Source organism: Algoriphagus aquimarinus (assembly GCF_007997215.1).
Lineage (GTDB): Bacteria > Bacteroidota > Bacteroidia > Cytophagales > Cyclobacteriaceae > Algoriphagus > Algoriphagus aquimarinus_A.
Window position 1 is genome coordinate 692,060 of sequence record NZ_VORW01000001.1, and the last position, 230,686, is coordinate 922,745.

Here is a 230,686-nt window from a genome sequence, read left to right on the forward strand (position 1 = left end):
AGATGAGCCGCTTTTGTTTACCATAGATGAGAAAACGAACGTTGTCGATTTGACTGATTTAGGTATCGAGACGATGACTACTAAGAATGAAAATACTGAGTTTTTCATTCTTCCGGATATTGGGATTTTAATCGCCGATTTGGAAAAAGCAGAAGGCGTAGACGACACTGAGAAGCTTGTTCGTAAAGAAGAGGCGATCAAAGATTATAGCGTAAAAGCTCAACGTATTCATACAGTGAATCAATTGCTCAAGGCATACTGTATGTTTGAAAAAGACACGGAGTATATCTTGGTGGATGGCAAAGTGAAGATCGTCGATGAGCAAACAGGTCGTGTGATGGAAGGTCGTCGTTATTCTGACGGATTGCATCAGGCGATTGAGGCGAAAGAGAATGTGAAAGTGGAGGATGCTACCCAAACTTACGCGACGATTACCCTTCAGAATTACTTCAGAATGTATCACAAACTGGCTGGTATGACTGGTACCGCTGAGACTGAAGCAGGTGAATTCTGGGAAATCTACAAATTGGATGTAGTCGTTATTCCTACCAACAGACCTATTATCAGAGCTGACCGTGATGATAAAGTTTACAAAACTGTACGGGAGAAATTCAATGCTGTTGGTGACGAGATCAATGAGTTAGTTGCTGCAGGAAGACCTGTACTCGTGGGTACTACTTCGGTAGAAATCTCTGAAGTACTCAGTAGAATGTTGACGCTTAAGAAAATTCCTCATCAGGTATTGAATGCGAAGCAACACGCTAGAGAAGCAGACGTGGTGGCGATTGCTGGTCAATCTGGCACTGTAACTATTGCAACCAACATGGCTGGTCGTGGTACGGATATTAAATTGTCACCTGAAGCTAAAAAAGCTGGAGGTTTGGCAATCATCGGTACCGAGCGTCATGAATCCCGTCGTGTCGATAGACAGCTTCGAGGTAGATCTGGTCGTCAAGGTGACGTAGGATCTTCTCAGTTCTTCGTGTCATTGGAAGATAGCTTAATGCGTTTGTTCGGTTCTGAGCGTATCGCAAAATTGATGGATAGAATGGGCCTTGAAGAAGGTGAAGTGATCCAGCATAGCATGATTTCTAAGTCTATCGAACGTGCACAGCGCAAGGTGGAGGAAAATAACTTTGGTACTAGAAAGAGACTTCTCGAATACGATGATGTGATGAACTCACAGCGTGAAGTGGTCTACAAGAGGAGAAGAAATGCGCTGAAAGGCGAAAGATTAGAACTTGATATTTTGAACATACTCTACGATGTCTGTGAAGGCTTGGTAGATATGGGCAAAGCAAATACAGATTCTGAGGATTTCAGAATGAATGTCTTCACCACTTTGGGAATAAATTATAACGTATCTGAGAGTGACCTTAAGGCTAAGGACGCAGGTCAATTGACTCAGGAGTTATATACTATTGCTTTTGAAACTTATCAGAAGAAAAGTGAAGTGATGATGAGCACTGCTCTTCCTATATTCAAGCGAGTTCAGGAAGAAAGAGGTGCTACGGTGAAGGATATCATGGTGCCGATTTCTGATGGCATCAAGCAAATCGGTGTGGTAGCAAATCTTGAAGAAACGGTGAACTCCGAAGGACGAGAATTAGTGAGAGCAATCGAGAAAAATGTATCGCTTGCCATCATTGATCAAAACTGGAAAGAGCATCTTAGAGATATGGATGACCTGAAGCAGTCGGTTCAAAATGCCGTTTATGAGCAAAAAGATCCTCTTTTGATCTATAAGTTTGAGGCATTTGAGATGTTCAAGCGATTTATCGGTAAGCTGAATGAAGACATGACTACTTTCTTGAGTAGAGCTGATTTGCCTAAGCAAGATCCTAATCAGGTTCATGCCGCTGCTCCTCAGCATTCGTCAGAGCCGCAAATACAAGCTTCTAAAGCTGAGGCAGGTAGCTCACTGAATCCTAGTGCAAACCGTGCGGCGGTAGCAGCATCCAATGCAGGAAGACCTGCTCCACAGGTAGTTGCTCCTAGAAAATCTGACAAGGCATACGGAAGAAATGATAAAGTATCTGTTCAATACACGAATGGAACCACTAAAAATGATGTCAAATTCAAAAGTGTGGAACAGGATGTGCAGGAAGGCAAATGTGTAATCATTGATAACTAATAAAGGCATGAGGATATTCTGGATTTTAGGGTTGGTATTGATATTGGCGAGTTGCAAAATCACTCGTAAAACCTCTAGTTCTGCATCAAACTATGCGAACTATCAGGAAAACCTGAACTCCTCTCTTCCAAAATATCCGGATTATCGTGCAGTAATGAATTCAAAATCATCAATCGAGTCGGCAGAATCTACCGAGGCGATTGATGGTCAATTGAATCAAGTGCAGGCAAGTTTGATAAGTAAGAATAAATCGGAGCCTTACTTTAGTGGATACTCAGTCTTGGTTTATTCGGGAATTGATCGCAATAAAGCTTTCAAAACCCGTGATGATTTAGCCATGAATTTTCCTGATCTCACACCTGAAATGCAATACCAACAACCTAGATATCTTGTCAAGGTTGGGAAATTTGCACATAAAATAGAGGCGCAGAAAAGCTTCGCAGAAGTAAAAACACAATTTCCCACGGCGAGGATAATTCAAGATCGCTTTCAGCGTGAAGAATTCAAAACGCTAAACGAACTCAATCAAGAAAATGCTGAAGGACAAAATTAAATCTCTGGCTAAGGCCTACAAAGAAGAAGTAATTGCTAATCGTCGCCATCTTCATGCAAATCCTGAACTTTCCTTTGAGGAATATAATACCGCCACTTTTGTAGAAACTAAGCTAAGAGAGATGGGAATCACTTCCATCGACAAGAAAGCGAATACTGGTTGGTCTGCATTAATTGAAGGTAAAAATCCCACCAAAAGAGTTGTAGCCTTACGGGCTGATATGGACGCTTTGCCGATTATTGAGGCAAATGATGTTTCTTATAAATCTCAAAACCCAGGCGTCATGCATGCCTGTGGACACGATGCACATACTGCCTCTTTGCTTGGCGCTGCCAAAATACTAAACGAGTTAAAGGATCAATTCGAAGGAACAATCAAGCTGATATTCCAGCCGGGTGAGGAAGTAGCTCCTGGTGGAGCTTCATTGATGATCGCTGATAAAGTGCTCGAAAATCCACGCCCAAACGGAATTATAGGCCAGCATGTGATGCCTTTTATAGAAGTAGGTAAAGTCGGATTCCGTCCTGGAATTTACATGGCTAGTGCTGATGAAATCTACGTAACGGTAAAAGGCAAAGGTGGCCATGCAGCCATGCCTGAGACCTTGATTGATCCTGTGTTGATCGCTTCTCATATGATTGTTGCTTTGCAGCAGGTAGTGAGTAGAGCCGCTAGCCCAAAGATTCCTTCGGTCCTTTCCTTTGGAAGAGTGGAGGCTTTGGGAGCTACCAATGTGATTCCTAATGAAGTGAAGATTCAAGGTACTTTCCGTACGCTTGATGAGGATTGGAGAGCAAAAGCTCACGAGAAAATGCTTTCCATCGCCAAAGGAATCGTAGAGGGAATGGGCGGAGAAGTTGATTTCGATATCAGAAAAGGCTATCCCTTTTTGAAAAATGATCCGGAATTGACCGAAAGATCGCATCAAGCAGCAATCGCCTATCTAGGTGAGGAAAATGTACTTGACTTGGATATTTGGATGGCCGCAGAGGATTTTGCTTTCTATTCTCAGGAAGTTGAAGGTTGCTTCTACAGATTGGGTACAAGGAATGAAGCTAAGGGAATTACTTCTGGAGTTCATACACCTACATTCGATATTGATGAAGATGCGTTGGAAGTTGGTGCTGGATTGATGGCATTCTTGGCTGTTTCTGAACTCGAAAAAGTGTAATCTTTCGATAACTTTCCTTCTGTATTTTTGCAGTAATTTTCCGCTGTCTCAGCAATTTCCAACATGAAAAAACTCCTTACTACTTCAGTTTTTGTTTTTCTATTAGCGACCCAAACTTTCGCTTGGGGTCAATTAGGTCACTATTTGATCGGCTATATGACAGAGATGCAATTGAAGCGATCTGTTCGTAAAAAAGTTGAAAAGGTACTTTATCCTATGTCTGTAGGCAGAAGTGGAACTTGGATGGATGAGATCAAGTCGGATCATGCGTTTGATTATGCCTATTCATGGCATTACATGACAAGCATAAGCGGTGAATACGATGAGTCTATTCAGGAAAAAGGTGGAAATGTCTATGCTGAAATCAATCGTATCAAAAAAGAGCTGAAAGCTGGAAATCTAGATTCTCAAAAGGAAGCAGAGATGCTGAAAATGCTCATTCACTTGGTGGAAGATATACATCAGCCACTTCACGTAGGAACGGGTGAAGATAAGGGTGGAAATGATGTAAAACTCGAATACTTCGGTAAACCTACTAATCTCCATGCAGTATGGGATAGCGGGATCCTAGACGGTAAAGCGATGAGCTATACTGAAATAGGTGATGAGCTCTCTAGAAGGGTGAAAAAGGACTTGATCAAGAAATACCGTGCGGGTACCATGCAGGATTGGCTTGCAGAAGCTGTAGCGGCGAGATCGTCCGTTTATGATCTACCAGAAAGCATGAAAATTTCATATGCTTATGGCTATGCTTACACACCTCTTTTAGAAGAAAGACTGATTGCTGCAAGTGTGAGATTAGCACAGATCCTAGAGGAAATCTACGGGTAAATAAATAAAAATTATTTAGATAAATGCCGTTGGAATATTAATGTCCAACGGCATTTTTTTGTTTTTTTGCCAGTCATAATTGCACTGTAAATGCTTAGGGTTTTCACTCTAAGTCTATTTTTCACTTTTTTTGGTATCACTTTTTATCATTAAAGATCTTTGATAGCATCGATAAACTGGATAGTTCTCGAATCTCTTTTACCTTCAATAACATCGGTAATATGCTCCTGAACCAAGAAAAATATAAAGAAGAGCAATCTTGGATTCAGACGGCTGTGAAATTGAATATGAAAGATGGGGATGATTATAGTCTTACAGCAAACTATACTAACCTGGGGACTATTGCATATAAGCTTCGCGACTTTTCGAAAGCTGATATGCTGATGGATTCTGCTTTTAAATATGTAAAGCGAAGTCAATCCACGGAGAAAATGCGAGATTATCTAGAGGAGGAGCAATAAACCAATTTATTGCTCAATTCTATGGAGGGTTTGAATTACTGCCGTATGACTCAGGAGGCTTTGAATATTTCTATCAAGCATTCAGAAACTGAACAGATGGGCAACGGACTAGGGAATATGAGAAATCGAGCAGAGCGAATAGGAAGGGAATTGAAAATCGATTCTGCTCTTGGTCAAGGCACACAAGTTTGTATCTTTTAAGTGAATTTAAATCTTCACATCGAATGTCAATAAAAATAGCAATTGCCGAAGACAACAGTTTTTTGCTCAAAGCAATCTTGGAAAAGCTTTATTTTTTTGAAGAGATTGAGGTGAAATTCTCTGCGTACAATGGACTGGAGCTCTTGGAGAAATTGGCGAAGGACGCTAATGTTCATCTCATCTTGATGGACATAGAGATGCCAAAAATGAATGGAATTGACACAGTTGCTCAGGTGTCACAAAAGTACCCACAGATCAAAACGATCATGCTTACCGTCTTTGATGATGATGAGCATATTTTCAAGGCGATTCAAGCTGGAGCAAATGGTTATTTTTTGAAAGAGGTAGATCCTAAAACACTTCATCAGGGAATCATTGACACGCTGGAAGGTGGTGCAGCGATGACTCCATCGGTGGCGCTGAAAGCGCTGAAGCTGCTTCGCAATCCTCCTGATTTCTCCCAGCCAGTAGAAGAAATCAAATTGACTGCCCGGGAAATAGAGATTCTGGAGCAGACTTCAAAAGGGCTTAATTACAATCAGATCGGGGAAAACTTATTTATTTCACCAAAAACAGTCCGTAAGCATACCGAGAATATTTATCAGAAACTTCAGGTTCACAGTAAGCTAGAAGCTGTGCAGAAAGCTGTGAAAAATCGGATTATTGGGGGGTGAGGGGTTGTGGTATTTAAAATGACTTCATATTTCCATTTTCAATTACCTATTTCCTCTCTTCAAATTCTTTCTTCGCTCCATCTAAGAATTCTACAAATGCCTGAATATCTGTGTCGTAACCTTTGGGCTGAGCGAGAGGGTTTTCATTATGATCTAGGATCACATAATAAGGCTGAGCATTATTTTTGAAACGAGTGATCTGGAAATCGGCGTTCTGTTTTCCCAATGTTTTCTTGACTTTATCGTCGTATTCTGAAGTGTACCACTCGCTTTCGGGAAGCTCCAATCGCTCATCGATATATAGCGCCACCATCACAAAATCCTCTTTCAAACGCTTTAAAACCTGGGGATCTACCCAGACATTTTCCTCCATCTTACGGCAATTCACACAGCCATGTCCAGTGAAGTCAATGAGTAAAGGTTTGTTAGCTTTCTTGGCAGCTCTCATCCCTTGCTCATAGTCGAAATACCCTTGGATCTCATGGGGGATTTCCAACGGGATATCCGCATATTTTACTGGCTCGCCCAAGATATTCTCCCCTGCCTCAATCATACTAAGTCCTCCAGTCATTTTGAATTGCTGGGTGGACATTGGCGGAAGGTAGCCACTTAGGTATTTCAGTGGAGCGCCAAATAACCCTGGAATCATGTAAAGAACGAACATGAAAACAAACAGCGCAGAAAGCAATCTTGGTACGCCTATGCTGTCCATAGGAGAATCGTGCGGAAGACGAATTTTCCCCAGAAGATATAATCCCAATGCACTAAATATGACGATCCAGATGATCAGGAAAATATCCCGATCGAGGATTCCCCAGTGGTAAACTAGGTCGGCTATGGAAAGGAATTTGAATGCTAAAGCAAGTTCTAAGAAACCCAAAACCACTTTTACAGAGTTCAGCCAACCGCCAGATTTTGGAAGACGATTCATCCACTCTGGGAAAATGGCAAATAGGGTAAAAGGAATAGCGAATGCTAAAGAAAAGGCAAACATGCCCAAGATTGGCTTAATCAATTCTCCTCCAGCTGAGGAAATTAGAATGGAACCTACTATCGGGCCAGTGCAGGAAAATGACACTAAAACTAAAGTGAAAGCCATGAAGAAAATTCCTGTCAAGCCTCCCTTTTCAGCCTTTTCGTCTACTCTATTTACTAAGCCCGAAGGCAAAGTAATCTCGAACATGCCGAGAAATGCCAAGGCGAAGAAGATGAATATCCCAAAGAAAAAGAGATTTGGCAGCCAGTGGGTAGCTAGCCAATTTGCGAATTCTGGGCCTTGAATAGCAGCAACAGCGGTTCCAGCGATCGTGTAAATTGCGATGATAGAGAAGCCATAAATGATAGCATTTCTTATTCCAGTTGCTTTGCTTCCAGCTCTTCCGGTGAAAAAACTTACCGTCATAGGAATCATCGGAAATACGCATGGAGTCAGTAAAGCAGCCAAGCCAGCCAAGAATGCTAAAATCATAAAGCCCCAAAGTGATTCATTCTCCTGAAGATTAATGATTTCTATGGGGGAAGATATGTTGGAATCAGATTCCTCTACTTGATTTTCCTGAATCCCGAAAGGAGAATCCTCTGTATCTGCTTCTGCGGAGACAGTAATGTCAGAACTGTCAGAGGATACAATAGGCTCACTAGCCTCAAAAGTTAATTCTATATCCTCTTCGTAATTGACACACTGACCTGTTAAGTCAGAGCACATCTGATATTCTATAGTTCCAGTTAGTTGCCCGCCTGTAACTTTCGGAATAAATGTCTGCTCAAACCTTCCTTTTTTGATAAAGTATTTGACTTCACCTTCCCAGATATCCTCGTATTTTTTCTTGGAGTCAATGGCTGTGAATTCACCTTTCAGCTCATAATCCTCAGATTTATCCAAGAGCAAGGTGGCCACGATTGGCCCAAGGTCTGGATCAAAATCATTTGCATAAATGTACCAACCTGCCGGAATTTCGGCTTCGAAGATCAGTTTAGCGTCTTCACCTATAGAAAGATTTTCCTTGTCTATTGAAATCGTCCATTTGGGTGGAGCAATAATCTGTGCCTGAGCGTAGAAGTTGAAGAAAAGCAGTGCCAGTAGTACTAATTTGCCTGATTTTCCGAGTGATATATTCATGAAGGGATGATTGATTGGCGACTGAATCAGTTTGCCAATAGTTTTATTTGTCGGTAAGCTTTCTAAACTGACGGAAGAATGCAGCAATGGTTTCGATACCTATGAAATAGTTCTTTACACCATAGTGTTCATTGGGTGAATGCAGCGCATCAGTATCAAGTCCAAAGCCGAATAAAATCGGATCTGATCCTAATTCCTTTTGGAACAACGCAACGATAGGAATAGATCCACCTTCTCGTGTAGGAATTGGTCTTTTGCCAAAAGTCTCTTCCATTGCCGCCTCAGCAGCTTTATATCCAATAGATGAATCCGACACGACCGCCGGCGCACCACCATGATGCGCTCGAACTTTTACTTTCACGGATTTTGGAGCGATAGACTTAAAGTAATTTTCAAACAATTCAGAGATTTCATGCCAATCCTGATCCGGAACAAGTCTCATGGAAATTTTTGCATGTGCTTTAGAAGGCAAAACTGTTTTGGCACCTTCGCCTATATACCCACCCCAAATGCCATTCACGTCTAGTGTAGGACGAATACCTACTCGCTCAATCGTGCTGTAGCCTTTTTCCCCATGAACGGCCTCGATATCTAATTTATCTTGGTATTCATTGAGGTCAAAAGGAGCCTCGTTTAGTCTTTCTCTTTGCGCAGCAGTAAGCTCCTGCACTTTATCGTAAAATCCTGGTATGGTGATGTGATCGTTCTCATCTTTCATGGATGCTATCATATCACACAGCACATTGATAGGATTAGCAACAGCGCCACCGTAAGTTCCTGAGTGAAGATCACGGTTTGAACCCGTCACTTCCACTTCCATGTATGCCATGCCACGAAGGCCAATCGTGATGGAAGGATCTTGCATGGAAATCATGTGTGTATCAGAAATCAGGATGACATCTGCTTTGAGTTTCTCTTTATTTTCAATGACAAATTTTTCCAAGTTGTCAGAACCAACTTCCTCCTCACCTTCAATCATGAATTTGACATTGCAAGGAAGATCTCCTGAAGCCATCATGGCTTCGAAAGCTTTCACATACATGTAAAACTGGCCTTTGTCATCAGCAGATCCACGTGCGAAAATTGCTCCTTCTGGGTGGATCTTTGTCTTTTTGATTACCGGCTCAAAAGGTGGAGAATCCCACAACTCATAAGGATCAGCAGGCTGCACATCGTAATGTCCATACACCAAAACAGTCTGTAAAGCCGGATCAATGATTTTCTCACCGTAGACAATTGGGTAGCCTGGAGTTTCACAGATTTCTACTGTGTCAGCACCAGCTTTCTCCAGACTTTTCTTTACAAAATTGGCTGCCGCAAAGACATCTTTTTTAAATTTGGGATCAGCACTTACAGATGGAATGCGGAGTAAATCCAGCAATTCGTTGAGAAAGCGATCTTTATTGTCACGGATAAAATCATTAACAGCCATATATCTGGGGATTATTTGGTAAAGACCTCAAAATTATCCTTTTCAGCCTGAAATGCCTATTTTGAATGAAGTTATTAGCCATGAAGACGACTAAGAAAGTGCGAAGTGGATTTATGGAGAAAAGTGATTTCACCACAAAAGTCATAAAGTTAAGTTGGTTGCTATTCTTAAGATCAAACAAGATTCCTAAACTATGAGAACTATGTGTCTATGTGGTTTAACTATTTTGACCACATAGACACATACAAAACTTAGCTTTATGCTCTTTGTTACTTTGTGTTGAAAAATAGGTTTACCATAAAAGTCATAAAGGAGACAAAGTTGATCTGATAGGTTATGGGAAGATTGCCTGCCATTTTCAAACTAGGTGAGCTATGGTTCTATGTGGTTTAACTATTGCCAAATAGCTACATAGAAAACATAAATTAGTAATCAGAAGTCCAAGCTTAAAAATTTTGCATTTAAACCTTTATGCACTTTGTTCCTTTTGTGGTGAAAAATTATCAAGTATGAAAGCAGTCATTTGTGAGGAATTTGGAGCACCAGAAATGCTCAAATTTGGTGAGCTACCTGACCCAATTCCCGGCAAAAATCAAGTTTTGATCCAAGTGGAAGTTTGTGGCGTGAGCTATCCAGACTTACTTATTATCCAAAACAACTATCAATTCAAGCCAGAGTTTCCATTTTCTCCTGGAGGAGAAGTGGTGGGAAAGATCATTGAGTTGGGCGAGAAAGTAGAGAGCCTCAAAGTTGGTGATCGAGTGTTGGCACTTTGTCGCTGGGGTGGATTTGCTGAGAAAGTAGCTGTGGAGAGTGACCGAGTTTTCGTACTTCCCGAGGGCATTTCTTCTGAGACAGCCGCGAGTTCGCTATATACTTACAGCACCTCTTTTTATGCTCTAAAAGATCGGGCTCAATTGACGGCAGGTGAAACTGTGCTTGTTTTGGGAGCTGCCGGAGGAATTGGATTAGCCGCTGTCGAGCTGGCAAAAGCCATGGGAGCAAAAGTCATTGCTGCGGCTTCTTCGGATGAAAAGCTGGCACTTTGCAAAGCTAAGGGAGCAGATCAAACGATCAATTATGAGACAGAAGATCTAAAAGGTCGGATCAAAGAATTGACAAATGGTTTGGGAGTAGATGTAGTGCTGGATCCTGTGGGAGGAAAATATACAGAACCTGCTCTAAGAGGAATTGCATGGAAAGGACGCTATTTGATTGTAGGTTTTGCAAATGGAGAAATCCCTAAAATCCCGATGAATCTGCCTCTGTTAAAAGGATGTTCCATTGTTGGTGTTTTTTGGGGGAATTTTTCAAAACTAGAATCTGAACAAAATAGAAGTAACATGAATCAGCTTTATGACTGGATACAGGAAGGTAAGATAACTGGGCATACGGCTGTGGAATATGAGCTGGAAGATGCAAAAAAAGCTCTTTCCACCCTTCAAAGCAGAAGTAATTTTAATAAGGGGCTTGTTAGGGTTTTGTGATTTTTTAACTAAACATTGTTTCAACCTGTCCCGTAATACCTTATGTTGCTCTACATTTTCAACTACTGCTCAATTATGCATAGAAGTCTTCTTTTGTCCTGTTTTGTTTTTATTTCATACATCTCCTTTGCCCAAACAACATTTAATCCAGAGACAGAGTCGGATTTCGTAAAAGCATCCTATACAAAAGGTAATTTGATCAGCATATTAGGACAGGATCTGATCTATCCTAAAGATGCAGCTATGAACGGTACACAAGGGGATGTCACATTTCTACTCAAAATAGATAAAGAAGGCAAGTTAGTTTCGTCGGTGCCAAAGGAGCGTGTTTCCGATGAGCTTGCAAAGCAGGCCGAAGAAGCGATTGGAAAATTGACAGTTGACTGGAAACCTAGTAAGGTGCATGGTGAAGCAGTTGATCGGGAATATTTATTGGTCTTCAGTTACAAAATTTTTTATAATTCCTTGCCTGTAGACTATCACGCCATGGCCAAAAAATTTGAAGATAAAGGGAAGCTTGAAAAAGTAGTGCGAACCTATGATGATGCAATCAAAATGTATCCTTTTGAGCCGGTTTACTACAGTATGCGGGCAAAATACAAAAATGAAGTAGGTGATTCTGAAGGAGCTGAAGCCGATAAATCAATGGCTGAAAAATTAAATATGGAAGTTCTGGCAGTTGTGGAAATTGCCCAGTCACAAAGTGTTCGATAGCACTCAATGACTACAGACGAAGCTAGAAACTCAGTCTGTAGTCCTATTATTGTTAAACAACCGCTGTCACATTTACCTCTATGTTTCCACGGGTAGCCTTAGATATAAGGCATTCTTTGTGAGCTGCATCTGCAATTTTTTGAGCTTCTTCTAATGACTCAGCGTGAGGTATTTTTACATAAATATCCACTGCCAAACCGAAATCGCCAGGCCCAAAGTTACCTAGATGAACTTTGGCTGTGATCTCTGAATCTCTCAAGCTAGTCTTGCCAGCTACAGATCCTAGTGCCCCGCCAAAGCAGGATGAATAGGCCGCTGCAAAAAATTGCTCTGGATTTGTTTTCCCTCCTTCTCCTCCTATTTCCTTTGGCATGGCGACATCAAAATCCAGAAGTCCATCATCTGTTTTTACATGACCTTTTCTACCACCGGTATTAATGGCTACCGCTGTATAATCGATATTCAATTTCTTCATGTTAGTTAGCTTTTTTTAGTGTTTCAATACTATCTAACAAGTTCATAAGTGAATGGTTTAAGTCAGACAAGTTTAATTCTGATGCTTGAATGAATTTATCATTTAAAGGAGTTATGGCTTCTTGAACCTTTGATTGAAGTGATTTTCCTGGATAGGTTAATTCTACATGGACAGTTCTTTCGTCCGATTCACCTCGTTGTCTTTTTACATAATTCATTGTCTCCAATTTTTTCAATAAAGGAGTCAAAGTGCCTGAATCTAAATAAAGCCGCTTACCGATTTCATTCACTTTTAAACCATCTTCTTCCCATAATACTGAGAGCACAAGGAATTGTGGGTAGGTCAAATTCAGCTCATTCAAAGAGTTTTGAATGAGCTGAATAAGTAATCTGGAACTTGAATATAGGGAAAGTGAAAGCTGATGTATTTGCATCATAAGTTCAGAATTAAGATTTTACACAATTTAACTGTATAATCTAAAAACTCAATCATCACTTCTCAAAAATATCTGCCTATCAACCGGTTATCTACGATTTTTCTTTTCAGTTTATTTGCATCTATTGTACCAGGAACTCGGTAGGCTATTTTTCCTCCCGGTTCTATCAGCAAGGTAATAGGGAGACTACCGTCCCATTCTTTTCCTACTACATCGATCACTTTGTATTTATCATCGGTATCCATTATATAATTTGGCAGTGCAGAGGCTTTTCCTTTCAGGTATTTTAGCGCCTTATCTGACTGTTCCGGACTATCCATACTGACAGAGACAAACTGAAAATCTCGCTCTCCGAACATGCGTTGCATTGTTACAAATTCTGGATACTCAATAATGCATGGCCCGCACCAAGTAGCCCAGAAATTAACCAAGAGTAATTCATCTGTGTCATTTCTTAGAAGATCGGCCAATCCATCAGGGGATAGTTTTTCGATAGTCACTTCCTTTTCCTTCCAAGCCTTATTGGTTTTGATCGTGTATTCATTCTTCCAAGCCCATTTCATTGAACATCCGAAAGCTGGAGTTTGAGCCTCTGCTTCTGGAAGACTTTTTCCGGCCAAAGTCACCTCAATCGCTTTTCTCAGATCTTCAGCATTGGCAGTTCCTGGCTTTTCGGAAGCATCGATTCTTCCCGAGTAGCTTAGTTTTCTTTCCTTATCAAAAACGAAAACATGAGGAGTGGCCGTAGGGCCATAAGCCAATGAGAATTCGTGCGTGTCTCCGTCATATAGGTAAGGGAAATTGTAGGACTTATCCTTTGCCCGAACTTTCATTTCTTCGAACGTATCACTGAGGTCTGTATAGCCTAGTTCTTCTGGTAATATACCTATTGGGCTATTGCTGGATATGGCGACGAAAGCTACTTTTTTGCCTTTGTAATCATTCACTACATCGATGAATCTATCCTCGTACGCTTGGGCTGTGGGGCAGTGATTGCAAGTAAAGTTGATGACTAATACATCTGCATCGGAGTAATCCTCCAGCTTGTGAAAGCTATCATCAATCCCAGGAAGATTGAATGGAGGAGCTGTATCTCCAATAGCTAGTTTTCCAATAGGTTGCTCCTCTACCACAATTGGATTGGCTACAAATGTGGAGGAAGGGGTGGCTTCTATACTTGTTTCATTATTTTCCTTAGGCGTACTGGTGCATTGAGAAAATAGAAGGAAGATCCCCAGGAGAGCCTCCGGGAAAATGATAAATTTTAATTTCATAGGTTTTTGGGTTACAGATTATATATAGGTGCATTAGGTTTTCAATGAATATCCATGTTGATAGGTATAATGCAGTTTTGAATTGGCTTCCCAATCATTTTCAAATTCTTGCGAGATTGGATCCCATTTGAGGGGTCTTCCCACTTCATGAGCGATGTTTCCAATCGTACAAACGGTACAAGAACTATGACCAATTTCAACTGGGACTACTGGGTCTTTACGTTTTATTACTGAATCGATGAAATCCACATGGTGATCACCAAATGCTAATTCGTCTTTGGAGAATGTTCGCTCACAGGCTTTCACATCTGTGTCGTATTGGCTTCTCGACACTTTGATAAAGCCTTTTTCACCCAAGAATTTTACTCCTTGTCTGCCTTCATCAAAACTGGTGATTAGCATTTCTATGCCATTTGCATAGTTGTAAGTTAGTGGCTTTGAGTCAGTACCAGGAATGACTTCCACTGGACCATTTCTATCCATCCCAAGTCCCCACTGTGCGATGTCAATCATGTGAGCTCCCCAGTCAGTCATCAGACCTCCACCTGTTTCTTTGTACCATCTCCATGCACCCCATACTTTCTCATTCTGCTCTGGATTGAGGCTAATAGGTGGATCTAGCTCTTCATTGTAATGAATATCAGGCAATGGTCCTGTCCAGGTTTTCCAATCTAATCCCGCGGGAACTGGCTGAGAAGGTAAATCATAAGGCTTGGGATGTGGAGGAGTTCCTACATTTACCAGAACTTGCTTGACTTTGCCCAGCATTCCTTTTTGAACCATTCGTGCGGCATGTTGGAAATTGGCTGCTGAGCGCTGCATGCTTCCAACTGCTAGGACTGTCCCGTTTGAGCGAACTGCCTTCACTAATTCTTGTCCTTCATGTATGGTAAATGTGAGAGGCTTTTCTAGATAAATATCTTTGCTAGCATGGCAGGCATCGATTGCCATCATCGCATGCCAGTGATCTGGAGAAGCGATTACTACTGCATCCACTTCTGGGTTTGCTAGTAACTCCTTATAATCGGCATATACTTTAAGCGCTGGAGCCTGTCTTTTTTCATCGGCATAGTGCTTCGCCACGCGTTCTTTGAATCTATCCAACTTGATCTTATAAACATCTGCACCTGCGACCACATCTACCATTGGATTTTTCATCATGTTGCTGAGTAGGCCCATTGCTTGACGTCCAACACCTATGAATCCAAGTCGGATTTTGGCCGTGTCAGCTGCTATATTAGTGTTACCAAAGCTTAAGGTAGGAATTGCGCCAAGGCCTACTGTACTGAGAATGGAAGCACTTATAAACTTCCTTCGGGAAAAATTAGATTTGCTCATTGCTGGAGATGTTGAGGTTATTAATGGGGTATTTGATTTTGGTAAAATAAAGTACTGCTTTTTTGAGCTATAGAAAAATATACAAGAAGCTATTTGATTAAAGGTATTTAGCTTCGAAGATTAGGGAAGAAACTCTTTTGCAAAATTTCTACTTTAGACTCAAAGAAGCCTGTTATTATGACCATACAACAACTCGAATACCTGATTGCAGTTGATAGACATCGTCACTTTGGTCATGCTGCAGAAAGCTGTTTTGTGACACAGCCTACCTTGAGTGCTCAGCTCAGCAAGTTGGAGCGAGATTTAGGTGTTATCCTGTTTGATCGAAGTAAAATGCCTGTCATTCCTACGGAGATGGGTGTGCAAATAATCGAGCAGGCTAAAAAGGTGGTTTCCGAAAGCAAAGGGATATTTGAATTGGTAGCTCACATGAAAGGAGATATCTCTGGGGTGATAAAGCTGGGTATCATTCCTACTCTTGCTCCGTATTTACTGCATCTTTTCATTCGGAATTTTCTAGAGAAATATCCTCACGTAAAGCTGGAAGTACAGGAAATGGTGACTGAGGAAGTGGTGAAAAAACTGAAAAATGACGAGTTGGATTTGGGCATAGTAGTGACACCATTGCACGAAGCGGGCATTGTGGAAAAGCCCATGTTTTATGAGAAGTTTTTCGCCTATTTGTCCAAAGATCACCCTTTGCTAAAAGAGGACGTTTTCCATCCGGAGAAAGTACTCAAGGAAGATTTTTGGGTGCTTCAGCAAGGTCATTGTTTCAGAGATCAGGTGATCAACCTATGCGATCAAAGCCTGAGTGGACCGAAAAATTTCCACTACGAAAGTGGTTCGCTGGAAGGTCTGAAGAATATGGTCAATCGGTACAAAGGCGTAACTCTTTTACCTGAGTTAGCAACGTTGGAACTATCTGAGGAGGAAAAAACCAGGCTAAGACCATTCGATGGTGTATCCCCTACGCGAGAAGTGAGTATTATTTTAAATCGAAGTTTCCTCAAGCAGAAACTCGTGGAATTGTTATTTAAGGAAATCACGGATTCTATTCCACAAGCGATGACCTCCAAAGCTCATGGGAAAGTAGTACGGTTCAAGTAAGCATTATTGAATTTTGGTGAGAATGTAATGATCTGCCAGATTTCCAGTGATGATGTGGCCATTCATATCTAGCTGCCAGATACGATTTTCTCCTACTTTATAATGCCTAGGGCCATTGCTTACTTTTTCCAACGTGATGATTGAGCCAGTTTTATCCCAAGTAAAAGTCCCCATATCGTCTTCTTCGAGTGCATCATTAAGCCCGAAGTAATGGGTAGACAATTTATAGGTGAGATCAATATTGAGTGTGAGCGTGGTTTCTATTCCTTCACATCTAGGGCAAGGCACAGTGCCTTTGTACGTTCCATTCCAGTCCAATGACGTGGCGGAGTTGTCGCCTGTATAAAGTATGGGTTCTTCTTGGATGATATTTTCCTCGATTTCCGTTTTTTGTTCTGGCTTGGAGCAGGAAGTAGTGCATGCAAGTGAAGCAATAAGACCTATTACGATCAGGTTTCTGTTCATGAAAATTGATTGTCTGATTACCCCAAAAATATCAAGAATTAAACAAAAGAGCCATTTTGTGGAAGTTTTAGAGCTTTTTGTGAAAAAGTAAAAACCAGGACTCTTGTTTTTGAAACAAAAAAAGAGAGAACCGAAGTCCTCTCTTAGAGTATTTAGTTTTCTCATTCACTCAAAGTGATTTTGGTCCAGACGGCAGGTAACCTACAATTACTATTTCAGTCAACATTTTTTCTTCTAGGAATTTAGCTTGATTCAAATCCATTTCAGCTTGTAGCCGCTGGCCCTTTGACTGCAACATCTCTGCTCTGTAAGTGTATAGTTTTGGAGAGAAAGGGTTTTTTTCCAAGGCATTCTCTACTGTTTCCAGTGGGTTCATTTCTTTTTCTTTTTTTGAGGCGGTAGTGAAAGGTTTTGGAGGAAATACAGAACCTGTGGTGGATAGTTTGAAATTGAAGCTCATTAAATATTCCTGGTCAAAGCTTTTCCCTTCCAAAAATGCAGGGTTCCAATTCTCTTTCAGCATGCTTACTGTTCTTTCTATTTCTCCCTCAAATGCCGAATTTCCAGACAGCATCTGATATTCTCCAGTCATCTCGCCTTTTCGATCTATTTGTATGGAAATGACTACAGCGCCCTGAACTTCTGCTTGTCGCAATTCTGCTGGATATTTTATATTGTTCGAAAGTAGCCTGTTCATCTCCCCAAGAGAACTTGTGGTCTGAGCAAATGCGCCAATAGTGCCGAAAAGGAAGAGAAGTAAAAATATTGAGGGTAACTTTTTCATAGTACGTTCTGGTTAAAGATTAGGAAAAGTTAATCTACTGATTGTTAAAGAACTAAACAACAAGTCTGTTACAAAAAACTGGTTTTCAATCTATCTCTGACATATTTTAATTAATTAAAAATTCCAAAATGCCATAAGTTCCCTGCTGGATCGTGAAGAAAAAATTCATTCCCCCAGTCATTGTGTTGGATCGTGCTGAGTTTGGTGCCTGGGAATTTATCAGGTAATCCTAAGACTTTGATTGCTTCCCAGTACGATTCCAGATCATTCTCTATTTCCAGAAAGATCATGGAATTTTCGCACCAAGATTTCAAATAGGCATCTTGTAAGTAAAAGGCGATACTCTGTTTTATAAATACAACTGACATGTTTGGACTTACCGAGCGTACATTGAAACCTAGTACTTCATAAAATCGGATGCTCTCCTCATAATCTTTGGCACCGATAAATGTCCGTATGGATTTTGCAGGATGTATCATACTCCGAACTGAGTTAAGTGATGATCGAGATGTTTATAGAATAGATTGTTCCATTCTTGTGAGGTCATTGTCCCGAAGGAAAGTGACTCTTTTTCATCGAAGTAGGATGCGCCGTATTCTTGGGTTTTCTTAAGATATGCAATCAGTCGCTTTTGCTCTTTATCAAAATCCCGATGATCTGTTATGATAAAGGCAGGCGCAGTCCTTGAATTTTTCGGATAAGGCTTTTCGTTTACTACTCCATTTTTCACAAAAGTTTTTAGAAGAAACCGCATTAATCCGTTTGGCTTTGCGTGTTTGTCTGTGTACACCATTTCGTAGGCTACAGAACAATGTGCAAGCATCTGATCCACTGACATTTTTCCCCAATTGGGAGTTGTTTCTGGAGTGAGTGAATTAACCCGATCGATCAATTCTTGAGTAACATTTGGGTCAAAAATATTTTTCATGGAGAGCAAGTTTTACTTCAGAACTAAAGTAAGTAAACTCCTTTGAATCGCCTGATAATTAAGAGGAAATTGATAAAGGCGGTATTCTGCTGATTTACAAAAAATTATCTGTGTTTGAAAGGCGGGATCAGAAAGCCTAAATCAACCAAACAAGATTTTTCCATTTTAATTTTTCCTCAATTTGTTCTACTCATAAGTCACTTTCACACACGTATAAGAATCCATATTCTGTAGTCATCTGATTTATACACTAGGGATGGGCCAATGTTTAGCGCTGCTCTGCCAGAATTACAAATGCTGCACTTCGTATTTTCTGAGCAAATCATAGACTTGATTTTTGAAAATAGTCACCTTCTGCTCATATACTTCAGGATCATCAAACATGGATAAGTAGTAATATGCTCCTTCGACAACCACAAAAATTTGCTCTGATAAGAGTTCCGTATCCTTCCCGATTAGATTTTCATCCCTGTCGAGAATGTCTTTCAGATATTCTCGCAATTTCTCATGCAGGACTCTATATTCATCTTTGATGCGCTTGTTTCTGAATATCAAACTATAACAGCTATAGAATACTCCATCATCCAACAGTAAATTCCAATCTCTAGAAAATAGTCTATTCACAAAGGTGTGTGGATCAGCATAATTTTGGATTTCTAATTCCTTAAGCATAGGCTGATAGATCAGCAACATTTGCTGAAGTATGTAAGAAATCAGATTTGAGATTAGAATCTCACGAGTAGGAAAGTAATGCATCACCAAACTTGGAGGCATGCCTAGGTGCTTTCCAATTTTAGCTATAGAGGTGTTTTCCAGACCATTCACTTTTGACAACTGATAAAATCCCTGAATGATTTCCCTCTTTCTACTCTCTGAAATCTTGATACCCATATTAATATAGTGTTAAAAGAAAGTTAAGTAGGTTGATATAGTTGTAAAATTCGTTGGAAACAAGAAATGCAATATATAATATTGAATGAACGTTCAATTTATGATTTTAAAATCAATTGCAAAAATAATTTTTGAATTGTGATAAGACAATCAAGAAACTCTTAAGATTCAAAGTTCATTGGAATATTCCTAAACCGACCAACTAAATGAAGAGAAGAAAATTTTTAGTAAGTGGAGCGACTTTAGCCATCGGAGCTACTGCGCCAATACTAGCAGTGAAGGCTGCAGAAACGGAAAATTCTAAAAAGGCTGTCCTTACAGTGGCGCATATTACGGACGTTCATATTCGGCCAGAGGATAATATTCCGGCACGGGCAATTGAATGGCTCAAAGTAGTGAAAAGGCACAAACCAGATTTTTACCTAAATGGTGGGGATAGCATCCATGATGCTTCATACGATAAGGTTTCCAGAGATCGGACTATAGAACAGTGGGAGGTTTGGGATCAATTTAGAGCTGAGATCCAGGATACCAAAGTCTATAGCTGTATCGGAAATCACGATCCGTGGTGGGATGTGCCAACCAAGGAGGACGAAATGTATGGTAAACCTTATGTGGTAAATCGCTTACAGATGCCTGCGCCTTATTATAGTTTTAATGAAAAAGGATGGCACTTCATCATTCTTGATGGCAATCATGAAGGCATTAGCCTTGGAGAGGAACAAATGAAGTGGCTGGAAAATGACCTAGGTAGTTTACCGTCAAATACTCCGACACTCATTATGTCTCATTTTCCAATTACATCAATTACCGATGCGCTAGTAGGTGGACAACACAGCGATCATAAGGAATTGAAAACTCTTTTCTATAAGCATAAAGACAAAGTCCGTGTTTGCCTCAGTGGACATCAGCATCTATTGGACCGAACATGGTACAATGACGTTCATTATTTCTGCAATGGTGCTTTGAGTGGTTTTTGGTGGGGAGATGGGGATGAGCAGTCTGCTGGCAAGCAATATTATTTGGAGACTCCTCCAGGCTTTGCAATCCTTAAACTCTATGCTGACGGAACTGTGGAGAATGAGTATTTCCCGATGGTTTAACTAAGACTCCAATACTATTCCTGTGAAAAGCTACCTGATTAGGTGGCTTTTTTGTTTATCGCTGGCTATTCTTCTTTAAACTGAGGGTATGCTCCAAATATGCTCAAGAACTCTCCATACAATCATTCCATTTATATAGTATAAAGAGCAGATAGACTATAATTATAAGAAGAAAAATTCTTAGATAGAGACCCTAAAAACACAGAACATATATAGTGTTATTGAAGCTTTGTGTAAATGTGAATTTTTTAGTTTCAGTGTTAAACAATTATTATAATACCGTTATTAAAAATATAATTGCTTTGATTCATAGAAATCAATATTTAATATTGAATGAATGTTCAATAAAATTTTGTACTTTCAATTGATTTTGAGAGTAAATTATTTTAGGATAAACCTTATTCAATACAATATTTTATGGAAGAAATTTTACTAAAGTCTACATTTTGGAACAGTCAAAGCAAAGGAGTCGGACTATTAATTCTGATGATCTTTGCTATCTGTTTTAATTCATTTGCCCAAGGGGAAGTGACTGGAAAAGTGACCGATAGGTCTGGTCTAGGCATGCCTGGAGTTTCTGTTTTGATCAAGGGAACACAAAATGGAACCATTACTGATCTCGATGGATCATTTGCCATAGTTACTTCATCTCAGGATGCGGTGTTGGTGTTCTCATTTATAGGATACCTATCAGTAGAAAAACCTGTGGCAGGAATGTCTGTGATAGACGTGGAGTTGAAAGAATCAGATACGCTTCTTGAGCAAGTCGTTGTTGTCGGATACGGTACACAGAAGAAAGTGAACGTGACAGGTGCAGTGGATCAATTGTCTGGAGAAGATATCGCCAAACGTCCTATAGCTAATGTGGTACAAGGCCTTCAAGGTATGAGCCCAGGACTTAATATCACCTATCAAGGTGGTAAGCCAGGTACGGTACCTACCATCAATATTCGAGGATTTACTTCTATTAACGGTGGTGGTCCATTGATTGTGATCGATGGTATACCAGGTAATGAAAGTGATCTATTGAGATTGAGCCCTTCAGACATTGAGTCTTACTCAGTATTAAGAGATGCTGCCTCAGCGGCCATCTATGGTGCTAGAGCTGCTTTTGGTGTGATTTTAATCACTACCAAGAATGGTACAGAAGGAAACCAGAAGATTTCTTACAACAGCTATTTTGCTTGGGGTAAGCCTTCTGTACTTCCAACGCCAGTGACTGATCCATACATCTACTCTAGAGTCTTGGAGACGTCTACCAACAATACGCCTTGGGATTATGTGAATTATTCGGATGCACATTACCAATGGGCTAAAGAACGGTCCGAAGACCCATCCGTGGAAGACACCAGATTGGATCCTACCAATCCAAATCTTTATGCATACATGGGGAACAATAACTGGAACGATTACTTTTTCAATTCTTCCAGTTTCTCTACAAACCAAAGTCTTTCCATAAGTGGAAAAAGCAGCGGGAAAATGCCGATTGGCTATTATGTCTCTGGTGATTACACCAAAGAAAATGGTCTGAACAAACTGGCGCCGGATTATTGGAATCGCTACTCAATGAGAGCAAAGGTAAATATGAAGCCTTTGCCATGGTTAACGGTGGATAACAACCTAAACATCTACCAGACTCAAAGAGCGGATCCTTCAACTGATATTACTGATATCTACTACCTACAACCAACGGATGTAGCGACAAACCCAGATGGAACCTGGGCAAATACAGCTACAGGAAGAATGGCTGCTCGATTAGTAGACGGTGGCAGAAATCAAGAAGACATGTTCGGTTTTCAGGATATCATCCAAGCTACAGCTGCCTTTTTGGACGGAGACCTGACATTTACAGGTCGTGGTAGCTTCAAAAGAGAGCAGTGGAAGTATCACTGGGATCAAAGAAAATACAATATTGGATTTGGCCCTGAAGATATCAGGACTGAAGGTGGCGCAGGTTCTGTAACAGAAAGAAACGGAACGTTGATCAACACAATTTTCGACGTTTTCGGCAAGTATTCTAAAACATTGGGTGATCATAAATTCAACCTCCTAGCTGGTTTCAACCAAGAGAACTTCGAATATTCTACTATTCAAGCAGAAAGAAGAGTGTTGATTTCTTCTTCACTACCTTATATCGGGTTGACTACTGGAGACGCATTTGTGACGCCAACTTACAGCACATATGCCTTGCGTAGTGGATTCGGAAGAATCAATTACTCATTCAAGGATCGTTACATCCTGGAAGTAAATGGTCGTTATGATGGTTCTTCCAGATTCCCGGGTGACAACCGTTGGGGATTTTTCCCATCTGTTTCTGGATCATGGTTGGTGATGGATGAAGAATTCTTCTCAGGCTTGACCAGTGTAGTATCTACCTTTAAAATAAGAGCATCCTACGGTAGCCTTGGAAATCAAAATGTATCCAACTTTGGGTATATCCAGTCCTTGCCTACAGGTCTTTCAAGCTACTTAATTAATGGTAGCAGACAGACAGTGATCACCTCTTCACCATCATTGGCAGTAGATCCTACCAATTATACTTGGGAGAAAGTAATCACTAACAACATAGGGTTGGATTTTGGAATGCTAGGAGATCGAGTGACTGGTACCTTTGATTATTTCATCAGAGACACTAAGGGGATGCTTACTGATCCTGTGGAGCTTCCTGGTGTTCTTGGTACAAGCCCTCCAAAACAAAATGCAGCTGATCTTAGAACTAAAGGGTTTGAACTTTCTTTGGGTTATAGAGACCAGTTTGGTAGTGCTTCTAATCCTGTAAAGTTTGGTATAAAGGCAATCCTATCGGATTCAAGATCTTTTATCACCAGCTTCCAAAATGAAAATCAACTTTTCTCCAATTACCGTGTAGGTCAACAGATCGGAGAAATCTGGGGATTGGTAAATGATGGAATAATGGAAAATGAAGGTGATATAGCAGGTCTAGATCAATCGGCAATTGTCCCTTGGGGAGCAATAGCAGTAGTTCCAGGCTGGCCAAAATATAAGGATCTGAATGGAGATGGTAAGATCGAAGAAGGTCAAACAGCAGATGATCCAAAAGACCTTTCGATAATAGGAAACACTAGTGCTAGGTATCGGTACGGTTTTAATATAGACATGAGTCATCGTGGTTTTGATCTTTCCGTATTCCTTCAAGGTGTAGGTAAGAGAGACTACTACCCAAGACATTATCTGTATTGGGGACCTTATCAGCAGCCATATGCAAATATCTATCCTTGGAACCTAGATTTCTACAGAGGCCAAGCTGATAGTGACGCTTTGATGGCACAGCATTCTCAGTCCTATATAGATGCAGGATTGGCAGAGCAAAATCTAGATGCAGAATACCCAGTGCTTCAAGCATGGCTGGCGGATAACAATTACGGTGCTGGTCTGGATATCTCGCAAACAAGATACCTTCAAAATGCAGCGTATCTAAGAGTAAAGAACATCACGTTGGGTTATACCTTCCCTGCGCCAGTCTTGGAAAAACTGAAAGTTTCTAGAATCAGACTTTACGTCTCCGGTGAGAATATTTTCGAATTCTCTCCAATCAAGAACTTTGTAGATCCTGAAGCTATCAATGACGGCTACGGATGGGCTTACCCATTCCAGAGGAAATTCTCTTTCGGCGTTAATATCGATTTGTAATTAAGAAATGAATAAGATCATGAAAAAATATATCGTCCTACTAAGTGCAGTGTTGGCTTTATCTTCCTGCAACGATGATTTTCTAGATAGGTATCCACAGACATCTGTGGCGCCTGAAGAGTTTTTCAAGTCTGAAGAAGATCTTGAACTCTATGTGAATGGTCTGCTCACCATGGCTGGACCAGGTAGCTACCAAGCTGATCAAAGCAGCGATAATATGGCGACAACAGGCGCTATCGAAATCAAAAATGTAATGACTGGCTCTCCAAGTTCGCAAACGCTTACTGGTGGTTGGAACTGGGGAACCTTGAGAAACATCAATTACTTCCTCGATAACTATGAGAAAGCTGTGGCTTCAGATGAAGCTATTGCCCATTATGTAGGTTTGGCAAGATATTACAGAGCCATGTTCTATTTCGGGATGGTAAAGAGATATTCTGATGTGCCTTGGTATGAAAAAACCCTTGATCCAAGTGACCAAGAGCAGTTGTACAAAGCTCGTGATTCCAGAGAAATGGTCATGACCAAGGTCATGGAAGACTTGGAATTTGCTGTAAGCAATGTAAGAGAATCCGTGCCTTCTGGAACACCTAGTCTATCAGCAGTCAAAGCCTTTTATTCTCGCTTGGCTCTATATGAAGGAACTTATAGAAAATACCATTCTGAACTAGGCCTAGAGAGTTCTGCTACTGAGTACTTGCAAAAGGCAAGAGATATGGCAGGAGATATTATGAGCTCTGGTATGTTTTCTATTTATTCTACAGGCAATCCAGCAAGTGATTATTCTAAGCTTTTCACAAGCCAGGATTTAATGGGGAACTCTGAAGTGATTTTGGTCAATCCATATGATGCTAATAAGGACAGAAGCGGTGATATGAATTATACTGTTTTTGGAGATTATGAACAATCTCCATCTAGAGACTTGGTGATGACATATCTAATGAAAGATGGATCAAGCTTTACCAGTATCGATGAGTATCAAAAGCTAGGTTTTGTTGAAGAGTTTCAAGACAGAGATCCGAGATTGATGCAGACCATAGCATATCCAGGATGGGTAAGACAACCAAATGATATACCTTATATCCAATCGTTGAATAAGAACTTTACTGGATATCACCAATTGAAAGGCTATCAAAACACGACTGATAACATTGAAAGTGCAAGTGCAGACTTTGCAGTTTATCGTTATGCGGAAGTTCTGTTGAACTATGCAGAAGCAAAAGTTGAATTGAATGAGCTAACGCAGGGAGACCTTGACATGACTGTGAACGTACTTAGAGAAAGAGCTGGAATGCCTGGATTGAGTATGGCAGATGCTAATATGTCTCCAGATCCATTTCTTATAGCGAAATATCCTAACCTAGGAGGTTCAAATCTTGGCGTTCTTTTGGAAATTAGAAGAGAGAGAAGAGTTGAGCTTGCAGTAGAAGGCTACCGATACGATGATATGATGAGATGGGAAGCTGGTAAATTGTTCGAAAGTATTCCTCAGGGAATGTACTTTGCTGGCCTTGGCAAATATGACTTGACTGGTGATGGCATTGCGGACGTGATCCTGATCAGTAAAGATTCCAGTATACCTGTGGGAGATGAAAAGGAGAAAAACAGCCTTGGCGTCACTTTGGTGTACTACAAAGCAGGTACTATCGATGAGAATGTAGATGTATTCTTGGAGAATGGAGAAAACGGTGGAATGATGGTAACTGAAACAAAAGCTAGAACTTTTGAGTCCCCAAAATATTACTACCGCCCAATTCCTATTCAACAGGTAACATTGAATCCTAATTTGGAGCAGATTTTCGGCTGGAATTAATATAGAATTTTGAAATGGTAAGGTGGCTTGACTCTAAAGGTCAGGCCACTTTCTTATACAATAAACTACAGATTACTAATTAGAATAAGTATGAAAAGAATACTAATGGCCGCTGCCATGGCCTTGCTTGTCTCGCATGGATACGCTCAGGAAAATGCTAAGAAGGTATTATTTGTAATACTGGATGGAATTCCAGCAGATGTAATGGATACGGTAGCCACTCCCAATATTGATAAGATCAGCGCTATCGGCGGATATACAGAAGCAAGTATGGGTGGAGAAATCGGCGGATATTCTGAGACTCCGACTATCTCAGCAGTTGGCTATAATTCTCTATTGACTGGCGTATGGGCAAACAAGCATAACGTCTGGGGCAACAGCATTAAGAATCCGAATTACAATTACTGGACGATTTTTAGGATGTTGAAAGAAGCTGATCCGACTAAGAAAACGGCGATTTTCTCAACGTGGCTGGACAATAGAACCAAGCTGGTTGGAGCAAATTTACCGGAAACTGGAAACTTTGTTTTTGACTATTATTTTGATGGGATGGAGCTGGATAGCTTGAATTTCCCTCATGGCGATGACAGAATTTACATCCATAAAATCGATGAGGCAGTATCCAAAGAAGCTGCCCGCTATATTTCTAAGGAAGCCCCAGACCTATCGTGGATGTACTTGGAATATTCCGATGATATGGGACATGGCTTTGGTAATAGTCCTGAAATGATCGACGGAGTCAAAAAAGCGGATGTACAAATCGGACGCGTGTGGGAAGCAATTCAATACAGAGAGGAAACCTTCGGAGAAGATTGGTTGATCGTCATCACCACAGATCACGGAAGAACTGATGATGGCTTTGGTCATTATGGACAAAGTCCAAGAGAACGGGCTACCTGGATAGTCACGAATTCTAAGTATACCAATTCACATTTTGAGGGAACACCGCAAATGGTGGATATTCTGCCTTCTATAGCCAATCATATGGGCCTTTCTATTCCTAAGAAGATTGCTATGGAGCTGGACGGTACTCCTTTCATCGGTTCGGTGGAGGCTACTGCACTGAAAGCTGAACTGAAGAATGGAGAAATCTCGATGAACTGGGAATCACTTTCCAAAGGTGAAAAAGGAAGAGTTTGGGTATCGACCACCAATGAGTTCAAAACTGGCGGGTTGGATAATTATTGGTTAGTTGGCGAAGTTAACCTAGATGATAAGCAGAAGAAATTTTCACTTAATGGGACTCAATCTGAAATCTTCAAAGTAGTACTTGAAACGCCATCAGGATATTTGAATTACTGGATAGTTAAGTAAGCGGAGGATTATATTACTGATCATAAAAAAGGGGTTAGCCTAGCATTTTTGCTAGGCTAACCCCTTTTTCAATTAGCTAGACTAAGTTCTAATCCAAGATCACTTTTTCTTTCTTAGGGTATTTGACTTCGTACTGTAGAGGAATGACTTGCTGCTGACCGGCTGGAATGGTCAATTGCCAGGTGACTTTGCCTGTCTGAGGATCAAGTTTTCCTCCGGAAAGAGCCAATGCTTCTACTGTAATCTCGGATTTGAAGGGGGTTTCCTTTATTTCCTGAGAAAAGGCCGCAAAGGCGAACAGAGAAAGTATCAGACTAAAAGAGAATTTTTTCATAGTGGAGAAGTTAAACTATTAATGACGTGATATTTCTACGCTTTACGAAATCCAGTGTTCACAATTCATGTGTTAAGAATTCAAAAGAGTGTCGTTTCATAAATTATTTCCTCCTAGTCTAACTGGGTTTATTAACTTTGCGCACTTAAAATATCTTTTGACATTCCGCTTTTCTGCATGACTATTACTCAAACCATAATCATTGCCATCATCGAGGGCTTAACTGAATTTTTGCCTGTTTCATCTACAGGACACATGATTTTGGCATCCGCAGCCATGAATATTCACGAAGAGGAATTTGTCAAAACCTTCGAGATTTTCATTCAGTTGGGAGCGATTCTGGCGATTGCACTGATGTATATCAAGCGATTTTTTCAGGGAATAAACATTTATCTAAAATTGCTGGCGGCATTTATTCCCACGGCGATTATTGGTTTGCTGGCCTATGATTATATAAAAGCCTATTTATTCAACCCGATTGTCGTTTCGGTTTCCCTGATCGTAGGTGGTATTATCTTGATTTTCGTTGACAAAAAAGTGGTGAATACTGAGACTAAAGTCGCTGAAGTGGAAGACATGTCTTACAAGAATGCTTTTTTCATCGGTTTGTTTCAATGCCTTTCTATGGTGCCAGGTACTTCTCGTGCAGCTGCCACTATTATTGGAGGCGTTTTTAATGGCTTGAATAAAAAGCAGGCGACGGAGTTTTCTTTCCTTTTGGCAGTTCCTACTATGATGGCTGCTTCAGGTTATGATCTGCTCAAGACAGATTTGGTCTTTACAAACGATCAACTTTTAATGTTAGCCATAGGAACAGTAGTAGCATTTATTACAGCTTGGTTTGCCGTAAAAGTGTTCCTGAAGTTTGTTTCAAAAAATGGCTTTACCGCCTTTGGATACTATAGAATTGCTTTGGGAATTTTGTTCTTGATCTTTATGTGGGGGACGGATTTAGGGTAGTCTTTTCTAATTCCCTGAGATAAATACCGTTCTTTAAACAAGCGAAAAATAGCCCGATTATTAATTAATCGGGCTATTTACTTTTATGCAGTTTGTTTGGCGTGTTTGCCTTCCCTGAATTCTTCCACCATTTTCTTGTTAAATGCCGGTAAATCTTTTGGACTTCTAGAAGTAACGAGGCCTCTGTCTACGACGACCTCCTCATCTACCCAATGTGCTCCTGAATTCTCAAGGTCTTTTCTTATTGATTCAAATGAAGTCAACGTACGACCATTAGTCACTCCTGCTTGAATCAGCATCTGAGGTCCATGGCATATCGCTGCTACTGGTTTATGATCATCGAAAAAGCTTTTTACAAAATTGACTGAAGTCATATCCCTTCTTAATAAATCGGGATTGATCACTCCTCCAGGTATCATTAGTGAGTCAAAATCTTTAGCGCTTACCTGATCGACCCGAGCATCTACTTTCATCTCATCACTCCAATTACCATTCTTCCAGCCTTTTATATGATCATTTTCTGGAGAAATAATAAATACTTCTGCTCCTTCATGTTCAAGAGCACGTTTTGGTTCTACAAGTTCTGATTCTTCAAATCCATTTGTAGCAAGAATAGCTACTCTTACATCTTTTAATAAACTCATGGTAATCGTGGTTAAGTTGGTAATTACCTCTCTCAAAGAGAAAGTAGCTTCGGTTTGGAAGCAGTAATAGGATCACCAACACTGTTCCAAAAAACGAATCCTGCCTTAATGGATTTAAGGCAGGATTCAAGTTTTCTAGTATTGGATTAATTCCACAATCTGAGAATTCAAGTCACATAAGTGGGAGCTTCCTGAAGTTCTCTATCCAATTATTTGAAGTCTAAGAAGTTTTTACTAAGCCATTTTTCCTCCAAACTGATTTTGCACCAGTCTCCTTTTATTGTCGAAATAAAAATCTCCTCAGATTTCATCAGGTTGTCTACTATTGCGTACTCAGCACCTGGTCCACTTCTTACCCTAAGTACATTGGCATTTACTGTGGCTCTTTGTACATCTGTTGTATATTTTCCATATACCCAGTGAGATTGGCTATTTGATATTTTCAGCCATCCGTTTGATTCTTCATATATTCTTAGAATTGCTCCCAATTGTGCGGCTTCCCTATCGGAGGCCTTGGATGCAGAGCCACGGGGCTCAGTTCGAATATTAAGTGAATCAGCGGTGACTGCGACATATTTATCTATACCAGGAGGCTGATGAGGAATTGGAGTGCTTTGAAGAGCTTGTTCTACCAGAGGTAGGAAATTGGTCATGCAATCTTGGACCTTATTTCCTCCAAAGAAATTAGTACCTGGACAGGATTTATTTCCGCCAGTACCATTGTTACGTTTCCCGGTGCTCAGCTCAAACCAGTGATGATAAATAATGCTGAAGGTATTCACGGGAAGTCTAAATTTATCACAAAGGGCGGCAGTCATTTGGATAATGGCGAGTCGATGCTCATTCGTCATTGTATCTCCATCTTTATCAAAATTGCCCAAGTGTTCAATGCAAATGGAATCTCGATTAGCACCGAAAATGCAAGCTGGAGTTGATTCCAATGATCTTCCGGTGAGTATCGTACCATCTGGAAAGCTGGTAAAATGCTGCCCAATATCACTCCATCCATTATTTCGAACGTGGTGATTTTTCATGGCTAGTTGCCTTTCGAAATGATTACTTCCATTGAAATGTGTATAACTCGGACTCCAGGTATGATGCTGCTGAATAGTGAGTATTGTACGTGCAATCCGTTGAGACTGAATCCAAGGAATAAATTCAGCTATGCTCATTTTCAAAAAACCATTTTTACTTTCCATGCTTATTTCAAATTAAAAGTGAAAAATTCTGATTATCAATTTAATGAGATTTGATTAATCATTGAAAATGAACAGATTATAATTTGATCACACATACTAATTTGTTACTTCGGATGTTTTGATAAAACTGCTGTTGCTCTCTGGCATTTTACCAGAACTAATTAATAGTTTGCAGAAAAATATTACTGACCCTTCCTTTCCATTCTTTACTCATCATGAAAGCATTTTTGATTATTGCCATTTCACTGTTAGGATTGTCACAAAGCCTTGTTGCTCAAAATGAGTATAAGGCATCTATAATAGAATATCAGCATGAGCTTAATGAGGAATACAAAAACCCCAAAGAATCACCCTTATCCCCTGCAGAGCGAAAGGCTTTTACAGGACATCATTTCTTCCCAATTGACGAGAAATATCATGTGATTGCCAAGTTTGAAATACTGCCTGTTGCAAGTATTTATCAAATGAAAACTACCGCAAATTCTATCAAGGATTACGATGTATATGGAATTGCAACATTCATATTGGATGGAAAAGAATACCAACTAAATATCTACCAAAGTCATCAACTCAGAACACAGGAAAAATACAAGGACCATCTTTTTCTACCATTTACTGACCAAACCAATGGAGCAGATACGTATGGAGGCGGGAGATATATAGATTTGAAAATTCCTGCTGGAGATACGATAGAGCTGGATTTTAATAAGGCATACAATCCTTACTGCGCCTATGCAACTGGCTATGCCTGCCCAATTCCACCAAAGGAAAATGATCTTTCATTGGCTGTCAAAGCTGGTGTGATGTTAAGTAAGTAGATCCACTCATTTACTAGAAATCAGACCTTTATTCGCTTTATATTGAAAGGCAGCCTGAAGACTGTATTATATTAGCTCCAAGTTAGGAGACTTGAGCCATGACCATAGATTTGATCAAAAATTACTTCTGACTAATCAAGACGTAGGACAAGATTGTATTATTTGTGAAATCCTCTACGGCCTTTGCGGAAAAAGCTATCAAAAAAAATCCCCATCAAAATCAATTGATGGGGATTTGAATACCTTAAGTATATCTTAATTTCCTTTTTCGCCGATAGAGATCATTGCACATCTGAAACCAATATGATTGGTAGCAGAATCCTGATGCATAAATCTTCTAGTACCTGGAGCTAACCAATACGTTACATCTCTCCAAGATCCGCCTTTATAAACTCTAAGTTCATCTGTAAGCATGGAGGTCTGATAAGTGTCTTCTTCATCGTTTACACCAGTATTTCTCACTGGGTTAAGATCATCAAAGTCTTGGTACGAAAGTGGACGGTAAATATCCTGAACCCATTCGTTCATATTTCCAGCCATATGGTACAATCCGAAATCATTTGGAGCCATATCATACACATTAGTAGGGATGATATCTCCATCATTTCTTTGACCTCCAGAAATTCCGCCGTAATCACCTCTACCTCTTTTGAAGTTGGCAAGGAAGTCACCTTGCTTACCTTTTCTCTTTACGTTGTATGGGTTACGAACACCTCTTCCATCCCAAGGATAGATTCGGCCATATTCCTGATTTTCGTCTAGGTATTGAGTACCGATCATTGCCTTAGCAGCATATTCCCATTCTGCTTCTGTAGGTAGTCTATAGTCAGCTAGTGCAACACCTCTTTCAATAAGTTGAGTTTTGGTGAACGTGGAATCAATTCCTCTTTCTTTTCTAATAATTTCCTGAACGAAATCAGTTCTCCATTTGGAATAAGCATTAGCCTGCGTCCAGGACACACCTGCTACAGGGTAAAAGTTGAAACCTGGAAATCTGAAATAGTATGACTGATACATGTCATTGAAACTCATCTCACCACCTGCCCACACATTATCTTTAGGCTCCAGTTTAAGAAGTGAATCAGCACTTACTTTTTTGCCCATATCGAACAAATACTCTCGATAGTCATTATTAGTGACTTCAGTTTCATCCAGATAGAAGTTCGAAAGTGTTACAGTTCTTTCCTGATTATCACGGAAAGCCATTACATCTTCCTCTTGTGAACCTAGAACGGCTCTACCTCCTTGGATAAATTTCAAGTTTGGCCCTGGAATTTGCTCGGCATTTTTGGCTACAAAAAATTGAGTAGAATCGTTTTCATCAAAACTGAATTCTGCTCCAGTGGTAGCACTTTTTTTGCCAGGCTTATCAGCAGTTCTTCTGCCGTAGCCAGGAGTTTTGTTACAAGAGGTCAAAATAGAGCTTCCGGCTATCGCCAAAGCTGCTACCCACATTCCCCAAGATTTGTTACTCAGACGCATATATGTAATTGTTTAAGGTCTTTTTCAGTGTGCTAATATAATTGCAATGTAATGCACTTGCAATGATTTGGGATGAAGTCCTAGTATTCCATTTGCCTAAAAACAGCCAGAATCCCAGAATATCAACAAAATCGATAGGCAAATCTGCAATTTTTATGCCATTAAAATTATTTCAAAATCATGCATCATTCATCTCTTTAAGCTTAATCTGGGCCTTAGAAATGGTAGAAACATTCGATAGTGTAAGAATCAAACGATTTTTGTACTCCTTTATTTTGCAAAGTTTACTATTCATCTGTGCAAATCGCATAACTTTTTGAAAAATATCTGATGAATAGTAATCGTCCCGGGTAGATGGCAGTAAATGACACTTCATAAGATTGCCCTTCAATACAAGTTTCTCAATTCCAAGCTTTTCTGCTTTCCATCGCAAGCGTACAGTTTCCATTAGATCTACTACAGAATCAGGCAATGGGCCGAATCTATCCAAAAGCATGGTAGAAAATTTTGCCAATTCCTCTTCATTCTTGATCGCATCAAGCTTGGAATACAACCCTAATCTCTCGCTGATATTTCCAACATACTCTTCTGGAATAAGTAGCTCCAGATCAGTTTCTATTGTGCAATCCTGGACCAGCACCTTGACTTGCTCTGCCAATTCCGTTTCAAATAAAGCTGCAAACTCATTCTCTTTAAGTTCTTGGACAGCTTCATCGAGGATTTTGTGATACATTTCAAAGCCCAAATCAGTGATAAAACCACTTTGCTCAGCTCCCAATAAATTACCAGCGCCTCGAATGTCCAGATCTTTCATCGCGACTTTGAATCCATCGCCTAAGTCTGAGAACTCCTCGAGAGTTTGCATGCGCTTTCTAGCTTCTGCCGTCAAGCCAGACATAGGCTGGGTAAGTAGATAGCAGAAAGCCTTCTTATTACTTCGACCTACTCTTCCACGCATCTGGTGCAAATCACTCATACCAAACATGTGAGCGCGGTTGATTATAATCGTGTTGGCGTTTGGGATATCGAGCCCAGACTCAATAATGTTGGTAGACACGAGTACATCATATTCGTGATGGATAAAATCTACCATCACCTTTTCCAGCTTTTTACCATCCATCTGACCGTGAGCGCCAGCTACGCGAGCATCGGGCACAAGTTTCATAATCAGATTGGCAATCGAGTCAATTTCACCGACTCGGTTATGTACGAAGAAAACCTGTCCTCCTCTTCTTAATTCGTAAGACACGGCATCTCTAATTACTTCTTCTTGGAAGGTTTGAACTTCCGTAGTTACCGGCTGACGGTTTGGCGGAGGAGTAGCGATTACGGACAAATCTCTTGCTCCCATTAGGGAAAAGTGTAAGGTCCTTGGAATCGGCGTAGCAGTTAAAGTAAGCACATCTACGTTTAAACGCAGATTTTTCAGCTGATCCTTGACTTTCACACCAAACTTCTGCTCCTCATCAATTACCAAAAGCCCCAAATCTCTGAAGACAATATCTTTATTGACGATCCTATGTGTACCTATTAGGATATCGATCTCTCCGGTTTTCACCTGAGCGATGATTTCCTTGATATCTTTTGCTGTTCGAAAGCGATTGATGTATTCGATTTTTACAGGGAAATTTTCCAATCGCTCACTGAACGTCTGGTAATGCTGCATAGCCAGAATTGTCGTAGGCACCAAAATGGCAACTTGCTTACGATCATTTACAGCTTTGAACGCTGCACGGATCGCAACTTCAGTTTTCCCAAATCCCACATCACCACAGACCAGTCTATCCATTGGATAGGACTTTTCCATATCAGTTTTGACATCCTGAGTAGCGATAGCTTGATCTGGCGTGTCCTCATAGATGAAAGAAGATTCCAACTCGATCTGAAGTACAGAATCTGGATGGAAAGCAAAACCTGCGGCGGATCTTCGCTTGGCATAAAGCGCAATCAAGTCCTTGGCTATGTCCTTAACTTGTTTTTTAGCTCTGGTTTTCTTGTTCTCCCACTCGGGAGATCCAAGTTTGGACATGGATGGAACAGCACCTTCTTGTCCCGAAAACTTAGAGATTTTATGTAAAGAGTGGATGTTCACATAGAGCAAATCATCGTCTCTAAAGACTAATCGTACTGCTTCCTGCATTTTGCCAGCTACGTCCACTTTTTCCAACCCTGCAAAACGCCCCACTCCATAATCCACATGGACGATATAATCGCCAGGATGAAGAGCTTTCAGTTCCTTAATAGTAAGAGCTTTAGATTTACTGGCTTTGTCGCGGGTTTTGTAGCGATGGAATCGCTCAAAAAGCTGATGATCTGTAAAGCAGGCGATTTTCGATTGCCTATCTTCAAATCCTTCCCGCAAGCCGAGAAGCATACTTTGCACTTGCAAAGTCGGATCCAATTCTTTGAAAATACCTAGCAGTCTATCGATTTGCTTAGCATTCTCGGCAGTCAGTATATTGACAAATCCTTTCTTTTCATTCTCAGAAAGTTGCGCAACCAATAAGTCAAAGTTCTTATTGAAAGATGCCTGGGGCTGCGATTCCCATGTGAATGGTTTGGCATTTTTCAGATAAAACTGCTTCCCAAATTCTACCCTGGAAAAGTTCGCCGATGTAGTGGCAAAGTCAGATCCTTTATCAAATAAATCCCCAGGACCGAGGACAACTTTAGTATTATTTGTTTTGTGGACGATTTGGTCAAAAGCCAAGGAAGCTTTGTGAAAGCACTCGTCCATTACATCCAAGGTCAGCTGGTAATCTTTGATCCACACGATCGTCTGCTCCGGCAAAAAACCCAGAAATGACTGCCTGACCTCTTGAAGAAGTTTGGTTTGAACATTCGGGATCAGCGCTATTTGCTCTACGCTGGCGATAGATAACTGCGTCTCAGGATCAAAAGTCCGGATGCTTTCTATCTCTTTACCAAAAAGCTCTAGTCTATAAGGGCTCTCATTTGAAAATGAAAACACATCCAAAATCCCCCCACGAATCGCGAATTGCCCTGGTTCATAGACAAATTCAGTACGTTCAAAATCGTAGCTAGCCAGAATTTCAGTGACGAACTCCATGTCTACCTGCTCCCCGACTTTGGCTGAAAAGGTATTCTCAAGAAGTGAGCGTTTGTTGATTACCCGCTCATAGATTGCTTCTGGATAGGTGATGATAATTCGTGATTTTCCTTTCTCTTCAAGCACCAGATTGAGAATTTCGGAGCGCATCAGCACATTTGCATTGTCAATCTCCTCGTATTGATATGCCCTTTTAAAACTCGAAGGGAAGATCATATGCTCTTCACTATCCAGCAGATTCTGAAGATCCGAATTGAGGTAAGCAGCTTCCTCTTTGTCTTGAGCTACTATAAGGTGGAATCCACCCTTGGTTGCATATAGAGCTGAGAATAGCACCATATCCAAACTGCCAGATAATCCCTTTATCTGGTATGTAAGCCTATCGCTACTTGAAATCTCATGCGCGATAGTTTGAAAAATGGGGTCTGATTGATAGATTGAAAGAAAGTCCTGACGATCCAATAGCTTGTGATTTTAATACTAGGTTGGTGGGGCAAAGTTACTGCTTTATGAATCTTAAAGGTTGATTTAAAGCGCCTTTTCCCAGCTAATAAACATTTGAAGTAGATAAGAGTTCAGATTAAATAAATGACCCCTATGCGATTAGAACTCTCTTGTCAGGTAAATCAAGACTTTTTGAAAGTCAAAGCAGGTTTCAATGAATCTCTTTTTTCGAAACTTAGCCCTCCATTTCCGCCCGTCAACCTAGTGCGGTATGATGGATCAGAAACGGGAGATATGGTATCGATGGAGCTGAATTTCCTTTTTTTCAAACAGAAATGGACGAGTAAAATCACAGATAATCATACCGATTCAAAGGAATACTACTTTGTGGATGAAGGGGTAGAACTGCCTTTTTTCCTAAAAAGGTGGAAACATAAGCATAGGATTATCAAAGAGGGAGCTAGTACAATTATTAGAGATGAAATAGAATTTAAAGCACCTTTTGGGCTTTTGTCTTTGCTGCTTTATCCTGCACTTTACATTCAGTTTGCCTATAGGAAACCTATTTACAAAAAGGTATTTGCTTAAATCTCCTGTAAGTTTCCGCAATTTATGATCTCGCAATCTCCATAAAGGACAAGCGAATGGGTTTTGATGGCAGATCTAAAAGTTTTACCTATTTCTTCTTTGATTTCGTTGATTTTGGGATCGGAAAACTCCCTGATCTTTCGGCATTGATTACAGACATGGTGATCATGGTGCTTGTAAGTCAGTGCTTGTTCGTAGAGCGCTACTTTGTCTTTGAATTGGTGCTTTACGGCTAATCCACTTTCTACCAGTAGGTCCAGCGTGTTGTAAATGGTCGCTCGGCTAATGGTATAACCCTTATTTCTCATACTTAGAAATAGACCTTCTACGTCCATATGCTCATCTTCTGGAAGTGAGTAAAGTTCGTCGATCACTGAAAATCTTTCAGGGGTTTTCCTGCTTCCTTGTTTCGTAAGAAAGTTTTCAAAGATTTTTTTAGCCTTTTCTATTAGGGCCTTGTCTGCCATAGGGTCAAAATAATTTGAAATAAAGATGAGTCATTATCCATTTTTTGGCAAACCTGAGGGCATAATCGGAGTAATTTGGTTTCAATCTAATTAAAACTAACTCGATTGATTCCATTAACAAAAGGAGTGAAATCAATAGATTTTAAATGACATTTCATCTAAAACCCAAAAAACCGAGTAACTTATTTGTGACATCAGGGTTTCATCATTATATGAATAAACGCCTACCTCTTTTCCTCTTTCTTCTACTTGCTACACAGTTTCTCTGTATAGCTCAAGTGCCTGGGTTTTTTATGAAAGAGGATAAGCGTAAGGTCGTTATTCCGTTTTATGCTTCAAATAGTCTGATCATTATTCCTGTTTCTATCAATGGAAATACACCTCTAAATTTCTTAGTGGATACAGGAGTTCGTTCTAATATTTTATTCAGTAAAATACTAGGGGACGCTTTGGAGTTGGATTACACTAGGCGACTGAAACTCGTGGGAGCAGATGGGAATGATGACCTCATGGCATCCGTTTCTCCGATTAATCACTTTGACGTGGGTCCGGTGGAAGGGATTTTTCAAAGCCTACTTGTCTTGGAGGATGAATTTCTGGAGCTGGAGTCAGTCATCGGAGTTCCTATCTATGGGATTTTGGGATCTGAATTTTTCAAGTTCAATCCTGTGAAAATAAACTATGACAAAGGAGAAATAACCTTTTTCAGGACAAGCGCTATGAAATGGAAGCCTCCTTTTTATAGAAAACTAGACATGAGTATTGATGATAACAAACCTTATATCAATGCTGAAGTGAGGCAAAAGGATGGTTCATTTATTTACCCCAAGTTGCTAATCGACACTGGCGCAAATCATGGCTTATTACTTAATAGAGAAACCACAGATGATATTACCATGCCTACGCTATTTATAGAATCAGCCTTGGGCCAAAGTTTAGGAGGCGTTTTGTATGGGTTTATTGGTCGAGTGGATTATCTGAGATTGGCCAATTTCAAATTGGATGAAGTGCTCACTTCCTATCCAAATGAGACTCCTTTCAGTTATGTGATTCAAAACTCGGGGCGCTATGGCAGTTTGGGAGCAGAGGTATTGGGGAGGACGCGTCTTATTTTTGATTACCCAAGAAATCGCCTCTTAGTGCGAAAAGCAGAGAATTTTTACATGCCTTTTGAATACGATATGAGTGGAATGTCATTGAAAAAGATTCCTAATGATGATAATCGGATTTACGTTTCAGAAATTCGAGCGGGATCTCCAGCCCAACGAGTAGGAGTATTAGCTTTCGATGAAATATTAACGATTAACAAAGTCCCAACCTTCATTTGGGAGCTTGGAGAAATCAACAAGTTGTTAAGATCGAAAGCTGGCAAGGAGATTATTATAGAGATTCGCAGATACGAAGGGGATGATATCACCAAATGGGAAGATCACAAATTCACCTTTACCCTGAGGAAGCAGATTTAGCTGGCTTTTTGGTTGTGTTCAGATAAAAGCGGTAATTTTGAGTGACGGAAGGAGGAATAATCAAACCTCTGTTTCTTAAATACGTGTGTAATCAAGTTGTAAAATCAATAAAAACCATATGAAAAAATTCTTAATCCCTATTGGTATCCTTCTGGTGCTCGGTATTTTTATTTATACCAAAGCAGTTGGTACTTATAATACTTTTGTCCAAACAGAAGAAGTAATCAATGGCCAGTGGGCTGAAGTGGAGACACAATATCAAAGAAGATCTGACCTTATTCCTAATTTGGTAAGTACAGTGAAGGGATATGCAGAGTTTGAGCAAGAGACTTTGACTGGCGTGATCGAAGCTAGAGCAAAAGCTACTTCAGTAAATGTAGATGCGTCGAATCTTACTCCAGAAAAATTGGCTGAATTCCAAGGCGCACAAGACCAGCTTGGCGGTGCTTTAAGTAGATTATTGGTGAGCGTAGAGCGTTATCCTGAGCTTAAAGCCAATCAAAATTTCCTAGAATTGCAAGCTCAGCTCGAGGGCACAGAAAATAGAATCGCTGTAGCTAGACGTAACTTCAATCAGTCCGTTCAGGATTACAATTCAAATCTTAGAACTTTCCCGAACAACATTTTTGCGGGTTGGTACGGATTTGAGCAGAAAGGCTATTTTGAGGCCACTGCAGGATCCGAAAATGCACCTACAGTTCAGTTTTAATACCAAATAATCATGTCTGAGAAATTATTCTCAACGGCAGACCGGGAAGCTATCGTTAATGCGATCCGGTCTGCTGAAGTTTCCACCTCTGGAGAAATCCAAGTTCATATAGAAAGTCGTTGCAAAGGCGAGGTACTTGATCGTGCCGTGAAGGTATTTGACACTTTAAAAATGCATCAGACGAAAGATCGCAATGGGGTTTTATTCTATCTTGCCGTAGTTGATAAGCGCTTTGCAATTTTAGGCGATAAAGGCATCAACGAAGTAGTTCCGGAAGATTTCTGGGAAAAAATAAAAGAACACATGGCTGGCTTATTTAAGCAGGGTCAATTTACACAAGGTCTGATCGACGGTATTCACATGGCCGGCGAGCAACTTGGAACGCATTTCCCTTATCAGGGTGATTCAGACATAAACGAACTTCCTGATGAGATTTCTTTTGGATCATAAGATTCACCCCCTTTTATTAATTTTATTTCTTTTTTCACTTGGTCTTCAGGCTCAGGACTTCCCTCCTGCGCCTAATCCACCAAGACTAGTGAATGATTATACCAATACCCTTTCAGCAGCTGAAGTGGCACAATTGGAAAGTAAATTGGTTGCTTACAATGACAGTACATCCACGCAGATTGCGATTGTGATGATGCGCTCTGTAGGTCAATACGATATTTCTGATTATGCTTTTCGCCTTGGCCAAGCCTGGGGGATCGGTGGTGGAGAAAATGATAATGGGATATTGATCCTATCAGCAATGGACGACCATAAAGTTTTCATTGCGACTGGTTATGGGATGGAGGGAGCTGTTCCTGATGCCTTGGCGAAACGTATCGTAGAAGGTTTGATTCTGCCCAATTTCCGTAAAGAAGCATATTATGAAGGTCTTAATGAGGCTACTGATATGATCTTCAAGCTAGCGTCTGGCGAATACACAGCTGAGGATATAGAGTCGCAAGGCAATAGTGGCGGAGCCATTTTCATGATCCTGTTCTTCATTTTCATCTTTGTGATTCTACCTCTTTTGAGAAATAGAAATGATAACAATAATCACATGGGAGGCAGAGGTGGAGGAGTAGGTATCTGGAGTACTATCCTGCTGGCAAATATGCTAGGCGGTGGTGGTCGTGGATATTCTGGCGGCGGTGGCTTCGGTGGCGGCGGAGGATTTGGCGGCGGCGGAGGCGGTGGCTTCGGAGGTTTCGGAGGCGGTGGCTTCGGAGGCGGTGGAGCTGGCGGTGGCTGGTAAGAATTATATAAAAGATAATAATATAGAGCACCTTCGTAAATGGAGGTGCTTTTTTTTGCACCAAAATTATCGGAGCTTAATGCTTTAATCACCCAATTACATTACTTATTGCAAATAAATACGTAGAAAAGTAAGTATTAATACGTAATTTTTCTCTAAGTTTAGCCAAGATTTCAAACCAACATGATTTCAGTTTCCGAAGCTTTAGATTTAATTAAAACGCACACTGACCAGTTGCCTGGCGTAAAAATACCGCTGAGGAGTTCATTTGGATGCTTTTTGGCAGAAGAGCTAGTGGCTCCTATCAGCCTGCCATCTTTTCGTCAATCAGCCATGGATGGATATGCTTTTCGATTTGGAGAAATCAGTGAACTGGAAGTCATCGGTGAATGCAAGGCAGGTGATGCTGTGGATTTTGAGATTCAGGCAAATCAGGCTGTGAGAATCTTTACAGGTGCTCGAGTGCCGGATCAAGCAGACACAGTCGTCATGCAGGAACATGTGGAGGTGAATGGAAAGAAAATTTCCATTCTTCAACTACCCGAAAAATCCACTAATGTGCGGGAAGTCGGAGAACAAATACAGGCTGGTGATCAAGTGTTGCCAGCAGGGACAAAGATCAATGAATCTATAATTGGCTTTTTGGCCAGTTTTGGGATCATGGAGGTTTTAGTCTTTAACAAACCCAAAATTACGCTGATCGTAACCGGAAATGAACTTCAGGAGGCTGGAAGTCCCCTGAAGCCCGGATGCATTTATGAAAGCAATGCGATCATGCTGGAGTCCGCTCTGAAGTCACGAGGTTTTGACTCAGTGCGGATTTTGAAAGTTCAGGATGAACTGGAGGCAACAAAGAAGGTCATTGCCGAAGGACTTGAGGATGACATGTTGCTAATCTCCGGCGGTATTTCAGTCGGCGATTACGACTTTGTCAATGCCGCTTTGCAAGCAAATGGCGTTCAGGAGATTTTCTATAAAGTCAATCAAAAACCAGGGAAGCCACTTTGGTTTGGCAAAACGGAGAAGACACTCGTTTTTGCCTTGCCAGGAAATCCTGCTTCTTCGTTGACCTGTTTTCTAATCTATGCATTTTCAGCATTGAAAATCATGTCGGGCAATCCTGATATAGCCTTAAACTTTCAGACTGGAATATTGAAGCATCGCACCTTCAATAAGTTTGGCAAGACACTTTTCATACTTGGAACTGAGAAAAACGGGGAATTGGAAATCTATCCTAAGCAAGCATCCAGTATGTTGATTTCCTATGCTTTGGGAAATGCTTTGGTGATGATTCCTGAGCAAAGGGAAGAACTTGAAGCAGGTGAATCAGTGCAGTTCTTGCCAATAAATAGAAACTAAGATGATCGATTTTCACGACCCTGTTTACATACTTATTTTCTCTGCTATCCTTGCGGTGGTTGCATTTATGTATGCGAGTGTGGGGCACGGAGGAGCCAGCGGCTATCTTGCGATGATGGCTTTGGCAGGAGTTCCGCTCATGGTGATGAAGCCAACAGCGCTGATTCTAAACATTTTCGTGGCTGGTATTTCCTTTGTGTTTTTCCGTCAAGCCAAGCATTTTCGCTGGAAACTCTTTTATCCATTTGCCATCACGTCGATTCCGGCCGCTTTTGCCGGAGGCATGATCACAATCAACGCCACGCTCTATAAGCAGATTTTGGGTGTATTTCTGCTGATCGCTATTTTGAGAATTCTGGGTGTTTTTGGGAAAACTAACTCAGATCAAAATGAACCTGTCAAAACTTATCTCGCATTACTGATTGGTTTGGCAATAGGTTTCTTCTCAGGAATGATCGGCATAGGTGGAGGCATTATCCTGAGTCCAGTGATTCTATTGCTGCGCTGGGGAAATATGAAAGAGGCTGCTGCGGTATCGGCACTTTTCATTTGGGTCAATTCCGTTTCCGGTGCCTTAGGTTTTGTACTCGGTGGGGGAGAAATTCCTATGGAAGCCAGTTTCCTAATACCTGCGGCTGTACTCGGTGGAACATTTGGAGCGATTTACGGAGCTAAAAAGTTCTCTAATGTAACCTTGAAATACATTCTTTCGATCGTGCTTTTTATCGCTTTTATAAAATTAATGACTGTTTAGACTATGGATAAATCTCAGGAAATAACGGCCTACGTACTCTGTGGAGGGAAAAGCGTTCGTATGCAAGCGGAAAAGGGCTTGGTTCTCTACAAAGGCAAACCCTTTATCCGTTGGATAATTGAGGCAATTATGCCGATTACCTCCAATATCATTTTGGTGACCAGCAATGGCGATTATAGCTTAGTTGGCCTGCCGATGATTGAGGATACTTATGCAGACAAAGGGCCGGTGGGCGGAATTTTCACTGCGTTGAATCACAGTAAAACAACGCGAAACCTGATTCTGAGCTGTGATATTCCAAAGATCACTACGGAACTTCTTAGAACTGTGACTGATGAAAGTTGGGAAACTGAAGCTCCTGTGACCTTTCTCAGTGATGGGAAAAATGATTATCCGCTGATCGGTGTTTATAGTAAATCAGCCTTAAAGATCTTTGCTGATGCGATTTCAGCTGATAAATTAAAGCTTTGCCCGCTGGTGAATATGATCTCACATCAGAAAATCAGCATCAATTCTGATCAGAAATCTCTGGTTCAGAATATCAATAGCAAAGCAGAATTACAGTTTCTTAATCTTCTCGACCTATGAAAACTATCACTGGAAAAACCCCGAAAGTCACCCTCCTCGGTGCTGGCCCTGGCGATCCGGATCTACTTACGCTCAAGGCCGTCAAAGCGCTGAACGATGCCGATGTGGTGTTGTATGATTCCTTGGTGAATGAGGAAATACTTAAGCATGCCAATCGAGCTTTGCTAGTTTATGTAGGTAAAAGAAAGGGAAATCACAGCCATACTCAGGATGAAATCAACGAGTTGATCGTGAATTATGCTCAGGAATTTGGGCATGTGGTGCGAGTGAAAGGCGGAGACCCTTTTGTATTTGGAAGAGGAAAAGAGGAAGAAATCTATGCTCAAGAATGTGGCATAGAAACGGCGATTATTCCGGGCATTTCTTCCAGCGTGGCGGTGCCTGCATCGGTTGGAATTCCTGTGACGGCAAGAGGCGTTGCCGAAAGTTTCTGGGTGATCACCGGGACGACTAGCGATAGAGAGCTTTCTAAAGATCTATCCTTAGCTGCGCAATCATCCGCTACAGTGATCGTCTTGATGGGAATGAGCAAGCTTGCCCAAATCGCTGAGATTTATAAATCGGTGGGAAAGGCAGATTTGCCAGTAGCGATTATTCAAGATGGTACCAAATCTGAGCAAAAAGAGGTGGTGGGAACTATAGCTAATATTCTTGAAATCTCCCAAAATCAAGGAATTGGCGCTCCGGCAGTCATTGTGATTGGTGAAGTAGTTCACCTTGCAAGAGGCAGAAACGCGGTGAAGGAAGACTGGGTGTTGGAGGATGAGTTTATCTTTCAAAACTTGAATACCTTGCCATTTATTAATTAATCCGAGCGATCTGTATTAAATTGAAGCTATGATTACCATAAACTACTTTGGAAATATCGCTGAAGCAGCACAAAGTGATTCCGAAACGCTGGACTTGAAGTCCATGAGTTTGGAGGATCTACTGGAACTATTGGATTCTAAATATGGGATTAAGAAATTCCAATTTCAGGTGGCCGTTAATCGCAAAATCATCTCAACTAAGCAAGGCTTGAGCCTGTCGGATCGAGACGAGATCGCATTGCTTCCCCCATTTTCAGGAGGGTAAAAATGGAAAGATTCCAACGACAGACGATTCTTCCCGGCATAGGGATATCCGGTCAGCAAAAGTTGCAAGATAGCAAAGTGCTGGTGGTCGGTGCAGGAGGATTAGGTTGCGCCGTACTGCCTTATTTGGCCTCGGCGGGAGTTGGTAGTCTGGGCATAGTAGATGGGGATAAAGTTGAGTTAAGCAATCTGCACAGACAGGTTTTATATTCAGAGAAATCTATTGGTGAGTTCAAGGTGTTGGAATCCGAAAAGGCCTTGAGTTCCATGAATTCAAAACTTACTATTACTACATATCCGGTTTTTCTCACCCATGAAAATGTGGATAACTTGATTGCTGATTACGACTTAGTAATTGATGCGACGGACAATACCGAAGTAAGATATATACTAGATGAGGCATGTAGAGTAGCTGGTAAGGCTATGATCTACGGTTCGATTTTCCGTTTTCAGGGACAGGTTTCGGTTTTCAATTACCAGGGAGGGCCTTCTTATCGAAGTCTTTTTCCGGAGGAAGATCAAAGCTCGCTGAATTGTGCGGAAGCCGGAGTTTTGGGTACCACAGTGGGAATGATAGGAATGCTGCAGGCAAATGAAGCGTTAAAGATTATTCTGGGAATCGGAGAAATCCTTTCAGGGAAAATACTGATTTATAACATGCTGAAGAATGATCAGCAGATCTTTGAATTGGCAGTTCAAATGGAACCAGTTTCCGAAAAGGTAACTTCTCCAACGATAGATTTGATTTCAGCGGAAAAAGCCTTGGTAGAAGGAGGTCTTCTGCTAGATGTTCGTGAACTTGGGGAAAAGCCAGTCGTTTCGTCAGAATATTGTATTAAGATTCCGCTTTCAGTTTTGGAGAGTAGATTGGATGAAATCTCGAAGGAAGCAAAAATCAGCGTTTTCTGTCAGGCAGGAACTCGGGCAATTTCGGCAGCTAAAATCCTAAAGAAGGCAAATTTTATGCAAGTGAAAGCCATTCGTGGTGGAGCTGCAGACTTATTGAAATTGATAACAAATGAAAAAAGTATTTCTTGAAGGAGCAATTTCTTCAGCATTCATAGCAGATTCTATTGCAAAGCACCAAAGCAAGCATAGCATCGGAGCGCATAATATATTTCTCGGTCAGGTTCGAGCGGATGAGGTGGGAGATCAAAAAGTAGTGGCTATAGAGTACACGACTTATGAGGAAATGGCCAATGAAAAGTTACATGAAATTCGTGAGGCTGCGTTTGAGAAATTTGATCTGACTTGCCTCCATATTTACCATAGTTTGGGAACGGTGAAAGTCGGGGAGATTTGCATTTTTGTCTTCGTTTCTTCGCCTAGAAGAAAGCAGGTTTATGAAGCCACCGAATGGCTAGTGAATAAGGTGAAAGAGGAAGTTCCGATCTTCGGTAAGGAGATTTTGGACAACGAGGAGCATCAATGGAAAGTAAACAGTTAAAAAATTTAAAAGGCTAGAGTCTGAATTCTGAAAAGGAGTTGGATAGATTGGTTGATAATTAGTCCATAGTCACCCTGAGTGAGAAAAATTTAAAAAAGAGCGATGACGGTGTCGGGCTGAGCACTTGAGAGACGAGAGTCTCGAAATCGAAGCCTACTTTAAAACAAGTAAAATTATTGTCCTCGACTCCGCTCGGACTGACACGATTTGCTGTGAAATACATAATCCGTCATTGGTAGCGAATTCGAAGGGTCTTCATTCAGAATGACACTAGTTAGATAAAAAATAGAAATGGTTGATATCACACATAAAGTCACTACCCTTCGCACGGCAAAAGCTCAGGCGATTGTACATGTCAGTTCTGCTGAGACCATCGCGGCTGTGGTGGAAAACCGAGTGCCAAAGGGGAATGTCTTCGAAATGGCAAAGGTTGCTGGGCTTTTCGCAGTGAAAAATACCCACATTACCATTCCCGACTGTCATCCACTTCCGGTGGAATACACGGCGGTGGAATATGAGATCGATGGGTTGGAAATCCGAATTTATATCACGGTGAAGACCGTGTATAAAACTGGCGTAGAAGTGGAAGCCATGCATGGAGCTTCGGTGATTGCCTTGACCATGTACGATATGCTGAAGCCGATCGATAAGGGAATTGTTATCCGCGAGATTGGGTTGGTAGAGAAGACAGGCGGAAAATCCAGTTTCAATGACAAAAACCCAAAGCTGATTCAAGCCGCTGTGATCGTCTGTTCGGACTCTATTTCCAAGGGAATAAAAGAAGACCGGGCTGGAAAAGTGATTGTGGATAAGTTGAAATCACATGGAGTGGAAGTAACTTCCTATGAGGTGATTCCAGATGAGATAGAGCAAATCAGAAGCAAGGCATTTGAGCATTCGGAGAAGAATCAATTGGTTATTTTCACGGGTGGAACTGGGTTGTCGAAGCGGGATGTAACGCCAGAGGCTTTGGAACCAATATTGGAGCGAAGAATTCCAGGTATCGAGGAAGCGATCAGAAGTTATGGTCAGAAGATTATGCCTTTTGCGATGCTTTCCAGATCGGTGGCGGGGACGATTGGTGATAGCATTATTTTGGCTTTGCCAGGATCGACCAATGGAGCAAAGGAATCAATGGATGCGGTTTTTCCGCATGTATTACATGTATTTAAAATTTTAAAAGGAGCGAATCATGACCCAATTGGGTAATATTCAGGAGCTGAGAGATAAGTTTGGGAGAGTCCACAATTACCTGCGGATTTCCCTGATCGAGAAGTGTAATCTGCGCTGTAGTTACTGCATGCCCGCCGAAGGAATTCCGCTTAGCCCCAAAGCTCACTTGATGAGTGCGGACGAGGTGCTGGAGTTTGCTCGGATTTTTGTGGGCTTGGGCGTGAATAAAATCCGTCTCACAGGCGGGGAACCTCTGCTTCGAAAAGACATAGGAGTAATTCTCGAAGGACTTTCGAAAATGCCTGTGGATCTTTCGATTACCACCAACGGCTTGCTGATGGATAGGCATGTGGATAACTTCCAAAAACTAGGAATCAAAAAGATTAATTTTAGTCTGGATACCTTGAAAGAGGAGCGCTTTCAAGAACTTACCAGAAGGACAGGGTTCCAAAAAACGCTGGATAATTTCGAGCTCCTTCACGACAAGGACTTTGACCTGAAAATCAACACGGTACTGATCAAAGGTATCAACGACGATGAGCTGGTCGATTTGGTAAATATGACCAAGGACTATAAGGTTTCGGTTCGCTTTATAGAATTTATGCCTTTCGACGGAAATAGCTGGGACAGATCCAAGATGGTTTCGGAGAAAGAAGTTTTGGATCAATTGGGAGCTCACTTCGGAGCGGAGCAAATAGCATCACTTCCGAATGAGGATAATTTTACTGCTCGTAAATTCAAGATTGCTGGATACAAGGGAGATTTCGGAATCATCTCTTCTGTGACCAATCCATTCTGTGGAAGCTGCAACCGTCTTCGATTGACGGCAAACGGACGCATTAAAAATTGTCTTTTTTCCAACCAGGAAACCGATTTGCTAGCCGCGATGCGTGCTGGTGAAAATGTGGAAAACCTGATTTTAGAATCCATTCTCAACAAAAAAGCTGTTCGAGCTGGCATGGATAGCATGGAAAAATTATCTGATCCCGCGCTGCATTCTGATAATAGAAGTATGATTGCGATTGGGGGGTGATCGCAAAAGTTAAACCATTAGCTCTGAATGCGTTTGGACTATGGGTTTTTGGTTTTTAAACTTCTTTCAAAATAACTAGAGTTGTAATATAATTTTTCACGGCTTTTGCGTAAAATATGTTTCTTAATATGGGTTGTATCTGATATATCATCCTTAACTACAACGCTATCTCCCTGAAACATTAATTCATGCCTAATCAAATCATATGGATAGATAATAATCCTTTTCTTTGTTTCTCTATAATTCCCTGTTCCGTGCCATTCTTGTAAATCATCTGAATATAGATTGTTAATAAAAATAGCATCATCTTCTATGCTATCTTTTTGAATAAATGTATAACAGTTGCTTATCCAAGGAGAGTTTGTTTGACAATAAGTTATTGAATCTTGTGCAATCAAAGGCTCAGTAAAGGCAACGAAAATTGATGTGTAAAACAGGGTTCTTATTAAGATTTTCATATCCTGCAGGTTTAAAAGGGCTTTTATGAGACTAAATTATAGATTATTTCTATTTAGTATCAATTAGCCTTGAAATTACTTTTAGTTGGTGGAAACGGACTGAAAAATTAAGGAGTTTGCACGTGGAAGACAATGAAATCTTCGCCCATCGACTTTGTTTTCACAGGATATTATTAAGATCTATTCCGGTTTGAGAAGAATCTCCAAGGTGGATTGGCAAAAGACCGTTGTGAAATGAATTTATCTATTTCACAGTAAAGCTTATTTTTTTGCCAAGTCCATATTCCAATAGTCGGTAAAGAGTAGAAAGCTGAATGTCACTTTTGCCGTTTTCAATTCTTGAGATAAAACTTTTCTTTGCACCAATTTTATCAGCAAGTTGCTCCTGGGTCATATCTGCAAGCTTTCTTTCTTCCTTAATTAGTTCTCCGATAGCAAATGCCTTTGCTTTGATTTCAAACTCTGTTCGGTCTTTAGAACCGCGTTTGTCAAGGTGACTACTAAATGTCTTGATATTTTCGTCTATAGCTTGAATAGAGAAATTATTTTTATCGTACGCATCAATTAGTACGGCTAATACGTCAGCTTCATCACTTTCTTCTGTTCCGATTTTAGCATTAAAAAGTTGATCAAGCCTTTCTAGTGCAGATTGATACTCCTTTTCAGATTTTATAAGTTTGGAATCCATGGCATAAGTATTTTTTTCATCAGTGAGGCCATTTAAGTAAAAGTAAGGTTACACTATTTCCTACTTCAACGTAATCGAAATATCTAGATGTCCTCCTAGGCCTTCATTAATAATTCTTTGGAGAGTAGAGAATCGAATGTCTTTTAGGTTTCTTTCAAGCTTGGAAATATATGACTTATTCGTTCCGGCCAATTCAGCCAATTGCTCTTGAGTCAGTCCTTTCTCTTCTCTTGCTTGCTGTATCAGCACCCCAAGCTTAAATGCGTCATATTCGGATTCAAATGTCTCTCGTTGCTCAGTGCCTTTTACGCCTACATTCTCATCAATAAATTCATCGAGGCTTTTCAAATTTTTATTTGCTGTCATAATATTCTTGTTTTATTTGTTCGGCTCTTTCTATTTCGCTTTTTGGAGTTTTCTGACTTTTCTTCTGAAATCCATTTCCTACAACAACGAGATTATCTTTGTCGAAGAAGCAGAAGATTCTGAATATGTTACTTCCGACCTGGACAAAGATTTCATATAGGCCCGAAGAGTTCGTCAGATGTTTGAAATACAGCTCGGGAATTCTATCTACTTCTTCAATGATTTTAAGAGTCCAAAGGATTTTCCCTTGAACCTTAGTATTCTGCTTTTCATAAAATTCCCAGAAATACTCTTTGAAAAAGCTGACCCTCCGAAATTTAGCCATAGGACAAAAATAATGAAAGTAGTCCAATAAGACTACTTGTCTGAAATGTTTTTAATGTTACTTGAAGTAAATAGCCCTAAACAAAAAAAAAGCCTTTCGGCTCTCTTTTTATAAATCATCTTCTTCAAAATCATCCGGATCACCCGGCCCCATATCAAACATGGAGCTAAATAAGTCCTTAAACTGTAAGCCAGTATCCAGCACTTTTTTGCTTAGCTGAGAGAATTCAGCCAAACCATGAAGTGCAAATTCCATAAAGAATTCCTTCTCTTTTTCCGGAATATCTTTCACCAATTGAGTCACTACTTCTTCCAAACCAGGTACGGAATGAAGTGCAGATTTGTAATCCTTGTCTCCCTGAGAAGCTAGAATATCCAATTCATTTCCTTCACCAAACCAAGCCAAAGGCAACACATAAGGATTTCCCTGCTTTTCTTTCTTCTTCTGCTCAGGAGATGGGAAATAGTTTACGAATTGTGAGCGAATGGCTTTTCCGATCAAATTATACGCAACCAAACCGGCACCTTCTTGCTCTCCTTCATAGACCAGCTCCACTTTTCCAGTGATTGCCGGGATCACTCCGATCAGGTCAGCAATTCGAATAATGGTATTGCTTTCTCCATTCATATACATTCTGCGCTCGGCTGCGGAAATCAGGTTTTCGTAAGCTGAAATCGTTAATCTCGCCGAAACTCCACTTTTCTCGTCCACAAACTCAGAACTTCTTGCCTCGATAGCAATCTGCTCGATCAAGTCCTTCATCAATTCAGGCACGTAGATATTATCCACAGGTTTGCCTTTTAGATTGGCCTCTTGTGCAGTAATTCTTCTTCCTATCTCGATAGATTTTGGATAATGCGTGATGATCTGGCTTTCAATTCTATCTTTCAGCGGAGTGACAATGCTTCCGCGATTTGTGTAATCTTCTGGATTTGCAGTAAAGACGAACTGAATATCCAGGGGCAATCTCAATTTGAAACCACGAATCTGAATATCACCCTCCTGAAGAATATTGAAAAGTGCAACCTGAATTCTAGCCTGCAAATCCGGCAATTCATTGATCACAAAAATGGAACGATGCGATCTTGGCACCAAACCGTAATGAATCACTCGCTCGTCATTGTAACTCAATTTCATTGTGGCGGCCTTGATAGGATCTACATCCCCGATCAAATCGGCTACGGATACGTCAGGAGTTGCTAGTTTCTCTGTGTAACGATCATCTCTATGCCACCATCCGATAGGAGTATGATCGCCTTTTTCCTCTATCAAATCTCTCGCATAAGAAGTCAAGGGCTGTAAGGGATCATCATTCAGCTCCGCACCAAAAACCACAGGAACATATTCATCCAAAAGATGCGTCATCATTCTTGCAATTCTTGTCTTAGCCTGTCCTCTCAATCCAAGCAAATTGATGTTGTGTCTAGAAAGTATCGCCCGCTCAATGTCAGGAATCACCGTGTCCTCGTATCCCCAGATTCCTTCAAAGACATTTTCCTTTCGCTTGATCTTTAAGATTAAATTGTCGCGAAGTTCTTCTTTTATGGATTTGGATTCGTAGCCCGCAGCTTTGAGTTGGCCGAGGGTTTTTATCTGAATGAGTTCTTTTGGTGTCAGTTTTTGGTAGTCCATATTACTTACAAGCGTTTCGTTCTATTGCGTTTATAATCTTCAAAAATTAGGTCGCCAAGCCCTTTCAGACTGCTGTAATAGGCATTCCCGTTATTTACTTTGGTAAATTCCTTCACAAACTCCTTCAGATAAGGATCCGAAGCAATCATAAATGTCGTCACCGGTATTTTCAATTTTCGGCATTGAGCTGCGAGTTTCAGCGTTTCGCTGAGGATTTTGCTGTCTATCCCAAAAGCATTTTTGTAATACTTGATTCCCACTTTCAGGCAAGTTGGCTTGCCATCGGTGATCATGAAAATCTGTTTGTTTGGATTTTTTCTCCTTCTCAGTAAATCCATCGCCAATTCCAATCCAGCAACTGTATTCGTGTGATATGGACCAACTTGCAGATAAGGCAAATCTTTGATTTCTATTTGCCAGGCATCATTTCCGAAGACGATGATATCTAGAGTGTCTTTAGGATAGCGGGTTTTGATGAGTTCTGCCAAAGCCATGGCCACCTTCTTCGCAGGAGTAATCCTATCCTCCCCGTACAAAATCATGGAGTGGGAAATATCAATCATCAGCACTGTGGAGGTCTGAGATCGAAATTCATTTTCCGCTACTTCCAAATCACCTTCTGTCAGCAGATATTCTCCTGAAAAACCGTGATTTGCCTGAGCGTTTCTAAGTGAATCTGTCAAAGCAATCTGATCTAGATTGTCCCCAAATTCATATGCTCTTCGATCAGTGCCTCTTTCATCGCCTTGACCGGAATGAGTGGTTTTATGCTGACCTGATTTTCCCCGTTTGAGTTTACCGAAAATCTCCTCCAAAGCTGACTTTCGAATGGTCTGTTCAGCTTTGCCAGTGATCTTAAATTCACCTTTTTGATTTTCCTCGGTGAGATAGCCTTTGCTTTTCAAGTCCTCGATAAAGTCTCCAATTCCATAATTGGGATTGGTCATGTTGTAGCGACTGTCCAAGTTGGTAAGCCAGCTCAGCGCTTCAGCGACATCCCCGCCAGTCATGGTGATGAGTTGCAAAAATATATTCAGCAGATTCTCGAACGTATTCTTCTCAGGATCCTGAGTGGGTACGAACTGAGTGAATCGAAATCCTTTCATTTATTAAGATTTTAGATGCTAGAAGCAAGATACAAGACTTTTGAGTTTTGCCTTTGAGTAATAAAGTAGATGGCAAAATGCTTCTATCCCATAATTAAACCCTCTTTTCATTCCAATCAGGGACATAACAAGAAGATGGGTATGGTAGTTTAATATACGGAGCAAAAAGGCAAAAAAGATAATCCGAGTATGGATTGTCAGGATTCAAAAAATTCTTTTGGTGACAGAATGGGAATTTTTTGTGCTGATTTGAAGTCTTTCTTGTCGCGTGTAATCAAGAAATCAGCATTGTTTTCCAAAGCAGTAAAATACTGAAGAGCATCCTCTTTATCCTTAAAATCGGAATTGATGGATTTGAAAATGACATTCTTTCCTCCAGAAACCACTTCACAAACCCTAATAAATTCACCCATTGTAAACTCTGAGTATGGTAGTTTGTAAACATTAAAGGCTAAATAATACAAATTTCCCAAGCTGCTTTCTGCTATTTGTAATTGAGCTAATCCTTTTGAATGTAAATTCAAAAATAATTTTGCGTCATTATAAAAGGGCTCTCTCTTTCCTATAATATCCAAAACTACGTTGGTGTCTAAAAAAATCTTAACCATATTTTTCTCTTAGGTAATTTTTCAGCGCTGATTTGTCAGAAACATTTGGGGCTTTTGTAGGCTTCATCTCCTCCAGTCTCTTTAATAAGCGACTGGCTGCAAGTTGGGAGTCTGTCTGTTCAATCTGAGGATTCTCCATTTCAAATATTTCTTCAAACATTTTCGAAAGGGAAATACCCTTACTGGCTGCCTTTAGCTTTGCCTTTTCTACAATTTTTTTGTCTACAGTGAGCGTGAGTTTTGTTTTCATAAATCTGGGAGCACGTGTTCAAATAAATATACGTGTCTTTACTGGAAAAAAGTTCGGTAATGTTGTTTGACTACTACTAAAATTAAACTCCCCTATCTTTACTCCATGACTCCCGCCGAGAAAAATGCCTCCATCATCAAATCCACCGCCAAGCGGCTGGGATTTGACTTTTGTGGGATAGCGAAAGCGGGATTTCTCGAAGAGGAAGCGCCGAAATTGGAAGAATGGCTCAATCGGAATTACAATGGTGAAATGGGCTATTTGGCCAATCACTTTGACAAACGACTGGACCCTACTAAACTTGTGGAAGGTGCTAAAACCGTGGTTTCTTTGATCTACAATTACTACCCAGAACAGAAACTTCCTGAAACCTCAAACTCCATCAAGCTTGCTAAATACGCCTACGGGGAGGATTATCACTTTGTCATTCGGGACAAACTCAATGAATTTCTGGAAATCCTCCGGGACGAAATCGGAGAAATCGATGGACGTGGGTTTGTGGATTCTGCCCCAGTGATGGAGCGGCAATGGGCGCAAAAAGCAGGATTGGGCTGGCTCGGTAAAAATAGTCTTTTGCTGAATCGGGAGATTGGTAGTTTCTTCTTTCTTGCCGAATTGATCATCGATCTGGAAGTCATTCCGGATACTCCTTTAGCAAAAGACTACTGTGGTACCTGCACTGCCTGCATCGATGCATGTCCTACAGATGCAATTGTGGATAACGGAGTCATCGACGGTTCCCGATGCATTTCTTACCTGACGATTGAACTGAAAGACGCCATCCCTATCGAATTCAAAAGCCAAATGGAGAATTGGGCCTTTGGCTGTGATATCTGCCAAGATGTTTGCCCTTGGAATAGATTTTCAAAACCACATCAAGAGCCTAAATTCCAACCTCATCCTGAACTGGCAGAATTTACGAATAGGGATTGGCAGGAAATCACCGAGGAAACTTTCCGCAAGGTTTTTAAAAAATCAGCGGTAAAGCGCACTAAACTTGCTGGACTGAAAAGAAATGTCGACTTTCTTACCTCTAAATAACGTCACCCGAGATTCTTATGAGCCCTCAAACGCCCAATCTAAAATCTGTACAGAAGCTTTTCAAGCCCAAAAAAAAGAAGAGTAAAAAAACTCATAAAATCGGCTTGGCCCCAGGTGCTTTGATTTATACTGGCGAGAAAAAGCTGGAGAAAGTATTAATCAACATTATCACCTATGATGAAGTTGATTTCTATGAGGAATCTGTCCTGCTCGATCAGCTCGGAGAGCATTTGAAGCTCAAGAAAAATGTGCTTTGGATAGATATCATAGGCTTGCATGATGTAGAAATACTTGAAAAAATAGGCTTGCTTTTTGGCATTCATAAACTTACCCTTGAGGATATTCTGAATGTAGATCAGCGTCCCAAAATGGAAGCATTTGAGGACTATCTTTTTGCAGCTATGAAGATGATCCAGTGCCCCACACCTGAATCTCCCATTGACGATGAGCAAATCAGCTTTATTTTAAAAGACGGGATTCTTCTGACTTTTCAAGAGAAGAAAGGCGATGTATTTGAGTTTGTACGTAGTCGCCTAACAGACCCGAAGCGCACCATACGCCAACGAAAGGCAGATTACTTACTTTATGCACTACTCGATGCAGTAATTGACAATTACTTTATTGTCATGGAAAATGTGGGGGAAAGAATCGAGAATCTGGAATCACAGGCCATGACCTCTCCAGGCACTGAAACACTTAATGCCCTATACATTCAAAGAAGAGAGATGATGGATCTAAGAAGAACCGTCTATCCACTTCGTGAAGTAATCGGTTCGTTCGACAAATATGCTGATGATAAAATCAGTGCCGAGACCAGACCTTTTATCCGGGATCTTTATGAAAATACCATTCAAGTCATAGAGACGATGGAAGTTTTCAGAGATATGTCTTCAGGCGTACTGGATCTCTACATGAACAGTCTTTCCAATCGCATGAATAACATCATGAAAGTTCTGACCATAATCTCTACGATCTTCATTCCGCTGAGTTTTGTGGCAGGAGTCTATGGGATGAACTTTGATAACATGCCTGAACTTCACTGGAAAAATGGATATTTCTTCGTGATGGGAGGAATGGCAACTGCAGTGATCGGTATGCTGTTTTTTTTCCGAAGGAGGAACTGGATATAATTCTATTGAAACCTTAGAATTACATCTTTAGCTCCATTTTTAAGGAGTAATTCCCCAGCGCTTAATTGATAATAACGGACTGATTTAAGAGTCTCTAGGAATTTGTTTTCGAAAGGTAAATCCTGACAAGCCATGCGGGTAGCGCCTACTTCTCCAAATTTAAATGTTTGCTTGTCGCCTATTTCATAGGGACCGAAAATCCGATTACAGCCACCCGATCCACTGAAAGTTTTGCCTCTGGAATCAAAAACCAGATGTGCATCATCCTCAGAACCTGAAGTCTGTACTGGTATTTTCATGATTTCCACCAGCGTCCATTGACGATTGGCCCAGTCTGCATCTGGGTAATTCTTTGAACTACACGATGCAAATGCAAAAGCTAGAACGGCGATTAGTACAAAAGTTAGGTTTCTCATAGTTGGGCGATAGTTAGGTTAAAGAAGTCAGAAATCGAGCCAACTAGTTCCTCTGGGATTATTTAGAACGCTTTCAGGCTTATGTCCAAGCTTTTGACGGAGTGAGTCAAAGCGCCCATGGATATATAATCTACTCCACATTCTGCTACATCAACTAGTGTGTCTTCTGTTATTCCGCCGGAAGCTTCCGTTTTATATTGATTTCCGATCATAGCTACCGCTTCACGCATAGTTGCATAATCCATGTTATCCAGCATGATTTGATCAACTCCACCAACTGCCAGCACCTGTTTGACTTCATCCAGATTTCGAGTTTCGATCTCGATTTTCAGATCAAGGTTATTTGCCTTGAGATAAGCATTTGACCCTTCGATAGCCTGACGAATGCCTCCGGCAAAGTCTACGTGGTTATCCTTTAGCATCACCATATCATAGAGCGCAAATCTGTGATTTACCCCTCCGCCGATCAGCACAGCCCATTTTTCCATCAATCGGAAATTTGGTGTAGTCTTTCTCGTGTCCATCAAGCGCGCTTTGGTGTGGAGGATTTTCTCTGTTAATCTGTGAGTTAGGGTAGCGATTCCGCTCATTCGCTGCATACAATTAAGAACTAGGCGCTCTGAGGAAAGTATAGAAGCGGATGCCCCTTTTACTATGAGACCTATATCTCCATACTTCACTTCATCACCGTCTTTGATCAACAATTCTACTTGGAGATTTGAATCAAAAGTCTTAAAAATCTGCTCAGCCAATTCCATACCCGCAATGATTCCATCATCTTTGATCAGTAATTTTGCTTGGCCAGTTTTTCCTTCTGGAATCGAGGAAAGGGAAGAATAATCACCCGGTCCGATGTCTTCGGCAAAAGCAGCAGCAATAAAAGTGGAAATGGCTTCTTCGGTGAGATAGGATGGTTTCATGCCCAAAAATAGGGATTTGAAGCTCCCGCAAAGGCTTAAAAGCGCAAATTTCTTTAACATCCGAAAGATTGTGTTCTATAGGAACTTTGTAAAAGTCTCAAACCCTAAGGTTCAAATTCAATGATCAAGGAGAAAAAACAGCACCCTATGCAATGTCTATAGGCTATCTGAATTCGTGCCCGTGTTTAAAAAATGCGTTAGCCTTTAACAAATTCAAGGCTGTAGATTTTAAAGTCTGAAGCTTGCTGCGAGACTTTAATAAATACTTTAAATAGGCCTTGATTCGTCTGATAATCACCGATATAAGAACTCAAACTTGGGTTGTTTTCACTTCGAAAAACAAGGCTGAATCCCATAGATGGGTTTTTCTTAAAAAAATCTTTTATCACAAGTTCTGCCTGGTTTTTAGAATAATCTCCCTGCAATCCGTTAACATTTAAGGAAATGCTAGAATCGAAATATTTGGCCAAGTCGCTGCTTGAACCGTTGTCAATGGCAGAAATAATCGTATCGATGGATTTTATAGTGTCAATTTCCATTACTGGAGATTGTACAAACAAGAAAATTGAAACGATTAAACTTAATACTGAGGTCATTGTCCATGCTAGGCAAATACTAAGCCAAAAAAGGAATCATGTTCTGCATTTTTAAGTTTACCAAGTGCAGGCCGTTGAAGTTTTGTCTAATCAGGATTTCGGGGCTACTTTGCTCGAATTATAATATATTTGCGGTATGGATAAGAAAGTACTTTTAATGATTTTGGATGGCTGGGGAATAGCCACCAACCCTTCTGTTTCTGCGATTGACAAAGCTAAAACTCCCTTTGTAGATAGCCTTTACACCAAATATCCACATGCTAAACTGGAGGCTTCCGGTCTAGCAGTTGGCTTGCCAGAAGGTCAAATGGGTAACTCCGAGGTAGGGCACATGAACATCGGTGCTGGTCGTGTAGTTTATCAGGATTTGGTTAAAATCAACCTTGCCGTCGCAAATGGAGAGCTTAACACGCATCCCGTTTTGGCTGCTGCTTTTGCGAAAGCCAAAGCATCCAAAAAGAAAGTTCACTTCATGGGTTTACTTTCAGATGGTGGAGTACATGCTCATATCACACATCTTAAAGGTCTTTGTGATGCAGCAAAATTCCATGGTATGGAAGATGTATTTATTCATGCTTTCACAGATGGAAGAGATACAGATCCAAAAGGCGGAATAGGCTATTTGGAAGATCTTCAGGCACATTTGGCTCACTCTACTGGTCGAGTAGCTTCAGTGGTAGGTCGTTACTATGCAATGGATCGAGATAATCGATGGGAGCGAGTAAAGTTGGCTTACGATGCTATGGTAAAAGGTGAGGGTGAAAAATCCAAAGACATCATCGCAGCCATGCGTAAATCTTATGAAAATGGTGTCACAGATGAATTTATCCGCCCAATCATCCATGTTGGAGCAGATAATAAGCCTTTGGCAACAATAGAAGAAGGTGATCTTTTGATCTGCTTCAACTTCCGAACTGACCGTGGCAGAGAAATCTCTCAGGCGCTTACGCAGCGTGATTACGAGGATTTCAATATGAAAAAGCTGAATGTAGAGTACGTCACATTCACAAATTATGATGCGACATTCAAAGGAGTAGAAGTTCTTTTCGAAAAAGATAATCTGAATAATACCCTGGGAGAAGTACTGGAAAGAGCGAACAAAAAGCAGATCAGAATAGCTGAAACCGAAAAGTATCCACACGTTACTTTCTTCTTTTCCGGAGGAAGAGAAAAGGAATTTATCGGTGAAAGCAGATTGCTTTGTCCTTCGCCAAAAGTGGCTACTTACGATCTGAAGCCTGAGATGAGCGCTTTTGAAATCGCGTCTAAAATCAATGGAGAATTGAAAAAGAAGAGTGCTGATTTCATTTGCCTAAACTTTGCAAATGCGGATATGGTCGGTCACACAGGTGATTTTGACGCTGCCGTGAAAGCATGTGAAGCAGTAGATGCTTGCGCTGATAGCGTGATCACAACAGCTTTGGCAAATGACTATACGATCATCGTCATCGCCGATCATGGTAATAGTGACATGATGATCAACGCCGACGGCACTCCAAATACAGCTCATACTACTAACCTGGTGCCGTGTATAATGGTAGACAGAAATGATGTCCTTACTATTAAAGACGGGAAATTAGGAGACTTGGCACCTACTATTCTTAAACTAATGGGAATTGAGAAGCCTGAGGATATGACTGGTAATATTTTATTGGCTTAATGAATCAGATCAAAGGTCTTTCTTTCGGAATACTCTTTCTAGGTAGTTTGGGGCTTTTTTCCTGTGTGAATGAATCAGCAGAAGCACTTGGAAAACAACCATACTTTGACCTAGAAGGATTTATTGAGGAGAAAATCCAAGAGATAGATAATGTGGAGGTGGCTAAAACTTCTCAGATTCAGGGAGATGAAAAACAGGCTACTGTGGTCTATTCTATAAAAGAATGGGAGGAGGAATTTGGCATATTCAAAGAAGCGGATATTAACAAAACTTCCTTGCTTCAATCCTATGAGACTAAGTCTTCCAATGATTCGCTGACTCATGAGCTTTTCCCCAATTCAAAAGGAAAGGTGAAATACATCAAAGTGACCTATTTTGAAGACGAGGTAAGTAGCGTTGCGGTCAAAATATCAGATGACAACTTGTTCTACTCTTCTACTACTTTGGCGGATATTTACATGAACAATGCTACCAAATTAATAGACCATTATTCTATTGAGACGACTCAAAAAATCTGGTTTATGGATGCAAATAACATGAAAATCCAAGGAAAGATAGTACCGAATTAATAAGTGCTAAGCTTGAAATATTAAGGCAAGAATTGGAGGAAATCTTCAATTCTTGCCTTTTTTTAATTAATTACTATTCATATCCGCTTTTCTGACAGTAAAGAGACCAACGCATTATAGGTTTTGGTTAATACTAGCACTGAGGCCGCTTCGGTCACCGGTCTTCCGACCAGCAGTCTTATTTAATTATTTATCAAACATCGGCGGGCGTTTGGCTTGCCAATCTGTATTTTTCTGGATTAGATTTCCGAGCATAACCAGTTTTTCTTCTTCGAAAAGGTTAGCTAATAATGTGATAGAAGTCGGTGCACCTTGCTCATTGAATCCGTTAGGGAGGCAAAGTGCAGGGTGGCCAGTTAGATTGGTGATCTGTAGCTGGGCACCACCAAAACTAGGAGTAACTATTACATCATATCCTTTCATTATTTCGTGCATTTCCTGAATCAGGATAGTTCTTTGCCGAGCTGCCTGTACGTATTCCACAGCAGGGATAAACCTTGCCGCACGAAAGGTATTTGGCCATGCATTTTTATGTTGGGCAACGAGCTGATCATCCCATCCTAATCTAGTCAACTCATCAAATGCAGCCGCACCTTCCACGGATAGCATGATTTGTATTGCTCTTGGGTTTACCGAGGTTGTTAACTCTACGGGATGAAGCTCATAACCTTGTTCTCTAAGCAAATCCAATACATCAGTATTGTTTTTCATGCTTGGATTATCTCCTTCAAAATATGATTTGAAATACCCTATTTTCAGTTTCTTCAGGTCATTTTTCGCAGAGTAATTAAAAGCTGCTTGTATCGAACTGGCATCCATTTCGTCCTCCCCATTGATTACAGATAGAATAATACCATTATCCAGCGCAGACCTGGAAATCGGACCGATTTTATCCATTGACCAACTTAAGGCCATTGCGCCATTCTTGCTTACTCTTCCGTAAGTTGGTCTAAGGCCAGTCACACCGTTTCTAGTAGAAGGAGATACGATTGATCCCAAAGTTTCGGTACCCAGTGCAAAAGGAACCAACGCTGCACTTACAGCTGATGCTGATCCAGCAGACGATCCACTAGACCCCTGAGCTAGATTCCACGGGTTCTTAGTCACTCCACCATACCAAACATCTCCCATAGCCAAAGCTCCAAGGGTAAATTTGCCTACTAAAACGCCTCCAGCCTCATTCAATTTATTTACTACTGTGGCAGTCATTTCAATTTGCTGGTCTTTGTATGGCATAGCTCCCCAGGTAGTTTTTGTGCCTTTTACTGCCAAAAGATCTTTGATACCATACGGAATGCCATGAAGTGGGCCACGATATTTTCCTGCAGCCAATTCAGCATCCATCGCTTTTGCTTTCTCCAAAGCCGAATCTTCTAATAGCGTAATCAGGCATTGCAGTGTATCAGAGTAGGTTTTTATGCGGTCCAGATAGATTTTTGTCAATCGCTCACTGGATATTTTTTTTGATTTGATCAATAGAGCAAGCTCGTGAACGGGCATATATGCAATATCAGATTCCTTATCTGGTAGTGAGATTTGTGTAGCCAAACCCCAATCCAGCGGTTTTTGATTTTGATCAGGCTTGAATCCTGTTGGCAGTGGATTGAAAACCAAAGCCGGCGCGACGGAGTTGTCCAGCTTTATTTCCCGAAGTGACTCATATCTATCCCGCTGATTTTTTAATGAGCCTAGCATGCTATCTTTTTCTGCTGGAGTAAAAGACAAGCCAAAAATCTCAGATGCTCCTTCTATAGAGTTAGGAGTGATTTCACCCGAATTTCGTCCAAGTGTAAATCCTAGTAACAAACAGGATACGGCGCCGAGAAGTATAATAGCGGCAGAAGAAAGTGTGTTTTTTGATTCCATTGAATAGTTTTGTAATAATGTAATCCCACAATGATGAGGGCATGTTCAATTACCCAAGATAATTAACCTATGGATCAAAATCTTTCCTTTCCTGTATTCCCTATGCATTTTCGTGGAATTCTCCTGCTTTCAGGGATGTACACGATAGCTTGGTCTGCTATTTTCAGAATGATGGGTGGATCTATAGTAAACTGGCTTGCTGACGGAACTGTAATAGATGCTAGCCTGCCAGTTTCTTATTATGGAGGTTTTGGAATAGTGGTAGGCTTGCTGATCTTTTTTAGCGCATTTTATCCAGTCAGTTGGGTTTACCTGATTATTGCAGGCATCACTGGTAAAATAATCCTCGCAATCTGGTTTTCGCTAGGTTTTTTACCTGACTTAGGATGGAACAAGCGTACTGCTTTTCAGTTGATTTTTAATGAAATACTATGGCTTGTTCCTTTGATTGTGATTTTTCTTCGTGCGCTACAGGTGAAAACCTATATTTCCGAAAGGGCTGAATAGGTCTTTAATAAAAGCTAATTACTATTTTGTTTAAAAGGGCACAAAAAAAGGCTGACAATTCGTTGTCAGCCTTTTTGTTGAATGGGTAATTTTGATTAGGTCAATAAAATCAAAATCAAAAGAATAATGATAATTGCACCTACGGAAATATAAACTCCGCTACCAGCACGCTTAGCTTCTTCCTTCATGTCTTTTAGTTCCATTCGAACGTCCTTCTTTTCGTCCTTACTCATGGTACTAAAGTCCATTGATTTAATCTCGTCTACCCTAGCCTCGATTTCCACGAGTCGCTCTTTCTGAGCTTCAGTTAATTCAGTTTTTTCTTTTTTGGAGTTTTCGTCATTTGCAGGTGCAGCGAACAGCATGTTTGCGGAGAAAACCAATGCGAGAATTGCGAATAATTTTTTCATAGGTTGTTTTTTTATGGTCAGATTATCCATGTCCCCAAATTTACCGCCAAACTCTGTCGGAGTGCACGGGATATAGCCAGATTTTGGGCGGCTGCTAGCCGAAAATTTGTAACTTACGCGGCTATTATACCATTGGTCTTTTACCAAAAATCATCCTGAAATGTCCCAAAAACAGCCCTGTAAGCTTTTTTTACTTGATGCCATGGCGCTTATCTATAGAGCGCATTTTGCCTTCAGCAAAAACCCTAGAATTAACTCCAAAGGATTGAATACTGGGGTGATGTTGGGCTTTACTAATACCCTACTTGAAATCGTAGATAAGGAAAAACCTACCCACATTGGGGTGGCATTTGACACTCATGCCCCAACTTTCCGGCATATTCAGTACGAGCCATATAAAGCTAATAGACAAGAACAACCGGAAGATATCGGGATTGCAATTCCTTGGGTGAAGGAAATTGTGAAGGCCTTCAATATCCCGATTTTAGAGCTTGATGGATATGAAGCAGATGATGTCATAGGGACTTTGGCCAAGCAGGCTGAAAAAGAAAATTTCACTGTCTATATGATGACTCCAGACAAGGATTACGGTCAGTTGGTGGATGATCATATTTTTCTCTACAAACCAGCCTTCATGGGCAATGCTGTAGATATCATGGGCCCAAAAGAGATATGCGCAAAATGGGATATAGAAAATGTAGATCAAGTCCGAGACATTCTAGGACTTATGGGAGATGCTGTAGATAATATTCCTGGGATTCCTGGAATAGGCCAAAAAACTGCAGTGAAACTGCTGAAGACTTACGGAACGGTAGAGGAATTGGTGAAAAACACTGCAGATCTGAAGGGTAAGCAAAAAGAGAATGTGGAAAACTTTGCGGCGCAGGGAATTCTTTCCAAAGAACTCGCGACCATCAAGTGTGATGTGCCTATCGTATATGTAGAAGAGGATCTGAAATATGAGGGAATCGATGAGGAAAAAGTACGCGCCATCTTTGCCGAACTTGAATTCCGAACGCTAGCATCACGCGTATTTAAAGGCACCGATAAAAAAGCAGCAATTCAGAAAAATGATCAATTAGGTCTTTTCGGGGAAGCACCTGCCCCTTCAGCTAGAATTTCTCAAGAAATAGAATTCGATGAGGAGACGGTGAACGTAGCTGAGCAGAAAGCTCCTGATACCATACATAGCAATATTCAGAATTATCATAAAGTAAAGGGAAAGGCTGAGATCCTTGAACTGGTAGAATACCTTGAGATCCAGAAAGAGCTGTGCTTCGATACCGAAACCACTTCTATAAATCCAATGGAAGCTGAGCTCGTTGGGATTTCCTTCGCCTATGTGACTGGAGAAGCCTACTACATTCCATGTCCAGAAAGTAGGGAAGAAACTCTGGAGATACTGGCGCTTTTGAAACCAGTTTTCGAAAATGAAGCAATCTTAAAAATCGGGCAAAACATTAAGTACGATATTCTAATCCTGAAGAATTACGATATAGAAGTCAAAGGAATTCTTTACGATACCATGCTTGCGCATTACCTGATCGATGCAGACGGCAAGCATTCCATGGATTGGCTAGCCAAGCAATACCTGAATTATGAGCCCGTTTCTATCACAGAATTGATTGGGAAAAAAGGCAAAAATCAAGGGACCATGCGTGATGTAGATGAGGACGAGGTGACTGCCTATGCCTCAGAAGATGCAGATATCACGCTAAGACTGAAAGCTGAATTTGATCCATTGCTGAAGGAAAACAACTTAGAGAAACTTTTTGATGAGGTAGAGAATCCACTGATCAATGTGCTCGCTGATATGGAATTCGAAGGAATTCGTATAGATACAGAAAGCCTGGCTGAGATGTCGATTTTGCTGGAAAAAGAGAGTAAGGAAATAGAGAACAAAGTCTATGAAATGGCTGGTGTTCGATTCAACTTGGCTTCGCCAAAGCAGCTTGGAGAAGTACTTTTTGATAAATTACAACTCGATCCAAAAGCTAAAAAGACTAAAACAGGGCAATATGCTACGGGTGAAGAGGTCTTGAGCAAATTGGCTCATGAGCATGAAATCATCCAGAATATTCTGGATTTCCGACAAATGGTAAAGTTGAAGTCTACCTATGTGGATGCTCTGCCACTGTTGATCAATTCCAAAACGGGAAGGATTCATACAACATATAACCAGTTTGTAGCAGCCACTGGCCGACTTTCCTCTACAAATCCAAACCTTCAAAATATACCTATCCGAACAGAAAGAGGTCGCGAGATTCGCAAGGCTTTTGTTCCTAGAGATGAAAACCATATCCTGTTGGCAGCGGATTATTCTCAGATCGAATTACGGATTATGGCTGCTTTCTCAGGGGATGAGTCTATGATTGAGGCTTTCAAAAATGGTAGAGACATTCACGCTACTACAGCGGCAAAGATCTTCCAAGTTCCACTAGAGGAAGTAACTTCTGATATGCGTAGAAAAGCCAAAACTGCCAATTTTGGGATTATTTACGGCATTTCTCCTTTTGGACTTTCGCAGCGTTTATCCATTCCTAGAAGCGAAGCCAAGGAGATTATTGATTCGTATTTCAAGGAATTTCCAGCTGTGAAAGAGTATATGGATGGAGCTATAGAAAAAGCGAAGACTCACGAATACGTGGAAACTATCCTTGGACGTCGCAGATATTTGCGAGATATCAATAGCCGAAATGCTACCATGCGTGGCTTTGCAGAGCGAAATGCCATCAACGCACCGATTCAAGGTTCGGCTGCAGATCTGATCAAAGTGGCCATGATCGATGTGCATAAGTGGATGAAAAAGGAAAACCTCAAGTCCAAGATGATCCTTCAGGTTCATGATGAATTGGTCTTCGACGCGCATATAGACGAGGTCGAAATCCTAAAAGCCAATATTCCCGGCCTGATGTCCAACGCCATCAAAATGGCTGTTCCAGTAGAAGTGGAAGTGGGCACGGGAACGGATTGGCTTCAGGCGCATTGATAGTAGTATTAAGATCTTAGAGATAAATATCAAGTACTTCGATATTTAAAATTGAAATATTGAAAAATTTGAAAATTCCGAATCGGGCCGATTGACTGTCTAATTGCATCTCTGAAGTCCCAAAAAATTTCGTAAATCAAAAATCCAATATCTTCCATCCAAAATGGCTAAAACAAAAACCACTTTCTTCTGTCAAAACTGCGGAGCGCAGAGCCCAAAATGGCTAGGCAAATGCCCTGCCTGTGGGGAGTGGAATACCTATGTGGAAGAAATCGTGCAGAAGGAGGAATCTGGAAAAGGATCTTGGAAGACTCCGTCTGCAGGAATGAAAAAAGCCAGCGTACCCAAGAAAATTCATGAGGTCAATTACGAGGAGCAGGCAAGATGGATCACCGAAGATCCTGAGTTGGATCGGGTGCTCGGTGGAGGAATTGTACCAGGTTCGTTGGTGCTGATCGGTGGAGAACCTGGGATAGGCAAGTCTACCCTGATGCTTCAGATAGCCTTGATGCTAACTGGAAAAACGGTACTGTATGTTTCTGGTGAGGAAAGTGAGTCCCAAATCAAGATGCGAGCAGATCGTATGGAAGCAAATAATCCGCTTTGCTATGTGCTCTCAGAGACGAACACGCAACAAATCTTCCAGCAAATCGAGGCGCTGAAACCAGACTTTTTGATCATAGATTCCATTCAGACGCTTACTTCACAATTTGTAGAATCAGCCGCAGGCTCAGTTTCACAGGTGCGGGAATGTACCGCTGAGCTGATGAAATTTGCTAAGGAAACAGGAACGCCGACATTCCTGATCGGACATATCACGAAAGATGGATCCATAGCTGGGCCGAAGGTATTGGAACATATGGTGGATACCGTTTTACAGTTCGAAGGAGACCGACATCTGACCTATAGAATTCTAAGAACTTCCAAAAACCGCTTTGGCTCGACTCATGAGTTAGGCATTTACGAGATGCGAGCAGAAGGTCTGCGAACTGTTTCTAATCCCTCGGAAATCCTTCTTACCCAACGTGAAGAGGTACTCAATGGAGTAGCTATCGGAGCGATGATGGAGGGTAACCGACCATTACTGATAGAGATTCAGTCACTCGTGAGTCCAGCGACTTACGGTACTCCGCAGCGTAGTAGCACGGGGCATGATGCTAAGAGATTGAATATGCTTTTGGCTGTATTGGAGAAAAGAGGTGGTATGCGCCTAGGCCAGCAGGATGTATTCCTGAATGTAGCCGGCGGACTTCGTGTCGATGATCCAGGTTTGGATCTGGCAGTTTGTGCTTCGCTGATTTCCAGCTATGAGGACACGCCGGTTTCGGAAGAGATTTGCTTTGCTGGTGAAGTGGGACTTGGAGGAGAAATCCGCGCGGTAAACCGCATCGAAAGCCGAATCTCTGAAGCTGAAAAGTTGGGCTTCAAAAAAATCCTAGTCTCTAAATACGCTGTGAAAGGACTTGATCTTAGCAAATACAAAATCGAAGTAATGGCTGTGAGTAAGTTGGAAGAAGTATATCAGCGGATTTTTTAAGAGACTGTTTATAAAGTGGCTTCGCTAGGGTATCTTTTTACCCGCTTTAGGGAATTATTGACTATGCAAATAGACCAAAATAAGCAGATTTGGTCGCTGAGGAGCACTATAGTCACTTATCGCTAGTCAAAAATACTAGGTCTGATTATTGAAATATGCTAGAAAATATTACGGTCAATAGCGACTGTATTAGCAACATAACACAACTCATTAATCATGAATTTAAAACGCATTTTTGGAGCGATTTTGACAATACTTGGAATCGTTGGAATGATATACGCCGCAATTCTATTTGTAAATTCTCCAAACGATAATATGAATATAAAATCACTGGTAACTTATGGTATCCTTGGTTTGGTTTTTTTTATGTCCGGTGTTGGTCTGGTAAGAACCACCAAAGACGAGTAAAGTTTGACCTGCCTAAGTGAGAATGTTTGGATAGCTAAGCTTATTCAAACAGCAGGCACGGTGTACTAGTCCATTTCTTGAAAAGTAAACCTATTTTTTAGCCTCGATCTTCACATGATCGCCAGTCATCAAAATCCTGCGATAGCCATCTTTGGTGTCGTTGCTTACTTCCTTTCCAAGCACTTTTACTTTGGAGTATTCTTCAGGAAGCTCAATGGACAAACCCGCTTTCTTTTGGGTTTGGGTGATTTCTACGGTGATTAGATCGGTGTCAGAGCTGATGCTTATGTTTATTTTATTGTCATCAATCCACAGATTCTCAATGGAAGCCTCTTTCCATTCTTTAGGCAAATTTGGGCGAATGTAGGTGACACGACTTTCTAAATCAGCCTGAATGCCGAGTAAGTCCAGAAGTAGTGGTTGTACACTTTGATAGTCTACTTGTATAAGGTCATTTTGGCTATAGAATACTTCCTTATCGATTTTCTCTACATACTGCTTACTGAAATCTTCCAGCATTTGATATTTCCAGCCTTCCTCGCTTTCCAGGCCATTGACAATGTCTTTTCCCACCTGAAACAAACCAAATTCATATTTACTCCATTCATATGCTTCTTGGATTTCTTGTTCAGGAATGCTGATTTTCGACGTGGAATAAAGGGAATCTATCAGTGCAAAATTTTCGTCCCAATCCGAAAATAACCCATCTCGGAGATCTGCGAAAGTCTCAATCGCCGTGAATTCACCCTGATCAGAACCTGCGATGAAAACAGGAATTATTCGCTCTTCATTAGCAGCTAGCTCCAAGGTGATTTCAAATCCTGCACTAGCACCAAATGTGGATACTTCTCCCGCACAATCTGAGTTATTTTGGCTCATGCTAAAATCGGTAGAGGTTCCCCAGACCGCAAACCAATTATTTGCTTCGTCTTTGGCAGTGAAGATTCCCGTTATCTCATCAAAAATAATCTGATCTGCAGCATTGCTCCCAAAACTGCTATCCATCAAAATGCTAGGTTTGAGATCTGTGTTGGCTTGGAACAGGAACTGGATGTTTTTTGGTGACTTATCCACATTCTTGATGGAATAAAGTAGCGTGATTCCAAGTTTGTCTTTACTGATAAATTGTAGCTGATTTACTTCGAGGCCATCATTCTCTAGTTGGAAATGCTGCTTGCTAGCGAAAGGATATTTAGTAATGTCGACTGGATTGTCTAGACAGATCGATTCAGTTTCAGTTTTGACAGCGGCGGTAAACCCACTGAATAGCTGGATAGTTTCCAACGTAAGTTCCTGCTGCTTTCCGCTGAGTAGAATGTTCTCATTTCCCAATGAAAAGCTGGAAGCATCATTAACTAACACCGAAGGCAATTTCTCCAAACTATCAAAAAGCATTGCTTCCTCGGATTGAGGGCCTTGGCAGGAAATAGAGATGAAAAGGACTACTGGAATTGCGAGAAAAGAATATTTCATGGAGACTGAATTTGCCTGCAAAACTACATCGTTTTGCCTACTTCCTTCCAAGTCACCAATTGCACCTTATTCTTTTTCAATAGTTCTCTGGCTTTTTCACTTGTGAAGAAATCATAATCCGCCTGTCTCCAAGGAGCATGGTATGTGTCGTGTCCTTTGGTCACCGCATTCATTTCGGCATCGTCAAAGGCCAAGTGGATCAAGATCACATTCAGTCCTGAAGTCAGATTATTGAGCGATTTTGTATAATAAGCCTCCATTCCTGCCTCGTAATCTTTTGGCTCAGCCATAAAAAGCTGATCGACCACAGGGAATTTATCCACATTTATTCCTTCGAATAAGGCGGAATTTGGTTTTACAATGCCATCTACCATTTGCTGATTGATCATAGCCGGAATATTTAACTCCTGTGCAATCTTCAGATAGGATTTGAGATATTCTGGTCGACCATAGAAAACGCAGCCCATGTGAGAATCAAGATGAGTAGGGATGATTCCCATCTGATTGGCAGCTTTAATCTGTGCACGAATTTCCATTTCCACTTCCTCAGGACTTGCATTGGCAGTCACTTGAGCACAATCTGGATACATATGACCTTTTTCATTTGCCAAGCCAGGGACAGCTGTTCTACCAGCTTCTGGGCCCCAGTTGAAATTAAACCATTCATTCGTCAGCGTAATGTGAATCCCAATATCAGCATCTGGCATTTCTTTCGCCATCTCACCCACTTCCGCAGACCATCCCGTAGGCACCATCATGCTCGTGGAGCTCACGAGACCTTTTTTCATAGCATCAAAAGTCGCCTTAGTCTGTGAATGTGACACTCCCACATCGTCACCATGAATGATTAGAAGTTTGGCATCGCTGGGATATCCAAGCTTTTCGGCTAGGTTTTGGGAAAAAGTAAGGGTTGGCAAAAAGGCCAAAAGAAACAAGAAATAGCGTAGGTTTTTCATATTAGGTCGTTGTTTAGCAAAAGATAAATAATCCAGCGTATTCTTAACTCTTATGCTCCTTCGATTTGATTCTGAAAACCCAGAGATAAGTGAAAAATCCCAGGAACACTTGCAAAATGGCAAAGTACAACCACGTGGAGGGTTCTTTCAGCGGTTCAAAGTTGATGGTATTATTGTAATACAATTTTGAAACAACTAAAGCAGTCAATGTAGCAGGGAGCACTATAGCCAACCAAAAGTTTAAAAATGATCGATAGATAAATGGAGTTGGCTTTTTTGGAGCTGGACGTTTTGATTGGTGTTTTTTCATAATGAGATAAGAATTTGCCTTTTCGATCTGGTTCAGACTCCTTCTTTAAATTTCTGTGATTTGGGCTTAAAGTCTCTAAAGTACATCCAAAGCCCAAAAATGACTTGAAAAATCAACATTTTGACATAGGTGGATGGAAGCTTGAAGAATTCCCCGCTAATTGATCCTTTGAAAAGTTCAGTGATGATAATTGTTAAAATACTAGCCGGCAAGATATATACTAACCAGAAATTGAAAAATGAACGGTATAAGAATGGTGCCTTCTTCATGAAAGGGATATTGATTTTAAATTCTGCTTGTTATTAATACTCAAATTTAAACTTTCTCAAATCCGATGGAATCATTTTTTTGCGCTCAGATTCTAGTTGGTAGAGATATTCCCCTAATTCCGTGAAGAATGGGAAGCCAATTTCATCGTACTCATATTCGTCGTCATTGAGCGTTTCGTCGGCATTTACATAGATTACCGCTGAGACAAAAAACTCAATTCCCTTTTCGAAATCCACATAATAACTGGCATCGATCAAGTGTCCATAAGCTTCTCCAGTTTTATTGAAAATTCGGAAGTTTGCAGGGAAATCACTTTTATCATTTCCATTGAGGTAGAATTTAGAATACTTGTCCCAATAATCTGTATTTGGATACTTTGGGAAATCACTCTCTGCAGGAAGCATACTCATGTATTTCAAGACAAAACTCCTATGATCCTCATTGATGGTAAATCGATCAAATTCCACAAAAGACATTGGGAAAATGATTCTTTCCACTACGCCATGGAGATCAGAAAGTGCCAATTTATTCTTGAAAGTAAAGTCCATTCCATCATTTACCAGAGAGTCACCTGCGTAAAAGGCCTTTCCAATTGTTGGGTTATCAACATTTGAATAGATCGTTTCAGTGCTACGCTCGGGGATTTCCAATAGCACTATACCCTCAGAATCCACAAATCGTATCGGATTGAGAATTCGGTTCTCCTCTGGGCTTGCTGAATAGCTAAGTCTGTGATTGATAATCGTGTGTTCTAGTCCTTTTTCTTTGAGCTTTTGGTTGATGTATTCTTGTCCCAGCAACTCATACAATCGGTTATAGGCATCATTATCTGAGACCAGAAGGATCTTTTTGATGTAATGGGCGATGCTCGGTAGCGAGTCTTTGGCACTGAAATCTACTACAGCGGGAATTTGAGAAGGCCGAACAGAGTCAATCAGCATAGTGGTCTCTGCTGTCAAGCCTTCAATATTTTGCTCTTCCAGCCATTCCAACGCCAGCAATGCAACGGGAAGTTTTACTGTAGAAGCTGGATAGAAATAACGGGTATCATCCAGATTCACAGTGAAATCTGTAAACAAGGCATTGCCATGTTCGTTGCGTTCTATACGAGTATAAATAATCTGGACTTGGTACTTATCCACATTATCAAGAACCTTTTGGAGTGCTGGAAAATCCTCCAAGCCATCTTCAAATGGTACTTTATCCTTGGATGTGCACCCCGAAAAAAGAAGGGCTAAAAGTGCAAGCTGGGTTGAATATTTCATCATGGAGCCAGATCTTGGATTAGTTGATTCAGATACATTAAATCTTCTAATTCGTGAAAGGCTGATATCACGATTCTGTTCACGCTTGGACTTTCAGGCGTTGGATATGGAAAGGAAGAAGTAATAATTCCTGCCTTTTCAAATTCATTCACCCAAGTGTCATCTGTATATACAAATGCAGGGAAATTTCGGCTGCCTTTTATTTGAGCGATATTGGCCGTTTCCTGCGCAAAAATTCCACAGGCATCTTCCAACCAGCTTTTTTTCTTCTTGTATAGGTTCTCCATATCCAAGAAAGTCTTCAGATGTGCTGGAGATCCAGGAGATGCACCTCCGAAAAGTGGAGTTGCCTTGATCTTATAGATCTGCGATTCCTGACCCAAGATTATTCCAGCCGGCAATCCTAACCCTTTACCCAGCGATCCAGAAACGAGTAAGTTGATATTCGGATCAGTCCATTTCTGGTAAGTGCCATAGATGCTTTTTCCAATCGCCCCAAAAGCATGGCTATCGTCAATCAAGAGACTGACGTCATGTTTTTGGGCTATTTCTTTCACCCAATCGTAATCATGTATTTCGCAGGTAAAAGGATCTACGGCATTTGCTATTAATAGAATCTTGCGTGGAGATAGGCTTTCAGACAGCTCTATACAATGATTTTTCCATTGTATAAAATCTAATTGAATAGAAGGTGAAAGATTGTCGGGGACTATTGCCGAATGCGCATCTGGTGCTATCCAAGTCTCATCAGCATCTTTGTAAAGTGATCTCCATGCTGCGATTCCCGCTAGATATCCAGAACTGAGAACAGCAGCAGATTCGGATCTAGCTTTCTGAGCAAAGTGATTTTCGAAATCATCAAAGACATTAAGACGAATATTATTGATTCTGCTTTGTCCGTGATTTGCTCCAAATAGAAAGAGATTATCAGATAAGGCATTCAGAAAAGTCTTGTCCTGCGCTATGCCCAGATAGGAAGTTCCGCTAAAATAGAGGTATTCTTTTCCTTCTACTTTGATCGTCCGACCTATTCCAGAATCCAGATATTGATTTTTCAAAGTGGTAATTTATTTGGCGAAAATCTGAGTTTCGTCTTGAAAGGATTTGAATTCCAGTGCATTTCCGCAAGGGTCTAAAAAGAACATAGTAGCCTGCTCTCCTACTTCGCCTTTGAAACGGATGTAAGGTTCGATTACAAACTCAATTCCTTGTGCTTTCAATTTATCTGCAAGTTCATGCCATTCGCCCCAAGGCAAGATTGCCCCGAAATGTCGAACGGGAACGTATTTTCCATCCACTGTATTGGTGTGAGCCAAAGCCAGTTCCTCCGGCTTAATGTGAGCGGAAAGTTGATGACCAAAGAAGTTGAAATCTATCCATTTGTCGGTGCTTCTACCGATCTCACAGCCAAGAAGATCTCCATAAAAAGCGCGGGTTTCAGCAATATCCCTGATAGGGAAAGCCAGGTGAAAGGGTTTAAATTGGTTCATAATGTGTACTTTCGTTGAGGGTTTTTCGGCTTCAATTTAGTTGTTTATTCCCTAACTATTATGGAGAAAGGTAAATCGGTATCATTGGTTTTGAGCAGCGGTGGAGCGCGGGGATTAGCGCATGTGGGAGTGATCGAAGAGTTAGAAAAACGTGGTTATCACATTGCCGAAATTGCAGGTTGCTCTGCTGGTGCTCTTGTTGGGGGAATGTATGCAGCTGGGAAAATGGATGAATTCAAGGATTGGATTTGCCATTTGGACAGGTTGGATGTCTTTTCTTTGATGGATTTCACTTTTTCCAGCAGAGGATTTATTAAGGGCGAGAAGGTGTATAATGCCTTGAAGAAAGTGGTCAAGGATTGTCAAATAGAAGACCTGAATATTCCTTTTTATTGCAATGCAGTTGATTATATCAGTGGGAAGGAAGTAATTTTTAGAGAAGGTAGTTTGTATACTGCCATTCGTGCATCAGGAAGTATTCCTACCGTTTTCCAACCAGCGCGCCATCATCGATATGAACTAGTTGATGGTGGAGTATTGAACCCAGTCCCGCTCTCGCTTTTGCGAAAATCAGACGAAAACATGATCGTGGTGGTTGGTCTGAACGCGGGGGATTCTGAATTGGTAGTACCTCCTAAAAAAGATTCGACGGGCAAGAGCTATATTTCCATACCAACATGGGTTTCCGACTATCGTGATAAAATGAGACAGTATTTTCCGGAACAGGTAAAAGAAGAAAAGCCTGCTTCTCTCAGTTCTATAAGTCTTATGACCCGCTCGTTTGATTTGCTCCAAGATCGATTTTCTGCCTTGTTGATAGAAAAACATGAGGTCGATATTTCTGTTCAAATTGCCAGAAATCAAGCAGGGACTTTGGAGTTTCATCGAGCAGAAGAACTGATAGAAATAGGCCGGGAAAAAGCAATTCAAGCGTTAGATAAATGGGAAAATGAAAATAGCTGAACTGAATAGACTTCTGGGAAATATCGATATCTATCTACTAGATCAGATTCTTAAAGGTAGGTTTTCGACAGAGATGAATATTCTTGACGCGGGTTGTGGAGAAGGAAGAAATGCTGTCTATTTCATCAATGAGGGATACCAACTATACGGAGTTGATCAAAATGAAACTGCGATTCAGTATTGTAGATACATGGCAAAAAGTCTGGATAAGAGTTATGACGCCCATAGATTTCAAGTAGCTGGATTGGAGGAAATTCCATTTCATCACCAAGCCTTTGATGCTGTTATTTGTTCTGCGGTACTTCACTTTGCGAAGGATGAAACCAATTTCTGGAAGATGATCAATGAAATGCTTCGTGTCTTGAAACCAGGTGGAATTTTATGGTTTCGGATGACGACAGCTTTTGGGGGCATTATAGAAAAAAGCCAAGATCTTGGAGGAGGAAAATACTTGCTACCCGATGGATCAGGAAGGTTTTTACTGACTGAAGCTCATGTGGATAAGTTGCAAGAAATGGGCTTGAAATTTCTGGAACATCCCAAATCTGTGTTGGTTCATGGACAGCGAGCGATGGGAGTTTTTGTGATGGAAAAGGGTTGAGAATAAGGGTTCACCTATTCTTCACTTGGTTTTTATACGTAAACCTTAGCTAAGAACTCGTTAATTTTCCTAATTACTAATTCACTATTTTCTTCCGATAAAGCATCCATATGATCGCCTAGTATGTCTTCAGATGTAAAGCTTTCTTTGGTGATGTTTTTCCATTGCGCAACATCCTTATTTGACGTCATAGCAGATGCCGTTGAGTAAAAGTATAGCAGGTTAGAAATTTTTTCTAATGGCTCGGATTGAGAAATAAAGAGGTGTACACTCTCTTCGAAAGGACTCACAGCGTGTTTTTTTAAAGTTGCTTTTTTAATGCCATATCGTAAAACTAAGTTTCCTACTTGATGAATAGCGCTCCGAAATGGTAAGGTACGAAATCGATGATAGATAGGTATGAGACGATTTTGGATAGGAATTTTTACAACCGCGTCTTTTCTATACCATGGCGAATCAATTAATATCAAGGCTCCTCCAAGCTTCTGATTGATTTTGGCGGCTATGAATCCATTAAAACTAATTGCGATAAATACCGGCTGAGGAAAAGGCTTTAACAAGTCGAGTACCTCTTCCATGATTTGCTCTGGGTGATGACCTTGTAAGACCTTAAAGGTGTCGATTCTTAAATATGCTAAATTAAAAGTTTCAGAACCTAGCGGCTTTTTCAATAAAGAATTAAAAGAGATATTATAACCCGTTTCTATCAAAAAGAAGTTAGGAAGATGAGGTTTTGGATCAGAATTGAGCCATTGAATATGAGGTAAGGGTTGTTCCTCGTTCGTATTTGTCAAGAATTGAGCAAGCTTGCTGATAGTTCTATATTGAAACAGCACATGGCTTTCTATTTCTTGGTTAAGTTTCTTGGCTAATTCATCCACGACAAACACACTTAGAAGAGAGCTGCCTCCAAGGTCTGTGAAAAAGTCCGCATCTAAATTATAAATGTTGACTCCTAACTGCTGACACCAAACCTGGTGAATCTGGTGGGTAATAGGGTCTTTAATCTGATCCGAAATGTTAGAGAATTCCTTATTTTGGGCCATCTCGAGCATCTTATTTTTATCGATTTTTCCATTTGCATTCAATGGAAAATCTTTAAACTCAAGATAAACGCGTGGTAAAACCTCGGATTTGATTTGGCTATTTATTGAGTTACTAGTTGAGTAATCTGAGTCAACTTCATTTATCTCCAAGCAAGCGATCAAATAGTCAAAGCCATTTTCATCTTTGTTCATGAGGATTTTGCAGTTTTCGGAATGACTGACGAAGCAAATTATTTTCTCCAACTCATTAAAATTGACCCACTTTCCATTTACTTTTTGCAGAGAATGAGTCCTCCCTGTAAGCCGGAGAGTCCCGTCGTTAGAGAAAAACCCACAGTCTCTGGTGCGGTAAACTCGATTATCACCTTCCTGCTCATGTGGAAGTAACTTTCCATTTTTATAATAGCCTAGACTGATATAAGGAGAGTGAATTACCAGCTCTCCTTCCTGATTGGTAGGACAGTCATTTCCTTTTTGATCCAGAATCTTAATGGTTTTATTTCTTACAGGGAACCCTTCATGAATCAATTCCCATGGAGTATTTTGATTGATTCGTAGTTGGCTTAGAGTTCGGGTCTCTGTACTGGCGTAGGCTAATTGGATTTCTGAGTTTTTGGGGAAATAAGAAACAAAAAGCTGGAGATCACTTTCTAAAACAGGTTCCCCTCCTAAGCATAGAAATCGGATTGATTTCGTGTAATCAGCGAGGTTTATGGTGTTGATTCGAGCCAAAGTTCTAAAAGCAGAACTCGTCAAGGTAGCGAAGGTCACTTCTTGCTCATGCCAAAAGTGCGGAATGTCCTTTAAGTTTATTGGGCTTAGATCGAAAATTGCAATACTTGCTCCGGAGATTAAAGCTGGAAAAATGCTGGCCAAAGATGAGCTAAAGGAAGCGGCAAAAATGAAGTCCAATGTGTCCAGCTCCGTGATTTCATTTTCCTCAACTTGCCTATTGGTATCCTCTACGATGGATTGATAGTCATGGACTACATACTTTGAGCTACTTGTACTTCCAGAGGTACAATAGACACAAAAGAGTTTTTTTGCTGTGTCTTCATGTTCCCACCATAGGTCGACCCCCGATACTAAGGAGTTTTTTATTTCATTGAAATCAACAGATAAAATGTCCGCCTTTTTTATCTGATCTCGATCTGTTATCAATAAGCTGACCGGTACTTGTTCCCGCCAAGCGTCTTCTATTCTCTCAGGTATGAAAAAAAAGTGATTGTTAGAGAGTAATATTCCAATGCAGGAAATCAGCTCATCTGTTTTGTTTTTCAAAGAAATACCGATGCACTTCTCTTTTATTCCTTGGTTTTGAATACCTGAAGAAACGGCCGATGCCTGCTTCATTAATTCTCCATAGGTTAGAGAGTGGCCGTTAGCTTTGATCGCTATTCGGTTGGGAAATTGATTTGCCTGAAAGAGAAACTTATCTAGCATGCTGATAAATCAATAATTCCTCAGAAACTGTCATGCCAGTTTTCACCATGTTTTCATAGCTTATGCTATCCTTATAAGCCCACGAAAAAACAGGTTTACTGCCGTTTATTGCTTCTGATCGTTGGATTCTCCAAGAAAGCGCTGATTTGTGTATTCCTAAAAATCTATATTCTTTTAATATAGCACCGACAGATAAAATGGTGAAATTTGGATGAAAATATAAACCAGTAATGCCTACGGGCTTGTTTTTATAATTGATGAAATAGAACTGAAGCCCTTCTACCTTTAGTTTCAATCTAAAATTTTCCTCAACTGATTGTTCATGTCTATTTTCTGCTTCAAAACAAGACAGGTAAAGCCAAGCAAATTCTTTGATGTTTTGCTCCGTGACAGGTACTAGTTCCACTTCGGCAATTATGGGATAGCCAGTAAAATTTTCTGGAATTAATTTCATGATAGAAATCTTTCCTTCGAGCTTATAATCAGGAGATTTTTGGATGATTTCGCTAGATAAGTAATCCCCTGAATCAATCAGAATCTGATGCTTATTTTCGACAATATCGGAATAGAATTTTTTGATATAATCCAGCAATTCTAGACTATTCACCTTTCCAATACAGTAATTAAAATAGTTAATGGGTGTAAACTTAAGAAGTGTCAATTCACCGAAATCCTCTACTGCAATGTGGTTACGAATGGATAAATTGTTCTGGAATGCATCTAGCCTTAATAGGTCATAGTGTAGCAGCGTATTCATATTTGAGGTAAAGTGAGGCAGAGAGAGAATTTGTTTTGTTTAATCAAGTATTTTGAATCGCGAAATACAAGATTTAATTACTATCTATTTTAAAGAATCCAAAAAACCTTGAATGTTTTTGAAAGAAATTCACGCCACTGTTTAGTTTTGACACATTGCCTTTGGACTTGGATGAATTTTTGTGAAAGTTATTTTTGTGCTAATGATAAATAATTCTTAAATGGATTTACAATACGGATTAGAACTAGTTGGGACATTTGTATTTGCGATTTCGGGAGCTTTAGCCATCCGCGAACAGGAGCATGATATGTTTGGAGCTGGATTTACTGGATTTATTACGGCGATCGGCGGGGGAACATTAAGAGATATTTTGCTGGATAGCTATCCGCTTGTGTGGATTGGTGATGTGAATTTTCTGTATGCAATTTTGGTAGGTGTTTTGGCGGCATTTACCTTTCCGAAATTCCTTAGCAAGCTTCGTCGGACTTTCTTTCTTTTTGATACCCTAGGCATCGCTTTTTTTACTGTCTTAGGTGTGGAAAAAGCCTTGAGTCTAGGAGTGAGACCAGAAATTGCTGCGATTATGGGGATGTTTTCGGCCGTAATGGGAGGAGTAATCCGTGATACCCTGACGAATACTTTACCGATCCTTTTCAGAAAAGAGGTTTATGCCTCAGCTTGCTTAGCAGGAGCAATATTTTATTTGATTCTTAATTCTTTTAATGTTCCAAGAGATATCAATCTGTTGGTTTCCATTGTAGTGATCATTGCGATTCGAATGCTTTCTATGAAATATAAATTGAGTTTGCCGAGATTGGACTAGAGGAATTTTCAATAGACAAATTCAAGGCTCAATTTTCAATTTTCCAGATCAAACTTTGCAAATGCTTACCAGAACCTTGGGATAATTGAGGGGACTGCCAGCTTGTATTTTTGATAGGCTTCGCCAAATTGGGCAACAAGCTTTTTTTCCTCAAAATATATCCCAAAAGGCAGGTAAATAACTAAACAAGCTAGATGAACAACAGCCGTGACGGTACCTGAGAAGAGAAAATAACCAAGGAATATCAACACCAATCCTGCATAAAGTGGATGGCGAATCTTTGAGTACAGGCCAGTGGTAACTAGGGTTTCATCTTCTTTTGCCGAAGGATCAAATCCCAGAAACCGCTTCAATGAATAGTTATTGCTTGATTTAGTAAGGATGATAGTGCCAAATCCCGCGAACATATAACCTAGATAGTTTGTCAAATCCCCTTTGGGGATCAAAATGCTTTTAGGGATAAACAGTGCTTGAACCATGATGCCTAAGAAAAGTAGTGACGAAACCAAGGTGTACCCTAAGCGATACCATTTGTGAGCATTTCCCAATTTTCCCTCCAGAATTCTTTTTATCTTGGATGCAGCCAGAACAGAATGAAGTGTATAAAAAACGATCCAGCTGAGAGCTAGGAGTGTATAATTCATCGGGGTATATTAAATTTCAGAGTAACTATAATTTTTATGAAATCGAGCATGACAAAGAACGTTACACGCTGGGATGATTATCTGCCATGCGAGATTCCCCGTCCGACTGGCGTTAGCCGGGCTGGCATTTGTCCTTTGAAAATCAAATTATAAACACATGAAAATCGGAATAATCCGCGAAGGAAAAAACCCTCCTGACAAACGAGTTCCTTTTACTCCAGATCAACTTAGGGATATTCAGAAAGAATATGGAGGAAAGATGACCATTCAGGTACAGTCCAGTCCATTTCGTGCGTATTCAGATCAGGAATTTCTTGATGCTGGCATTGACGTGTTCGAGGATATTTCTGACAGCGATGTGCTTTTCGGCGTGAAAGAAGTGCCTGTCGATCAATTAATAGATGGTAAGACCTATTTTTTCTTTTCTCATACTATCAAAAAACAGAAGTATAATAGAAAGCTACTGAAGGCGGTTTTGGAGAAAAATATCAGGCTGATTGACTATGAAGCCTTAAAGGATGAGGAGGGGAATCGTGTGGTTGCCTTCGGAAGATGGGCTGGAATAGTCGGAGCTTATAATGCTTTTTGGACCTATGGAAAGAAGACGGATCTTTTTGAAATCAAGCGGGCAAATGAATGCACGGATCTTAAAGATCTTCACTTAGAGCTTTCCAAGGTGCAGCTACCACCTGTGAAAATTATCCTCACAGGATCTGGCCGAGTCGGAAATGGTGCAATGGAAGTCCTGAATTCTTTGAAGATTCATGAGGTTTCTGTGCATGATTTCTTGCATCTGTATTTTGATGAGCCAGTGTACGTGAAATTGAGTTCTGCAGATTACAATAGAAGAAAATCTGACGGAGGATTCGATAAAGAAGAGTTCTACTCCTTTCCAGAGAAATATGAAAGTCACTTTCAGAAGTTTGCGGAAGCGGGGGAAATGTTGATTTCAGGAGCTTATTGGGATCCAGATGCCCCGAGATTGTTTGAGTTGAAGGATATTGCTGCCGAGGATTTTCAGCTTTCTGTGATTGCTGATGTGAGCTGTGATGTAGGAGGTCCCATTCCCACTACGATTACTTCCTCCACTATTGCTGATCCAGTGTATGACGTGGATCGGCAAACGGGCGAGAAAATTCCGGCATTCGGAAAGCAGACAAGTATTTCTGTGATGGCCATTGATAATTTGCCCTGCGAACTTCCACGTGAATCAAGTAAGGAGTTTGGGATCCAATTGACTAAATGGGTGATTCCTGCACTTTTGGAAGAAAACTCAGCAATACTGGAACGGGCAACTATTGCTCGTGATGGAGACTTGACTATAGAGTTTATATACTTGACAGACTATGTGACTGATCATGAATAAGTTAAATCGATTTCTAGAATCCACACTTTTGAAGCCTACTATGACTGGTGCAGATGTGGATATCCTAATCAGAGAGGCAGTTGAAGAGCAATTTGTAGGCGTTTGTGTCCCGCCCTTTTGGCTGAAGAAAGTAAGAAGAGACTTAGGTGAAGAGAATGTGCAACTGGTAACGGTGATAGGATTTCCCTTTGGCTTTTCGGATACGGCTACCAAAGTCTTTGAAACACAAGAAGCAATCCGACAAGGCGCGGACGAATTGGATCTCGTGTGGTCACAGACTGCCTATCATTCAGGGATGAACTGGCCAAAGATAGAAATCGCTCAAATTGTAAAGATCTGTCATGAAGAAGAGCGAATTCTCAAGGTCATTATTGAAACAGCTAATCTGGATGATAAGCAAATCATAGAAGCATGCTTGATTTGTCAGGATGCTGGAGTGGACTTTGTGAAAACGTCTACTGGTTATGCCTCAACTGGGGCAAAAGTAGACGACATCAAGCTGATGCGAGAGAATTTATCTTCATCAGTTGGTATCAAAGCCAGTGGAGGGATCAAAACATTGGATTTTGCGCTTGAGCTCATCAGAGCTGGAGCGGACAGAATCGGTACTAGTTCAGCTAAATCTCTGATGGATTCTTGGAGAGATTCTCAATCGTTGCTGAAATAGATCAGCAAGAAAGGAATAATAAAGAAGGTCAAAAGGATGTAGACAAAACCCAAGAATCTACTTTTTACGGATTTTTTGCCCATATACATGGCCAAGATCACTGGGATGTTTCTTAGTGTAGGAAAAGGCAAGAAAATCAACGCTCCTATAAAATTGAAAAGGAAGTGCACAATAGCTAGCGCTATGGCTGCTTCCGTCTTATAAATAGCTGCAATTGCTGCAGTAATCGTGGTTCCTATATTAGCCCCTATAATGAAAGGAAAGGCCTTTTTTACAGAGACTTTTTTATTAGCGACCAAGGGAACCACCAAAGAGGTAGTGACGGTACTTGACTGCACCGCTGCCGTGAAAAATGTCCCATAAACAAATGCCATGTAGGGATTCCTGAAAATCAGCTTGTTAATATCTTGAAAGCTATTGACTACAAATGCTTTATAAACTGCCGTAGATAAAATCTTAATGGCAGCAAAAACCAAGAAGATAGAAAGAATCATGGTCAGGAATGGAATATCTATTGTAGTCGAGATCCATTCTGTGATCGGTCTAGTAAAAACCTTATTGTAAACGATGGGTCCAGAGTATGCATCATCTTGTATAAAAAGCTGTGCAATGAAGATTGATATTTTGGATAAGAAGCCAAAATAGATCTCCAATGGTAACAATATGATAACAGTGAAAATATTAAAAATATCATGCAGCATACCAGCGGAGAGCGCTCGCTTAAACTCTCTCTTATTCATAATATAAGAAAGGGAGACAAGCGTGGAAGTCAAAGTAGTTCCGATATTGGCTCCCATCACCATGGGTACAGCTTGTTCCAGCGTAAGATGTCCTGAAGCTACTACTGCCACAATGCTGGCAGTTACGGTGGAGCTGCTTTGAATAAGAGCAGTCATGAGTAATCCGATGAAAAGGCTCACAAAGGGGTTTCTGGTAGCCATAAGAATACCTTCCGCTACCGCACTGTTCAGGTGACTCATTGCCACAGTGAGCAAATCAATCGCGAAGATGAACAGCATAAGTGCCAAAAGCATCATTAGATAGCTTTTAGTCTTATTTACTTTATTTTTTTCCAGCTCTAAGCTCTCCATCTACCAGATTCAGAATTTATCCTGTTTACTAATTTTATCTCAGGATTAATGGCTTATAAAAGAGGGTGGAACTATCCGAGAATCCAAATTTTTGATAAAATATTTGGCAAAAGTTGAAATTTTTTTGCGAAAAACAAGGCGAAACTAACTTTTAGAAGTGGAATTGTATTTACTTAACAATTTGATAATATAGGGAGAAAGATATCTTCTTTAATTTTGCGGGACCGACCAAAAGCCAAATCATGGCCAACAAAAAAATAGACCAAAATATTAATCAGGATAAGCTTTCCAAAGGGGCTTACTCACTGTTTGATTTTACTAAAAAAGAGAAGCCTTTTTTGATCGTCATCTGTGTCCTGATTTCTATCGCAGGATTGATCACGCCATATACTTATGCTGCGATGTGGTTTGGCTTTGCGCTGGCGGCCTATTCTGCCATAGCAAATGATAGTATACAGACCATCGGTACTTTTATAGCTTCTAACCACAACAAAAAGTGGTATTGGCTATGGCTATTTATGGGGGTGATTTTTGTAGGGACAGTTACCTATAGCTGGTTTACCTTCAATGGTGACGTGAGCTATCAGCGCCTAAGTGTACCGGGACTGGACAAAGCACCAACGAGCTTTGTTTTCCTACAGCTTGCTTCACCAATTGTGCTCCTCATTATGACTAGGCTGAGAATGCCAGTTTCTACCACATTCCTCTTGTTAAATGTATTCACCTATAAAGCGGGCACTATCGTAAGTGTGATGTTCAAGAGCTTTGTAGGTTACCTTTTGGCTTTTTCTATCGCTATAGCGGTATGGTTTATACTTGAGCGATTTGTCAAGAACTACCTTAAGGGGAAACCTGCTCCTTATTGGATTTATTTGCAGTGGCTCACTTCAGGAACACTTTGGGCAGTATGGATCATGCAGGATGCTGCCAATATTGCGGTATTCCTTCCTAGACAATTGAGTGTACTAGAATTCATCGTCTATACAGGCTTTGTGTTTATTGGTTTAGGCTTCCTTTTCTATATGAAAGGAGACAAAATCCAAGGTATTGTTAATGAAAAAACCAATGTAACGGATGTACGTGCAGCAACCATAGTTGATTTTGTTTATGCAATTATTCTGTTCTACTTTAAGCTATATAGTAATGTGCCGATGAGCACTACTTGGGTGTTTATAGGCTTATTGGGTGGTAGAGAAATAGCGATTGCACTTGGAAAGCATGCCAAGGCTGAAAAGAGAAATGCGTGGCTATTCAGAGCGTTCAGACTGGCGAGAAGGGATGTCGTTAAGGCATTTATCGGTTTGGTAGTATCCTTGGTTCTTGCATTTATCATCAATGATGGCGTGAGAAACGAAATTATTGACTTTTTCTAAGCCATTTTGGAAATAGAACTTTACACCCACGAGTACTTTATGAATGAAGCCTTGAAGCAGGCTAAGAATGCTTTCGAAGAGGGGGAAATTCCTGTAGGTGCCGTGATTGTTTCAAAAAACAGAATCATCGCAAAAGCTTACAATCAAACGGAGAAGCTCAATGATGTAACTGCCCATGCAGAAATGCTTGCGATCACTTCTGCGGCAAATTACATGGGAGCAAAATATTTGAATGATTGTAGACTCTATGTGACGCTCGAGCCATGCGTAATGTGTGGCGGTGCACTTTTTTGGTCGCAAATAGGGGAAATCCATTATGGAGCAGCTGATCCCAGAAGAGGGTACTTGCAGAGCAATCCGGGTATTTTGCACCCAAAAACTAAAGTCTTTTCGGGAGTACTGGCCCAAGAATCTGAACAGCTTTTATTGGAATTTTTCAAAAAACTGAGAAAATAGAAGGAAATTGGATTCATAAGAACCTTTTTCAATCTGGCTTGGTTTGTAAGGCAGATTATTTGTATGATTTTTAACCAATCTTTTAACCTTAAAATTTAAATAAAATGGCTTTCGAACTTCCTTCTTTACCATATGCCACTACGGCTTTGGAACCGAGTATTGACGCAAAAACTATGGAAATCCACCATGGTAAGCATCACAATGGATATGTAACTAACCTTAACAACGCGATTGTAGGAACTGATCTTGAGGGCAAATCTTTAGAAGAATTGCTTCAAGTAGCAGGATCTAATACTGCTGTAAGAAATAACGGTGGTGGTCATTATAATCACAGCCTTTTCTGGAAAATCATGTCTCCAACAGGTGGCGGAGCTCCTACAGGCGATCTTGGAAATGCTATCAATGCTAAGTTTGGCAATTTTGATGCATTCAAAGAAGTTTTCAACAAAGCAGCAGCTACAAGATTCGGTTCTGGTTGGGCTTGGTTGATTTTGACTGCAGCAGGTACGCTTGAGGTGGTTTCTACTGCAAATCAGGACAATCCACTGATGGATGTGGCTGAGATCAAAGGAACTCCAATCATCGGACTTGATGTATGGGAGCATGCTTACTACTTGAATTATCAGAATTTGCGCCCTAGCTACATTGCAGCTTTCTGGAATGTGATCAATTGGGATCAGGCAAATGCGAACTACGCAGAAGCGTTGAAAAAATAAGCTTCATAAGAATATTTATAAGATCCTCGGACAGCCTGTCCGGGGATTTTTTTTGTTCAAAGCTGAAATTTTTCTGTACGATTCCGAGACAGTCATTTTTAAGTCGAATTTGAAAAGCAGCTCTTAGAGCTAATTTAGCCACTTTTCAAGCCTTGGCATTTCTTTTTCAATAGGTGGCACAGAACGACACACAAAGTACTATTGAAATGAAAACTACCAACCTACTATTTCTAACCCTTTTCACTTACCTATTTGGGGTAAGTAATTTAGCGGCCAAAGATGTCAGCCGGATTACCGGCAAAATCATCGACCAAAATGAACAATCCGTGCCTTATGCAAATGTGGCACTGATAGATGCTGTTAGCGGTAACCTTGTGGACGGAGCCGTATCTGATGAAAATGGAGTTTTTTTAATTGAATCTACGAAGACTGCCAAAGTCAAATTGGTGATCTCTTCTATAGGTTTCACCTCATTTGAATCCGAAGTATTTGCACTTGCCCCAGGATTGATCAAGGCGTTTGGAGCCGTTTCTGTACAGGATGAGATGACTGGATTAGACGAGGTAACAGTGAAATCTACTCGTCCAGAGATCATCATAGAAGCGGATAAGACCACAATCAATGTGGAGGGAACTGTGATGGCGGAAGGATCAAATGCGCTAGACGTGATCGGCAGATCTCCAGGGATCTATGTCGATCAAGATGGAATAATCAATCTAAACGGTCGTACTGGTGCTACTGTGATGATCAACGATAGACTCACCTACATGAGTGCCACTGATCTTGCAAACTTCCTTCGTGCCATGCCTGCCGATAATATCAAGAGCATAGAAGTGATCAATAATCCATCTGCTCGATTTGATGCGGAAGGTTCTGCTGGAGTTATTAATATCAAACTGAAGAAGAATACGGTAGATGGGATGTTTGGTAATATTCAAGTAGGCTCCCTGTATAATGGACAATGGCTACCAAATACTGGAGTAGCGCTTAATGTGAAAAAAGGCAAGTGGAGTACCAATGCCAATTTGAATTACAATCACTATGGAAATTTCAATGACTTGGAGATTAATAGGAATTTCACCTTACCTGAAGGTGTCTCAAATTTTAATCAAGAGTCAAGGATTACTACTAGGAATAAAAACTTGTTTTTCAATGGCGCTGCCAATTATGAAATAAATGAGAATCAGAACATTGCTATAAATGTACAGGCTTCAGGCTCAAAGGATAAGAATGATAATGAGTCTTTGACTGATATTATTACTCCTGGAGTATCGGAAACTAGTTACTTGGATTCAAAGAATGATGCTGATGGAACTGGCCAAAGGATTTTTGCTAACCTTCATTACGATGCTAAGCTAGATACCATGGGTACCAAGATCAGCTCAGATATTGATTTTACAAGGATGAATTCTGATAGCGAATCTTTACTTACGAATATGCAATGGACTGGTGATAATACATCTGAGATAATGAATAGCAAGATTATGACCTTGAATGATATGTACTACAATATCTTCACAGCTAAGGTTGACTTTGTAAAACCTGTAGGAAAAGGAAATACGATAGAAACAGGAGTGAAAGGAAGTTGGGTGAAGTCTGATAATAACCTGGATTTGAGTAAATCTCAGGAAGAAGGACCTTTGTTGCCGGATCCTAGCAGCAATAGATTTATCTACAATGAAAATGTATTGGCAGCCTACGTTTCTTACAAAGGCAAATTCTCTGAAAAGTTAACGTATCAAGTAGGTCTAAGAGGCGAGCATTCAGATATCACAGGGAATTCTGTTACGCTGAATCAGGTGAATAATCAGAAGTATTTCAACCTTTTCCCAAGTGCTTTTATGCAGCATAAAATAAGTGACAATTATCAGATCGTCTATAATGTCAATCGTAGAATAACCAGACCGAATTATCGATTGCTGAATCCTTTTGTGTACTACATAGATCCGCTGACTACCGAAACGGGTAATCCTAATCTTAAACCTCAGTATTCCAACAACTTCGAAATGAACCATGTGGTGAAAGGTATGTACCAATTCACCCTTGGTTATAGTGAGACAGAGGATGCATTTATGCAGGTCTTTGTGCAAAATGAGGATGAGCGCACGACAACGACTTACACGGATAATTTTGACAAGACAAGAAATGCCAATTTTAGAGGAATTATTCCGGTAGATATCAAAGAGTGGTGGGCTACTTCAAATATGGTGCAGGTGAGTTATAATCGAAATAAATCTCAGATAGGAGATGATTATCTGGATAATTCAAATACTTCCTTTATGGTGCGTTCGCAGCATAATTTTACGTTGCCAATGGGCTTTAAAGCTGAGGTAATGGGGATTTACCTAGGTCCACAGATTTGGGGACAAGGGCAGATAGCAGGGTTTGGCTGGGTGGATGCTGGTGTGACCAAGTCGATAATGAAGGATAAAATCACACTCTCCGTTAATGGGACTGATATATTCCGAACTCAGGTGATTAAAGCTAAAATTGACTTTGCGGCTATTGACACCAATTTCAGACAGTATAGAAGTAATCAGGGCGTAAGGTTTACGCTGAAATATAACTTCTCCAAAGGAGAAAGCTTCCGAGTAAAAAGCAACTCGGGAAGTTCTGACGAACGAAATAGATTGGATTAAGCTAAGCGAAAGCGCTTCCTCACAGAATTCGAGGAAGCGCTTTTCTGTATTTTTTACTTGAAATGATACAAGAAGATCAAAACTCCTGTAAAAGCTGGCTTCTTTTGATCTTTGATTTCTAGTTTCACTGATACTTCAGCTTTCACTGTTCCTCGTAGGTTTGCTACACTTTTTAAGGTGGCGGCTAAGCGAACTTCGCTATCTACCAGCACAGGATTTGCAAATCTTAGAGATTCAATCCCGTAATTGATCATCATTTTCAGGTTCCTTACGTCGACGATTTGCTCCCAAAGATGCGGAACAATACTAAGTGTGAGATAGCCGTGGGCAATTGTATTTCCAAAGGCTCCTTCAGCCTTCGCGCGCTCAGGATCGGTGTGAATCCACTGGTGATCATGGGTAGCTTTGGCGAATATATTTATCTGTTCCTGTGTGATGTGGAAATATTCAGATGTACCTAGACTTTGTCCGTTGTGTTGTTCGAACTCTTCAAAACTACCAATGATGACAGGGGACATGCGTTAATTTTTTTGGTAAAAAACCAAATTAGGGAAGTTTTCTCGGGATTTACAAGTGGATTGGTAAGGCAGGAAGTGAATTATGATTTAAGGTGAAGTAGCAATTTTTACTAAAAATATATTTTAATATGACTTTAGTTTTACTAAAAAAACCTATATTTTGTACAAATTTATTTAACCTTTTAGCATGCTTATACTGTTTGTAGCTTCCTATTTATTCTTTGGTTTTCAGGCTCCAATTGATTCTCTTCCTAAAGGGGATACAGCCCCAATTTATTCCATACTTACAGAAAATCAGCGAATTGAAATTTCTGATTCTTATGAAGTCGTCCATAAAATCCAGCGAAATTTTACTATCCTTTCTTCTGAAGGATTAGCTCATGCGTTTACTTCAGTTTTTTACGACAAGCTAAATAAAATAGAAAGTATTGAGATAGAAATTACTGACCCTATAAGTGGAAAAATTATTGAGAAGGCTAAGGCAAAAGATATGACTGATGCGGCAATATATTCCAGCAGCAGTATTTTTGATGACAATCGACATAAATATTTTGAAGTAAAAAGTGGCAAATTCCCGGTTCAGGTTACGGTAAATATTGAGACAAAATCTTCTAGTAATTTCCAATTGAGGGACTGGGTACCAGTACACCGGTATAACCAAAAAGTGTCCAAGTCTTCGCTTACAGTAACATATCCTGAACATATTGGCTTGCGCTATAAAGCTATCAATTTGCTCGGTGAGAAGTCTGAAAATATAGTGGATAATAAACTTGAAGTGACTTGGGTGGAAACAAATTTGCCTGTTCAAACACCTGACCTAAAAAAGGAAGATGATCACAAGCTATTACTAGCCCCGGTCGGCTTTGCTATGGGTGATTACGTGGGTAAAATGGAAGATTGGTCTGGACTGGCTGCTTGGCAGTACAAACTTAATGAGGGACGAAGGATTCTTCCTGCCGATTTCGAAGTCAAACTAAAAGCAATGGTATCTGATGCGGAAACCGACTACGAAAAGATCCAAATCCTTTATGGATATCTACAGAAAAACTACCGCTATGTAAGCATACAGCTAGGCATCGGTGGGTGGCAAACTATGACAGCAACAGATGTAGTGAAATATGCTTATGGTGATTGTAAAGGGTTGACAAACCTGATGCAAGCTATGTTACATGCGGTCGGGATTTCTTCCAATTATACACTGGTTCAAGCAGGAAAAGATGCCGATGATATCGAAACTGATCTCCCTTCCAATCAATTCAATCATGTGATTTTGCAAGTGCCTATGGGAGATTCGGCTAGCCCAGTTTGGTTGGAATGCACTTCAAATTCTCTTCCAGCAGGCTTTCTAGGTGACTTTACGAAAAATAGGCATGTACTGGTGATAGATGGAGAAGGCGGCTATTTGACTAAAACTCCATCCTATAATTCCTTCGATTGGAATGCTATTCACAGTAAAAATGAAGTGAAAATTGACCTGGATGGAAATGCTACTATTTCTACGAAAATCAAAGTTGATGGCAACTTTGCGGAGGATATGTTAATGGTCAAAAATTATCTTGACACCCGGCAGCAGCGAGATTATTTCAATCGTAATTCCCCGGTAGCAGGATTAATTATCAACCAATATGAGCTAAGTGTAGATCATAAAGATTCCCTCTTGTTAGCTGATCTTAGCTATGAAGGGGTGATTCAGAAGTTTGTCCAAAACACGGCTAAGCGAATGATACTAAAACCATTCCTTGGGAAAATTACCGATGAAATGCTACTCAATAATTCTCTAAATCAAATTGACGAATATCAGATAGAGCTTCCTGAGGTGATGGAGTCTGAGAATTTGGCAGAAAACTTGGTCCTTGAAGAAGAGGGTGTAAAAGTGACTTTACGTACTTCTTTGGAAGGAAAAAACCTAAGTGTAAAAAGGGAAATGAATCTTTCACTAAGTGAGGAAATGAGCGATGAATCTAAAACTGAACTCATCAAACGAATTAACGCCCTAGGATCTTCTAACTTTTATTTTATCAAAAACACAGCTGCACTTAGACATGATTAAATCTTCACTAACTCTTATTTTTCTACTCCTTTCTACGCTTACTTTTTCTCAATCTTATAAACTTGGAGAGTTTGAAGACAGCGAAATTTCATTAGCGGAAGTGTCCTATGAGCCAGATGCTCCTGCAGTGATATTAGTATCCCAAGGGAATTCCAGGTTCATATCAGGATTTTTAGAGACCAACCATTTTGTACGCTTAAAAATACTTTCCGAAGCGGGTAAAAGCCATGCAGATATTCGTATTCGGTATTACGCTGGGGATAATAACACGGAAAGTATCAACGGAGTCAAAGCTCAAACAACCAACTTTGTCAATGGTAAAGCAGAGACCGTAAAGGTTTCTAAAGATGGGATTTTTGATGTAGAACTTGATGGTGGATACAAGGAGATGCGGATTTCTTTTCCAAACGTCCAAGTAGGATCTATCATAGAATATCAATACAGGAAAACAGACAAAAATCTCACGTTTATTGATGGATGGACATTCCAAAACAAATTACCTACTCTTTACAGCCAGTACGGAATTACGATGATTCCATCGTTAGAATATAAGATGTTGGGTCAAGGCCAGAACTATTCAGCAGGTGTAGAAAAATCCAATGACTATAATAATTATGGTTGGGTTTTGAGAGATCTACGATCGCTCAAAGAAGAGCCTTATATGAAGAATTATCGTGACTACGTTGATCGTATAGAATTTCAGTTAGCTCGATACGAAGTGAGAGGTGATTATGGACCAAAATGGGAGTTTGTACTAAATACGTGGGAAGTTCTTGGCGATGAAGTAATCTCCATGTATTCCCAAAAGGGTTTTTATAGAAGTAACCCCATTGAGAAAGAATTTCTTGACGTTGATTTGAAAGGGACAACGCAGCTAGAAACTGCTCAAAAAGCATATTATTTTTTGAGAAATAATTTTAGAGTTGAAGGAGAGGATTGGATATATCCGGAGCAAAATCTTAATCAGCTTCTGAAATCAAAGGTAGGCAGCCCGGTTGAGCTTATGTTGACACTGATGGGTGTGTTAAAATCTGAAGGAATTACCTGTGAGCCTGTTTTGATCGGTAGTAAGGGATATGGACGAAGTGATGTAGTGCCTTTTCCATTTCTTAATCAGTTTGATGAAATATTATTGCTTACTGAACTAGACGGGAAGCAGCATTTTCTCGATTTATCTCAGGCTGATGCTCCTTTTGGTTACGTAGATCTAGATAAGCACGTAAGTGGAGGTCTGTATCTTCAAAAGCAACAGAGTAAACTAGTGCCTATTTCTATACAGCATAATTCCAATTCGGCTTATTTTGGTCAGGTTAAAATGAATGAAGAAGGTCAACTAGTAATGTCGAATTCTCACAGAAATTACAGCTATAGAGGTCTCAAGACGGCTCAGCAAATAGAAGGAATTCAAAAAAGAAATGAAAGCTTAGAGAAGTTGTTTGATGAAGAAGAAGGAGTGGTTTTTGAGAATTTCAAGGTCAATAATACTCTGGAAGAAAAGGATGTGGTAACGATAAATTTTGATATGAAATTTGCTGAAACTTTAGACAAAGAGATGATACTATTTAGCCCTCTTAAGTTTTCTTCATTTGCGGAAAATCCTTTTACCCAAGAGTATAGAATGTTTCCTGTGGATTTTGGATATGCATTCACAGAAACCTACAACACTGTAGTGACCGTGCCCGAAGGATATGAAATTGAAGATTACCCATTGGAAGGTGGTTATACCATTAATGGGGAATATGTGGTGTTTTTGTACACAACCTCGATAATCGAAAATAGCCTTAAAATATCAGCAAAGTTTATAGTGAAGACGCCTCTTATTCCAGCAAGTGAATATGAAAACCTCAAGTATTTCATGGAGAGTGTAGCTTCAAAACTTTCAGAACCGGTGATCTTAAAAAAGAAGACTAGTCCCTGACGAGATCGTTTTATTGGAGAGTATATTTTTTTATTGATAATTTCGATGCCAAATACTCCAGCACATGACAGCATACTTACATGGATTTATTCCTGAAGAGCAACAGCGACTGATGGATCAGGCAGGAGTGCTGGGTTCTCTTATTTATCCACGTATTGATTTTGCAGGATGCAAGAAGCTTCTTGAAGTAGGTTCTGGTGTGGGCGCACAGACGGAGACTTTGCTAAGACTATTTCCCGATCTGGAGATTACCTGTGTAGATTATTCACAAAGTCAACTCGACAGAGCTAAGCAGAATTTGGCTTTTGCTTGTGATCGGGTGAAATTTGTCTGTCAAGATGCGAAGGAGCTTGTTTTAGACGAGAAATACGATTCGGTATTCATTTGCTGGGCTTTGGAGCATATCCCCAATTCTCATCTAGTTTTGGAAGCTGTTAAGCCTTATCTATTTCCAAATGCGAAACTTTGGTTTACCGAGGTTTTCAATTCCAGTTTTTACTTCAATCCTCCGCTGGCAGGATTGTCTAAATATTATCTCGCTTACAATGAGTTTCAGCGATCCCTAGGAGGGAATCCTGATATTGGTGCTAACCTAGGTAATCTGCTCAAGCGTGCCGGCTATACCCAAATTGAATTGTTTCATGGAGGGTTTCATTTGGATCAGCGTAATGCTGAGGATCTTAGAAATATCACGCAGTATTGGAAGGGTTTGATGAAAAGTGCCGGGGTAGGTATGATCACTGCCGGTTTGATTACTGAAGTTGACTTGTTGGCTATGGAAAAAGACCTTGATTTAATTGCAGAGGATGATAATGCCGTTTTTTTCTATCATTTTGTACAGATAAGTGCTACAGTTTAATTTATAATTATGAAGCTTATTAAGAGGGTATGGCGGTTGATCTGGAAAACGACGATGTGGTTTTTGATTATTTCAGTTGGGTTGACTGTGGTCTATCGCTTCGTGCCTGTGCCGATTACTCCCTTGATGGTAATTCGTGTTTTTGAGCAAACATTTGATTCAGAGAAGGAAGTTCGACTTTACAAGGACTGGGTGCCTATGAGTGAGATTTCAAAGAACGCTCCTCAGGCAGTTTATGCTGCAGAAGACCAGAAATTCATGGATCACGATGGTTTTGACATCGAAGCGATGCAAAAAGCCTGGGAAAATAATAAAAAAGGTAAGCGGGTAAAAGGAGCAAGTACCATTACGCAGCAGACTGTTAAGAATGTCTTTTTGTGGCCATCTAGAAGTTATATAAGAAAAGGTTTTGAGGCTTACTTCACTGTTTTGGTTGAGTTAATTTGGCCGAAGGAACGTATCATGGAAGTTTATCTGAATGTGATTGAAATGGGTGATGGTATTTATGGAATTGAAGCGGCTTCACAGGCTTATTTCAATAAGCCCGCCTCCAAACTCAATCGTAATCAAGCAGCCGCCATTGCAGCCGTTTTGCCGAATCCAAGGCGATGGTCGCCTGCTAAACCGACCTCCTATATCAAGGGTCGTCAGAGTTGGATTCTCAGACAGATGAACAATCTGGCTCCTCTTGAGATGGGAATTTAGCGTTGGATTTGTTCGGTTAAAATTGCATTATTCGGTGGTAAAGTTGGGGGAAAATTAAAAACACAGTGTTTGGTGATAATGTGTAACGCTTTTTTGATGCTTAAAAATTCGCTCACAAAATATTCTATTAGAATCGGGCGATATCGGGCACTTTTGTGTACGAGGTAGCATGGGTATTTTGAGTATGCACTAGCCTAGTAAATCGTTGTTTGGAGCGTCCATTTGAGGTTTAAAAAATGCAAGTGTTTTTTATCCACATTTTCGATAATTTATCCACATTCTCTAATATTGATAATCTAACTATCAATAAATCAAATGTTTATATGCCTTTTTCTAAAGGTAATTTTGTGGATAAAGAAGGCTAACTTTAAAAATGTGGTTAAAAACAGTGTGTGAAAAAGTGGATAAATTTCTTCTCCAAATATTATTCTTAAATCGATTAATCTTGCTTCTGTTTGATGAGACGTTTTCGGTAGGCATTGAAGATTCTGGACTTAGAAACAAAACCTAAATATTTGCCTTCTTCGATTACAGGTAGGTTCCAAGCTCCTGACAGCTCAAATTTCTCCATTGCTTTTTGCATATTCTCAGTTGCTAATAGGATTTCTGGGGGACTGTGCATCAGCTCCTTTATGAGTATTACTTCCTGCTTTTCTCGATCAAACATTATGTCTCGGATATCATCCAAGGTGACTATTCCTCGAAGAGCTTTATGCTCATCTACCACAGGGAAAATATTTCGTTTGGATATTTTTACTAAACTGATCAAATCTTTCAGCTTTGAATCTGGATGTATAGGGAGCAAATCACGTTCGATTACATTGGTAATGGTGATGAGTTCCAGTAGTTCCTGATCCTTTGATTCGGGGAGATGCCTGCCTTTTTCCTTCAGCTGTATCATATAGATACTATCTTTCTGATAGGCGGTTTTAGTTACATACGAAATCGCAGATACAAACATCAACGGAATAAACAGCTCGTAACCACCAGTGATTTCTGCTATTAAGAATATGGCGGATAGTGGCGCGTGCTGGGCGCCTGCCATTACTCCGCACATGGCCACTAATGTAAAATGAGCCAGTGGTAGAGGAATAGTGAAATTAAATAGATTGCTAGAATAGGCGAATAAAAATCCCAAAATGCCACCCACATACAGAGATGGTGCGAAAATACCGCCACTACCACCGGCACCCAGGGTAACGGCTGCAGCTATAGGTTTAACCAAAATTATAAACGCCAGAAAAATAATGATCAAATAAGGATTCTCAATTAATGAGAAGAATGGACTTTTCTCAAGTAATTGACTTGAGTTTCCTTCTATCAATGTATTTAGCGTGTCATAGCCCTCGCCATAAATCGGTGGTAGAAAGAACACCATGATTCCCAATATAGCGCCACCATAAAGAATGCGTAGTACTTGACTATCTAGGCTCTCCATAAGTGATTCTGTTTTTCTCACTGCTTGGCTGAAATAGAGAGAAACTAAACCACATGCAATTCCTAAAAGCAAGTAATAAGGCATGTGTGAAGCTTGAAAGTTCTCCGTCAATTTGAAATTGAAAACCGAGTCTTTTCCAATAAGAATCATGGAAGTCAAGGAACCTGTCACACTTGCTATCAATAGAGGAATAAAGCTCGCTGTGCTTATTTCCATCATGATTACCTCAATAGCGAAAATCACTCCGCCGATAGGTGCACCGAAAATTGATGATATCGCTGCTGCTGCACCACAGCCTATCAGTAGGGTCCGCTTTTTTGCATTTAGATGCACCAAAGAGCCTACATTGGAACCGATGGCTGAGCCTGTTACCAGCATCGGAGCTTCTAGACCTACTGATCCACCGAAACCAACAGTAATAGCCGAAGTAAAAACACGACTATAGGTCTTTACCCGTTTGATGATACTCTGTTTTTTGGAAATCGTAAAAAGAATGTCAGGAACACCGTGCCCACCGACGTCTTTGAAGATGAATTTACCAATAAGATAGGCTGCCGAAATACCGATAAGCGGGTATAAGATGTATAGAAAATTGGCGTATTCCTTATAAAAATCCTCTGTAAGAAAATGCTGTATGGCATGCACACCTTGTTTCAGAATTACAGCTGCCAGGCCAGAAAAAACCCCTATTATCCCACTGAGAATAAGGATAAAGGTTTGGTTGCTCATGTGTCTGAGCCTCCATATCAAGAGCTTGGTGATAAAGTCTGTTTTAGGCAAAATATCGCGTAAGTAGCGTGCTTTAGATTATAAGGTAAATAAGATGTGGGTAAATGAAAAGAGTATCGCCTACTCTTTAGGCAATTGTGAATCCAGCGCTAAGGTACACTTCAAGATAAGATTGACCGCATTGATATAAAATCGCTGATCAATATTCTCAAAAGAATCACTTGGCTTATGGTAATCGGGGTGATCCTCTACGCCGAAATAGATGTGTGGAACTTGTACATCAAAGAATGCTCCATGATCTGAAGAATTAGTCCAGTTATCTCTGCCAGTGTTTGGTTCATCATGACCGAAAAGTAATTTTGGAGTGGATCCTGCTGCTGCTGTTTCCAGAATTGACTTTAAACTTGGATTGTAATAGGTGCCCGAAGCGTACAACTCACCTTTTTCATTTCTTGAAATCATGTCCATATTGATATTCAATACGATTTGCTCCATAGGAAATGGAAAGTCTTTTACAAGGGCTTTTGCGCCTTGTAAGCCCATTTCTTCACCATCCAATGCTGCAAAAATCATAGAATGCTGAGGCCTGTTTTCTTTGAAATATTTAGCCAATTCAATCATAGCGGCTGTTCCAGAGGCGTTGTCATCCGCACCGTTGTAAATAGAATCGCCTTCTGTATTTGGTCTGCCGACACCGACGTGATCATAATGTGCCGTAACCACTATCAATTTCTGTGATGAGCTTCCTGCTATAAATCCAACAATGTTTACAGAGTTTTCATAAGGCTTATTTTCTCTTCTATTTTCAAAGTCAAATTTCTGCTGGTAATCGGGATACTGAGTTTCCAGCCCGATGCTTTTGAACTGTTCTAAAATGAAAGCTCGTGCTTGTGAATTTCCTTCACTGCCTGTTTTTCTACCTTTAAGTTCATCAGATGACAAAAACTTAATGTTTTCAAGGAGGCTTTTGCTTGCAATACTTTGCCCGTTTGTCTGAAAAAAAACTAGAAATAATAAACAACTTAGTGTGCTTTTGATTGAGAGTTGCATCAAGGGAAGTATTTTGCGTTATGTATATTGGTAAAATTAATAAGCTTAGCGGATCACACCTCTGAATTCATGAAATATAATATCCTTCTTATTCTTATTTTTTTAATAAACTTTCAGCTGGTTTTGGCTCAAGGTAGCTTGCCTCAGTCATTTTTTGACGGAAAATCTATCGTTTTTATCTCAACCGATCCGGGAGCTAGGCCAGTTATGGCTTGGACAGAAGTAGCAGATAGCGTTCATCATTCATTGGTTCAAGCAGGGGCGGATCCTGTTGCATATTTTGAATTGGAGAAAGTTGCTCTTTCCGAAGCTGTTCAGGCAGACTATGCTAAAAGCTTTCAAAATCGACTTGTTAAAAATGTTATTCTCGTAACACGTCAGAAAAATCAAATGAGTATTCATGTTGCTCCGTTTTCAGGAGATGGCAAAATTATTCCTACTACCGCCTTGTTTGGAGTAAGTGCTGCAGATATAGGCACTGTTACTAGCCAGTTTGGATTAATAGGTCAGAACCAGCCCTCACGAAATCTACTTGTGTTGGATGTGCCAGAGTTCCTAAGTATCAACAGCACTGAGACTTCGTCTAGTCAGAAGTTTTTGGCAGCGAATCCACTTAACCTAGATGTTTTCAAATTGGGTATTACCATTGAAGGCTCATCAGCTGAGACTGGCTTGCTGAGCTATTTTAGGTACGATATGTATGGAAAGTCTCAAGAAACGATTTTAGCGGAGCAGGCGGCCCAGAAAACAGGAATTGAGCAAGTATTGAAGCAACAATATCCTTATGAGATAGAATGGCTTACTGAGGCAAAGACTGAGCAACAGTTAATTCGCGACAGAGTACAATTTCTTTTAGTAAAAGTGGAGGGCAGAGAAGCTGATTTGATGAAAAGTATGGGGCTGGAGCCAAAGACAGATCCATCGGCTTCGCGAATTGTGGTAAAATATTATATCAAACTATTAGTGCGTGACGAACTCTATATAGGCCCTGAATGGGATGCTGATCCAGATTGGAGAGTTGCATTGAATAATTTCTTGAAGAACTTAAAAAAATAGACCTCTCGGATGAGAGGTCTATAGCTACTTAATGATAGGGGTGATTTAAGCAACTTCTACTACTGTCGATTTCTAAAGGCCATTGTAATATTCTTAGCCTTTTGGACAAATCAAAGTTTTAAATTTCAATTATTCAATGATAATCAATTTTTTTTCGAATAAAAGGCACTTAAGTAAAAAAATTGCAAAAATCAGCTCCTTTAAAATAACTCTTCATTCAAAAATGGAATCAAAGCGAGTATAATAGCTTGATTATAATAGGTTTGTCTGGTTATTGCCCCGTGAGTAAGAATTCCTACAGAACCACCACTTTGCTTAGAGTTTTCCTGAGAAAAAAATTGATCATCAGCTGCACCAAGCTCCATTCCTGAGTGAATTAATTTAGCAATGGCTTCAGGGAGGTAAAATGTCCCTGTTTTCGCTTTGCCTTGGAGGCCCGATTTATTTTCTATGAAAATCCATGCAAAGGCATACATCCCGCGGACGTCTTCTCCTATACCTCCTTCTATTCCTACCCAATAATCTGCTTCAGGGAAGGATTTTTTGGCATTGATTACCCGATTTCTGGCACCTAGGTAAGTCTCTTCGTCACCTTTTGGTTGATCAGAAACTTGTGAAGCGGCTGTGATTCCGTTGACGACAAATCCTTTGTGGAATGCTTCTGTAAATGCCGACTCACTACAGGCGACTTTTACAGGGTTTTTACTGCCAACAATTATTAATGGCTTTTCTGAAGCCTGAAAATTTTCTCTTTTTGGGAAATTCATAGAATAAAAAAACCTAGGGGATACCTAGGCCATGTTTGTGAAAATTTGGTTTACGTCTTCGTCTTCTTCCATTTTTTCGATCATCTTGTTGATAATCTCTTCCTGCTCTTCATCGAGCTCAGTAAGTGTAGATGGGAAGCGCTGAAAATCTGCGCTGATTACGTCAATATGTTTTTCTTCAAGTACTTTTTGCATGGTGCCGAAATCCTCAAATTCAGTATAAACGAAGATCTCACCTTCATTCTCGTCGATATCAACTAAGCCGAAATCAATTAATTCAAATTCCAGTTCTTCCAAATCAAATTCACCTTTTGCGAAGCGGAATACGGCTTTTCGATCAAACATAAAGACAACTGAACCAGAAGTGCCCAAAGAGCCTCCAGCTTTAGAGAAGTAGCTTCGCACATTTGCTACGGTTCTATTGATGTTATCTGTAGACGTTTCGATCACTACGGCGATCCCAAAGGGGCCATAGCCTTCGTAAACTACTTCTTCGTAATCTTTTTCGTCTTTATTTGACGCGCGTTTGATCGCTGCTTCGATTCTATCCTTAGGCATCTGAGCACCTTTGGCATTCTGTATTATTGTACGAAGTCTGGGATTAGATGCGGGGTCGGGACCTGCCGATTTTACCGCCATTACGATTTCTTTTCCTAGACGCGTAAAAACCTTGGACATTTTGTCCCAACGCTTGAATTTTCTCTCTTTTCTGAATTCAAATGCTCTTCCCATGATTATTAATATTAGGGTGGTAAAATTAGCAATTCTTTTGGTTTGGCTAGAATTAGAACTATTCTATATCTAGTTTTTGTTGGAAAGTATGCCATTTTTATAGTGACATTTTTCTAAATCAACTCGACTAAAAAACATTTCAAACATGTCGGAATTTCTCTCAACTCCACTTCCAAATATTCCTAAATCTGATTTACCAAAAGTAGTCATTGTAGGCGCTGGATTTGGAGGGTTAAAGCTTGCTATGAAGTTGATGAATAAACAATTTCAGGTGATTTTGCTCGACAAGCATAACTATCATCAGTTCCAGCCACTTTTTTATCAAGTTGCCACTGCTGGACTGGAACCGAGTGCTATTTCATTTCCACTTCGAAAGATTTTTCACGGATCGAAAAATGTGACTTTCCGAATGGCTCAAGTTGATCACTTTGATCCGAAAATCAAGCGCCTCTTTACAGATATGGGCTATATAGATTACAGTTATCTAATAATGGCGATGGGTGCTGACACTAATTACTTTGGAAATAAAAACATAGAAGATTCTGCTTCTCCGATGAAAACGGTATCTGAGGCCCTATATATCCGTAATAAGATAATTTCGAATTACGAACGAGCTATTAATATTGAGAAAGCGGAAGATCGTAAATCTCTCATGAATGTAGTAATAGTGGGTGGAGGCCCTACAGGAGTAGAGTTAGCTGGTGCCATGGCAGATTTGAGAAATAATGTACTCCCCAAGGATTATCCGGAACTCAATTTTCACAATATGAAGATTGTACTCATAGAGGCAGGGCCGGAATTGCTCGGTGCCATGTCCAAAGAGTCTAAAGAGAGTGCGTTGAAATATCTTCTGAACCTAGGAGTAGAAGTGATGCTGAATACCATGGTGAAAAATTACGATGGAAATGAAGTACTACTGGCAGACAATGAACCTATTCAAACCCAGACCTTGCTTTGGGCAGCTGGCATTAAACCAAATAGAATAGGAGGGTTGCAGGCTGACAATTATGCTCCAAATGGAAGAATTTTCGTCGACGACTTTTCAGAAATAAAAGGATGCCAAGGAGTATATGCACTTGGTGATATCAGTTTGATGACTCAGGAGGAATATCCTAAAGGCCATCCTCAAGTTGCTCAAGTGGCAATTCAACAGGCAGTTTGTCTTGCTCACAACCTTCACAAAATAGAAGAAGGTAAGGAGAAGAAGGTTTTTACATATAAAGATTTAGGGTCTATGGCAACTGTGGGAAGAAAGCTTGCAGTGGTTGATTTACCATTCATTAAGTTTCAGGGGATACTGGCTTGGTTTACCTGGCTTTTTGTTCACTTGATGGCTATTCTTGGGGTGAAAAATAAGGTGTTCATATTCCTAGATTGGTCTTGGAACTACCTGAGTTTTGATCCTAGCCTAAGGTTGCTGATTAAGCCGAAGGCTGTAAGGCCTAGCGAACGGAAGGAATTAACAGAGGAGAGGTAGTCTGATTTAGATTTGTTAACAAAAAGTCATCTAGATCAGATTAAACTGATATGCCAATGCATGGTCTAATTCATGTAACTAAAAAACAGAACACATGAAAAAATGGATTTTCGCTACGGGTTTGATGGTAATGGTCAGCCTGAGCACATTTGCACAAAGAAATGGAGGAGAAAGACCAAGTGCGGAGGAGAGAGCTAATAGAAATACTGAACGCATGGCGGAGGAACTTAAGCTAACTGATGCTCAGAAAAAGCAAATCTTAGCTATCAACTTAGAATATGCTAAGAAGAATGAGGCTGAGATGGCTGAAAGAAAAGCTGAAATGGATGCCCGAAAAACTGAAATGGATGCGAAGAGAGCTGAATTGAAAGAGCAGGATGCTAAAATCCAAGCCGTTTTGACTGAGGAGCAAAGAGCAAAGTGGACTGAAATCAAAGCGGAAAGAATGGATGATCGCCGCAGAGGCAGACCAAATGCACAGATTGAAGCTGATCCTCGAAGAGGGAAAAGAGGAGGTAATTAATTCGCTATGTACCGTTTAGCAAAAGAAGCCACCCTGAGTAATCGGGATGGCTTCTTGTTTTATTATAGCAAAACTTTTTAGTCTATATCTGAAATGTGCTCTTCTACCTGGAAGAATGATTCGTCTTTTTGAGGTAGGGTAGATTCTCCCATTAGGAACTCATCCACCTTTACTGCGGCTTCACGACCTTCTGAAATAGCCCATACAACCAAAGATTGACCACGGCGCATATCTCCTGCTAGGAATACCTTTGAATTAGTGCTTTGGTAATTTTTAGACTTTGGAAGTGTATTCTCCATCGTGTCTGCACCAAATGCTTCTAGCAATCCATTTTGAGCAGGACCAGTATATCCGATAGCCAAGAATGCCAAGTCACAAGGGACTGTTCGTTCTGTGCCAGGGATTTCTTCGAAGACCATACGTCCATCTTTGTGCACCCATTCTAGATCAACTAGACTTAAGCCTGTCACTTGACCTTCGGCATTAACCGTGAACTCCTTTGTAAGAACCGAAAATACTCGCTCAGCACCTTCGTCATGAGAACTCGAAGTTCTCAAAGTCATAGGCCATTCTGGCCAAGGGTTAAGCGTATTTCTTTGCTGTGGAGGTTTCGGTAAAAGCTCTAGTTGTGTGATGGATGCCGCTCCATGTCGATTGGATGTACCAATACAATCACTTCCTGTATCACCACCGCCAATTACAATCACATGCTTTCCTTTGGCTGAGATTGGATTTTCTTCGATCTCGCCAGACACAACTTTGTTTTGCTGACCAAGAAATTCCATCGCAAAATGAACACCTGTGGCATTCGATCCTTTGATATTTAATCCCCTAGGTTGTCCAGCTCCAGTAGAAAGTACTACAGCATCGAAGTTTTTTAGGATATTTTCTGCCTTGATATTGAAACCAATTTCTGTATTGCAGGTGAAAATTACTCCTTCTTGTTTCATGAAATCGACACGGCGATCAATTACCCATTTTTCAAGCTTGAAATCCGGGATACCAAATCGAAGTAATCCTCCAGGCTTGGAATCTTTTTCGAAAAGCGTCACCTCATGACCAGCTTGATTTAGCTGATCAGCCGCAGCAAGTCCTGCAGGGCCTGAGCCAATTACGGCTACTGACTTTCCAGTTCTTGTTTTTGGAGGATTCGCTTTGATCAGGCCTAGTTCATAGGCTTTTTCAGCTATATTTTTCTCGATTAATTCGATTGCAACTGGGTCTTTATTAATTCCCAATACACAGCTAGCTTCGCATGGAGCAGGACAAATTCTCCCAGTAAACTCAGGGAAATTGTTTGTGCTCCTTAATATATTGATCGCTTGCTCCCATTCGTTTTTGTAAACCGCATCGTTGAAATCCGGAATTACATTACCCAATGGACAGCCATTGTGACAAAACGGAACACCGCAGTCCATGCATCGAGCTGCCTGATTATTTAATTTTTCGCCTGCAAAAGGCTCATATATTTCCTTGTAGTCACCTATTCTAGCTTTCGCGTCACGGGTAACCGGGGTTTCTCTTTTGAATTGAATAAATCCTTCTTTCGCTCCCATTTTACGCCAATGATTTTGATTGTTCTAATGCTCTTTTCTCTAAAACTGCCTTATAATCTCTTGGAATTACCTTGATAAATTTCTCTTTGGTTTTATCCCAATCATCAAGGAATTTAGTTCCTAAACCCGATCTAGTCAGTTTTACATGTCTTTTGATGAATGTTTTGATCGTGTTGACATCCTCATCCTCCAGGTTATCTATATCTACTAGTTCTGGGTTGATTTCAGTAATGTATTCTTTAAGAATATAAGCTATTCCACCGCTCATTCCAGCGGCAAAGTTTCTACCTATTTCTCCGAGATTCACTACTAATCCACCAGTCATATATTCACAACCGTGATCTCCAATTCCTTCTACTACTGTCTGTACACCAGAGTTTCTAACGCAGAATCTCTCGCCACCTTTTCCGTTGATGTATGCTTCACCGGACGTTGCTCCGTAGAACGCTACGTTACCAATGATGATGTTTTCTTCTGGAACAAATTTGGCATTTCTACTAGGGTAGATGATCAATTTTCCTCCTGAAAGTCCTTTTCCGAAGTAATCATTTGCCTCCCCTTCTAGTTCGAAATTGACTCCTTTGGTAAGGAATCCTCCAAAAGTCTGACCAGCAGAACCTGTGAACTTGAAGTTGATCGTATCCTCAGGCAATCCAGGGCTACCATATATTTTGGAGATTTCGTTGGAAAGCATTGCTCCTACAGATCTGTCAGTATTCTTGATAGAGAAGCTACCTGAAGAAGCCAAAGCTTGTTCAAGTGAAGGAAGCGCAGCCTTTATTAACTGCCGATCCAATACTCTCTTCAGTTCAAATTCTTGATCGATTTGCTTGTGAATACCTACGTGATCTGGAACTTCCACTTTGTGGAAAATCGGACTTAAGTCCACTTTATCCCACTTCCAGTGATTCAAATGACCAGTAGATTGAAGGACGTTGCTTTGTCCTACCATTTCATTCACGGTGCGGAAGCCAAGCGAGGCCATGATCTCTCTAAGATCTTGAACAAGGAATTGGAAGAAATTCACTACGTGATCAGGATCACCGGTAAATAGCTTTCTTAAGTCTGGATTTTGTGTTGCAATACCTACTGGACAAGTGTTCAGATGGCATTTTCTCATCATAATACATCCTTCTACTACTAAAGCAGCAGTGGAAATCCCCCATTCTTCAGCTCCCAAAAGTGTCGCAATTGCAAGGTCGCGACCAGTTCTAAGCTGACCATCGGTTTGCAATACTACTCGGCTACGGAGGTTGTTTTTTACCAAAGTCTGATGAGCTTCAGAAAGCCCAAGTTCCCATGGTAAGCCAGCATGTCGAATAGAACTCAACGGTGATGCTCCTGTACCACCATCAGCGCCTGAGATCAGGATCACATCAGCCATAGCTTTTGCCACACCTGCTGCCACTGTTCCTACTCCAGCTTGAGAAACTAGTTTAACGTTGATTCTTGCTTTTCTATTCGCATTCTTTAGATCATAGATCAGCTGAGCTAGATCTTCAATGGAATAAATATCGTGGTGTGGTGGAGGTGAGATCAATCCTACTCCAGGAGTAGAATGTCTTACTCTACCTATCCAATCATCTACTTTATGTCCAGGAAGCTGACCGCCTTCTCCAGGCTTAGCTCCTTGAGCCATCTTTATTTGAAGTTCGGCAGCATTCGTCAGGTAATTACTCGTAACGCCGAATCTACCAGAAGCTACTTGCTTGATAGCTGAGCGCTCCCAGTCTCCATTTTCTTTTTTGGCAAATCGAATTTCATCTTCTCCTCCTTCTCCAGAGTTACTTTTAGCACCCATTCTATTCATGGCTATCGCCAAAGTAGAGTGAGCTTCGTGAGAAATCGAACCAAAAGACATGGCGCCAGTAGCAAATCTCCGCATGATGGAAGATGCTGGCTCTACTTCGTCTATTGGTACAGAAATACGGTTTTTGAACTCGAATAAGCCTCGTAACGTCAAGGCATCTTTGCTTTGCTCGTTGATTTTGGATGCAAATTTCTTATACATCCCGTAATCATTTAAGCGAGTCGATTTCTGAAGCAAATGGATTGTTTCAGGATTAAACAAGTGTTTTTCACCTCTTCTTTTCCACTGATACACTCCACCTTGCTCTAGTATCGGCGATTCTGTCTCGTAAGCTGCTCTATGACGAATCAATACTTCCTCAGCTAATTCATTAAATGAAATTCCGCTGATTCTAGAGATTGTGCCTTTGAAACATCTGTCAATTACATCTGGTCCTAAACCTAAAGCTTCGAAGATTTGCGCACTTTGATAAGACTGAAGTGTACTGATTCCCATTTTAGAAAGTACTTTAAGCAGTCCTTTTCCTATCGCAGATTGATAGTTTGAGAATAGTTTCTTCTGACTTTTTGGGTTTGGAAGTTCACCTTTTTGATACATATCTAGAAGTGATTCTAGGGCCATGTATGGATTAATTGCTGATGCTCCGTAACCAATTGCAGTTGCGAAATGATGAGTTTCGCGAATATCTCCAGATTCTAATACCAAGCCGGCACTAGTTCGGATTTTCTTTTTGACTAAGTGATGGTGAACTGCTCCTATCGCCAATAGAGATGGGATAGGTGCATATTCTACAGTGCTATTACGGTCAGAAATAATGATGACATTTTTACCTTCATTGATCGATTTTTCCGCTTCATCGCAAAGCTTATTAAGAGCTTCTAAAAGCCTTCCTGGCTTATGATCTGCAAGGAAATGACTTGTAAGCGTAGCACACCTATAGCCTTGGCCCTCCATATTATTAATCTTTTCCAAATCTTCATTCAGAAGAACTGGTTGGGAAATATGGATTTGACGTGTATGCTTTGGACTTTCTTCCAAAATGTTTTGCCCTACTCCCAGACGGGTAAATAGTGACATGACCAATCTCTCACGAATAGGATCAATCGGTGGATTACTTACCTGAGCAAATAGCTGCTTAAAGTAATTGGAAATATGCTGACTTTCTTTGGAAAGAACTGCAAGCGGAGTATCTGCTCCCATAGAGCCGATTGCTTCATAGGCAGTGTCGCCCATCGGGCTCAATACCACTTTCAGCTCCTCTGAAGTATATCCAAAGATGGTTTGCTGTTTTTTAATATTCTCAGTAGAATATGGATGTTTCAGTGTTTTCGGGTCATCTTCCAAACGAAGTTTGATTCGCTGATCTGCAACCCACTGTTCGTATGGTTGCTTACTGCAAATTTCTCCTTTTACTTCCTCATCAAAAACTACTCGGCCTTTTTCCAAATCAGCCCAAATCATCCTTCCCGGACTAATTCTGCCTTTCTCTAAAATAGTGGCTTCACGAATAGGTAATGCTCCAGCTTCAGAAGAAAGTATAAGTCTATTATCCTTTGTAATAAAGTATCTCAATGGACGAAGACCGTTTCTATCCAGCGTAGCACCTACAGATTTTCCATCTGTAAATAGCAAAGCAGCAGGTCCATCCCATGGCTCAACGAGTGAAGCATGGAATTTATAGAATGATTTTCTATCACGATCCATGACCTCATTATCTTGCCAAGCTTCTGGCACAAGCATCATCATGGCATGGGGAAGAGATCTACCACTCAAAGTCAGTAGTTCCACCATAGCATCAAGATTCGCTGAATCCGACTTTTGTTTGTCGGTGATTGGCATCAATCTGGAAAGCTCCTCATCAGTGAAATACTTTGACTTCATGAGGTTTTCCTTTGACTTCATCTTATTCAGATTTCCCTTGATCGTATTGATCTCACCATTGTGAGAAAGAAAACGAAATGGCTGAGCTAGTCTCCAGTTAGGAAACGTATTGGTAGAGAAGCGGGAGTGAACTATCGCAAAAGCGGATCCGATTCTTGGATTCTGTAGGTCTTTGTAAAAAGCCAACACCTGATCAGTTCGCAACTGACCCTTATATATAAGTGTCTGGCTGCTCAAGCTCGCAAAGTAGAATGACTGATTTACGCCAGGAATCTTAGTGTTGATTTCTGAAGTTGAGTAGTTTCTAAGCACGTAAAGCTTGCGCTCCAATTCGATACCGGTGAGCCCTTTTTTATGCTTGACAAAGAGCTGCTCAATATTCGGCATCACTTCCAATGCTCCAGAGCCGGGTACTGTCTCGTCTACTGGCACTGATCGATAACCGATCAATTCAAAATCCAACTCTTCAATCACTTGATTGAGAAGTTCTTTTGAGCGGTGAAATAGCTGCTTATTCTTTGGGAAAAACGTCATGCCTACACCATAAGATCCAGCTTCAGGAAGCTCAATCTCTGTACGCGCAGTAATATCCTTGAGGAACTGATGTGGTACCTGAATTAGTATGCCGGCGCCATCACCAGACTTAGGATCAGATCCACGTCCGCCACGGTGCTCCATGTTGCTCAGCATATATAAGGCATCGCTAATCGTCTCATGTGAGGGAACTGCACTCAGATCGACAACCGCACCTATACCGCAGGAGTCATGCTCAAACTCCGATCGATACAAACCTTCTTGCATTTTTATAGAATTTATTAGGTTCAAAATTTCCAAAAATTACAGAAAAAAATTGTCCTATTAAAATTACGGCAATAAAACAGCTGCTTTAGTGCCTTATTATTTATGGATTTTGACTTTTTTAATATTTTGGCAATTGGCTTTTTGGTGTGAAAAACTGAACTGCCTAATAAAATTTATGGCAGTATTTGATGAAATAGGGTGCTTTTTAATTCAAATCTGAAAAAAAAAGTGCGAAACATTTGATTTTAGGATCTCGAAAAATACTGCTAAAAAAAATAAAATTATTTTTTGTGAATTTTAGTGTTGACTCGTCGAATCAGCGATCATTAAATTTCACGTAAAATAATATTCTGAAAAATAGGCTAAACTAAAAATATTATAATTTACTGTTTCTCAATCTGTATGTGGACCAAGTGTATCCTTGTCCAAAGAATTGATGTGAACCTTTATTTTTTTGATTTTTCGGGCGTCTACTGCCAAAATGGTAAACTCGAAATCTTCAAAATTGATCTTGGTTCCATTCTTAGGTAATTTCGAATTAAGCTCCAGAAGTAATCCCCCGAGTGATTCGCTTTCGCCTTTGACATCTTCAAATATCTGTGAGTCCAAATCAAGTTTTTTACAAAAATCATTCAGTGAGACTTTTCCTTCAAAAATAAAGGTGGAGGAATCAATTTCTTGGAAGAATATATCGTCATGGTCGTCAAACTCATCGTTGATTTCTCCAATTATTTCTTCAATTAAATCTTCTAAAGTGACCAGTCCTGAGGTTCCGCCATACTCATCCACCACGATGGCCATGTGCACTCGCTTTAGCTGGAAATCCTTTAGCAAGGTGTCCACCTTTTTGTTTTCAGGTACAAAGAAGCTTTTTCGGATTAGTTCATTCCACTTAAAATCCTCGTCTCTTTCGATAAATGGCAAAAGATCTTTGATATAAAGAATGCCTTGAATATTATCAATCGTCTCTTCGTAAACGGGAATTCTGGAATATCCACTTTTATTGATTTTGTCCATCAATTCATGAAAATCCATTTCCATATCGATGGCTGTGATATCCATGCGGCTTTGCATGACTTGCTTTACAGTGAGTGTTCCGAAGTTTACTATTCCTCGGAGAATCTCTCGTTCTTCATTTCCAGCATCTTCCGTAGTCAATTCCAATGCTTGATTTAGCTCATTTACAGAAAGTGAATACCCTTTCTTTACAATTCGTTTTTCCAGAAGATTGCTAAATGCCATCAAAAACACCGAAATAGGTTTGAGCACTGAGGAGAAAAATACTATGGTAGGAGCCATGATGAGACTAAACTCAACCTTGGCATTATTGGCGTAAACCTTCGGTACAATTTCACCAAAGAAAACAATGGCAAAAGTGATTCCCACTGTCTGAATCAATATGATGATAATTCCGGTTGCGTTCATCCCAAAAATAGACCAAGTCACAAATGTGGTCAGAGTAACTATCCCAATATTGATTAGGTTATTGAGAATAAGGATAGTGCTAAGTAGTTTTTTGGGAGATTCCACCAGGCTTATTACTTTTTTTCCACGAGGTGTGTTTTCTTCTTCGATGTTCCCTAAGTCTTCATTGGATAGGGAAAAAAAAGCTACCTCTGAACCTGAAACTAGGGCAGAGCCTATTAAAAGTAGTATAAAAAGCAGTCCATTTAAAATCAGGTAGCTTACCGAAGGTGTGCTAATCTGAGCGAGTAAATTGTAACTCGGGTAGGGATCGTCCATGTATTAAACCGTAAAGGTTAATGCAAAATTAAAAAAAATTCCCCTGAAAATAGCTTCCAGGGGAATGGATTATTAAAATGGCAGATCATCATCTTCTGTATCTGAAACCATTTCTTGTGCTTTAGGCGCTGATGTAGGTGCTGCCGATGCTGGTCTTTGTTGGGTGGATTGCTGCGGAGCGCTAGGACTTCCTGCTCCATCCGGTTTGGCACCAAGCATAGTGAAACTTAGGACTCTGATTTTGGTTCGATAGCGATTTTGACCCTGCTCATCTTGCCATTTGTCAGTTTTTATTTTGCCCTCTACGTAGATCTGACTACCTTTTTTAAGGTATTGCTCAGCTATTTTAGCCTGTGCACCCCATAGTTCGAGGTCATGCCATTCGGTTTGTTCTACTCTTTCGCCATTTCTGTTTTTGTAAGCTTCTGTTGTTGCCAAGCTTACATTAGCTACAGCATTATCACCTTCCAAATACTTTACTTCTGGGTCTGCTCCGAGATTTCCTACAAGGATTACTTTATTTACTCCTGCCATAATTAGTTTAATTTAAGGTTGAAAAAATCTAATACTTGAAGGTACTCAAATCCCTTGATCGTTCAAAAAGTTCACAATTAACTTTGGCTTCGCCAGGTATTCAATCTTTTCCTCTGCCACGAGCATAAAACCTTCCTTTTCACACCAATCTTCAAGCTCCTCCAAATTTTCTTCTCTTATTTCTACTTCGGAGAAAACAGCATTTAATCGCTGATGGGACAATATGTGTCTGTAATTTTTTGGAAATCGTTGAGTTTCTTCTTCATAAGCTGAGGGAATCTCCATTGGAATAGATGGTAGGCCATCATTAGATTCTACTTGAGGAAAATCAAAAAGTCCTTCCCAGATATCTCCAGAAGTTCGTTTTTTCCAAACCCACTTTTCCCCGCACTTGATTACATAATAATGGAAATGACGTTCTCTTACTTTTACCTTATTAATTTTCACGGGAAGATCTGACACCATATTATATAGTAGCGCAAAGCAGGAAGACTTGAGAGGACATGATTCACATCCTGGATTTTTGGGCGTGCATAGCCTAGCACCGAAGTCCATCATTGCTTGGTTAAATTCACCCGGCTGATCCTTTGGTATAATCTGATTAGCTAGTGCTTCAAATTCCTTTTTGGCTTTTGAGCTTGCTATGTCGGTCTCGATCCCGAAGTAGCGGGCTAATACCCTAAACACATTACCATCCACTACGGCTTTAACTTCACCATAGGCAAAACTTGCAATTGCCGAAGCTGTGTAGCTGCCGACGCCTTTTAATTTAAGAAGTTCACTGTATGATTTGGGGAATTCACCATTCATATCAAACCAAATAGTTTTTGCGCAAGCATGAAGATTCCTCGCCCGGCTATAATAACCCAACCCCTGCCATAGTCTTAGAACCTCCTCTTCTGGTGCCAAAGCTAGATCCTTTACCGTAGGGTAAGTCTCCGAAAAAGCATAATAATAAGGTAACCCTTGCGCGACGCGAGTCTGTTGAAGAATGATCTCAGAGAGCCAAATTTTGTATGGATCATCCGTTCCTCTCCATGGTAAATCCCTTGGATTTTCACGATACCAAGTTAGTATTTGATGCGAAAAAGCCTGATATTCAGTGGTTTTGTAATCCATGGTCAATTATTATCTATCATACAAATCAAGCTAATTTTTGTGAATATGTTTTTTAATTACAATGGTTGTCTTACATTTGCAGTCCCAAAAACACTTGGTTAATAGGTCGTTAAGCTTATTTCGTAATTTCTAAATTAATATTACAGTGACTAAAGCAGAAGTAATCACTAAGATTTCGGACAAAACAGGCATCCAAAAGGATGATGTTACACAAGCCATTGAGGCGTTCTTCAAAGTAGTGAAGGATTCAATGTCCGAAGGAGACAACATCTACGTGAGAGGATTTGGTAGCTTCATCAATAAGAAGAGAGCTAGAAAAATCGCCCGAAACATCTCCAAAAACACAGCAATCGTGATCGACGAGCATTACATCCCGGCTTTTAAGCCATCTAAGGTGTTTGTAGAGAAGATCAAGAACAGCAAAAAAATCAAGGAACTAGCTCCTCAGGACTAAGTCCGAAGAGTTTATGACATGAAAAGATCTCAACTCATACTAATCGCAATAGGAATCATCGCAATCGGAGGATTGTATGCCCTTCCTAGTGTGGTCGTGGATAATGAAAGTAAGGCAGATGGAGTTTCTCAGGAAAATTCATCCGCTTCTACTACATCCACTGATCCCATAGCGATGCATGAGGCTGAGCTAAGTCCTGATCAGAGACTTCAGATAAATACGCTGAAACTTCAGATCGCTGAGAATTCTTCGAAAGAAGAAGTGAAATCTTCAACGGAAGATATTGCTGCGATTTATCAGGAACTTGGGCAGTACGATAGTGCAGGATATTATCTAAGTTTGGCAGCAGATCAGCAGTCGGACATGGGACTAGCAGAAAAAGCAGGAAACGCCTATTATGAGGCATTCAGCTTTGCGCTATATCCGGAGAAAGTAACTTACACTGCCGAACAGACCCGAAAGTATTTAAACAAGGTGTTGGAAAACGATCCCACCCGTTTGGATTTGAAAACCAAGGTAGCGATGACTTATGTGTCCTCGTCCAATCCAATGCAGGGAATCACGATGCTAAGAGAGATCTTGGAAGAGGATCCGCAAAATGAGGATGGACTGTTCAACATGGGCGTACTATCTATGCAATCAGGCCAGTACAAGCGTGCCACTGAGCGATTCGAAGAATTGATCCAATATCACCCGGACAATCTTCAGGGGCAGTTTTACTTAGGTGTGAGCTATTTCGAAGCCAAACAAAACAACAAAGCGAAAGCTCAGTTTGAGAAAGTAAAAACGATGACCGAGGATGAAATGATCCTTGGAAGTATCGAAAGCTATCTCGAAAAGCTATAATTTATTTGTATCACTACTAAATCCAAAGACTATGCCTTGCGGAAAGAAAAGAAAAAGACATAAGATCGCTACGCACAAGCGTAAGAAGAGACTAAGAAAAAACAGACATAAGAAGAAGTAATACACTTCTTCTTATTGTCATATGAGTAAACGTTCATTTACATAATAATAAGACGAGATTTTGAGTACGGAATTGTTAATCGATTCTGCTCAAAACGGAAGTCGAATTGCCCTCCTTCAAGACAAGAGCCTGGTTGAGTTGCATTCCGAAGGAATGGACAATCAGTTTAAAGTTGGAGATATTTATCTCGGTACGGTCCGCAAAATCGTCAATGGGCTCAATGCAGCCTTCATTGACGTAGGTTATGAGAAAGACGCCTTTCTTCATTACCAGGACCTCGGGGCAAATTTCAACAGCCTGACAAAGTTCACCAAAATGGTGCGCAACAATAACTACGGCAATTATAATTTGAAGGGTTTTGAAAACGAACCTGAAATCGACAAGATTGGAAAAATCTCCAATCCTCTATCGAAAAATCAACAGATTTTAGTTCAGGTCGTCAAAGAACCCATCTCTACGAAGGGGCCTCGACTATCCTGTGAGCTCTCTCTACCAGGTCGCTACCTTGTGCTAGTTCCTTTTTCAGATTCGGTCAACGTATCTAAGAAGATTCGAAGCAACGAGGAAAGAAGACGTCTCCTGAGACTCATTAATTCTATCAAGCCAGCCAACTTCGGAGTAATTATCCGTACTGTGGCAGAAGGTCAGTCCGTTAGTGACTTAGATAAAGACCTTCGCAATCTTCTCAATAGCTGGGAAGAAGGCATGGGTAAATTGATGAAAGCCAAGAGTCGCGACAAGATTATTGGAGAGATGAGCATGGCTTCCTCACTTGTGAGAGACCTGCTCAACGAATCATTCGACGCAATCACCGTAGAAGAAGAATCTACTTACGATCAGATCAGATCCTACATCAGGAATATAGCTCCTGAAAAAGAAAAAATTGTAAAGCTTTACACTGGTAAAGCTAAGCTATTTGAAAATTTTGGAATAGAAAAGCAGATTAAAAGTCTGTTTGGACAGACGGTCAGCCTTCCGCAAGGAGGGTATGTGATCATCGAGCATACAGAAGCCCTGCACGTCATTGATGTGAACAGTGGTAATAAGTCCAACCAGGAAAGTGACCAGGAATCAACGGCATTAAAAACCAATCTGGTTGCTGCTAAAGAAATTGCCAGACAGCTCCGACTCCGGGATATGGGAGGAATCATCGTGGTCGATTTTATCGACATGAAGAAGGCCGAGAATAAAAAGGCTATCTACGAAGCGATGAATAACGAGCTTAAGTTTGACAGGTCTAAGCATACTGTTTTGCCTCTGAGCAAATTTGGGCTCATGCAGATCACCAGACAGCGAGTAAGGCCTGAGGTCAATATTGTGACCAAAGAGACTTGCCCGGCATGCAATGGCACCGGCAAAATACAAGCGTCTATCTTGATAGCTGATAAGCTAGAAAAAGACGTAGATCATATTGCTACTATCCAGAATGTAAGCAAAATACAAATTGGGCTGCATCCCTACCTGCACGCATACTTTACTACAGGCATTATTAGCCGAAGAGTGAAGTGGTTTTTCAAGTATAATAAGTGGATAAAACTGATCAAAGATTCTTCCCTACCCGTGACGGAATACAGATTCTTAGATGAATCTGGAGAGGAAATCGAACTACAAGTAAAAAGCGAGACTGAATAGTCTCGCTTTTTTTATGAATTTTTTTTAACCGCAGAGGACACAAAGGAAGCGCAAAGGGTTCAGTTAGATATTGGATCTTCTTATTTTACCTGATTAATAGTAAAATTCACTTAGTTATCTCTCCCATCTGTAGTGTAGATTTTTGAGAAATCTAATCTTGCAAAAGCCACTTCATCTTCAGAATGTGGGTATCCTATATACAAGTAATATCCATCTGGAGTCGAGAATCCACGGGTAAGAAAGGGTAATACTACTTCTGCGATTTTTTCAAAATCCTTATCTAGGATCACAAGTTTAGTAAGTGGCTTTTTACCTTGATCACGGTTCGTTTCACTATCAACCCTTATTATCGCTTCCCGAAGATAAACCTGTGCTGTTGGATCATAATCTACCCAACTGAATTTGCTTGTATTTCCATTAGGCAGAAAAGCAGTGTATTCACCTTGTTGCTCCGTTCTACCTACTAAAAAATCCATATGATCATCAACTCCCGCATAAGCCCATTTCTGAGAATTCGGGGAAATGACCAGCAATGAGTCGTCTGCAGGGAAGGAAATCAAATGAAGGTTTTCATTCTTATTGTATCCATTTTGGTAAGTAGCGAAGGTTGGATCGTCCAGAAATTGTAGGTATTTACTTGGGTATTTGAATTTCACATAATCAATCGAGCTGTCCTTTGGATCAAATTCCAACAGCCAATTTTCATAATCAAGTAAAGATTCTTTCAGGACAAAAGGCACGTCTGGAATGATAATCTTTCCATTGATGTTCATGGCCTTTGTTCCAGACATCGTATTGTAATTGACAGCTAATCGATCTGTGGGGTCTGCTGGAAGATCATATCTAGCCAATACTTTCCCTTTTTGATCAGCCTGGATTAACTCCTGATAAGATACAAACCAAACAGATGTGTCATCAGTGAAAATAACTGGTAAATAACTTCCTATTCCATCCGGACCTTCTTCTTCATAGAATTGATCACGGATAAGCTTTCCTTCAGGATAGCTATATTCCATAAATCGGTGTTGTTTTGAAGTTATCAGAGATTCCTCATCACCTCTTTTGATATAGTTGAAAGTTGTCCCCAAATCCTTGGTCAATGTATCCTTCTCCAAATACAGGGTGTCTATAATCAAGTCTTTTAAATCTAAAACAGGGATTTGTTTTTCAGGCTTAGTGGAGCAAGAAATTCCAAGAAGGGTTATAGCCAAAAAACTAAGTAAAGTAAATTTTCTCATGTAATGGGGAATGAATGTGTCTTGTAAAATAAATAATTCGTTCTAAAAAAAAAACTTACCGTTATATTAATTCATGAACTCGGATAGTTCTTCCTATTGTAATCTCTTCCTTGATTCATCACCCAAAAAATACATTAGGATCCCCATAAATCTAATTTACTGATCTAGCCAAGATTTGAAATCACCTACTTTTTCACGGCTTATTAGAATATTCTGATCTGTACAGTTTTTTAATATGACTTTCAGCCTACTATTTGAATAGGAAAATATTCCATCTATGGCTTCCATACTGCTCAGGTATTTTCGATTGAGACGAAAGAAATTAGCTGGATTTACTTGGGCTTCCGTTTGATCCAGAGTGCTTTCAAGCACATACTTTTTGCCTTCCTGAGTTTGTAAAAAAGTGACTCTTTCTTCGCTGTTAAAAAAGGAAATGTCCTCTGTTGGGATACTTTGAATTTTCTCGCCGAATCGTACCAAAAACCTGGATTTAAAGCTTGCTTTATTTGGAATAAGTAGGCTTTTCAATACATCCATCTCAATGGTTGATCTAATTAGATTTGCTTTAAACTTATCCACAGCTCTTGCGAAATCCTTAGGATCAATTGGCTTTAATAAGTAGTCAATTGCATTCACTTGAAATGCTTTTATGGCATATTGGTCAAAAGCAGTTGTAAAAATTATTGGTGTTGATAACTTGACCTTATCAAAAATTTCAAAACTGATTCCATCTGCTAATTGTATATCGCAAAGAATCAAATCCGGCTGTGGATTTTGGTTTAACCAAGCAATACTTTTTGAAATGCTATCTAAGTTTCCAAATAGTTCTGCATCTGGAAAATGTTCCTTAATCTGCATCTTTAGCAAATTTGCAGCGGGTTTTTCATCTTCTATGATTAAGATCTTCATATGATTATAATTTTACTTCCTTGCCGGATTAAATCATGCAGCTTGATATTCATCGTTTTATTTTACCAGTTTTCATACACGATTTCATGTGGATAACTCTAGAATTGGAAGTTTTACCAAGAATTCATTCTCAGTCTTAATGATTTCAATATTTCGATCAGAAAGAAGTTGATATCTCATTTTAATATTGTTCAATCCTACTCCTGTAGATGGTTCAGTTTGACTAGTTTTTGGTTGAAATGTATTGCTAATCCATAGATTATTTTCTTTTCTGAAAATGTGGATAAACAAAGGGTCTTCTTCACTCACTATGTTGTGCTTGATTGCATTTTCAAGAAGAAGTTGCAAGGATAGAGGGGGCAGAAAGCCACTTTGATCTCTGATTTCTATTGAAAACTTCAAGCTATCTTCAAACCTTATCTTCTGGAGTTCTAGGTAGTTTTCAGCAAAACTTACTTCTTTTTCCAACTCAATTACTTCCTCTTTTTGAGCCTCTAAAACGTAGCGGTAAATCCTTGATAATTTCTGGATAAAGGCAGCGGATTTATCTGCATTTTCATACACAAGGCTAGAAAGTACATTTAGAGAATTGAACAAGAAATGCGGGTTCAGCTGATCCTTCAAAGACTGATATTGACTGGCTAGTTTTTCGCTTCGAAGTATCTCAGCTTCCAATGCTGACTTTCTCCATTCTAGCAGCCAGGAACGGGTAGTGAACAAGGCCATGAAGCCCAACGCAATACCCATTGGGACTAGTGAATATTCGAAAAGTAAGGCTACTGGAATATTATCGAGGGTGAAATTTCCTCTTACCCATGAATAAAGAAATACTATGCAGAAGGAAACCAAGAATGCATAACTCAGATAGGTTACGCTTGTAAGTAGAAATCGTTTTGCTGGATGATGTATCCAAGAGATCCTCTTATCATAAAATGTCTCTACCGCATTTCCACCATAGCTCATAGCCACAGTGATTACGAATGAAAAAATGAAATCTGGTGCCATGCTTTTGATTCCCGCCCAACTTAAAAAACAGCTAGGACAAAAATACAGCATGAGTATCATCACTATTCCAAAGTTGATTATCAGAAAGCTTGGAATAGTGCCCCAAATATCTCCTTTGGTTTTGCATATTCCTTGTTCGTTTTTTTCTGGCATATTGGGAAATTAATTAAAAAGAGGCAATTCCTTTCTCTCACGTATGAAAGAAAGGAATCTCCTGAATTTGTTATGATTAATTACATTTGGATGCAACTTGATCGGCTTGCATTTTCCCCCATGTAGGAAGGAGGTACTCATCAGTAATTTTTGCTTCTTCTTTTTTATAAAGGTCCAAGCTCATTCTAGCCATTCCACAAGCTTTTTCTGGCCCTGTTCCGAAGAACTCTGCCATCCCTAGTTCCATTTGTGACATTAGGGAAACTGCTCGCGGGTTCTCACGATCCAGATTAATCGCTTTTCCAAAAAGTTGCATTGCTTGAGGACTCATACTTTGTCCTCGTCCTGCAGGATCTAGACTGATTTTCCCCATCAAAATGTACCCATTCAAGGCAGTGATCTCAGAGTTTCCAGGAGCTATTTTGTCGGCTTTTTTCACTAATTCCAATGCTTCGTCTAAGCTTTTGTCTTTGTCAATATCAAAGCGAAAGGCTGCTTCTGTTTTTAATAATGCAGCATAATAGTATGGAAGCCATTCTGAATCTGAAGCATCAGCAATTCTCAAAAACCCGTTTGTGACAGTTTGAGATTGCTCATAATTGGTAATAGTCTTTTTGGCAGTCAATTGCTTTTGCATAGCGGCGATGAAAGCTGGATCAGATGCTTGAGCAAAAGCTATCCACAGTAAAGAAAAGGCGAGGGTTAAGATGTACTTTTTCATAATTATAAGTTGTTTAAGTTATTTGCTGTTTTGTCTTTTGAAAGTGTGAGGAAGATTCCTAAGAATAGAAATCTCGGTGCTGGCTGCCCAGTTGGAAGGGATTCAAATACTCCTTGCCCATTTGGTTGTCTAGCATAGGAATAGCCAAAAACATTTTCTCTACCCAGCACATTCTGAACTGCGAAATGAATGATCAGATTAGGCTTAGGCAAATAGCTCCAAGAGAGGCTTAGGCTTTGATAGCTTTTGGTTTTAGAGTTCATTTCTCCCGATTCGTTTGGATCTGTAAATGTGTATCCATCGTTGAAAGAGAAAGTTGTTCCCAGTTGAGAGTTAAGTGCGGGTATGAAATGCTTGACCACGAGCGAAAAATTATGCTTTGGTGCAAAGTCTGGCTGAACTTCAGTGTCATATTGGTTGTACGAGCGCTTGCTATCCACAAAGCTGTAAGAAATCCAGTAGTCCGTATTTTTGATGTTTTGGCGATCTCTCAGGAAGAAGTCTATCCCACGCGCATAGCCAGATCCAGCATTCCGAAGGAGAGTAGGATAGGTAGGCGTTCCTTCAAACCTGATTAAGTCATCATAGCTTTTGTAGAAAGTCTCTGCTCTAAACATGACTCCTTCCTTCTGATACAAGTAGTTTAATATCAGATGTTTTGCTTTCGAGTTACCAATAGTTGGGTCAATTACTCGGAAGTTCTCTATGGGTAATTGATGAAACTGACCAGAGGCGATGGACACTTGTCCAAACACTGAAACCTGATAGGCCAAAGAGACTCTCGGGTCTATCCAAGACTGATCTGCCAATTGGCTATTTCCTGCTCGCAACCCACCTCTCAACACCAGTTTCTTACTCAGATACCAGTCCCACTCGGTGAAGAAATAGGCTTCACCTTCTTCAAAGCTCCTTTGCTGATTTTCTGTTTTGAGTTGCTCAGAATAATTATGGATAAAATACTCCGCTCCAACTTTCATGGAAATACGATCTGAGAAATCTTTGATCCCCGTGAATTTGGCGTGGGAAAGCAGATTTTTTCTTTCTATTGGAGTAGTATCAATGATCAGGTCGTCTTTATTCGAAGAGACTGAAATCCCTCCAAATAGTGACCAGCCATTATCGTAGGAATTTCTCCAGTTACTCTGTGCGTAGGAGTATTTGTTATGGAGATTGACAAACATTCCCCGCCCATCTTCTCCAGGCTGAACTTGCCAAAGCTTCATTCCTCCAGCCTCAGTTCGAGCTAGCACTTTTACCAGTCCGCCTTTCTTTAATTTTTGTTGTGCAGACAATTCTACATCCCAACCGTAAGGAGCTCTTTCCCAGTCAAAGTCCTGTTTGATAAGTTTCTGGTAAGGTTTCAGGTCAAAATAATTTCCTGTAAGGGAGATGCTTTGAGTGTCATTTGCTAGCGTGTGAGCGTATCCTCCTCCTACAGACATGATCGAAAGATCGCCTTGGGTTCTCAATGAGTGGTCTTTTGTATTTAGAGATAAAGCTGATGAAAGAGCTTGTCCATATTCTGCGGAATAGCCCCCTGTGCTGAAAAATGTCCCTTTGAAAATATTCGGATTAAAGCGTGTTCTGGTGGGTACGTTTGATGTAGAGCTGCCATAGGCATTTCCTACGCGAAGCCCATCGATGTAGATTCCCACCTCACTTGCATCACCTCCGCGAACAAATAAGCGTCCGTCATTTCCCACGGTGCTTGTGCCTGGAAGTGTTTGCAAAGCACCCACGATATCACCCATTGCACCTGAGGTGGTGACTATATCCAGTGGTCTAAGCACCACAGCTTTTTTCTCATCCGAAGCTTCCATAGCTCCTGCGGAAATCGTCACCGAATTCATTTCGGTGATTTCTTCTACCAGTTTGACCTGCCGGATTTCCAGAGAATTATGATCAAGTGTAATTGCAAGTTCTTGAGTTTTGAAGCCAACAAACTTAAACACCAAGACTTGAGACCCTTTCACATCAGTTTCAAATTGGTAGCTTCCATCTTCCTCACTTGTAGCTCCGTCATAACTTCCTTTGATCAGAATATTTGCTCCGGGTAGAGGCAATCCTTTTTCGTCCAGCACCTTTCCTTGGATAGTTGCTTGCGCAAAAGCTTGAGTTTGCAAAAGGATAAAAGTGATAAAAAGTAGAAGTCGTGGATTCATTTCAATTCAGATTTGAATCAAATGTGCAGGACTGCTTTCTGTCAAAAAATTAAAGCTTACTGAAGTGTAGAAAGCTAAGACTGAAGTGTAAAAAATTGAAACCTGAATTAATTGGGAGCGACTGTTAATTTTCCTAATTAAACGGATCAAAGGTAAAGCCTAATTATTTAAGTAAAGGTGACTTATGTCACTTTCTTCTCTAATTCATCTCACTACTCGTACTAACTAAATACCCTACTTTTGCATTAGGAATAAGTACAAACCAACTACTACAATGAAAAGATATCTCTTTACCAAGTTCCTCATCCCGGCAGTGATGCTGATGATGTGGTTTCCGAGTTTTGCGCAGCAAGCTTACTCTCTTTCAGCTGCACAGCAATTCACTGTGGCTGGAACATCTACTATTCACGACTGGGAAATGATAGCCAAGGCGGGCAGTACAGGTGCGGCTCAGCTGACTATAGAAAATGGAAGGCTTTCAAAAATCACTTCACTTACTCTTAATATACCAGTGAAAAGCCTTAAAAGCGGCAAAGGCTCTATGGATAACAATGCCTATGAAGCTTTAATAGAAAAAAAGCACCCCTCCATCAAATTTGAAATGACCGAGTGCATAGCAATTATCGGAAATGTGGTGAAATCTAAAGGGAAACTTACGATCGCCGGGACTTCACAAATAATACCACTTGATGTGACTTATTCTATGAATGGAAACGCTATCAAATTCACAGGAACCCACGCTATTCAGTTCAGTGATTTCAAAGTTGATGCTCCTACAGCGGTCTTCGGAACGATTAAAACAGGGAATGAGCTCACACTAGCTTTTGAAGCTAGTTTCTCACCAAAAAATTAATTTAAACTAAGCCACCATGAAATTATCAATATTCACCTTGTTGTCCTGCGCCATGCTGACATCGGGTATAGTCCTAGCTCAAGAAAAAACAGAACTTCAATATTTCCGTCAAAATAGCAAGGAGGGTTTGAATATTTTTGAAACTCCTAAAGAAAAAGGAGGCGATTTTGACAGGGTTCGTGTATTTATAGGAGGCGATTTTGCACTGCAGTTCCAGTCTATCAATCACTCCAACTCTCTCAATAATCTAATAGAATTAGGCTCAAACTTCAACTTACCATCGGCAAACCTGAATATCAATACACAGCTCGCTGATGGGTTAAGATTGCATTTAAGGACCTATCTCTCTGCCAAGCATCACAATGAGGCTTGGGTGAAAGGGGGTTATCTTCAGATCGATCGATTGGGATTTATCAAGGAAGGTTTCCTAGATGGGATTATGGATTACACTACGTTAACCTTTGGTATGGATGAGTTTAATTACGGGGATGCACATTTCCGTAGATCCGACAATGCCCGGGCAATCTATAATCCCTTTATCGGCAATTATATAATGGACTCATTTTCCACGGAAGCTTTTGGAGAAGTGACAGTCCAAAAAGACGGATTGATCGCAGTCCTTGGTCTAACTAATGGCAAACTGAACCAAAGTGTCGTAGTAAACGACAATACTGATAACAAGCCGTCCTTTTATGGGAAACTAGGTGTGGATAAACAATTAAATGAAGATTTCAGATTTAGACTTACAGGATCATGGTACTTAAATAAAGGTACTACGACTGGAAGTTGGTTGTATGGTGGAGACAGAGCGGGCGGACGTTATTACAATGTTTTGCAACCGCTAGAGGGTAATTCAAATGATTTTGAAGGCAGATTTAATCCTCGCTTCAAGCAAATGACTGCGTTCCAGATCAATCCATTTATTAAATATAAAGGGCTGGAATTCTTTGGAATTTTAGAATCTGTGGGTAATTCTGAAGAGCAGGGCGATGGTAATTTTACTCAACTTTCCGGTGAGCTTCTTTACCGTTTCGGCGGTACTGAACAATTTTATCTAGGTGGTAGATACAATACTGTAAAAGGCAAAAACAAAGCTTCAGATGCTTCTGATATTGAAATAGGCCGTTTGAATGTAGGTGGAGGATGGTTTATGACAAAAAATGTGATTGTCAAACTGGAGTATATGAATCAAGAATATAAAAATGGTTTTGATGCAACCTCCATATATAATGGTGCAAAATTCAACGGTGTAAATATAGAGGCTGCTATCAGTTTCTAATTAGTTTCACAAACTGCTTAGTCAATTTTTCTTAAGAGCTGACTAGGCAGTTTTTATATAAATCACCATGAAGATTGTACTTCTTGTGCTCATTACTTATTTCTCTTTTTTCTATCCAAAGAGTGAAGTGGCCGATGTAAAAATCTGGAGGATAGGATCTGATAGTGTTATCGAAATTGCAGGAAGTACCAACATCTCAAGTTTCCGATGTGAATCAAATGAATATCAGGGTGGAAATGTGCTGAAGGAAACTTATTTTCCTGAAAGCGATATCTCGGAATGGAGTGGAGAAATCATTCTAAAAACCGTCAATTTTGATTGCTTCAATGCGATCATGACTAATGATTTTAGAGAGACCCTTCAAATGGGTCAGCATCCTACTATCAGTGTGCGCTTTCTGAATCTGATCAAAGAGTCGGAAAACATAAATCAAGAAAATCTACGGGGCGAAGTAGAAATCACGCTGGCAGGTGTATCTAAAATCTATCCGATTTCATGCGTTTTTCTTGCTAAAAATGGCGGGAAAGCTCTTTTAGCAGGTGAACGCAAATTAGCATTTACAGATTTTGAAATAGATCCTCCAGTGAAGTTATTGGGTACTATTAAAGTTAGGGATTCGATTGAGGTAAACTTTGGATTGGTACTCGAAGAGCAAATTTAACGGGTTGAGTTTGTCTCCTATTAATCAGTACTATTTTGAACAAACCCCTTGGCTAGTAATTTCTATCCAATTCCCCTCTGGGTCTTCGATCACACTTTCATAGTATCCATCGCCAGTAGTTCTTGGTTCACCTATGATAGATATTCCCTGGGTGCGGAATTCATCAGTCATTTGATTTACTGTTTCTAACGAACCTACAGAAATAGCAAAATGTGCCAATCCTGATACCATACCTCTAGGCTTTGGAGCTTCAGCAATATTGTTTCTCTTCATAAGTTCGATTCTGGAGCCAGTGGAAAAGCTGAGAAAATAGGAGCTGAAGCCTTTTGTGAGGTTTTCATATTTTTCACCCGCTGACATTTTGAATGACTGGCAATACCAATCCTTCATCAGTTCTAAGTTATCGACCCAAATTGCGAGATGTTCAATTTTCATAGTATTGCTTAGACTTACCGTTCTCTTCCAACAGGAATTACCTTCCAATTTTGATCGAAATAGGGAGTTTGCTTATAAAACCAGGAATAAATTGCTCTAGGAGATTTTGCAAATTCTGCATTTGTAGCTTTTTCTTCTTCAAAACGCTTCTTTAACTCAGCATCTTCGGATAGCATTTTAGCTATCAAAGGCTCCATGATGTAGGTTTCCATGTATTCAGTTTGTGCCAAAATAGAATTGAAATATCCCCACTGGAAAAAGCTGTCTATAGACTCAGGCTCCATCAAAATGACCACTAGTTCTGCAAGCGATTGGTCTGTACTGATACGCGCAGAACCTGGCTGCAGAGTGACTGTTCTTTCTAATTTATCCAAGTTCACTGTTTGAATGCGCATCAAGCCTTCGTAAGGTTGATTACTCATTTTATAATCTACTATTGTGGAAAACTCCAGATTCAGCTTTTTTTCTTCGGTCAAAATTTCCATTTCGATTCCATGATCCGCCATTTTTTGGATGACTGAGCTCCATTCTGCAGGAATCCAATAGGCCTTCGGCACCCCCACGTTCTCGACAGGTCTATCCATCAACAGGCTTGGTACTATTTGGGTGATTTCCTTCCCTTCCCATACGACGAAATCTCTTCCCGTGATATCTGAGGTTTCAGTTCTCGAAGCAATTCCTAAAAATTCCATAGAATCTGCAGGGGTTTCTCTGAAATCAAATTTCACGGTGATCTCACTTGGTTTTTGGTTTTTGTCAGACTTCACTGCTGCTTGAAGCTCCGCAAAATGCCCGCTAACTGTTTTGATAGCTTGTTCTAGAAAAACATAAGTTCCTAATACGCGCTGCTCAAATGGCTTTAGCGAGTGATTTTCTATCAAAATCGATGGAATATGTTTGATGTCTCCATAGGTATGTGAGAATCTAGGGCTGAAAGAAAAGGCTACGTTTCCCTGAGTGAAGTCATTCCCATTTGCTGCAAACAATAACGGACCTGGAATATGTCCCTTATCCTTCAAAGCCTGATCTACTTCAGGCTGAAAATAGGTAGATAACCAGTTTGAAATTTGAGGTGAATAACCGCCGGTTGCTACATAGCCATATGTAATGTCATATTGATAATCTGCACCGTCGGTGACATGAATGTCGATGTAAAGATCAGGATCGTAGCTGTTGATAACTCGGGCTACTGCCTGAATTCCTGCAGTCTCTAATTTAGTGTAGTCCCTATTGAGATTCAGATTTTGAGCGTTGGTTCTCCAGCCCATTACCTTTGGGCCGCGCTGATTTACTCTTCCGTATTCACTTCTTCTTTCATGTCCATCCACATTCAGAATCGGGATAAAAAGCAGGTTTGAATCATCCAGAAGTGCTAATTTGCTTCCTTGAGAAATGTCCCGAAGCAACATCATTCCGGCATCTTTACCATCTATCTCGCCAGCATGAATTCCTGCCTGAAAGAATATCAGAGGCTTTACGGATGTGGATAACTCATCTGCTGAGAAACTTTGATCTTTCGATGCGATTACCAATTGTATAGGTTTTCCTTGTTCGCTAGTACCTATTGTCACGATACTGAGATATTCAGAATTTGCCGCTAATTTCTCTACCCAAGCCATAGTTTCTGAATAAGTAGGAGATTCAAAACCATCAGAAAGTTCAAAAGGAGTTACCCACTTTTCAGACTTATCCACAAGCAATTCTTTGCTTTTGCCATTCCATGGAAGTGTTGGAGGCATGATGTCTTGGGCGAAGGTTGCGACAGGTGAACTAAGGATAAGGATTGTTGAAAGAATATATGGTAGTGATTTTTTCATCTGGAGTTCTTTTTTCAAATATCGAAAGTACTTCGATCGAAGAGAATCATTTTTGGTTAAACAGACAATTGCTCATGTAAAAGATCAAAAGCCCAGTCTGGAAAGAGTATGAGCTTTTGATTACTTGTTTCAATACTAGCTTTTATACATGATTTCGTAGTATTCCTTCGCCATTCGGTTACTCTCAAATCCCTCCACCACATCTTTCATTCCTTGTTCTACTATGTCATCCCATTTGTCTTTATTTTCATAGTAGGTTGGGACTATTTCGTTTTCTAGCACCTGAAATATGTTTTCTAAGTCAAAATGGTCCTGTTCCGGAATACTCATATTTGCGTAATCAGCTGTTGGAACAATGAAACTGTTTTTACCATGCTCGGCAAATTCACAAATCCATCCATCGTATGTGCTGAAATTCACAGCTCCATTCATTGCTGCAGTCATTCCGGAGGTGCCACTGGCTTCGCGGGGAACACGTGGATTATTTAACCATATATCTGCCGCTTGCTTGAGTCGCTTACTTAGTGTCAGTTCATAGTCTACACAGACTGCCACATTGGGATATTTTTTGCTAAGATGTACCAGCTGATTGAATGTGGAAATAGCTCCATAGTCAGAAGGGTATGGCTTTCCGGCCCAAATAATTTGTATCGGTCGTTCTGGATTGTTAATTAATGCTTCGAACCTAGCCTGATCTCGAGTGATCAAATCAGGTCTTTTATACCCTGCAAAACGTCGCGCCCAAACTATTGTCAGCACATTTGGATCAAGTAATTTTCCCGTCTGATCTGCTACCAGTTCGAATGCTCTTTTTTTCAAATAGTGCTTTCTGTCTTCAAATCCCGGTTTATTATCTGTATTCATGAAATGATACAGCTGCTTATCCGCCCAGTAAGTATAATTCTGCGAGTTGGTAATCGAGGTGATTTCAGGAATATCCGAATATTTGCTCCACATCTCTCTGCTCACTTTGCCATGAAGCTTACTTACTCCATTCGCTTTTCTGGCAAATCGAAATGCTGCCAAACTATGATTGAAAAGATCTCCTTCCATCCCCGTCAGCTCTCTGACTTCTTCCAACGGATAGCCATTGAAATATCCCATTTGATCACATAAGTAGATATCATGCTTCTCGTTTCCAGCTTCTTCAGGAGTATGAGTGGTGAATACCAACCGTTTTTTCACTTCTTCCTTTGAGCCAAACTTTCTCATCAGGTGAAAAACAGCACTTACCCCGTGAGCCTCGTTGAGATGGTAGACATCGGGATTGAAATTCAATTCGTCAAGTAATTTGGCGCCGCCGAGCCCCAGCATGATGAACTGAGCTACTTTGGCGGCAGTATCGGAATCATACAGCCTATGTGTGATGGTTTGGCTGAGGTAGTCGTTTTCCGGTAAGTCGGTACTCAAGAGAAAAAGTGGTGCACTTTTAAAAGTCTCTGGAGCGAGATACATAGCTTTTACCCAAACAGGATTGCCGTGAATGGTGATTTGAAACTTGATGCCGGTTTCCTGCAGAAAGCTGTAGTTCTTTTCATACCACTCAGCCTTAAGAGTTTGATCCTGATTTCTTCCTTGATCGTAATAGCCATATTTCCAGAGAATGCCGATTCCGATCAGATTTTGTTTGAGCTCATAAGCACTTCGCAAATGAGATCCTGAAAGAAAGCCCAGACCTCCACTGTAAATTTTGAGAGGTTGATGGATGGCAAATTCCATGGAGAAATAGGCGGCTTTTTTGGAGTATTCCGACGAAATCTGATACGGCACGCTATAGTTTCTAAAATCAGTCATTGTGGATTGGTTATTTTTTCCAATTTAGTTGAAATCCGAAGACAAGATTCAGGAAGTGATACGTAAAGTATTTGAGCTGATTTCAGGCTTTGATTTATAGTCTTATTTTCTTTATAAATAGGTGTAAACAGAAAGCGCAGAACTGATATAGTTCTGCGCTTCTACTTTTACATATGTGGAGTTTTATGCTGGCAAAGCTGCCAGTCCATTTCCATCCGGCTTATTTTTCAAAACTGGAGTGTCTTTCAAGATCATAGTTGCGCCATTTGCTGGAGAATAGGCAGTCCATTTTGGAAGAGTTCCAGCATTTGGATCTCCCGTTCTCATGAAAGAGAGGAGAGAAGCCGACATTTTCTCGGATAACTTTCGAGGTCTATCACCGCCACCTGTATGGGTGTACATACGGTCGGTATTGTCAAACCAAAAGCAAATATCTATGCAGTGAAAAGCTTTCATTCTGCCACTGTATAGATCCGGCTCCCAGCCGAACCAAGCCAGATAAACGGGTGCCTTTTGAGTTGACTTTGCATTTGCTGTAGCGATTGCTCCTTTTCTATTGGAAAGAATCATCGCCCAAAGATCTGCAGGAGAAGCTTCTGGGAAGTCCTTGCGATACCCTGCGATTACTTTATCTGTATCTGTTCCAAAATTTGGATTCAGTTTCTCAGCTACTCCAGCCCAATCGATTTTCTCCAATTCTGGAGATGTCCGCGTTGGATTCCACTCGTGGAAAGTAGTGCAGATCATTAATGGAATGTCCGAAGCCAAGCCATTTGGATCAGAGAAGAACTCACCTGCTGGGATATTTGCTCCATCAGCCACTGGGCTAAAACCGCCTCTAAAACCAGGCAGCGGGTGATCTTTCCGCATTTTTGCCATAGCCTTATTTGCCACATCCAGGTATTCCCTCCATGTCAGATCCTGCAACTTATCCACAGTATCTGAAGTAAATCCTGCCTCTTTCATGACATATTCACCGAGATTGCGGGAATATTCTTGGTTAGAGGCCTGAAGCATAGATCCACTCAGAGCGACCCCTTTATGCACCAAACCTTTTGCCGCAGGCATGGCCATCGTGGCAGTGACTTTTGCGCCTCCGCCAGACTGACCTATAATAGTTACATTCCCTGGATCTCCACCGAAATTCGAGATGTTATCCCGAACCCATTCCAGCGAGGCAATAATGTCGAGTTGACTGACATTTCCAGAATCTGCATACTTAGATCCACCCACTCCCGAAAGATCAGTGAAGCCGATTGGACCAAGTCTGTGATTGATGGATACGAAAACCATGTCACCACTTTTACTTAGGTTTTCCCCGTGGTAGCCGTCTTGCTCTACTGCATTTCCGTTAGTGAATCCTCCACCATGAAGCCAAACTAGCACAGGTCTCTTTTTGCCGTCCAAAGCCGGAGTCCAGACATTCAGTTTGAGGCAGTCCTCGCTTAAGTCATCGTAATTCCAATGATCGGCAAAGGAAGAATTGGGGTTCTCATAGCGATTGTCCATGATTTGAGGAGCAGTATTTCCCCACCAAATAGTTGGCTTCACATCTGCCCAAGGAGCTGGCTTTTGGGGAGGCATAAATCGGTTTTTACCCGAAGTATCAGCTCCATAAGGAACTCCGAGAAAAGTATAGATATTGTTTAGAATATAACCTCTCACCTTGCCTGAATTTGTATTTGCAATGGCAATGTCGTCTCCGATCTGGAGAAATTGACCTCCATGGGGAGCTGTTTTCGACGAGGATTTTGCTTGCGTAGAAAATGGTACTGCTGCAGCTAGACTGAGTCCTGCAGTACCTACGCCGACTTTCTTAAAGAATTCGCGTCTATTATTTTTCATGTTATAGGGTTTAATGTTAAAGATTTGATCTTGAGTGAAATATACTTTAGTGTTTCATGTTTATAGAAATTATTGGACTTTACCTGCCGGAGAATTATGTGTGCAAGTTAATATTGTTTCAAAATGAAAAAATAGATTGTGAAAACAAAAAAACCGACCACTTTTCAGCAGCCGGTCTCGATACTAAAATCTGTTTTCTTGACTTTGTCTTACTGTCCTACCATAAAGATCGCATTACTCAAAATCAGTTTCCCAGACTCCCAAAATCCTCTGAAAATCGGATCATCCACGAAATAAACAATCTCTCCACGGCCTACATTTTCAACACCTATGACCATGGATTCAGCCATTTTTGATTTTACCTTGTAGCCAATGTATCCTGTGCGGTGTGCTTCATTTGAGGAGATTACCCCAGCATTTACACCATTGTCTAAGTAGGCAAATCTGCTAGCATTGTTTTTCAAGGTGTAATATTTCCCGCCAGTTCCATAGCCAAGAGGATGTGTGACGTCCATGTCCACTTGATAGATCGCACCAGCTGCTCCGCCTGAAATCGCTACTCGCTCACCTTCTTGGTAAGGAGCCAGACGTTCTGCTTTTGCCAAGGAGTCAGCCTCTGTTTCAGCTGACTTTTTATCATCATCTGAATCATAAGTTTTCAATGCAAAGCCTTCCTTGTTTGCAAAAAGGCTTAACGCTCCGTCAATAGCAATCAGTTTTCCGCCTGCACGAATCCATTCCATTAAATTCTTTTGGCCTGATTCATTCAGTGCACTGCCGCGAGTTGATGGCATGATGATCACATCGTATTTGCTCAAGTCGTAACGGGACATATTGTCTGTTTCTAGATTGCTTAGCGGATAGTTTAGCTCCTTTTCGAAGAAATGCCAGATAGCACCATAATTCAACGAGTTGGTACCTTCTCCACCAATCAGAGCCACTTTGGGAGCTTGGATCACACGGATATTAGGCGAGCCGAAATCTTTTCCTTTATCCACATAGCCACTCATCGTAGTCGCTAGCGTCACACCAAATGTATTTGCGATCTCGACTACCTTTTGGTCGAAATTTGGTACATATTCATTTCCACCTTTGGTGATCATCAAGGATCCTGCAGGAAAGCTTTTCCCTTCTACTTCGAAAGGGAATTCATTGTATTTCACACGAATGCCAGCATTTAAAAGCGCCGATAAAAATGCTACATCCCGAGTTCCTTGCCAGGCTGCGATGTAAGCAACAGGTGTTTTGCCTACTTGATTTGCTGTGAAATCGGGTTTCTCATATGCTGCCGCTGCTTCGAGTTTTGTTTCTACTGCGAAAGCTTCCAATCCGTATGCATAGGGCATGGCCCAGCTCGTGATATCATAAGTGATGCTGTCATGCAAAGCAGGACTTGGTTCGAAAAATACCTGAGTTAAAACAGATTTGGGCTGGTGAGCACTGATGATGATGTCCTTATCTGTGGTGGCGAAAGACTCGCTTTTGCCAGTTCCATAAGCAAAGCCTTTCAATCCTGATTTTGAGCCTGCCTTTCCATAGCGAATGCCGTTTTTATCCAGCAGTTCAAGCAATCTGGCTACTTGAGCTGGGTTGCTTTCACCTTTGATGACAAAGCTTTTGTATTTGCCTTTTGGGTTTGTGGAGTTGTCTTTGTAGAATTTGGCAAACTCAGAAAGTAATCTCTCAGCATTTTTGCTTGTCACTTCAGCAGCAGACATGGCTGCAGTGTAGTGCCCTTCAATTCTATAGCTGAGGGTAACAGTATCGCCCACGGCATCAAATCCTCCAATGCCAGCCTGGCCTCCACCACCTTGCTCTATCGTCATTCCTATAGCTCCATTGAACATCGGATAGGAATCGCCATAAGAAGGATAAAGCAAATCAAAACGTTCTTTAGTGAAGTAGAATCTTCCAGCCTCATCGAAGTATTTGGCAGTGTTTCTTCCAAAAGTATCCTGAAACTCATGTTGCCACGCTGTCAACTGCTCATGAAGAGGTTCAGCAGCTGGTGCCATGTAGAATGGGTTATTGATGCCTTGCTCATGGAAATCTAAGTGCAACTGTGGCATCCATTGCTGGTAAACTTTCATTCTAGCCTGAGATTCCACCTGTACCTGCCATGCCCAATCACGATTCAGATCAAACAAATAATGATTTGCGCGTCCACCTGGCCAGGGCTCGTTATGCTCAACAGATTGCAGATCTGGCTGAAGGGTGGTGTTCATTTTCTGGTTGTACCAATTCGCATAGCGGTCACGACCATCTGGGTTGATCGCTGGATCGATGATCACAATTTGATTTTTCAACCATTCTTGAGAAGTGCTATTTTCTGGGTTTGCTAGGGTATAAAAAGAAGAAATCGCTGCTTCCATACCCACTGACTCATTTCCGTGGACATTGAAAGACATCCAATTGATCGGAACAGAAGTTGAAGGTGAGCCTTCTATCAAACCTGCTCTCTTGAGGTTGTCAGTTCGGATCTGCTCCAGATTACCCATGTTTTCGGAGCTCGAAAGTATCGCGATGATCAGTGGGCGTTTCTCGTTTGTTTCACCGTATTGGATGAGCTTGACATTTGGATTATTTGCCGCTACATGCTCGAAGTAATCGACCATGCGGTGATGGGGAGTGAATCGGTCACCGGGTTTGTAACCCAAAAATTGCTCTGGAGTTTGGATCTGTGCCCATGAGCAAATGGTGATCGAAAAAACGAATAAGGATAAGAGTAAGAGTTTTTTCATAAGATACTGGTGTAGATTGATGCCTTGAATTTAAAAGGAAATGTCTTTTTCTTTCACACCGATTAAAAAAAAGCGGGACGAAAGGTCAAGCTCCAGCTTGAAGTTGAGAAATGCTTCACTTTAGTACAAATTGAATCGCAGTCTTCAGATCCATCTTATTCCTAATAAGTACATCATTTTAAAAAAATTCAATTCAATCGAATGAAGTAAATGCCTAATGTGACAAAAGTTGCTGAACGACAAAATCAAAAGCCTGTAATTTGTAGTATCAAATCGAAGTTTAATCAGAATAATTATAGCGATGTATTTCCAACATGTATATGACAAGTCACTGGCACAAGCAAGTTACTTTATAGGCTGTCAGGCAAAAGGTGTAGCAATTGTAATCGATCCCCAAAGGGACATGGATGTTTACTTGAAAATAGCCAAGCAAAACAACATGAAGATTACTCATATTGCTGAAACACATATTCACGCAGATTTCCTGAGTGGTTCTAGAGAACTGGCTTCAGTGACTGGTGCGAAAATGTATCTTTCAGATGAGGGTCCAAAAGAATGGCAATATGAATTTGACCATGAAGGTCTTCATCATGGTGATACGATTAAGGTCGGTAACCTAAATTTAGAAGTGCTTTACACTCCTGGTCATACGCCAGAGAGTATCAGTTTTCTTTTGACAGATAATCCTGCCACAGATAAACCAGTCATGATTTTCACGGGTGACTTTGTGTTTGTCGGGGATATAGGAAGACCAGATTTGCTTGAAAAAGCCGCTGGATTAATAGGGACTCAAGAGAAAGGTGCAAAACAGATGTATGAGTCGGTTCAGCGATTTGCCCAACTTCCAGAGTACGTTCAGGTTTGGCCGGGTCATGGTGCTGGATCAGCCTGCGGCAAAGCTTTAGGGTCCGTTCCTAGCTCAACGGTGGGTTATGAGAAAGTCCGAAACTGGGCGTTCCAATTTGCTTCCGATGAGGAAGGGTTTGTGGATTATTTATTGGATGGACAGCCTGAGCCACCGAAGTATTTTGCAATGATGAAACACCTGAATAAGGTGGATAGACCTTTATTAGTAGAAGTACCCAAGCATACTAACCTTGGGAAAGATCAATTTCTATCTGCTTATAAGGACGGGTTGAAAGTAATTGATACTAGAAATAAAGTAGATTTTGCAAAAGGCTTTTTGCCAAACAGCATCAATATCCAAGGCAATAATTCCTTTTCCACCTGGGCGGGTTGGTTGCTCAATTATCAAGAACAATTTGTTCTCGTAGCTGAAGAAACTCAGATGGATGATCTTACTCGAAAACTGATGCGGATCGGTCTTGATAATATCTACGGATTCATTGAAGATGTCAATGATCTAGGCGTGGAGCTTCAGACTGCAGATGTGATTGATATTGAAGAGTTCAAATCTCTGGTTGGAAAAGATGATGTGCAGGTAGTCGATGTGAGAAATACTACAGAATATAGTGCGGGTCATGTGAATGGTGCAGACCACGTGTTCGTAGGGGCTTTGTCTGATAATCTGGATAAAATCAGTAAGGACAAACAGGTAGTGATTCATTGCCAAAGTGGAGACAGAGCAGCTATTGCCTATTCTGTTTTAAGAAAGAATGGATTTGAGAATGTTAAAAACTACTCTGGAGGAATCAAAGAGTGGTTGGAAAAAGGAAATGAAACAGTTAAAAATTAAACTATCATATTATGAGTTTTTTATCAGCAATTTTCGGGAGTAAAGATAACAGTGAATTGAAAGAGGTAATCGAAGGAGGAGCATTTCTGGTAGATGTTCGTTCCTCTGGCGAATTTGCTTCTGGATCTGTCAAAGGAGCGGTAAATATCCCTTTGGATAAGATTGGTAGTCAATTGACCAAATTCAAAGGCAAGAAAAATATCGTTGTCTTTTGCCAGAGCGGCAACCGTAGCGGACAGGCGAAGAGCATTTTGGAGAATAATGGTGTTCAGAATGTCATTAACGGGGGCTCTTGGAGCAATGTCAATCAATGTGTAGGTTAAAATAGAATTCAATGGAGAGTCATTTGGCTCTCCATTTTAATTTCAACTCGATAAAATGGATTTTTGGGATCAGCGATATAGTCAACCAGACTTTGTTTACGGCAAAAAGCCAAACGAATATTTGAAAGCTAAATTAGTGGATCTGAGTTCTGGTCGAATATTATTTCCGGCAGAGGGAGAGGGAAGAAATGCAGTCTTTGCGGCCAAATTAGGATGGGATGTGTTTGCTTTTGATAGTAGTATAGAAGGTAAAAAGAAGGCTGATAGTTTAGCCTTGACAAGTGGAGTCAGCATCGACTATCGAGTGGAGGGTCTCGAACAGGTGGATTATCCAGCTAGTTATTTTGATGCCATAGCATTTTCCTATACCCACTTTCCGGAGGACAAAAGAAAACTTTATCATAAAAAATTAAGTGCGTACCTTAAGAAAGGTGGATTTCTGATCTTGGAATGTTTTAGTAAAAATCATTTAAATTTTCAGAAGAATAACCCGAATGCAGGAGGCCCAAAAGATGTGACTATGCTTTTCGATTTGGAAGAAATCAAAAATGATTTTGCTGATTTTGATTTTAAAGAGGCCTATGAAACAGAAACCGATTTAGAAGAGGGACTATATCATGTGGGGACTGCTTCTGTAATCAGAATTTTTGCTGTCAAGAAATAATAAGACAGACTAAGTGGGTTTTATCAACAGGACAAACTTTTAAATAAGATATTTTCAAAAAATAAACTTAAAAAACTATGAAAAAGAACATGGGCTCCGTAGATAAAATCATTCGCTTGCTACTAGCAGTTGGTGTAGCAGTATTGTATTTCACAGGTACAATTTCCGGCATATTGGCCATAGTATTAGGTTTGTTGGCAGTCGTTTTTGTTGCAACCTCATTTATGAGTTTTTGCCCCTTATACCTCCCTTTTGGGATTAGTACGATTAAAAAAAAGCTTAATTAAGTAGTAGAAAAGTTGCTATCACCCTTTAGTAACTGATGCCTGGTAAATTTTACCAGGCATTTTTTGTTTTAATAGTTTACCAACTCACAGAACGTGCAATTTTTACCATGAAATTCGTAAATCAAACTTTCGATTTTCGTGGTAATTTTTTTTGAAGTTTGACTTTTTTTAATCAATTTTACCATGAAATCCGTAAATCAAACTTTCGATTTTCATGGTAAAAGAAAGACAAATTTTCGCTTTACTTCAGGAATATCTATCGATTTTTCCAGCTGTTGGTCTCTTGGGGCCAAGACAGGTAGGGAAAACTACGCTCGTCAAAAACCTAAAACTCGATAAAGACAGCATTTACATGGATCTGGAAAAAGCTTCTGATCGAGCTAAATTGGTGGATGCTGAGCTTTTTCTGAAAGCACATGTGGATAAGACGGTGATTCTCGATGAGATACAATTGATGCCCGAATTGTTTGCGGAGCTTAGAAGTCTGATCGATGAACAGCGGGAATCAGGGAGATTTATTCTATTGGGTTCTGCTTCACCAGATTTGATCCGAAGTTCGGCTGATTCTTTAGCTGGGCGGATTGGTTATCTGGAACTGACCCCATTTTTCTTGGGAGAAATAGAAGAAAGCGAACTGGAAAAACTCTGGATTCGTGGAGGTTTTCCTTTGTCTTTTTTAGCAAAAACAGATCGAGAAAGTCAGATTTGGAGACAGAACTTCATCAAGACCTATCTGGAAAGAGACCTGGCGCAGATAGGATTGAGTACAGATCCGAGACTAGTGGAGCGATTCTGGATTATGCTTGCCAATGCACAAGGAGGAATCTGGAATGGAGAAAGTTTTGGACGAGCGTTGGGAATCACGCGTCCGACGGTGAATCGCTACTTGGAGTTTCTGGAAGGTTCCTTTATGGTGCGTGTGCTGCAACCCTTTCATCAGAATATCAAAAAGCGCTTAGTGAAGTCTCCTAAAGTATTTATTCGAGACACGGGTTTGCTTCACTCTCTGACTGGTGTGGACACTATGGAAGCTCTGCGTAATCTAGTGCAGATTGGAGCTTCTTGGGAAGGTTTTGTGATCGAGCAGATTACAGCGACTTTCGGCCAGGAATACGAGTATTACTTCTACCGTACGCATCAGGGAGCGGAATGCGACCTGCTTTTGGTGAAAAATGGCGTAGTGAAAATTGCTATCGAAATCAAAAACACACTTTCACCAAAACTCAATAAAGGGCTACAGATCTCCATGGAAGATACTGGAGCGGAGGAAGGAGTTGTGATTTGCAGAATCGAGGAAGGCTATCCGCTTTCCGAAAAAGTGAAGGCGGTGGGGTTGAGGGAGTTTTTGGGAAGGTGAATTGTAATGGCGAAGTCTGATGTAGTTCATGAGTTTTCAGAACGTATTTTGAGTTTAAAATCTAACTTCTAAATGGAAAGAGAAGCAGAGAAATATTTTAAAAAATTCAGAACGCATATGGAAAAGTGTGTCAAAATCGAAAACTCAGAATTCGATCTTATTTGCAGCTTTTTTTGTGTTAAGAAAATAGAAAGAAAAACCTTTCTTCTTGAACCGGGGAAGATATGCCGTTTCGAAAACTTTGTTGTTTCTGGCTTATTTCAAAGTGCCGTATTGGATGAATCAGGCAAAGTACATACGCTACATTTTCCACATGAAGATTGGTGGGTCGGCGATTATAAAAGTTTTAATACCAGAATGCCTTCTATCATGAGAATTGAAACGCTAGAGGATTCGATTTTGCTTGAAATCTCCAAAACGTCTTTAGATGAATTATTGACGATCTCGCCAAGTTTTGCTGGTTACTTTAGAACGCTAAGTGAAAACGCAAGTATTGCAGCAAATGAGCGTATCATCAATCAGTTATCACAAACAGCGGAACAACGATATGAGCTTTTTTACCAGAAATATGCTGCGATTAAAGATCGTCTATCACAGAAAAGAGTCGCTAGCTTTTTAGGGATTTCCCCTGAGTATTTCACTCAGATTGGGAAGAGAAATAAATGAAAAGTACTTAATCTAGTTAAAGTTTTTTAGGGTTTGAGCGAAGTAATTTTGTAAAACTAAACAGAGATACAATGACTGAAAAGCACCCAAACATTCAATTAATCGAAAGTTTTTTCATGGCTTATTCCAATGCTGACTTCGAAGGGATGAAGCGTGTAATGGCTGTAGATGTCAAATGGCATATTCCAGGCAAACATCCATTCAGTGGGACTAAAACCGGGATAAGTCAATTAATGGAATACTTAGAAAAGCTAAATGAATTCGGCTTCAAGGCTGAGCAGATTGTGATGGGCGTAAACGACAATTATGTCATCGACTGTCACAGAAACTGGAGCACATTAAGTGGTCCAAGAGTTTTAAATGCTATGTCTTGTCTGTTATGGAAGATTGAAGAAAATATGATCGTTGAAGTTTTTAACTTCCCGCAAGAGCAGTATTTGGTTGATGATTTTTTTAATATAAACTGAGATTCCCCCTAGTTCACGTCAGGTGACTTGGACTTATAGAAATGCAATATTCACATCATCAACTTAAATATGCTCGTTTCAAGCCATTTCAAAAAGTAGATGGCTTACCATTAATCTTGTGTTTCCAGACAGAAAAGCAGCCTAAAGACTGCAATGTGCTAAGCACAAGTCAGGAGACTTGCGCTAGGCGCGAGGTTTACACAAAAGCTTCCCTCAAATACTTAGCAGTGTAATTCCCTTCTTCTTTCATCATATCCTCAGGAGTTCCTTCGAAAGTGAGGTATCCACCCTTATTTCCTCCTTCTGGACCCAGATCAATAACCCAATCCGCAGATTTGATCACTTCGGTATTGTGCTCGATAATGATTACTGAATGACCCTGATCGATCAGGGCATTGATGGAGTGGAGAAGTTTTTTGATGTCGTGGAAGTGAAGTCCTGTAGTAGGCTCATCGAAGATAAAGAGGATATGATCCCCGTGTTTGGTGCCGCCTTTTCCTAGGAAAGAAGCCAGTTTCACACGCTGCGCCTCACCGCCAGAAAGGGTATTTGAGCTTTGGCCCATGCCTATATAACCAAGCCCTACTTCCTGAAGTGGCTGAAGCTTATTGATGATTTGGGTTTTTCCTTGGAAAAATTCCAAAGCTTCGTCAATGGTCATTCCCAAGACATCTGAGATGTCTTTTTCGTGGTATTTGACATCCAAGATTTCATTTTTGAATCGCTTGCCTTTGCAGGATTCACAAGTCAAATGAATATCTGCCATAAACTGCATTTCTACAGTTGTGATTCCTTCACCGGCACAATTTTCACAGCGCCCACCATCCACGTTGAAGGAGAAAAATGCGGGTTTGTAGCCTCGCTGCTTCGAGATTGTCTGCTCAGAGAATAAGGTTCGGATTGCATCGTATGCTTTCACATAGGTCACTGGATTGGAGCGGGAAGACTTCCCGATAGGATTTTGATCCACAAATTCCACTTGAGAAATGGATTTGTAATCCCCTTCGATCCTGTCATACTTTCCACTTTCGTCGATGACCGTTCCCAGCATTTTTCCTAAGGCAGGATAAAGCACTTTTTTGATCAAGGTAGATTTCCCTGAACCAGAAACCCCAGTGACTACCGTGAGTGTATTGAGTGGGAATTTGACAGAGATATTTTTCAGGTTGTTTTCTCTAGCTCCTTTTACTAGAATGGAATCTTTCCAGGGACGATTTCCATCTTTTTTAAAAATTTGCTCTTCGCCTCGTAAATACTTGGCAGTGTGAGTTTGTGCCGAAGTCATGAGCTCTTCGATTGAACCTTGGAAAAGCAATTCTCCACCATGAACACCCGCATCTGGCCCGATGTCAATGATCTGATCAGCAGCTTTCATCACTTTCTCCTCATGCTCCACCACGATCACGGTGTTGCCCATGTCTCGAAGTGATTTCAGCACGTCGACTAATCGATCCGTGTCTCTTGGATGAAGTCCTATGCTTGGCTCATCCAGAATGTACATAGATCCTACAAGAGCGGACCCTAGGGAAGTAGCCAGTTTGATACGCTGAAATTCTCCACCTGAAAGTGAAGCGGTCAAGCGATTCAAGGTCAAATAACCCAAGCCAACCTGATCCATGTATTCCAAACGACTCTGCACTTCTTTTAGCAGCCGATTGGCAATCTTCGCTTGATGTGGAGGAAGTTCAAGAGTATTGAAAAAGGGCAATGCCTCATCTATAGGCATCAAAACTATGTCAATGATGGATTTGTCTGCTACTTTAACGTAAGAAGCGTCTTTGCGCAAGCGAGTTCCTTTACAGTCTGGGCAAGTGGTGCGGCCGCGAAAACGCGAAAGCATCACACGGTATTGGATTTTATGAGTCTTAGTTTCGAGATCTTTGAAAAATGCGTCTAAGCCCTTGAAGTGTTTGTTTCCAGTCCATAGCAAGGCTTTTTCCTTTTCATTCAGATCCTCATAAGCTCTGTGAATGGGGAAATCAAATTCAATTCCTTTTTTCAATAGAGGTTCTACCCAGGCTCTGGAAGACTCTCCCCGCCAAGGTGCAATGGCTCCTTCGTATACCGATAATCCTTTATCCGGGATCACTAGGTCAGGGTCTATTCCTAACACATTACCGAAGCCCTCGCAGGTACGGCAAGCACCGAATGGATTGTTGAAAGAGAAAAAGTTGACTGATGGAAGCTCGAATTGAATTCCATCGAGTTCAAATCTATCTGAAAAGCTCTTGGTCTCTTTGCCGGGAATAGTGATTTTGCAATCGCCGTGACCTTCGAAAAGAGCAGTTTGCACTGAATCTGCAATTCGGAATTGATTGTCCTCATCTTCCTTATGTACCGCTACGCGGTCAATCAGAATCTCATAGTTTCCTTTTTGAATCTTTTTTTCCTGAAGTAGATCTTCCACGAAATACGCTTCATCATCGATCAAAATCCGGGTATATCCTTTTTGCAAAAGCAATTCAAGCTCTTGGTTTATCTTTCTTCCGCGCTCGATTTGCAACGGACAGGAAATCATCACTTTGGAGCCATCTTCAAATGACTGAATGTAATCCACGATGTCTGTCACCGTGTGGTGTTTGACTTCTTTACCCGAAATCGGAGAGATCGTTTTTCCCACTCTGGAGAAAAGCAGTTTCAGGTAATCATAGATCTCAGTAGTCGTTCCTACAGTGGATCTAGGATTTTTGGTATTGACTTTTTGCTGAATTGCGATAGCTGGAGCTACTCCTTTGATGTATTCCACATCAGGTTTTTCCATTCTGCCGAGGAACTGTCGGGCATAGGAACTAAGGCTTTCCACATACATTCGTTGGCCTTCGGCAAAAAGTGTATCGAATGCAAGAGAAGATTTACCAGAGCCTGAAAGGCCGGTAATCACCACAAATTTATTTCTTGGAATCGCAACGCTCAGGCTTTTCAGGTTGTTCACCCGAGCATTTTTGATGATGATGAATTCCTTGGGATCGAGTGAGTCGATGTCTGTAGTAGCGGATAAAGTGCTCAAAGTCATAGCTGGCAAAGTTACAAAAGGAACAGAGGAACTGATCAAAAAGTTGGGAAGGTTATTTATTTAATGTAATCTAAGTGGACTGCTGACAATTGAAATCGCAATTTGATAGCCGTATGTTGCCACCAACATTGAGCATTGAAATTGACGTTTAGTACATTTTAAGGGTAATAAAATGCATATTTGATACAACTTTGTATTTAAAATAATTCACTACATTTTGTACTTTACTAAGATACATCTGTTAAATTGTAGTATCATTTTTATTAAATCTGCCAACTACCTTGTTTTCAAATTCACCATACTTTTTGAATGTCTGATCTTCGATTTAATATACTGGACAAGGTCCGAGAGAATTCCAGATACATCGTCTATAAAGCGCATCGTGTCTTGGATTCTAAACCTGTAACAATTCAGACCTTCCGTTCTGCCTATCCTACTTTTCGTGATTTGAATCACATGAAGCAGGAATTTTCCATTCTTTCTAAGCTTTCGCACCCCAATATTGTACAGCCGATTGGCTTGGAGCATTTGGAGAATCTACCGATTCTGGTGAATGAAGATGTCACAGGAGAAACTCTTGCTGAATATTTGAAAAAAGGAAGGTTGGACTTGATCGAATTCCTGAAAATATCAATGGGTATCACCAAAGCTGTACTTTACCTTCACAGCAAGAATATTATCCACAAAAATATTAATCCCACCAATATCATAGTCGATAGTAATGGAGAAATAAAAGTTTGGGGTTTTGATTTTGCCATCGAGCGGGGTCGGGATTTGAATTATTCCAATGTCAGTGAGGCTCTTGAACTTGGACTTCACTATATCTCTCCGGAGCAAACTGGTCGGATGAACCGACCAATAGATCATCGTACGGACCTATACTCTATTGGAGCGGTATTGTATGAAATGATCACTGAACGCCCTCTTTTTAAACTTACTGATCCTGTAGAGCTGATGCACGCTCACTTGGCACTTTTACCTGAATCGCCTCGCAAATTCCGTGATGATATTCCTGAGGTGATGGAAAAGTTGATTCTAAAGCTTTTGAAGAAGAATACGGAGGAAAGATACCAGGGATGTTCAGGATTATTAAATGATTTGCAACAGTGTTTGGATCGCCTGTTGGATATCAACGAGGTCTCTGATTTCAAACTTGGTACTCAGGATCATTTGGATCAGTTCCAGATCTCTTCAAAAATCTATGGCAGAGATGATGATTTGGCTCAAATGCATGAAATTTTCAAGCGGGCAAAAAATCAAAAAGCTGAATTAGCGCTTGTGAGCGGGTATTCAGGCGTAGGAAAATCAAGTTTTGTACGTGAGTTTCAAAAATATATAGACCTGGAAGGAGGATTTTTCATCTCCGGTAAGTTTGAACAATACAAGAAGAACCCTCCTTTGAGTTCACTTTTACTGGCGTTAAATGATCTGATTGATCAGATTTTGATTCGTGGTGAAGAGCAACGAACCTACTGGAAAGACAACGTATTGAAAGCAGTGGGGAATTCAGGCCAGCTGCTCATCGATATCATGCCTGATTTGGAGCTTTTGATAGGGCCTCAGCCTGAAGTTCCAAGCTTACCTATGACAGAATCTAAAAATAGGTTTAATCAGGTTTTTAATAGTTTCATCCGCTCATTTGCCAGTCAGGATCATCCGATGTGCATATTTTTGGATGATTTGCAATGGCTGGATACTACCACCAGACGATGGCTGGAAACGACACTTCAAGATCAAAGCCTGAAGCACCTGCTGATTATATGCGCCTATCGCGAAAATGAGGTTTCTCCATCTCATCCCTTGATGTTGATGTTGGATAGGTTAAAGTCTCATGATGTGATTTCTAGTCTGATAGATCTAAAGCCTCTGGATCAGAATTCGGTGGCCGAAATAGTATCAGATTCCTTATCAATTTCTGTAGAAAAAAGTGCTGAACTGGCACAAATTATCTTCAGAAAAACGCTCGGGAACCCATTTTTTATCCGACAGTGCCTACTCACACTTTATGAAAGTGGGGCAATAAACTTATCTCAAAATACTCAACACTGGACCTATAGTGCAGAAAAAGCATATCGTGTAAAAATCAGCGATAACGTCATAGACTTGATGGCTGAGTTGTTTTTCAGACTTCCGGCTGAGGTTCAGGTGACTCTAAAATACGCGTCTTGTATAGGCAATACGTTCTCTATAGAGATACTAAGCGGATTGATCGAAATTAGCGAAGAAGAGCTAGATATGCAGCTAAAGCTCGCTGAGAAGCTGTGCATTATAGAAAATATCAAAACTAAGGAGCGATCCGGTGACGATGATTATGGATTTCAGCATGACAAAATCCAACAGGCCGCACTTGGGATGCTTCCAGATCAAGAGAAAAAAGAGGTTCGTTATGCTATCGCTAAGAGTATCACGGCTAAGCTTGGAAACATAGAGCAATCAGATCACATTTATACGGTCACAGATCATTTTAATTTTGCGCAAAGTCTCATCACTGATGAAGCAATCCTGAAAAAGGTTGTTTCGATGAATATTGCTGCTAGTGTCCGTGCGAAATATGCAAACGCCTATGAATCTGGGTTGATTTATATTAGAACCGCTATGGAACTGGTAGAGGAAAAGAACCTCACAGTACCAAAGAAAATGCTTCGTGATCTGAATTTGCAACGAGCAGAATCAGAACATCTGGTTGGAAATAATGAAGTAGTCGAGGAGTTTTTTGATAAAGCGTTAAGCTATACCGATGACGTAATTGATAAAGCAAAAGTCACCATTCGAAAAATCCAGTTCTTTAATAACATTAGAAATTTCGAAGCTGCTTACAAAGCTTGTAGAGAAGTTACGGCTGAATTGGGAGTAAAAATCCCATCAAGTTTTTCTCCACCGAGTTTGGCGATTGAGTTTGTAAAATATAAAAGCCTGATGGGCAATCGTGATGTGGATGATCTGATCAACCTGCCGGAAATGCAGGATGAGAAGCTTAAAACAGCGATTTTATTGATGGCGGCGGCAGGGCAATCTGCTTTTCAGATTCGTCCTGAACTTTGCGTGCTGGTATGCGCGATCATGGTAAATCTATGTTTAAAACATGGGAATGCAGATGGGGGATTTATTGGGTTTCTAGGCTTTGGGCCTGTTTTCCACAGTGGGATTCTAGGTTTTAGAACGACTGGGTATAAAATCGGACAGCTGACCTTGGCACTGGTAGAAAAGTACCAAAATTACGGGGCGAGGGCTGAAGCTAATTTTGTGACTGGCTATTTTGCGATTCCTTGGCGAAAGCCGGCGTTGGAAATGGAGACCTATTGGCAAAATGCTTACGAATTTGGATTGGAAGTAGGGGACCTCTTTCATGCGAGTTGTGCGAGTTGCGCTATGATTCAAAGTCACTTTATGCGTGGCGTCCAATTTGATTCAATTTTGGATTCAAGCGCAGCCTATTTAGATTTTCTTAATAGAATTCAGCTAGATGAGGCTGTTCTTACAATAGCGGCTGTAAATCAAGCGATTAAAAATCTCAAAGGGCAAACGGTAAGTAGCCTTTCTTTCTCAGATCAGAATTTTAATGAAGAACAGTATATCCAGCAGCTAGGAGGGTTTAACTCCAGGCATTTTGCACACTTTTACTACATCAATAAGATGCAATCGCTCTATCTCTGGGAGGAGTATGAAGCAGCATACAAGGTGTCTTTGGTCTCCGATCAATATTTAAAGGATTCGCCTGGAATGCTCCACACAGCAGAGCATTATTTCTACAAAGGATTAATTCTGGCAGCACTTATTCCTTCTGCGCGTACAACCGATAGGCTGAAATGGAAGCGGAGTTTGAGTAAGATTGTGGATAAGTTTAAGAAGTATTCTCATCACAGTCCAAGTAATTTTGAACATAAATTCGAACTGCTGGCAGGAGAACTAGAAAAGGTGAATGGTTCAGTAGATGGTGCTCAAAGGCATTATTATCTAGCTTTGGATGCTGCAGAAAATCATGAGTATCTCCAGATTCAGGCTTTAGCTAATCGGAAGTTATTTGAACTCCATCTGGACGGAGATAAGAAAAAAATCGCAGCGATTCATTTAAGCGATGCTGAGTATACATATGAATTACTTGGAGCGAAAGGAATAGCCGATTTGATGGCTTCCAAGCGAAGTTCTAGCAATTTTTCTCAGAAAGAATTCAGGTTTGGTCAGCGAGCTGATGATAAGAGTACTACACAGAAGTTTTCTAATCAGGATTTGGATCTAAAGTCAGTAATGAAATCATCTGAGGCCATTTCTAAGGAAATCCGACTGAAAGATCTATTGACAATTTTGATGAGAATAATCATCGAGAATGCAGGCGCCCAGCGCATGGTATTGCTACTGAAAAATGAGGAAGGCTTCACCGTGCAATCAGAATCATGTACCAAATATCCAGATCCGAAGCTCTTTGAAAACCTTCCCTTAAAAGGCTTTGATTCCATAGCCAAGGAAGTGGTGTATTACGTCGCCAAAAACAATGAAAGCGTGATTTTGGACAATGCTACTCAGGATTCTCGCTTTGCAAAAGATACTTATATACAGCACGATAAGCTGAAGTCGATCTTGTGTATTCCGCTGATTAAGCAAAATGAAGTCACAGGAATCATCTATCTGGAAAATAACCTCATAGAAGGAGCATTCACTGCTGAGCGATTGAATCTCATCAATATACTTTCCAGTCAAATGGCGATTTCTCTTGAGAATGCGCTTCTGTATCAAAATATGGAGGATAAGATTCATTTGCGAACTAAGCAGCTAAATGTGGAGAAGGAAAAAGCGGATCATTTGCTATTGAATATTTTGCCTCCTGAGATAGCCTATGAGCTTAAAAACCATGGGACTTCCAAAGCCCGACATTTCAATAATGTCAGTGTGATGTTTACCGATATTGTGAATTTCTCGGGACTTTGCGAGAAGCTTTCTGCTGAGGAACTGGTAGCAGAATTGAACTACTTCTATTGTGAGTTTGACAGGATTGTGGATAAGTACGGTGTGGAAAAGATCAAGACTGTAGGAGATAGTTACATGTGTGCAGGGGGATTGAATCTGCAGAAGGAATTTGATGCAGCAAATATCATTTTGGCGGCTTTTGAGATCAATGATTTTATTCAAGCTCATCAGAGCTCAAAAATCTCAGAGGGAAAGCCTGCGATAGGTATGCGGATAGGAATTCACACAGGTCCTGTGATAGCTGGAATAGTAGGTTTGAATAAATTCGCTTATGATATCTGGGGTGACACGGTGAATATTGCCTCAAGAATGGAAACAGCCGGCGAGGAAGGAAAAGTCAATATCAGCGGTTATACCTATGAGTTGATTAAGGATAAATTTATCTGTACTCCGCGCGGAAAAATTGAAGTGAAGAATAAGGGACTTGTGGAGATGTATTTTGTAGAGAATAAAATTTGACCCATACTTTTTTGAATGACTGGGTCAGTTGATTTATAAAATTTTAATATTCATTTTAAGCCCAATAGTATGAGTTACTTATCCTATCCTAGGATCAATTTTTACGGTAGATTTTTTACAGATCCATCCACCGTCAATAATGATCCCACCCATTATGAAGTGGATAATACAGTCCCTTCACCTTGGCAAAACCCGAATGGGTTGCATCGCTTTCAGCTACAGGAATGCTCTGTAGTCTCCACTATTGGATCAAGTGGTGAAGTATCAGATCCACTTGTAAATCTTCCATTCATTACAACAGACCAACCTTCTTCGGCGAAAATTGCAGACATCGATGTCTATCAGCAAGGTGTTCCGACTATTTTTGGTATGCAGGTCAGCATCCCTATTGCGGATGGTGTGAGTCTTACAGGTTTGGTAGATTCAGCAGTTTTGAATCAGCTATGGTGGGTGGCAGTTTTGGCGACGCGCAGCTGGCAGGACTCAGATTATATGATGGATAGCTTTGGTGGAGATATGAATGCCTGTGGGGTTTACCAATCAGTCATTCGAGTGCCACAAGCTACTTGGCCAGCTGATTCTGTTTCACCAGTTCTTGCTTTGCTGAAAAGCCAGACGACTTTAGAAGATGGAAATTACCTGATCTCCATGCGGTTTGTAGTCGATGGCTATCGCAATGTACCTGAAGATGTAAATTTCCAAACGGGAAGAATCACCGGATCTTTGGGGCCAGTGATTGGCTCAGAACCTCGCTATAATCCTGGGGCTAGAATGTTGGCTGGCAGAACTCAGGACAAAAGTGATCCTTGGAACTGGCCGATGTTTAATACCTGTCCCTTTGTCATCGATCAAAACCGTAAGCTTCTTATCCTCGACCTAGCGAATGGCATTTGTCGACAAAATGCCGGTGGTGCCCCTGTTGATCTGGGGAATTTGACTGCTTATATTACGCTGGCGGATAATTCCAAGGTGTCACTAGGCAATGTTGATTATTCTGAGTTTTGCTACAATCTCTATTCTCAAATTGTTGAGATGCCTTTGACGGATGCACAGTTGACTCAGGCACTTTCTGGTTCACTTAGCTTAGAGATGTCTAGAACGGATATAGGCCCACAAGTGATTTTCCAAGAGAATATTTTACAGACAAATATAGAAGTGGAGGTTCGGCCAATCCGTATGTCTGGTTTCCCTGGGACTACCTCTTCGACGAGTGTATATGTTAGCAGGCTTCAGGAACCATTAGTGGGGAAACAGCTGCAAGTCGACGTGGTGAGTGTGCATGGAAATACTCCTGGAGCGACAGTTCCACCTAGTAATCCAGGAAATACTCCACAAGCAGATGGAGCAATTGAAGCTGCTATTTCACCGACTGACGCGAATGGATTTGCAACAGTGACGATCAATGTGCTCTCTGATCCAGGTTCTCGGACTCCACAGTTAGATGGGCAATTGTATTTCATCAATATCACAGATCCTGATCAGTTGGTATCTGAGCCTATTTCCCAAAGCGCAATGATTTCCTGTCTGGTTTGGTCGGCATATTCTATAAACGAAAATCCTACTTGGCCAGAGATCCAGGAGATATTCGCTGGTTATGTGAAGCTGTTTCCGGGAATGACAGAGAAGATCAACCTGATCGATTATAATTCCTTTCAGACTTTTGCGCTAAACCCTCCATTCGGCTTGTATCAGGCTCCTCCTGGTCCACTTGGGATTGATGCAGGTGCGATTCCTTTTTTCATGAGTAGAGAGGTCACTGACCCTAGGTATATGCCTGTGACGAGAGATATGTCTCCAGAGCGAACCATGACGGTTTTATATTATGTAAAGAATATGCAAGACAACCCTATTACTCCTCCAACCTCATGAAAAGATCAAATCTAGTATTACTTATAGCTGTAGGTATTAGCGCAATTACTTTTTCTAGCTGTGCTACTTCTGAGAAAACTGAGGATAAAGCCAATTCAGATGTCTTAATGTCGAAAGCAGCCTTGGATTCAAATGAAGTAGCGAATGCTTTACCTTTTACCATTGAATTTGTGGAGCAAAACTATGGAGCGAAAGCTGCTTTACCGAGTTTGCAATCTTACGCGAGTGCAATGAATCAGGCAGGAGAACTATTCATTGCCGGGGGAAGAAGACAGGGACTACATACCTTTAATCCTGCGCCGGCTACTAATTTCGAGAAGGACAGTGCGAATAACTTTCTGTTTATCCTCGATCCTGTGGCGGGAGATCAGTGGTCTTTTGATGTGAATCAGTTGGGAGACGAGCTTTCAGCTCCACTTCAGGCTACCAATCTTCAGTCCTATCATGATGAGGCTTCGGACTATATGTATATCGTGGGTGGCTATGGTTGGAAAGCCGATGGATCAAACATGGTGACATTTGGGACAGTGATTCGATTTAAGCTCGAAGATGTATCTGCGGCAATCAAATCAGGTGCCTCGGCAAGTAGTATTAAGTCTATGATGCAGATCGGAAAAGACGATAGGCTTGCTATTACAGGAGGTGAATTGTTTATGCTGAATGGCAGCTTCTACTTGGTTTTTGGACAAAAGTTTGACGGTCAATACCGAGCATTTGGTGGGACAGATTTCACCCAGGAGTATTCCAATCAATTCAGAGTTTTTAGGCTGGACCCTCAAACGTTAAAAGTTACCGCATACGGAGCTACTCCAAATTCAGGCGCAGATCAACCTTTTCACCGTAGAGATGGAAATATCCTAGAAAGCATAGATCCAGCTACTGGCATGGAGAATATTACAGCTTTGGGTGGTGTGTTCCGGCCAGGGATTATTGGCGGCTATGATTATCCGATTTACATTTCTAGTCCATCTGGCGTGGCAATGGATTCAACTGTTCATCAGAGATTCAGCCAGTATGAGTGTCCTGTGATTACAGTTTATAATGAAACTGCACAGGATACTTCCGTATATCACACCATGTTTGGGGGAATAAGCATGTACTATTATTCCCAGACTCCTGATCAGCGAGCTGCCTTTGACACGGTAACTGCCCAAGGCAGAAATGACGGTTTGCCATTTATCGCGGATATCAGCACCTTCCAGAAATCCAGCTCTGGCACCTATCAGGAATTTATTCAGTCAAACCCAATTCCTGGAAATAGACTGCTGGGGTCAAGCATTAGTTTTATAGGAAACAGAAGTCTTGAAGCCGCCCTAATGGCTTTTGATAATGGAGTGATAAGACTGAGTAACGTACCTACCGGAGAGAAGATTTTGGCTGGCTATATTTATGGCGGTATCGAGGCTCAATATCCATTTCCAAGCATTCCAAATCAAGGGACCTGGGTTTCCAACACAGTTTTTGCTGTCTACGTGACCAACTCACCCTCGGGCGCTATTCCTGCTAGTTTTGGTAAAAAAGCCAGAAATGGCGCTCCGCTGACTAGATTACCTCACTAAATTGAAGCCTGCTTAGTCTTGAACTGAGCAGGCTTCTTTGTGTTTAAACCCTTCTTAATAGCACAAAAATTCGTTATTTCGAGCCATGGAATTACAATACCTGCTTGACGGGTTGGCTGAAGGCTTACAGAATATGACCTGGCTGGAGGCATTTGCAGTATTTTTTGGAATTGCCTCGGTGATGTATTCCTTGAAGGAGCACATCTGGGTGTACCCGACAGGGATTATTTCCACGCTGATCTATGTCTGGATTTGCCTTCAATACAAGTTGTACGCCGATATGGGAATCAATGCCTATTATTTCAGCATGTCGATTTATGGCTGGTATGTGTGGACTCATCCAAAAGAAGGAAAAGCTGAATTGCCTGTCACCTGGCTCAAACCAAGTGGATGGGCTATTTCGATTGGTATTTTTGCGGTTTCATACTTTATTCTATCGTATGTATTGGTCAATTTCACCGATAGCGATGTGCCTCACTGGGATTCGTTTACGACTGCTTCGGCGTTTGTAGGGATGTGGTTGATGGCAAAGAAGAAAGTGGAAAACTGGATATTTTGGATTCTTACTGACTTGGTTGCTGTACCACTCTATTTTTACAAGGGCTTAGTTTTGACATCATTTCAATACCTTTTCTTTACTATTTTGGCTATCATGGGCTTAATTACTTGGATCAAATCTGCACGAAAAAATGCCTAGTCTTAAACGAATTTTAATCTTGGGCCCTGAATCCACGGGGAAAAGCACGTTGGCAGAGGATCTGGCTTCCTATTTTGGAGAACCTTGGGTACCAGAATTTGCCCGTGAATATTTAGAGGATTTAGGTAGAGAATATCGCTATGAAGATATGCTGGTAATAGGCAAAGGCCAGGTTTCTCTAGAGGATGAAATGGCCGAGAAGGCGAAAAAATATCTGTTTTGTGACACTGATTTGAGAGTTATCCACATTTGGTCTGAGCATAGATTTGGAAAGACTGATCCTTGGGTAATGGATCAAATTAAATCAAGGAAATACGATTTGATCTTACTTACAGACACGGATTTGCCTTGGACTCCCGATCCTCAGCGTGAATATCCAGAGCTGAAAATGCGTAATTATTTCCTTGATTTATACACTAAATTGGCAGAGAAAAGTGGTTTTCCATTTATGGTTATTTCAGGGAATAGAAAGAGTCGAGAGTATACAGCAATCCAAGTGATCAACTCGATTGGCAAAGAAAGAGTATAAGCCTGTCAGATTTACAAATACGACTTACTTCACCATTTTCCCAATGAGAGCGTTGCCGCTTCTACTATTCTCATCATGTCTGGATGAGCATTATTGTTTAGGATAATAACTGTCTTGTTTTCTTCCAAAAATCGAACAATGATCGTACTGTAGCCGGGATTAGATCCAGTGTGCATGACCATTTTTCCGAAGGGGCTTTGGGGTTTGATCTCCCATCCAAAACCGTAATAGCTGCGGGTACCATCATTTAACTTGAAGGCAGTATAAGCCTCCTCCATAGTTTCTTTAGTGACGAGCTTCTCTGTGTAAAGCGCTTGATCCCATTTCAGCAAATCCTGGGCACTGCTACTTACCCTACCTGGTCCTTTTCTGTTGCCAAGCCATACCGTATAATCTGAGGAATGGAAGGTATTGGCATTGACATACTTGCCATTTTCATCCTTTTGGTGACCTGCAGCAAAGGTCTGAACCTGTGCTTTTTCCTCCAGAGATCTGATAGCAGTATTTTTCATTTTTAGCGGATCAAAAATCCAAGCTTTAGAAAGTGCTACAAAATCTTCACCCGTTACTTTCTCCACCACAGATGCCAGCATGACATAGCCTGTATTGCTGTACTCATATTTGTCACCTGGATCAAATGATTTCACAGGAGCATATTTCCGTAAGTATTCGAGAATGTCTTGGTTGCCTGCTACCTTACTTTTGTCCCAATGAGCATCCATGATCGCTTGATAATCCGGCAAGCCACTGGTATGTGTGAGCAGGTTGCGGATAGTAATATTGGGATAAGGGATTTCTATGTATTTGGAAAGCTTATCATCAAAATCCAGCAGACCTTTCTCCTTGCACATCATGATCATCATGGCAGTGAATTGCTTGGAAATCGAGGCTAATTCGAAGATGTCATCTTTATGAAGCAAACTTCGATTTTCGTATGCACGCATTCCCATCGCTTCCTCGAAATGAATTTTCCCATTTTCTGCAACGAGAATTACTCCTGAAAACTCTTCAGTTTTAGCTCTCTCAACTGCTTCTTTTAGGATTTTCTGTTGGGCAACTACATTAGTATTAAAGGAAACAAGCGCCAAAAGGAAGAATGCTAGGAGTCTGTTCATGACAAGGGGATTTATCAGGAAATTACAAAACCTTTTGCTATTGCACTAATTGGGGGAAAAAGGTGCTTTATGGAGATTCTGAGGCCTGAATTAATTCAAATGTTAAAAAGCTTTGCATTAACTTAAAATGCTTATCCAGTGTAAAAAGTGCTAGTTTTTCTTCAATTACTTGCTGCATTATTATTAAATCAGGAATTCCGACATTATTGATTCCACTACGGATATTTATGATTTGATATTCTCTGATCATCTCCCAGTCAATTCGAGTAGCGATTTTTTCAAGGGCATTAAGACTGTCCCAAATATCGGTTCTCTTTTGATGAATCAGCTTTGGCCCTAGCTCTGTTAAAATAAGGTCGTTTATGCAGACTAGATCGTTTTCAATTAGGTTATCTAAGTAGTCAATTTTTCCAAATTTGAAATATTGAATCCATACAGAGCTATCTACTAGAACTCTGTACTTGTTCATGATTCTCTATCTCTGAGTCTGTCAAGATCCAAATCTAAGTCGATTGTACCTTTCATCGTCAACAGACGTTTTCGCTTGATTAGTTTAATTTGTTCTTCTAACACTTCTCTCACAGCTTGATTTTTTGTAGCTGCTCCTGTTAGCTCCATTATTTCGTCTAATAATTCAGCTGGAATATCTAAAGTCGTCCTCATGGTTTTTGATGCTAGGTTGCGTGATTAATTGTGCAATATAGATAACGCATTGATTTAAAATAGGTTCAAGCAAAAAAAAGCCACGGAAAATGTCCCGTGGCTTTCAGTATAGTATAAGAGGTTAGTTTATTCTACGCCACCTTTTCTAGTAGGAGAGCGTACAGCTGGCCATTCTGTTGGCTCACCGTTTCTCCCAATTGGAATTCTTACTTCTTTAGAAACCATTCCTTCTTCTTCACTTGCCATGTATACCATGATAGCTGCCATGATCACGTTGTTTTGAACATCGTCAAAAACAATTTTGTCATAAGTATCTAAGTTCGTGTGCCAAGTATAGTTGTAGTATGACCAGCTCAATGAGCTCAAAGAGAACGCTGGAACGCCAGCTGCCACGAAGGAAGCGTAATCAGATCCACCGCCACCTGGATTGCCAGGGAAGGTAGTTTCAATATCTTTAGTGATGTTTGTTGGCACTTTTGACATCCAACGGCCTAGGTACTCATAGCTATCTACAAAGCCTTGACCTGATACATTAGCCACTCGGCCGGTACCGTTATCTTGGTTGAAAAGCGCTTGGATCTTAGGTATCATGTCAGCATGATCTTCCACGAAGGCTCTTGAACCATTCAATCCTTGCTCTTCAGAACCCCAGTGACCAACCAGGATTGTTCTTTTAGGGTTAGGATATACTTCTTTCAATACTCGCATTACTTCCATCATCATGATGGTACCTGTACCGTTGTCAGTTGCTCCAGTTCCGCCATCCCATGAGTCAAAGTGAGCAGAAAGCATCACGTACTCCTGAGGCTTCTCAGTTCCTTTGATTTCAGCAATGGTGTTGAAAGTAGGCACCATTCCGTTTTCTTTGGATTGAGCATTAAGGGTAATCATTGGCTTCTCGCCACCTTCAGCCAATCTGAAAAGTAGGCCGTAGTCCTCAAGAGAAAGATCTACAGTCGGTACTTTTTTAGTAGATGCAGAGAAAATTTTGTTCGCTCCGAATCCTTGAGACCAGTAAGAAGTGATAATACCAAGTGCTCCAGCATCTTCCAATGCAGTTGGCAATTCTCTACGACCTTTACCCGTTTTTTGAAGTCTTTCGTTCCATTCTCTAGAGGAAGCAGTACGATCTTCTTTCATTTTTGCGAAAGATTCCTCAGTTGCATATTCTTCCCAATTGTAATCTGGACGACCAGTCAACTGTGGAGCTGAGATCATTACGTATTTGCCTTTTACAGATGGAAGCCATGCCTTGAAAGCTGCTTCATCAGCCAATTCTGGAATCACAACTACTTCGCCTTGAGCTCCACCTTTTGGCGAAGATGGACTCCAAGCCAGTTGAGTACCTGCTAGAGATCTTGTCCAAGGAGCCACCATATCGATGTGAGTGATTCCTCTTTCCCAGCCTTTCCACTCGCCCCACTGCTCGTTGCGTGCTTCGATGCCCCAGCCTTTGTATTTAGCAACTGCCCAATCGTGTGCTTTCTGCATTTGAGGAGAACCTACCAGTCTTGGTCCGATTCCATCCATCAATTCATGCCCAATTTGCTTAAGCTGAGAGTTTTCAGTTTCCTCTTTGATGATCTTTTCAATCACCTCGTCTTGTGCTTGGACGTTACTGCCTAGAAGCAGCATCAAGCCCATGCCTATTAAATATCTCTTTTTCATGCGTTAATATTTGGTTTATTTTAGTTCTAAAAATATACTTTGAAAATCTCATTTCCGAGCCGTTGGTGGATTTGTAAGGGGGTTGAAGGAGTTATACTGCACAGTTAGCCTATTTCTGGCCTTCAAAATAATTATGGAAAAATAGCAGCTGGTATTGCACGGCATCTCTCCAGTAATCCCAAGAATGACCTCCAGGTCCTGTCATGAATGTATGTGGAATGTTGTTGTAAGCTAGTTTTTCATGCAGTTTCACATTTACATGGTAAAAGAAATCCTCTGTACCGCAGCTGATGATCAACTTCAGTTTATTTGCTATCAGGCGATTGCTTTGATACATCACTGAGTATTCCTCCCAGCGAGCAGGGTTTTCAGCTTTGGTACCTAGGTATTTTTTCATCTCCCAGTTTTCCGGAAAAGGATAAATGTCCACTCCACCACTTAGACTTCCTGCTGTACCATAGGTTTCCTGATGACGGAATGCGAGATATAGTGCACCATGTCCTCCCATACTCAGGCCAGTAATTGCTCTTCCTTCGCGGCTCTGAATCGTGCTGTATTTTTGGTCGATAAACTCTACCAATTCTTTTCCCACATAAGTCTCATACATGGAGCTCTCTACTTCTGGACTATCCCAGTACCAGCTTCCAAAATTCCCATCAGGCGTCACGATGATTAGATCATATTGATCTGCATAATTCTCCAGTTGTGGAACTTGATTTAGCCATGCTTTATAATCTCCCGAATAACCATGAAGTAAATACACCACTGGGTAGTCTTTGGATTCGCTATAATCTTTTGGTGTGATCACTACTGCCTTGATCTCCTTTTGCATAGCTGCGCTGAAAGTAGCAACTGTGTCGACGCTGGCAAGCACGCGAAGAGATAGCAGGGAGAAAAAAGTAAGTGCTAGTATGAAGTTGAGTTTGTATTTCATTTCGGAGTTTAAATAGAGTTAATGGGAAGATTTAATTTAGGCAAATAAGTTGATCAGATTTTTCTTAAAAAATTCTGCGCTTTCTTTTACGCTTTGAATGGGGTCATGCGCGAAATTACCGCCTTGCTCTATGTAGTAATATTCCATTCCTGACATAGCTGCATCAGGGAGGATTTTGGTGTAATCAATTGATCCATTTCCCATCTCGGTGTAGTCCCGGCTGATTTTATCCATGTCTTTGATGTGCCACATGACAAATCGGCCTGGCGCTTCCATGAAAAGCTCATGCGCTGTGCGTGGAGAGCTGTGCGCTACCCAGTACAGATCTATCTGAAGTTTGACTAATTCCGGATCGGTATTTTGCAGAATAATGTCATATCCCATTTCACCATTGTGATCAATAAATTCAAAATCGTGGTTGTGGTAGGCAAAGCCCAGTCCAGCTTTATTCACACGCTCACCGATCAAATTCAGCTTATCAGCTAGGATTTTAAACTTTTCTATGGAGCGGGATTCAGGGTCGAGCCATGGCCAAGTGATATACTTTTGTTCCAATGCATGAGCACCTTCTATGCTCTGATCCGTGTAGCGGATAAGCTCATCTGTTGTGCCGTTGAAATACTTGATAAAATCGTAATGACCACTTGTGCTTAGAAGGGAATTGTCCTCCAAGACCTTCTTGAAATCAGTTGCTGGCATGCCATAGAAACTTTGCGTAGCTCCATCATATCCGTAGGTTTCGGTATCCTGATAGCCAAAACCAGCGATAGCTTTTAGGGCTTTCTTTGGGTCCTCAGCCATAGGAGCTCTAATGGTAAAGAGCTGTAATCCCATTTTGTAGGACTTTGCTTTTGAAAAATTGAAACTGGAAAGGCCAAAGCTTGCGACTGATAGCGCAAGTCCTGATTGCTTGATAAAATTTCGGCGGTTAAGCATAGGTTCAGGTTTGAGGTAAGAATTCAGCCTTCAAGATAGGGAGTTTGCTTATTCTTTAACTAAAGATTGCACATTGCTGAGATTGGTAAAACTCCTTTTACTTCACTCTAGCAAGACAAGATTTTTCGTGTGTGCCATCACTTCCGATCGTTAGATCTTTCTATTGGGCAGTCCACTAACACTGGGAAGATTTTGTTGGTGGGGTATTTTAAAAGACCTAATATTTTTTTAACTAGTATAGACTTGCGTCTATTTCAGCATAGAGGATATATGCGCAGCATTTTTAAGCGCTATGGAAAAATTTTTTATCGAAATTCAAGTCATTGCACGGAAGATCCTGCTCAAAATACCCAAAAATGAGCAGGACATACAGTTTATTAGGTCAATGCCCTATGTCCGATGGAACAAATCCGACTTTCATTGGGAAGTACCACACTATCCTGGCAACCTCGAAAAAATCATTGCGTATTTCGGGGATCGAGTGCATTCCATTAAGAAATCAGAGGAAATTCCTGTCAACCTAAAAGGACATTCTACAATTCAAAAAGATCAAGTATTGATGATCAGAACTAATTCCGGTCGGATCAAACTGATTTTTGGTTACCTCACAGAGCTGATCAAGCACATCAAAACAATTCCATATCACCACTGGGATACTAAATAAGAAATAGACGCAATTGAGCCTATATTACGTTAGCAGTAATTTTAGAAGACCGTAATAAATTAAAATACGCAGAAATCATGAAAAACAACGAAGAACTTTTTCGAATATTTATTGAAGAAGGATTTAGCAAAGGAGATGTTACCGTCCTTGACACCTATTCTTCTCCTGACTTTATAGAACATCAATATGGTTTCCATCCTCCTGGAGCTCAAGGGGTAAAAAATGCCATTAATAGTTTGCACAACTCATTTCCCGATTTTAGTTTGACCATTGAGGACATTGTTGTTGATGGTGACAAAGTTTGGGGAAGGATGACTGGACGGGGCACGCATAAAAAACAATTTGGACCATTACCTCCGACAGGAAAAAAATTCGAGATTACGGTTATTGATATTATGCAGTTTAAAGATGGTAAACTTATCGCGCATTGGGGTGTCCCCGACCGTTTGGCTTTAATGGAACAACTCGGAATGAAGCCACCACCAAAATTTATAATGAAAATAATAAGCTTTCTTAAAAGATAATTAAAACAAAAAAATGACCACAAAAATTATTCGATTTTGCAACATAGTGATGGCAGCATTGGTAGCCGGAACAATCTTTGGAATATGGATTGGATATAATCCAAAGGATTTATCTTTCCCAACCTATATTGAAGAACAACAGCATACGATTTTAGCTTTAAATACTCTTATGCCTTTGCTGGGTTTGATTACAATTATATTGACAATAATTTCAGCATTTCTAAGGCGAAAAGAAAAAACGGCTTTTTCAGTTCTGTTAGTTGCAAGTGTTTTTTTGATCATAAGTGGTCTTACAACCAAATTTGGAAATCAACCAATTAATAGCATTGTAATGACTTGGGCTGTGAAAAGCCCACCAAATAATTGGATGGACCTAAGAAATCAGTGGTGGTTTTATCATGAAGTAAGAACATTGTCAGCATTTATTGGTCTTTGTCTTATTTCATGGACAAGTATGAAAAAGGACTAAAAACTACTGCTAACAAGAGGTTTACGATAGCGGCGGTTCCGTGCTTCGAAGACACTTTTGTGCATGGTGGAAGTTCGGTTCTCCGAATGAAGTTCATTGGTTAAAATCCCTGCCTGCGTATAGCTGAGAACCGTTGTGTGAAATTTTAATACAAACTCGTAAATCATTACAGACATGAAAAGAAATATATTTATCGCATCTCTTTTGACTTTAGCGACAACGCCATTATTCGCATTTTCACAAGTAATAAGAAAATATTCGAGACAAAAAAAGGGATTTAAAATATTAGCAGGTGAGGGGAGAATTCACGGGCACATCAAATTGAAAGGTGTAAACTCGAATATTCTTGATGTGAAAATTTCAGGAAGTGACACTGATGGCGACCTCGCAATTTTTGAGCAGACTTCTCTGTCGCAGGGCAAGGGAACACCTTTACACATTCACACTGCACAGGACGAAATATTTTACATTCTTGAAGGCGTATATAAGTTTCAAGTAGGTGACGACAAATATGATTTGAAAACGGGTGACAGTATATTTTTGCCTCGTCAAGTTGCTCATGCTTGGACACAAGTATCTGAAAAAGGAAAAATGACGGTAATAATGCAACCTGCAGGTAAACTGGAGAATTTTTTTGTTACAATGGCGGCGCTGGACCATGAGCCGAGTAAGGAAGAAATATCAAAAATTTTTGCAGATAATGATATGCAAGTTGTCGGACCACCTTTGAAGATTGATTGACAGATAAGAAAAACTTCACACAACAAAAGTATTTGAAATAGCAGGGCTGGACAATGAAACATCAGCTGTGTACAAGCATCAGCATTGGTTCGGGCTCGACGTTCAATTTTCAGCTTTAGTTCATAACTTCAACAACATATTTTCAAATGAGCATTTGTACCGGGCCGACGAGCAATGAATTCCCTGCCTTCGCAAATACTCGAACGTTAATCAACAGTTTTTCAAAAGCAATCCGTTGTGTATCGCCTAATCAAAGCTTAATGACCTAGTGGTCTATGAGCATAAGATCAAGGTGACAAAAACCTCCTTTACCCTCAACTTTTTAAACTCTACGGTCAGATCCTTCAGCGACTATACTTTTTCGATTAAATTGAGACTAGAAAATCTCAAAACGTGAATAGTATCCTTATCCTTACGCTACTAAGCATTGGCTGTACTTCCGTCTCATCTTCTGATAGAGGCAGTGATTTCACCCCGCCTATTAGCGACACTCTCAACTATACAAATCCTGTTTTTGAACCTTTATTGGCAGATCCTTCAGTGGTTCAAGTTGGTGATGAATTCTATGCCTATGGCACGGAGGACAACTGGGGAGACGAAGGTGGCTACCATTTGGTACCTGTGATCAAATCTAAAGATCTGGTCAACTGGGAAATGGTGGGCAACTCAATGGCCAAAAAGCCTGATTGGAAAGAGCGAGGTGGCATTTGGGCTCCGGACGTTACTCAGGTAGGAGAGCAATTCTACATGTACTATTCCTTTTCCACTTGGGGAGATCCTAATCCGGGAATCGGTTTGGCAATTGCAGATAAGCCTGAAGGGCCATTTGTAGACCAAGGGAAAGTATTTGACTCTGAAGAAATCGGCGTAGCCAATTCTATAGATCCGTTTTTTATGGAAAATGACGGGAAGAAATACCTGATATGGGGAAGTTTCCATGGCTTGTATCTTAACGAATTGACTGCTGATGGAAAGAAGCCGATTGGAGGCAAAATCCAAATTGCGGGGAATCACCTAGAGGCTGCTTATGTCTATCAAAAAGATGGGTATTATTACCTTTTTGGCTCAGCTGGTACTTGTTGCGAAGGAGCCAATAGCACGTATAAAGTTTTGGTTGGTAGATCTAAGTATTTAGCGGGGCCTTATTTAGATCAGGAGGGTACTAGTTTGTTGGATCCCGATTCAGGGACTTTAGTCGTTGGAGCAAACAAAAGCGAGAATGGCTATGCCGGCCCAGGTCATAATGCTGAAATCATAACTGATAAGGCCGGTCAAGATTGGCTCCTCTATCATGGCATGGCCAAGAAAAGGCCTAAACTTGCCAATGGTACAAATCGCAGAGTTCTGCTTTTGGATAAGATAACCTGGATAAATGACTGGCCTAGTATTGCCGAAAGAGAGCCTAGTTTTAACTCTCAGTCATCTCCTGTTTTGGAATAGCTTTATACAAAGATCTGAAAAAGAAGCAAGTGAATATTTGGGCGAAGGTTGGAGGCATTGGCGTATTGCCTCAGATAATCTGGGTCATTATAGAATTTCATTATTACCTTGGCATTTAAAGTCAATGTTTATTTCAATTACAATAACCCCAAACCTATTATGAAAAAGACCTACACTAGAAATACTACTAAGATAAAGCCTAGTTTGAAACAAGGAGTTTCCCTTTCAGGGTCGTTCATTGTCCCAAAACCTGCTAGTAATGTTAAAAAACCGCTTTAAATCAATTCTAGCACTAGTTATTTGTGCAGGGCTGATTTCTTGTACTACTGGAAATGATTCCAATAATTCGGTCACACTAGTTGACCGAATTCCTACGGAAAATACAAATCAATTTTATGTCAGCAATCGGGCGCCTTTGGCGCCCAGTGCGCTGATCAAACTTCCTGTTGGCTCGGTGAAGCCTGAAGGATTTCTCAAAGAATATCTTATTCGTCAGAAAAATGGATTAACCGGAAATCTAGGGGAAATCTCTGCCTGGCTTCAAAAAGAAAATAACGCCTGGCTATCTAAGGATGGAACTGGAGAATGGGGCTGGGAAGAAGTGCCTTACTGGCTGAAAGGCTATGCCAACATAGGCTACATCATGAATGATCAGCCCATGATCGAAGAATCCATGATCTGGCTGGAAGCTGTGCTGACTAGTCAGCGAGAAAATGGAGACTTTGGTCCTAAGCTCATGGATGGGGATCATCCAGATTTTTGGGCAAAGATGATCATGCTTTATTGTTTGCAGTCTTATTATGAGTATTCACAGGATGAGCGTGTCATAGCTCTGATGACCAACTATTTCAAGTATGAGTTGACGGTTCCTGATGAAGAATTTTTAGAAGGATACTGGCAGCGACTTCGTGGAGGAGACAATCTTCACAGCGTTTTATGGCTTTATAACCGTACTGGAGACAAATTTTTGCTAGAGTTGGCAGAGAAAATCCATCAAAACACCTCAGATTGGGCAGGGAGAGATTTGCCGATTGAGCAGGTGAGAAATCACTACGAAGTACGTGATGGAGGAGAAGTCCCGGATTGGTATCGTGATCAGGTGGATTGGCACAATGTGAACCATGCTCAGGCTTTTCGTGAGCCAGCTCAGTATTACTTACTGACCAAAAACGAGAAAGACCTTCAGGCGACTTATGAAAATTTTAAAATCATCCGTGAACATTTCGGTCAGGTTCCTGGCGGGATGTTTGGTTCGGATGAGAATGCACGTCCTGGTTATGCGGACCCGCGGCAAGGTGTAGAAACTTGTGGAATGGTGGAGCAGATGAACTCAGATGAGCATTTGCTGAGAATCACAGGCGATCCATTCTGGGCAGATCATGCCGAGGAAGTGGCTTTCAACACCTATCCTGCGGCTGTAATGCCGGATTTCAAATCACTGCATTACATCACTTCACCGAATATGGCTTTGCTGGATGCGGAAAATCACTCACCAGGAATCGCCAATAGCGGCCCTTTCCTGATGATGAATCCTTTCAGCTCAAGATGTTGTCAACATAATCACTCGCAGGGATGGCCCTATTTCATAGAAAATCTGTGGATGGCAACTCCTGACAATGGCGTCGTGGCGGCGATGTATGGAGCAAGCAAAGTGACTGTGAAAGTCGGTGATGGTACTGAAGTGAACATCGAAGAAACCACACATTATCCATTTGAAGAGGAAATCAAGTTTGCTGTGACCACAGAAAAAACAGTTGAATTCCCACTTTACTTACGCATTCCAGCTTGGGCGAAAGGAGCTTCAATCACGGTAAATGGTGAGGTCATGAAAGACAATATATCTGGAATTGGCTATGCGAAGATCAGCAGAATCTGGGCAAATGGAGATCAGGTAGCACTGAAGCTTCCTATGGAAATCCAGACCAAAATTTGGGAGAAAAACAGCAATAGCCTGAGTGTAAGCCGAGGTCCTTTGACTTATTCTTTAAAGATTAGAGAGAAGTATTTCAAAAAAGACAGCGACCAAACAGCCATTTGGGATTCTAAATGGCAAAAAGGAGCAGACACTAAGAAGTGGCCTTCTTGGGAGATTCACCCGGTGACGGATTGGAACTACAGTTTGGTTGTGGATGAAAATGATCCCGCATCTTCATTTGAAGTGATGGAAGGTCATTGGCCGAAATCTGACTTTCCATTCTCACTGGAGGAAGTTCCGATTAAAATAGTGGCCAAAGCCCGACAGATTCCAGAATGGCAATTGGATCAATACGGGTTGGTGGGAGAATTGAAAGATCTTCCAAAGACTTCCGATCAGCCTGTCGTGGATGTGACCCTGGTGCCTATGGGTGCTGCGAGATTGAGAATCACAGCATTTCCAGAGCTTTTGAATAGCAATAACTAATAAACCTATACTTATGAAGAAAACACTTATTTTTGGAGCATGCCTGCTTTTTGCGCAGCATATTGCGACAGCACAAACGAGCCAATACAAACCTGTAGAAGGCAAAATCATGACGGAATGGGCGACGCAGGTCACGCCTGAAAACGTCCATCAGGAATATCCAAGACCTCAGATGACCCGTTCAACTTGGGTGAATCTAAATGGACTTTGGGATTATGCGATCAAGCCAAAAGGTCAGGCTGCACCGACAAGTTTTGACGGTGAAATTCTTGTGCCTTTTGCCGTGGAATCTGCACTTTCGGGTGTAGGGAAAACTGTGGGCAAAGACAATGAGCTGTGGTATAACACGACTTTTTCAACTCCAAAAAAATCGAACAAGGACAAGGTCCTATTGCATTTCGGAGCTTCTGATTGGGAAACGGAAGTCTTTGTCAATGGTAAAAGTATAGGTAAGCACCGAGGAGGTTATGATCCTTTCGACTTTGACATTACAAATCATCTGAAATCAGGCAAGTCGCAGACTTTGCAAGTACGTGTATGGGATCCAAGTGATGAGGGACCTCAACCCCGCGGCAAGCAGGTGAAGAATCCAAACAGCATTTGGTACACTCCTGTGACTGGCATCTGGCAAACAGTATGGCTGGAAACTGTACCGGCAGCATATATATCTGGGTTGAGAAATACATCAGATATTAAAAGCAAGGAGATCATGGTCACTCCAGAGGTTGCAGGAGCCGTAGCTGGTAATCAGGTAAAAGTTTCTGCTTGGAAAGATGGAATCATGCTCGCTGAGCAGACAGTAAAGCCTTCCGAAACAGCGAAGTTGGCGATCAGTGATGCTCAGCTTTGGGCTCCGGGAAATCCAGTGCTTTATGATTTGAAAGTAGAGTTGGTAGATGGCAAAAAAATAGTAGACGCGGTGGGAAGCTATGCGGCTTTGAGAGAAATCAGCATGGCTGCAGATGAAAATGGCATTCAGCGAATGATGCTTAATGGTGAATTTTTGTTCCAATACGGTCCGCTCGATCAGGGATGGTTCCCAGATGGTTTGTACACAGCACCTAGCCATGAAGCGATGGTTTTTGACATCCAAAAGACCCAAGAAATGGGTTTCAATATGATCAGAAAGCATGTCAAAGTAGAGCCTGCGACTTGGTATCATGCCTGCGATAAAATGGGTATGCTCGTGTGGCAAGATATGCCGAGTGGAGATATGGGAAATGGCTGGGAGATGAAGCTTGCCGTGTTGGGAAGTGGAACAGATCGCGACAGAACTCCTGAGTCGGAGGCGATTTACAGAGAAGAATGGAAAGAGATCATGGATGATTTCTATAATTTCCCTTCTATCGTGGTTTGGGTACCTTTCAACGAAGCTTGGGGCCAGTTTAAGACGAAGGAGATCACTGAATGGACCAAAAATCACGATTCTTCACGTTTAGTGAATAGCGCTAGTGGAGGAAACTTTGAGATGGAAGGAACCAAGATCGCGGGTGATATCATCGATTTGCATAATTATCCAGATGCGAAAATGCCAGATCCTAAGATTTACGGGACGCAAAATATCCTAGTTCTTGGCGAATTTGGAGGGTTAGGACTTCCTGTGGATAACCATGTATGGCAGCAAAAAGACAACTGGGGCTATCAGAGCTTCAAGAATCAAGAAGAGCTTTACAATCGCTACGCTGGGCTAATTACTAGGCTGGGTGAATTGATAGAAGCAGGTCTTTCGGCTGCAGTGTACACCCAGACTACAGATGTGGAGATTGAGACAAATGGCCTGATGACCTACGATAGAAAGGTTATCAAATTTGACGTGTCAAAGATGAAAAGCATACATTCTCCTCTTTATAAAAAATGAGCAAAATGAAGAATCATTTCAATAAAATCCTTGGTGCAGCGGCACTGGGTATTTTACTTTACAGCTGCGATAGCAAACCAAAAGAAACTATAGCCGAAGACACAATGCTTGAGCAGGTTTTTGGTACAACTTTTCAAAACAAAAAAGTGGAAACATACGAGATCAAAAATGCCAATGGCATGAAAATGAAAGTCACCAACTTTGGTGCAAGAGTTACTAACCTTTGGGTGCCAGATAAAGACGGAAACCTAGTGGACGTAGTGCTCGGCTTTGAGACGTTGGATGCCTATCTGGAGTCTGGTGAAAAATACTTCGGAGCAGCGATTGGACGCTATGGCAACCGGATTGCTAAAGGGAAATTCACCTTGGATGGAGAAGAATACACCTTACCAACCAACAATAATGGACAGACGCTACATGGTGGGCCAGGTGGTCTTGACTATGTGATTTGGGATGTAGAAAAGTCAGGTGAAAATGGACTGATATTTAGCTACACTTCCCCAGATGGTGATGAAGGTTTTCCAGGAGAATTGAAAGTGAAAATGATCTACACGCTCACGGATGACAATGGATTCAAAGTGACTTATGAAGCAGAAACTGATAAAGCCACACCGGTGAATTTGACTCATCACTCATTTTTCAACCTAAATGGAGCTGGAAACGGGACTGTGCTGGATCATACACTACAGCTGAATGCCAGTGAATATACACCAGTAAATGAGGTGCTGATTCCTACTGGAGAAGTTGTATCAGTGAAGGAAACTCCTTTTGACTTTACCGACGCAACGACTATAGGCGCGAGAATCAATCAGGAAAACGTGCAATTGACGTTCGGTGGTGGATATGACCACAACTGGGTGCTGGACAAAACAGGAAATGACCTGACTCAAGCGGCAGTGATCTCATCGCCACAGACTGGAATTGAGATGGAAGTTTGGACTACAGAGCCAGCTATACAGTTTTACAGTGGTAATTTCCTAGATGGATCAGTCACAGGTAAAGGTGGAAAAGTCTATGAATTACGATCAGCATTCTGCTTGGAAACCCAGCATTATCCAGATTCTCCAAATCAGCCAAATTTCCCTTCTACGATCTTGAAGCCAGGAGAGAAATACGAGCAGACTTGTATTTATAGGTTCGGAACGAAGTAGAATTATTTGCGTCCTCTTTTTATGTCTGATATGAATGTTAGACATAAAAAGAGGACGCATTTTTTTTACGCATAAGAAAAGTATCATCGCGAATAGATTATGACTTAAACAACATATTAGTTTCGACACGCTGTTTTTAAATAAATGATTACTTTCTAATTCTCTTTAGACCAATGATTTACAACAAAACAAAGAATTAGATTATATTACTTTTGAAAACTTTCGATATGTCGCCATTTAACAAAGAAAATTCAAAAGTCTCCAATTCAACCTCGGCCTCCTCCCAGGTTTTGAGCGATGGTACTAAGGGATTATTAGAAACGATAGAAAAAATAAGTGGAATTGGCTGGTGGAAAGTCAATTTACAAACAGGAGAAAACCAATGGTCTGACCAATTTTATAAGATCTGTGGATTGGACCCAAAAAAGAATCCTCCAAGCACTGACCTTGGGCTTTCTGTTATACATCCAGAAGATAAAATTCTTGCTGAAAAAGCTATTGAAAACAGTATAGTAAAAGGGGATCCATACCAATTGGGAAAAAGAATTATATGGCCTTCAGGAGAAATTAGGCATGTACTCTCTGAAGGGATCGTTGAATATGACAAAGAGGGAAAGCCTCTTTTCTTAGTTGGGACTTTTAAGGATATTACAAATCTAAAGGCAAAAGAAAAACAGTTTGATAGTACCTCCAAAGAGCTCGTTGATATATTAGATTACTCTAGTGATTTAATTTTTTTATTTGATACTACTGGAGTTATCATCAGAGTTTCCGAAAGCGTAAAGGAGACATTAGGATATTCTACTGAGCAATTAATAGGAAAGAATTATGTGGATTTTTTGTACCCACCTGATTTAGGAAAAACCAACAGCGCGTTTAAGAGTGTCTTGCAAGGTGAGAATATTAGAAATTTTGAATTACGATTGATTGATTCAAGAGGAAATCTAATCCACCTAAATTGGTCTGGAAACACCAAACAAGGGACTAATCAGGTATTGGGGATAGCTCGAGATATTACTGAACAGGTTGAATTCAAAAAAAAGAGGGAAGAAGAAAAGCTACGAATTCAAACTATCCTAAACAGTTCGCAAGATTTAATTTGGAGCGTAGATAGGGATTTCAAACTAGTGAGTGCCAACAATGCTTTTTTTAAAACCATGAAAAAGGGATTGCAATGGGATATCCAACTGGGTGACGATTTATTATCAACTGAATTTCAAAAAACTGAGCTGATTGAATATTGGAGGGGTTACTATGAGAAAGCTCTCAGGGGTAAGGATGTAAAAATTGAAGAAAAATCAGAATCAAAAAGCCAGGATACCCCTACATTCTTCGAAACTAAAATAACTCCTGTAAAGGTAAATGGTGAGATTGTGGGTTTGGCCTGCTTTTCCAGAGATGTAACTGAAAAAAGAATCGCATCAGAAAAAATTAAAGCTGAAAATATGCAGCTTCTCAAAGGTCAAGAAATAGCTAATATTGGCTATTGGGAAACTGACTTAAAATCCAACAGTATTTATTGGTCTGACGAAATGTATAACATATGGGAAGTCAAAAAGAACTCCCGCACCGTAGATTTCGACTTTTTTTTCAAATCAATACATCCTGAAGATCGAAAGAGTTTTCTATACCATAAAAACAGGGCTTTACTTCAAGAAAAGAAATTGGACGTGGTGTATAGAATTATTCTTGCAGGGAATAGAGTTAAATATATTCACGAAAAAGGAGAAATTATTCACGAGGAAGAGGGAGGTTTATTTAGAGGGACTTCGCAGGAAATCACCAAAGAGAAGGAAATTGAACTTGAGCTTAGAAATAGAAATATTTTTATAGAATCTACTCTTAACAATATTCCTTTGGGAATAGCGGTGAACAAAATCAGTGATGGGGAGTCAACTTATATGAATAAGGCTTTTGAAGATATTTATGGATGGTCAAAAACAGAACTTCTTAATGTTGATGATTTTTTTGTTAATGTCTATCCCAATACAGAATATCGCAATTGGATAAAAGCAAAAATTATTGATGATATGACTAGTGGCGATCCAAACAGGATGTCTTGGAATGGAATCATCATCAACACAAAAGATGGAAGAGAAAGGATAGTAAATGCAAAAAACATTCCTGTTCCTGATCTGAATTTGATGATTTCTACAGTGGCTGATGATACTGATAGGTATCTGGCAGAGCAAGCTTTAAAGGTGAGCAATGATCGTTTTACATTAGTTTCTGAGGCAGTTTCTGATGCTATTTGGGATTGGGATTTAGATAAAAACACTATCTATTTGGGGCAAGGCTTTCATAGACTTTTTGGATATCCAAAAGATCGAAACCAGGTGGATGGTAGCTTGTGGCTCAAAACTATTCATCCAGAAAATTTGGAAGAAATAACAGCTAGTAGCCGAAAAGCCAGAGAAGATGTTTCTCAGAAGTTTTGGTCGGAAGAATACCGCTTTAGGAAGCAGGACGGTACCTATGCTTTTGTAAATGAAAAGGCGATTATCATAAGGAACAAAAAAGGAGTTGCCTACAGAATAGTAGGTGCTATACAAGATATTACCCAAGACAAGGAGAGGGATCAAGAGCTGGAGGTGACAAATGAAAATCTCAAAAAGGCAAATAAAGAATTAGAGCTTTCCAATCAAGAGCTAGAGCAGTTTGCCTATGTAGCTTCCCACGATTTGCAAGAACCCCTTAGGATGATTACCAGTTTCCTGGGATTGGTGGAAAAGCGCTACGATGCTGTCTTGGATGAAAAAGGGAAAAAGTACATTCACTTTGCAATAGATGGAGCAAGTAGAATGCGTGAGATTATTTTAGACTTGCTGGAATTTTCTAAACTAGACAGTTTTAAAGACGCTAAATCCTGGGTGGATTCAAATGAAATCCTGGAAACCTCTCTGCTTTTTTTGAAAAAAAACATAGATAAAGCACGACCTGTTTTTCATCTAGATCAACTGCCAAAAGTCTATGGACATAAAAACACTTTGGTTCAGTTATTTCAAAATTTAATCTCAAATGCTATCAAATACCAACCAGAAGGGCAAAAGGCTGAAATCTGGATTTCATCTACTGAAAATGAGAAGGAATGGGAGTTTTTGGTTAAAGACAACGGTATAGGTATAGATAAGCAGTACCTGGATAAAATCTTTGTAATCTTCCAAAGGTTGCATGTAAAAGGAACTTACTCGGGAACAGGGATCGGACTAGCTATAAGTAAGAAAATAGTAGACCTTCACGACGGCAAAATCTGGGCTGAATCAAAACTAGGCGAGGGTGCTAGCTTCCGCTTCACCCTGCAAAAACCAGTGAAGTCATGAAGAGAATAAAACCGCTTTTATTTAAATCCCCGGTATTTCTTGGATTTATAGTGTTTTTCATCCTGCTGGGATTTGGATTCTTTCTTACTCTTAAGGAATATCAATTAAACTTAATTGAGGAAAATAATAAGGTAGAATTGGCAGCTGAGCTTATTGAAGACCGAGTTCAGGGAGTGATCTCTACGGCCAAAATCTCGACAAATATTTTGGCCTATTTAGTTCAGACCCATAAGAACGAGGAAAACTTCGTTGAAGTGGGCAAGAGCATCATCGATAATATTGATATCATTGGTCAGATTCAATTTTTAGATAGTGGTACCATCGTGGCTACATACCCTTTGATAGGTAATGAGGCAGTCATAGGTTATGATATCCTCGCCGACTCTACCCGATCTGAAGAGGCAGTTTTGGCGATAGAAAGAAGGGAAATCTTCTTTGCTGGCCCAGTTTCTATAAGACAGGGCGGGGAGGCTATTATCGCACGGCAGCCAATTTTTAAGGACAATAAGTTTACAGGATTCTCTGTAGTACTGATCGATTGGCAAAAATTTGTAGATCAAGTTTTCAGTGAGTTTCACAGTAATTCAGAATTTACTGTTGATCTATTCAAACTTTCTCCTTCAAGGGAAGATAAAAATTCATTGCTTAAAAGTGATTTCACTTTGGCGGATGGCCCTTTAAAGGAAATTGAAGTTCCTGAGGGGAATTGGATTATTCAAGTTCAGCTGAACTCAAGTAAGGCACTAAGTTCTATCGGTTTACTCATTCTATTGAGAATAGCGCTTGCACTATTGCTAGGCTATTTAATCTATACCTTAGCTAATCAGCCTAATAAACTGGCTAAAAAAGTTCGTGAAACTACCCGCAAGCTTCGGCTCAGTAACAAGCGGTTTGAACTAGCCACCAAAGCAACTTCCGAGGCAATATGGGATTGGGATCTTTTGAAAGGGCATACATTTCGTAGTGATAATTTCAATAAACTTCTTGGGGTTTCCCAAGACGAAGATGCAAGTAAGGATGAGTTTTGGACTGCAAAAATTCATCCTGATGATCTACATAGAGTTGAGAAGAACTTGAGTGAGACGCTACAAGGAACGGGAGACCAGTGGACCCAAGAATTTAGATTCAGAAAATCCGATGGAGAAATTCTTTATGTCATTGATAATGGGCTGATTATTAGAAATAAGCAGGGTAAAGCAGTCAGAATAATTGGGTCCACTCAAAATATCACAAAAAGAAAACATGCTGAAATCGATCTTGCCAGTCAAAGGCAGAGGCTTTCAAATGTCATTGAAGGGACACATGCTGGAACCTGGGAATGGAATCCGCAAACGAATGAAACCATTTTCAGCGAAATCTGGGCAAATATCATTGGGTATACTCTGAAAGAGCTAGAACCTGTAAGTTTCCAAACCTGGATTGATTTGATTCATCCTGAGGACATCATTGAAACCAAAAAACTACTGGATGATTATTTTTATGGTAAAAGTAATTCCTATGAATCTGAGTTTCGGATGAAACATAAGCAAGGAAAATGGGTTTGGATATTAGCTAGAGGAAAAGTATTTTCTTGGACATTAGATGGAGAACCAATGATGATGTTTGGGACACAGGTAGACATTACCGAGAAAAAATTAAGGGAAGAAGAAATCAAAAGTACTAACCAGAAACTACAATCAGCAAATGATGAGCTTAAGTCATTTGCCTCTATGGCTTCTCATGATATGAAGGAACCCCTTCGGATGATCAGTTCTTTTCTTCAGCTGTTAGAGAAAAAATACACCCCGGTTTTGGATGAAAAAGGGGTTCAATACATAAATTTTGCAGTCAACGGAGCTAAGAGGTTGAGCGTGTTGATTGATGATATGATGGAATATTCCCGCATTGGCTTTGATGCGAGAATGCTAGATCGAATCAATCTCAACACTGTAGTAGAAGACGTGATCTCGCTCAACAAGGATTTGATTGCTGAAAAGAATGCTCAAATACATGTAGGAGATTTGCCTGAGATTTCAGGAATAATGACACCTATTAAAAGTGTCTTTATCAACTTAATTTCCAATGCACTGAAATATCAAGCAATAGGAAATATTCCAATAATTTCCATTTATGCTAAAAGTGTGGAAGGGTTCTACCAAATTACAGTTGAGGATAATGGAATAGGAATAGATGAAGCGTACTTCGAAAAGGTTTTCAATGTATTCAGTCGCTTACATGGTAAGAATGAATATTCTGGAACTGGCATTGGGCTTGCAGTGTGCAAAAAAATTATAAGTCAACATGGTGGAAAAATTTGGCTAGAATCTGCAGAAAAAGGCAGTAAATTTCATTTTACGCTCCAAAAATATGGCAATTAAACCAATAAATATTTTACTAGTTGAGGATAATGAAGGCGACATCGTTTTATTAATGGAAGCTTTCGGTGATGACAAAATTGTAAATAAGATCGATATAGCTAGAGACGGAGCCGAAGCTATAGACTTACTTAACGGGCTTGCAGATACTAATTCTGAAGGTCTTCCAGATTTGATTTTATTAGACATTAACCTTCCTAAGAAAAATGGATATGAGGTAATCTCATCAATTAGGAATAACCCTTTACTGGGGGAAATCCCGGTGATTATACTCACCACATCTTCCTCAGAGATGGAAATTATTAAAGCCAAAAACCTGGAAGCTTATTGCTATATAATCAAGCCCAGTGAAATTGCCGAATATGTGAAAGTGGTCAGAAAAATTGAGGAGTTTTGGTTACTAACACTTGAACTTCAAAAACTAAAGCGCAATGGCAAAGGATGAAGAAAACTATCATATTTTAGTAGTTGAGGATAACCTCGGTGATTTTGTGATCTTAGAGGAGTATCTCTCTGAGTCACTTCTCAATTTGAAAACAAAGCATGCTGAAAGTTTCAAAGCTGCTGCTGAATATTTAGAGGATGTCGAAAATTATTTTGACATAGTATTTCTAGATCTTTCACTTCCGGATAAATCAGGCGAAGAATTAGTGTTGGAAATCATAAAACTAGCTATAGGGATTCCTGTAGTAGTTTTGACAGGCTTTTCAAATTTAGAATTTGGAAGCCGGTCTTTGGCTTTGGGTGCTTCAGACTATTTACTCAAAGATGATCTGTCACCAGCGATTCTTTTTAAAAGCTTGCTATACAATATTCAGCGGGTCAAGTTTATTTCAGAACTCAAAGAATCCAGAAGTAAATACTCCGACCTTTTCCAGTTAAACCCTTCCCCAATTATTGTGTTTGATTTGGAAACTCTAAAAGTCTTAGATATAAATCAAGCGGCGATTTTAAAGTATGGATATGGAGCTGAGGAGTTTCTATCCATGAACTTATTTGATTTTCGCCCAATGGAGGACTCCGATACTTTGCGACAAGCCATAGACGGTTTTTGGGTCAAAAACACTAAAGATTTTAAGCCTATTACAAGACACTTAAAAAAGAATCAAGAGATTATCGACGTAGAAATCAGCCCTGCCAAAATCAAAATCAACAACAAGGATGCAGGCTTAGTGTTAATAAATGACATTACCGAAAACCTCAAATACATTCGGAAAATCGAAGAGCAAAATGAAGCCTTTAAGGAGATCGCATGGATACAATCTCATGTGGTTAGAGCACCTTTGGCGAGGCTGTTGGGATTAGTGAACTTATTGGAGATCTCAGAAGAGGGAGCTAGCAAAGAAAATAATGAGCTACTTGAATTCATCAAGGGTTCTGTGTTGGAGCTAGATAAAATCGTTAGAGATATAAACGAAAAATCCGAAATCATTTCTAGTCGAGAATAAGCTTCTAAAGGGTAGTAAAATTCAAGAACTAGTAGCTACATACTTCCTAGTAATTCAAAAGTATCCAGCTTAGCCGATTTATTCTATATAATTGTCAACCTAGTGAGGAAGACAAACAGAGTTGTATGCATAAGTTTGGAACGAAGAAAAAGTAGAAAACCATTCCGAATTGACGGAATGGTTTTTTTGCTCACGCTAAAAAAAAATTATTCTCCCGAAAGGTATTCATAAACCGTTTTGGAGATTCGAGCAAGTTGTTCGGCGGCCTTGTCATACCCGTATTATGCCTTCTTTAAGCGAATAAAGGATAGCAAGCACATCTTTTTTATCTTCCTCTGTGTATTTATTGCTACCCATTGCGCCAAGAATATCATCTACAACAGCTAAATATTCCTGCTCTGAAATGTTCATCCCTGTATGAGTTTGTACCATGTCTCGTCCCATGTACTGTTGTGGGCCGCCTGCTCCGGCACAAAAAAAGTTTACGGTATGCTCCTTTATTTTCTTCAATTGCTCAGGTTTGTTTTTGTAAGGAAGAAACCTTGGACTCACAAGTGGATTGGTCATATGTAAATCGACCACATCATCTACCAATTTAGTGATGCCTTGTTGTTCACCTAATCTTTCATATAGTGTACGTGCCATAATATTGTCTTTAAAAGTTATTTGCTTTCTCACAACGTTAGGCAGATTTTAGCGAAAGAATGAGGCCATTTGATTCAATGATGTGTTCATTTTGGTCAAATTCTTATTATCGTAAAACATTAGATTCAATTGACGCGAAACATAAGATAGGCAAGACCTTGTATTGTATAAATAGGAGGTCTTGCCCGTTACTTTCCTAAAATGTATTTCAGTCCATCATAAAAACTCGGGTAGGGTACATGTCCATATTCTTCGTAGGTTTTATATTCAAAGGAGAGTCTGTCTCCCAAGTCAGTTTTTACTTTTTTGGTAAACTGTAACATTGCATTGTGAACTTCTTTATTCGGATCATAAGAGTCGTTTAAAGAGTTGGCGATAAAAACTCTTTTCCCATTAAATAGCTCTTTATTTTTGAAAGCTTTGTCTATCAAGGCATCGAAATAAGTCTGCATGTCAGCATACCAGCCAGCACTTTTACCAATGTAATTGTCGAACAATTCAGGCTTTTCCAGAAAAGCATACATCACAAATAATCCACTTAGAGAAGTGCCTCGGAGCGTTCTTTCTCCATTAGAGCGATAATTTTTTTCAATATGTGGTATGAGTTCGGCGCCAATAAATGAGAGGAATTTCTCTGCTCCCGGGCTCTTCACTTCGTAAGTGGGCGTACTGAGCGGCATCATATCTCTGTCACGATCGGTATTGGGGATAGCTACCAAGATCATTTCCACTCCCAGTATGCGAGTTACCAGAATGGCTTGCAAAAGAGCGGTTTCATTCCCATCCAGAACATAGAGCACAGGGTAAGATTGATTGGACGATTCATAGTCATGGGGAAGACTTACTACGAACGGCCTATTTTCATGTAGTATTACTGACTGTATGCTGTCTCTAATTCCAATTTTGACATTCACTTCTTGAGAGTAAACCAGTCCAAATTTTTAAAATCCAAGAAAGAAGACTAACAATATATGTTTTAGAATGATTTGGTTTGTTTAAAGTACAACCTATCAATAGGTACCAAGTTAAGGGTTGATCCTGGTTAATTTGTCACTTCATAACCTTCCAGCACCTTTTCGAATGTTGAGATTTTTCGTTTTACTTTCTTAGTAAGGTCTTCTTTCATTAATGGTGTTTGCTCCAGAGGATCTTTTGCAAGTGAGTATATTCTACCGTCTCCATAGAGCTTCCATTCGGTATTTTGCACTTAAGTAGCATTTTCAAATTTCCCCCAGTTCGGTGCATAGAAGCAATATATCCAATCCGACTTCTGAGAATTATCCCCAATTAGCTGCGAATAAAAGCTCAATCCATCAGTTTGATTAGCACCTGAGTTCTGATAATTGACTGTTTCCAAAAGCGTTGGCACAAAGTCAGAGAAGGAGATTAAATCAACTTCATAGCAATTGAATTCGAACTTCTGGGCTAAAAACAGAATAATAATCTGAAGCACAGAGTAATAGATAAACATAGATTTGAATAACTTAGAAAGAAAAACAGCCAAACTGTTTACACCCCAGCTGAAGTAAATGTACTCGGCTGACCCCAAGTTTCCGATGATACTAAGTTAATACTCGACGTTTTGGAGGGTATTTCAACTTGCTCTGACTATTGCAAAGACATTAATTATTTCAACTTAAACACCTATGCTATGAAGAAGTACCTTTTTACCGTGATTTTGATTTGCGCAGCCGTGAGCATCTTACAAGCTCAAGGAATTGTTTATCCAGCGATTCAAGGGTATGGTGGGGTCAATGAAGTTCCTTTTGAAACCATCAAACCTGATCCTACCAAACAATACAAATTCGTAGTGGAACTCGACTACAGAATTGATGATAAAAAGGAGCTTTCCGAATATTTGGACTATGGAGCAAAAATGTACAATGTTCATATCTATGCTGGTGTTCCAAAGGAAAATATAGAGTTGGTGTTTGTGGTTTATGCCGGCTCCACACCGATTACACTTTCCAATGAAGAATACAAAAAGCGCTTTGAAGTTGACAACCCAAATGCTGAACTTTTGGAAGAGCTTAAGAAAAATGGAATACGGGTCATCGTCTGTGGACAGTCGATGATGAAGCAAAAGCTTGACCCAGCGATGATTTACCCCGGGGTAGAAATGGCTGTATCCAGGTTTACCGCGACTACAGATTTGATGAATAAAGGGTATTTACTTTTTGGGCTTTAAGACTTCACTTATGAGATTAAAAAACATGACTTTTTTAAGCCTTCTTCTGGGTTTTCTGATGATACAGTCAGACTTGTATGCACAGGAGTCGGAGATCAAACAAATCCGTGATCAAAGAGAAGCTTCAAATAAAGCCCTTAGAAACTTCGATGAAAAGCTGAATAGTACTTTTCTGACTGATGATGTTTTGATTACCACTGGTGCAGGAACTTTGCTTTCGGGAAAAGCTGAGTTGATTGAATATATCAACAATGCCAATGGACAGAAGATGTATTGGGTTCGGACTACTACCGAAGTAATCGTAAATTCTGAATCTCAATTAGCTTGGGAGGAAGGTACCTGGGAAGGTTTTAATGAAAATTCCACTACTCCAATTGTTGCAGGAAATTACGCCGCTCAATGGACAAAGAAATCAGGGATTTGGCTCATTCAATCTCAATTGTTTGTCACTTTACCAAAAGACTAGATGATTAAAAATGAATATTTTAATGGAAAGAAGCGATTACCTTTTCATTTCAATGTTCCATGTCATTTTTCAAAAAAACTCAAAGACAAGTAGTAATTTCATCAGAATAAACCCAATTCAAAATGCGAAACCAAACACGCAGAGTAGCTATTGTACTAATTTCAATTTTGGCACAACTCCTTACGCTCAATGCTGCTTCAGCGCAATGGACAAATCATTACTCCAAGCTCGCTGACTTCGGACACCATGTTTACCTGGAGCAGCATGAGCTTCCGATTCTTGCCCATGGACCAACAGACCCTGCTCCTGCACCTGATGGTATTCATCTAGCCTTTGCTGCACGAGGATGGATCTGGAATCTGAATTTGGATACCAAAACGGCAGTGAGATTGACAAATAGCTCGGGAATTGATTCCCGTCCACGCTGGTCTCCGGACGGTAAAATGCTAGCTTTTGTCCGGGACGAAGGAAAAAATACGGCTATCATTGTTAAGGAATTGGCAACCGGGCTCGAGACAAGGATTGATACGGAAGCCATCGAACTTGATCCTGAATTTTCCGCCGATGGAAAATGGCTCTATTATTCATCTGGAAATAGCGGTTCGATCAATCTACGCAGACGCAACTTAGCTACGGGGGTAGATGAGCAACTTACGGCCTTACCACAAGTGGAGCGAAACTCCCGAACACTGGCAGATGGTGAAAGCCTGATGTATCTGCACGGTAGCGGGCCACACCGTGTGCTTCGAATCAAAAACTTCAAATCGGGTACTGACTCCATTGCGCTTGCCCAGACACTGACCTACCACTTCACCGCGGATGCACATCCTGATCAGCGACTAATCGTTTTCAGTGCCCCGATCGACAATGACTATCACCTTTGGACCATGGATTTGGACGATCCTCACGTAAAGCACCGACTGACGGATGGAGCGCCCTTCGCATTGACCCCGGCCTTCAGTGCAGATGGAAATCAGGTCTACTTCGTCGAATTAGATAAAAACCGTCAATTCCGTCTCATGCAAATCAATACGTACGGAGGTGCTCCTCAACAGGTGATGATTTCAAATTGGGATCTTGGAGAACCTAGCGGCTCATTGAATGTGAAGGTGACCGATGCCATAGGAAAACCGATCACCGCCCGTGTCTCTATCGTGAGGGAGGATGGCTACCCCGTGGCTTTTCATGAGGATGCTACCTACATCGATCCCCAGTCGGGACGCCATTATTTTTATTTGGAGGGCAATTCGCAGTTCGCGCTTCCTGTGGGCAATTACCGAGTGACGGCAGTTCGCGGACCGATGACTCCGATAGTAGAATCTAGCGTTATCGTTAAAAAAGATGAAGTTTCAGAGGCTAGCCTCACACTCGCTCCAATATGGGATGCAGGTGCTGCAGGCTATGTATCAGCAGATCACCATGTACATTTAAACGGAGACGGCCATCACCGAGCCACTCATGAAGATGCACTTCGAGCTATGGCGGGAGAGGATTTAGATTTACTGGCTCCCATGTCTTGGAATCGCTGGGAACGACGAATTGATGCGTCTATTCTAGGTAAAGAAACGGTTAAGGATGGCCGAATTGTAGTCCAAAGCCAAGAGGTACGCTCTCACTTTCATGGGCATGTCAGCCTTCTTGGTACTGATAAACCTTATGCGCCTTGGTTTTGGGGACCAAACAATCCAAAACTAGGCGATCCCGATCGAAGCAATGGCGAGGTGTTGGACTATGCTGACCAAACCGGAGCTTTTACCACATATGTGCATCCGATCTCAGATGATTCTGATCCCTTCGACCAACTCGACAATGGACCCATTCCCATAGAACTAATCTCCGATGCCGTACTTGCTGAGCGCATCGGCTTGGAAATGGTCTGTGCATGGACCAGTCCTTTGGGAAACAGTCAGGTCTGGTATCGTCTACTTAACATTGGACGACCGGTGGCTGCCATGTCAGGGACAGACATGTGGGTTGATTTCCACCGTACCATGGCAGTAGGTACCGGACGAAATTATGTACGGTTGAGCGGAACAGAGATTACTTCTGAAGCAGTACTTGAAGCGGCCATGGCTGGAAAAGGGTTTGTGACGACAGGTCCCGCACTGCTTTTCCAAGTAGGAGAAGACGCAAGACCAGGTGATGTCATTTCTAGTGGGCGGCATGAATGGCAAGCCACTTTGGCCGGAACTAATGATATCGACGTAGTAGAGCTTGTGGTCAATGGAGTTGTAGTCGACAAGTTGACGGGAATTAAGGCAGGAGAAACGAGAACGTATAAAGGCCAAGTAAACCTCCCCAAAGGAGGTTGGATTGCAATCCGTGCCTATGCTAGTGAGCCTCGTGAAGACTCTTGGCCAAGTATGCACGCCCGGCCTTTTGCTCATAGTTCTCCCGTATGGATCGAAGCTGTTGGTAGTACCGACCCCAATTCACGCAAAGCAGCTGCAGCCGATCTCATCCGGGCAATTGATGCTGCCGAACGAATAGCGAAAGCTGCCTACGGCGATACTGAGATGAATCGTATGATGAGCCGGTTTGAAGAAGCGCGGAATAGGCTTAGGGAAATGATGAAATAAACTGCTGCAACAAGAAGAATTTTATGAGCTAAAATCCCTTAGAGAACGATTTATCCTTAATTGGATTTCATGAATAAAGGATCAAATCCATTACCAGTAATTAGAGGATGCTTTTTGCATTAAAGAGTGCAATAGCGACAAAAATTTCTCAATATGTTGGTAACCTATTAGCAAAGTAGATATCTAAGATAAAATCTCGCATATGGCCCCGAATAGGATATGAACGACAACCGAGAATTATCCGATCAGGATAAAGACATTTCGAACAAAGACCTGATTAGCACACTGAAAAAGAAGAACTGGAAATCCTATTTCAAAGAATTTTTCATGCTATTTCTGGCGGTTTTTTGCGGATTCTTGGCAGAAAACTACCGGGAGTCTCTGAGCGTCCAGAAGATCGAAAAGGAATACATGCTTTCCCTAATTGAAGATCTGAAAGCCGATACTTCGAATCTCCAAACCTACATAGCTTTTAAGAAAGATAAATCCATCCTAATGGATTCCCTGGCAAGATTGATGCTTTCGGAGGAGAGAAATCTCTATGGGAATCAGATCTATTTTTTCGCTAGACAGGTGTTTGACGAGAAGCCCTTTGTCTATTCCGATGGCACCATTCAGCAGCTAAAAAATGCGGGAAATCTTCGCCTGATCCAAAAAAGAAATATCGTCGATGAATTACTTAAGTATGAAAAGAAAGTGAGGGTATTGGAGGAGTGGGATGAAAATGACAACAAAACTAAATCCACATTCAGAGAGATGGGTGGAAAAGTCTTTAAGTCCAATGAACTTAATGCGACTATGGATGCCAATATGAAGTTCGTACTTCCCACAACGAATCCCCAGTTAATTACGGATGATTTCAGTATCATTAATGAGCTGGCATTCCAGATTCATTTTTTATCTAAAATGTCCCTTGGGAACAGTTATCGAGCAGAATCTATACGAACAGATGCCAGCAAATTATTGGAATTGATTCACACTGAATATAGACTAGACTGACCATGGCAAAATCATCTAAAACCAAAGCTCAGGATGGTCTCGAAATTCAGCACATTAACGTGAATAAGCGAAACTGGAATTCCTATATCAAAGAATTTCTGATGCTGTTTTTGGCAATTGTCCTTGGGTTTTTTGTAGAAAACCTCCGGGAATCCTATGTGGAGGCTAAAAGTGCTGATGTCCTGGCCCAGTCCATGCTGGAGGATTTAAAGCAAGATCGGGTAGCATTGCAGGAAGCCATACGATTCTCACAAGAAAAAGACGAGCAGATTCAAAATTTCCTTCAGATGCTTCACACGCCAAGAGCCTCTTGGGATACCGTGAGTTTTTATAAAAGCATGACGACGGTTTTTACCACCTTCCCTTTTTCCCCAACAGATGGGACCTATTCCCAAATGAAATCATCGGGGACACTCCGGTTTTTCAATCAAGTGCTTGTGAATAAAATGAATGCCTATGACAACCAACTGAAAAAAACAGTCTTTCGGGATGAAATAATCGAAAAAGGAGAATGGGAACTTGTGCCTGTTGCCGCTACACTCATCAATTTTGAGGTAACGGGAGAATTGCGATTTGACAGGCCTATTACCAAAGAAATGTATCTCAAAATACAAGACAAAAATATGCTGGATCTATTCATCAATAAAGTTGCAGTAGTCCGAACGATGATGGGACGTTCGCTTCAGGAGTATAAATCACAACTAGCCCTGGCAGAAGAACTTATAGCCGAACTAGAATCTAGATGAAGTCTAAGAAAATGTGGATATTGATAAACTTACCTAGCGCCAGTATAAATAGCCGTTAATTGCCTTTTTGACAATCAGGATAAGAGTAAGTATCCACATGATCTCAATCAATTTTTCAAAGTATTAATGAGGAAAGATTTTGGTCAGATTTTATTTGAGGCCAATCTAAAAGCAAATGAAACCAGGGGTTTTATCTAGAAAATTCTATCCAGAAATTAAGCTCTCCAAAATTTGATCAAAGCGAAGTCATTATGAAAAGATTACTTAACACCCTCAGAGAAAAATGGCCGGAATATGTTCTGGAGATTTTGGTGATTACCATCGGGATCTATGGGGCTTTTGAATTAAATAATTATGGGCAAAATAAGGCCCAAAGAAAGGTAGAGATCGAGATCCTGAAAGGATGCAAAACGGAGTTGATGGCAGATTTACTAGACATCAACATTAATTTAAAGGATTTTGAGAAAAGCATTCAATCCTTAAACCTGATCATTGAGGTACTTGAAAATGATGGTACCTACCATGATTCCCTGAGTTCATATTTCAATTATACCTTACTCCCAATTCATTTTGTCCACTCGACCAGTTCCTTTGAAATGCTTAAATCCAAGGGCTTGGACATCGTTTCTAACCAAGCTATTCGTGGCAAACTGATTTCATTGTATGATTCCCAATATGAACTTTTTCTCCAAGCGGAGAAAGAAGAACTGGATGAGGTACAGTACGGACTGAGACATATGCTCTCTGGACGTTTTGAGTCAGGGTTTAATTTTTCGGAAAGCACTTTTAGTGGGACCATGGTTCCCATAGACTTTGAATCCCTCAAAAGGGACAAGGAGTACTTATATTTTATCAAAACCCAGCGAAATCGAACCAGATCCTATATCGAATATTTCTACGCAAACCTGAAAAACTCTGTTGAATCTATGATTCATGATTTGGAACTAGAGCTAAACAGACTCGAACCATAAAACGAATCTAAGACAAATGGCCGGAATACATCTTGGAGATTCTGGTGATTACCATTGTATTTTGGGGGCTTATGCCTTGAATAACTGAAATGAAAAAAGGAAAGAGAAGATCTTTTAAACAATCATCTTTGAGCAGCTTCGCATTGGTCTATCCAAGGATGTAAATGACCTCAAATACAATATTGGTAAACACTAAAAATCTGTGAAAGAAATTATAAATAGTGAACTGGACTAGAAATCAATATGATCGCATTTTCTAGAAAAATCCGCCAAAAACTTCTTCAACAAAATCAGATCACCCGGTATTTGGCCTATGCCATAAGTGAGATATTTTTGGTAACAGTAGGGATACTGATTGCCCTTCAATTTAATTCTTTGAAAGCGTCAACAGTTCTACTTTACGCTTTTTGGAAAATCATTTTGAGCCCTTGATGTCAAAGCATGTGAAAAACTACCTATCCGACACTTCGGCGATGATGGTAATGGCCCAAGAAAGCAATCATTTTTTTTATGAACACTTAAAATCCATTGAAGATAAACGGAATAGGAATCCAGAGCCGGAAATCAAAGAACTTCTCCAATCTCCTGAGTTTGAATCTTTCCTGATTGGTGATCTTGGAAGGTCGTTTAACTCTATCGCCAAATTAGAAAATCGATTTAGTCAGGCTGAAATAATCCAAAGTCAGATCAAAGAATTTTTAGAAAATTAGACGGAATATTATTATGGAAGCAAAAAAATAAGAAAGTTTTAATACTACTGATTTCAGATGAATTGGGTGTCTATCCAGCATTACTCAAACATATATTTAATTTTTGATAATAGGCTAGTAAACAGTCTTTTTGGTAGTATATACTATTATTACTGCTCTCCATAAGGCGATTTATGGTGCCCCTCTTATCTCTAACTATTTCCCCGGAAAGTAATTCGAAATATTCGGGAAGGTTAAAGCGAATTTTATTCTAAGTCAAGAATCTGGAATTTTTGGTTCTCCATATTTTGATAAATCAACTAGTTAGGTCTCAGGAATGTCAAGGAAATAGGTACTGAAGTGTTTTGAAGAAGGGCAAAATGGAGTACCTGAATTATATTTCGATTTAATTTTCTAGTATAATAAGGCAGAAAAAAATGTAGGTAAACTTTTAACTAGTAGTAAGTAAATCTGTTTAGCAATAAAGCTTTTCATAAGCTTCATTTTTTTAAGCATAAGATTCAAAAAATCCAATTTTTTACATCGATTTGAATTGATTTCTCTTCGTAATCACTTATTTTCAGATAAATAAGTGATTAATTAGAATTGTAATATTTTTAGTAGACATGCAAGTTTTACCAGATTCATTTTTCCTTCTTTTTACTAATGAGATAAAATCCACGCCTGTCAATTTAAGATATTATGGGAAGTTTTTCATTGCCATTCAAAATCCTACTTGAGGGTAAGTATTTAATGTTTAAGGTCGCCTTTTTCTCTCCAATAAATTTTTACATAGATGAAGAATTCAATGATAAGCTCAAAGGTTAGTACGATTAAGATTTTTATTCTGTCACTTTTTGTTCTGTTGACTTTTCAGATAAAAGCTCAGGAAATTCAACTAGAAACAATTTCTATCTCCAATGGGCTCGCTTCGCCTCAAGTCATGGATGTGATGCAAGACAGCTATGGTTTGATTTGGTTGGCAACAGGTAACGGGATTCAGCGCTATGATGGCTACACTTGGAAGACTTTTCGGAATACCATAGGTAATCCCAACTCCCTTCAAAACAATGTCACTTTTGACATCGAGGAGGATAAAAATCATGATTTGTGGATTTCCAGTGATATGGGTATAACAAAATATGATCGATCAACAAATACCTTTATCAATTATAATTTTGTTGAACTTTTTGATTTAGCAATGGGATCTGGAAGAGTATTCAATATACTTGAAGATTCTCAAGGAAGGATTTGGGCCGCGACTTTAGCCAAAGAAATCGTGCAATATGATCCAGTGAATGACACTTGGGTTCTGGCACCTTATGAGGTCGAGGGCTCAAAAAATGAGAGAAGTGGAGTCAGCTTACCGATATTAGAAGATAAAGAAGGCGGAATCTGGGCGGGATCTACTACCTACGGATTAATGCATTTTCCTAAAGGGGGAGCAGGGTTTAAACCTATAGAATTTGGCCAATTTGTTGACTTTAACTCTACAATAAATGGCATTTCTGATCTATTTTTTGATAAAGACGGGATTCTTTGGATTACCAGCAGACTAGAGATTCATAAGTATAACCTAGCCACTAAGGAGCTAAGAATGCTCACGCAGTATGATTATTCACTAGAGGATGTGTATAGCTATCTTAATTCCATCAAAGAGGATCGGGATGGCAATATTTGGATTTTGAATAATTTCAGAGGGGTATTGAAGTTTGAAGGGAATACTGATTCATTTCAGGAGGTAATCGTTCCAGGTAATAGAAAAGTAAATTCAGGTGGCTGGACTAATCGCTTTACCCACATGCTCATTGATTCGAGTGGGATTATTTGGTTTGGTTCACTAACTAATGGATTGTTTAAATACGACCCTATTAACAAACCTTTCAAGTTTTACGGCAATAAAGCTGAGGATCCAAAGTCAATTAGTCCAGGAGGTGTTTATGGACTATTTGCTTCTACCATCAACCCTGGTAAAGTATTCATAGGAACCCGCGGGTATGGGATTAATATTTTTGATGATTCCGATAAATCAATCACAAAAGTGAATTTTTCCTCCGATAAGGATATGTTCGGAGGTTCTGCCCGGTCTATATATGAGCAAAAAGATGGTACCATTTGGGTGGGGACTTGGGGGGATGGCTTGATAAAAATGGATAAAGATTACAATGAAATCAAGCGCTTCAAGAATGATCCCGAGGATAAAAACAGCCTTATAAATAATCAAGTCCGAGTGATTAAAGAAGACCGAACTGGCAAACTCTGGATTGGTACGAATGGGGGCTTAGATGTTTTTGACCCAAAAACAGAAACATATAAGGAAATGGTAAGTCAGTATGCCAAAACTTATTCTGAAGAGATTATCAATAAGGTGAAAGATTGGCTTGAAAATGATGAAGCCTTGGCCATAATAGATAAGGTCACTGACAATAAAGAGCTCACCCAAGAAGTAGAAATCACAGAAAAGGCTACCTATTTCTTAGTGACAGTTGGCGAAGGTGATCTTGGCAGTATGGCTGATTTTGGTTGGCTGAAGAATCCTTCTGGTGAGACTATCGCCGGTATGGAATCATTTGGAGAAAGTTTCTTCGCCGGAGGCACTCCAAAGAATCGAATGCAAATCACCCAACTTGAACTTTCTCCCGGAACCTATTCCCTGCGATATTCTTCCGATGATAGCCATCACTACAATAGTTGGAATGCCCCAGAACCTGAGTTTCTTCCACTGTATGGAGTTGCGCTTTTCAAGCAGGAAAACCAAGCGGAAAGCCAGGCAAAAGTGGTAAATATCAATGAACAAAATGCTGAAATAGTCATTCAGGATCCTAATATCTCCGATATTGAAATAGGTAAGAAATACATCTGGATAGCAAGTTTAAATGCTGGTTTAACCCAAATAGATCCTGAGACAAATGCAGTCAAATACTACACCAGTGATCCGCTTGACCCTACTACGTTAAGCAGCATACAAGTCAATGATGTATTTGAAGATGAAAATGGACTAGTCTGGATGGCTACCTATGGAGGTATCAATATCCTGGATCCCAATACTGGCGAAATCACCAAATACACAGAAGAAGATGGCTTGCCTACCAACTTTTTGGAAACTATCCTTCCAGGCGAAAACGGTGAAATGTGGCTCTCTTCCAAGAATGGTCTGATCCAAATGATCCGAAATGAATCTCTGAATAAAGTAACCTTTATCAATTACAATGAAGACGATGGAATCGGTGGTGATGTATTCCTGTCACTAGCTTCTGACAAAACCCCGAATGGTGATTTTTATTTTGGTGGTGATCATGGCCTAACCACATTTTCTACCATCGCATCAAACAAAGTTCCACCATCTGTAATCATCTCGAATCTTTCGATTTCCAATCGCTCAGTGTATGATATGAGAGAAGATTCTCCACTGGATGAAGACCTTCTTTCCACTAAAGCCATCACACTCAGATACGATCAGAATGATCTCAGCTTCGAATTTGCTGCACTTCACTATGCCAATCCTTCCAAAAATCAATACGCTCACATGATGGAAGGGCTGGATGAAGATTGGATATATGATAATCGAAACTTTGCTTCCTATACTAATCTCGAACCTGGTACCTACACCTTCAAAGTCATAGCTTCTAATGCCTATGGAGTTTGGAACGAAGAGGGCACTTCTCTTCTGGTTACAATTCTTCCTCCATGGTGGAAAACCTGGTGGGCTTATACACTTTACCTAATAGCACTTGTGCTAGTAATTTTTATGGCTTACTCCGAATTGAAAAGAAGAATTCGAGTGATGGAGCGATCTCAAAGTTTGGAGCGGGAAGTAGCACAATCCAAAGAAATCGAGAAAGCCTACACCAAATTAAAAGCTACCCAATCGCAGCTGATCCAATCCGAAAAGATGGCATCACTGGGAGAGCTTACCGCAGGAATTGCCCATGAGATTCAGAACCCTCTGAATTTTGTGAATAACTTCTCCGAAGTCAGCGTCGAATTGATCGATGAGATGCAGGAGGAATTGGCTCAGGGAAACACCCAGCTAGCAATAGAGATATCCAACGACCTGAAAGAAAACCTTACGAAGATCAACCATCATGGGAAGCGAGCTGACTCTATAGTAAAGGGAATGCTGGAGCATAGCCGCGTAAATACACGTGATGTACAACCTACCAATCTCAATGCACTTGCTGATGAATTTCTACGACTGAGCTATCACGGCTTGCGTGCAAAAGATAAAAGTTTTAATGCTGATTTCTCAACAGAATTAGCGCCTACCCTTCCTAAGGTGGATGTGGTAAGTCAGGATATAGGTAGAGTAATTCTGAACCTAATTAATAACGCCTTCTACGCTGTGGATAGTAAGTCCAAAGACCTCAAAAACAAGGATGGCGATCTGGGAGATTACAAACCAAAAGTAATCGTACGGTCAAGATTAGTAGACCTAGCAGGGAATACAGGTGGGGTAGAAATAGCCGTAGAAGATAATGGCGGAGGAATCCCCAAAGCCATTAAAGACAAGATTTTCCAACCTTTCTTTACCACCAAACCTACTGGTAGCGGCACCGGGCTTGGACTATCTCTGAGCTACGATATCATCAAGGCTCACGGCGGAGATCTGAGAGTGAAAAGCATAGAAGGAGAAGGCACAGAAATGATCATCTTTTTACCGATCAAAGATAGATTCGCATGAAAATCACTGAAGCATTAAAAGCAGAGCTAGCCCAATGGCTTGATACCTACTGGAAGACCTATATAAAAGGCGATTTTAACCTCTGGTCTACTTTTATAGCAGAGGATTACTATAATATCGGGGGCACCAAAGAAGAGATCTGGCATAGCAAACAGGAAATTCTGGATTACAGTCACGCTATCTTTGGTCAGATGGTCGGTCAAGCGGAGATCCGAAATAGAGAAATAGAAGTACTTCCCTATGGTGACTATGTGATGGTCAATGAATTCACTGATCTCTATGTGAAAATAGAAGGAGAATGGACCTACTACGGCCCTTTTCGAATGTCCTCCCTTTTGTCAAAAACGGATACTGGCTGGATTGCTTTACATCAGCACGGGTCTTATCCGGATATGAAGGCCACTGAAGGAGAAGCTTTTGCTGCAGATGCACTCAAAGCAGAAAATAAACGTCTCCAAGAGGCAGTGGATCAGCGGACCTCTGAACTTACTGTCAAAAACCGTGAACTGGAGATAGAAGCCTCACTGGAAAAAGTAAGGAGCCGATCACTCGCTATGCAAAAAAGTGAGGAATTGGCTGAGGCGTCTGTATTACTAGAAGCAGAAATCAGAAAACTAGGTATAGAGAATTGGGGCTGCGCTTTTCATATATACGATGAGAAAACTACCAGTGAGAAACCTTGGGATTTAGAATGGTTCACTTCTATGGGAGGTTTACTCCCTTTCTACAAAACTCCCAGAGAAAAAGTTTTCCTCAAATACTATGAGGAAAGTAAAAAAGGGAACCCCCTATTTATTCAGGATTTCGGCCCGGATGTCATCAAAGAACACTATGACTACCTCAAAACCATACCGGTACTCGGGGATGCTTTAACGGAATTATATAACTCTGGAGTCCCACTTCCCGAAAGGCAGATTGACCACATCGCATTTTTCAACCATGGTCATTTGCTATTTATTACTTACAAGCCAGTACCTGAAGCGCACGCTATTTTTATACGCTTCGCCAACGTTTTTAATCAGGCATATACTAGATTTTTGGATTTGCAGAAAGCCGAAGCGCAAGCCAGAGAAGCTGAAATCGAATTAGCTCTGGAAAGAGTTAGATCTCGGTCCTTGGCTATGCATGCTACCTCAGAATTGCAAGATGTAATCCATACCGTACATCAGGAATTAATTAAGTTGGAAATTGGCATTTTCGGCGGATCATTTATTGCCATAAACAGTGAAATTGAAGATGAGCTTCATTGCTGGGGAGCCGGTGGAACAGCCGATACTTCAGACGAGGTTCATATACCTTATTTTGATAAGCCTTTTTACACGAATTTGGTCAAGGGGCTAAAAGGCGGACCAGCCTTTTTTACTGAAGAGTTTACGCAAGAGGAGAAAAAGGAATTCTTTACTTTTTTGTTTACAAAAGAGCCATGGTCTAATCTGAAGGCCAATGAAAAAAAAGAAATTCTCTCAAGTCCTGGGGGCTATACCAGATCTTGTTCTGTGTCATTGCATACCAGTATTTTTATCATCAATCAGCTGGGTAATAAGTTCTCAGAAGAAGAAAATGATATTCTTAAACGCTTCGGAAAAGTCTTCGAACAGTCCTACACCCGCTTCCTAGATCTTCAAAAAGCAGAAGCACAAGCAAGAGAAGCACAGATAGAAGTTGCAATTGAACGTGTGAGAGCACAGTCCATGGCTATGCATCATCCTGATGACCTCGACAAGGTAAATAAAGAAATACTCTCTCAACTTAAATGGCTTCAGATTCAAGGCCTCACTGGTGTTACTTTTTATCTGATCGATGAGAAAGGATGGGTAAAAGCCTGGGATTTTTCAAGTCCTGGAAATACTGCAGACCAAAGTAGTTATACGCTACAATTCGACTCCAACAAGCATGAAATGCTTGGATTTCCATTTAAAACGCTACTTCAAACTGACCTGGATTACTTCGTCGCCGATTACCCTCTTGAAAAACTCGAGAAGGCTGTTTACGAGTTTGACGAAATTGACCCGGCTATTGCCAAAATTGTTCGTGAAGCTTTATCAACTGGGATGTTAACCCATCAATGGACAGCTTGCTGTAGAATATCCAATGGATTACTGGGTATCGATCTAGTCAGTCCACCTAGCGAAGACACCAAAACCATCGTATTGAAAATGGCTGGTGCATTCAATCAGGCTTACACCCGATTCCTAGATCTTCAAAAATCAGAAGCACAAGCAAGAGAAGCGGAAATAGAATTAGCCTTAGAAAGAGTTAGAGCAAGGGCCATGGCCATGCATAGAAGTTCCGAATTGCTGGAAGTTGCAACGGTTTTATTCCAGCAGGTAAAAGCATTAGGCGTTCCTCAATGGAATTGCGGTTTCAACATCTGGGAAAAAGGCGATACCGAATTGACCTATTATCCGGGAAGCCCAGATGGCATTATATTCCCTTCTCCATGCAAAATCTCTTTAGTAGAACATCCCATTTTTCGAAAATTTGACGAATCTAGAAATCGAGGGGAAGAGCTTCTCATTTATGAAAAAGAAGGTGAAATACAAGCAGATCATTACGCTTACATGCTTTCACTTCCCAGTGTTGGCGATTTATTACAAAGCATGCTGGACGCTGGTTTCGAATTACCAACTTTTCAAATAGACCACATTGCCAATTTTGCCTACGGTAATTTAATTTTCATCACCTATCAGCATTATCCTGAAATGCATGAGGTTTTCAAACGCTTTGCAAAAGTTTTTGAACAAACCTATACCCGCTTCTTAGATCTTCAAAAGGCAGAAGCCCAAGCTCGAGAGGCGCAGATAGAAGCCGCTTTGGAGCGAATACGTTCACGATCCTTGGCGATGTATAAAACAGATGAATTACAGGAAGTGGTAAGGGTAGTTGCCGAAGAGTTGAAGAACACAGGTGTAATCCTTGACACATGGGGCGCTGTAATTTGTACCTACTTTCAGGATTCTAAAGATGTGTTGCATTGGACAGCAAGCGAAAATCCAGCTAACCCTTCTACAGCTTTTTTATTGCCCTATTTCAAAGATGAATTATACGATGAAGCTTGGGCCTCGAAAAACCGGGGAGATAGTTATTTTTCGAAAGTGTTTTCATTTGATGTGAAAAACGCCTTTTTCAAACATGCCTTTGAGCATTCCGATTACCGGCAACTGCCCGATGATTACAAAAAACTCATTTTAGAGAGTGAAAGCCATGGTATTGCCTGGGCCTGGTCTAAAAACTCTGCTATTATGATTCCTTCCATTCAAGGTGATTTGCCATCCGAAGGTGAAAAGGAAATTCTGATTCGTTTTGTCAAAGTTTTTGAACAGTCCTTTATCCGATTCCTTGATCTCCAAAAAGCAGAAGCACAGGCAAGGGAAGCACAAATTGAAGCAGCCTTGGAACGAGTGAGGAGCAGGACTATGGGCATGCAGCATAGTAGTGAATTGACTAGTGCGGCCACCTTATTATTTCAACAGATACAAACCTTAGGTGTGCCACCCTGGAGTTGTGGGTTTAATATTTGGGAGCAAGGCGATTCAGTTTTTACCTCTTACATGGGTGGTGGTTCTGAAAACTTTTTGCTGGAAGGATTTAAAATTCCACTTACTGAAGAAGCTGCATTTATCCACTTTCAGGAGTCGAGAGACAGGGGGGATAAGCTATTTGTTGATGTTTTAGAAGGAGAAGCCTTGGAAGCACACTACCGGTATTTTTTCACACTTCCCGGAATTAAAGAAGTTTTCGAAAACGCAGCACAGGAGGGGCTCCCACTACCAACATTTCAGATCAACCATCTTGCAAATTTTAAGCATGGCAACCTCATGTTTATCACCTATGAACCATGTCCTGAAGCACATGATATATTCATCCGTTTCGCAAATGTATTCGAACAGACCTACACCCGTTTCCTTGATCTCCAAAAATCAGAAGACCAGGCAAGGGAAGCGCAGATTGAGGCTGCTTTGGAAAGAGTCCGAAGCAGAACCATGGCCATGCAGAACAGTTCTGAATTAGCTGAGACATCCATCGAGATGTTTAAACAAATGCAAGCTTTGGGTATGCGTCCTTGGGCCTGCGGATTTAATATTTTTGAGAAAGATGAAAAAGCTATAACCCAATGGATGGCCGCAGCTGATGGTGGTCTATTAACTCCATTTACCACACCACTCACAGAAGATCCATTCTTTATAAGAATCTCCGAGGCAAGGCAGCGTGGCGAAGAGTTGTTTGTGATGGAGTCAGGCGGACAGGAACTCGAGGAGACCTACAAGTATATGTTTAGTCTTCCCGGCTCCCAAAAAGCATTGGCAGGTATTATAGCTGCCGGATTTGAAATGCCAAAATTTCAAATTTCGCACTGTGCTTTTTTCTCACAAGGTTACCTGTTGTTCATTACTTATGAGCCTTACCCTGAAGCTTATGATGTTTTCAAACGCTTCGCAAAGGTATTCGAACAGACTTATACTCGTTTTCTCGACCTTCAAAAAGCAGAAGCACAAGCAAGAGAAGCACGTATCGAGTCTTCCTTGGAAAGAGTCCGAGCCCAAACCATGGCTATGCACAACAGTGAGGATGTTGGGAAGTGTATCGTGATGATGTTTGAGGAACTTACCGCCTTAGGGGTGAATGAAAAAACCCGCTTTGGGATTGGGATTCTAAACCATGATAACGAGAACAATCAGCTTTGGACTGCCTCCAAAAATGGCGAGGAATTCAAACTGCACATAGGACACTTGGAAATGTCTTGGCATCCTTTGTTGAAAAGTGCACGGAAGGCTTGGAAGGAGCAGGTCTCGCTCCACACGTATGTATTGGAGGGAGAGGACTTGCTCAATTACTACCAAATGCTCAACCAGGCACCAGACTATAAAATCCAAATACCTATAGAAAAACTGCCAGAAAGAGAGTTCCACTATGGTTTTGTCTTCGAGCATGGGTTTTTCTATGCCTTCAGTCCCAGTGAATATCCTGCTGATCTAATCCAAATTATACATCGTTTCAGTTCTCTTTTTGGTCAAACCTACCGTCGTTACCTAGATCTGAAAAAAGCAGAAGCTCAAGCAAGAGAAGCACAGATTGAGTCTTCCTTAGAAAGAGTCAGGTCAAGAACCTTAGCGATGCAGAGTTCAAATGAGCTGGCCGAAACAGCTGCGGTCCTTTTTGCACAACTCATAGCGCTAGGAGTGGATCACGAGCGAATCAATATTGGAATTGTCTCCGAAGAAAATCAAAATGTGGAGTTTTGGTCTACTGAACAAGGCGGAAACATCATCAAAACCCGCTTTGAAGCTAGCATCCATGAGCCAACAGTCATCAACAAACTTTATCTGGCTTGGAAGCAAGAAAAAGAAACTTTGACAGTTGATCTGAAAGGACAGGAGCTTCAGAGTTGGGTCAGCTATTGCGAAAATGAAATAGGAATTCCATTTGATAAAAACCTGCTTCAAGATCAGCGAGTGCAGTCAGCAGCATTCTTTTCCAAAGGGATGTTGATGTTAACAACCCCTACGCTTCCTCCTGCCACTACTATTGCACTTTTGGCCCGTTTTGCCTCGGTTTTCAACCTTACTTTCACGCGTTTTAATGATCTGAAAATCGCCGAAGCAAATGCCCGCAGAGCAGAAAAGGATTTGATACTATTGAAGGAAGCAAAGGTAAAAGCGGAGTTAGCACTTAACGAACTCAAATCCACCCAAGCTCAACTCATCCAATCCGAGAAGATGGCTTCGCTTGGAGAGCTTACTGCCGGCATTGCACATGAGATTCAGAACCCTTTGAATTTTGTGAATAACTTTTCCGAAGTCAGCAGTGAAATGTTTGACGAGTTGATGGAGGAAATTGAAAAGGGTGATATGGAAGAAGTGAAAGCGCTCTCTGTTGATATCAAAGAAAATCTGATCAAAATCAATCATCATGGCAAGCGAGCAGACTCCATCGTCAAAGGAATGCTGGAGCATAGCCGATCAAGTTCTGGTGAAAAAACCCTGACGGATATCAATGCCCTAGCAGATGAATTCTTACGGCTTTCCTACCATGGTATTCGCGCCAAAGACAAAAGCTTCAACTCAGACTTTAAGCTGGAACTAGACCCTTTGGTTCCTAAGATAAATATCATTGGGAAGGACATCGGCAGAGTCATTCTCAACCTGGTCAATAATGCTTTTTACGCTGTTCACGAAAAAGCCAAATCTACCCCCCAACACACTAAAGGGGGAGAAGGCTTTGAACCTACAGTAATCGTCAAAACGAAGGCGATCAAGTCCCCTTCAGGGGATTTAGGGGTAGAACTTTCTGTAAAAGACAATGGAAATGGAATCCCAGACTCGGTGAAAGATAAAATCTTCCAACCATTCTTTACTACCAAACCAACTGGCTCAGGAACAGGCTTAGGATTGTCTTTGAGCTATGATATCGTAAAGGCGCATGGAGGAGAGTTGAAAGTGGAAAGCGATTTTAGTTCTGGTACAGTTTTCAGCATCATCTTAACAACAGGAAAGTGAAATGGTAAAAAAGCATTTAGTTGGGTATATCGGAATATTGGGCAGTATGATTCTTGCATCTTGTGCACAGGAGCAAGAGCATACAACAGACACCTCTTTGACGGAGGTGACAGGTTTAGTGGTGAGCGATACATTCCCCGCCCCGGTAGTTACCTACTTGTCTGATTTTGAGCCTCCAACTGTAATCAAAGCTGCAGCGCCTATTTATGACTCACTCTCTACTTCATTTGGCGAGGGAATTCCTGATATCACACGCTATACCACACTGGATGGCCTACCCCAAAGTATCACCTATCGTGTATTACAAGGATCCGATGGCACGATGTGGTTTCTGTCCGTTGAAAACCTCAGCAAATTCGATGGGACTAGCTTTACCACGTATAACCGGGCAAACGGGCTTCTTGAAGATTCTTATGCAAATGAATTTTTACTGGATAGTCAGGGCAAGATCTGGATTAGCAATGATGGTATTACGGTTTTTGATGGTAGGTCTTTTACTACTTACACCACGGATGCAGAAGGAAACGAACTAGGAGGAGTAGGATCAATTATTGAGGATAATGCTGGCTCCATATGGATGGGCTCTGCAGAAAACGGTTTATTTCGTTATGAAAATAACCAGATCACTCGATTTACTACCGATGACGGATTAAAAAGTAATCAGATCGAAGGTCTTTTAGTGGATAAAGAGGGGCTTTTGCTCATTACCACCAGTGAGGGAATTTCTCAGTATGACGGGACAAGCATTACTTCCTATGAAGCTATACCTGAACAAAATGAGGAAGTTAGCAACCATCTCCTTTTTACAGATTCTAAAGATAATATTTGGTTCCATTCCCATACGGAATCTGCTAAAATCGGCAAATATGATGGCTCCGATATCACTTTTTATACAATTAAAGAATTGGATAAAGATGTAAACATTACGGATGTCATAGAAGATGAACAAGGTTATATCTGGTTCTCATCTTCTAATGGCATTACCTACTTTGATGGTTCTAAATTCTTTCATTACTCCAAAGCAAACCTGGGTATAAGTAATACTTCTACCGTAAACTCCATTGCCTTTGACCGGGAAGGAAGTTTATGGGCCGTTGTCCCAAGAGAAGGAGTATTCAAAATAAATCGCAATTTAAGTTTTCCTGAAATACCAGATGGAGGCACGGCTTTTAACGTAATTCCTGATCCATTAGGAGTTATTTGGATTCAAACTTCAAAAGGGTTTGGTCAATATCTTGAAAACCGGATAGCTTTTTACGGTCATGAATTACTTGAAAATGAAAATTATAGCGCTATTCAAAATCCTGTATTTGATCGGAATGGCCTCCTTTGGTTTACTCTAATAGACAAACGCATTGAGGGAAGGAAGTTGGTTAGCTTTGATGGCAGCCATTATACCTTTTATGGGCCGGAACAGGGATTGAAACTAGATCTTTCATCCAGGATTCATGGTATTAATAATAACACGCAGCTTTTGATTACTTCTGGAAATTCAACAATTGAGTTTGATGGAGAAAAAATAACACGACAGGACTTTCTACCAGATTTTATTCTTCGTGCTTTTTTAGTAGATACCAAGGGTAACCGCTGGTATGGAACGGGAGATGAAGGACTCTATAAATATGATGGAGAACAATTTTTTAAATTAAGCACAAAAACAGGATTGGTAAGTAATAAAATCAATCGATTAACAGAAGATCCTCTGGGAAATATCTGGGTAGGCATAGACTATGGTAACGCCCGAATAACGAATACTACGTTGAGTTCTTTTGATGCCCAGGATGGCTTGGCAAATTTAGTAGGAGTCATTAATCCTGACACTGTCAATAATGTACTTTGGTTTGGTACTATATCCGGTTTGGTTTCTCTCGATTTTGATCAACTCAATGATGAAAATCCGGGATTTCTACAGTATAATTATTTAACCGGTTTTTCTATAGGTCCAATTTCTGAGCCTAAACCCGACATTAAAGGTAGGGTCTGGGGTACTGCTCCGAATTTATTTCTTTTTAATTACCCGGCCTTAAGCGATATACCAGAGACTACCCCCTATATAAAAAATATCCAGATCAATAATCAGTCGGTAAGCTGGCTTAGCCTTTCCCCTTCCTGGGCTAAAACAGATAGTATGGCTACCATTAATGAAATGGGATTAAAGTTTAAAGAACGGCTTAGTGGCGAACAACTTGAAGTCCAATTTGACACCTTTGGAGAGCTTAGCTTCGACTCAGTTCCTGCTCCTGATTTTGTACCTGTCAATCTAAACCTTCCGTATACAAACAACACGATCAGCTTTGAATTTGCCAGCGTTTCGCCAACCTATGGAAAGTCGATACGATATCAATACAGGCTGGAAGGCTATGATGATCGATGGAGCCCTTTAAGCACTAAAAAAGAGGCCAACTTCGGTAACCTGCCGGAGGGCCGCTATACTTTTCAGTTAAAAGCTTTGAATACCGGCGGCAACTGGAGTGAGATCTCTTATCCTTTCACCGTACGTGCACCATGGTTCCGTACCTGGTGGGCCTATGTTAGCTATGCAATACTCTTTTCCAGTGCAATTTTTGGATTTATTAGCTGGAGAACAAAGCGCTTGAAAGATGAAAAAATCCTACTTGAAAAAGAAGTCACAAACAGAACCTCAGAGCTCAATCAATCCTTAGAAAACCTCAAATCCACTCAAGCCCAACTTATCCAATCTGAAAAGATGGCTTCACTTGGAGAACTGACCGCAGGCATCGCTCATGAGATCCAGAACCCATTGAATTTTGTAAATAATTTCTCGGATATAAATAGAGAACTGGTCGAGGAGGCTATTGAAGAATTGGATAAAGGAGCCATTACCGAGACCAGATCAATTTTAAAGGACTTGGGGGAAAATTCAGCTAAAATTACTCACCACGGCAAGCGGGCAGACGCGATTGTGAAGGGAATGCTCGAGCATAGCCGGGCAAATAAAAGTGAAAAATCGCTCACTAATCTTAATGCTTTGGCAGATGAATTTGTGCGTCTCTCCTACCACGGACTTCGAGCGAAAGACAAAAGCTTTAACGCAGACTTCAAGTTAGAGCTTGATCCAGACTTGCCTAAAGTAAATGTGGTGGCTTCGGATATTGGGCGAGTGATACTCAACCTAGTGAACAATGCATTTTACACCGTTTACGAGAAAGCGAAATCAACCCCCAAGCCCCCTGAAGGTGGAGAAGGCTATAAACCAGAAGTATCTGTCAAAACAACGATGACCAAGTCCCCTTCAGGGGATTTAGGGGTTCAAATCTCCGTCCAAGACAACGGCTCCGGCATCCCCGACTCCATCAAAGAAAAAATCTTCCAGCCTTTCTTTACCACAAAACCGACAGGTTCTGGAACTGGACTTGGCTTGTCTTTGAGCTATGATATCGTCAAGGCACATGGAGGGGAATTGAAGGTGGAAAGCCCTCCTGCTGGAGAAGAAAGTCTAAATGCCACAGGAACTATTTTTAGTATTTTTCTTCCCATTGAACCTAAAAAGGATAAATTTCTATAGGCCTGAAAAACCTACTTCTTTTACACAAGTTAGGTTACCTGTATTAAAAAATATAAGCGCCCAAATGCAATTAATAAAACACATTTTCTAGCCAGCTTATCACTAATTGTTACGGCTTAAGGTTAGATGAAATTATGGAAGAGTAGCATTCAGAAGGCATGATTAATACTATTAGAATATTACGAAATCGTTTTTTTAATAATATGACTGAATGCGAAATAGGCTGCTTTCCTATCTAATCCTTTCTTATAAAAATATCAATATTTACAATTGATATTTTTATAATTTAGATCACATTCTAAGGATTAATAAATTTATTTAATAGAATACAACTTGTTTGATTTAAAATCGAATCAACCGCTCTTTCCTAAAACTAAGTATTTCTAAGAGGCTCATTCAAAAGACTTTACTCAATCAACAGAAAATCTCAGAAGTATACATTATTTTTAAAATAGAATTTTGTAAATTAAAAAGCAGGTTTTGTTTTTGGGTACTTAAAAGGTCAGTTTTTCTCTTTTTTCTTTTAAGTGATTTTCAGAAATTGATAATTCATAAAATTATATTTTCATAAAACAAATCCTGTAGTCAGCAATAGAATAACTTTTAAGCCAAGCTAACTATTATTTTAATTTTATATTTTATTTAATCTTTTGAAAATCTACACTCTATGCCCACTCAAACTTCAGTCGGGACCTATCTAGCAACAAGGTTGCAGCAGTTAGGCGTTTCCCACATTTTTTCCGTTCCTGGAGATTATACCAGCGATCTTTTGGAAATCATTGATACCCAAACGACACTTAAACGCATCGGTAATTGTAACGAGTTAAACGCAGGATATGCAGCTGACGGATATGCCCGAGCAAATGGTCTCGGAGCAGTTGCGGTTACCACTGGGGTAGGATCATTCAGTTTACTCAATGCAATTGGAGGATCTTTTGTAGAAAATATCCCGGTGGTGGCAATCATCGGTACCCTTAGCAATACCAAGCTAATGGATGAAATCAACGCCGGAGAGCTATACCATCACAATGTCAGCACTGAGGACACCAACAGAACCGTTTACTCCCCTGTCACGGTAGCTTTTGAACGGATTTCAAATCCAATGACCGCACCTGCTCAAATCGATGCCGCAATTACAGCATGTATCAGCCAGAGTAAACCGGTAGCAATTGAAATCATGGAGGATTGCTATTACATGCCATGCGCCGATCCTCAGGGTTCCTTGCTGCCTGTACCCGAATATGAACCTCTAGCTGTACTAGAACAAATGGCTGCTGCATCGCCTCCAAATAAATATGCAACCCAGATTGTCAATGCTGTTAATAATGCAGCGAATGCAGTCTATACACAATTATGTACTGGCAAGCCAATTCTCTGGATTGGAAAGGAGATTGCAACTAAAAGGCTTCAAGCAAAATTTACCGCACTGCAACAGGCCGTTGGAGCTCCATTTTTAAGTTCTTTTTTGGGGAAAGCTGTAGTATCAGAGAACAACCCCTGGTTTTTAGGTATGTATGATGCAGTATTTACGAATGATTATACCAAACAATATCTAAACGAATCTACCTCTGTCGTGGGACTAGGCATTTGGAACACAGATCTAAATATGTTTGGATCCTCAAGCACAGAAACAGGAAATATTTCTCCGGTTTTCGCCTCCCGAAACATGGTAAAGGATGGGGAGAATTTATATGTACAGGTTTCATTAGAGCATCTTATAGATGGAGTAATGGCACTTATCCAAGCAAAAGGTTGCAACTCTACCTGGGAGCAACCCTGCCCTCCATCCCCACCTGCTTCTCCTTCTTCCAGCAGTAAAATTACCTATGATTACTTCTTCCAATTATTGAATGAAAACATAACAGAAAACAATCTTATTGTAGCTGATATTGGACTTTCTTCATTTGGAGGTTCCTCTTCTTTGAAAATAAGCAAAGCCAATAGTTTCTTAGCTCAAAACATCTGGGCATCAATCGGCTGGAGCGTTCCGGCAGGTTTGGGAGCATCTTTTACGGAAGGAATGAGACCTTTTGTGATCGTTGGAGATGGTGCATTTAAACTTACTTGCCAGGCAGTCTCTACGATGGTGATGGAGAAGTGTAATACCGTCGTCTTTGTCTTGAACAACAAAGTGTATGGAGTGGAGCAAATGCTACTGAATCCTGCACCGTATAAGACTGGGTCAACTGCTACATTTGAAGAGGCAAATATCCTTCAGGAATGGGATTACGTGAGCCTGATGAAGGGATTTTCGAATAATGCACCCAATGCAAAAAGTGCAGTAGTCAATACAGTTGGAGACCTTCAAACACTCCTATTGACAATGACCAACGATCCTACTTCTACCTATATGGTTTCTATCAACTTGGATGAGCGTGATTATCCTGCTGCTTGGAGTCTTTTTGTAAATAAATAATTTAACCTTTTTATCTATTTTTCTAATGAGCAATAAATCAAATAAATCGATCAACAGTCCAGATGTCCTAATTGTAGGAGGTGGAATGAGTGGACTTTTTGCAGCTTGGAGATTATTAAAAACAACTCCAGGAAGAAATGTCACTGTGGTAGAAAAAATGGGTCAAGTCGGAGGGAGGCTAGAGACTACATTTGTCGATATCATAGGAAATGACGGAGTATGTCACACTGTGCATGACGAAGAGGGAGGTATGCGCTTCGTTCCTGAAGGAAGCGGAATGGAACATCTTTGGAATCTGATCAATGCACTAAATAAAGAATTTCCTGTGCCTCTGCTTAATCCTGTCGATTTTGTAATGGGTGATGATAATAACCGATACTACACTCGAGGCCGATCATTCACTCTAGGAGAGTCCAAAGCAAACAATTATCAAATTTGGTCTGAGGTTTTCACATTAGGACCAAATGAACAAGGGAAAAAACCATCTGATATCCTTCAAGAGGTAATGGACGACATCCTAAAGCAAAATGGGATGACCAAAAACCCATCCTCTCCTGCTGCCTGGGCAAATTTCAGAAATAATTGCACTTATAAAGACTTTGAAGGTTGCCCAGTCTGTATCAATAAATGGGGCTTTTGGAGTATCCTGAGGAATTATGGAATGACAGAGGAATGTATTGAAATGCTTAGTCACATAATGGGCTTTATGGGCCCATTTCAGGATTTTATCAATGCAGGTGAGGGCCTTCAGATTCTGTTTGATTTTCCGGATCCCAAGACTACTCATTTTAAAACTCTTGGAGATGGGTTTCAATCCTTGCCAAATACTTTAGCCAAATCCATCGAAGGAGCAGGAGGGACAATTATTCTCAACGAGACTATTACCTCAATCACAGAAATCGGAGGAGTGTTCACAGCTACAGGTGTCCAACAAAGCTATACTGCTCCGCAGGTGATTTTGGCAATTCCAAAGAAACCTATGAAAGAGCTGGCAAAAACCACTGACCTCTTGGCAACCAATGCGGAATTTATGCGTGCAGTTAACAGTGTCCAAAATATGGAGTTGACCAAAGTTGGACTTTATTTTAAAGAGCGTTGGTGGCACGAGAATCCATCGATCAACCTAACCAATGGGCCAAATTTCACAGACCTTCCTTTGGGTTCGGTGTATACCTTTTCTCAATATCCTGCGGATCCAGAACATGACAAAACCTACAATGGGCCTGCAGCTTTGACGCAATACACCGATTACATCCGAGGAAATTTCTGGAAGGAAATGCAGAATATAGGAGAAATGTATCAAACAGAGGATTTTCCTCAAAACCCTGCAGGTACAGCTCCTGCTTCTAAGGCTCTTGTTCATGAGATGATGAAGCAAATCAAATTGCTATTTGGTGTGGATGAAAATACAGAGATCCCTGATCCGGTGTTGAGTACCTATCGCGTTTGGGGTCAAGCACCTTATGGATTTGGCTATCATCAATACAAAATCAATGTTAATGACCTAACCGACGTATATCCTACTATTTATTCACCAGCAACCAATCTTTTCGTCTGCAATGAATCTTGGTCACCTGAGCAAGGATGGGTGGAAGGCGCATTGATCATGAGTGATTATGTAATGCAAAAGGGCTTTAGACTACCTGCATTCGCTGACGACTCATTTGCACAATCTATCTAATAGCTCAAATAAACTCAACTGAAATGAAAGCAAAATCAATTAAAGGTAACACTACCGAAGAGATCACAAAGTCCTTTGGTGCTGCTTTGGAAGATGGATATGTACCAACACTTGCCATTGTTTTTTTGTCAATCACACAAGACCGCGAAGCTATCTGCAAGATGCTTGAGGAGAAGGATATTCTCATTTTTGGGGCCACAACTGCGGGAGAATTTTTAGATGGTGAAATCGGCGAAGAATCAGTAGTAATCATGTTGATGGATTTGAATCCAGCTTATTTCCGATGTGTCTATTTCGAAACAGGAGAAGGTCAAACTGTGGAAATTGCAGAAAAAATAGGAAAGCTCGGGTCAGACACCTTCAAAAACCCGGCGTTTATTGTAGCATCCGGGGGAATTAGTACCGATGGGGAAATGATTATAAAAGGCATTCAAAATGCAACTGGACCAGAAATTACCATTTTTGGAGGATTGGCTGGTGATGATTTCACTATGACAGGAACCTACGTTTTTACAAATGGAAATTATCAAATCAATGGATTGGTAGCTATTATATTAGATGAGGATAAGGTGAATGTGGCTGGACTCGCTACCAGTGGCTGGCAGCCTGTTGGGACCATAAGAACTATCACAAAAAGCGAAGGAAACATCGTGTACACGATCGATAACGAGCCTGCTCTCGATGTAGTTATCAAATACATGGGAGTGAATAAGAATTTGGATGAATGGAAGGATGTGATTGTCAATGTTGGTTCAGAATTCCCTATGCAACTTCAGAGAGAAGGAGCAGAACCTGTGATCAGAGCACCACTTTTTGCGAATAAAAGTGACCGATCTTTAGTCTGCGCTGGAAGCGTACCTCAAGGATCGAAAATAAGATTTTCTTTGCCTCCTGATTTTAATGTAGTCGACCGGGTAATTGAAGAATGTGAGACCGTGAAAAAAAATGAGTTACCCAATGCCGATGCCTTAATTATGTTTTCCTGTAAAGCACGCCATCTTTCACTCGGTCCGATGGTGAGTGATGAAATTAACAATGTGAAAAATGTATGGAATGCACCGATGGCAGGATTTTTTAGCTATGGAGAAATGGGCAAAGCCACAAAAGGCAAACATGAGTTTCACAATAATACCTGCTCGCTGGTAGTACTTTCGGAAAAGTAACAATATGGGTAAAAAAATAAACTTTCGGCCTTTAGGTAGAAGATATGAATTTGGCTTAAATTCAAATGAATTTAATTCTATAGTTTCCTAATGAATGCTCATATTCAATCTCTTTTAGATTTTTTTGCTTCTTCAGAAAAGTTGGCTCCAGAAGAAAAAGAAAAATTAATTGGCATTGCGAAAGCACTCGACAAAGATCATTTCCTTGTTGAGTTTAAATTGGAACGTGCTGAAAAAATGAGAAGAGCCACTTCAATTTTACTGGAAGAGACGATTGAAGAATTAGATAAAAAAAGGGAGGTTGTAGAGCAGCTAGCATTAGTTTCTTCCAGACAAGCATCCTTAGAGCGGATAAGAGCCGAAATTGCATCAATGCGAAATGTTGATGATTTAAAAGAGATTTCCCCACTAATCTGGGAGGAACTTCAAAACATGAACGTACCATTTATCCGCTGTGGCGTGTTCCTTATGAACTTGGAAGAAAGCAATATTCATATATTACTAAATACTCCGGAGCAGGAATCAATTGCGGTTTTGGACATTCCTTTCAATAGCACAAAATTGACTGAAAAAGTCCATAAGGCATGGAAAAAACAGAAAATCTATACTGAAAACTGGAAAGAAGAAGATTTTAATAAATGGGTAAAGACTCTTGCAAGAAAGGGTCTTATAGAATCAAAAGAACTTTACAAATCAAAAGGTACCCCAGTCAACCTTGAACTTCATTTTATTCCTTTTAACCAAGGAATGCTTTATATAGGAAATTTTGAAAAGCTTTCTGAAGAAAGCCTTGAATTATGCCAATCTTTGGCAAGCAATTTTTCTATGGCATATGACCGATATGAAGATTTCAAAAAGCTGGAAACGGCAAAGCGAAAAGTAGAAGAGGCTATCAAAAACTTGCGGACAACTCAGGATCAATTGGTACAGCAAGAAAAACTGGCTTCTCTTGGTCAGCTCACAGCTGGTATTGCTCATGAAATTCAGAATCCTCTCAACTTTGTAAACAACTTTTCGGAACTGAATATAGAATTAATCGAGGAGGCAAATGAGGAACTGGACAAGGGAGCAATTGAAGAAGCCAAAGCCATTTTGAAAAATTTAGCAGAGAACTCTGATAAAATCTCCCACCATGGCACTAGAGCTGGAGCGATTGTCCGAGCCATGCTGGAGCATAGTCGCAAAAATGAAGGTGAAAAAGCACCTCTGGATATTAATGGATTAACAGAAGAGTATCTGAAACTTTCTTACCATGGATTAAGGGCGAAAGACAAAACATTCAACTCAAGTTTTGAATTAGACTTAGATTCCAATTTACCTAAAGTAAAAGTTGTCGCTCAAGATATAGGTCGAGTCATTTTAAATTTGATAAACAACGCCTTTGACGCAGTGAATGAAAGGTCAAAATCCAATGAACCTGATTATAAGCCTCAAGTAAAAGTAAGTTCACAACTCATTCAAGCAAACGGACATTCAGGATTAAAAAACTCTTTTTCAGGACCTTACGTCCTTTTAACTTTTAAGGATAACGGCTTCGGAATTCCTAATTCTATCAAAGACAAGATCTTCCAGCCTTTCTTTACCACCAAGCCAACAGGTTCGGGGACAGGGTTGGGATTGTCTTTGAGTTATGATATCATCAAGGCGCATGGAGGGCATATTGACGTGAATAGTACAGAAAGGGTTGGTTCAGAATTTACCATTACCTTACCTATATAGATATAAATAAACTCATATTTTAGCCAATAAAATCATGATCAAATTAACCGTTCTCTACAATCATCCCGAAGATCCTGCCGCTTTTGAAAGTTACTATGCTAGCACTCATATGCCGCTTGTGGGTAAAATCCAAGGTGTGGTCAATGCTGAAGTAACCAAGTTTCTTCCTGAGGCTGATGGGTCGAATCCAGCCTACTATAGACTAGCAGAATTATATTTTGAAAGTCCAGAGTCTTTACAGCAATCTATGGGTTCGGATGAAGGACAAGCCACTGCTGCGGATCTTCCAAATTTTGCCACAGGTGGGTTCAAGATTATGGTAGGAATGGTAGGCTAATCTTCCAAAAGAAGAATTGACCCTCTAATACCTAGAGCCAACCTGTCTTTTTTCAATAGAAATAAGTCAGACCGATCTATGCCTGATGGGTTTGACAATGATTTTATGATTTTCCTTTAACACCCAAAATACGCTCACTATGTCTAAATCTATTTTACTGGTACTCATTGCTTTCCTAACATCTAACTTCTTGTATGCTCAAAGCGTCGAAGACTTGGCTAAGGAAACTGCCGCTTTCGTAGGGACGCTGCCAAGTGATCAAAAAGCCACTATTCAATTTGACTTTGCAGACAGTTTACGAACCAAATGGACTAATCTTCCTATCGGACTAGCTCCAAGAAGTGGGTTGAAGTTTGGGGACTTATCGGAGGAGAGTAAGATTAAATTCCATAAGGTACTGAGTAAGATTTTTAGCTCGCAGGGTTACTTGAAAGTCTTCACCATCATGCAAGTCGATGATATTTTGCATGAAATCATGGAGATTGCATATCAGAGAGATCAGATGAATGAAAACACCATCAAAATGATCCGTACACTGGACTGGGATTATGGGAATTATTTCATTGCAATTTTAGGAGATCCGAGTTCGGATGATAACTGGGGATTGAAATTCGAAGGCCATCATATTTCTATCAATTTGACAGTTTCAGGAGATGAATTTTCGATGACACCAGTTTTTCTTGGTTCAGATCCGGCAGTAGTTGAAGTGACCCAATACGCAGGTTTGCGGCCTTTGAGTAAAGAGGAGGATTATGGATTTTGGCTTGTAAATACACTGGATGATGCCCAAAAAGCCAAAGCAACGCTAAGTGAAAAAGTACCCGGAGATATTCTTACCAGCCCAGCCCGAGATCAATGGATCAGCGAATTTAAAGGTATCAAAGGATCAGAATTGACCCCTGAGCAACAAAAAATTCTTCATTACCTGATCGAGGAATATGTCAATAACCTAGACCATCCAAAAGCTGAGGAATACTTAGCGATTCTTCATGCACGCGGTATGGATGAAGTTTATTTTAATTGGATTGGGAGCTACGAGCCCATGAAAGCTCATTATTACATGATTCATAGTCCTGACTTCATCATCGAGTATGATAATGTAGGCTTCCTGGACAACGCCAACCATATACACACGATTTGGAGAGAAAATGGTAATGACTTTGGTGAGGATATACTGAAGAAACATCGACTGGCCCATCAACACTAATAGAATTGGTAATAGAGGGTACTCTTAGAAGTGTGATCTCCTGAAATTATTCTTATTTTGCCTATAGCTTAGTTTTCTATTTAAATGCAAGCCCTGTTTACATGGATTTTATACTTCTGATCATTGCCTTTAGATTTCTTCAAACGCATGCGCAAACCAAAGAGCATTTTCCTGAATGGCAAGGCTTATTTCTAAAGGGCTTGATAGCAGCTTGTTGTTTTTTGGCCATCCAAATTGTTTTTGAAAAAACGGATGGAGTGATGCGCTGGGTGGCACATTTCATGAATTTGTATGTGGTTTATGCAGCTTATAACCGACAAGTCTTTTCGCCTCTTAAGCCATTTGTATATGCGTTTTTTCCGGTGGTATTGGTTCATGTTTTTCAGGATCTTACCAGGCTAGTTGCACCGGAATTTTTTCATAGTTGGGAAAACTGGTTTGAGACTGCAGTCATATTTGCGTGGATCTGGCTGGTAGCTCAGTTTATTATAAGTAGAAAGCAACGGAAGGCCTTAGAGATAGAGAGAATAAAGGCCATTCAAAAGGAAATTGAGTTCAAAAATTCACAAAAGCTTAAGGATGCACTTGAGATCCAAGTGGCTGAGCGTACGGCGGAAATTACCGCCCAAAAAGAATCGCTGGAGAAAACACTTCACGAGCTCAAAGCAATGCAATCCCAACTCATACAATCTGAGAAAATGGCCTCCCTTGGTGAACTGACGGCGGGGATTGCTCATGAGATCCAAAATCCTTTGAATTTTGTCACGAATTTTTCTGAGCTAAATAAGGAACTCCTAGACGAATTAAAAGAGGAATTGGCCAAGGGAGACTTGGAGGAGATTAGGTTGATCGTGAGTGATATAATGGCTAATGAAGAGAAAATAATTCATCATGGTAAGCGTGCTGATGCCATCGTGAAAGGTATGCTTCAGCATAGTCGAAGTAGTTCTGGAGTGAAAGAACTAACAGATATCAATGAACTCGCTGATGAATACCTTCGTCTATCTTATCATGGATTAAGAGCAAAAGATAAGTCATTTAATGCCAGTATGGAAACTGACTTGGACGAGGCTGTTGGTACTGTCGAAGTAGTTTCTCAAGAGATCGGAAGAGTTATTCTAAATTTGGTGAATAATGCTTTTTATGCAGTTTCTGAGAGGAAAAAGCAAGTGGATGAGATCGGTGATTCCGAACTTTCTAGCAGCTATAAGCCCACTGTTTGGTTGTCTTCTAAGAGAACAAATAAGGGGATAGAGATCAGAGTGAAAGACAATGGAACTGGTATGCCTGATACGGTTAAGGAAAAAATATTTCAGCCATTTTTTACCACTAAGCCAACAGGCTTAGGAACAGGCTTAGGACTTTCCTTGAGTTATGATATTGTGAAAGTACATGGAGGTGAATTGACGGTGAGTAGTCAAGTGGGGGATATGAAGAAGGGTGAAGATTCGTGGACTGAATTCCATGTTTTCATCCCTACTTACTAAATATGTTCGAGATAGGATGTGAATGAAGGAGCCAATCGTATAGTCGATTTTTTATGTTTAGGCTCCTGAATATCCATTGAATAAAGAGTATTTTTTCAATAACTAGAGCTTCTTATTTTTCCAATTAAAATTGGACTTTTCAAATTTCATTACTTGTGAATTATTAGTACTGAGCTAGAATCAGGCGTTTTTTGAAAACAGAAAGTATTTGCTGTTTTATTGAAAAAGTGCAAAAATAGTTTTTCGAAAAGCGTTTTATATGGTTTAAAATATATTTACCTTTTGAGAATCTTTTTTGAATATCTGAGCCTACAGATTCAAACCAACTTGAGTTTTTGCAATGAAAAACTTTCTCTTTTTTGTGGGAAGCGTGTTTATTCTTTTTTCCTGTACCAAAGGACAGGACAGCAAACCTGCATCTGCAACTATCGCCGTATCACTACCACAAATGTTTTCTATCAGTGATCTTGCAGATACACTTCAGCCTATTCGAGTCAATCTTTCGGATGTGCCCAAGCCGATTAGTATTAAAGTGCCAAGCCAATCTATCGGGTCCTATACGCATATTAATGAGTCTGGTACTTTATCGATGATTAACTTAGCCCCTCCGACTTCACATCATTTACCCTATCTGACCGATGAAAATGATCAAATTATAAGGAATGCTTCTGGGATACCTTATATCCAAGGTGATGGCGGTCTTTCTCAATTCAAAAACTTCACAACGGATAATGGATTGGCATTGGATGCAGTCAATAGTGCCGTTTTGGATCGTCGGGGTCACCTATGGTTTGGAACAAATGGAGGTGGAGTCAGTCGATTTGATGGGATACTATTTACCAATTTCACCACATCTCAAGGTTTGGCTGGAAATACAGTCCGCGCGATATTAGAAGACAGTAAAGGGCTATTATGGTTCGGTACAGCCAGTGGAGGAGTAAGCAGTTATGATGGCAATGTATTTACTAGCTATACTGCCGAAAATGGCTTAGGAGATGATGCTGTTTTTAGCATTTTTGAGGACTCTGCAGGTAATATATGGTTTGGGACCTATGGTGGAGGGGTCAGCAAATTTGACGGCACAAACTTTACAACTTTTACTTCCGCTGATGGATTAGCTGATGATGTAGTGATCAGTATTGCGCAAGATCAGGAAGGGAATTTATGGTTTGGGACAAATGGTGGTGGTGCTAGCAAGTACGACGGAACATCCTTCGTTAATTTCACAATATCCGAAGGGCTACCTTCTAATAGAATCAGAAGTATAAAAGTTGATCATTCTGGTATTATTTGGTTTGGGACGATTGGTGGCGGAGTCAGTAGGTTTGATGGCAATAATTTCAAAACTATTAGAAAAGAAGACGGACTTGCCAGCATGGTGATAAGGACGATTGTCGAAACCAGCGAGGGAGTACTCTGGTTTGCTACAGAACTTGGTGCAAGTAGGTATGATGGAACCAAGATGACTACTTATACCCGCGAACAGGGTCTTGCAAGTAATAGTATCTTGGACATTGTGATCGATGCGAATGGCAAGCTTTGGTTTTGTACTGATGGAGGCGGAGTAAGCCGGTTTGACGGAGAAAGCTTCACCAATTTTACAGCATCTCAGGGCTTAGGAAATATTATAGTCCTGAGCACAGTAGAGGATAAAAATGGACATTTGTGGTTTGGGACCGCCGGAGGCGGAGTAAGCCGATTTGATGGGCAACAATTTACAACCTATACTTCAGCTCAGGGATTAGCCAGTGAAATCGTGAGTAGCAGCTATCGGGATCAAAAAGATCAGCTATGGTTTGGGACTGGCGGGGGTGGAGTGAGTGTGTATGATGGAGAAGCCTTTACAAGCTATACGACTACCCAGGGATTGGCTGCGAATGAAGTATATAATATCACGGAAGATTCTCGAGGAAATCTCTGGTTTGGGACTGATGGAGGTGGAGTGAGTAGGTTTGATGGAGATGGCTTTACCACCTATACTTCCCAGCAAGGTTTAGTGGGAGATGTGATATTAGGAATAGTAGAGGATGATTTCAAAAAGCTATGGCTAAGTGCAGCGGATGGGGGTTTAAGTAGGTTTGATGGAGTTAACTTCACTAATTTCTCTTCCGACCAAGGTCTAGCAGACGATGCGGTGATCCGGCTTGTGAGGGATAAGCAAGGAAATCTTTGGATCGGTACAGAAAATGGCCTGAGTATTTTGAGCTCTGAAAAAATCCGACAGATTGAAAAGGTGGTAAGCCTGGAAGACTATAAAGTTATGCTGGAAGATTCTGTTGCCTTATTTCAGACATTCACTACTTCTCAAGGGCTTCCGGATAATGTCATTCTCCAAATCGCCGAATTACCAGAGGGAATAATGGCAGTGGGAACCAACCTTGGTATTGCAATTTTTGACGGGCCAAAAGAGGGGAAGCCGCTGGATTCACTCAGGAATATTGAGATTTTTAATTCCGACACTGGGTTTCCGGTGAAGGATCTTTCCGATGGACAAAATGGAATGTACGTGGATCAAAACGGAATTCTTTGGGCAGGAACGGGAAACAATAAAACGGCCTTAGTCCGCTTTGATTATAAGGCATTAAAGAGGAATCACGCCCAACCCGCTGTGCTGATAAAGGAGCTTAGACTTAGTGAAGAGGTCATTTCCTGGCACAGCTTGAGCAAGGATTATGATTTAGGAAGAGGGGGAACTACAAATACTTTTCCCCGTACCACGGAGGAATTGATGGTATACGGTAATATATTGACTGACTTGGAGAGAACAGAATTGAAGGATAAGTACAAGGGCATTAAGTTCGACAGTATTTCTAGTTTTTATTCTTTACCACAGAACCTTGTACTTCCCTATAGAAATAACGACATCAATATAGATTTTGGGACAGATGAGCTGGCTAAGCCATATCTCATAGAATACCAATATATATTGGAAGGGTATGATGAGAAATGGAGTCCAGTACTCAAAAAGACCACTGCCAACTTCGGAAATATTCAGGAAGGCAAGTACACCTTTATGGTAAAAGCTCGATTCACTGGACCGACTGAAGATGAAGCTGGACAATGGACTGAACCAACAAGTTATAGTTTTGAGGTTTTACCTCCCTTGTATAGGACTTGGTGGGCATATTTGATCTATGGATTACTTTTTATATCCCTAATCTATCCGATCACAATCTATCAAAGGAACCAGGTGATCAAAGCTGAAAAAGAGAGAACAAAAGAGCGGGAACTTCAGCATGCCAAAGATATTGAAGTTGCTTACACAGAACTGGCATCTACACATGAAAACCTGAAAGACACGCAGGCGCAATTACTGCACTCTGAAAAAATGGCCTCTTTGGGGGAATTGATGGCAGGAATAGCTCATGAGATTCAAAACCCGCTGAATTTTGTGAATAACTTCTCTGAGGTAACCAATGAATTGGTACAAGAGATCAAGGAGGAAAGAGCTAGGCCAGAAGGCGAGCGCGATATTGAGCTAGAGAATGATATCTTAGAGGATATAGAGAGTAATCTTGAGAAAATCACCAAACATGGAAAGCGTGCTGGAGCAATCGTGAAAGGAATGTTACAGCATAGTAGGAGTGGAAAAGGAACAAAGGAACCTACAGACATCAATGCGCTTGCAGATGAATATTTGAGATTGTCATATCACGGATTGCGTGCCAAAGACAGCTCCTTTAATTCAGATTTTGAAATGGACTTTGACGCTACGCTTCCAATAATACCTGTCTTGGGTCAGGATATGGGTAGGGTATTATTAAATCTATTTAACAATGCTTTCTATGCAGTCAATGAAAAGAAAAAGGAAGCAGGTGATAGTTTTAAGCCTAATGTAATTGTGAAAACATCACTAATTGAGACTAACAAAGACAAAAAAGGGATTCAAATTAAAGTAACTGATAATGGGAAGGGGATCCCAAAAGCTATAGTAGATAAAGTCTTTCAGCCATTTTTCACTACCAAACCAACAGGGCAAGGAACGGGACTTGGGCTGTCCCTGAGCTATGATATTATCAAAGCTCATGATGGTGAAATTCGCGTAGAGTCCACTGAAGGAGAAGGAACGACTTTCATCATAGACCTATTAATCCCTTCCATTTCTAGCTAACTATGAAGCAAAGCTTTCATCCTATATCTACTTATTTTATCATACTATTCTTGATAGTGCTAGGCACGTCATGCCAGCAGAATTATGAGGTTGCCTTTCCTGAAAATGCCTCTGGGTATCAACTTCCGGAAGTTAAACCTTTTAAAATCCCCACAGGAAAACCTTTAGAATGGGATACCATACCTTCAGACGAGGTGCCGAAGGGAGTTAACTATCCCATAGATTTTGCAAAGTTGCCTTCTAAACCTTTTTCTATTCAGGATTTTAAACCGTTGAAATCTCCTGTCAAGGCTATCCCGATTGCTTGGGAAGATGATGAGATACAGGTTAATCTTGATACCATTCCAGGAGTTGGTGTTCCTGTCAAAAAGCAGCTCTTGCCAGAACCTCAGATCACTAAGCTGGCATTTTTATCCAAATCAGACTTATCCAATTCGGGTATATTGAGAATAGGTCAAACGGAGGGATTGATAGGCAACAAAGTCTTTGCTATGGTAACCGATCTCAATGGTATGGTATGGATATCTACAGAGCGTGGGCTTTCGAAGTTTACTGGAGATCAATTTGAAAACTATAGCATACTACCCCGAAATCCAGATGGGCTACTAGACAATATTGTTGACTTAGAGATTGGAAATGATGGTAGCCTCCTGATTTTATCCCTTTTGTCAGGCGTTTATGTGCTTGATATCAATCATAGTATACTAACTAATTATCAGATAGGGACTCAGTTTGCAAGAATTTCTGAGGATGAGACTGGCGTGTTTTGGTTAGGGAATTTAAATACTGGGATACATTTTTTAAATCCTTCTACTAAGAAACTTCATTCATTACAATTCCAGGCTGATCAAAGAAGTACAGCTGCAGGGGTACACCTAGATAAAGCCAAAAACCTGTGGTTCGGTATGAGAGGTAAAATTGGAGTTCTTAACGCTGAGCGCACGGCCATAAGATTTATTTCGGCTAAAGCAGGAATAGATCCTAATACCTTTTACTATGAGTTTAGCGAGAGCTCAAATGGGGAAGTTTGGCCTTTATCATTTGAAGGAAAACCAATGGCCGTTTCTTTGGATGATAATACCCTCATTTCTTTTGGTGAAGAGCAAGGTTATTATGGCAAGTCGTTATCTGTAACTTTTGATTTGCAAAATAGAGTTTGGATCACGGATAATGACACGGTCACTCTGTATAATCCTGAACTTCAAAAGATCAAGAAGATTACCACTGGTGCAAAATTTATCAATTCTGGATTTCCTTCTGCTACCATGACGGATGCTAAGGGTAATATATGGGTTGGTACAGAGAATACGGGTGCACTTTTGATCGATCCTGAAGGAATGCTTTCTCAACATTTTAATGCCAACAGCGGCTTAGTAAATGATGAGGTTTGGGGTATAGAAGAAGGGCCAAACGGGATGGTTTGGATGGCTACTTATGAGGGCATAAATATTTATGATCCAGAGAAGGAGAGAATTTATCTACTTAAATTTCCTGGCGATGCAAATAGAAATAACCATCGATCCATATCTAGAATATCTCACGACGAACTCTTGCTGGGAAGTTTAGGCGGTTTCACGCTCATTAATTTGAGTGAAAATATTGCTTCTGTATACAAGCTAGATCCTAGCATCGCAAGAATTTTCTGGAAGGCAATTCGGGATTCCAAAGGAAATATTTATTTGGGCTCAGTGGATGGAGTATTGAAGTTTAACTCGGACCTCACTTCGTTTGTAAAAACAGATGAGTTTTCGGGGCTGGCATCCAGTCGAGTTTGGTTGATAGAAGAGGACAAGGATGGCCGTATTTGGTTCGGAAATGATATAGGGGTAGATGTTTTTGATCCAGAATCCGGACAGGTGAGCTACCTCAGTGAGCGTTCAGGATTGACTAGCGATTATACCTCTATCATGATCAAAACTCACAAAGATGAAATAGTAATAGGGGGAGATGCTGGATTCTCAATTATTGATTTGACAGAAAACACCATCACCAACCTAACACCAGCCCAAGGCCTGAATCCACCTGTAATGTACGATATGGTGGAAGTAGAAGGCGATTTTCATATAGGGTCAGATAATGGAATAGTAGTAGTGAAGCGTCCACACAAAGAACAGGCAGAATCTACCTGGCACTTTTATAATTATGGAAAAAGAGAAGGGTTTCCATACAATGATTACAACCAAGCCACTGCAGTTTATACATCTACAGGAAATGTGTGGTGGGGTGCTGCGCCAATAATGTCTGTGAACTCACAAGTCCCAAAGATAGATACGCTACGACCGGCGGTAGTCATGACCAAAATCAATATCATGGATCAAAATCCTGATTTTCTTGGGACTAATTTTGTCAAAAGTCAATTCACCGATGAGGATTCTATTTGGAATACCGATCACACAGAGTTTTATACCGGAAAGGATATTCCAATTGACAGTAGCTATCTGATGCAGAATCATATCTACTGGGATAGTGTGAATTTGGTGAGTAAAATGCCCATGGGTTTAGTACTGCCTTATGACCAAAATTCCATGAATTTTTCCTTTATGAATCCAGACATTTTGGGAAGGGATAAAATAGTGTATAGGTATATTTTGCAGGGAGAAGACGATACTTGGTCTGAAGTCAGCGCTAGAAGTACCACTCAAAATTACTATAACCTACTGCCAGGAGAATATACCTTCAAAGTAGCGACTCGGGGATTTAGCGGAATATGGAGTGAGCCTGCCAGTATTAAATTTACCATCTCACCTCCTTGGTGGCAGACTTGGGTAGCTTATGTGATTTTTGCTTCCCTATTAGCTGGGTTTATTTACCTCATTGTACAAGTGCGATCCAAGTATCTTCAGAAGGAAAACCGCATTTTGGAAGAACGGGTTTCACATAGAACGGCTCAGCTTAAGAAGAGTATAGATGACCTGAAGAATGCCCAGAGTCAGTTGGTTCAATCTGAGAAAATGGCTTCTCTTGGTGAGTTGACAGCAGGAATCGCCCATGAGATACAAAACCCACTGAATTTTGTGAATAATTTCTCTGAACTAAGTAGTGAACTTATTGATGAAATGCGGGAAGAATTAGAAAATGGTGAAATAGAGGAAGCCAAAGCCATCAGTGTAGATATTCAGCAAAATCTGGAGAAAATAAATCAACACGGGAAGCGTGCCGACGCCATAGTCAAAGCAATGCTTCAGCACAGCAGAATAAGTGGCGGCAATCGCGCATTGACAGACATTAATATGCTCACAGATGAATACCTGCGACTGGCATATCATGGTTTGCGGGCAAAGGATAAATCATTCAATTCCTCTATGAAAACAGAATTTGATCCAACAGTTGGGAAAATTGATCTTGTAGCGCAGGAATTGGGAAGAGTTTTACTTAATTTAATCAATAATGCTTTTTATGCTGTAACTGACAGAAAGAGTGAAGGCCAAGATGGCTATGATCCATTAGTCGAGCTAAGTACAAAGAGGAAAGCTGATTGGGTAGAGATCAAAGTCAGAGACAATGGGAAGGGGATTCCCAAGTCAGTATTGGAAAAAATATTCCAGCCATTTTTCACTACCAAGCCCACAGGACAAGGAACTGGTTTGGGTTTATCAATAAGTTACGATATTGTAAAAGCGCACGGTGGTGAAATCCTGGTAGAAAGCAAGGAGGGGGAAGGAACTGAGTTTTGTATTCGATTACCGATAGATACCCAATAATATGGAAAAGGTTCAAGAAGATTGGATTGAGAAAAATATAGAGCTAAAGCGCTTGCTGGCAACAAGGACTCTGGAACTTGAGAAATCAATAAAAGATTATCAGGAACTCCAAGAGCAATTACTTTTGCAAGAGAAGCTAGCTAGCCTTGGACAATTGTCTGCAGGCATCGCTCATGAGATAAAGAACCCAATCAATTTTGTTAATAATTTTTCCGAACTGAGCATTGAGTATGTAGATGAGATAGTGGAGGAGCTTCAGAGTCTTGAGCGTAATGATACGATTGCAGGAATCGAAGATCTACTTCAAGATATAAAGGCTAACCTTGAGAAAATCCTTTTACATGGTAAGCGAGCCGATGGAATAGTAAAATCCATGCTGATGCATTCGAGAGGTGGGCAAGGAGAATTTGTGCCCACTCATCTAAATAGTTTGCTTCAGGAATTTGTGAATTTGGCCTTTCATGGAATGCGAGCGGGGAAGAATCCGATAAATGTAAGTTTTGAGTGGAAGTTAGATCCTGACGTTGGAATGGTTTCCATTATTGCAGAGGATTTTAGTCGAGTGATTGTGAACTTATGTAATAATGCTTTTGACGCCATGCGTAGCAAGTTCAATTCACTGTTGGAGAATGGTGGAGATCAGACTTTTCAACCTCTACTGAAAATCCGTACCAGACAAGAAAAGAACATAGTTGTTATTGAAATAGAAGATAACGGTGCCGGCATACCAGAGCCAATTTTAAATAGAATTTTAGAGCCTTTTTTCACCACCAAAAAAGCGAAAGAAGGGACAGGGCTTGGCTTGTCCATAACCCACGATATAGTGAAAGCACACAAAGGCACTTTAGCCATTTCTTCTACAGAGGGAGAATTTACCAAATTTGAAATTACGTTACCATCCATATCATCAGCACAATGACAAAAATATTAATCGTAGATGACGAGCGAGATGTAGAATTACTTTTTCGCCAGAAATTCAGGAAAGAGGTCAAAAGTGGTCTTTTGGAACTTGCTTTTGCCTTTTCAGGCGATGAGGCGCTCAAATTACTTGGTAGCGAGCATCCGCCGGAAGTTGTATATGTGTTTTCGGATATCAATATGCCCGGAATGACTGGACTAGAGTTATTGGACAGGGTAAAAAGCCAATTTCCAGCCATTAACGTGAGTATGATCTCAGCGTATGGTGATACAGAAAATTTTAAGAAAGCGATGGAATCTGGAGCTAAGGAGTTTTTCACCAAGCCGATAGATTTTGATTCGCTTAGAAAAGAAATCGGTCGAATAATTAATCAATAGTAGATTTTTGAGCTATGGCTAAGATACTTGTAGTGGACGATGAGGCAGATTTGGAAGTCCTTATTACGCAGAAATTCAGACGTAAGATTCGAGCTGGTGAATATGAATTTGTATTTGCGCTGAACGGGCGCGAGGCATTGGATATTCTATACGAGCAACCCGATATCGACATGATCCTGAGTGATATCAATATGCCGGAAATGGATGGATTGACCTTATTATCCAAAATAAAGGAACAAAACCCTTTACTCAAAGCGGTGATTATTTCTGCCTATGGAGATTTGGAAAATATCCGCACGGCGATGAATCGGGGTGCATTTGACTTCATAACGAAGCCAGTTGATTTTCAGGATTTGGAGATCACCATAGAGAAGACACTTCAGCATATTAATCAGATTAAGTCAACCCTTACGGCCATGAGGGAAAATAATATTCTGAAAATGTATGTGGACGAGACGGTGCTCAATTTCATGGTGGGTAAAGAATCTGAAACTTCCTTGATGGAGAATGAAACCGTGGAAGCTACAGTTGCCTTTGTGGATTTGTGTGGCTTTACCAAAATCTCAGAAAATGAAGAGCCTAATGTCGTTGTGCCTTTACTCAATGAGTATTTCGACTTGATGGTACGTGAAATTATCGAACAAAAGGGAGCTGTAGATAAATTCATCGGAGACGCAGTGATGGCAGTTTTCAAAGGGCCTGATCAAGTGGAGCGAGCAGTGAGAGCCTGTATTGCGATCCGGGATAAGATGAATGCCATGCCGATGTATTCCGAAAAATCGAACTTCAGTCCCAAAGTATCTATAGGAATGAACTCAGGAGAAATGGTCTCTGGAAATATAGGTTCCCAATCCTTGAAAAGGCTGGATTATACAGTGATCGGTGATGCGGTGAACGTTGCTTCAAGACTTCAGAATGCAGCTAACCCTGGACAAATACTGATTTTGGAGAAATGCGCTGGAGGAATATCGGATTTATTCACTTTTCAAAAGCTGGGTGAGATGACCCTAAAGAACAAAGCCAAACCTGTGTCTGTATTGGAAGTTGTAAATTAGACTTAGCAGATTGCTTCTTCGTTTTAGTATTCCTTACTTGACCTCGTGAAAAATAATATTGTCACGGCTTTAGCATTCTTTCGTCTTCTGACTTTTCAGAAAACCCTCAATTATGCCTTGTTAGCAAGTTCATTTCAGCTTTCAAGGTTGTTAGGAAGGCCAATTATTTGGGGTAAACCTACCACTCTGTCCATAGAACCCACCACTAGTTGTAATCTGAGATGCCCAGAATGTCCTTCAGGATTACGGGACTTTTCCCGTCCTACGGGAATGCTTCAAGACGCACTTTTTAAGAAAACAATTGATCAGGTTCAAGGCCATCTCACTTGGCTTCATTTATATTTTCAGGGTGAGCCTTTTTTGAATCCACGCTTTTTGGAAATGGTTAGCTATGCTGATTCCAAAGGGATTTTCACGTCTACTTCTACAAACGCACATTACCTACAGGAAAAGCAAGTCAGCGAAGTTCTTCGAAGTGGACTGAAACAATTGATTGTATCCATGGATGGAATCACACAGGATATTTATGAGAAATACCGTGTAGGGGGAACGCTTGAGAAAGTACAGGAAGGCATCAAATTACTTTTGTCAGAAAGGCAAAAGTCAGGACAAAACTTTCCTCGTGTGGTACTACAGTTTTTGGTCACAGGACAAAACGAACATCAACTGCCGGAATTGAAGCAATGGGCGAAAGAAATGCAGGTCGACGAGTTGCAGTTGAAAACCACGCAGATCTATGATTTTGAGAATGGTTCAGAGTTAATTCCTTCAGATCTCGGATATTCTAGGTACGTGCCGGAGGGAAATGGTAAGTGGAAGCTTAAGAAGAAGCTTGAGAATAAGTGCTGGCGGATGTGGCAAGGAGCTGTTTCTACTTGGGATGGAAAAGTTGTCCCCTGCTGCTTTGACAAGGATGCGGAGTATGTTATGGGTGAATTGAAAGCCCAATCGCTCGCGTCTATCTGGTCATCCCTTCCCTACCAAAACTTCAGAAAACAGCTGCTAAGCGATCGGACTCAGATCGAAATATGCAGGAACTGTACGGAGTGAGTATCGGAACCACATTTTAAGACATAATTGTCATTAATTTATGATATAGGATCATTTATACTTGACAAGCACAAATTGTCTTGATACTTTTGTGTAATCTTGTATAAGGTTTTTATAGATATATGGACAAGTATTTAACAGTTGGGGAAGTAGCAAAAAAGCTAGATGTTAGTTCTGAAACTCTGAGAAGATGGGACAATTCCGGGAAATTTGTTTCATCAAGACACCCCATTAACAATTATAGAGTTTATACTGAAGATCAAGTTGAATCTTATGTGGAAGATTTGCAGATTGAGATAGAGTATAAGACCAAGTCTAAACTAAAAGTAGAAATATCTCCATTTTTCAAGACTGATTCTGGAAGTCTTTTTATGGCAGATGCAATAGATTTTTTGAAATCCTTAGAGTCAAATAGCGTGGATCTAATATTTGCTGACCCTCCATATAATATTAAAAAAGCTAAGTGGGATTGTTTTTCTTCCCAAAAAGAATACTTGGACTGGAGTTATCAATGGATTAAAGAGTCCCATAGAGTTCTTAATAAAACAGGATCCATGTATATATGTGGATTCTCTGAAATCTTGGCTGATATTAAATGGATAAGCTCTGACTTATTCAAGGGATGTAAATGGTTAGTTTGGTTTTATAGAAACAAAGCTAATCTTGGAAATGACTGGGGTAGATCCCACGAAAGCATTTTGCATCTACGCAAAACCAAGGAATTCTATTTCAATAATAATGAAGTAAGAATTCCATATAATGAACATACGTTAAAGTACCCAAAACGTGCTCAGGCAGAAACATCTCAATATGCAAATGGGAAAAAATCGAATGAATATGTTTGGGAACCGAACCCGTTGGGAGCCAAACCTAAGGATGTTTTTGAAATACCAACCATTTCAAACAGTTCTTGGGAACGATTTGAACACCCCACACAAAAACCTGTTGAACTTTTAAGAAAGGCAATCCTTTCCTCAAGTAAATTCGGAGATTTAGTCGTAGATCCATTTGCTGGATCAGGAACTACATTTGCTGTAGCAGAGGCATATGGGAGAAAATGGTTGGGGACTGAGCTAGATGAAGGATATTGCCATAACATCAAAAATAGATTATTAGATAGTGCCCATATTGAGAGAATATTGACTGAAAAAGATACAACTGACTCTAATTCTCGTAGAAAAAAACTACGAGGCTAATAATTTGAAAACGTCTTTCGTGATAAGTCGTGAAAATGTACTCATATGGTTACTAAAGGGTTTTTTCAGTGCATTTGGAGGTGGATCTAAATAGTATATTCCTTCCAAAGGCGTTAAAAACTGAGTGTAAACCATAAACAGTCCTGAAACTAAAGTGTAAGAGATAGCCTTTTCTTCTTTTCTCTGTACATCATTTAGAAAGATTCCAATGACTTTTTGAGGATGCTTCACAAATCTTTCAAGTAGCATCTTATCAATAAACATCTTACCCATTCGGTCCTTGGAAGTAGTTTTTACAGACACAACAATTTCTTTTTCATCTAGAGTGCTCCCCGTAGACCGTACTTTAGAATAAGGGGATATCACCAAATCATTTTCACATTTATAGACTTTTTTACCTGATTCTGTTTCATAAGGAATTTGCAACACGGTGTGTTTATTCTCAATGCCAATTTCACTGAAAACACATCGAATTAATTCCTCAAATCTATTTCCCACATGTTTTCTAGAACTATTACTTGCAACGAGGAGATCAAATCCTGCACCTATCGATTGCTGAATAGTATAAACTACCGAGTCAATAATCGACAAATCTTCATCTGAAAAATCAAGAATCCGAGACTTAATACGGCCTAAAATTTCAATAAGCTTTTCAAAGCTAATTTGAAAATTTTCAGGATCAGATATATATAATTTTGTATTTATAGGTCTTAAAAATTTCTCAGTGCCATCATTTTTCTGCTTAGATATTCGATAATCTCCCACATAAGCAGTATCAGTTGTCATAAACTGCAAAAACTGAAGTACATTTTTTGTGGTGATTAAAAATTCTAAAAGTGAAGTTTTTTTCGTTTTAAGTTCTAGAGCCAGTGGGTTCATTTAGTGCTGAATATTAGATTGCACGGAAAATATTATACTATAAATTTAATTTAAAATTTTTACAATTAGGAAATAAGCAGGAATTGTACGGAGTGACTATTTATTCTTACAGTAAAACACAATTCCGACTCTCTTAATATGCTCGATTAATTCCTTGTTTTCGATTTGATGGAATAGTGAAAGATCAATTTTCCAAGGGAGAAGTAAGTCATCAAGTTTCTGCTCTATTTCGAATAATTCGTTAAGTGTTACTTTTTCTCCAACAATTGTGAGGTCGATATCTGAGCCATCTCGAAAAGAGTGTTTTGCTCTAGATCCATACAATAGGACTGAATCTATCTGAGAATAGTCTTCGAACACCGAATTGATTGCGGTAATATCCGTTTTATGCAGCCCTATATCAGTCATTGAAAATGTCAGGCTGAATTCCACCTCTTTTTAAATCCATCGTTTTTTTAAAATCCAAAAATGCAGGATAGTATTCATTGATGACCATACTGAAAATTTCATTTGCAACTTCTTCATTATATGTATGAGACGTCCTGTTTCTACTACTTATCATGTCCATCCATATTTTACCATTATCGATCAATCCTACTTTAAAAGCTTCGCGAATTGCATCTTTTGAACCATATAGTTCCGGAGTGCCACTTTCCATCAAAAAATCCTTCATCACATTCCAAGCGAGTTCATGCGTGTATTCAAACCGCTGAATCAAACCCTCTTTTAAAATATCATCCCCAGCTTTAAACTTGTTTTCATCGATTGCTCCATCTTCAAAAAAATCTGTTTTTATCCTAATAACTGCTTCCTCAAGCTTTCGGAATGCTTTCTCATAATTTTTGAAGCGTTGTTTCCATCTTATATCTTGATTGCTCATTTAGTAAAGTTACAATGAAATGCAGTCAATTGTAATTCTCAGTACTTGAAAATCCCTGTCTTATGCAATTGTTAATGATGACTTGTAGATTGAGTCTCTAATAGGTTTTTGGAACTATATTTGGTAGAATTAAGAAATTCATGGATTTTTAATCTCCATATTTGTTCTTGATTCACCCGGGACTACCTTTTCTCTATGATTTCAATAAAACGATTCTCTTATTTTTTTGTAATTCTAGCCTTCTTTGGATTGGCTATTCCTCAGACTTTCGCACAGGAAACCACCGACTTGACTCAAATCAATGTGGACGAAATGAGTGACAGCCAAGTCCAGGAATTGCTAAAAAGGGCCTCTGATGCCGGGCTTTCTTCGGAAGAATTCCTGCAGATGGCTCAACTACGTGGCATGCCATCCTCAGAGGTGGTCAAGCTAAAAAATCGAATTCAGGATTTAGACACGACGAGTTCTAGTCGCAAGACGAATGCATCAAAACGCGACCCGCGCCAACAAGTAGATTTTGACCAAATTACCCAAGGAATTTATCAGCCTCAAGAAGATTTGGGGACGACTTCATCTGGGAATAACATTTTCGGTCAGTCTCTTTTCTATCAGCAAAGCAGAAAACTCAGCTTCGAACCTAGCCTCAATCAGGCTACTCCGAAGACTTATATTTTAGGCCCAGGAGATGTAGTCTATGTAGATATTTATGGTCAGTCAGAGCAGTATTATGAAGCGACTGTCAACCCGGATGGTTTTGTTATTTTAGACAATATTGGGCCTGTTTCAGTTTCGGGCAAATCTATAGAAGAAGCTACCGGTATTATCAAAAATCGGGTTTCTCGATACTATCCAGGGCTTACAGGAAGTAATCCCAACACTTTTCTACAGGTTACTTTGGGGAATGTGAGAACGATAAAAGTGAATATTTTGGGTGAGGTTCGATTGCCGGGAACATTTACCTTGAGTGCTTTTTCCACTGTTTTCAACGCGCTATATGCTGCGGGTGGACCGAGTGAAAATGGCTCCATGAGAAAGATAAAATTGATCAGGAACAATAAGCTAATCGCTGAAATAGATGTGTATGATTTGCTGATCAAAGGAACAGCCGATCTAGATCGGCAGCTTCAGGATCAGGACGTGATTTTGGTGCCTCCCTTCCTTTCTCATGTAAAAGTAAAAGGAGAAGTGAAGCGCCCTATGACCTTTGAAGTGGGCGATGATGATAATTTTTCTGACCTTTTGCAATATGCTGGAGGCTTTACAGATGAAGCATTCAAGGACCGTGTGGCTATCTCCAGAATCACTGGAAATCAGCGATCGGTGTCTGATGTGTACCAAAATCAATTCGACATGTTCATCCTGAAAGGTGGGGATGAGATTACTGTTCAGAGGATTTTAGATCGTTATTCCAATCGCGTGCAAATCAAAGGAGCTGTGTACCGTGAAGGGACATTTGCTTTGACCGAAGGTCTCACGCTATCCCAATTGGTGAAAAATGCGGAGGGCTTGCGCGGTGACGCATACACAGCGCAAGCGAGTGTGTTGAGAACGAAGGCAGATCTGAGTACAGAGATGATTCAGGTGAACCTCAAAGGGATCTTAGATGGGACAGTTACTGATGTTCCACTTCAGCGAGAAGATGTAGTGAGAATCGCCAGTATTTATGACATTCGAAACGAGCAATATGTGCAGGTTCTCGGGGAAGTGAAGAGACCGGGAGTTTATCCTTATTCGGAATCTATGAAGGTGGAAGAACTCATCGTCATGGCTGGAGGTTTTCAGGAATCTGCCAATTCACAAGACATAGAAATTGCCCGAAGACTGGAAGATTCTGATTTGGGTACCTTATCCGACATCATTCCGGCTCATGTCAATCCAGATTTAGGTTTTAATCCGAATTCTACTTCTCTGATGCCTTTTGATCAGGTCATCGTGAGGAAGCGGGCCAATTTTACCATGCAGAAATTAAGCGCGGTGGAGGGTCAGGTGAATTCACCAGGCATTTTTGCTATTCAAAGCAGTGGAGAGCGAATCTCCGATTTGGTAAGACGTGCCGGAGGTTTGAATCAATTTGCATACGCTAAAGGCGCTACTTTAATCCGTCGAACAGAGTTTTTCAATACAGAATCCGAACAGATCCGTCGTCAGAGAAACCTGGAAGGTCTCAGAATGAGATTGGCTGAAGATCCAAGTAACTCAGAGGCACAAGAAGAATTGATGCAGCGATTATTCAAAGATCTTCCAACAAGTGAATCTCCTGCAGATAATCAACTAGCTATAACCAAAAGAGAATCTTTAGACCAGATAGCCGCAGAAACCCCAGGATTTGCAGTGAAACTGAAGGAAACTGAAGCAGTAGCAATAGATCTGGAAAAAATCATCCAAAATCCTGGATCAGAGAATGACTTGCTTTTGGAGGAAGGTGATATTCTTTCTGTACCGAAATTGCTTCAGACAGTCAGAATGCGTGGTGATGTAGTCTATCCTACCACCTTGAGACACGAGTCTAATAGAAGCTTGAAACACTACATCAATGGAGCTGGAGGTTTTGAGCGCCGTGCGAACCGCAAGCAAACCTATGTGGTCTATGCAAATGGTGCCGTAAAGAGAACAAAGGGATTTTTTGGAATCCGGAATTATCCACCAGTAGAGCCAGGAGCGGAAGTAATAGTGCCTACCAAAGGGCCTAGAGTACCATTGAGATTGGGTGAAGTAGTGGGCATAACTACTGGTCTGGCCACTCTTGGATTAGTCATTTCACAAATCAACTGGTAATGGCGGGATCACAACACTTTTCTGATAATCAGTTTACGCTCAAGGAAGTCTTCCAAAACATCAGTGAATGGATTGCTTTTTTTCTTTCTAAATGGAAAACCCTGGTTCTTTCAGGGATAATAGGAATTGCATTAGGCGCGTTAGTTTCCATATTCAAAAAACCTGTTTTTCATGCTGAGACTTCTTTTGTCCTAGAAGAAGGTGATGCAGGTGGCATGGGCCAGATGTCAGGCCTTGCATCGCTTGTGGGAGTGAATTTAGGTTCACTTGGGAGTACGAGTGGTTTATTTCAAGGAGATAATATCATGGAGCTGTATCGCTCTGACAGGATGCTTGACGAGACTTTGCTGAGTAAGTTTGATGACAATGAATTGCTGATTGATCGCTTTGTTACTTTTGAGGAGTTGGATAAAAAGTGGGCTTCCAGAGTGGATATCCCTTCCATGGATTTCTCTGTTCCTAGGGTGCAATTCACAGTTTCTCAGGATTCTGTTGTGAAAGAAGTAGCAAAATTAATCCGGGAAAATCAGCTCAGCGTAGCTAAGCCAGATCGAAAGCTTAGTATTATTCAGGTTTCTATTTCTTCCAAAGACGAGGGGTACGCGAAAGTATTCAACGAGCGTTTGGTACAAAATGTAAACACGTTTTACCTAGAAACTAAAACCAAGAAAAGCGGTGAAAATCTAGGTATACTGCAATCTCAGGCAGACTCAGTGAGAAAAATCCTGGATGAAAGTATTGGTGCCTATGCGATGGCGACAGATCGGGTTCCAAATGCTAACCCGCTGCTTTCTACAGCCACCATAGAGACCAAAAAACGACAGATCGATGTGCAGGCGACGGGTGCTGTGTATGAGGAAATCGTAAAGAACCTCGAAATAGCCAAAGTCAATCATCGCAATAATTCACCTCTGATTCAGATTATAGATTCACCTAGATTTCCTTTGGAGCGATCTGAGGTTCGCTTGGTCAAGGGAATGGTGTTGGGCTGTATCATCGTCGGTTTATTGACACTTTTTGTATTCTACTTCCGCCGATTGTACCAGAAACACGTGCAGGAAAGCTAACTCATAAGCTGCCATGCTAGAAAAACTCGGTCTTCTTCCCTTCGGAACTTTCATAAGGAATAAATCTATCCAGAATTTCCTCTTTCTGGCGATCATTCAGTCTTCCAATGTGCTGATTACAATCATATCCATGCCGCTGTTGATTCAGGGGATAGGAGTGGATCAGTTCGGTTTGGTAAATCTCTCCCTTTCGGTAATCGTCCTGCTAAATATCCTGGTGGGATTTGGATACAATCTCAGTGCGCCAAGGGAGGTAGCTATCAACCAACAAAATAAGCTGGCACTATCACACATAGTGTCTAATATATTTTCGGCTAAGATCCTATTGGCAGCAATTGCCAGCCTTGTTATAATCATTGGAGTTTTCGGATTTAATCTCTTTCAGGAATATCAGATCATCTTGGTGTTTTCACTGATGCTCTTGTTTTCGGAAGCCACACTCCCTCTTTGGTTTTTCCAGGGTATGGAGAAAATGAAGCTGGTGAGCATCGCTAACATCTTTTCCAAACTGCTCTTTTTGATGGGAATTGTACTGTTTATCCACAATCCTGAACAAAGTAAGTGGGTCAATTTCCTCATGGGATTCTTTGGGATGGGGGTCAACCTTTTCCTTCTGGTATATATTCGAACCTTTTTGGGAATCAAGTTTTATCGACCTGAGTTTTTGGCGATTTGGAAAAGCTTGAAAGAAAACGGTTTGTTTTTCTTTAGTAATCTTGCCAGCCATATATCTATTAATGGTGGATTAATTATTCTAAGTTTCTTCTCCAATGCTGAGATATTGGGGATGTATAGTCTAGCAGAGCGTGTAATGATGGTTTTGAGGATATTTCCTCCCATGGTGGTACAGGCTATTTATCCCAATTGCTCAAAGTTGTTTAAAAAGGATAGAATACTTTTTTTTAAATTTTTACGGAGAGTGTATGTGTATATGCTAATTATGGGCTTTTTCTTAACACTCACTACCTACTTTTTAGCACCATGGATAATAAGTATTTTATCTAAAAGGGATTTGCAAGAATCAGTTCTTTTTTTGCGGGTATTATCATTTGTGCCGTTTTTGGCTTGCTTGAACGCGGCAAATGTGACACTTATGCTTGTCGCAGATTTAAAAGATCTCTTGTTCAAAGCTTCATGGATGATGTCGGCTTATATGATAGCTATAGGGACATTATTGACTTTTCTCTTGGGTCCAGTCGGGATTTCAATTTCCGTTTTAACAACTGAAGTTGCTGTTTTTTGCATTTGTTTAGTTTTGTTATACAGAAACAACCGTGAGCTATTCTATGAGTTTTATTCCTGATATTTCTGTTGCTATTATATTGATCAATTGGAACGGATATTCTTTTTCAGCTGCTTGTTTGGATTCTTTGAGAAAAGTTGATTATCCTCATTTTCGGATAATTCTTGTAGATAATGCATCTGAAAACAAAGAAGGAGAAAGGTTAAAGGAGAATTTTCCTGAGATTGATTTGATTGAAAACTTGGATAATCTTGGCTTTGCGGCCGGTAATAATGTAGGCATTCAAAAGGCTCTGGAGGAAAACTTTTCCCACATTATGCTTCTAAATAACGATACGGAAGTGGAGTCGGATTTTCTGGGAAAAATGCTTGAAGGCTTTTCAAATATTTCAGGCCTTGGGGTTGTCCAGCCACTAATTTGCTTTTTGCATGCTAAAGACCAAGTCTGGAGTGCTGGTGGAAAATGGAATTCAATACTAGGTAGAGCAATCACTTTAGGAGATCGTAGAAATAGGTTAGAATACAATGCCCAAAGTCAAGCGCTCGATTGGGCTACTGGTTGCTGTATGCTGATATCCAGAGAAGCATTGCTTGAAGCAGGTATGCTGAACGAGCAGTACTTTGCGTATTTCGAAGATGTAGAATGGTCACTGAGATTTCGGGAAAAAGGCTATGCTATTAGATTGGCTGCTGATGCAGTAATCTATCATGAAGCAGGAGCATCTTCCAAGAAGAAACATGCAGAAGGAACCTTAAGCCCGCGAGTTTTTTATTACCATGTACGTAATCAGTTTTACATACTTCGTTCGCAAGTGACTGGGATTTTAGCTCCCTTTGCCTATGGATATCATATTATCCGATTTACAGGTTGGATAGTGTATTTTTGCCTAAGAGGAAGATTCCAAAAGCTTAGATCTGTTTCCAAAGGCATTAGAGAAGGTCTTTTTGATCCATTACAAAAAGCTCCGATATGGCCTTAGTCATTTTCATATTTCTAGCATTAGCAATAGCTGCGGGTTTCCTCTGGACAGTACAAGTGATGGTTTTCAAAGGTAAATGGAGCTATTTCATTTATTTCTTAGCGTTATTTTTGCCCTTTTACATCACTACACTTAGCATTGTCTATTTAGCCACTGGCTCAACTGCGCTGCTTAGTGTTTTTCAGGTGTTAAAAGAACTGACCGTTCTTATTGCAGTAGCAGTTTTCATAATTTATCAGCGTAGGATATTCGATTATCCCCTTCGCTTACAATCCACGGATTGGTTGATGATGGGCTTCTTAGGATTGGCGGCTTTGTATCTTTTTTTGCCGCTGGGACAATCTTCCTTCTTGAACAAGGCCCTGTATTTCAAAAGCATGTTGATACCTGGCTTGGTGTATTTTCTGGGGAGAAATACCACATTCGATGCTACCGAAATCAAGCGGATCTTTCAGATTATTTTCGCGATAGCAATTGCCGCCTTCTTAGTGAATGTGTTAGAAAGCTTTGTTTTGGGGGCTCATTTGCAACAGTTCACAGGATATGCTTTATACAATCAGGTGATCAACGACATAGATAGAACTGGTAATTTTGGGCTGACATGGACATTCGAAACGCCTGCTGTGACGAAACGCCTAGCTAGTTTTTTCTCCGATCCTTTAGAGATGGCTAGTTCGGTTTTGATGGGTTTTTCAGCTGGGTTAATCTGGTTTCTCACTAGCAAAAAAGAAGCTAATTGGCTGTATTTGATAGTCATGGTCTGCTCGTTAGGGAGCTTAATCTTTTCAGCCTCTAGAGCTGCATTCGTTGCATTTTTCGTAATGATATTCTTTTTAGCACTTGTATTCGGCTTGTACAAATTGATCGCAGCAGGCTTTTTAAGTTTATTGGCTTTTGTGGTGTTTGTGCTATTCTTTGCAAGTGATGATTTTTATTTCTTTGTGCTGGACACCCTTACTTTTGAAAGTACGTCTAGTGTCGGCCATGTGGTAGAATGGGTGTTAGCTCTAGATTCTATGGTTGGAAATCCTTTTGGAATCGGCTTGGCTATGAGTGGGAATTCCGGAAGCGTATCTGAAGAACTTCGGGTAGGTGGTGAAAATCAGTTTCTTATTTATGGAGTACAACTCGGCTGGCTTGGCATGATTTTGTATATTCTAACACTGGCTTCTGGTGTGATTTTAAGTTTGAGAGTATTTTATCGCACCAAAAATCTGATGGCAGCTCGAATAGCTTTTGTAGCTGCTGCCGTGAAAGTCGGGTTACTACTGCCACTTTTCACTGCCAATGCTGAAATGTACACCTATGTTGCCTGGCTTACCTGGTGGATGGTGGGCTATTCTGTAAATGAGTATAGTAGAATTTACCGATTACAAAGTGGCAATTTAGTATCTGATAATTTTTAAGTTATACTTTTGTATTCCCTAAAAAACCCTGTTTTAAAAAAACTGATGAGAGAATGCGAAGTTTGTGGAGCTACCGATTATTCCGTCATAATGGCCAAGGAGCGGATGTTTGGACTGGGCGGCAGCTTTGAGTATAAAGAATGTAATTCATGCAAGGGCTTGTTTTTGCTTGATATTCCAATGGATCTTGGGAGCTATTACCCCCCTAATTACTATTCATTTAAAGAATACTTGGCGAGTAATCCACTTTCTAAGATTTTAAAAAAACTTCGGTATAAGGCATTTAAATCGAGGGTTTCTCTTCGGCCTCCTAGTTACTTTGATTGGTTAGATCATTTGAATGTAAATGAGAAAAGTAGAATTGCAGATATTGGTTGTGGTAATGGTCAGCTTTTAGCAGAATTGTCTTATTGTGGATTCAAGTCATTGGAGGGGTACGATCCTTTTTTACATGAATCCCAAGAATTTGATGGTTTTTCACTTAAGAAGATAGATTTTTTTGACATTGAGGATAAGTATGATCTAGTGATGTTTCATCATTCATTTGAGCACATACCCGATCCGGTTCGATGCTTTGAGAAGCTGGTAGAAATATTAAATCCTAGGGGTGAGGCGCTGATTAGGGTCCCTGTTACGGATGGAAAAGTCTGGAAAGAAGAGAGAGAATATTGGTTTCAGCTTGATGCACCTAGACATCTATTTATACCTAATACCAAATCAATGAAAGTTTTGGCTGATAGGTTTGACCTAGAGCTTTTTAATATTTCGTTTGATAGTTTAGATAGCCAGTTTTGGGGTACGGAGCTTTATAAGAGAGAGAAATCCTATATGGGAACTGATATCAGAAAAGAGTTTAGTAAAAATGAGTTATTAAAATTTAAAGAAAAGGCTGATCAGTACAATGAATTGAACTGTGGCGATCAAGCTTGTTTTTATTTAAGAAAGAAGTAAAATGGAATATTTCAGAGCGCTTGAAAACGATATTTACCAGAATTCAAAGGAAGGTTCAAATGACCGTGAGTATTTCGAGTTTCACAAAAACAGATTCAAAAGATTTGATCAGTTTTTAGATACATTAGATCACAGGATTTCATATAGTTCAGAGAAAATCAAAGTCCTTGAGATAGGGAGCCATTACCTGCATACTTCGATTCTTCTCGCAAATAGGTCCTTTGAGGTGGACGCTATGGATGTGGAGGAATTTTGGAAACTAGAGTTTGTAAAAGAAAGAGCGGAAAAATATGCCTTAAACTCAATTGTTGAAAATGATATTTCCAGACTTACATCTTTCAAAAACATTCACGATAAATATGATCTGATCGTCTTCACAGAGATTTTGGAACATATTACGTTTAATCCTATCCAATTTTGGAAGCTTATTTATCAGGTTTTGAAACCTGGAGGTCTAATCTATATTTCCACGCCAAATGCTTTTGCTCTTCCCAGCTATGTAAGAGCTATTAAGAATGCTTTTGGTTTAAAATCAATAGGGATAACAGTGGATGATATTTTCTCCAAAGTAACTTATGGACATCACTGGAAGGAATATTCTGCCAAAGAAATTATAAAGTATTTTGAAGTCTTATCGCCTGACTTCGAAGTAGAGGTAAATCCGTATAATTACAAATCGTACGATTTAAAACCTCCTTACCTGATGTTTAAGCTACTTTCGAAACTAGGAAATATGACCAATATTTTTGCAGATGATTTGGAAGTGATAATCCATTTAAAACAGAAAAATAAGTGGGGAATGGAAGAGCCTAAGTATTAGGTTAGGAAAAAGTAAGCATGCTTTTCGCTCAGGATTGCAATATGTGTATTACTGAGATAGGTTTAACTTTGAAAAAAAGCATTGGCTTAATTGTAGGAGGAATGATCAAGACTGTGAAAATCAATAACGAGTGCGCATGAATTCTAAATTGAAAGTTCTCCTCGATCTACAGTACCTCAATGTTGCCACCACCGGGATCAAGACGTATATGATGGAACTGGCGCAAGCTGCGGTAACTTATCCACATCCTGATATAGAGTGGGTTTTTTCGCATGATCTTGAAGAGCAAAGCGCAGATCAGACTTTTAAAGGAATTCAGTCTAAAATTCAGCGTCTCAATTATCACTTGGATTATTTCCGATGGAAGGAGTTTCAGCTTCCTGATTTGGTTAAGAAACATCAAGCCGATGTGTTGATTTGTCCTGACTTCGTTTCTCCCGTAGCTTCTTTATCCTGTCGTAGATTGACGGTGATTCATGATGCATTCTTCTGGCAAATGCCGCAGAATTATCCGGCCTGGTGGAGAACCTATTTTCTGAGTTTGATCAGAAAGGGGTTGAAACAAAACACGGAGATCATCACTACCACCAATTATTCACGTGATGCTATTCTTACCCATTTGGGTGATAAGTCTCCCATCTCTGTGATTTATCAAGTTCCTAAAAGCATGTCTGCTGAAGTTGATTCTTCTTTCATAGAGAAAATGGGAGCGGATAAACACCGATATTTTGTTCACATTGGCACTTTTGACAGACGTAAAAACTTGCCTTTGTTGGTTCGTGCCTTTGCTGCCTTTTTAGAAAAGACCAACTCTGATTTTAAAATGGTACTAGCAGGTGGAGCTGGACAAAGTGCTCAGATGAATGACTTGCCTATTGTGGAAAAACTTATAACTGAGCTTAAATTAGAAGGTAAAGTACTGTTGCCAGGATATGTTAGTGATGCACAGGTTAGAGCCTTGTATGAAGGTGCTTTTGGGTATGTTTTTCCATCCGAAAATGAGGGTTTTGGAATTCCAATCGTAGAGGCTATGAGTTTTGGAGTTCCTGTGATTCATTCTGATCAGCCTGCGT

The 230,686-nt window shown here is 40.4% G+C and carries 190 protein-coding genes (2 of these 190 cut by a window edge); 116 read left to right on the top strand and 74 right to left on the bottom strand.

Features of this window, described 5'->3' with window-relative positions; genetic code table 11:
* The 7 genes from secA to ESV85_RS03245 form a co-directional block, all read left to right on the top strand.
* Nucleotides 1-2,134 carry the 3' portion of a preprotein translocase subunit SecA gene (secA, locus tag ESV85_RS03215; RefSeq protein ID WP_146914787.1) on the top strand. It extends 1,247 nt beyond the left edge of the window, so 2,134 of the gene's 3,381 nt are visible here — the last part of the coding sequence; the start codon falls outside the window, past its left edge; its stop codon occupies nucleotides 2,132-2,134.
* A gap of 7 nt (nucleotides 2,135-2,141) precedes the next feature.
* On the top strand, nucleotides 2,142-2,687 hold the full coding sequence (locus tag ESV85_RS03220; RefSeq protein ID WP_146914788.1) for a hypothetical protein: 546 nt from the start codon (nucleotides 2,142-2,144) through the stop codon (nucleotides 2,685-2,687).
* Nucleotides 2,668-3,858: a M20 family metallopeptidase gene (locus ESV85_RS03225; protein WP_146914789.1), complete on the top strand. Its 1,191-nt coding sequence runs from the start codon at nucleotides 2,668-2,670 to the stop codon at nucleotides 3,856-3,858. Before ESV85_RS03220 ends, ESV85_RS03225 begins: the two co-directional genes overlap by 20 nt.
* Before the next feature lie 63 nt (nucleotides 3,859-3,921).
* Nucleotides 3,922-4,689, top strand: coding sequence for a S1/P1 nuclease (locus ESV85_RS03230; protein ID WP_146914790.1), 768 nt, complete (start codon nucleotides 3,922-3,924; stop codon nucleotides 4,687-4,689).
* A 221-nt stretch (nucleotides 4,690-4,910) separates the two neighbouring features.
* Nucleotides 4,911-5,150: a hypothetical protein gene (locus ESV85_RS03235; protein ID WP_146914791.1), complete on the top strand. Its 240-nt coding sequence runs from the start codon at nucleotides 4,911-4,913 to the stop codon at nucleotides 5,148-5,150.
* A gap of 9 nt (nucleotides 5,151-5,159) precedes the next feature.
* Nucleotides 5,160-5,351, top strand: coding sequence for a hypothetical protein (locus ESV85_RS03240; protein ID WP_146914792.1), 192 nt, complete (start codon nucleotides 5,160-5,162; stop codon nucleotides 5,349-5,351).
* 23 nt (nucleotides 5,352-5,374) lie between these two features.
* Nucleotides 5,375-6,025, top strand: a complete 651-nt coding sequence (locus ESV85_RS03245; RefSeq protein ID WP_146914793.1) for a response regulator transcription factor — start codon at nucleotides 5,375-5,377, stop codon at nucleotides 6,023-6,025.
* A gap of 46 nt (nucleotides 6,026-6,071) precedes the next feature.
* Here the strand turns inward: ESV85_RS03245 and ESV85_RS03250 are convergent, their stop codons facing one another.
* A complete protein-coding gene (locus ESV85_RS03250) occupies nucleotides 6,072-8,144 on the bottom strand; it encodes a protein-disulfide reductase DsbD family protein (RefSeq protein ID WP_146914794.1) in 2,073 nt (690 codons plus the stop codon).
* Nucleotides 8,145-8,187: 43 nt separating this feature from the next.
* Nucleotides 8,188-9,576 (bottom strand): dipeptidase, encoded by a 1,389-nt coding sequence (locus tag ESV85_RS03255; RefSeq protein WP_146914795.1) that lies wholly within the window; start codon nucleotides 9,574-9,576, stop codon nucleotides 8,188-8,190.
* Nucleotides 9,577-10,085: 509 nt separating this feature from the next.
* On the opposite strand from ESV85_RS03255, the gene ESV85_RS03260 reads away from it, so the two are divergent.
* The gene (locus tag ESV85_RS03260; RefSeq protein ID WP_146914796.1) at nucleotides 10,086-11,063 is read left to right on the top strand and encodes an NADPH:quinone oxidoreductase family protein; all 978 of its coding nucleotides are present in this window, start codon (nucleotides 10,086-10,088) and stop codon (nucleotides 11,061-11,063) included.
* 75 nt (nucleotides 11,064-11,138) lie between these two features.
* Entirely contained in the window at nucleotides 11,139-11,777 is a 639-nt protein-coding gene (locus ESV85_RS03265) for an energy transducer TonB (protein ID WP_191321891.1), read from the top strand.
* 52 nt (nucleotides 11,778-11,829) lie between these two features.
* Here ESV85_RS03265 and ESV85_RS03270 read toward each other — a convergent pair whose 3' ends face one another.
* From ESV85_RS03270 to ESV85_RS03285, 4 genes are all read right to left on the bottom strand, one after another.
* Nucleotides 11,830-12,252 (bottom strand): organic hydroperoxide resistance protein, encoded by a 423-nt coding sequence (locus ESV85_RS03270; RefSeq protein ID WP_191321892.1) that lies wholly within the window; start codon nucleotides 12,250-12,252, stop codon nucleotides 11,830-11,832.
* Nucleotide 12,253: 1 nt separating this feature from the next.
* Nucleotides 12,254-12,688 (bottom strand): MarR family transcriptional regulator, encoded by a 435-nt coding sequence (locus ESV85_RS03275; protein ID WP_146914798.1) that lies wholly within the window; start codon nucleotides 12,686-12,688, stop codon nucleotides 12,254-12,256.
* Between the two features lie 62 nt (nucleotides 12,689-12,750).
* A complete protein-coding gene (locus ESV85_RS03280) occupies nucleotides 12,751-13,962 on the bottom strand; it encodes a redoxin domain-containing protein (protein WP_146914799.1) in 1,212 nt (403 codons plus the stop codon).
* A 33-nt stretch (nucleotides 13,963-13,995) separates the two neighbouring features.
* On the bottom strand, nucleotides 13,996-15,300 hold the full coding sequence (locus ESV85_RS03285; RefSeq protein ID WP_146914800.1) for a Gfo/Idh/MocA family protein: 1,305 nt from the start codon (nucleotides 15,298-15,300) through the stop codon (nucleotides 13,996-13,998).
* 177 nt (nucleotides 15,301-15,477) lie between these two features.
* On the opposite strand from ESV85_RS03285, the gene ESV85_RS03290 reads away from it, so the two are divergent.
* On the top strand, nucleotides 15,478-16,410 hold the full coding sequence (locus tag ESV85_RS03290) for a hydrogen peroxide-inducible genes activator (protein ID WP_146914801.1): 933 nt from the start codon (nucleotides 15,478-15,480) through the stop codon (nucleotides 16,408-16,410).
* Nucleotides 16,411-16,413: 3 nt separating this feature from the next.
* Here the strand turns inward: ESV85_RS03290 and ESV85_RS03295 are convergent, their stop codons facing one another.
* The 5 genes from ESV85_RS03295 to ESV85_RS03315 all read right to left on the bottom strand — a co-directional run bounded on the left by ESV85_RS03295 (nucleotide 16,414) and on the right by ESV85_RS03315 (nucleotide 19,478).
* A complete protein-coding gene (locus ESV85_RS03295) occupies nucleotides 16,414-16,875 on the bottom strand; it encodes a copper resistance protein NlpE (RefSeq protein ID WP_191321893.1) in 462 nt (153 codons plus the stop codon).
* Nucleotides 16,876-17,044: 169 nt separating this feature from the next.
* Nucleotides 17,045-17,659 carry an energy transducer TonB gene (locus ESV85_RS03300; protein WP_146914803.1) on the bottom strand — a complete coding sequence of 205 codons (615 nt, stop codon included), beginning with the start codon at nucleotides 17,657-17,659 and terminating at the stop codon, nucleotides 17,045-17,047.
* Between the two features lie 110 nt (nucleotides 17,660-17,769).
* The gene (locus ESV85_RS03305) at nucleotides 17,770-18,138 is read right to left on the bottom strand and encodes a glyoxalase (RefSeq protein ID WP_146914804.1); all 369 of its coding nucleotides are present in this window, start codon (nucleotides 18,136-18,138) and stop codon (nucleotides 17,770-17,772) included.
* On the bottom strand, nucleotides 18,135-18,587 hold the full coding sequence (locus ESV85_RS03310) for a DUF1569 domain-containing protein (protein WP_146914805.1): 453 nt from the start codon (nucleotides 18,585-18,587) through the stop codon (nucleotides 18,135-18,137). Before ESV85_RS03310 ends, ESV85_RS03305 begins: the two co-directional genes overlap by 4 nt.
* A gap of 288 nt (nucleotides 18,588-18,875) precedes the next feature.
* Nucleotides 18,876-19,478: a TetR family transcriptional regulator gene (locus tag ESV85_RS03315; RefSeq protein WP_146914806.1), complete on the bottom strand. Its 603-nt coding sequence runs from the start codon at nucleotides 19,476-19,478 to the stop codon at nucleotides 18,876-18,878.
* 206 nt (nucleotides 19,479-19,684) lie between these two features.
* Between ESV85_RS03315 and ESV85_RS03320 the strand changes: the two genes are divergently transcribed.
* From ESV85_RS03320 to ESV85_RS03335, 4 genes are all read left to right on the top strand, one after another.
* On the top strand, nucleotides 19,685-20,581 hold the full coding sequence (locus tag ESV85_RS03320; RefSeq protein WP_146914807.1) for a metallophosphoesterase family protein: 897 nt from the start codon (nucleotides 19,685-19,687) through the stop codon (nucleotides 20,579-20,581).
* A 417-nt stretch (nucleotides 20,582-20,998) separates the two neighbouring features.
* A complete protein-coding gene (locus tag ESV85_RS03325) occupies nucleotides 20,999-24,232 on the top strand; it encodes a SusC/RagA family TonB-linked outer membrane protein (RefSeq protein ID WP_146914808.1) in 3,234 nt (1,077 codons plus the stop codon).
* 19 nt (nucleotides 24,233-24,251) lie between these two features.
* Nucleotides 24,252-26,045 (top strand): RagB/SusD family nutrient uptake outer membrane protein, encoded by a 1,794-nt coding sequence (locus ESV85_RS03330; RefSeq protein WP_146914809.1) that lies wholly within the window; start codon nucleotides 24,252-24,254, stop codon nucleotides 26,043-26,045.
* 90 nt (nucleotides 26,046-26,135) lie between these two features.
* On the top strand, nucleotides 26,136-27,359 hold the full coding sequence (locus ESV85_RS03335; protein ID WP_146914810.1) for an alkaline phosphatase family protein: 1,224 nt from the start codon (nucleotides 26,136-26,138) through the stop codon (nucleotides 27,357-27,359).
* An 88-nt stretch (nucleotides 27,360-27,447) separates the two neighbouring features.
* On the opposite strand, the gene ESV85_RS03340 is transcribed toward ESV85_RS03335, so the two are convergent.
* Nucleotides 27,448-27,693, bottom strand: a complete 246-nt coding sequence (locus ESV85_RS03340) for a DUF4139 domain-containing protein (RefSeq protein WP_146914811.1) — start codon at nucleotides 27,691-27,693, stop codon at nucleotides 27,448-27,450.
* Between the two features lie 177 nt (nucleotides 27,694-27,870).
* Here ESV85_RS03340 and ESV85_RS03345 point away from each other — a divergent pair, with 177 nt between their 5' ends.
* Complete coding sequence (locus ESV85_RS03345; RefSeq protein WP_146914812.1) at nucleotides 27,871-28,653, top strand: undecaprenyl-diphosphate phosphatase; 783 nt, start codon at nucleotides 27,871-27,873, stop codon at nucleotides 28,651-28,653.
* 83 nt (nucleotides 28,654-28,736) lie between these two features.
* On the opposite strand, the gene ESV85_RS03350 is transcribed toward ESV85_RS03345, so the two are convergent.
* Both ESV85_RS03350 and ESV85_RS03355 read right to left on the bottom strand, forming a co-directional pair.
* Nucleotides 28,737-29,297, bottom strand: a complete 561-nt coding sequence (locus ESV85_RS03350) for a type 1 glutamine amidotransferase domain-containing protein (protein ID WP_146914813.1) — start codon at nucleotides 29,295-29,297, stop codon at nucleotides 28,737-28,739.
* A 209-nt stretch (nucleotides 29,298-29,506) separates the two neighbouring features.
* Nucleotides 29,507-30,496 (bottom strand): N-acetylmuramoyl-L-alanine amidase, encoded by a 990-nt coding sequence (locus ESV85_RS03355; RefSeq protein ID WP_146914814.1) that lies wholly within the window; start codon nucleotides 30,494-30,496, stop codon nucleotides 29,507-29,509.
* A gap of 215 nt (nucleotides 30,497-30,711) precedes the next feature.
* Between ESV85_RS03355 and ESV85_RS03360 the strand changes: the two genes are divergently transcribed.
* Nucleotides 30,712-31,314: a DUF1684 domain-containing protein gene (locus ESV85_RS03360; protein WP_146914815.1), complete on the top strand. Its 603-nt coding sequence runs from the start codon at nucleotides 30,712-30,714 to the stop codon at nucleotides 31,312-31,314.
* 255 nt (nucleotides 31,315-31,569) lie between these two features.
* Here the strand turns inward: ESV85_RS03360 and gldJ are convergent, their stop codons facing one another.
* Together gldJ and mfd are read right to left on the bottom strand one after the other, a co-directional pair.
* Nucleotides 31,570-32,796, bottom strand: a complete 1,227-nt coding sequence (gene gldJ, locus ESV85_RS03365; protein ID WP_146914816.1) for a gliding motility lipoprotein GldJ — start codon at nucleotides 32,794-32,796, stop codon at nucleotides 31,570-31,572.
* 178 nt (nucleotides 32,797-32,974) lie between these two features.
* A complete protein-coding gene (gene mfd, locus ESV85_RS03370; protein WP_146914817.1) occupies nucleotides 32,975-36,328 on the bottom strand; it encodes a transcription-repair coupling factor in 3,354 nt (1,117 codons plus the stop codon).
* Between the two features lie 135 nt (nucleotides 36,329-36,463).
* Here mfd and ESV85_RS03375 point away from each other — a divergent pair, with 135 nt between their 5' ends.
* Nucleotides 36,464-36,898, top strand: a complete 435-nt coding sequence (locus tag ESV85_RS03375; RefSeq protein WP_146914818.1) for an SRPBCC family protein — start codon at nucleotides 36,464-36,466, stop codon at nucleotides 36,896-36,898.
* Here ESV85_RS03375 and ESV85_RS03380 read toward each other — a convergent pair.
* The gene (locus tag ESV85_RS03380) at nucleotides 36,895-37,365 is read right to left on the bottom strand and encodes a Fur family transcriptional regulator (protein WP_146914819.1); all 471 of its coding nucleotides are present in this window, start codon (nucleotides 37,363-37,365) and stop codon (nucleotides 36,895-36,897) included. The two genes, ESV85_RS03375 and ESV85_RS03380, sit on opposite strands and share 4 nt — an antisense overlap.
* 212 nt (nucleotides 37,366-37,577) lie before the next feature.
* On the opposite strand from ESV85_RS03380, the gene ESV85_RS03385 reads away from it, so the two are divergent.
* The 13 genes from ESV85_RS03385 to moaA all read left to right on the top strand — a co-directional run bounded on the left by ESV85_RS03385 (nucleotide 37,578) and on the right by moaA (nucleotide 48,210).
* Nucleotides 37,578-38,831, top strand: coding sequence for an aspartyl protease family protein (locus tag ESV85_RS03385; protein WP_146914820.1), 1,254 nt, complete (start codon nucleotides 37,578-37,580; stop codon nucleotides 38,829-38,831).
* A 118-nt stretch (nucleotides 38,832-38,949) separates the two neighbouring features.
* Nucleotides 38,950-39,540 carry a LemA family protein gene (locus ESV85_RS03390; RefSeq protein ID WP_146914821.1) on the top strand — a complete coding sequence of 197 codons (591 nt, stop codon included), beginning with the start codon at nucleotides 38,950-38,952 and terminating at the stop codon, nucleotides 39,538-39,540.
* Between the two features lie 12 nt (nucleotides 39,541-39,552).
* Complete coding sequence (locus ESV85_RS03395; protein ID WP_146914822.1) at nucleotides 39,553-39,990, top strand: TPM domain-containing protein; 438 nt, start codon at nucleotides 39,553-39,555, stop codon at nucleotides 39,988-39,990.
* Nucleotides 39,968-40,783: a TPM domain-containing protein gene (locus tag ESV85_RS03400; RefSeq protein ID WP_146914823.1), complete on the top strand. Its 816-nt coding sequence runs from the start codon at nucleotides 39,968-39,970 to the stop codon at nucleotides 40,781-40,783. The genes ESV85_RS03395 and ESV85_RS03400 overlap by 23 nt, the downstream gene beginning before the upstream one ends.
* Before the next feature lie 183 nt (nucleotides 40,784-40,966).
* Complete coding sequence (glp, locus tag ESV85_RS03405; protein ID WP_146914824.1) at nucleotides 40,967-42,142, top strand: gephyrin-like molybdotransferase Glp; 1,176 nt, start codon at nucleotides 40,967-40,969, stop codon at nucleotides 42,140-42,142.
* A 1-nt stretch (nucleotide 42,143) separates the two neighbouring features.
* Nucleotides 42,144-42,896 (top strand): sulfite exporter TauE/SafE family protein, encoded by a 753-nt coding sequence (locus ESV85_RS03410; protein WP_146914825.1) that lies wholly within the window; start codon nucleotides 42,144-42,146, stop codon nucleotides 42,894-42,896.
* A gap of 3 nt (nucleotides 42,897-42,899) precedes the next feature.
* Nucleotides 42,900-43,484 carry a molybdenum cofactor guanylyltransferase gene (locus tag ESV85_RS03415; protein ID WP_146914826.1) on the top strand — a complete coding sequence of 195 codons (585 nt, stop codon included), beginning with the start codon at nucleotides 42,900-42,902 and terminating at the stop codon, nucleotides 43,482-43,484.
* The gene (gene cobA, locus ESV85_RS03420; RefSeq protein ID WP_146914827.1) at nucleotides 43,481-44,293 is read left to right on the top strand and encodes a uroporphyrinogen-III C-methyltransferase; all 813 of its coding nucleotides are present in this window, start codon (nucleotides 43,481-43,483) and stop codon (nucleotides 44,291-44,293) included. The genes ESV85_RS03415 and cobA overlap by 4 nt, the downstream gene beginning before the upstream one ends.
* Before the next feature lie 28 nt (nucleotides 44,294-44,321).
* Entirely contained in the window at nucleotides 44,322-44,558 is a 237-nt protein-coding gene (locus ESV85_RS03425) for a MoaD/ThiS family protein (protein WP_146914828.1), read from the top strand.
* 2 nt (nucleotides 44,559-44,560) lie between these two features.
* Nucleotides 44,561-45,595: a HesA/MoeB/ThiF family protein gene (gene moeB / locus ESV85_RS03430; RefSeq protein WP_146914829.1), complete on the top strand. Its 1,035-nt coding sequence runs from the start codon at nucleotides 44,561-44,563 to the stop codon at nucleotides 45,593-45,595.
* Entirely contained in the window at nucleotides 45,576-46,004 is a 429-nt protein-coding gene (locus tag ESV85_RS03435; protein WP_092894442.1) for a molybdenum cofactor biosynthesis protein MoaE, read from the top strand. The genes moeB and ESV85_RS03435 overlap by 20 nt, the downstream gene beginning before the upstream one ends.
* Nucleotides 46,005-46,295: 291 nt before the next feature.
* Nucleotides 46,296-47,213: a bifunctional molybdenum cofactor biosynthesis protein MoaC/MoaB gene (gene moaCB, locus ESV85_RS03440; RefSeq protein WP_146914830.1), complete on the top strand. Its 918-nt coding sequence runs from the start codon at nucleotides 46,296-46,298 to the stop codon at nucleotides 47,211-47,213.
* On the top strand, nucleotides 47,197-48,210 hold the full coding sequence (gene moaA / locus ESV85_RS03445) for a GTP 3',8-cyclase MoaA (protein WP_146914831.1): 1,014 nt from the start codon (nucleotides 47,197-47,199) through the stop codon (nucleotides 48,208-48,210). The genes moaCB and moaA overlap by 17 nt, the downstream gene beginning before the upstream one ends.
* Nucleotides 48,211-48,248: 38 nt before the next feature.
* Here the strand turns inward: moaA and ESV85_RS03450 are convergent, their stop codons facing one another.
* The 8 genes from ESV85_RS03450 to ESV85_RS03485 form a co-directional block, all read right to left on the bottom strand.
* Complete coding sequence (locus tag ESV85_RS03450; RefSeq protein WP_146914832.1) at nucleotides 48,249-48,668, bottom strand: hypothetical protein; 420 nt, start codon at nucleotides 48,666-48,668, stop codon at nucleotides 48,249-48,251.
* A gap of 244 nt (nucleotides 48,669-48,912) precedes the next feature.
* Nucleotides 48,913-49,356 (bottom strand): helix-turn-helix domain-containing protein, encoded by a 444-nt coding sequence (locus ESV85_RS03455; protein WP_146914833.1) that lies wholly within the window; start codon nucleotides 49,354-49,356, stop codon nucleotides 48,913-48,915.
* 60 nt (nucleotides 49,357-49,416) lie between these two features.
* Nucleotides 49,417-49,722: a helix-turn-helix domain-containing protein gene (locus ESV85_RS03460; RefSeq protein WP_146914834.1), complete on the bottom strand. Its 306-nt coding sequence runs from the start codon at nucleotides 49,720-49,722 to the stop codon at nucleotides 49,417-49,419.
* The gene (locus ESV85_RS03465) at nucleotides 49,709-50,047 is read right to left on the bottom strand and encodes a type II toxin-antitoxin system RelE/ParE family toxin (protein ID WP_146914835.1); all 339 of its coding nucleotides are present in this window, start codon (nucleotides 50,045-50,047) and stop codon (nucleotides 49,709-49,711) included. The genes ESV85_RS03460 and ESV85_RS03465 overlap by 14 nt, the downstream gene beginning before the upstream one ends.
* A 108-nt stretch (nucleotides 50,048-50,155) precedes the next feature.
* A complete protein-coding gene (locus ESV85_RS03470) occupies nucleotides 50,156-51,679 on the bottom strand; it encodes a magnesium chelatase (RefSeq protein ID WP_146914836.1) in 1,524 nt (507 codons plus the stop codon).
* 5 nt (nucleotides 51,680-51,684) lie between these two features.
* Nucleotides 51,685-52,785, bottom strand: coding sequence for a vWA domain-containing protein (locus tag ESV85_RS03475; protein WP_146914837.1), 1,101 nt, complete (start codon nucleotides 52,783-52,785; stop codon nucleotides 51,685-51,687).
* 197 nt (nucleotides 52,786-52,982) lie between these two features.
* The gene (locus ESV85_RS03480; RefSeq protein WP_146914838.1) at nucleotides 52,983-53,393 is read right to left on the bottom strand and encodes a type II toxin-antitoxin system VapC family toxin; all 411 of its coding nucleotides are present in this window, start codon (nucleotides 53,391-53,393) and stop codon (nucleotides 52,983-52,985) included.
* Nucleotides 53,386-53,643 carry a DUF6364 family protein gene (locus ESV85_RS03485; protein ID WP_146914839.1) on the bottom strand — a complete coding sequence of 86 codons (258 nt, stop codon included), beginning with the start codon at nucleotides 53,641-53,643 and terminating at the stop codon, nucleotides 53,386-53,388. The genes ESV85_RS03480 and ESV85_RS03485 overlap by 8 nt, the downstream gene beginning before the upstream one ends.
* A 105-nt stretch (nucleotides 53,644-53,748) precedes the next feature.
* Between ESV85_RS03485 and queG the strand changes: the two genes are divergently transcribed.
* Together queG and corA are read left to right on the top strand one after the other, a co-directional pair.
* Nucleotides 53,749-54,684: a tRNA epoxyqueuosine(34) reductase QueG gene (gene queG, locus ESV85_RS03490; protein ID WP_146915167.1), complete on the top strand. Its 936-nt coding sequence runs from the start codon at nucleotides 53,749-53,751 to the stop codon at nucleotides 54,682-54,684.
* 17 nt (nucleotides 54,685-54,701) lie between these two features.
* A complete protein-coding gene (gene corA, locus ESV85_RS03495; protein WP_146914840.1) occupies nucleotides 54,702-55,814 on the top strand; it encodes a magnesium/cobalt transporter CorA in 1,113 nt (370 codons plus the stop codon).
* 2 nt (nucleotides 55,815-55,816) lie between these two features.
* Here the strand turns inward: corA and ESV85_RS03500 are convergent, their stop codons facing one another.
* From ESV85_RS03500 to ESV85_RS03510, 3 genes are all read right to left on the bottom strand, one after another.
* Nucleotides 55,817-56,230 carry an META domain-containing protein gene (locus ESV85_RS03500; RefSeq protein ID WP_146914841.1) on the bottom strand — a complete coding sequence of 138 codons (414 nt, stop codon included), beginning with the start codon at nucleotides 56,228-56,230 and terminating at the stop codon, nucleotides 55,817-55,819.
* Nucleotides 56,231-56,292: 62 nt separating this feature from the next.
* The gene (gene nadC / locus ESV85_RS03505; protein WP_146914842.1) at nucleotides 56,293-57,150 is read right to left on the bottom strand and encodes a carboxylating nicotinate-nucleotide diphosphorylase; all 858 of its coding nucleotides are present in this window, start codon (nucleotides 57,148-57,150) and stop codon (nucleotides 56,293-56,295) included.
* A gap of 197 nt (nucleotides 57,151-57,347) precedes the next feature.
* Entirely contained in the window at nucleotides 57,348-57,689 is a 342-nt protein-coding gene (locus tag ESV85_RS03510) for a DUF4783 domain-containing protein (protein WP_146914843.1), read from the bottom strand.
* A 193-nt stretch (nucleotides 57,690-57,882) separates the two neighbouring features.
* Here ESV85_RS03510 and gpmI point away from each other — a divergent pair, with 193 nt between their 5' ends.
* Entirely contained in the window at nucleotides 57,883-59,406 is a 1,524-nt protein-coding gene (gene gpmI, locus ESV85_RS03515; RefSeq protein WP_146914844.1) for a 2,3-bisphosphoglycerate-independent phosphoglycerate mutase, read from the top strand.
* Complete coding sequence (locus ESV85_RS03520; RefSeq protein WP_146914845.1) at nucleotides 59,406-59,975, top strand: hypothetical protein; 570 nt, start codon at nucleotides 59,406-59,408, stop codon at nucleotides 59,973-59,975. The genes gpmI and ESV85_RS03520 overlap by 1 nt, the downstream gene beginning before the upstream one ends.
* Nucleotides 59,976-60,161: 186 nt before the next feature.
* Here ESV85_RS03520 and ESV85_RS03525 read toward each other — a convergent pair whose 3' ends face one another.
* Nucleotides 60,162-61,841, bottom strand: a complete 1,680-nt coding sequence (locus ESV85_RS03525) for an amidase (RefSeq protein ID WP_146914846.1) — start codon at nucleotides 61,839-61,841, stop codon at nucleotides 60,162-60,164.
* A gap of 69 nt (nucleotides 61,842-61,910) precedes the next feature.
* Between ESV85_RS03525 and ESV85_RS03530 the strand changes: the two genes are divergently transcribed.
* Nucleotides 61,911-62,348 (top strand): hypothetical protein, encoded by a 438-nt coding sequence (locus tag ESV85_RS03530; RefSeq protein ID WP_146914847.1) that lies wholly within the window; start codon nucleotides 61,911-61,913, stop codon nucleotides 62,346-62,348.
* A gap of 95 nt (nucleotides 62,349-62,443) precedes the next feature.
* Here the strand turns inward: ESV85_RS03530 and ESV85_RS03535 are convergent, their stop codons facing one another.
* Nucleotides 62,444-62,758 carry a hypothetical protein gene (locus ESV85_RS03535; protein WP_146914848.1) on the bottom strand — a complete coding sequence of 105 codons (315 nt, stop codon included), beginning with the start codon at nucleotides 62,756-62,758 and terminating at the stop codon, nucleotides 62,444-62,446.
* Between the two features lie 160 nt (nucleotides 62,759-62,918).
* Here ESV85_RS03535 and polA point away from each other — a divergent pair, with 160 nt between their 5' ends.
* The 3 genes from polA (at nucleotide 62,919) to ESV85_RS03550 (ending at nucleotide 67,692) form a co-directional block, all read left to right on the top strand.
* Nucleotides 62,919-65,747, top strand: a complete 2,829-nt coding sequence (gene polA / locus ESV85_RS03540; RefSeq protein ID WP_146914849.1) for a DNA polymerase I — start codon at nucleotides 62,919-62,921, stop codon at nucleotides 65,745-65,747.
* Between the two features lie 163 nt (nucleotides 65,748-65,910).
* Complete coding sequence (gene radA, locus ESV85_RS03545; RefSeq protein WP_146914850.1) at nucleotides 65,911-67,284, top strand: DNA repair protein RadA; 1,374 nt, start codon at nucleotides 65,911-65,913, stop codon at nucleotides 67,282-67,284.
* 216 nt (nucleotides 67,285-67,500) lie between these two features.
* On the top strand, nucleotides 67,501-67,692 hold the full coding sequence (locus ESV85_RS03550; protein WP_146914851.1) for a hypothetical protein: 192 nt from the start codon (nucleotides 67,501-67,503) through the stop codon (nucleotides 67,690-67,692).
* A gap of 90 nt (nucleotides 67,693-67,782) precedes the next feature.
* Here ESV85_RS03550 and ESV85_RS03555 read toward each other — a convergent pair whose 3' ends face one another.
* From ESV85_RS03555 to ESV85_RS03580, 6 genes are all read right to left on the bottom strand, one after another.
* Complete coding sequence (locus ESV85_RS03555; protein ID WP_146914852.1) at nucleotides 67,783-69,165, bottom strand: hypothetical protein; 1,383 nt, start codon at nucleotides 69,163-69,165, stop codon at nucleotides 67,783-67,785.
* A 23-nt stretch (nucleotides 69,166-69,188) separates the two neighbouring features.
* Nucleotides 69,189-70,121, bottom strand: coding sequence for a polysaccharide deacetylase family protein (locus ESV85_RS03560; RefSeq protein WP_146914853.1), 933 nt, complete (start codon nucleotides 70,119-70,121; stop codon nucleotides 69,189-69,191).
* A 43-nt stretch (nucleotides 70,122-70,164) separates the two neighbouring features.
* Nucleotides 70,165-70,431, bottom strand: coding sequence for a hypothetical protein (locus ESV85_RS03565; protein ID WP_146914854.1), 267 nt, complete (start codon nucleotides 70,429-70,431; stop codon nucleotides 70,165-70,167).
* A 302-nt stretch (nucleotides 70,432-70,733) separates the two neighbouring features.
* On the bottom strand, nucleotides 70,734-71,969 hold the full coding sequence (locus ESV85_RS03570; protein ID WP_223275891.1) for a serine hydrolase: 1,236 nt from the start codon (nucleotides 71,967-71,969) through the stop codon (nucleotides 70,734-70,736).
* Nucleotides 71,966-73,024: an aminotransferase class I/II-fold pyridoxal phosphate-dependent enzyme gene (locus ESV85_RS03575; RefSeq protein ID WP_191321895.1), complete on the bottom strand. Its 1,059-nt coding sequence runs from the start codon at nucleotides 73,022-73,024 to the stop codon at nucleotides 71,966-71,968. The genes ESV85_RS03570 and ESV85_RS03575 overlap by 4 nt, the downstream gene beginning before the upstream one ends.
* A gap of 9 nt (nucleotides 73,025-73,033) precedes the next feature.
* Nucleotides 73,034-73,456: a VOC family protein gene (locus tag ESV85_RS03580; RefSeq protein ID WP_146914856.1), complete on the bottom strand. Its 423-nt coding sequence runs from the start codon at nucleotides 73,454-73,456 to the stop codon at nucleotides 73,034-73,036.
* Between the two features lie 60 nt (nucleotides 73,457-73,516).
* Between ESV85_RS03580 and ESV85_RS03585 the strand changes: the two genes are divergently transcribed.
* Complete coding sequence (locus tag ESV85_RS03585) at nucleotides 73,517-74,419, top strand: patatin-like phospholipase family protein (RefSeq protein WP_146914857.1); 903 nt, start codon at nucleotides 73,517-73,519, stop codon at nucleotides 74,417-74,419.
* Nucleotides 74,406-75,020 (top strand): class I SAM-dependent methyltransferase, encoded by a 615-nt coding sequence (locus ESV85_RS03590; RefSeq protein WP_146914858.1) that lies wholly within the window; start codon nucleotides 74,406-74,408, stop codon nucleotides 75,018-75,020. Before ESV85_RS03585 ends, ESV85_RS03590 begins: the two co-directional genes overlap by 14 nt.
* A 32-nt stretch (nucleotides 75,021-75,052) precedes the next feature.
* Here the strand turns inward: ESV85_RS03590 and ESV85_RS03595 are convergent, their stop codons facing one another.
* Nucleotides 75,053-77,509, bottom strand: a complete 2,457-nt coding sequence (locus ESV85_RS03595; protein WP_146914859.1) for a non-ribosomal peptide synthetase — start codon at nucleotides 77,507-77,509, stop codon at nucleotides 75,053-75,055.
* Entirely contained in the window at nucleotides 77,499-78,266 is a 768-nt protein-coding gene (locus ESV85_RS03600) for a hypothetical protein (RefSeq protein WP_146914860.1), read from the bottom strand. Before ESV85_RS03600 ends, ESV85_RS03595 begins: the two co-directional genes overlap by 11 nt.
* A gap of 220 nt (nucleotides 78,267-78,486) precedes the next feature.
* Between ESV85_RS03600 and ESV85_RS03605 the strand changes: the two genes are divergently transcribed.
* Entirely contained in the window at nucleotides 78,487-79,089 is a 603-nt protein-coding gene (locus ESV85_RS03605; RefSeq protein ID WP_146914861.1) for a trimeric intracellular cation channel family protein, read from the top strand.
* A 65-nt stretch (nucleotides 79,090-79,154) separates the two neighbouring features.
* On the opposite strand, the gene ESV85_RS03610 is transcribed toward ESV85_RS03605, so the two are convergent.
* Nucleotides 79,155-79,733: a methyltransferase family protein gene (locus ESV85_RS03610; protein ID WP_146914862.1), complete on the bottom strand. Its 579-nt coding sequence runs from the start codon at nucleotides 79,731-79,733 to the stop codon at nucleotides 79,155-79,157.
* Between the two features lie 157 nt (nucleotides 79,734-79,890).
* Here ESV85_RS03610 and ESV85_RS03615 point away from each other — a divergent pair, with 157 nt between their 5' ends.
* Both ESV85_RS03615 and deoC read left to right on the top strand, forming a co-directional pair.
* On the top strand, nucleotides 79,891-81,099 hold the full coding sequence (locus ESV85_RS03615) for an NAD(P)-dependent oxidoreductase (RefSeq protein ID WP_146914863.1): 1,209 nt from the start codon (nucleotides 79,891-79,893) through the stop codon (nucleotides 81,097-81,099).
* Nucleotides 81,092-81,766, top strand: a complete 675-nt coding sequence (gene deoC / locus ESV85_RS03620; RefSeq protein ID WP_146914864.1) for a deoxyribose-phosphate aldolase — start codon at nucleotides 81,092-81,094, stop codon at nucleotides 81,764-81,766. Before ESV85_RS03615 ends, deoC begins: the two co-directional genes overlap by 8 nt.
* Here deoC and ESV85_RS03625 read toward each other — a convergent pair.
* On the bottom strand, nucleotides 81,748-82,857 hold the full coding sequence (locus ESV85_RS03625; protein WP_146914865.1) for a Na/Pi symporter: 1,110 nt from the start codon (nucleotides 82,855-82,857) through the stop codon (nucleotides 81,748-81,750). The two genes, deoC and ESV85_RS03625, sit on opposite strands and share 19 nt — an antisense overlap.
* 242 nt (nucleotides 82,858-83,099) lie before the next feature.
* Here ESV85_RS03625 and ESV85_RS03630 point away from each other — a divergent pair, with 242 nt between their 5' ends.
* The 4 genes from ESV85_RS03630 (at nucleotide 83,100) to ESV85_RS03645 (ending at nucleotide 88,041) form a co-directional block, all read left to right on the top strand.
* A complete protein-coding gene (locus ESV85_RS03630; RefSeq protein WP_146914866.1) occupies nucleotides 83,100-84,230 on the top strand; it encodes a hypothetical protein in 1,131 nt (376 codons plus the stop codon).
* A 12-nt stretch (nucleotides 84,231-84,242) separates the two neighbouring features.
* The gene (locus tag ESV85_RS03635; protein ID WP_146915170.1) at nucleotides 84,243-84,686 is read left to right on the top strand and encodes a nucleoside deaminase; all 444 of its coding nucleotides are present in this window, start codon (nucleotides 84,243-84,245) and stop codon (nucleotides 84,684-84,686) included.
* A gap of 104 nt (nucleotides 84,687-84,790) precedes the next feature.
* Complete coding sequence (locus ESV85_RS03640) at nucleotides 84,791-85,402, top strand: superoxide dismutase (protein WP_146914867.1); 612 nt, start codon at nucleotides 84,791-84,793, stop codon at nucleotides 85,400-85,402.
* 206 nt (nucleotides 85,403-85,608) lie between these two features.
* The gene (locus ESV85_RS03645) at nucleotides 85,609-88,041 is read left to right on the top strand and encodes a TonB-dependent receptor domain-containing protein (RefSeq protein WP_146914868.1); all 2,433 of its coding nucleotides are present in this window, start codon (nucleotides 85,609-85,611) and stop codon (nucleotides 88,039-88,041) included.
* Between the two features lie 53 nt (nucleotides 88,042-88,094).
* Here ESV85_RS03645 and ESV85_RS03650 read toward each other — a convergent pair whose 3' ends face one another.
* Entirely contained in the window at nucleotides 88,095-88,559 is a 465-nt protein-coding gene (locus ESV85_RS03650) for a MaoC family dehydratase (protein WP_146914869.1), read from the bottom strand.
* Nucleotides 88,560-88,746: 187 nt separating this feature from the next.
* Here ESV85_RS03650 and ESV85_RS03655 point away from each other — a divergent pair, with 187 nt between their 5' ends.
* The 4 genes from ESV85_RS03655 (at nucleotide 88,747) to mtgA (ending at nucleotide 94,091) form a co-directional block, all read left to right on the top strand.
* Nucleotides 88,747-90,609: a DUF3857 domain-containing protein gene (locus ESV85_RS03655; protein ID WP_146914870.1), complete on the top strand. Its 1,863-nt coding sequence runs from the start codon at nucleotides 88,747-88,749 to the stop codon at nucleotides 90,607-90,609.
* Nucleotides 90,602-92,527, top strand: a complete 1,926-nt coding sequence (locus tag ESV85_RS03660; protein WP_146914871.1) for a DUF3857 domain-containing protein — start codon at nucleotides 90,602-90,604, stop codon at nucleotides 92,525-92,527. Before ESV85_RS03655 ends, ESV85_RS03660 begins: the two co-directional genes overlap by 8 nt.
* 64 nt (nucleotides 92,528-92,591) lie before the next feature.
* Nucleotides 92,592-93,386 carry a class I SAM-dependent methyltransferase gene (locus ESV85_RS03665; RefSeq protein ID WP_146914872.1) on the top strand — a complete coding sequence of 265 codons (795 nt, stop codon included), beginning with the start codon at nucleotides 92,592-92,594 and terminating at the stop codon, nucleotides 93,384-93,386.
* 9 nt (nucleotides 93,387-93,395) lie between these two features.
* Entirely contained in the window at nucleotides 93,396-94,091 is a 696-nt protein-coding gene (gene mtgA / locus ESV85_RS03670; RefSeq protein WP_146914873.1) for a monofunctional biosynthetic peptidoglycan transglycosylase, read from the top strand.
* 439 nt (nucleotides 94,092-94,530) lie between these two features.
* On the opposite strand, the gene ESV85_RS03675 is transcribed toward mtgA, so the two are convergent.
* Together ESV85_RS03675 and ESV85_RS03680 are read right to left on the bottom strand one after the other, a co-directional pair.
* Nucleotides 94,531-96,258: a chloride channel protein gene (locus ESV85_RS03675; protein ID WP_146914874.1), complete on the bottom strand. Its 1,728-nt coding sequence runs from the start codon at nucleotides 96,256-96,258 to the stop codon at nucleotides 94,531-94,533.
* 120 nt (nucleotides 96,259-96,378) lie between these two features.
* Nucleotides 96,379-97,200, bottom strand: coding sequence for a M28 family peptidase (locus ESV85_RS03680; RefSeq protein ID WP_223275892.1), 822 nt, complete (start codon nucleotides 97,198-97,200; stop codon nucleotides 96,379-96,381).
* A gap of 177 nt (nucleotides 97,201-97,377) precedes the next feature.
* Here ESV85_RS03680 and ESV85_RS03685 point away from each other — a divergent pair, with 177 nt between their 5' ends.
* Complete coding sequence (locus ESV85_RS03685; RefSeq protein WP_146914876.1) at nucleotides 97,378-98,364, top strand: NTPase; 987 nt, start codon at nucleotides 97,378-97,380, stop codon at nucleotides 98,362-98,364.
* Nucleotides 98,365-98,564: 200 nt separating this feature from the next.
* Here ESV85_RS03685 and yjjX read toward each other — a convergent pair whose 3' ends face one another.
* Together yjjX and ESV85_RS03695 are read right to left on the bottom strand one after the other, a co-directional pair.
* Nucleotides 98,565-99,131, bottom strand: a complete 567-nt coding sequence (gene yjjX / locus ESV85_RS03690; protein WP_146914877.1) for an inosine/xanthosine triphosphatase — start codon at nucleotides 99,129-99,131, stop codon at nucleotides 98,565-98,567.
* A 24-nt stretch (nucleotides 99,132-99,155) separates the two neighbouring features.
* A complete protein-coding gene (locus ESV85_RS03695) occupies nucleotides 99,156-99,863 on the bottom strand; it encodes a YebC/PmpR family DNA-binding transcriptional regulator (RefSeq protein ID WP_146914878.1) in 708 nt (235 codons plus the stop codon).
* Nucleotides 99,864-100,008: 145 nt separating this feature from the next.
* Here ESV85_RS03695 and ESV85_RS03700 point away from each other — a divergent pair, with 145 nt between their 5' ends.
* Entirely contained in the window at nucleotides 100,009-101,340 is a 1,332-nt protein-coding gene (locus ESV85_RS03700; RefSeq protein WP_146914879.1) for an NAD(P)/FAD-dependent oxidoreductase, read from the top strand.
* Between the two features lie 94 nt (nucleotides 101,341-101,434).
* Nucleotides 101,435-101,863: a Spy/CpxP family protein refolding chaperone gene (locus tag ESV85_RS03705; protein ID WP_146914880.1), complete on the top strand. Its 429-nt coding sequence runs from the start codon at nucleotides 101,435-101,437 to the stop codon at nucleotides 101,861-101,863.
* Between the two features lie 77 nt (nucleotides 101,864-101,940).
* Here ESV85_RS03705 and ESV85_RS03710 read toward each other — a convergent pair whose 3' ends face one another.
* The 5 genes from ESV85_RS03710 to mutY all read right to left on the bottom strand — a co-directional run bounded on the left by ESV85_RS03710 (nucleotide 101,941) and on the right by mutY (nucleotide 111,307).
* Nucleotides 101,941-103,419, bottom strand: coding sequence for a glutamate synthase subunit beta (locus tag ESV85_RS03710; protein WP_146914881.1), 1,479 nt, complete (start codon nucleotides 103,417-103,419; stop codon nucleotides 101,941-101,943).
* Between the two features lies 1 nt (nucleotide 103,420).
* Nucleotides 103,421-107,911 (bottom strand): glutamate synthase large subunit, encoded by a 4,491-nt coding sequence (gltB, locus tag ESV85_RS03715; RefSeq protein WP_146914882.1) that lies wholly within the window; start codon nucleotides 107,909-107,911, stop codon nucleotides 103,421-103,423.
* Between the two features lie 393 nt (nucleotides 107,912-108,304).
* On the bottom strand, nucleotides 108,305-109,654 hold the full coding sequence (gene gldE, locus ESV85_RS03720) for a gliding motility-associated protein GldE (RefSeq protein ID WP_146914883.1): 1,350 nt from the start codon (nucleotides 109,652-109,654) through the stop codon (nucleotides 108,305-108,307).
* Between the two features lie 72 nt (nucleotides 109,655-109,726).
* Complete coding sequence (locus ESV85_RS03725) at nucleotides 109,727-110,188, bottom strand: single-stranded DNA-binding protein (RefSeq protein ID WP_146914884.1); 462 nt, start codon at nucleotides 110,186-110,188, stop codon at nucleotides 109,727-109,729.
* Nucleotides 110,189-110,233: 45 nt separating this feature from the next.
* Nucleotides 110,234-111,307, bottom strand: a complete 1,074-nt coding sequence (mutY, locus tag ESV85_RS03730; RefSeq protein ID WP_146914885.1) for an A/G-specific adenine glycosylase — start codon at nucleotides 111,305-111,307, stop codon at nucleotides 110,234-110,236.
* Between the two features lie 145 nt (nucleotides 111,308-111,452).
* On the opposite strand from mutY, the gene ESV85_RS03735 reads away from it, so the two are divergent.
* The 3 genes from ESV85_RS03735 (at nucleotide 111,453) to ESV85_RS03745 (ending at nucleotide 114,360) form a co-directional block, all read left to right on the top strand.
* Nucleotides 111,453-111,761, top strand: coding sequence for an HU family DNA-binding protein (locus ESV85_RS03735; protein WP_057937110.1), 309 nt, complete (start codon nucleotides 111,453-111,455; stop codon nucleotides 111,759-111,761).
* Nucleotides 111,762-111,779: 18 nt separating this feature from the next.
* Complete coding sequence (locus tag ESV85_RS03740; protein ID WP_146914886.1) at nucleotides 111,780-112,607, top strand: tetratricopeptide repeat protein; 828 nt, start codon at nucleotides 111,780-111,782, stop codon at nucleotides 112,605-112,607.
* Between the two features lie 181 nt (nucleotides 112,608-112,788).
* Nucleotides 112,789-114,360, top strand: a complete 1,572-nt coding sequence (locus ESV85_RS03745; RefSeq protein ID WP_146914887.1) for a ribonuclease E/G — start codon at nucleotides 112,789-112,791, stop codon at nucleotides 114,358-114,360.
* Nucleotides 114,361-114,470: 110 nt separating this feature from the next.
* Here ESV85_RS03745 and ESV85_RS03750 read toward each other — a convergent pair whose 3' ends face one another.
* From ESV85_RS03750 to ESV85_RS03770, 5 genes are all read right to left on the bottom strand, one after another.
* Nucleotides 114,471-115,598, bottom strand: coding sequence for a DUF4221 family protein (locus tag ESV85_RS03750; protein WP_146914888.1), 1,128 nt, complete (start codon nucleotides 115,596-115,598; stop codon nucleotides 114,471-114,473).
* A gap of 156 nt (nucleotides 115,599-115,754) precedes the next feature.
* Nucleotides 115,755-116,507: a LytR/AlgR family response regulator transcription factor gene (locus ESV85_RS03755; RefSeq protein ID WP_146914889.1), complete on the bottom strand. Its 753-nt coding sequence runs from the start codon at nucleotides 116,505-116,507 to the stop codon at nucleotides 115,755-115,757.
* Between the two features lie 84 nt (nucleotides 116,508-116,591).
* On the bottom strand, nucleotides 116,592-117,665 hold the full coding sequence (locus tag ESV85_RS03760) for a sensor histidine kinase (RefSeq protein ID WP_146914890.1): 1,074 nt from the start codon (nucleotides 117,663-117,665) through the stop codon (nucleotides 116,592-116,594).
* Between the two features lie 76 nt (nucleotides 117,666-117,741).
* Entirely contained in the window at nucleotides 117,742-118,386 is a 645-nt protein-coding gene (locus ESV85_RS03765; protein WP_146914891.1) for a hypothetical protein, read from the bottom strand.
* A 2-nt stretch (nucleotides 118,387-118,388) separates the two neighbouring features.
* The gene (locus ESV85_RS03770; RefSeq protein ID WP_146914892.1) at nucleotides 118,389-120,548 is read right to left on the bottom strand and encodes a TonB-dependent receptor; all 2,160 of its coding nucleotides are present in this window, start codon (nucleotides 120,546-120,548) and stop codon (nucleotides 118,389-118,391) included.
* 274 nt (nucleotides 120,549-120,822) lie between these two features.
* Here ESV85_RS03770 and ESV85_RS03775 point away from each other — a divergent pair, with 274 nt between their 5' ends.
* From ESV85_RS03775 to ESV85_RS03785, 3 genes are all read left to right on the top strand, one after another.
* Nucleotides 120,823-121,401, top strand: a complete 579-nt coding sequence (locus ESV85_RS03775; RefSeq protein WP_146914893.1) for a YceI family protein — start codon at nucleotides 120,823-120,825, stop codon at nucleotides 121,399-121,401.
* A gap of 16 nt (nucleotides 121,402-121,417) precedes the next feature.
* Complete coding sequence (locus tag ESV85_RS03780; RefSeq protein WP_146914894.1) at nucleotides 121,418-122,680, top strand: hypothetical protein; 1,263 nt, start codon at nucleotides 121,418-121,420, stop codon at nucleotides 122,678-122,680.
* Nucleotides 122,681-122,747: 67 nt separating this feature from the next.
* Nucleotides 122,748-123,341 (top strand): YceI family protein, encoded by a 594-nt coding sequence (locus ESV85_RS03785; RefSeq protein WP_146914895.1) that lies wholly within the window; start codon nucleotides 122,748-122,750, stop codon nucleotides 123,339-123,341.
* A gap of 30 nt (nucleotides 123,342-123,371) precedes the next feature.
* Here ESV85_RS03785 and ESV85_RS03790 read toward each other — a convergent pair whose 3' ends face one another.
* The 5 genes from ESV85_RS03790 to ESV85_RS03810 all read right to left on the bottom strand — a co-directional run bounded on the left by ESV85_RS03790 (nucleotide 123,372) and on the right by ESV85_RS03810 (nucleotide 131,973).
* On the bottom strand, nucleotides 123,372-123,776 hold the full coding sequence (locus tag ESV85_RS03790; RefSeq protein WP_146914896.1) for a VOC family protein: 405 nt from the start codon (nucleotides 123,774-123,776) through the stop codon (nucleotides 123,372-123,374).
* 14 nt (nucleotides 123,777-123,790) lie between these two features.
* Nucleotides 123,791-125,593 carry a M14 family metallopeptidase gene (locus ESV85_RS03795; protein WP_146914897.1) on the bottom strand — a complete coding sequence of 601 codons (1,803 nt, stop codon included), beginning with the start codon at nucleotides 125,591-125,593 and terminating at the stop codon, nucleotides 123,791-123,793.
* A 135-nt stretch (nucleotides 125,594-125,728) separates the two neighbouring features.
* Nucleotides 125,729-127,387 (bottom strand): alpha-glucan family phosphorylase, encoded by a 1,659-nt coding sequence (glgP, locus tag ESV85_RS03800; RefSeq protein WP_146914898.1) that lies wholly within the window; start codon nucleotides 127,385-127,387, stop codon nucleotides 125,729-125,731.
* A 183-nt stretch (nucleotides 127,388-127,570) separates the two neighbouring features.
* Nucleotides 127,571-129,232, bottom strand: coding sequence for a carboxylesterase/lipase family protein (locus ESV85_RS03805; protein ID WP_146914899.1), 1,662 nt, complete (start codon nucleotides 129,230-129,232; stop codon nucleotides 127,571-127,573).
* 209 nt (nucleotides 129,233-129,441) lie between these two features.
* On the bottom strand, nucleotides 129,442-131,973 hold the full coding sequence (locus ESV85_RS03810; RefSeq protein ID WP_146914900.1) for a M14 family zinc carboxypeptidase: 2,532 nt from the start codon (nucleotides 131,971-131,973) through the stop codon (nucleotides 129,442-129,444).
* Nucleotides 131,974-132,274: 301 nt separating this feature from the next.
* Between ESV85_RS03810 and ESV85_RS03815 the strand changes: the two genes are divergently transcribed.
* The 7 genes from ESV85_RS03815 to ESV85_RS03845 all read left to right on the top strand — a co-directional run bounded on the left by ESV85_RS03815 (nucleotide 132,275) and on the right by ESV85_RS03845 (nucleotide 137,433).
* Complete coding sequence (locus tag ESV85_RS03815; RefSeq protein ID WP_146914901.1) at nucleotides 132,275-133,669, top strand: MBL fold metallo-hydrolase; 1,395 nt, start codon at nucleotides 132,275-132,277, stop codon at nucleotides 133,667-133,669.
* A gap of 11 nt (nucleotides 133,670-133,680) precedes the next feature.
* Entirely contained in the window at nucleotides 133,681-133,992 is a 312-nt protein-coding gene (locus ESV85_RS03820) for a rhodanese-like domain-containing protein (protein WP_146914902.1), read from the top strand.
* 55 nt (nucleotides 133,993-134,047) lie between these two features.
* Complete coding sequence (locus tag ESV85_RS03825; RefSeq protein ID WP_146914903.1) at nucleotides 134,048-134,656, top strand: class I SAM-dependent methyltransferase; 609 nt, start codon at nucleotides 134,048-134,050, stop codon at nucleotides 134,654-134,656.
* Nucleotides 134,657-134,733: 77 nt separating this feature from the next.
* Nucleotides 134,734-134,943, top strand: coding sequence for a DUF2892 domain-containing protein (locus tag ESV85_RS03830; protein ID WP_146914904.1), 210 nt, complete (start codon nucleotides 134,734-134,736; stop codon nucleotides 134,941-134,943).
* A 214-nt stretch (nucleotides 134,944-135,157) separates the two neighbouring features.
* A complete protein-coding gene (locus tag ESV85_RS03835) occupies nucleotides 135,158-136,300 on the top strand; it encodes an ATP-binding protein (protein ID WP_146914905.1) in 1,143 nt (380 codons plus the stop codon).
* A 72-nt stretch (nucleotides 136,301-136,372) separates the two neighbouring features.
* Nucleotides 136,373-136,966 (top strand): Crp/Fnr family transcriptional regulator, encoded by a 594-nt coding sequence (locus ESV85_RS03840; protein WP_146914906.1) that lies wholly within the window; start codon nucleotides 136,373-136,375, stop codon nucleotides 136,964-136,966.
* A 71-nt stretch (nucleotides 136,967-137,037) separates the two neighbouring features.
* Nucleotides 137,038-137,433 (top strand): nuclear transport factor 2 family protein, encoded by a 396-nt coding sequence (locus ESV85_RS03845; protein ID WP_146914907.1) that lies wholly within the window; start codon nucleotides 137,038-137,040, stop codon nucleotides 137,431-137,433.
* Between the two features lie 196 nt (nucleotides 137,434-137,629).
* Here ESV85_RS03845 and uvrA read toward each other — a convergent pair whose 3' ends face one another.
* Entirely contained in the window at nucleotides 137,630-140,446 is a 2,817-nt protein-coding gene (gene uvrA / locus ESV85_RS03850; RefSeq protein ID WP_146914908.1) for an excinuclease ABC subunit UvrA, read from the bottom strand.
* A 309-nt stretch (nucleotides 140,447-140,755) separates the two neighbouring features.
* On the opposite strand from uvrA, the gene ESV85_RS03855 reads away from it, so the two are divergent.
* From ESV85_RS03855 to ESV85_RS03875, 5 genes are all read left to right on the top strand, one after another.
* Nucleotides 140,756-145,867 carry an adenylate/guanylate cyclase domain-containing protein gene (locus ESV85_RS03855; protein WP_146914909.1) on the top strand — a complete coding sequence of 1,704 codons (5,112 nt, stop codon included), beginning with the start codon at nucleotides 140,756-140,758 and terminating at the stop codon, nucleotides 145,865-145,867.
* Nucleotides 145,868-145,936: 69 nt separating this feature from the next.
* A complete protein-coding gene (locus tag ESV85_RS03860) occupies nucleotides 145,937-147,736 on the top strand; it encodes a hypothetical protein (RefSeq protein WP_146914910.1) in 1,800 nt (599 codons plus the stop codon).
* Nucleotides 147,733-149,295 (top strand): hypothetical protein, encoded by a 1,563-nt coding sequence (locus tag ESV85_RS03865; protein ID WP_146914911.1) that lies wholly within the window; start codon nucleotides 147,733-147,735, stop codon nucleotides 149,293-149,295. Before ESV85_RS03860 ends, ESV85_RS03865 begins: the two co-directional genes overlap by 4 nt.
* 85 nt (nucleotides 149,296-149,380) lie before the next feature.
* Nucleotides 149,381-149,992, top strand: coding sequence for a nicotinamide riboside transporter PnuC (gene pnuC, locus ESV85_RS03870; RefSeq protein ID WP_146914912.1), 612 nt, complete (start codon nucleotides 149,381-149,383; stop codon nucleotides 149,990-149,992).
* Nucleotides 149,985-150,521: an AAA family ATPase gene (locus ESV85_RS03875; protein ID WP_146914913.1), complete on the top strand. Its 537-nt coding sequence runs from the start codon at nucleotides 149,985-149,987 to the stop codon at nucleotides 150,519-150,521. Before pnuC ends, ESV85_RS03875 begins: the two co-directional genes overlap by 8 nt.
* Nucleotides 150,522-150,550: 29 nt before the next feature.
* Here ESV85_RS03875 and ESV85_RS03880 read toward each other — a convergent pair whose 3' ends face one another.
* The 6 genes from ESV85_RS03880 to ESV85_RS03905 all read right to left on the bottom strand — a co-directional run bounded on the left by ESV85_RS03880 (nucleotide 150,551) and on the right by ESV85_RS03905 (nucleotide 155,837).
* Complete coding sequence (locus ESV85_RS03880; RefSeq protein WP_146914914.1) at nucleotides 150,551-151,636, bottom strand: serine hydrolase domain-containing protein; 1,086 nt, start codon at nucleotides 151,634-151,636, stop codon at nucleotides 150,551-150,553.
* A 67-nt stretch (nucleotides 151,637-151,703) separates the two neighbouring features.
* Nucleotides 151,704-152,105, bottom strand: a complete 402-nt coding sequence (locus ESV85_RS03885) for a PIN domain-containing protein (RefSeq protein ID WP_146914915.1) — start codon at nucleotides 152,103-152,105, stop codon at nucleotides 151,704-151,706.
* Nucleotides 152,102-152,299 carry a type II toxin-antitoxin system VapB family antitoxin gene (locus tag ESV85_RS03890; RefSeq protein ID WP_146914916.1) on the bottom strand — a complete coding sequence of 66 codons (198 nt, stop codon included), beginning with the start codon at nucleotides 152,297-152,299 and terminating at the stop codon, nucleotides 152,102-152,104. The genes ESV85_RS03885 and ESV85_RS03890 overlap by 4 nt, the downstream gene beginning before the upstream one ends.
* Before the next feature lie 126 nt (nucleotides 152,300-152,425).
* Nucleotides 152,426-153,967 carry a M20/M25/M40 family metallo-hydrolase gene (locus ESV85_RS03895; RefSeq protein ID WP_146914917.1) on the bottom strand — a complete coding sequence of 514 codons (1,542 nt, stop codon included), beginning with the start codon at nucleotides 153,965-153,967 and terminating at the stop codon, nucleotides 152,426-152,428.
* Nucleotides 153,968-154,076: 109 nt separating this feature from the next.
* Complete coding sequence (locus ESV85_RS03900; protein WP_223275893.1) at nucleotides 154,077-154,901, bottom strand: alpha/beta hydrolase; 825 nt, start codon at nucleotides 154,899-154,901, stop codon at nucleotides 154,077-154,079.
* A 36-nt stretch (nucleotides 154,902-154,937) separates the two neighbouring features.
* The gene (locus tag ESV85_RS03905) at nucleotides 154,938-155,837 is read right to left on the bottom strand and encodes a sugar phosphate isomerase/epimerase family protein (RefSeq protein WP_223275894.1); all 900 of its coding nucleotides are present in this window, start codon (nucleotides 155,835-155,837) and stop codon (nucleotides 154,938-154,940) included.
* Between the two features lie 292 nt (nucleotides 155,838-156,129).
* On the opposite strand from ESV85_RS03905, the gene ESV85_RS03910 reads away from it, so the two are divergent.
* The 12 genes from ESV85_RS03910 to ESV85_RS03965 all read left to right on the top strand — a co-directional run bounded on the left by ESV85_RS03910 (nucleotide 156,130) and on the right by ESV85_RS03965 (nucleotide 172,207).
* Nucleotides 156,130-156,501, top strand: a complete 372-nt coding sequence (locus ESV85_RS03910) for a hypothetical protein (protein ID WP_146914918.1) — start codon at nucleotides 156,130-156,132, stop codon at nucleotides 156,499-156,501.
* A gap of 77 nt (nucleotides 156,502-156,578) precedes the next feature.
* The gene (locus ESV85_RS03915) at nucleotides 156,579-157,025 is read left to right on the top strand and encodes an ester cyclase (RefSeq protein ID WP_146914919.1); all 447 of its coding nucleotides are present in this window, start codon (nucleotides 156,579-156,581) and stop codon (nucleotides 157,023-157,025) included.
* 13 nt (nucleotides 157,026-157,038) lie between these two features.
* Nucleotides 157,039-157,494: a DUF1772 domain-containing protein gene (locus ESV85_RS03920; protein ID WP_146914920.1), complete on the top strand. Its 456-nt coding sequence runs from the start codon at nucleotides 157,039-157,041 to the stop codon at nucleotides 157,492-157,494.
* A gap of 174 nt (nucleotides 157,495-157,668) precedes the next feature.
* A complete protein-coding gene (locus ESV85_RS03925; RefSeq protein WP_146914921.1) occupies nucleotides 157,669-158,235 on the top strand; it encodes a cupin domain-containing protein in 567 nt (188 codons plus the stop codon).
* 393 nt (nucleotides 158,236-158,628) lie between these two features.
* Entirely contained in the window at nucleotides 158,629-159,675 is a 1,047-nt protein-coding gene (locus ESV85_RS03930; RefSeq protein ID WP_191321896.1) for a family 43 glycosylhydrolase, read from the top strand.
* A gap of 259 nt (nucleotides 159,676-159,934) precedes the next feature.
* A complete protein-coding gene (locus ESV85_RS03935; protein WP_191321897.1) occupies nucleotides 159,935-162,076 on the top strand; it encodes a beta-L-arabinofuranosidase domain-containing protein in 2,142 nt (713 codons plus the stop codon).
* Nucleotides 162,077-162,089: 13 nt separating this feature from the next.
* Nucleotides 162,090-163,934 carry a glycoside hydrolase family 2 protein gene (locus ESV85_RS03940; RefSeq protein ID WP_146914922.1) on the top strand — a complete coding sequence of 615 codons (1,845 nt, stop codon included), beginning with the start codon at nucleotides 162,090-162,092 and terminating at the stop codon, nucleotides 163,932-163,934.
* Between the two features lie 5 nt (nucleotides 163,935-163,939).
* A complete protein-coding gene (locus ESV85_RS03945; RefSeq protein ID WP_146914923.1) occupies nucleotides 163,940-165,085 on the top strand; it encodes an aldose epimerase family protein in 1,146 nt (381 codons plus the stop codon).
* A gap of 227 nt (nucleotides 165,086-165,312) precedes the next feature.
* Nucleotides 165,313-168,405, top strand: a complete 3,093-nt coding sequence (locus ESV85_RS03950; protein ID WP_146914924.1) for a PAS domain S-box protein — start codon at nucleotides 165,313-165,315, stop codon at nucleotides 168,403-168,405.
* Nucleotides 168,402-170,762 carry a PAS domain-containing protein gene (locus ESV85_RS03955; protein WP_146914925.1) on the top strand — a complete coding sequence of 787 codons (2,361 nt, stop codon included), beginning with the start codon at nucleotides 168,402-168,404 and terminating at the stop codon, nucleotides 170,760-170,762. Before ESV85_RS03950 ends, ESV85_RS03955 begins: the two co-directional genes overlap by 4 nt.
* A complete protein-coding gene (locus ESV85_RS03960) occupies nucleotides 170,752-171,204 on the top strand; it encodes a response regulator (RefSeq protein ID WP_223275895.1) in 453 nt (150 codons plus the stop codon). The genes ESV85_RS03955 and ESV85_RS03960 overlap by 11 nt, the downstream gene beginning before the upstream one ends.
* A complete protein-coding gene (locus tag ESV85_RS03965) occupies nucleotides 171,191-172,207 on the top strand; it encodes a response regulator (protein WP_146914926.1) in 1,017 nt (338 codons plus the stop codon). Before ESV85_RS03960 ends, ESV85_RS03965 begins: the two co-directional genes overlap by 14 nt.
* Before the next feature lie 270 nt (nucleotides 172,208-172,477).
* On the opposite strand, the gene ESV85_RS03970 is transcribed toward ESV85_RS03965, so the two are convergent.
* The 4 genes from ESV85_RS03970 to ESV85_RS03980 all read right to left on the bottom strand — a co-directional run bounded on the left by ESV85_RS03970 (nucleotide 172,478) and on the right by ESV85_RS03980 (nucleotide 174,323).
* Entirely contained in the window at nucleotides 172,478-172,852 is a 375-nt protein-coding gene (locus ESV85_RS03970) for a group I truncated hemoglobin (protein ID WP_146914927.1), read from the bottom strand.
* 188 nt (nucleotides 172,853-173,040) lie between these two features.
* The gene (locus tag ESV85_RS03975) at nucleotides 173,041-173,766 is read right to left on the bottom strand and encodes an alpha/beta hydrolase (protein WP_191321898.1); all 726 of its coding nucleotides are present in this window, start codon (nucleotides 173,764-173,766) and stop codon (nucleotides 173,041-173,043) included.
* Between the two features lie 128 nt (nucleotides 173,767-173,894).
* A complete protein-coding gene (locus ESV85_RS22185) occupies nucleotides 173,895-174,059 on the bottom strand; it encodes a hypothetical protein (protein ID WP_191321899.1) in 165 nt (54 codons plus the stop codon).
* Nucleotides 174,060-174,323, bottom strand: coding sequence for a hypothetical protein (locus ESV85_RS03980; RefSeq protein ID WP_146914929.1), 264 nt, complete (start codon nucleotides 174,321-174,323; stop codon nucleotides 174,060-174,062).
* Between the two features lie 180 nt (nucleotides 174,324-174,503).
* On the opposite strand from ESV85_RS03980, the gene ESV85_RS03985 reads away from it, so the two are divergent.
* The 24 genes from ESV85_RS03985 to ESV85_RS04100 all read left to right on the top strand — a co-directional run bounded on the left by ESV85_RS03985 (nucleotide 174,504) and on the right by ESV85_RS04100 (nucleotide 218,613).
* Nucleotides 174,504-175,040, top strand: coding sequence for a DsrE family protein (locus ESV85_RS03985; RefSeq protein WP_146914930.1), 537 nt, complete (start codon nucleotides 174,504-174,506; stop codon nucleotides 175,038-175,040).
* Nucleotides 175,041-175,065: 25 nt separating this feature from the next.
* Nucleotides 175,066-175,506, top strand: a complete 441-nt coding sequence (locus tag ESV85_RS03990) for a YybH family protein (protein WP_223275896.1) — start codon at nucleotides 175,066-175,068, stop codon at nucleotides 175,504-175,506.
* A 122-nt stretch (nucleotides 175,507-175,628) separates the two neighbouring features.
* Nucleotides 175,629-178,085, top strand: coding sequence for a CehA/McbA family metallohydrolase (locus ESV85_RS03995; protein WP_146914931.1), 2,457 nt, complete (start codon nucleotides 175,629-175,631; stop codon nucleotides 178,083-178,085).
* 219 nt (nucleotides 178,086-178,304) lie between these two features.
* Nucleotides 178,305-179,084, top strand: a complete 780-nt coding sequence (locus ESV85_RS04000; RefSeq protein WP_146914932.1) for a hypothetical protein — start codon at nucleotides 178,305-178,307, stop codon at nucleotides 179,082-179,084.
* Between the two features lie 2 nt (nucleotides 179,085-179,086).
* Nucleotides 179,087-179,830: a hypothetical protein gene (locus ESV85_RS04005; RefSeq protein WP_146914933.1), complete on the top strand. Its 744-nt coding sequence runs from the start codon at nucleotides 179,087-179,089 to the stop codon at nucleotides 179,828-179,830.
* Nucleotides 179,831-180,081: 251 nt separating this feature from the next.
* Entirely contained in the window at nucleotides 180,082-180,801 is a 720-nt protein-coding gene (locus tag ESV85_RS04010) for a hypothetical protein (RefSeq protein WP_146914934.1), read from the top strand.
* Between the two features lie 431 nt (nucleotides 180,802-181,232).
* Nucleotides 181,233-181,511: a hypothetical protein gene (locus ESV85_RS04015; protein WP_191321900.1), complete on the top strand. Its 279-nt coding sequence runs from the start codon at nucleotides 181,233-181,235 to the stop codon at nucleotides 181,509-181,511.
* Between the two features lie 775 nt (nucleotides 181,512-182,286).
* The gene (locus ESV85_RS04020) at nucleotides 182,287-186,171 is read left to right on the top strand and encodes a two-component regulator propeller domain-containing protein (RefSeq protein ID WP_146914936.1); all 3,885 of its coding nucleotides are present in this window, start codon (nucleotides 182,287-182,289) and stop codon (nucleotides 186,169-186,171) included.
* A complete protein-coding gene (locus ESV85_RS04025; protein WP_146914937.1) occupies nucleotides 186,168-192,668 on the top strand; it encodes an ATP-binding protein in 6,501 nt (2,166 codons plus the stop codon). Before ESV85_RS04020 ends, ESV85_RS04025 begins: the two co-directional genes overlap by 4 nt.
* A 1-nt stretch (nucleotide 192,669) precedes the next feature.
* Nucleotides 192,670-196,194, top strand: a complete 3,525-nt coding sequence (locus tag ESV85_RS04030; RefSeq protein WP_146914938.1) for an ATP-binding protein — start codon at nucleotides 192,670-192,672, stop codon at nucleotides 196,192-196,194.
* Nucleotides 196,195-196,861: 667 nt separating this feature from the next.
* Complete coding sequence (locus ESV85_RS04035) at nucleotides 196,862-198,610, top strand: thiamine pyrophosphate-binding protein (protein WP_146914939.1); 1,749 nt, start codon at nucleotides 196,862-196,864, stop codon at nucleotides 198,608-198,610.
* 25 nt (nucleotides 198,611-198,635) lie between these two features.
* Nucleotides 198,636-200,291 carry a flavin monoamine oxidase family protein gene (locus ESV85_RS04040; protein WP_146914941.1) on the top strand — a complete coding sequence of 552 codons (1,656 nt, stop codon included), beginning with the start codon at nucleotides 198,636-198,638 and terminating at the stop codon, nucleotides 200,289-200,291.
* 23 nt (nucleotides 200,292-200,314) lie between these two features.
* Complete coding sequence (locus ESV85_RS04045) at nucleotides 200,315-201,454, top strand: FIST signal transduction protein (RefSeq protein ID WP_146914943.1); 1,140 nt, start codon at nucleotides 200,315-200,317, stop codon at nucleotides 201,452-201,454.
* Between the two features lie 90 nt (nucleotides 201,455-201,544).
* Nucleotides 201,545-203,173 (top strand): sensor histidine kinase, encoded by a 1,629-nt coding sequence (locus ESV85_RS04050; RefSeq protein WP_223275897.1) that lies wholly within the window; start codon nucleotides 201,545-201,547, stop codon nucleotides 203,171-203,173.
* 34 nt (nucleotides 203,174-203,207) lie between these two features.
* Nucleotides 203,208-203,510 (top strand): EthD family reductase, encoded by a 303-nt coding sequence (locus ESV85_RS04055; protein ID WP_146914945.1) that lies wholly within the window; start codon nucleotides 203,208-203,210, stop codon nucleotides 203,508-203,510.
* A 139-nt stretch (nucleotides 203,511-203,649) separates the two neighbouring features.
* Entirely contained in the window at nucleotides 203,650-204,717 is a 1,068-nt protein-coding gene (locus ESV85_RS04060; RefSeq protein WP_146914946.1) for a DUF3500 domain-containing protein, read from the top strand.
* Nucleotides 204,718-204,818: 101 nt separating this feature from the next.
* Nucleotides 204,819-206,204 (top strand): sensor histidine kinase, encoded by a 1,386-nt coding sequence (locus ESV85_RS04065; protein ID WP_146914948.1) that lies wholly within the window; start codon nucleotides 204,819-204,821, stop codon nucleotides 206,202-206,204.
* A gap of 340 nt (nucleotides 206,205-206,544) precedes the next feature.
* Nucleotides 206,545-210,315, top strand: coding sequence for a two-component regulator propeller domain-containing protein (locus tag ESV85_RS04070; RefSeq protein ID WP_146914950.1), 3,771 nt, complete (start codon nucleotides 206,545-206,547; stop codon nucleotides 210,313-210,315).
* 2 nt (nucleotides 210,316-210,317) lie between these two features.
* On the top strand, nucleotides 210,318-214,016 hold the full coding sequence (locus tag ESV85_RS04075; protein ID WP_146914952.1) for a sensor histidine kinase: 3,699 nt from the start codon (nucleotides 210,318-210,320) through the stop codon (nucleotides 214,014-214,016).
* Nucleotide 214,017: 1 nt separating this feature from the next.
* Nucleotides 214,018-214,935: a sensor histidine kinase gene (locus tag ESV85_RS04080; protein WP_146914953.1), complete on the top strand. Its 918-nt coding sequence runs from the start codon at nucleotides 214,018-214,020 to the stop codon at nucleotides 214,933-214,935.
* Nucleotides 214,932-215,312, top strand: a complete 381-nt coding sequence (locus ESV85_RS04085; protein WP_146914955.1) for a response regulator — start codon at nucleotides 214,932-214,934, stop codon at nucleotides 215,310-215,312. Before ESV85_RS04080 ends, ESV85_RS04085 begins: the two co-directional genes overlap by 4 nt.
* 14 nt (nucleotides 215,313-215,326) lie before the next feature.
* Nucleotides 215,327-216,367 carry an adenylate/guanylate cyclase domain-containing protein gene (locus tag ESV85_RS04090; protein WP_146914957.1) on the top strand — a complete coding sequence of 347 codons (1,041 nt, stop codon included), beginning with the start codon at nucleotides 215,327-215,329 and terminating at the stop codon, nucleotides 216,365-216,367.
* A gap of 45 nt (nucleotides 216,368-216,412) precedes the next feature.
* A complete protein-coding gene (locus tag ESV85_RS04095; RefSeq protein ID WP_146914959.1) occupies nucleotides 216,413-217,417 on the top strand; it encodes a radical SAM/SPASM domain-containing protein in 1,005 nt (334 codons plus the stop codon).
* Between the two features lie 122 nt (nucleotides 217,418-217,539).
* Complete coding sequence (locus ESV85_RS04100) at nucleotides 217,540-218,613, top strand: DNA methyltransferase (protein WP_146914961.1); 1,074 nt, start codon at nucleotides 217,540-217,542, stop codon at nucleotides 218,611-218,613.
* Here the strand turns inward: ESV85_RS04100 and ESV85_RS04105 are convergent.
* The 3 genes from ESV85_RS04105 to ESV85_RS04115 form a co-directional block, all read right to left on the bottom strand.
* Nucleotides 218,602-219,492, bottom strand: coding sequence for a hypothetical protein (locus ESV85_RS04105; protein WP_146914963.1), 891 nt, complete (start codon nucleotides 219,490-219,492; stop codon nucleotides 218,602-218,604). The genes ESV85_RS04100 and ESV85_RS04105 overlap by 12 nt on opposite strands.
* A 96-nt stretch (nucleotides 219,493-219,588) precedes the next feature.
* Complete coding sequence (locus ESV85_RS04110) at nucleotides 219,589-219,900, bottom strand: nucleotidyltransferase domain-containing protein (RefSeq protein ID WP_146914965.1); 312 nt, start codon at nucleotides 219,898-219,900, stop codon at nucleotides 219,589-219,591.
* Entirely contained in the window at nucleotides 219,893-220,372 is a 480-nt protein-coding gene (locus ESV85_RS04115) for a nucleotidyltransferase substrate binding protein (RefSeq protein ID WP_146914967.1), read from the bottom strand. Before ESV85_RS04115 ends, ESV85_RS04110 begins: the two co-directional genes overlap by 8 nt.
* A 195-nt stretch (nucleotides 220,373-220,567) precedes the next feature.
* On the opposite strand from ESV85_RS04115, the gene ESV85_RS04120 reads away from it, so the two are divergent.
* From ESV85_RS04120 to ESV85_RS04155, 8 genes are all read left to right on the top strand, one after another.
* A complete protein-coding gene (locus ESV85_RS04120) occupies nucleotides 220,568-223,147 on the top strand; it encodes an SLBB domain-containing protein (protein ID WP_146914969.1) in 2,580 nt (859 codons plus the stop codon).
* Nucleotides 223,147-224,214, top strand: a complete 1,068-nt coding sequence (locus ESV85_RS04125; RefSeq protein ID WP_146914971.1) for an exopolysaccharide biosynthesis protein — start codon at nucleotides 223,147-223,149, stop codon at nucleotides 224,212-224,214. Before ESV85_RS04120 ends, ESV85_RS04125 begins: the two co-directional genes overlap by 1 nt.
* Nucleotides 224,215-224,227: 13 nt before the next feature.
* Entirely contained in the window at nucleotides 224,228-225,517 is a 1,290-nt protein-coding gene (locus ESV85_RS04130; RefSeq protein WP_146914973.1) for an oligosaccharide flippase family protein, read from the top strand.
* Nucleotides 225,501-226,436, top strand: a complete 936-nt coding sequence (locus ESV85_RS04135; protein WP_146914975.1) for a glycosyltransferase family 2 protein — start codon at nucleotides 225,501-225,503, stop codon at nucleotides 226,434-226,436. Before ESV85_RS04130 ends, ESV85_RS04135 begins: the two co-directional genes overlap by 17 nt.
* The gene (locus ESV85_RS04140) at nucleotides 226,427-227,842 is read left to right on the top strand and encodes an O-antigen ligase family protein (RefSeq protein ID WP_146914977.1); all 1,416 of its coding nucleotides are present in this window, start codon (nucleotides 226,427-226,429) and stop codon (nucleotides 227,840-227,842) included. Before ESV85_RS04135 ends, ESV85_RS04140 begins: the two co-directional genes overlap by 10 nt.
* A gap of 45 nt (nucleotides 227,843-227,887) precedes the next feature.
* Nucleotides 227,888-228,793, top strand: coding sequence for a class I SAM-dependent methyltransferase (locus tag ESV85_RS04145; protein ID WP_146914979.1), 906 nt, complete (start codon nucleotides 227,888-227,890; stop codon nucleotides 228,791-228,793).
* Between the two features lies 1 nt (nucleotide 228,794).
* Nucleotides 228,795-229,613 carry a class I SAM-dependent methyltransferase gene (locus ESV85_RS04150; RefSeq protein WP_146914980.1) on the top strand — a complete coding sequence of 273 codons (819 nt, stop codon included), beginning with the start codon at nucleotides 228,795-228,797 and terminating at the stop codon, nucleotides 229,611-229,613.
* A gap of 136 nt (nucleotides 229,614-229,749) precedes the next feature.
* Nucleotides 229,750-230,686: the 5' portion of a glycosyltransferase family 4 protein gene (locus ESV85_RS04155; protein ID WP_146914982.1), read on the top strand. The gene runs 194 nt beyond the window's last position; 937 of the gene's 1,131 nt are visible here — the first part of the coding sequence; it begins with the start codon at nucleotides 229,750-229,752; its stop codon lies off the right edge, out of view.

Excerpts from the sequence above, each read along its gene's own strand:
- ESV85_RS03220 (WP_146914788.1), top strand. The coding sequence starts at position 2,142 with ATGAGGATATTCTGGATTTTAGGGTTGGTATTGATATTGGCGAGTTGC.
- ESV85_RS03225 (WP_146914789.1), top strand. The coding sequence starts at position 2,668 with ATGCTGAAGGACAAAATTAAATCTCTGGCTAAGGCCTACAAAGAAGAA.
- ESV85_RS03230 (WP_146914790.1), top strand. The coding sequence starts at position 3,922 with ATGAAAAAACTCCTTACTACTTCAGTTTTTGTTTTTCTATTAGCGACC.
- ESV85_RS03235 (WP_146914791.1), top strand. The coding sequence starts at position 4,911 with ATGCTCCTGAACCAAGAAAAATATAAAGAAGAGCAATCTTGGATTCAG.
- ESV85_RS03245 (WP_146914793.1), top strand. The coding sequence starts at position 5,375 with ATGTCAATAAAAATAGCAATTGCCGAAGACAACAGTTTTTTGCTCAAA.
- ESV85_RS03250 (WP_146914794.1), bottom strand. The coding sequence starts at position 8,144 with ATGAATATATCACTCGGAAAATCAGGCAAATTAGTACTACTGGCACTG.
- ESV85_RS03255 (WP_146914795.1), bottom strand. The coding sequence starts at position 9,576 with ATGGCTGTTAATGATTTTATCCGTGACAATAAAGATCGCTTTCTCAAC.
- ESV85_RS03260 (WP_146914796.1), top strand. The coding sequence starts at position 10,086 with ATGAAAGCAGTCATTTGTGAGGAATTTGGAGCACCAGAAATGCTCAAA.
- ESV85_RS03265 (WP_191321891.1), top strand. The coding sequence starts at position 11,139 with ATGCATAGAAGTCTTCTTTTGTCCTGTTTTGTTTTTATTTCATACATC.
- ESV85_RS03270 (WP_191321892.1), bottom strand. The coding sequence starts at position 12,252 with ATGAAGAAATTGAATATCGATTATACAGCGGTAGCCATTAATACCGGT.
- ESV85_RS03275 (WP_146914798.1), bottom strand. The coding sequence starts at position 12,688 with ATGATGCAAATACATCAGCTTTCACTTTCCCTATATTCAAGTTCCAGA.
- ESV85_RS03280 (WP_146914799.1), bottom strand. The coding sequence starts at position 13,962 with ATGAAATTAAAATTTATCATTTTCCCGGAGGCTCTCCTGGGGATCTTC.
- ESV85_RS03285 (WP_146914800.1), bottom strand. The coding sequence starts at position 15,300 with ATGAGCAAATCTAATTTTTCCCGAAGGAAGTTTATAAGTGCTTCCATT.
- ESV85_RS03290 (WP_146914801.1), top strand. The coding sequence starts at position 15,478 with ATGACCATACAACAACTCGAATACCTGATTGCAGTTGATAGACATCGT.
- ESV85_RS03295 (WP_191321893.1), bottom strand. The coding sequence starts at position 16,875 with ATGAACAGAAACCTGATCGTAATAGGTCTTATTGCTTCACTTGCATGC.
- ESV85_RS03300 (WP_146914803.1), bottom strand. The coding sequence starts at position 17,659 with ATGAAAAAGTTACCCTCAATATTTTTACTTCTCTTCCTTTTCGGCACT.
- ESV85_RS03305 (WP_146914804.1), bottom strand. The coding sequence starts at position 18,138 with ATGATACATCCTGCAAAATCCATACGGACATTTATCGGTGCCAAAGAT.
- ESV85_RS03310 (WP_146914805.1), bottom strand. The coding sequence starts at position 18,587 with ATGAAAAATATTTTTGACCCAAATGTTACTCAAGAATTGATCGATCGG.
- ESV85_RS03315 (WP_146914806.1), bottom strand. The coding sequence starts at position 19,478 with ATGGGTATCAAGATTTCAGAGAGTAGAAAGAGGGAAATCATTCAGGGA.
- ESV85_RS03320 (WP_146914807.1), top strand. The coding sequence starts at position 19,685 with ATGAAGAGAAGAAAATTTTTAGTAAGTGGAGCGACTTTAGCCATCGGA.
- ESV85_RS03325 (WP_146914808.1), top strand. The coding sequence starts at position 20,999 with ATGGAAGAAATTTTACTAAAGTCTACATTTTGGAACAGTCAAAGCAAA.
- ESV85_RS03330 (WP_146914809.1), top strand. The coding sequence starts at position 24,252 with ATGAAAAAATATATCGTCCTACTAAGTGCAGTGTTGGCTTTATCTTCC.
- ESV85_RS03335 (WP_146914810.1), top strand. The coding sequence starts at position 26,136 with ATGAAAAGAATACTAATGGCCGCTGCCATGGCCTTGCTTGTCTCGCAT.
- ESV85_RS03340 (WP_146914811.1), bottom strand. The coding sequence starts at position 27,693 with ATGAAAAAATTCTCTTTTAGTCTGATACTTTCTCTGTTCGCCTTTGCG.
- ESV85_RS03345 (WP_146914812.1), top strand. The coding sequence starts at position 27,871 with ATGACTATTACTCAAACCATAATCATTGCCATCATCGAGGGCTTAACT.
- ESV85_RS03350 (WP_146914813.1), bottom strand. The coding sequence starts at position 29,297 with ATGAGTTTATTAAAAGATGTAAGAGTAGCTATTCTTGCTACAAATGGA.
- ESV85_RS03355 (WP_146914814.1), bottom strand. The coding sequence starts at position 30,496 with ATGGAAAGTAAAAATGGTTTTTTGAAAATGAGCATAGCTGAATTTATT.
- ESV85_RS03360 (WP_146914815.1), top strand. The coding sequence starts at position 30,712 with ATGAAAGCATTTTTGATTATTGCCATTTCACTGTTAGGATTGTCACAA.
- gldJ (WP_146914816.1), bottom strand. The coding sequence starts at position 32,796 with ATGCGTCTGAGTAACAAATCTTGGGGAATGTGGGTAGCAGCTTTGGCG.
- ESV85_RS03375 (WP_146914818.1), top strand. The coding sequence starts at position 36,464 with ATGCGATTAGAACTCTCTTGTCAGGTAAATCAAGACTTTTTGAAAGTC.
- ESV85_RS03380 (WP_146914819.1), bottom strand. The coding sequence starts at position 37,365 with ATGGCAGACAAGGCCCTAATAGAAAAGGCTAAAAAAATCTTTGAAAAC.
- ESV85_RS03385 (WP_146914820.1), top strand. The coding sequence starts at position 37,578 with ATGAATAAACGCCTACCTCTTTTCCTCTTTCTTCTACTTGCTACACAG.
- ESV85_RS03390 (WP_146914821.1), top strand. The coding sequence starts at position 38,950 with ATGAAAAAATTCTTAATCCCTATTGGTATCCTTCTGGTGCTCGGTATT.
- ESV85_RS03395 (WP_146914822.1), top strand. The coding sequence starts at position 39,553 with ATGTCTGAGAAATTATTCTCAACGGCAGACCGGGAAGCTATCGTTAAT.
- ESV85_RS03400 (WP_146914823.1), top strand. The coding sequence starts at position 39,968 with ATGAGATTTCTTTTGGATCATAAGATTCACCCCCTTTTATTAATTTTA.
- glp (WP_146914824.1), top strand. The coding sequence starts at position 40,967 with ATGATTTCAGTTTCCGAAGCTTTAGATTTAATTAAAACGCACACTGAC.
- ESV85_RS03410 (WP_146914825.1), top strand. The coding sequence starts at position 42,144 with ATGATCGATTTTCACGACCCTGTTTACATACTTATTTTCTCTGCTATC.
- ESV85_RS03415 (WP_146914826.1), top strand. The coding sequence starts at position 42,900 with ATGGATAAATCTCAGGAAATAACGGCCTACGTACTCTGTGGAGGGAAA.
- cobA (WP_146914827.1), top strand. The coding sequence starts at position 43,481 with ATGAAAACTATCACTGGAAAAACCCCGAAAGTCACCCTCCTCGGTGCT.
- ESV85_RS03425 (WP_146914828.1), top strand. The coding sequence starts at position 44,322 with ATGATTACCATAAACTACTTTGGAAATATCGCTGAAGCAGCACAAAGT.
- moeB (WP_146914829.1), top strand. The coding sequence starts at position 44,561 with ATGGAAAGATTCCAACGACAGACGATTCTTCCCGGCATAGGGATATCC.
- ESV85_RS03435 (WP_092894442.1), top strand. The coding sequence starts at position 45,576 with ATGAAAAAAGTATTTCTTGAAGGAGCAATTTCTTCAGCATTCATAGCA.
- moaCB (WP_146914830.1), top strand. The coding sequence starts at position 46,296 with ATGGTTGATATCACACATAAAGTCACTACCCTTCGCACGGCAAAAGCT.
- moaA (WP_146914831.1), top strand. The coding sequence starts at position 47,197 with ATGACCCAATTGGGTAATATTCAGGAGCTGAGAGATAAGTTTGGGAGA.
- ESV85_RS03450 (WP_146914832.1), bottom strand. The coding sequence starts at position 48,668 with ATGAAAATCTTAATAAGAACCCTGTTTTACACATCAATTTTCGTTGCC.
- ESV85_RS03455 (WP_146914833.1), bottom strand. The coding sequence starts at position 49,356 with ATGGATTCCAAACTTATAAAATCTGAAAAGGAGTATCAATCTGCACTA.
- ESV85_RS03460 (WP_146914834.1), bottom strand. The coding sequence starts at position 49,722 with ATGACAGCAAATAAAAATTTGAAAAGCCTCGATGAATTTATTGATGAG.
- ESV85_RS03465 (WP_146914835.1), bottom strand. The coding sequence starts at position 50,047 with ATGGCTAAATTTCGGAGGGTCAGCTTTTTCAAAGAGTATTTCTGGGAA.
- ESV85_RS03470 (WP_146914836.1), bottom strand. The coding sequence starts at position 51,679 with ATGGACTACCAAAAACTGACACCAAAAGAACTCATTCAGATAAAAACC.
- ESV85_RS03475 (WP_146914837.1), bottom strand. The coding sequence starts at position 52,785 with ATGAAAGGATTTCGATTCACTCAGTTCGTACCCACTCAGGATCCTGAG.
- ESV85_RS03480 (WP_146914838.1), bottom strand. The coding sequence starts at position 53,393 with ATGGTTAAGATTTTTTTAGACACCAACGTAGTTTTGGATATTATAGGA.
- ESV85_RS03485 (WP_146914839.1), bottom strand. The coding sequence starts at position 53,643 with ATGAAAACAAAACTCACGCTCACTGTAGACAAAAAAATTGTAGAAAAG.
- queG (WP_146915167.1), top strand. The coding sequence starts at position 53,749 with ATGACTCCCGCCGAGAAAAATGCCTCCATCATCAAATCCACCGCCAAG.
- corA (WP_146914840.1), top strand. The coding sequence starts at position 54,702 with ATGAGCCCTCAAACGCCCAATCTAAAATCTGTACAGAAGCTTTTCAAG.
- ESV85_RS03500 (WP_146914841.1), bottom strand. The coding sequence starts at position 56,230 with ATGAGAAACCTAACTTTTGTACTAATCGCCGTTCTAGCTTTTGCATTT.
- nadC (WP_146914842.1), bottom strand. The coding sequence starts at position 57,150 with ATGAAACCATCCTATCTCACCGAAGAAGCCATTTCCACTTTTATTGCT.
- ESV85_RS03510 (WP_146914843.1), bottom strand. The coding sequence starts at position 57,689 with ATGGAAATTGACACTATAAAATCCATCGATACGATTATTTCTGCCATT.
- gpmI (WP_146914844.1), top strand. The coding sequence starts at position 57,883 with ATGGATAAGAAAGTACTTTTAATGATTTTGGATGGCTGGGGAATAGCC.
- ESV85_RS03520 (WP_146914845.1), top strand. The coding sequence starts at position 59,406 with ATGAATCAGATCAAAGGTCTTTCTTTCGGAATACTCTTTCTAGGTAGT.
- ESV85_RS03525 (WP_146914846.1), bottom strand. The coding sequence starts at position 61,841 with ATGGAATCAAAAAACACACTTTCTTCTGCCGCTATTATACTTCTCGGC.
- ESV85_RS03530 (WP_146914847.1), top strand. The coding sequence starts at position 61,911 with ATGGATCAAAATCTTTCCTTTCCTGTATTCCCTATGCATTTTCGTGGA.
- ESV85_RS03535 (WP_146914848.1), bottom strand. The coding sequence starts at position 62,758 with ATGAAAAAATTATTCGCAATTCTCGCATTGGTTTTCTCCGCAAACATG.
- polA (WP_146914849.1), top strand. The coding sequence starts at position 62,919 with ATGTCCCAAAAACAGCCCTGTAAGCTTTTTTTACTTGATGCCATGGCG.
- radA (WP_146914850.1), top strand. The coding sequence starts at position 65,911 with ATGGCTAAAACAAAAACCACTTTCTTCTGTCAAAACTGCGGAGCGCAG.
- ESV85_RS03550 (WP_146914851.1), top strand. The coding sequence starts at position 67,501 with ATGAATTTAAAACGCATTTTTGGAGCGATTTTGACAATACTTGGAATC.
- ESV85_RS03555 (WP_146914852.1), bottom strand. The coding sequence starts at position 69,165 with ATGAAATATTCTTTTCTCGCAATTCCAGTAGTCCTTTTCATCTCTATT.
- ESV85_RS03560 (WP_146914853.1), bottom strand. The coding sequence starts at position 70,121 with ATGAAAAACCTACGCTATTTCTTGTTTCTTTTGGCCTTTTTGCCAACC.
- ESV85_RS03565 (WP_146914854.1), bottom strand. The coding sequence starts at position 70,431 with ATGAAAAAACACCAATCAAAACGTCCAGCTCCAAAAAAGCCAACTCCA.
- ESV85_RS03570 (WP_223275891.1), bottom strand. The coding sequence starts at position 71,969 with ATGATGAAATATTCAACCCAGCTTGCACTTTTAGCCCTTCTTTTTTCG.
- ESV85_RS03580 (WP_146914856.1), bottom strand. The coding sequence starts at position 73,456 with ATGAACCAATTTAAACCCTTTCACCTGGCTTTCCCTATCAGGGATATT.
- ESV85_RS03585 (WP_146914857.1), top strand. The coding sequence starts at position 73,517 with ATGGAGAAAGGTAAATCGGTATCATTGGTTTTGAGCAGCGGTGGAGCG.
- ESV85_RS03590 (WP_146914858.1), top strand. The coding sequence starts at position 74,406 with ATGAAAATAGCTGAACTGAATAGACTTCTGGGAAATATCGATATCTAT.
- ESV85_RS03595 (WP_146914859.1), bottom strand. The coding sequence starts at position 77,509 with ATGCTAGATAAGTTTCTCTTTCAGGCAAATCAATTTCCCAACCGAATA.
- ESV85_RS03600 (WP_146914860.1), bottom strand. The coding sequence starts at position 78,266 with ATGAATACGCTGCTACACTATGACCTATTAAGGCTAGATGCATTCCAG.
- ESV85_RS03605 (WP_146914861.1), top strand. The coding sequence starts at position 78,487 with ATGGATTTACAATACGGATTAGAACTAGTTGGGACATTTGTATTTGCG.
- ESV85_RS03610 (WP_146914862.1), bottom strand. The coding sequence starts at position 79,733 with ATGAATTATACACTCCTAGCTCTCAGCTGGATCGTTTTTTATACACTT.
- ESV85_RS03615 (WP_146914863.1), top strand. The coding sequence starts at position 79,891 with ATGAAAATCGGAATAATCCGCGAAGGAAAAAACCCTCCTGACAAACGA.
- deoC (WP_146914864.1), top strand. The coding sequence starts at position 81,092 with ATGAATAAGTTAAATCGATTTCTAGAATCCACACTTTTGAAGCCTACT.
- ESV85_RS03625 (WP_146914865.1), bottom strand. The coding sequence starts at position 82,857 with ATGGAGAGCTTAGAGCTGGAAAAAAATAAAGTAAATAAGACTAAAAGC.
- ESV85_RS03630 (WP_146914866.1), top strand. The coding sequence starts at position 83,100 with ATGGCCAACAAAAAAATAGACCAAAATATTAATCAGGATAAGCTTTCC.
- ESV85_RS03640 (WP_146914867.1), top strand. The coding sequence starts at position 84,791 with ATGGCTTTCGAACTTCCTTCTTTACCATATGCCACTACGGCTTTGGAA.
- ESV85_RS03645 (WP_146914868.1), top strand. The coding sequence starts at position 85,609 with ATGAAAACTACCAACCTACTATTTCTAACCCTTTTCACTTACCTATTT.
- ESV85_RS03650 (WP_146914869.1), bottom strand. The coding sequence starts at position 88,559 with ATGTCCCCTGTCATCATTGGTAGTTTTGAAGAGTTCGAACAACACAAC.
- ESV85_RS03655 (WP_146914870.1), top strand. The coding sequence starts at position 88,747 with ATGCTTATACTGTTTGTAGCTTCCTATTTATTCTTTGGTTTTCAGGCT.
- ESV85_RS03660 (WP_146914871.1), top strand. The coding sequence starts at position 90,602 with ATGATTAAATCTTCACTAACTCTTATTTTTCTACTCCTTTCTACGCTT.
- ESV85_RS03665 (WP_146914872.1), top strand. The coding sequence starts at position 92,592 with ATGACAGCATACTTACATGGATTTATTCCTGAAGAGCAACAGCGACTG.
- mtgA (WP_146914873.1), top strand. The coding sequence starts at position 93,396 with ATGAAGCTTATTAAGAGGGTATGGCGGTTGATCTGGAAAACGACGATG.
- ESV85_RS03675 (WP_146914874.1), bottom strand. The coding sequence starts at position 96,258 with ATGAGCAACCAAACCTTTATCCTTATTCTCAGTGGGATAATAGGGGTT.
- ESV85_RS03685 (WP_146914876.1), top strand. The coding sequence starts at position 97,378 with ATGAAATATAATATCCTTCTTATTCTTATTTTTTTAATAAACTTTCAG.
- yjjX (WP_146914877.1), bottom strand. The coding sequence starts at position 99,131 with ATGAATTTCCCAAAAAGAGAAAATTTTCAGGCTTCAGAAAAGCCATTA.
- ESV85_RS03695 (WP_146914878.1), bottom strand. The coding sequence starts at position 99,863 with ATGGGAAGAGCATTTGAATTCAGAAAAGAGAGAAAATTCAAGCGTTGG.
- ESV85_RS03700 (WP_146914879.1), top strand. The coding sequence starts at position 100,009 with ATGTCGGAATTTCTCTCAACTCCACTTCCAAATATTCCTAAATCTGAT.
- ESV85_RS03705 (WP_146914880.1), top strand. The coding sequence starts at position 101,435 with ATGAAAAAATGGATTTTCGCTACGGGTTTGATGGTAATGGTCAGCCTG.
- ESV85_RS03710 (WP_146914881.1), bottom strand. The coding sequence starts at position 103,419 with ATGGGAGCGAAAGAAGGATTTATTCAATTCAAAAGAGAAACCCCGGTT.
- gltB (WP_146914882.1), bottom strand. The coding sequence starts at position 107,911 with ATGCAAGAAGGTTTGTATCGATCGGAGTTTGAGCATGACTCCTGCGGT.
- gldE (WP_146914883.1), bottom strand. The coding sequence starts at position 109,654 with ATGGACGATCCCTACCCGAGTTACAATTTACTCGCTCAGATTAGCACA.
- ESV85_RS03725 (WP_146914884.1), bottom strand. The coding sequence starts at position 110,188 with ATGGCAGGAGTAAATAAAGTAATCCTTGTAGGAAATCTCGGAGCAGAC.
- mutY (WP_146914885.1), bottom strand. The coding sequence starts at position 111,307 with ATGGATTACAAAACCACTGAATATCAGGCTTTTTCGCATCAAATACTA.
- ESV85_RS03740 (WP_146914886.1), top strand. The coding sequence starts at position 111,780 with ATGAAAAGATCTCAACTCATACTAATCGCAATAGGAATCATCGCAATC.
- ESV85_RS03750 (WP_146914888.1), bottom strand. The coding sequence starts at position 115,598 with ATGAGAAAATTTACTTTACTTAGTTTTTTGGCTATAACCCTTCTTGGA.
- ESV85_RS03755 (WP_146914889.1), bottom strand. The coding sequence starts at position 116,507 with ATGAAGATCTTAATCATAGAAGATGAAAAACCCGCTGCAAATTTGCTA.
- ESV85_RS03760 (WP_146914890.1), bottom strand. The coding sequence starts at position 117,665 with ATGCCAGAAAAAAACGAACAAGGAATATGCAAAACCAAAGGAGATATT.
- ESV85_RS03765 (WP_146914891.1), bottom strand. The coding sequence starts at position 118,386 with ATGAAAAAGTACATCTTAACCCTCGCCTTTTCTTTACTGTGGATAGCT.
- ESV85_RS03770 (WP_146914892.1), bottom strand. The coding sequence starts at position 120,548 with ATGAATCCACGACTTCTACTTTTTATCACTTTTATCCTTTTGCAAACT.
- ESV85_RS03775 (WP_146914893.1), top strand. The coding sequence starts at position 120,823 with ATGAAAAGATATCTCTTTACCAAGTTCCTCATCCCGGCAGTGATGCTG.
- ESV85_RS03780 (WP_146914894.1), top strand. The coding sequence starts at position 121,418 with ATGAAATTATCAATATTCACCTTGTTGTCCTGCGCCATGCTGACATCG.
- ESV85_RS03785 (WP_146914895.1), top strand. The coding sequence starts at position 122,748 with ATGAAGATTGTACTTCTTGTGCTCATTACTTATTTCTCTTTTTTCTAT.
- ESV85_RS03790 (WP_146914896.1), bottom strand. The coding sequence starts at position 123,776 with ATGAAAATTGAACATCTCGCAATTTGGGTCGATAACTTAGAACTGATG.
- ESV85_RS03795 (WP_146914897.1), bottom strand. The coding sequence starts at position 125,593 with ATGAAAAAATCACTACCATATATTCTTTCAACAATCCTTATCCTTAGT.
- glgP (WP_146914898.1), bottom strand. The coding sequence starts at position 127,387 with ATGACTGATTTTAGAAACTATAGCGTGCCGTATCAGATTTCGTCGGAA.
- ESV85_RS03805 (WP_146914899.1), bottom strand. The coding sequence starts at position 129,232 with ATGAAAAATAATAGACGCGAATTCTTTAAGAAAGTCGGCGTAGGTACT.
- ESV85_RS03810 (WP_146914900.1), bottom strand. The coding sequence starts at position 131,973 with ATGAAAAAACTCTTACTCTTATCCTTATTCGTTTTTTCGATCACCATT.
- ESV85_RS03815 (WP_146914901.1), top strand. The coding sequence starts at position 132,275 with ATGTATTTCCAACATGTATATGACAAGTCACTGGCACAAGCAAGTTAC.
- ESV85_RS03820 (WP_146914902.1), top strand. The coding sequence starts at position 133,681 with ATGAGTTTTTTATCAGCAATTTTCGGGAGTAAAGATAACAGTGAATTG.
- ESV85_RS03825 (WP_146914903.1), top strand. The coding sequence starts at position 134,048 with ATGGATTTTTGGGATCAGCGATATAGTCAACCAGACTTTGTTTACGGC.
- ESV85_RS03830 (WP_146914904.1), top strand. The coding sequence starts at position 134,734 with ATGAAAAAGAACATGGGCTCCGTAGATAAAATCATTCGCTTGCTACTA.
- ESV85_RS03835 (WP_146914905.1), top strand. The coding sequence starts at position 135,158 with ATGGTAAAAGAAAGACAAATTTTCGCTTTACTTCAGGAATATCTATCG.
- ESV85_RS03840 (WP_146914906.1), top strand. The coding sequence starts at position 136,373 with ATGGAAAGAGAAGCAGAGAAATATTTTAAAAAATTCAGAACGCATATG.
- ESV85_RS03845 (WP_146914907.1), top strand. The coding sequence starts at position 137,038 with ATGACTGAAAAGCACCCAAACATTCAATTAATCGAAAGTTTTTTCATG.
- uvrA (WP_146914908.1), bottom strand. The coding sequence starts at position 140,446 with ATGACTTTGAGCACTTTATCCGCTACTACAGACATCGACTCACTCGAT.
- ESV85_RS03855 (WP_146914909.1), top strand. The coding sequence starts at position 140,756 with ATGTCTGATCTTCGATTTAATATACTGGACAAGGTCCGAGAGAATTCC.
- ESV85_RS03860 (WP_146914910.1), top strand. The coding sequence starts at position 145,937 with ATGAGTTACTTATCCTATCCTAGGATCAATTTTTACGGTAGATTTTTT.
- ESV85_RS03865 (WP_146914911.1), top strand. The coding sequence starts at position 147,733 with ATGAAAAGATCAAATCTAGTATTACTTATAGCTGTAGGTATTAGCGCA.
- pnuC (WP_146914912.1), top strand. The coding sequence starts at position 149,381 with ATGGAATTACAATACCTGCTTGACGGGTTGGCTGAAGGCTTACAGAAT.
- ESV85_RS03875 (WP_146914913.1), top strand. The coding sequence starts at position 149,985 with ATGCCTAGTCTTAAACGAATTTTAATCTTGGGCCCTGAATCCACGGGG.
- ESV85_RS03880 (WP_146914914.1), bottom strand. The coding sequence starts at position 151,636 with ATGAACAGACTCCTAGCATTCTTCCTTTTGGCGCTTGTTTCCTTTAAT.
- ESV85_RS03885 (WP_146914915.1), bottom strand. The coding sequence starts at position 152,105 with ATGAACAAGTACAGAGTTCTAGTAGATAGCTCTGTATGGATTCAATAT.
- ESV85_RS03890 (WP_146914916.1), bottom strand. The coding sequence starts at position 152,299 with ATGAGGACGACTTTAGATATTCCAGCTGAATTATTAGACGAAATAATG.
- ESV85_RS03895 (WP_146914917.1), bottom strand. The coding sequence starts at position 153,967 with ATGAAAAAGAGATATTTAATAGGCATGGGCTTGATGCTGCTTCTAGGC.
- ESV85_RS03900 (WP_223275893.1), bottom strand. The coding sequence starts at position 154,901 with ATGAAATACAAACTCAACTTCATACTAGCACTTACTTTTTTCTCCCTG.
- ESV85_RS03905 (WP_223275894.1), bottom strand. The coding sequence starts at position 155,837 with ATGCTTAACCGCCGAAATTTTATCAAGCAATCAGGACTTGCGCTATCA.
- ESV85_RS03910 (WP_146914918.1), top strand. The coding sequence starts at position 156,130 with ATGGAAAAATTTTTTATCGAAATTCAAGTCATTGCACGGAAGATCCTG.
- ESV85_RS03915 (WP_146914919.1), top strand. The coding sequence starts at position 156,579 with ATGAAAAACAACGAAGAACTTTTTCGAATATTTATTGAAGAAGGATTT.
- ESV85_RS03920 (WP_146914920.1), top strand. The coding sequence starts at position 157,039 with ATGACCACAAAAATTATTCGATTTTGCAACATAGTGATGGCAGCATTG.
- ESV85_RS03925 (WP_146914921.1), top strand. The coding sequence starts at position 157,669 with ATGAAAAGAAATATATTTATCGCATCTCTTTTGACTTTAGCGACAACG.
- ESV85_RS03935 (WP_191321897.1), top strand. The coding sequence starts at position 159,935 with ATGTTAAAAAACCGCTTTAAATCAATTCTAGCACTAGTTATTTGTGCA.
- ESV85_RS03940 (WP_146914922.1), top strand. The coding sequence starts at position 162,090 with ATGAAGAAAACACTTATTTTTGGAGCATGCCTGCTTTTTGCGCAGCAT.
- ESV85_RS03945 (WP_146914923.1), top strand. The coding sequence starts at position 163,940 with ATGAAGAATCATTTCAATAAAATCCTTGGTGCAGCGGCACTGGGTATT.
- ESV85_RS03950 (WP_146914924.1), top strand. The coding sequence starts at position 165,313 with ATGTCGCCATTTAACAAAGAAAATTCAAAAGTCTCCAATTCAACCTCG.
- ESV85_RS03955 (WP_146914925.1), top strand. The coding sequence starts at position 168,402 with ATGAAGAGAATAAAACCGCTTTTATTTAAATCCCCGGTATTTCTTGGA.
- ESV85_RS03960 (WP_223275895.1), top strand. The coding sequence starts at position 170,752 with ATGGCAATTAAACCAATAAATATTTTACTAGTTGAGGATAATGAAGGC.
- ESV85_RS03965 (WP_146914926.1), top strand. The coding sequence starts at position 171,191 with ATGGCAAAGGATGAAGAAAACTATCATATTTTAGTAGTTGAGGATAAC.
- ESV85_RS03970 (WP_146914927.1), bottom strand. The coding sequence starts at position 172,852 with ATGGCACGTACACTATATGAAAGATTAGGTGAACAACAAGGCATCACT.
- ESV85_RS03980 (WP_146914929.1), bottom strand. The coding sequence starts at position 174,323 with ATGTTTATCTATTACTCTGTGCTTCAGATTATTATTCTGTTTTTAGCC.
- ESV85_RS03985 (WP_146914930.1), top strand. The coding sequence starts at position 174,504 with ATGAAGAAGTACCTTTTTACCGTGATTTTGATTTGCGCAGCCGTGAGC.
- ESV85_RS03990 (WP_223275896.1), top strand. The coding sequence starts at position 175,066 with ATGACTTTTTTAAGCCTTCTTCTGGGTTTTCTGATGATACAGTCAGAC.
- ESV85_RS03995 (WP_146914931.1), top strand. The coding sequence starts at position 175,629 with ATGCGAAACCAAACACGCAGAGTAGCTATTGTACTAATTTCAATTTTG.
- ESV85_RS04000 (WP_146914932.1), top strand. The coding sequence starts at position 178,305 with ATGAACGACAACCGAGAATTATCCGATCAGGATAAAGACATTTCGAAC.
- ESV85_RS04005 (WP_146914933.1), top strand. The coding sequence starts at position 179,087 with ATGGCAAAATCATCTAAAACCAAAGCTCAGGATGGTCTCGAAATTCAG.
- ESV85_RS04010 (WP_146914934.1), top strand. The coding sequence starts at position 180,082 with ATGAAAAGATTACTTAACACCCTCAGAGAAAAATGGCCGGAATATGTT.
- ESV85_RS04015 (WP_191321900.1), top strand. The coding sequence starts at position 181,233 with ATGTCAAAGCATGTGAAAAACTACCTATCCGACACTTCGGCGATGATG.
- ESV85_RS04020 (WP_146914936.1), top strand. The coding sequence starts at position 182,287 with ATGAAGAATTCAATGATAAGCTCAAAGGTTAGTACGATTAAGATTTTT.
- ESV85_RS04025 (WP_146914937.1), top strand. The coding sequence starts at position 186,168 with ATGAAAATCACTGAAGCATTAAAAGCAGAGCTAGCCCAATGGCTTGAT.
- ESV85_RS04030 (WP_146914938.1), top strand. The coding sequence starts at position 192,670 with ATGGTAAAAAAGCATTTAGTTGGGTATATCGGAATATTGGGCAGTATG.
- ESV85_RS04035 (WP_146914939.1), top strand. The coding sequence starts at position 196,862 with ATGCCCACTCAAACTTCAGTCGGGACCTATCTAGCAACAAGGTTGCAG.
- ESV85_RS04040 (WP_146914941.1), top strand. The coding sequence starts at position 198,636 with ATGAGCAATAAATCAAATAAATCGATCAACAGTCCAGATGTCCTAATT.
- ESV85_RS04045 (WP_146914943.1), top strand. The coding sequence starts at position 200,315 with ATGAAAGCAAAATCAATTAAAGGTAACACTACCGAAGAGATCACAAAG.
- ESV85_RS04050 (WP_223275897.1), top strand. The coding sequence starts at position 201,545 with ATGAATGCTCATATTCAATCTCTTTTAGATTTTTTTGCTTCTTCAGAA.
- ESV85_RS04055 (WP_146914945.1), top strand. The coding sequence starts at position 203,208 with ATGATCAAATTAACCGTTCTCTACAATCATCCCGAAGATCCTGCCGCT.
- ESV85_RS04060 (WP_146914946.1), top strand. The coding sequence starts at position 203,650 with ATGTCTAAATCTATTTTACTGGTACTCATTGCTTTCCTAACATCTAAC.
- ESV85_RS04065 (WP_146914948.1), top strand. The coding sequence starts at position 204,819 with ATGGATTTTATACTTCTGATCATTGCCTTTAGATTTCTTCAAACGCAT.
- ESV85_RS04070 (WP_146914950.1), top strand. The coding sequence starts at position 206,545 with ATGAAAAACTTTCTCTTTTTTGTGGGAAGCGTGTTTATTCTTTTTTCC.
- ESV85_RS04075 (WP_146914952.1), top strand. The coding sequence starts at position 210,318 with ATGAAGCAAAGCTTTCATCCTATATCTACTTATTTTATCATACTATTC.
- ESV85_RS04080 (WP_146914953.1), top strand. The coding sequence starts at position 214,018 with ATGGAAAAGGTTCAAGAAGATTGGATTGAGAAAAATATAGAGCTAAAG.
- ESV85_RS04085 (WP_146914955.1), top strand. The coding sequence starts at position 214,932 with ATGACAAAAATATTAATCGTAGATGACGAGCGAGATGTAGAATTACTT.
- ESV85_RS04090 (WP_146914957.1), top strand. The coding sequence starts at position 215,327 with ATGGCTAAGATACTTGTAGTGGACGATGAGGCAGATTTGGAAGTCCTT.
- ESV85_RS04100 (WP_146914961.1), top strand. The coding sequence starts at position 217,540 with ATGGACAAGTATTTAACAGTTGGGGAAGTAGCAAAAAAGCTAGATGTT.
- ESV85_RS04105 (WP_146914963.1), bottom strand. The coding sequence starts at position 219,492 with ATGAACCCACTGGCTCTAGAACTTAAAACGAAAAAAACTTCACTTTTA.
- ESV85_RS04110 (WP_146914965.1), bottom strand. The coding sequence starts at position 219,900 with ATGACTGATATAGGGCTGCATAAAACGGATATTACCGCAATCAATTCG.
- ESV85_RS04115 (WP_146914967.1), bottom strand. The coding sequence starts at position 220,372 with ATGAGCAATCAAGATATAAGATGGAAACAACGCTTCAAAAATTATGAG.
- ESV85_RS04120 (WP_146914969.1), top strand. The coding sequence starts at position 220,568 with ATGATTTCAATAAAACGATTCTCTTATTTTTTTGTAATTCTAGCCTTC.
- ESV85_RS04125 (WP_146914971.1), top strand. The coding sequence starts at position 223,147 with ATGGCGGGATCACAACACTTTTCTGATAATCAGTTTACGCTCAAGGAA.
- ESV85_RS04130 (WP_146914973.1), top strand. The coding sequence starts at position 224,228 with ATGCTAGAAAAACTCGGTCTTCTTCCCTTCGGAACTTTCATAAGGAAT.
- ESV85_RS04135 (WP_146914975.1), top strand. The coding sequence starts at position 225,501 with ATGAGTTTTATTCCTGATATTTCTGTTGCTATTATATTGATCAATTGG.
- ESV85_RS04140 (WP_146914977.1), top strand. The coding sequence starts at position 226,427 with ATGGCCTTAGTCATTTTCATATTTCTAGCATTAGCAATAGCTGCGGGT.
- ESV85_RS04145 (WP_146914979.1), top strand. The coding sequence starts at position 227,888 with ATGAGAGAATGCGAAGTTTGTGGAGCTACCGATTATTCCGTCATAATG.
- ESV85_RS04150 (WP_146914980.1), top strand. The coding sequence starts at position 228,795 with ATGGAATATTTCAGAGCGCTTGAAAACGATATTTACCAGAATTCAAAG.